Origin of the sequence: Litchfieldella rifensis (assembly GCF_042646605.1) — a bacterium.
GTDB lineage: Bacteria > Pseudomonadota > Gammaproteobacteria > Pseudomonadales > Halomonadaceae > Litchfieldella > Litchfieldella rifensis.
Genome location: NZ_JBHRUG010000017.1, coordinates 227,654 through 425,643, shown reverse-complemented (window position 1 = coordinate 425,643; position 197,990 = coordinate 227,654). Strand labels below are relative to the sequence as shown.

Annotated in this window: 193 protein-coding genes, 1 other RNA gene and 1 pseudogene (1 of these 195 cut by a window edge); 65 read left to right on the top strand and 130 right to left on the bottom strand. The window is 63.1% G+C overall.

Translation table 11 applies throughout. The annotated features are described in order from the left end of the window. Window positions 1-224 precede the first annotated feature (224 nt). Both ACFOEV_RS09085 and ACFOEV_RS09080 read right to left on the bottom strand, forming a co-directional pair. On the bottom strand, window positions 225-698 hold the full coding sequence (locus ACFOEV_RS09085) for an AAC(3)-I family aminoglycoside N-acetyltransferase (RefSeq protein ID WP_386773079.1): 474 nt from the start codon (window positions 696-698) through the stop codon (window positions 225-227). Then, window positions 691-1,347: a TetR/AcrR family transcriptional regulator gene (locus ACFOEV_RS09080; protein WP_386773052.1), complete on the bottom strand. Its 657-nt coding sequence runs from the start codon at window positions 1,345-1,347 to the stop codon at window positions 691-693. Before ACFOEV_RS09080 ends, ACFOEV_RS09085 begins: the two co-directional genes overlap by 8 nt. Before the next feature lie 88 nt (window positions 1,348-1,435). Here ACFOEV_RS09080 and fabF (ACFOEV_RS09075) point away from each other — a divergent pair, with 88 nt between their 5' ends. Continuing rightward, the gene (fabF, locus tag ACFOEV_RS09075; protein WP_386773050.1) at window positions 1,436-2,701 is read left to right on the top strand and encodes a beta-ketoacyl-ACP synthase II; all 1,266 of its coding nucleotides are present in this window, start codon (window positions 1,436-1,438) and stop codon (window positions 2,699-2,701) included. An 18-nt stretch (window positions 2,702-2,719) separates the two neighbouring features. Here fabF (ACFOEV_RS09075) and trxC read toward each other — a convergent pair whose 3' ends face one another. After that, complete coding sequence (trxC, locus tag ACFOEV_RS09070) at window positions 2,720-3,157, bottom strand: thioredoxin TrxC (protein WP_386773048.1); 438 nt, start codon at window positions 3,155-3,157, stop codon at window positions 2,720-2,722. A 565-nt stretch (window positions 3,158-3,722) separates the two neighbouring features. Here trxC and ACFOEV_RS09065 point away from each other — a divergent pair. Further along, entirely contained in the window at window positions 3,723-4,331 is a 609-nt protein-coding gene (locus tag ACFOEV_RS09065) for a hypothetical protein (protein ID WP_386773046.1), read from the top strand. Between the two features lie 164 nt (window positions 4,332-4,495). Further along, window positions 4,496-5,404, top strand: a complete 909-nt coding sequence (locus ACFOEV_RS09060; RefSeq protein ID WP_386773044.1) for a cation diffusion facilitator family transporter — start codon at window positions 4,496-4,498, stop codon at window positions 5,402-5,404. A 112-nt stretch (window positions 5,405-5,516) separates the two neighbouring features. Here ACFOEV_RS09060 and ACFOEV_RS09055 read toward each other — a convergent pair whose 3' ends face one another. The 9 genes from ACFOEV_RS09055 to ACFOEV_RS09015 all read right to left on the bottom strand — a co-directional run bounded on the left by ACFOEV_RS09055 (window position 5,517) and on the right by ACFOEV_RS09015 (window position 12,816). Then, complete coding sequence (locus ACFOEV_RS09055) at window positions 5,517-6,062, bottom strand: DUF4256 domain-containing protein (RefSeq protein ID WP_386773042.1); 546 nt, start codon at window positions 6,060-6,062, stop codon at window positions 5,517-5,519. 221 nt (window positions 6,063-6,283) lie between these two features. Next, window positions 6,284-6,637, bottom strand: a complete 354-nt coding sequence (locus tag ACFOEV_RS09050; protein ID WP_386773040.1) for a DUF1428 domain-containing protein — start codon at window positions 6,635-6,637, stop codon at window positions 6,284-6,286. A 295-nt stretch (window positions 6,638-6,932) separates the two neighbouring features. Further along, window positions 6,933-7,679, bottom strand: a complete 747-nt coding sequence (locus ACFOEV_RS09045; RefSeq protein ID WP_386773038.1) for an SDR family oxidoreductase — start codon at window positions 7,677-7,679, stop codon at window positions 6,933-6,935. A 189-nt stretch (window positions 7,680-7,868) separates the two neighbouring features. Beyond that, complete coding sequence (locus ACFOEV_RS09040) at window positions 7,869-8,342, bottom strand: DUF6795 domain-containing protein (RefSeq protein WP_386773036.1); 474 nt, start codon at window positions 8,340-8,342, stop codon at window positions 7,869-7,871. A 257-nt stretch (window positions 8,343-8,599) separates the two neighbouring features. Then, entirely contained in the window at window positions 8,600-9,205 is a 606-nt protein-coding gene (locus ACFOEV_RS09035; protein ID WP_386773034.1) for a LysE family translocator, read from the bottom strand. A 157-nt stretch (window positions 9,206-9,362) separates the two neighbouring features. Further along, window positions 9,363-9,701, bottom strand: coding sequence for a hypothetical protein (locus ACFOEV_RS09030; RefSeq protein ID WP_386773032.1), 339 nt, complete (start codon window positions 9,699-9,701; stop codon window positions 9,363-9,365). 240 nt (window positions 9,702-9,941) lie between these two features. After that, window positions 9,942-10,547, bottom strand: a complete 606-nt coding sequence (locus ACFOEV_RS09025) for a hypothetical protein (protein WP_386773031.1) — start codon at window positions 10,545-10,547, stop codon at window positions 9,942-9,944. A 373-nt stretch (window positions 10,548-10,920) separates the two neighbouring features. Then, the gene (locus tag ACFOEV_RS09020; protein ID WP_386773029.1) at window positions 10,921-12,471 is read right to left on the bottom strand and encodes an alkaline phosphatase D family protein; all 1,551 of its coding nucleotides are present in this window, start codon (window positions 12,469-12,471) and stop codon (window positions 10,921-10,923) included. 141 nt (window positions 12,472-12,612) lie between these two features. Beyond that, complete coding sequence (locus tag ACFOEV_RS09015; RefSeq protein WP_386773077.1) at window positions 12,613-12,816, bottom strand: homocysteine S-methyltransferase family protein; 204 nt, start codon at window positions 12,814-12,816, stop codon at window positions 12,613-12,615. A gap of 130 nt (window positions 12,817-12,946) precedes the next feature. Here ACFOEV_RS09015 and ACFOEV_RS09010 point away from each other — a divergent pair, with 130 nt between their 5' ends. From ACFOEV_RS09010 to ACFOEV_RS08995, 4 genes are all read left to right on the top strand, one after another. Then, window positions 12,947-13,495 (top strand): thioredoxin family protein, encoded by a 549-nt coding sequence (locus tag ACFOEV_RS09010; protein WP_386773027.1) that lies wholly within the window; start codon window positions 12,947-12,949, stop codon window positions 13,493-13,495. A gap of 182 nt (window positions 13,496-13,677) precedes the next feature. Next, the gene (locus ACFOEV_RS09005) at window positions 13,678-14,814 is read left to right on the top strand and encodes an ABC transporter substrate-binding protein (protein ID WP_386773025.1); all 1,137 of its coding nucleotides are present in this window, start codon (window positions 13,678-13,680) and stop codon (window positions 14,812-14,814) included. Next, entirely contained in the window at window positions 14,807-15,880 is a 1,074-nt protein-coding gene (locus tag ACFOEV_RS09000) for a FecCD family ABC transporter permease (RefSeq protein WP_386773021.1), read from the top strand. The genes ACFOEV_RS09005 and ACFOEV_RS09000 overlap by 8 nt, the downstream gene beginning before the upstream one ends. Next, window positions 15,874-16,692 carry an ABC transporter ATP-binding protein gene (locus ACFOEV_RS08995; RefSeq protein ID WP_386773019.1) on the top strand — a complete coding sequence of 273 codons (819 nt, stop codon included), beginning with the start codon at window positions 15,874-15,876 and terminating at the stop codon, window positions 16,690-16,692. Before ACFOEV_RS09000 ends, ACFOEV_RS08995 begins: the two co-directional genes overlap by 7 nt. A gap of 75 nt (window positions 16,693-16,767) precedes the next feature. On the opposite strand, the gene ACFOEV_RS08990 is transcribed toward ACFOEV_RS08995, so the two are convergent. The 3 genes from ACFOEV_RS08990 to ACFOEV_RS08980 are packed head-to-tail and all read right to left on the bottom strand — an operon-like array spanning window position 16,768 to window position 19,818. Beyond that, on the bottom strand, window positions 16,768-18,282 hold the full coding sequence (locus ACFOEV_RS08990; RefSeq protein ID WP_386773017.1) for a PH domain-containing protein: 1,515 nt from the start codon (window positions 18,280-18,282) through the stop codon (window positions 16,768-16,770). A 7-nt stretch (window positions 18,283-18,289) separates the two neighbouring features. Continuing rightward, the gene (locus ACFOEV_RS08985; RefSeq protein WP_386773015.1) at window positions 18,290-18,844 is read right to left on the bottom strand and encodes a PH domain-containing protein; all 555 of its coding nucleotides are present in this window, start codon (window positions 18,842-18,844) and stop codon (window positions 18,290-18,292) included. Window positions 18,845-18,894: 50 nt separating this feature from the next. Then, window positions 18,895-19,818: a M20/M25/M40 family metallo-hydrolase gene (locus ACFOEV_RS08980; protein ID WP_386773013.1), complete on the bottom strand. Its 924-nt coding sequence runs from the start codon at window positions 19,816-19,818 to the stop codon at window positions 18,895-18,897. 58 nt (window positions 19,819-19,876) lie between these two features. On the opposite strand from ACFOEV_RS08980, the gene ACFOEV_RS08975 reads away from it, so the two are divergent. Then, the gene (locus ACFOEV_RS08975; protein ID WP_386773011.1) at window positions 19,877-20,107 is read left to right on the top strand and encodes an ion channel; all 231 of its coding nucleotides are present in this window, start codon (window positions 19,877-19,879) and stop codon (window positions 20,105-20,107) included. A 54-nt stretch (window positions 20,108-20,161) separates the two neighbouring features. Continuing rightward, on the top strand, window positions 20,162-21,733 hold the full coding sequence (locus ACFOEV_RS08970) for a cation:proton antiporter domain-containing protein (RefSeq protein ID WP_386773009.1): 1,572 nt from the start codon (window positions 20,162-20,164) through the stop codon (window positions 21,731-21,733). 76 nt (window positions 21,734-21,809) lie between these two features. Here the strand turns inward: ACFOEV_RS08970 and ACFOEV_RS08965 are convergent, their stop codons facing one another. Together ACFOEV_RS08965 and ACFOEV_RS08960 are read right to left on the bottom strand one after the other, a co-directional pair. Beyond that, window positions 21,810-22,433, bottom strand: a complete 624-nt coding sequence (locus tag ACFOEV_RS08965; protein WP_386773007.1) for a nucleotidyltransferase family protein — start codon at window positions 22,431-22,433, stop codon at window positions 21,810-21,812. Window positions 22,434-22,568: 135 nt separating this feature from the next. Continuing rightward, the gene (locus tag ACFOEV_RS08960) at window positions 22,569-22,916 is read right to left on the bottom strand and encodes a hypothetical protein (protein WP_386773005.1); all 348 of its coding nucleotides are present in this window, start codon (window positions 22,914-22,916) and stop codon (window positions 22,569-22,571) included. Window positions 22,917-23,213: 297 nt separating this feature from the next. On the opposite strand from ACFOEV_RS08960, the gene ACFOEV_RS08955 reads away from it, so the two are divergent. Both ACFOEV_RS08955 and ACFOEV_RS08950 read left to right on the top strand, forming a co-directional pair. Then, window positions 23,214-23,492: a peptidylprolyl isomerase gene (locus ACFOEV_RS08955; RefSeq protein WP_386773003.1), complete on the top strand. Its 279-nt coding sequence runs from the start codon at window positions 23,214-23,216 to the stop codon at window positions 23,490-23,492. A gap of 314 nt (window positions 23,493-23,806) precedes the next feature. Then, entirely contained in the window at window positions 23,807-24,811 is a 1,005-nt protein-coding gene (locus ACFOEV_RS08950) for a glycosyltransferase family 2 protein (protein WP_386773001.1), read from the top strand. Here ACFOEV_RS08950 and ACFOEV_RS08945 read toward each other — a convergent pair. Next, window positions 24,764-26,689, bottom strand: coding sequence for a beta-N-acetylhexosaminidase (locus tag ACFOEV_RS08945; protein WP_386772999.1), 1,926 nt, complete (start codon window positions 26,687-26,689; stop codon window positions 24,764-24,766). The two genes, ACFOEV_RS08950 and ACFOEV_RS08945, sit on opposite strands and share 48 nt — an antisense overlap. 269 nt (window positions 26,690-26,958) lie before the next feature. Between ACFOEV_RS08945 and ACFOEV_RS08940 the strand changes: the two genes are divergently transcribed. From ACFOEV_RS08940 to ACFOEV_RS08930, 3 genes are all read left to right on the top strand, one after another. Then, window positions 26,959-27,867 carry a BadF/BadG/BcrA/BcrD ATPase family protein gene (locus tag ACFOEV_RS08940; protein WP_386772997.1) on the top strand — a complete coding sequence of 303 codons (909 nt, stop codon included), beginning with the start codon at window positions 26,959-26,961 and terminating at the stop codon, window positions 27,865-27,867. A gap of 98 nt (window positions 27,868-27,965) precedes the next feature. Then, window positions 27,966-29,588, top strand: coding sequence for an amidohydrolase (locus ACFOEV_RS08935; RefSeq protein WP_386772995.1), 1,623 nt, complete (start codon window positions 27,966-27,968; stop codon window positions 29,586-29,588). 4 nt (window positions 29,589-29,592) lie between these two features. Further along, window positions 29,593-30,462, top strand: a complete 870-nt coding sequence (locus tag ACFOEV_RS08930; RefSeq protein ID WP_386772993.1) for a CobW family GTP-binding protein — start codon at window positions 29,593-29,595, stop codon at window positions 30,460-30,462. A gap of 10 nt (window positions 30,463-30,472) precedes the next feature. Here the strand turns inward: ACFOEV_RS08930 and ACFOEV_RS08925 are convergent, their stop codons facing one another. The 4 genes from ACFOEV_RS08925 to ACFOEV_RS08910 form a co-directional block, all read right to left on the bottom strand. Continuing rightward, entirely contained in the window at window positions 30,473-31,936 is a 1,464-nt protein-coding gene (locus tag ACFOEV_RS08925; RefSeq protein WP_386772991.1) for a sodium:solute symporter family protein, read from the bottom strand. Next, entirely contained in the window at window positions 31,933-32,148 is a 216-nt protein-coding gene (locus ACFOEV_RS08920; protein WP_386772989.1) for a hypothetical protein, read from the bottom strand. Before ACFOEV_RS08920 ends, ACFOEV_RS08925 begins: the two co-directional genes overlap by 4 nt. Before the next feature lie 71 nt (window positions 32,149-32,219). Next, window positions 32,220-33,401 carry an amidohydrolase gene (locus tag ACFOEV_RS08915; RefSeq protein WP_386772987.1) on the bottom strand — a complete coding sequence of 394 codons (1,182 nt, stop codon included), beginning with the start codon at window positions 33,399-33,401 and terminating at the stop codon, window positions 32,220-32,222. Between the two features lie 110 nt (window positions 33,402-33,511). Further along, window positions 33,512-34,273 carry a metallophosphoesterase gene (locus ACFOEV_RS08910; RefSeq protein ID WP_386772985.1) on the bottom strand — a complete coding sequence of 254 codons (762 nt, stop codon included), beginning with the start codon at window positions 34,271-34,273 and terminating at the stop codon, window positions 33,512-33,514. A 118-nt stretch (window positions 34,274-34,391) separates the two neighbouring features. Here ACFOEV_RS08910 and ACFOEV_RS08905 point away from each other — a divergent pair, with 118 nt between their 5' ends. From ACFOEV_RS08905 to ACFOEV_RS08850, 12 genes are all read left to right on the top strand, one after another. After that, window positions 34,392-36,155 carry an ABC transporter transmembrane domain-containing protein gene (locus ACFOEV_RS08905; protein WP_386772983.1) on the top strand — a complete coding sequence of 588 codons (1,764 nt, stop codon included), beginning with the start codon at window positions 34,392-34,394 and terminating at the stop codon, window positions 36,153-36,155. Between the two features lie 125 nt (window positions 36,156-36,280). Then, entirely contained in the window at window positions 36,281-37,060 is a 780-nt protein-coding gene (locus tag ACFOEV_RS08900; protein WP_386772981.1) for a GGDEF domain-containing protein, read from the top strand. A 439-nt stretch (window positions 37,061-37,499) separates the two neighbouring features. Then, window positions 37,500-38,867, top strand: coding sequence for an 8-oxoguanine deaminase (locus ACFOEV_RS08895; RefSeq protein WP_386772979.1), 1,368 nt, complete (start codon window positions 37,500-37,502; stop codon window positions 38,865-38,867). Between the two features lie 108 nt (window positions 38,868-38,975). Continuing rightward, the gene (locus ACFOEV_RS08890) at window positions 38,976-40,331 is read left to right on the top strand and encodes a uracil-xanthine permease family protein (protein WP_386772977.1); all 1,356 of its coding nucleotides are present in this window, start codon (window positions 38,976-38,978) and stop codon (window positions 40,329-40,331) included. 222 nt (window positions 40,332-40,553) lie between these two features. Next, window positions 40,554-41,195, top strand: coding sequence for a hypothetical protein (locus ACFOEV_RS08885; protein WP_386772975.1), 642 nt, complete (start codon window positions 40,554-40,556; stop codon window positions 41,193-41,195). After that, window positions 41,192-41,950, top strand: coding sequence for a DUF3307 domain-containing protein (locus tag ACFOEV_RS08880; RefSeq protein WP_386772973.1), 759 nt, complete (start codon window positions 41,192-41,194; stop codon window positions 41,948-41,950). The genes ACFOEV_RS08885 and ACFOEV_RS08880 overlap by 4 nt, the downstream gene beginning before the upstream one ends. 2 nt (window positions 41,951-41,952) lie before the next feature. Beyond that, window positions 41,953-42,912 carry an N-acetylmuramoyl-L-alanine amidase gene (locus ACFOEV_RS08875; RefSeq protein ID WP_386772971.1) on the top strand — a complete coding sequence of 320 codons (960 nt, stop codon included), beginning with the start codon at window positions 41,953-41,955 and terminating at the stop codon, window positions 42,910-42,912. Window positions 42,913-42,949: 37 nt separating this feature from the next. Then, window positions 42,950-43,543 carry a GNAT family N-acetyltransferase gene (locus ACFOEV_RS08870; protein ID WP_386772969.1) on the top strand — a complete coding sequence of 198 codons (594 nt, stop codon included), beginning with the start codon at window positions 42,950-42,952 and terminating at the stop codon, window positions 43,541-43,543. Beyond that, complete coding sequence (locus tag ACFOEV_RS08865; protein ID WP_386772967.1) at window positions 43,543-44,451, top strand: carbon-nitrogen hydrolase family protein; 909 nt, start codon at window positions 43,543-43,545, stop codon at window positions 44,449-44,451. Before ACFOEV_RS08870 ends, ACFOEV_RS08865 begins: the two co-directional genes overlap by 1 nt. A gap of 136 nt (window positions 44,452-44,587) precedes the next feature. Further along, a complete protein-coding gene (locus ACFOEV_RS08860) occupies window positions 44,588-46,309 on the top strand; it encodes a proline--tRNA ligase (protein WP_386772965.1) in 1,722 nt (573 codons plus the stop codon). Between the two features lie 31 nt (window positions 46,310-46,340). Then, window positions 46,341-46,898 carry a lytic transglycosylase domain-containing protein gene (locus ACFOEV_RS08855; RefSeq protein ID WP_386772963.1) on the top strand — a complete coding sequence of 186 codons (558 nt, stop codon included), beginning with the start codon at window positions 46,341-46,343 and terminating at the stop codon, window positions 46,896-46,898. 146 nt (window positions 46,899-47,044) lie between these two features. After that, on the top strand, window positions 47,045-48,703 hold the full coding sequence (locus ACFOEV_RS08850) for a putative bifunctional diguanylate cyclase/phosphodiesterase (RefSeq protein ID WP_386772961.1): 1,659 nt from the start codon (window positions 47,045-47,047) through the stop codon (window positions 48,701-48,703). Window positions 48,704-48,875: 172 nt separating this feature from the next. Here the strand turns inward: ACFOEV_RS08850 and ccoM are convergent, their stop codons facing one another. The 3 genes from ccoM to rfaH form a co-directional block, all read right to left on the bottom strand. After that, on the bottom strand, window positions 48,876-49,001 hold the full coding sequence (gene ccoM, locus ACFOEV_RS08845) for a cytochrome c oxidase subunit CcoM (RefSeq protein ID WP_386772959.1): 126 nt from the start codon (window positions 48,999-49,001) through the stop codon (window positions 48,876-48,878). Window positions 49,002-49,135: 134 nt separating this feature from the next. Continuing rightward, window positions 49,136-49,630 (bottom strand): FKBP-type peptidyl-prolyl cis-trans isomerase, encoded by a 495-nt coding sequence (locus tag ACFOEV_RS08840; protein WP_386772957.1) that lies wholly within the window; start codon window positions 49,628-49,630, stop codon window positions 49,136-49,138. 87 nt (window positions 49,631-49,717) lie between these two features. Beyond that, window positions 49,718-50,251, bottom strand: coding sequence for a transcription/translation regulatory transformer protein RfaH (gene rfaH, locus ACFOEV_RS08835; protein ID WP_386772955.1), 534 nt, complete (start codon window positions 50,249-50,251; stop codon window positions 49,718-49,720). A 221-nt stretch (window positions 50,252-50,472) separates the two neighbouring features. Here rfaH and ACFOEV_RS08830 point away from each other — a divergent pair, with 221 nt between their 5' ends. Next, a complete protein-coding gene (locus tag ACFOEV_RS08830) occupies window positions 50,473-51,834 on the top strand; it encodes an AmpG family muropeptide MFS transporter (RefSeq protein ID WP_386772953.1) in 1,362 nt (453 codons plus the stop codon). A gap of 36 nt (window positions 51,835-51,870) precedes the next feature. On the opposite strand, the gene ACFOEV_RS08825 is transcribed toward ACFOEV_RS08830, so the two are convergent. After that, entirely contained in the window at window positions 51,871-53,697 is a 1,827-nt protein-coding gene (locus tag ACFOEV_RS08825; protein WP_386772951.1) for an SEC-C metal-binding domain-containing protein, read from the bottom strand. A 144-nt stretch (window positions 53,698-53,841) separates the two neighbouring features. Here ACFOEV_RS08825 and ACFOEV_RS08820 point away from each other — a divergent pair, with 144 nt between their 5' ends. Further along, window positions 53,842-55,755: a hypothetical protein gene (locus ACFOEV_RS08820; protein ID WP_386772949.1), complete on the top strand. Its 1,914-nt coding sequence runs from the start codon at window positions 53,842-53,844 to the stop codon at window positions 55,753-55,755. A gap of 4 nt (window positions 55,756-55,759) precedes the next feature. Here ACFOEV_RS08820 and ACFOEV_RS08815 read toward each other — a convergent pair whose 3' ends face one another. Continuing rightward, window positions 55,760-57,007 (bottom strand): ABC1 kinase family protein, encoded by a 1,248-nt coding sequence (locus ACFOEV_RS08815; protein ID WP_386772947.1) that lies wholly within the window; start codon window positions 57,005-57,007, stop codon window positions 55,760-55,762. Window positions 57,008-57,104: 97 nt separating this feature from the next. Between ACFOEV_RS08815 and ACFOEV_RS08810 the strand changes: the two genes are divergently transcribed. Together ACFOEV_RS08810 and ACFOEV_RS08805 are read left to right on the top strand one after the other, a co-directional pair. After that, window positions 57,105-59,042, top strand: a complete 1,938-nt coding sequence (locus ACFOEV_RS08810; protein WP_386772945.1) for a DNA topoisomerase III — start codon at window positions 57,105-57,107, stop codon at window positions 59,040-59,042. Then, a complete protein-coding gene (locus tag ACFOEV_RS08805) occupies window positions 59,039-59,947 on the top strand; it encodes a ketopantoate reductase family protein (RefSeq protein ID WP_386772943.1) in 909 nt (302 codons plus the stop codon). The genes ACFOEV_RS08810 and ACFOEV_RS08805 overlap by 4 nt, the downstream gene beginning before the upstream one ends. On the opposite strand, the gene ACFOEV_RS08800 is transcribed toward ACFOEV_RS08805, so the two are convergent. Next, entirely contained in the window at window positions 59,904-60,794 is an 891-nt protein-coding gene (locus ACFOEV_RS08800; protein ID WP_386772941.1) for a prenyltransferase, read from the bottom strand. The two genes, ACFOEV_RS08805 and ACFOEV_RS08800, sit on opposite strands and share 44 nt — an antisense overlap. 101 nt (window positions 60,795-60,895) lie before the next feature. Between ACFOEV_RS08800 and ACFOEV_RS08795 the strand changes: the two genes are divergently transcribed. The 3 genes from ACFOEV_RS08795 (at window position 60,896) to ACFOEV_RS08785 (ending at window position 63,752) form a co-directional block, all read left to right on the top strand. Then, the gene (locus ACFOEV_RS08795) at window positions 60,896-62,383 is read left to right on the top strand and encodes an ethylbenzene dehydrogenase-related protein (RefSeq protein ID WP_386772939.1); all 1,488 of its coding nucleotides are present in this window, start codon (window positions 60,896-60,898) and stop codon (window positions 62,381-62,383) included. Next, a complete protein-coding gene (locus tag ACFOEV_RS08790; RefSeq protein ID WP_386772937.1) occupies window positions 62,380-62,967 on the top strand; it encodes a DUF2231 domain-containing protein in 588 nt (195 codons plus the stop codon). Before ACFOEV_RS08795 ends, ACFOEV_RS08790 begins: the two co-directional genes overlap by 4 nt. 125 nt (window positions 62,968-63,092) lie before the next feature. Further along, window positions 63,093-63,752: a peroxiredoxin gene (locus ACFOEV_RS08785; protein ID WP_386772935.1), complete on the top strand. Its 660-nt coding sequence runs from the start codon at window positions 63,093-63,095 to the stop codon at window positions 63,750-63,752. Window positions 63,753-63,762: 10 nt separating this feature from the next. Here the strand turns inward: ACFOEV_RS08785 and ACFOEV_RS08780 are convergent, their stop codons facing one another. Both ACFOEV_RS08780 and ACFOEV_RS08775 read right to left on the bottom strand, forming a co-directional pair. Continuing rightward, a complete protein-coding gene (locus tag ACFOEV_RS08780; RefSeq protein WP_386772933.1) occupies window positions 63,763-65,184 on the bottom strand; it encodes an ATP-binding protein in 1,422 nt (473 codons plus the stop codon). Next, window positions 65,181-65,843: a response regulator gene (locus ACFOEV_RS08775; RefSeq protein WP_386772931.1), complete on the bottom strand. Its 663-nt coding sequence runs from the start codon at window positions 65,841-65,843 to the stop codon at window positions 65,181-65,183. Before ACFOEV_RS08775 ends, ACFOEV_RS08780 begins: the two co-directional genes overlap by 4 nt. A 158-nt stretch (window positions 65,844-66,001) precedes the next feature. Here ACFOEV_RS08775 and ACFOEV_RS08770 point away from each other — a divergent pair, with 158 nt between their 5' ends. The 4 genes from ACFOEV_RS08770 (at window position 66,002) to ACFOEV_RS08755 (ending at window position 69,219) form a co-directional block, all read left to right on the top strand. Beyond that, window positions 66,002-66,760 (top strand): glycosyltransferase family 2 protein, encoded by a 759-nt coding sequence (locus ACFOEV_RS08770; protein WP_386772929.1) that lies wholly within the window; start codon window positions 66,002-66,004, stop codon window positions 66,758-66,760. Continuing rightward, window positions 66,757-67,038 (top strand): lipid-A-disaccharide synthase N-terminal domain-containing protein, encoded by a 282-nt coding sequence (locus tag ACFOEV_RS08765; RefSeq protein WP_386772927.1) that lies wholly within the window; start codon window positions 66,757-66,759, stop codon window positions 67,036-67,038. Before ACFOEV_RS08770 ends, ACFOEV_RS08765 begins: the two co-directional genes overlap by 4 nt. Then, window positions 67,035-68,774 carry an ArnT family glycosyltransferase gene (locus ACFOEV_RS08760; protein ID WP_386772925.1) on the top strand — a complete coding sequence of 580 codons (1,740 nt, stop codon included), beginning with the start codon at window positions 67,035-67,037 and terminating at the stop codon, window positions 68,772-68,774. The genes ACFOEV_RS08765 and ACFOEV_RS08760 overlap by 4 nt, the downstream gene beginning before the upstream one ends. 124 nt (window positions 68,775-68,898) lie before the next feature. Further along, the gene (locus ACFOEV_RS08755; protein WP_386772923.1) at window positions 68,899-69,219 is read left to right on the top strand and encodes a hypothetical protein; all 321 of its coding nucleotides are present in this window, start codon (window positions 68,899-68,901) and stop codon (window positions 69,217-69,219) included. A 69-nt stretch (window positions 69,220-69,288) separates the two neighbouring features. Here the strand turns inward: ACFOEV_RS08755 and ppc are convergent, their stop codons facing one another. The 5 genes from ppc to cysM are packed head-to-tail and all read right to left on the bottom strand — an operon-like array spanning window position 69,289 to window position 77,381. Further along, window positions 69,289-71,937 carry a phosphoenolpyruvate carboxylase gene (gene ppc, locus ACFOEV_RS08750; protein WP_386772921.1) on the bottom strand — a complete coding sequence of 883 codons (2,649 nt, stop codon included), beginning with the start codon at window positions 71,935-71,937 and terminating at the stop codon, window positions 69,289-69,291. 43 nt (window positions 71,938-71,980) lie between these two features. Beyond that, complete coding sequence (gene mazG / locus ACFOEV_RS08745; RefSeq protein ID WP_386772919.1) at window positions 71,981-72,808, bottom strand: nucleoside triphosphate pyrophosphohydrolase; 828 nt, start codon at window positions 72,806-72,808, stop codon at window positions 71,981-71,983. Beyond that, window positions 72,805-75,078 carry a GTP diphosphokinase gene (gene relA / locus ACFOEV_RS08740; protein ID WP_386772916.1) on the bottom strand — a complete coding sequence of 758 codons (2,274 nt, stop codon included), beginning with the start codon at window positions 75,076-75,078 and terminating at the stop codon, window positions 72,805-72,807. Before relA ends, mazG begins: the two co-directional genes overlap by 4 nt. Further along, complete coding sequence (gene rlmD, locus ACFOEV_RS08735) at window positions 75,071-76,483, bottom strand: 23S rRNA (uracil(1939)-C(5))-methyltransferase RlmD (RefSeq protein ID WP_386772914.1); 1,413 nt, start codon at window positions 76,481-76,483, stop codon at window positions 75,071-75,073. Before rlmD ends, relA begins: the two co-directional genes overlap by 8 nt. 1 nt (window position 76,484) lies before the next feature. Further along, window positions 76,485-77,381 (bottom strand): cysteine synthase CysM, encoded by an 897-nt coding sequence (gene cysM / locus ACFOEV_RS08730; RefSeq protein WP_386772912.1) that lies wholly within the window; start codon window positions 77,379-77,381, stop codon window positions 76,485-76,487. 118 nt (window positions 77,382-77,499) lie between these two features. Between cysM and ACFOEV_RS08725 the strand changes: the two genes are divergently transcribed. Continuing rightward, on the top strand, window positions 77,500-80,256 hold the full coding sequence (locus ACFOEV_RS08725) for an ATP-binding protein (RefSeq protein WP_386772910.1): 2,757 nt from the start codon (window positions 77,500-77,502) through the stop codon (window positions 80,254-80,256). On the opposite strand, the gene acpS is transcribed toward ACFOEV_RS08725, so the two are convergent. The 12 genes from acpS to rpoE form a co-directional block, all read right to left on the bottom strand. Further along, window positions 80,196-80,573: a holo-ACP synthase gene (gene acpS, locus ACFOEV_RS08720; protein ID WP_386772908.1), complete on the bottom strand. Its 378-nt coding sequence runs from the start codon at window positions 80,571-80,573 to the stop codon at window positions 80,196-80,198. The genes ACFOEV_RS08725 and acpS overlap by 61 nt on opposite strands. Beyond that, complete coding sequence (pdxJ, locus tag ACFOEV_RS08715) at window positions 80,570-81,370, bottom strand: pyridoxine 5'-phosphate synthase (protein ID WP_386772906.1); 801 nt, start codon at window positions 81,368-81,370, stop codon at window positions 80,570-80,572. Before pdxJ ends, acpS begins: the two co-directional genes overlap by 4 nt. 42 nt (window positions 81,371-81,412) lie before the next feature. Continuing rightward, window positions 81,413-82,117, bottom strand: a complete 705-nt coding sequence (gene recO, locus ACFOEV_RS08710) for a DNA repair protein RecO (protein ID WP_386772904.1) — start codon at window positions 82,115-82,117, stop codon at window positions 81,413-81,415. A 77-nt stretch (window positions 82,118-82,194) separates the two neighbouring features. Then, on the bottom strand, window positions 82,195-83,094 hold the full coding sequence (era, locus tag ACFOEV_RS08705; protein ID WP_386772902.1) for a GTPase Era: 900 nt from the start codon (window positions 83,092-83,094) through the stop codon (window positions 82,195-82,197). Beyond that, window positions 83,091-83,780, bottom strand: coding sequence for a ribonuclease III (gene rnc, locus ACFOEV_RS08700; protein ID WP_386772900.1), 690 nt, complete (start codon window positions 83,778-83,780; stop codon window positions 83,091-83,093). Before rnc ends, era begins: the two co-directional genes overlap by 4 nt. Window positions 83,781-83,867: 87 nt before the next feature. Continuing rightward, complete coding sequence (gene lepB, locus ACFOEV_RS08695) at window positions 83,868-84,671, bottom strand: signal peptidase I (protein WP_386772898.1); 804 nt, start codon at window positions 84,669-84,671, stop codon at window positions 83,868-83,870. Window positions 84,672-84,685: 14 nt separating this feature from the next. Next, window positions 84,686-86,503, bottom strand: coding sequence for a translation elongation factor 4 (gene lepA, locus ACFOEV_RS08690; RefSeq protein WP_386772896.1), 1,818 nt, complete (start codon window positions 86,501-86,503; stop codon window positions 84,686-84,688). A 185-nt stretch (window positions 86,504-86,688) separates the two neighbouring features. Next, a complete protein-coding gene (locus ACFOEV_RS08685; RefSeq protein ID WP_386772894.1) occupies window positions 86,689-88,125 on the bottom strand; it encodes a DegQ family serine endoprotease in 1,437 nt (478 codons plus the stop codon). Window positions 88,126-88,149: 24 nt separating this feature from the next. Continuing rightward, entirely contained in the window at window positions 88,150-88,668 is a 519-nt protein-coding gene (locus ACFOEV_RS08680) for a SoxR reducing system RseC family protein (RefSeq protein WP_386772892.1), read from the bottom strand. Next, a complete protein-coding gene (locus ACFOEV_RS08675; RefSeq protein WP_386772890.1) occupies window positions 88,665-89,702 on the bottom strand; it encodes a MucB/RseB C-terminal domain-containing protein in 1,038 nt (345 codons plus the stop codon). The genes ACFOEV_RS08680 and ACFOEV_RS08675 overlap by 4 nt, the downstream gene beginning before the upstream one ends. Then, window positions 89,702-90,406, bottom strand: a complete 705-nt coding sequence (locus ACFOEV_RS08670; RefSeq protein ID WP_386772888.1) for a sigma-E factor negative regulatory protein — start codon at window positions 90,404-90,406, stop codon at window positions 89,702-89,704. The genes ACFOEV_RS08675 and ACFOEV_RS08670 overlap by 1 nt, the downstream gene beginning before the upstream one ends. A 135-nt stretch (window positions 90,407-90,541) precedes the next feature. Then, window positions 90,542-91,147 carry an RNA polymerase sigma factor RpoE gene (gene rpoE, locus ACFOEV_RS08665; RefSeq protein ID WP_386772886.1) on the bottom strand — a complete coding sequence of 202 codons (606 nt, stop codon included), beginning with the start codon at window positions 91,145-91,147 and terminating at the stop codon, window positions 90,542-90,544. A gap of 301 nt (window positions 91,148-91,448) precedes the next feature. Here rpoE and ACFOEV_RS08660 point away from each other — a divergent pair, with 301 nt between their 5' ends. Then, complete coding sequence (locus ACFOEV_RS08660) at window positions 91,449-92,525, top strand: 3-deoxy-7-phosphoheptulonate synthase (protein WP_386772884.1); 1,077 nt, start codon at window positions 91,449-91,451, stop codon at window positions 92,523-92,525. A gap of 115 nt (window positions 92,526-92,640) precedes the next feature. Here ACFOEV_RS08660 and dinG read toward each other — a convergent pair whose 3' ends face one another. Together dinG and rhlB are read right to left on the bottom strand one after the other, a co-directional pair. Then, the gene (gene dinG / locus ACFOEV_RS08655; protein WP_386772882.1) at window positions 92,641-94,794 is read right to left on the bottom strand and encodes an ATP-dependent DNA helicase DinG; all 2,154 of its coding nucleotides are present in this window, start codon (window positions 94,792-94,794) and stop codon (window positions 92,641-92,643) included. A 32-nt stretch (window positions 94,795-94,826) separates the two neighbouring features. Continuing rightward, entirely contained in the window at window positions 94,827-96,101 is a 1,275-nt protein-coding gene (gene rhlB / locus ACFOEV_RS08650; protein WP_386772880.1) for an ATP-dependent RNA helicase RhlB, read from the bottom strand. A 222-nt stretch (window positions 96,102-96,323) separates the two neighbouring features. On the opposite strand from rhlB, the gene ACFOEV_RS08645 reads away from it, so the two are divergent. Then, window positions 96,324-96,569, top strand: a complete 246-nt coding sequence (locus tag ACFOEV_RS08645) for a hypothetical protein (protein WP_386772878.1) — start codon at window positions 96,324-96,326, stop codon at window positions 96,567-96,569. After that, window positions 96,569-97,384, top strand: coding sequence for an exodeoxyribonuclease III (xthA, locus tag ACFOEV_RS08640; protein ID WP_386773075.1), 816 nt, complete (start codon window positions 96,569-96,571; stop codon window positions 97,382-97,384). Before ACFOEV_RS08645 ends, xthA begins: the two co-directional genes overlap by 1 nt. Here the strand turns inward: xthA and ACFOEV_RS08635 are convergent. The 9 genes and pseudogenes from ACFOEV_RS08635 to ACFOEV_RS08600 all read right to left on the bottom strand — a co-directional run bounded on the left by ACFOEV_RS08635 (window position 97,351) and on the right by ACFOEV_RS08600 (window position 104,324). Then, window positions 97,351-98,550, bottom strand: a complete 1,200-nt coding sequence (locus ACFOEV_RS08635) for a tetratricopeptide repeat protein (protein WP_386772876.1) — start codon at window positions 98,548-98,550, stop codon at window positions 97,351-97,353. The genes xthA and ACFOEV_RS08635 overlap by 34 nt on opposite strands. A gap of 3 nt (window positions 98,551-98,553) precedes the next feature. After that, entirely contained in the window at window positions 98,554-99,306 is a 753-nt protein-coding gene (locus tag ACFOEV_RS08630; RefSeq protein WP_386772874.1) for an energy transducer TonB, read from the bottom strand. Then, window positions 99,306-99,713: an ExbD/TolR family protein gene (locus ACFOEV_RS08625; protein WP_386772872.1), complete on the bottom strand. Its 408-nt coding sequence runs from the start codon at window positions 99,711-99,713 to the stop codon at window positions 99,306-99,308. The genes ACFOEV_RS08630 and ACFOEV_RS08625 overlap by 1 nt, the downstream gene beginning before the upstream one ends. Beyond that, window positions 99,706-100,242 carry a MotA/TolQ/ExbB proton channel family protein gene (locus ACFOEV_RS08620; protein WP_386772870.1) on the bottom strand — a complete coding sequence of 179 codons (537 nt, stop codon included), beginning with the start codon at window positions 100,240-100,242 and terminating at the stop codon, window positions 99,706-99,708. The genes ACFOEV_RS08625 and ACFOEV_RS08620 overlap by 8 nt, the downstream gene beginning before the upstream one ends. After that, window positions 100,223-101,602 carry a MotA/TolQ/ExbB proton channel family protein gene (locus tag ACFOEV_RS08615; protein WP_386772867.1) on the bottom strand — a complete coding sequence of 460 codons (1,380 nt, stop codon included), beginning with the start codon at window positions 101,600-101,602 and terminating at the stop codon, window positions 100,223-100,225. Before ACFOEV_RS08615 ends, ACFOEV_RS08620 begins: the two co-directional genes overlap by 20 nt. Then, window positions 101,599-102,426 (bottom strand): DUF3450 domain-containing protein, encoded by an 828-nt coding sequence (locus tag ACFOEV_RS08610; RefSeq protein WP_386772865.1) that lies wholly within the window; start codon window positions 102,424-102,426, stop codon window positions 101,599-101,601. Before ACFOEV_RS08610 ends, ACFOEV_RS08615 begins: the two co-directional genes overlap by 4 nt. A 112-nt stretch (window positions 102,427-102,538) precedes the next feature. Beyond that, a pseudogene (locus ACFOEV_RS22405) lies at window positions 102,539-102,631 on the bottom strand (FAD-binding protein); the annotation flags it as partial. Beyond that, entirely contained in the window at window positions 102,622-103,560 is a 939-nt protein-coding gene (locus tag ACFOEV_RS08605; RefSeq protein WP_386772863.1) for an electron transfer flavoprotein subunit alpha/FixB family protein, read from the bottom strand. The pseudogene ACFOEV_RS22405 and the gene ACFOEV_RS08605, both read right to left, overlap by 10 nt. A 14-nt stretch (window positions 103,561-103,574) precedes the next feature. Continuing rightward, window positions 103,575-104,324, bottom strand: a complete 750-nt coding sequence (locus ACFOEV_RS08600) for an electron transfer flavoprotein subunit beta/FixA family protein (protein WP_386772861.1) — start codon at window positions 104,322-104,324, stop codon at window positions 103,575-103,577. Window positions 104,325-104,757: 433 nt separating this feature from the next. Between ACFOEV_RS08600 and ACFOEV_RS08595 the strand changes: the two genes are divergently transcribed. Continuing rightward, window positions 104,758-106,416, top strand: a complete 1,659-nt coding sequence (locus ACFOEV_RS08595) for an electron transfer flavoprotein-ubiquinone oxidoreductase (protein ID WP_386773073.1) — start codon at window positions 104,758-104,760, stop codon at window positions 106,414-106,416. Between the two features lie 22 nt (window positions 106,417-106,438). On the opposite strand, the gene ACFOEV_RS08590 is transcribed toward ACFOEV_RS08595, so the two are convergent. From ACFOEV_RS08590 to ACFOEV_RS08505, 18 genes are all read right to left on the bottom strand, one after another. Further along, the gene (locus ACFOEV_RS08590) at window positions 106,439-107,530 is read right to left on the bottom strand and encodes a DegT/DnrJ/EryC1/StrS family aminotransferase (protein ID WP_386772859.1); all 1,092 of its coding nucleotides are present in this window, start codon (window positions 107,528-107,530) and stop codon (window positions 106,439-106,441) included. Window positions 107,531-107,558: 28 nt separating this feature from the next. Beyond that, window positions 107,559-108,512, bottom strand: a complete 954-nt coding sequence (locus tag ACFOEV_RS08585; protein WP_386772857.1) for a Gfo/Idh/MocA family protein — start codon at window positions 108,510-108,512, stop codon at window positions 107,559-107,561. 159 nt (window positions 108,513-108,671) lie between these two features. Then, a complete protein-coding gene (locus ACFOEV_RS08580; RefSeq protein ID WP_386772855.1) occupies window positions 108,672-109,496 on the bottom strand; it encodes a sulfurtransferase in 825 nt (274 codons plus the stop codon). Next, complete coding sequence (locus ACFOEV_RS08575) at window positions 109,493-111,703, bottom strand: ATP-dependent helicase (RefSeq protein WP_386772854.1); 2,211 nt, start codon at window positions 111,701-111,703, stop codon at window positions 109,493-109,495. Before ACFOEV_RS08575 ends, ACFOEV_RS08580 begins: the two co-directional genes overlap by 4 nt. Beyond that, window positions 111,700-112,248: a DUF1285 domain-containing protein gene (locus ACFOEV_RS08570; RefSeq protein WP_386772852.1), complete on the bottom strand. Its 549-nt coding sequence runs from the start codon at window positions 112,246-112,248 to the stop codon at window positions 111,700-111,702. The genes ACFOEV_RS08575 and ACFOEV_RS08570 overlap by 4 nt, the downstream gene beginning before the upstream one ends. 37 nt (window positions 112,249-112,285) lie before the next feature. Then, the gene (locus ACFOEV_RS08565) at window positions 112,286-113,119 is read right to left on the bottom strand and encodes a TatD family hydrolase (protein ID WP_386772850.1); all 834 of its coding nucleotides are present in this window, start codon (window positions 113,117-113,119) and stop codon (window positions 112,286-112,288) included. A gap of 44 nt (window positions 113,120-113,163) precedes the next feature. After that, window positions 113,164-113,499 (bottom strand): PilZ domain-containing protein, encoded by a 336-nt coding sequence (locus ACFOEV_RS08560; RefSeq protein WP_386772848.1) that lies wholly within the window; start codon window positions 113,497-113,499, stop codon window positions 113,164-113,166. 28 nt (window positions 113,500-113,527) lie between these two features. After that, the gene (locus ACFOEV_RS08555; RefSeq protein ID WP_386772846.1) at window positions 113,528-114,529 is read right to left on the bottom strand and encodes a DNA polymerase III subunit delta'; all 1,002 of its coding nucleotides are present in this window, start codon (window positions 114,527-114,529) and stop codon (window positions 113,528-113,530) included. After that, the gene (gene tmk, locus ACFOEV_RS08550; protein WP_386772844.1) at window positions 114,520-115,173 is read right to left on the bottom strand and encodes a dTMP kinase; all 654 of its coding nucleotides are present in this window, start codon (window positions 115,171-115,173) and stop codon (window positions 114,520-114,522) included. The genes ACFOEV_RS08555 and tmk overlap by 10 nt, the downstream gene beginning before the upstream one ends. A gap of 39 nt (window positions 115,174-115,212) precedes the next feature. Continuing rightward, window positions 115,213-116,214, bottom strand: coding sequence for an endolytic transglycosylase MltG (mltG, locus tag ACFOEV_RS08545; RefSeq protein WP_386772842.1), 1,002 nt, complete (start codon window positions 116,212-116,214; stop codon window positions 115,213-115,215). 18 nt (window positions 116,215-116,232) lie between these two features. After that, the gene (pabC, locus tag ACFOEV_RS08540; protein WP_386772840.1) at window positions 116,233-117,057 is read right to left on the bottom strand and encodes an aminodeoxychorismate lyase; all 825 of its coding nucleotides are present in this window, start codon (window positions 117,055-117,057) and stop codon (window positions 116,233-116,235) included. Window positions 117,058-117,072: 15 nt separating this feature from the next. After that, on the bottom strand, window positions 117,073-118,311 hold the full coding sequence (fabF, locus tag ACFOEV_RS08535) for a beta-ketoacyl-ACP synthase II (RefSeq protein WP_386772838.1): 1,239 nt from the start codon (window positions 118,309-118,311) through the stop codon (window positions 117,073-117,075). Window positions 118,312-118,556: 245 nt separating this feature from the next. Beyond that, window positions 118,557-118,790 carry an acyl carrier protein gene (acpP, locus tag ACFOEV_RS08530; protein ID WP_016414620.1) on the bottom strand — a complete coding sequence of 78 codons (234 nt, stop codon included), beginning with the start codon at window positions 118,788-118,790 and terminating at the stop codon, window positions 118,557-118,559. Between the two features lie 101 nt (window positions 118,791-118,891). Continuing rightward, window positions 118,892-119,635, bottom strand: coding sequence for a 3-oxoacyl-ACP reductase FabG (fabG, locus tag ACFOEV_RS08525; RefSeq protein ID WP_386772836.1), 744 nt, complete (start codon window positions 119,633-119,635; stop codon window positions 118,892-118,894). Between the two features lie 47 nt (window positions 119,636-119,682). After that, window positions 119,683-120,639 carry an ACP S-malonyltransferase gene (fabD, locus tag ACFOEV_RS08520; protein WP_386772834.1) on the bottom strand — a complete coding sequence of 319 codons (957 nt, stop codon included), beginning with the start codon at window positions 120,637-120,639 and terminating at the stop codon, window positions 119,683-119,685. Window positions 120,640-120,644: 5 nt separating this feature from the next. Then, window positions 120,645-121,739: a phosphate acyltransferase PlsX gene (gene plsX / locus ACFOEV_RS08515; RefSeq protein WP_386772832.1), complete on the bottom strand. Its 1,095-nt coding sequence runs from the start codon at window positions 121,737-121,739 to the stop codon at window positions 120,645-120,647. A gap of 42 nt (window positions 121,740-121,781) precedes the next feature. Continuing rightward, window positions 121,782-121,952: a 50S ribosomal protein L32 gene (rpmF, locus tag ACFOEV_RS08510; RefSeq protein WP_386772830.1), complete on the bottom strand. Its 171-nt coding sequence runs from the start codon at window positions 121,950-121,952 to the stop codon at window positions 121,782-121,784. Between the two features lie 31 nt (window positions 121,953-121,983). After that, complete coding sequence (locus ACFOEV_RS08505) at window positions 121,984-122,511, bottom strand: YceD family protein (RefSeq protein WP_386772828.1); 528 nt, start codon at window positions 122,509-122,511, stop codon at window positions 121,984-121,986. Between the two features lie 135 nt (window positions 122,512-122,646). Here ACFOEV_RS08505 and ACFOEV_RS08500 point away from each other — a divergent pair, with 135 nt between their 5' ends. After that, the gene (locus ACFOEV_RS08500; RefSeq protein WP_386772826.1) at window positions 122,647-123,234 is read left to right on the top strand and encodes a Maf family protein; all 588 of its coding nucleotides are present in this window, start codon (window positions 122,647-122,649) and stop codon (window positions 123,232-123,234) included. Between the two features lie 173 nt (window positions 123,235-123,407). Here the strand turns inward: ACFOEV_RS08500 and sppA are convergent, their stop codons facing one another. From sppA to rluC, 3 genes are read right to left on the bottom strand one after another with little or no spacing between them, the layout of a single operon-like run. Next, window positions 123,408-124,499: a signal peptide peptidase SppA gene (gene sppA / locus ACFOEV_RS08495; RefSeq protein ID WP_386772824.1), complete on the bottom strand. Its 1,092-nt coding sequence runs from the start codon at window positions 124,497-124,499 to the stop codon at window positions 123,408-123,410. Between the two features lie 28 nt (window positions 124,500-124,527). Continuing rightward, on the bottom strand, window positions 124,528-125,178 hold the full coding sequence (locus ACFOEV_RS08490) for an HAD-IA family hydrolase (protein WP_386772822.1): 651 nt from the start codon (window positions 125,176-125,178) through the stop codon (window positions 124,528-124,530). Window positions 125,179-125,192: 14 nt separating this feature from the next. Further along, entirely contained in the window at window positions 125,193-126,140 is a 948-nt protein-coding gene (gene rluC, locus ACFOEV_RS08485; protein ID WP_386772820.1) for a 23S rRNA pseudouridine(955/2504/2580) synthase RluC, read from the bottom strand. Between the two features lie 591 nt (window positions 126,141-126,731). Here rluC and rne point away from each other — a divergent pair. Then, entirely contained in the window at window positions 126,732-129,923 is a 3,192-nt protein-coding gene (rne, locus tag ACFOEV_RS08480) for a ribonuclease E (protein ID WP_386772817.1), read from the top strand. A 95-nt stretch (window positions 129,924-130,018) separates the two neighbouring features. On the opposite strand, the gene murB is transcribed toward rne, so the two are convergent. The 9 genes from murB to ACFOEV_RS08435 are packed head-to-tail and all read right to left on the bottom strand — an operon-like array spanning window position 130,019 to window position 138,736. Beyond that, window positions 130,019-131,047: a UDP-N-acetylmuramate dehydrogenase gene (gene murB, locus ACFOEV_RS08475; RefSeq protein ID WP_386772815.1), complete on the bottom strand. Its 1,029-nt coding sequence runs from the start codon at window positions 131,045-131,047 to the stop codon at window positions 130,019-130,021. Continuing rightward, complete coding sequence (locus tag ACFOEV_RS08470) at window positions 131,044-131,520, bottom strand: low molecular weight protein-tyrosine-phosphatase (RefSeq protein WP_386772813.1); 477 nt, start codon at window positions 131,518-131,520, stop codon at window positions 131,044-131,046. The genes murB and ACFOEV_RS08470 overlap by 4 nt, the downstream gene beginning before the upstream one ends. A 3-nt stretch (window positions 131,521-131,523) precedes the next feature. Next, on the bottom strand, window positions 131,524-132,312 hold the full coding sequence (kdsB, locus tag ACFOEV_RS08465; protein WP_386772811.1) for a 3-deoxy-manno-octulosonate cytidylyltransferase: 789 nt from the start codon (window positions 132,310-132,312) through the stop codon (window positions 131,524-131,526). Then, the gene (locus tag ACFOEV_RS08460) at window positions 132,305-132,514 is read right to left on the bottom strand and encodes a Trm112 family protein (RefSeq protein WP_386772809.1); all 210 of its coding nucleotides are present in this window, start codon (window positions 132,512-132,514) and stop codon (window positions 132,305-132,307) included. The genes kdsB and ACFOEV_RS08460 overlap by 8 nt, the downstream gene beginning before the upstream one ends. A gap of 4 nt (window positions 132,515-132,518) precedes the next feature. Continuing rightward, entirely contained in the window at window positions 132,519-133,556 is a 1,038-nt protein-coding gene (gene lpxK / locus ACFOEV_RS08455; protein ID WP_386772807.1) for a tetraacyldisaccharide 4'-kinase, read from the bottom strand. Next, a complete protein-coding gene (gene msbA, locus ACFOEV_RS08450) occupies window positions 133,553-135,292 on the bottom strand; it encodes a lipid A export permease/ATP-binding protein MsbA (protein ID WP_386772805.1) in 1,740 nt (579 codons plus the stop codon). Before msbA ends, lpxK begins: the two co-directional genes overlap by 4 nt. Further along, window positions 135,289-135,717, bottom strand: a complete 429-nt coding sequence (locus tag ACFOEV_RS08445) for an ExbD/TolR family protein (protein WP_386772803.1) — start codon at window positions 135,715-135,717, stop codon at window positions 135,289-135,291. Before ACFOEV_RS08445 ends, msbA begins: the two co-directional genes overlap by 4 nt. Further along, window positions 135,714-136,400, bottom strand: a complete 687-nt coding sequence (locus ACFOEV_RS08440) for a MotA/TolQ/ExbB proton channel family protein (protein WP_386772801.1) — start codon at window positions 136,398-136,400, stop codon at window positions 135,714-135,716. The genes ACFOEV_RS08445 and ACFOEV_RS08440 overlap by 4 nt, the downstream gene beginning before the upstream one ends. Before the next feature lie 56 nt (window positions 136,401-136,456). Then, a complete protein-coding gene (locus ACFOEV_RS08435) occupies window positions 136,457-138,736 on the bottom strand; it encodes a DNA internalization-related competence protein ComEC/Rec2 (RefSeq protein ID WP_386772798.1) in 2,280 nt (759 codons plus the stop codon). A 144-nt stretch (window positions 138,737-138,880) separates the two neighbouring features. Here ACFOEV_RS08435 and ACFOEV_RS08430 point away from each other — a divergent pair, with 144 nt between their 5' ends. Continuing rightward, on the top strand, window positions 138,881-139,426 hold the full coding sequence (locus ACFOEV_RS08430; RefSeq protein ID WP_386772796.1) for a DUF2062 domain-containing protein: 546 nt from the start codon (window positions 138,881-138,883) through the stop codon (window positions 139,424-139,426). Window positions 139,427-139,449: 23 nt separating this feature from the next. On the opposite strand, the gene ACFOEV_RS08425 is transcribed toward ACFOEV_RS08430, so the two are convergent. Together ACFOEV_RS08425 and ACFOEV_RS08420 are read right to left on the bottom strand one after the other, a co-directional pair. Further along, on the bottom strand, window positions 139,450-140,118 hold the full coding sequence (locus tag ACFOEV_RS08425) for an ABC transporter ATP-binding protein (protein ID WP_386773071.1): 669 nt from the start codon (window positions 140,116-140,118) through the stop codon (window positions 139,450-139,452). A 78-nt stretch (window positions 140,119-140,196) separates the two neighbouring features. Beyond that, a complete protein-coding gene (locus tag ACFOEV_RS08420) occupies window positions 140,197-141,438 on the bottom strand; it encodes a lipoprotein-releasing ABC transporter permease subunit (protein ID WP_386772794.1) in 1,242 nt (413 codons plus the stop codon). A gap of 156 nt (window positions 141,439-141,594) precedes the next feature. On the opposite strand from ACFOEV_RS08420, the gene ACFOEV_RS08415 reads away from it, so the two are divergent. Further along, entirely contained in the window at window positions 141,595-142,644 is a 1,050-nt protein-coding gene (locus ACFOEV_RS08415) for an agmatine deiminase family protein (protein ID WP_386772792.1), read from the top strand. A 4-nt stretch (window positions 142,645-142,648) separates the two neighbouring features. Further along, complete coding sequence (locus ACFOEV_RS08410) at window positions 142,649-143,545, top strand: carbon-nitrogen hydrolase (RefSeq protein WP_386772790.1); 897 nt, start codon at window positions 142,649-142,651, stop codon at window positions 143,543-143,545. A 123-nt stretch (window positions 143,546-143,668) separates the two neighbouring features. Here the strand turns inward: ACFOEV_RS08410 and ACFOEV_RS08405 are convergent, their stop codons facing one another. From ACFOEV_RS08405 to ACFOEV_RS08390, 4 genes are all read right to left on the bottom strand, one after another. Then, entirely contained in the window at window positions 143,669-144,616 is a 948-nt protein-coding gene (locus ACFOEV_RS08405) for a Nudix family hydrolase (RefSeq protein ID WP_386773069.1), read from the bottom strand. 51 nt (window positions 144,617-144,667) lie between these two features. After that, on the bottom strand, window positions 144,668-145,876 hold the full coding sequence (gene argJ, locus ACFOEV_RS08400) for a bifunctional glutamate N-acetyltransferase/amino-acid acetyltransferase ArgJ (protein WP_386772789.1): 1,209 nt from the start codon (window positions 145,874-145,876) through the stop codon (window positions 144,668-144,670). A 12-nt stretch (window positions 145,877-145,888) separates the two neighbouring features. Further along, the gene (gene secA, locus ACFOEV_RS08395) at window positions 145,889-148,639 is read right to left on the bottom strand and encodes a preprotein translocase subunit SecA (protein WP_386772787.1); all 2,751 of its coding nucleotides are present in this window, start codon (window positions 148,637-148,639) and stop codon (window positions 145,889-145,891) included. 89 nt (window positions 148,640-148,728) lie between these two features. Beyond that, window positions 148,729-149,103, bottom strand: a complete 375-nt coding sequence (locus ACFOEV_RS08390) for a hypothetical protein (protein ID WP_386772785.1) — start codon at window positions 149,101-149,103, stop codon at window positions 148,729-148,731. A 110-nt stretch (window positions 149,104-149,213) separates the two neighbouring features. On the opposite strand from ACFOEV_RS08390, the gene ACFOEV_RS08385 reads away from it, so the two are divergent. After that, on the top strand, window positions 149,214-149,693 hold the full coding sequence (locus ACFOEV_RS08385; RefSeq protein ID WP_386772783.1) for a DUF721 domain-containing protein: 480 nt from the start codon (window positions 149,214-149,216) through the stop codon (window positions 149,691-149,693). 78 nt (window positions 149,694-149,771) lie between these two features. Here the strand turns inward: ACFOEV_RS08385 and lpxC are convergent, their stop codons facing one another. From lpxC to rsmI, 17 genes are all read right to left on the bottom strand, one after another. Then, the gene (gene lpxC / locus ACFOEV_RS08380) at window positions 149,772-150,683 is read right to left on the bottom strand and encodes a UDP-3-O-acyl-N-acetylglucosamine deacetylase (protein WP_386772781.1); all 912 of its coding nucleotides are present in this window, start codon (window positions 150,681-150,683) and stop codon (window positions 149,772-149,774) included. A 113-nt stretch (window positions 150,684-150,796) separates the two neighbouring features. Beyond that, window positions 150,797-151,963, bottom strand: coding sequence for a cell division protein FtsZ (gene ftsZ / locus ACFOEV_RS08375; RefSeq protein WP_386772779.1), 1,167 nt, complete (start codon window positions 151,961-151,963; stop codon window positions 150,797-150,799). A gap of 33 nt (window positions 151,964-151,996) precedes the next feature. After that, window positions 151,997-153,271, bottom strand: a complete 1,275-nt coding sequence (ftsA, locus tag ACFOEV_RS08370; protein ID WP_386772777.1) for a cell division protein FtsA — start codon at window positions 153,269-153,271, stop codon at window positions 151,997-151,999. A 196-nt stretch (window positions 153,272-153,467) separates the two neighbouring features. Continuing rightward, window positions 153,468-154,196 (bottom strand): cell division protein FtsQ/DivIB, encoded by a 729-nt coding sequence (locus tag ACFOEV_RS08365; RefSeq protein WP_386772775.1) that lies wholly within the window; start codon window positions 154,194-154,196, stop codon window positions 153,468-153,470. A gap of 6 nt (window positions 154,197-154,202) precedes the next feature. Then, a complete protein-coding gene (locus tag ACFOEV_RS08360) occupies window positions 154,203-155,135 on the bottom strand; it encodes a D-alanine--D-alanine ligase (protein ID WP_386772773.1) in 933 nt (310 codons plus the stop codon). Next, window positions 155,132-156,544, bottom strand: coding sequence for a UDP-N-acetylmuramate--L-alanine ligase (gene murC, locus ACFOEV_RS08355; RefSeq protein ID WP_386772771.1), 1,413 nt, complete (start codon window positions 156,542-156,544; stop codon window positions 155,132-155,134). Before murC ends, ACFOEV_RS08360 begins: the two co-directional genes overlap by 4 nt. Before the next feature lie 58 nt (window positions 156,545-156,602). After that, window positions 156,603-157,661, bottom strand: a complete 1,059-nt coding sequence (gene murG, locus ACFOEV_RS08350) for an undecaprenyldiphospho-muramoylpentapeptide beta-N-acetylglucosaminyltransferase (RefSeq protein ID WP_386773067.1) — start codon at window positions 157,659-157,661, stop codon at window positions 156,603-156,605. A 29-nt stretch (window positions 157,662-157,690) separates the two neighbouring features. Continuing rightward, on the bottom strand, window positions 157,691-158,902 hold the full coding sequence (ftsW, locus tag ACFOEV_RS08345; RefSeq protein WP_386772769.1) for a putative lipid II flippase FtsW: 1,212 nt from the start codon (window positions 158,900-158,902) through the stop codon (window positions 157,691-157,693). After that, a complete protein-coding gene (gene murD, locus ACFOEV_RS08340; protein WP_386772767.1) occupies window positions 158,899-160,287 on the bottom strand; it encodes a UDP-N-acetylmuramoyl-L-alanine--D-glutamate ligase in 1,389 nt (462 codons plus the stop codon). The genes ftsW and murD overlap by 4 nt, the downstream gene beginning before the upstream one ends. Window positions 160,288-160,349: 62 nt before the next feature. Then, entirely contained in the window at window positions 160,350-161,432 is a 1,083-nt protein-coding gene (mraY, locus tag ACFOEV_RS08335) for a phospho-N-acetylmuramoyl-pentapeptide-transferase (RefSeq protein WP_386772765.1), read from the bottom strand. A gap of 9 nt (window positions 161,433-161,441) precedes the next feature. Further along, a complete protein-coding gene (locus tag ACFOEV_RS08330; RefSeq protein ID WP_386772764.1) occupies window positions 161,442-162,812 on the bottom strand; it encodes a UDP-N-acetylmuramoyl-tripeptide--D-alanyl-D-alanine ligase in 1,371 nt (456 codons plus the stop codon). Then, on the bottom strand, window positions 162,809-164,335 hold the full coding sequence (locus ACFOEV_RS08325) for a UDP-N-acetylmuramoyl-L-alanyl-D-glutamate--2,6-diaminopimelate ligase (RefSeq protein ID WP_386772762.1): 1,527 nt from the start codon (window positions 164,333-164,335) through the stop codon (window positions 162,809-162,811). Before ACFOEV_RS08325 ends, ACFOEV_RS08330 begins: the two co-directional genes overlap by 4 nt. A 46-nt stretch (window positions 164,336-164,381) precedes the next feature. Continuing rightward, entirely contained in the window at window positions 164,382-166,109 is a 1,728-nt protein-coding gene (locus ACFOEV_RS08320) for a peptidoglycan D,D-transpeptidase FtsI family protein (protein ID WP_386772760.1), read from the bottom strand. Next, complete coding sequence (gene ftsL, locus ACFOEV_RS08315) at window positions 166,106-166,429, bottom strand: cell division protein FtsL (protein WP_386772758.1); 324 nt, start codon at window positions 166,427-166,429, stop codon at window positions 166,106-166,108. Before ftsL ends, ACFOEV_RS08320 begins: the two co-directional genes overlap by 4 nt. Before the next feature lie 8 nt (window positions 166,430-166,437). Next, window positions 166,438-167,394, bottom strand: coding sequence for a 16S rRNA (cytosine(1402)-N(4))-methyltransferase RsmH (gene rsmH, locus ACFOEV_RS08310; protein WP_386772756.1), 957 nt, complete (start codon window positions 167,392-167,394; stop codon window positions 166,438-166,440). Window positions 167,395-167,461: 67 nt separating this feature from the next. Further along, an RNA gene (gene rnpB / locus ACFOEV_RS08305) (RNase P RNA component class A) lies at window positions 167,462-167,813 on the bottom strand. 34 nt (window positions 167,814-167,847) lie between these two features. Further along, window positions 167,848-168,705: a 16S rRNA (cytidine(1402)-2'-O)-methyltransferase gene (gene rsmI, locus ACFOEV_RS08300; RefSeq protein ID WP_386772754.1), complete on the bottom strand. Its 858-nt coding sequence runs from the start codon at window positions 168,703-168,705 to the stop codon at window positions 167,848-167,850. Between the two features lie 42 nt (window positions 168,706-168,747). Between rsmI and ACFOEV_RS08295 the strand changes: the two genes are divergently transcribed. Genes ACFOEV_RS08295 through ACFOEV_RS08280 form a run of 4 tightly spaced genes read left to right on the top strand, consistent with a single transcriptional unit; the run spans window position 168,748 to window position 172,093 of the window. Then, on the top strand, window positions 168,748-170,553 hold the full coding sequence (locus ACFOEV_RS08295; protein ID WP_386772752.1) for a penicillin-binding protein activator: 1,806 nt from the start codon (window positions 168,748-168,750) through the stop codon (window positions 170,551-170,553). Next, the gene (locus tag ACFOEV_RS08290; protein WP_386772750.1) at window positions 170,537-170,905 is read left to right on the top strand and encodes a YraN family protein; all 369 of its coding nucleotides are present in this window, start codon (window positions 170,537-170,539) and stop codon (window positions 170,903-170,905) included. Before ACFOEV_RS08295 ends, ACFOEV_RS08290 begins: the two co-directional genes overlap by 17 nt. Window positions 170,906-170,927: 22 nt before the next feature. Next, a complete protein-coding gene (locus tag ACFOEV_RS08285; protein WP_386772748.1) occupies window positions 170,928-171,524 on the top strand; it encodes a phosphoheptose isomerase in 597 nt (198 codons plus the stop codon). A 2-nt stretch (window positions 171,525-171,526) separates the two neighbouring features. Continuing rightward, window positions 171,527-172,093 (top strand): BON domain-containing protein, encoded by a 567-nt coding sequence (locus ACFOEV_RS08280; RefSeq protein WP_386772746.1) that lies wholly within the window; start codon window positions 171,527-171,529, stop codon window positions 172,091-172,093. 92 nt (window positions 172,094-172,185) lie between these two features. Here the strand turns inward: ACFOEV_RS08280 and ACFOEV_RS08275 are convergent, their stop codons facing one another. The 8 genes from ACFOEV_RS08275 to zapE all read right to left on the bottom strand — a co-directional run bounded on the left by ACFOEV_RS08275 (window position 172,186) and on the right by zapE (window position 178,632). Beyond that, window positions 172,186-172,659, bottom strand: a complete 474-nt coding sequence (locus ACFOEV_RS08275; protein ID WP_386772744.1) for a ClpXP protease specificity-enhancing factor — start codon at window positions 172,657-172,659, stop codon at window positions 172,186-172,188. A gap of 63 nt (window positions 172,660-172,722) precedes the next feature. Beyond that, window positions 172,723-173,349: a stringent starvation protein SspA gene (gene sspA / locus ACFOEV_RS08270; protein ID WP_386772742.1), complete on the bottom strand. Its 627-nt coding sequence runs from the start codon at window positions 173,347-173,349 to the stop codon at window positions 172,723-172,725. A 144-nt stretch (window positions 173,350-173,493) separates the two neighbouring features. Beyond that, window positions 173,494-174,264, bottom strand: coding sequence for a cytochrome c1 (locus ACFOEV_RS08265; protein ID WP_386772740.1), 771 nt, complete (start codon window positions 174,262-174,264; stop codon window positions 173,494-173,496). Then, window positions 174,264-175,523, bottom strand: coding sequence for a cytochrome b (locus ACFOEV_RS08260; protein ID WP_386772738.1), 1,260 nt, complete (start codon window positions 175,521-175,523; stop codon window positions 174,264-174,266). Before ACFOEV_RS08260 ends, ACFOEV_RS08265 begins: the two co-directional genes overlap by 1 nt. Next, window positions 175,523-176,119: a ubiquinol-cytochrome c reductase iron-sulfur subunit gene (gene petA, locus ACFOEV_RS08255; protein WP_386772736.1), complete on the bottom strand. Its 597-nt coding sequence runs from the start codon at window positions 176,117-176,119 to the stop codon at window positions 175,523-175,525. Before petA ends, ACFOEV_RS08260 begins: the two co-directional genes overlap by 1 nt. A gap of 225 nt (window positions 176,120-176,344) precedes the next feature. Beyond that, window positions 176,345-176,734, bottom strand: coding sequence for a 30S ribosomal protein S9 (gene rpsI, locus ACFOEV_RS08250; RefSeq protein ID WP_386772734.1), 390 nt, complete (start codon window positions 176,732-176,734; stop codon window positions 176,345-176,347). A gap of 13 nt (window positions 176,735-176,747) precedes the next feature. Continuing rightward, window positions 176,748-177,176 carry a 50S ribosomal protein L13 gene (rplM, locus tag ACFOEV_RS08245; protein ID WP_386772732.1) on the bottom strand — a complete coding sequence of 143 codons (429 nt, stop codon included), beginning with the start codon at window positions 177,174-177,176 and terminating at the stop codon, window positions 176,748-176,750. Between the two features lie 271 nt (window positions 177,177-177,447). Beyond that, the gene (gene zapE / locus ACFOEV_RS08240) at window positions 177,448-178,632 is read right to left on the bottom strand and encodes a cell division protein ZapE (protein ID WP_386772730.1); all 1,185 of its coding nucleotides are present in this window, start codon (window positions 178,630-178,632) and stop codon (window positions 177,448-177,450) included. A 209-nt stretch (window positions 178,633-178,841) separates the two neighbouring features. Between zapE and ACFOEV_RS08235 the strand changes: the two genes are divergently transcribed. Next, a complete protein-coding gene (locus ACFOEV_RS08235) occupies window positions 178,842-179,291 on the top strand; it encodes a YhcB family protein (RefSeq protein ID WP_386772728.1) in 450 nt (149 codons plus the stop codon). A gap of 6 nt (window positions 179,292-179,297) precedes the next feature. Here ACFOEV_RS08235 and ACFOEV_RS08230 read toward each other — a convergent pair whose 3' ends face one another. After that, a complete protein-coding gene (locus ACFOEV_RS08230) occupies window positions 179,298-180,056 on the bottom strand; it encodes a Nif3-like dinuclear metal center hexameric protein (RefSeq protein ID WP_386772726.1) in 759 nt (252 codons plus the stop codon). A 100-nt stretch (window positions 180,057-180,156) separates the two neighbouring features. Here ACFOEV_RS08230 and ACFOEV_RS08225 point away from each other — a divergent pair, with 100 nt between their 5' ends. Beyond that, window positions 180,157-181,395 (top strand): Do family serine endopeptidase, encoded by a 1,239-nt coding sequence (locus tag ACFOEV_RS08225; protein WP_386772724.1) that lies wholly within the window; start codon window positions 180,157-180,159, stop codon window positions 181,393-181,395. A gap of 6 nt (window positions 181,396-181,401) precedes the next feature. Here the strand turns inward: ACFOEV_RS08225 and hisD are convergent, their stop codons facing one another. From hisD to ACFOEV_RS08180, 9 genes are all read right to left on the bottom strand, one after another. Continuing rightward, window positions 181,402-182,724 (bottom strand): histidinol dehydrogenase, encoded by a 1,323-nt coding sequence (gene hisD, locus ACFOEV_RS08220; protein WP_386772722.1) that lies wholly within the window; start codon window positions 182,722-182,724, stop codon window positions 181,402-181,404. A 112-nt stretch (window positions 182,725-182,836) separates the two neighbouring features. After that, entirely contained in the window at window positions 182,837-183,496 is a 660-nt protein-coding gene (hisG, locus tag ACFOEV_RS08215) for an ATP phosphoribosyltransferase (RefSeq protein ID WP_386772720.1), read from the bottom strand. A gap of 20 nt (window positions 183,497-183,516) precedes the next feature. Further along, window positions 183,517-184,779: a UDP-N-acetylglucosamine 1-carboxyvinyltransferase gene (murA, locus tag ACFOEV_RS08210; protein ID WP_386772718.1), complete on the bottom strand. Its 1,263-nt coding sequence runs from the start codon at window positions 184,777-184,779 to the stop codon at window positions 183,517-183,519. A 14-nt stretch (window positions 184,780-184,793) separates the two neighbouring features. Beyond that, a complete protein-coding gene (locus ACFOEV_RS08205; RefSeq protein WP_386772716.1) occupies window positions 184,794-185,048 on the bottom strand; it encodes a BolA family protein in 255 nt (84 codons plus the stop codon). Window positions 185,049-185,121: 73 nt separating this feature from the next. Beyond that, entirely contained in the window at window positions 185,122-185,457 is a 336-nt protein-coding gene (locus tag ACFOEV_RS08200; protein WP_386772714.1) for an STAS domain-containing protein, read from the bottom strand. Then, window positions 185,454-186,116, bottom strand: coding sequence for an MlaC/ttg2D family ABC transporter substrate-binding protein (locus tag ACFOEV_RS08195; protein ID WP_386772712.1), 663 nt, complete (start codon window positions 186,114-186,116; stop codon window positions 185,454-185,456). Before ACFOEV_RS08195 ends, ACFOEV_RS08200 begins: the two co-directional genes overlap by 4 nt. 32 nt (window positions 186,117-186,148) lie before the next feature. After that, window positions 186,149-186,619, bottom strand: a complete 471-nt coding sequence (gene mlaD / locus ACFOEV_RS08190) for an outer membrane lipid asymmetry maintenance protein MlaD (protein WP_386772710.1) — start codon at window positions 186,617-186,619, stop codon at window positions 186,149-186,151. Beyond that, a complete protein-coding gene (gene mlaE, locus ACFOEV_RS08185; protein WP_386772708.1) occupies window positions 186,616-187,398 on the bottom strand; it encodes a lipid asymmetry maintenance ABC transporter permease subunit MlaE in 783 nt (260 codons plus the stop codon). The genes mlaD and mlaE overlap by 4 nt, the downstream gene beginning before the upstream one ends. Beyond that, the gene (locus ACFOEV_RS08180; RefSeq protein ID WP_386772706.1) at window positions 187,395-188,207 is read right to left on the bottom strand and encodes an ABC transporter ATP-binding protein; all 813 of its coding nucleotides are present in this window, start codon (window positions 188,205-188,207) and stop codon (window positions 187,395-187,397) included. The genes mlaE and ACFOEV_RS08180 overlap by 4 nt, the downstream gene beginning before the upstream one ends. Window positions 188,208-188,355: 148 nt before the next feature. Between ACFOEV_RS08180 and ACFOEV_RS08175 the strand changes: the two genes are divergently transcribed. The 11 genes from ACFOEV_RS08175 (at window position 188,356) to ACFOEV_RS08125 (ending at window position 196,570) form a co-directional block, all read left to right on the top strand. Continuing rightward, a complete protein-coding gene (locus ACFOEV_RS08175; protein ID WP_386772704.1) occupies window positions 188,356-189,306 on the top strand; it encodes a calcium/sodium antiporter in 951 nt (316 codons plus the stop codon). A gap of 46 nt (window positions 189,307-189,352) precedes the next feature. Beyond that, the gene (locus ACFOEV_RS08170) at window positions 189,353-190,351 is read left to right on the top strand and encodes a KpsF/GutQ family sugar-phosphate isomerase (RefSeq protein WP_386772702.1); all 999 of its coding nucleotides are present in this window, start codon (window positions 189,353-189,355) and stop codon (window positions 190,349-190,351) included. Window positions 190,352-190,360: 9 nt separating this feature from the next. After that, the gene (locus tag ACFOEV_RS08165) at window positions 190,361-190,918 is read left to right on the top strand and encodes a KdsC family phosphatase (protein ID WP_386772700.1); all 558 of its coding nucleotides are present in this window, start codon (window positions 190,361-190,363) and stop codon (window positions 190,916-190,918) included. Window positions 190,919-190,923: 5 nt separating this feature from the next. Continuing rightward, the gene (gene lptC / locus ACFOEV_RS08160) at window positions 190,924-191,514 is read left to right on the top strand and encodes an LPS export ABC transporter periplasmic protein LptC (protein ID WP_386772698.1); all 591 of its coding nucleotides are present in this window, start codon (window positions 190,924-190,926) and stop codon (window positions 191,512-191,514) included. Further along, the gene (lptA, locus tag ACFOEV_RS08155) at window positions 191,511-192,050 is read left to right on the top strand and encodes a lipopolysaccharide transport periplasmic protein LptA (protein WP_386772697.1); all 540 of its coding nucleotides are present in this window, start codon (window positions 191,511-191,513) and stop codon (window positions 192,048-192,050) included. Before lptC ends, lptA begins: the two co-directional genes overlap by 4 nt. A gap of 8 nt (window positions 192,051-192,058) precedes the next feature. Continuing rightward, the gene (gene lptB, locus ACFOEV_RS08150) at window positions 192,059-192,784 is read left to right on the top strand and encodes an LPS export ABC transporter ATP-binding protein (RefSeq protein WP_386772695.1); all 726 of its coding nucleotides are present in this window, start codon (window positions 192,059-192,061) and stop codon (window positions 192,782-192,784) included. Between the two features lie 165 nt (window positions 192,785-192,949). Further along, window positions 192,950-194,359 carry an RNA polymerase factor sigma-54 gene (locus tag ACFOEV_RS08145; protein ID WP_386772693.1) on the top strand — a complete coding sequence of 470 codons (1,410 nt, stop codon included), beginning with the start codon at window positions 192,950-192,952 and terminating at the stop codon, window positions 194,357-194,359. Between the two features lie 114 nt (window positions 194,360-194,473). Next, entirely contained in the window at window positions 194,474-194,782 is a 309-nt protein-coding gene (gene hpf / locus ACFOEV_RS08140; protein ID WP_386772691.1) for a ribosome hibernation-promoting factor, HPF/YfiA family, read from the top strand. A 7-nt stretch (window positions 194,783-194,789) separates the two neighbouring features. Then, a complete protein-coding gene (gene ptsN / locus ACFOEV_RS08135; RefSeq protein ID WP_386772689.1) occupies window positions 194,790-195,278 on the top strand; it encodes a PTS IIA-like nitrogen regulatory protein PtsN in 489 nt (162 codons plus the stop codon). A 107-nt stretch (window positions 195,279-195,385) separates the two neighbouring features. After that, window positions 195,386-196,297, top strand: a complete 912-nt coding sequence (gene rapZ, locus ACFOEV_RS08130; protein WP_386772686.1) for an RNase adapter RapZ — start codon at window positions 195,386-195,388, stop codon at window positions 196,295-196,297. 3 nt (window positions 196,298-196,300) lie between these two features. Continuing rightward, a complete protein-coding gene (locus ACFOEV_RS08125; protein ID WP_386772684.1) occupies window positions 196,301-196,570 on the top strand; it encodes an HPr family phosphocarrier protein in 270 nt (89 codons plus the stop codon). A gap of 100 nt (window positions 196,571-196,670) precedes the next feature. Here the strand turns inward: ACFOEV_RS08125 and pmbA are convergent, their stop codons facing one another. Beyond that, window positions 196,671-197,990, bottom strand: partial view of a metalloprotease PmbA gene (gene pmbA, locus ACFOEV_RS08120; protein ID WP_386772682.1) — the 3' portion only. The gene runs 21 nt beyond the window's last position; the window shows 1,320 of its 1,341 coding nt (coding positions 22-1,341); its start codon lies off the right edge, out of view — the gene reads right to left on this strand; the stop codon is at window positions 196,671-196,673.

Here is a 197,990-nt window from a genome sequence, read left to right as displayed (position 1 = left end):
TCACCGGCCTGTGGGCCTGCATGCAGAGCCAAACCCCATTCGATTCCTCGTTGCTCTTCAGCGATGAGCATATGAACGCTTGAGTCGAAACGGAGTATCTACAATTCCGCTTCTGCCCGAGCTACTGGCCATCTCTGCGACCCTGACTTCCTAGACCAAGCATAAGGAGGCGTAATAGCAAAAAATGTAAGTACGGTTACCATTCTCCGTACGCCTAATAGCGGCTATGGAGCTGGATTGACGGCGATATCGAAATGCAGCACGTCTTCGCGCTTGCCGAGTTTCGAGTAGAGGGCGATGGCGGGGTCGTCGCCATGGTCCGCCTGCACGAAGACGACGTAGGCGCCGCGTGCGGCAGCGATTTCCTTGAGGGCCAGGATCAATGCCGTGGCGACACCTTGACGCCGGCATGCTTCCGCGACAGCGAGGTCGTAGATGTAGATCTCGCTGCGCTCCTGTTCGAACTTGTGCAGCACGTAGGCGGCGAGGCCACCTACTACCTCGTCGCCCTTGAGCGCGGCGAGTGCGATGAAGGTATCGTTGCCGAGTAGTTGCCGAAGGTAGTTCGCGCTGGGCCGGGCGCGGCCATAGGTATCCACCTCGTCGAAGGCCTCGCCGAAAGTGGTCAATAGCGCATCCATCATGACCAGGTCGTCGGCGCTGAGCGTGTGGATGCGAACAGGCCGGCGCTCACCCACCGTTCTGCCCCGCCGCACGCAGCATTCTCTCCTGCTCGCTTTCACCGACTCCGAGCATCTGCAGGATCTGGCGTTGAGCGGCGTCCAGGATATGCTGACGCTCTTTTTCCTCGGGCAGACTCTTGGCGATGGCCACGGCGCCTACCAGCGAGGCGAGAATGGCGCGAGACTTGTCGGCGATGACCTCGCGGTCGGGTTCGAAGGGCAGTTTCTTCAGCCGGCTCAGGGCGATGAGTCGTGTTTCCAGCATCTTCCTCATGCGCAGGTAGGAGGCTTCGAAAAGCGTGCGGATCTCGGCGTTCTCGTTGCCGATCTCGTTGAACAGCACCGTCTCGGGCCCCGGCTTGCGCTTGCGTTCCAGCTCCTGAAGGTTCCAGCAGTTGGCGACCAGCTCCGTCAAGTGCTTCACCGACAGCGGCCCCTTGACCAGCCGGGCCGCACGGCTGGTCTCCAGGGTTTCCCGCACCGAGGCGTGGTAGAGCGCTTCCTTCGAGGAGAAATGCGCGTAGAAGGCGCCGTGGGTCATCTTGGCCAGCTTCATGATCTGGCCGATGGAGACCTTCTCAAAGCCCTTGCGGCTGAACAGCTCGATAGCGGACTTGAGGATACGCTCCCGCGATTTGGCCTTGTGGTTCGTCGAGTAGGGCATGGCGACCTCTCACTCCGCTGAATATTATCTTGATCATATCAAGCTCGGTGTTAGCGTGGCACAACCCCAAGCTGTTCAGGAAACTACCATGCAATCACCGCTCGTCATCACCGGCATGGGCATGATCAGTCCCCTCGGTTGCGGCGTCAAGACAGGCTGGGAACGCCTGCTGGCCGGCCACTCCGGCATTGGCCCGATCACCCGATTCGATACCGGCGACCTGCCGATCAAGGTCGCGGGCTCGGTTCCCGGCATCGCCGACGATCACGAAGCCGGCCTCGACCCGGACCGCGTGGCCGATGCCAAGGAGCGTCGCAAACTGGAACTCTTCAGCCTCTACGCCATGGCAGCAGCCGAAGAGGCGCTGACCCAGGCCGACTGGTTCCCCTCGAGCGACGCGGACCGACAGGCCACCGCCACCATCGTGGGCTCCGGCATCGGCGGCTTCCCCACCATCACCCAGGCGCAGAACACCCTGACAACACGTGGCCACCGCCGTCTCTCTCCCTTCACCGTGCCGGCCTTCCTGGCCAACCTGGCCGCGAGCAACCTTTCGATTCGCTATGGCTTCCGGGGGCCGCTGGGGTGTCCGGTTACCGCCTGCGCGGCAGGCGTCCAGGCCATCGGCGATGGCATGCGCCTGATACGCAGCGGCGAGGCCGATGTGGCCGTGGTGGGCGGCGCCGAAGCCTGTATCGACCCGCTGTCGCTGGCCAGCTTCCACGCCATGAAGGCGCTCTCCACCGAACAGGAAGCCCCCGGCAAGGCTTCGCGACCCTTCGACCGGGCACGCAATGGCTTCGTCATGGGAGAAGGCGCGGGCCTGATGGTGATCGAAAGCTTGGCCCACGCCGAGGCACGCGGGGCAACTCCCCTGGCCATCATCAGTGGCTATGGCACCAGTGCCGACGCCTTCCACATCACCGCCGGCCCGGAAGACGGCGCCGGTGCCGCGGCGGCCATCCGGGCAGCGCTGAAGATGGCGGCGCTGCCTGCCGAAACGATCGACCACATCAATGCCCACGCCACCTCGACGCCGGTCGGTGACCGTGCCGAGATCGCCGCCTTGCGCAGCGTATTCGGCGATGCACTCGCCGGCATTCCGATCTCGGCCACCAAATCGGCCACCGGCCATCTGCTCGGTGCCGCCGGCGGCGTGGAGAGCATTTTCTCCGCCCTGGCAGTGATGCACGACCGGCTACCCCCGACCCTGAACCTGGAAAACGCCGACGACGACATGCAGGACCTGGACTTCGTCCTTGGGGCGGCACGCGAACAGCCCACCCAGCACGTGCTGTGCAATGGTTTCGGCTTCGGCGGGGTGAATGCCGCCCTGATCATCAGCAAGGTGTAGCGGTGGTGGATCGAGGGGTCATGCCAGGTACGGCTTGAGCCACTGGCGCAGTTGCGGGCCTTGCAATAGACCCGGCTGACGGGCCACCTCTTCGCCGCCGCGAAACACGATCAGGGTAGGAATGCTGCGAATGCTGAAACGTCCGGCAAGGGCTGGCTCGGCCTCGGTATCCAGCTTGGCGAAGCGCATCTGCATGGCCAGCTCGCGCGCCGCCTCGGCAAAGACTGGCGCCATCATCTTGCACGGACCACACCAGCTCGCCCAGAAATCCACCACCACCGGAAGCGTGCTGCGGTCTACCAGCGCAGTGAAGTTAGCCGCGGTCAACTCCAGCGGCTCGGCGACCAGTAACGGCTGCTTGCACTTGCCGCACTTGGGGCCATCACCCAGCCGCCCCTGGCTGATCCGATTGATCACCAGGCAGTGGGGGCAACCAAGGGTATAGGTATCGCTCATGCAAAGCTCCGGGCGAGCATCGAGGTGGTACCGCGCCCCTGACGCCGGGCACATGGTAACCTGCAAATTTTGCTAAAGGCTCATGCGAAATATCGTCGTTTGTCGAGTATAAGACGAGTGACATAGATTTGCTTTGCCTAATACAGCCTTCCAAAACATGGCCTTCCAGAGCTGACTCCGGACATGTTGGATATTATGCCCGGGCGGACCCAGGCGGAACTGGGAGATAGCAGCGTGGCCTCCAACAGGCGGAGTGTCGCGAAATGCCGACATTAATATCCCCTTCAATCACGGCACTCGCACTCCTGACGGCACTTGCGCGCCGTTTACCTTTTGTGTCGCTTCGCGGCAACAGATACAGCGGATTGCCATGCAGGACAACTCGAATAGAAAACACCGTTCTTTAATATCTCATTGATTTACAATATTTTCATTTATATGGCACGGTTATTGCTTAGTCATAAACAGGAGCTAGTCTCGCTACGACGAGTGGCTCAAGGAAGAGCCAGAAAAGCCATCCCTGATGGAGATCCGCCCCGGGGAGATTGGGGCACAAGGAGGCGCTATGAAACTCAAGACACTTGCCACCAGCATGGCACTGGTTTTCTCAGGTCTGGGCGCTACGGCTACCCAGGCGGATGACTTGAAGAGCGGCAGCTTTTCTGCCCTGCCCATGATGGAAACGGCCGGTAACTCCCAGCTGTTGTTGGCTCAAGCCGATGCCGATGCGGGGGCTGATGCCGATGCCGATGCGGGGGCTGATGCCGATGCCGATGCGGGGGCTGATGCCGATGCCGATGCTGATACCGAAGCCGATGCGGACACCGAAGCTGGCACCGATACCGAGACCGATACAGACACCGAGGCCGACACGGACACCGAGGCCGACACGGACACCGAGACCGACACGGACACCGAGGCCGACGTCGAAGCCGAAACCGACATGGATGCAGAGACCGAGGAGGATGCTCAGGACACCAAGACGCGCGCCCCGGGCCTGGATCGGGCCATTGAGCACGCGGCCGAGCCTGCCCAGGATCGTCTCGAAGAGAACCGTGATCGCCTGAGAGACGATACCGAGGAGACCGAGGAACAGGTCGAGGAAGAAGAGCTGGTGGAGGAAGGCGAGGTCAGTGCCGAGGGCGAAGGCGACGTATCCGGTGAGGTCCGCTGAAGCGGGTCTCGGATCCAAGCGTGGACCGAAAAGCTGGCGGCACTCGCCAGCTTTTCGGCAAGCCCCACGGCTACTCGTCCACGATGACCCCGAACATCGCGCCCCTCCTCTGAAATGTGGGGTTCGGCTAGACTGGGAGGCTTTGGTAACCAGGGAAGATCGCCATGTCGGCCGCACTCGAGCAGCACACCCTCAAACTCTCCATCGCCACCACCTTGGCGGTTTCGGCCCTTGGGGTGGCCTTCGGGTTGCTGTCAGGTTCCCAGTCGATTCTCTTCGACGGGGTCTTCTCCATCATCGACGCCGCCATGTCGGGCCTTGCGCTGCTGGTGGCGAAACTCGCAGTGCGCGAGGTCAGCCAGCGCTTCCAGCACGGCTATTGGCACCTGGAGCCCATGGTGGCAGCCTTGAACGGCAGCATCCTGATGCTGCTTTGCGTCTATGCCTTTCTCAATGCCGTGCAGGGGCTGATGAAAGGCGGACGCGAGCTCGCCTTCGATCTGGCCATCGTCTACGCACTCTTGGTGGCCGGTGCCTGCTTCGCCATGTACGCCTACGAGAAGCGTATCAACCGTCGCGTCGATTCCGAGCTCTTGCGCATCGATACCCAAGGCTGGCTGATGGCTGGACTGATCACCTCGGCACTGCTCGGTGCCTTCGCCATCGCTCTGGGGCTGGAGCGCACCGCCTATACCCACCTCCTCACCCCCTACGTGGACTCCCTGCTGCTGGCGGTTCTCACGCTCTGTTTCATGCCAGTGCCCATCGGCATCGTGCGCCGCGCCCTGAAGGAAATTTTCCTGATCGCCCCCAGTGCCCTGGATCGCGAGGTGCATGCCGCCATGGTACCGGTGATGGCGCGCAAAGGGTTGCTCGAGTACTACAGCCATGTGGCCAAGAGCGGGCGCGGCCACTTCATCGAGATCCACATCGTCACCACGCCGGAATTTGCCGCGGACCAAGGCATCGTCTTCCTCGACGAGATCCGCAAGCAGATCAGCGAAGGACTTTCCATTCCGCCGGATCGGCGCTGGTTCACTGTGGCCTTCACCGCCGACCCTCGCTGGGTCTAGGGCGTCAAACACCCCAAAGGGGTGGAGACGACGAATCACTCCAAGGTGGGCGCAATCGCCGCGATGTGACAACATGCCAAGAGAAAAGGCCCCGGCGCTGTCTGTGAAAAACCTAGACCCTTAGCGAGCCGCGGAATCCTCTGGAGGAATAGTATGATTGTGCACCGTTATGATATACAAAGACATAACCGTAGCGTCGATCACAAAAGAGGGCTCCGCCGAGTTTTCTAATGTCAGAAGGTGTTTTCACCCAGCTCGACGTCTTCGTATCGAAACTTCCAAGCTTCTGCAATTCTCGATATTGCTCTTCCGTTAAAAGTTCAATGCCCATGGCAGCCGCCATATCAACAGCGTTATTTTCCGGCTTATGTTCTTTCCTTGACTCTAGCCCCTCGCGGTCGTAACAAACACTTCTACGACCTTTAGGACTTTCCGTGGAACAATCATAAAAAATGTATTCGCCCGTCCTTTGATCATGACCAACGACATCCGGTTCACCGCCAGTTCTTTCCATTTCATTGAGTGACCACAGCTTTTCCGTATTAACCTCAAGCTTTGCTTGTACTTCAGCCCATTCAAGACCTTTATGTCGGTCCATGCTTTTCTCAAAACGGGCTTTCAATGTCCTGAGTAGTTCTTCATGCTGTGGTGCTTTCATGTCTTTTGCTCTCGCCTCTCTGCTCTGTTTCATTGGCCGCCCAGCCTTCTTACGGCTTGTGCTTTCGCTTCACGACCGCTGCAAGCATGAACCCATTGCTCACAGACGAGGAGTTCAATTAGCGCCTGCATAAGGCGCGAGCCTCCGATTCGGCAACCGCACGGGGTCTAGGCGTGGGCCGAAAGCGGGCGGTACTCGCCAGCTTTCGGCAAGCCCCAAGGCTACTCGTCCACGATAACCTCGAAGCCACCATAGATCAGCCGCTTACCGTCGAAGGGCATGGGGTTCACGTCGGGCTGCATGCGCGGGTCCTCCATGACCTTGGCCATGCCCCGGTCACGCTCCTCGCGGGATGGCCAGGCGATCCAGCCGAAGACTACGGTCTCATCCGGCTGGCGCTTCACCGCCATGGGAAAGGAGGTGACCTTGCCCTCCGGCACGTCGTCCCCCCAGCACTCCACCACCTTCAGGGCGCCGTGCTCCTTGAACACGACCGCGGCATCGCTAGCGTGCTTGATGTACATCTCTCGGTTGGTGGTGGGTACAGCGGCAACGAATCCATCCACGTAAGTCATGAGGGTGCTCCTATGTTCTCTGGTATAGACCCGCAACGGCCTTCATCGGCGGCGGGTACTACATAGTCGTGCCAGCACCAGGAAAATCGACACTGAAGGGCCGTTCACGGTAACCGAGCCGCATACCGCGAAAGCGCCGGCGGTACTGGCTGGGAGTCACTACCTTACATTGCTGGAGCTTCCCCTTCTTCAAGCTCCGAAGCCAAGCAAGCCTCTATCGACTGTTTCATATGGGTGACGAGCGCCATAAGCTCTGGCTCTCTCCTATAGGAACGCTAAATAAATCGAGTGAGGTCTAGCGACCGCCACAGATATCGATGAAGGCTCCCGTCGAATAGGAGGCTTCATCCGACAACAACCACAGGATGGCGTTGGCGACTTCCTCTGGGCGGCCGCCGCGCTTCATCGGTACTGAATCTTTCAAGCGTTCGACCCGGCCGGGTTCGCCGCCACTGGCGTGGATATCGGTATCGATGATGCCCGGACGCACGGCGTTGACACGAATGCCCTCGTCGGCAACTTCCTTGGCCAGGCCGATCGTGAAGCTATCGATCGCCCCCTTGGCGGCGGCATAGTCGACGTATTCGTTCGGAGCGCCAAGACGTGCCGCCATCGATGACACATTAACGATCGCCCCACCTGCCCCGCCGCGCTTGGTCGACATCCGGCGGACTGCTTCACGCGCGCATAGGAAACTGCCGGTCACATTCACCGCGAATATCCGAGCCAGTCGCTCGGCACCGATCGTCTCGACCCGGCCCTGGCGCTCGAGAATGCCCGCGTTGTTGACCAACGCACCGATGACGCCTAGCTGGCGCTCTGCCGTTTCGAAGAGACGCACGACATCGGCCTCGATGCTGACATCGCCGGCCACGGCGATCGCCTGACAGCCGGAGGCAGTGATCTCATCGACAAGTGCCTCGGCAGCCTGGCTGTTGGAACGGTAATTGATACAGACCGCGTAGCCTCGCGATGCCGCGAGCCTTGCCGTCGCCGCCCCGATGCCACGGCTTCCACCAGTGATGACCACGACCCGGTTCATACTGTGCCTCCGTATCGGCCTGACGTTCCCTATGACTGACACCAATGCTTTATATCGTACCACTCGTTGCTGCATCGACTGCCGTATCTTGCGGTCCCTTTCCTAGAGCCACATAAGGCTGGACGTCTCCGCGTGATCCAAAGGTTACGATGAATATGTTCATAGTTAAGGCTTCGGCATGAAGAAGACTTAACTGACTTCTTCTTTACTCCATGTGCATTTGGTCAGTAAGGGTGGCCCGAAATCTCGATACATCTTCTCTTCATTGCTTAACTCACAATTGAGCACCAGCGGTTTTCCACCAAGCTCTGCATTCTCGCCTGAGGCTCGCTTTGAATATGACCATATTCTTTCTTCCTTGTCGTCTACCAAGACCATTATCTGCTGAGCTGCAACAAACTCAGCGAGAATAAATTGCGTTATCCCTCTCCGCCTAATCTCCGGTAGCTCTACAACACCTTCCTCATTCGTGAAAGCATGATCTTCACCTTGCTTATTCCAGTCCCAGCGACGTATGACTTTGGCACCTTTCAAGGGCTCTTGATTCAGGGTGATCGTGATTCTGGTGGGAGAAAATACGTAAGCTTTCCCTATATCAAAGAAAGTCATGACGATTGCCAAGCCGAAAAGCAAAATGACCAGCATCAATATTAAAGTTTTCATCCTTGAAGTTACCTATCGCGTGATGATTACATCTGAACAAATAGCCAAGTTATAACAAAATCCTGGCAAGGTATCGATTTCTTTCTTGGGCAGCCGCTTATTCTCCTTTGAGCCGCTTTGTCATCAGGCAGCCATCTTCTCCGTAGCATGACTCCATCATTTCAAGGATGCTTTCAACATCCTTTTCCTCTGCTTTTTGGAAACGGCTCATCACCCTTCTAAAAACTCCCTAGATGGCGGATTGGTATTCCAACGGCCTACCGCTCCGCCATGGCCAATTTCGCACCCAGCGCCACAAACACGCCAGAAAAGGTCCGCTGAATCCATTTGATCAAAGCCGGGGAATTCGAAAGATAGGTGCGGACGCCATTAGCAAATACCCCATATACGATGAAGACGGCCAATGTCATGACCATGAACACGCTACTCAGCAGCAGCATGTGGGTGATAGGCGATACGGCATTATGCGGCACGAACTGGGGGAGAAAGGCCAGGAAGAAAATCGACAGTTTCGGATTCAAGATATTGATGAGAAACGCCCTTGTCGCCACTTTCGACAGTTTCTTGTCCGGTGACTCGCCGCGCAAGGCGATCGTGCCGGATTCCTTCCACATCGCCCACGCCAGGTAAGCCAAGTAGGCGACGCCTAGATACTTGATGGTCTGGAACGCGACACTGCTGGCGTGGAGAATGGCGGCCAACCCCAAGACACTGGCCAGCAAGTGAGGAACGATACCGGCGGTACACCCCAGCGCCGCGAAGACACTGGCGCGCTTGCTGCTCATCAGCCCCGTGGATATCGTGAACAGCATACCCGGTCCCGGTAGCAGCACCACGACCAGCGACGTAATCAGGAATTCCATGCCAGGCATTTCAGGGCTCCCTCTTATTCCTTCGATTCGAGACAGGATAGCCTATCCTGGCACGTGGTGGTTTCCCCTCACTGCGCCGTCGGAAGCATTGCGTTTCGTGAACATGCCCACCGGCTTGCCTGCCGGGCCCTTCGCTCGGGGCGTTGACCTATAGGCGCTGTACGTCGATGACATACCCGATGATAGGGTAACCAGCCTTTCTGGCAGCTTTTTCGGCTTCCAACTGCGCTTCAAGCTTGGAGATACTGGACGAGCAGTGCTCGAAGACGGTGTCCAGTTCGAGAGGCTTGGTGCGCACGGCCAGCTTGATGAGGTAGCCGGTCTTGTGGGAAGTGGCCTGCCGGCTGACAGGGTCAGGCTTCGCGGCTCGATTGGCCGCCTTGGTAGGAGCTTTCTTCTCCTTCTCGCCACCCTTCTTCTTGGGTGTTAGAAAGTCATCGATCTCACGCCGCATGTTCTGCTCGAAATCACTCAACTCTGTTCTCATCTCACCTCCATTAACCAGCTCCTGTATTGCCAAGTATACCAAAATTTTCCATCTAATTTCCCATACCGTGTTATCGATTTTTTGATAAAAAATATTACGCTGTGGTACGCCACGACAAGAAACCAATGATTACTTATAAAGTAGTTCGCGATGCTATTGGCATAGTGATACCCGAGTCCGCCGAGTTGCTCGTCGGCCCCAGGATAAGCTATGGATGAACTCTCTATCGAGGGGACATAGCTATAGTTCGCGGCCGAGTATCACGCGACAGATATCGATGAAGTTGCGCGCTTCGGGCGGCTGCTGACCAAGGTCCAGCGACAAGGCACGGCCCACGTCGGAGGCCGAAATCACCCCACGAATGCGTTGCTGTTGGTGCTGGTCGTGGTCAGTCACCAACAAGTGCTGATCGCCAAATGCCTTGAGGGCCTCGACCAGATCACCGACGGTCAGAGAAGACAGGTGCGACAACGACAGCGTGTGCAGGTCTTGGCAGGGAGTCTTTATCATGCCAACGGAGACCTCATGACGAGGAATGTCGAAGCGTTGCATGGCCTGGGTGATGCGACGACCTCCGAAAAGCTCTCGGGCGCTGATGATGCCTGTGCAAAGCCCTGACGTATCGACGACCAGCAACAGCCTCACCCCGAGGCAGTGCATGACTTCCCGTGCTACGGAGGCGAGTGCCTTCTCCGTTACGGTCTGTGCGCGGACCGTCGTGAAATCGGTCAACAGGGTACGAGCGGGGCTGTCGATGCCAAGTGGAGGGACCCCCGTTGGAATGCTGATAGGAAGGCTCTGGTGCTGAGCGTCAAGCAATGGCGTCTTTTGGGCCATGATGGGCATGGTGTACCTCGTAAACCTGAATCCGGTCGGAAGCCTGCCGCCGGAAGAGTGGATGTGTCCCACCTATGCCATGCCTACCTTAAGGGAACCTTAAGGGGCTCATCCGGCCCACGGTCGATGCTGCGACTGTTTGCCCACGAGATCGCAGCCAACAAGAATAAGCCGTCACCGTGTTATCCAAGAGATACGATTGAATCGAGACATGGTTTTCACCATATGCCGTTGCCGAGCCATTGCCGCATGAGCCTTCTTTATTGTTCATCTCTCCTGGTATCCAGCAAAGAGTGAACCGCCCTCTCAATCGGAGTTCATCCACCATCGCTCATCCACATCGGCCGGCCGAACCGATCGATGGTGGACATGGCACAGGGACTCAGGCTTGCTGGGGTGACAATACCTGACGAAACAGGGACTGGCCTTCGCTATCCATCAACGTGACGGTCAACTCCTCGCTTTCGCCGTCCAGGTCCACTTGACCGAAGAACTGATAACCCGCCGACGGCGGTAGGTTCGCCTGCCCTTCCGGCGGCGCTTTCTGATAGGCCACCGCCGGCCCGAAAGTCATATCCAAAGCACCGGGGCCGAAGGTACCGGCATGCAGCGGGCCGCTGACAAACTCCCAGAACGGCTCGAAATCCTGGAAGATAGCGCGCTCCGGCGAGTAATGGTGCGCCGCCGTGTAGTGCACATCCGCCGTGAGCCACACCACGTTGCGAATACCCTCGTCACGCATGGCCTTGAGCAGCCGGGCGATCTGCATCTCGCGTCCAGCGGGCTTGCCATCGTCGGCATTGGCAATCGCTTCGAAGTTTTCCTCGTCACTGACTACCAGTCCGACGGGCATATCGGCGGCAATGATCTTCCATGTCGCCTGAGAGTTGCGCAGGCCGCTCAGCAGCCAGTCGAATTGCTGCTGTCCCAGAAACTCGCTGTCCGGCGATGCCGTGGCCTGACGATTGGCCGTGTTGGGCCCCCGATGACTGCGCATGTCGAGCATGAACACCTCAAGGCCAGGGCCATAGGGGAAGCGGCGATAGATGCGATTCGGGGCCTCGGGACGCTGGCGAATGGGCATATACTCGAGGAAAGCACGCCGGGCTCGCGCCGCCAGCAGCGAAACCTGCGTTTCACTGTAGCGCTCGTCCTCGAGCCGCTTGCCGGGATACCAGTTGTTGGTGGTCTCGTGATCGTCCCACTGTGCCAGCATCGGCACCTCGGCATTGAAGCGCCGCAGGTTGTCATCCAGCAGGTTGTAGGCATACTGGCCGCGGAACTCATCGAGGGTTTCGGCCACCTTGAGTTTGGCGGGAGTCAGCCGGTTGCGCCACACCTCGCCATCGGGCAGCTCCACCGTCTCCTGCAATGGGCCATCGGCATACACGCTGTCACCGGAATGGATAAAGAAATCCGGCCGCTGGCGACGCATGGTGTCGTAGATGTGCATGCCGCCCCGCGACTCATCGATCCCCCAGCCCTGCCCCACCGTATCCCCGGACCAAACGAAGCGGACATCGCGGCGGCTCGCGGACGGCAGGCGCAATCGCCCACTCACCGACTCGCTCTCGGCACGATGATCATCCAGCGTGACGAAGCGCACTCGATAGTGCACCTCGTCCATGTCCCCCAGGCCGGTCAGATCCAGCTTGGCCGTGAAATCCGTTATCGGCAGTGCCTCCGGACCGCGTAACAGGCGCGCGCCACGAAATGCCGGGTTATCGGCAAGTTCGATCAGCATCCGTGCGGGCCGATCGGTGCGGCTCCACAACATGGCCCGATCGCTCAGCGGATCGCCACTCATCACACCGCCCACGACAATCGGCCGACGCGCTTCGGCCAGCACCACTGCCGGCGCCCCTACCAGCATCCCCGCAGCGGCGCCACTTTTGATCCCCAACTCGAGAAAACCACGACGCGTCAGTTTCATGATGCCCCTCCCCCTTTCCATGGATGGATGAGGCGTCATGATGAATGGCACAAGTGACAGAGCCTTGGCAGTCTGGTGACCGACGCAAGACAACGCCTCTTTACTGCTTCCTGAAGTGAGAGGGTCCGCTGCCCCACTTGATCAACCTTGGCAGGCCACGGCGATCTGCGCGATATGGCGGTGGTCCGTTCCACAGCATCCGCCGAGCACGTTGATCCACGGATAGCGCCGCCGCAGTGTCGAATACTGGCCGGCCAACTCCACGGGATCGCCATCATCGAGCTCCTCGGCCTCGTCGAGCTCAGCATGGCTGCAGCGGGAGGCGTTGGCGCGGAGTCCACGCAGTCGGCGAGTCCATTCGGCAGCACGTGGCAGGACATGAGCGAACCGTCGGATACCAGCAGGTCAAAGAGTGTAACTGGCGCTTTTTGCTACCCTGAACCCAATCAACCACAGGAGAAGAGGCCTAATCCCCATGTCACGGACTCCTTCCAACATGATCGAACTGGGCAGCCCCATGCCGGCTTTTCGCCTTCCCGACCCGCTTGGGGCGGAGGTGGACAGCGACCAGTTCCATGACAAGCCTTTGCTGGTGGTCTTCATCTGCAACCACTGCCCCTTCGTGAAGCACATCGCCAATGCCTTCGCCGACTTCGCCCGCGAATACATGGACCGGGGTATGGCGGTGGTCGCTATCAACAGCAACGATTTCCAGGCTCATCCGGACGACCGGCCCGAGCGCATGATCGAAGAGGCCCGTATGCGCGGCTACCCCTTCCCCTATCTGGTGGACGAGACCCAGGAAGTGGCGCGTACCTTCCAGGCGGCCTGCACGCCGGACTTCTTCCTCTATGACCGTGACCACCGATTGGCCTACCGGGGCCAGTTCGACGACAGCCGTCCGAGCAAGGACACACCGGTGACCGGCAGGGATCTGCGTGCCGCGGCTGATGCCGTGCTGGCCGGCGAGGCACCGGATACCAACCAGATGCCGTCCATGGGCTGCAACATCAAATGGAAATAGTGTAACGCGCACTCCAAAGCAGTAGTCGCGCCTCTGTCCCGCAGCGGATGACTTGCCTGTGCCGCCATCATAGGCTCGCTTCTTGGGGCCAGAGATGGGAATCGCGCTAGCAGATACTTCTTGAGAATAGGAGTCATTTCTCATAGAGTTCTGCGCATTCCTTTCTCAACCGCGAGACCGCCATGAATCTCCGGAAGTTTGCAGCGCGTGCTGCCCTCGTCTTTTTCGCCGCCTTGTCCCCGACCCTCCACGCGCAGGCAGAGACCGTCACGGTGACCGATATCGCCGGCCGCCAGGTCGAAGTGAACGTGCCGGTGCAGAGAGTCATTCTCGGCGAAGGACGGCAGATCTATCTCGTCGCCGCGCTCGACACGGACGATCCCTTTAGACGCGTGGTCGGCTGGCGCGAGGATTTCAGTCAGGCCGATCCCGACAACTATGCCATCTATCTCGAGCAGTTTCCGCAGATGGCGGCGATCCCGACATTCGGCGGCTTCAAGGATGGCACCTTCGACGTGGAGCAGGCGGTTGCCCTCGATCCCGACGTGGTGATCATGAACATCGAGTCGAAGCAGGCGACGGAAGACGCCAGGTATATCGAGAAGCTCGCTGCCGCCGGCATCCCCGTGGTCTATGTCGACTTTCGGGAGCATCCCTTCATCAATACCGAGCCAAGCATGCGCCTTTTCGGTCGGCTGTTCGGCGAGGAAGAGCGGGCCGAGGCATTCAGCGCCTGGCGCGCCGCCGAAATCAGGCGTGTCACCGATGTCATCGCAGAGGCAGATCCCGAGCGTCCGGCCGTCTTTATCGATCGCGCCGGCGGCTATTCGGACGATTGCTGCATGAGTTTCGGCGACGGCAATTTCGGCAAGTTCGTCGAAATGGCCGGCGGGCAGAACATTGCCAAGGATATCATTCCCGGCACTTTCGGTACGCTCAACCCCGAACAGATCATCGCCTCCAACCCGGACCATATCATCGTCACCGGCGGCTATTGGGAGGCCTATGTACCTGGCGGCAACTGGGTCGGTGTCGGTCCTGATCGGGACGAGGCGGAAGCGCTGCGCAAGCTCGATGCATTGACCGAACGACCGGCGCTGATCGGCGTGAAGGCCGTCGAGACGGACCAGATGCATGCCATCTGGCACCAGTTCTACAACAGCCCCTATCAGTTCGTCGCCATCCAGCAGATGGCGAAGTGGCTACACCCCGAGCTGTTCGCCGATCTCGATCCCGAGGCGACCTTCCGCGAACTGCACGAAAGGTACCTGCCGGTCACCTACCGGCCTGGCCATTGGGTCTCGCTTTCCGATGAGTGAGCCCACGACTAGCGCCCAACCCACCCCGGACGAGGAACGCGGCCGCTACCGTGCCCTCGTCTGGCGGCGGCAACTGATCCTCATCGGGCTCGGCCTGGCGCTCCTCTTCAGCCTTTGCGTCGATCTCGCACTCGGTCCCGCCCGTTACAGCCTCGGCGAGGTGGTGCAGGCGCTGTTTGCTCCCGGCAGCGTGACACAGCAGGTGCGCGTCGTGGTGTGGGAGATCCGCATGCCGGTGGCGCTGATGGCCGTGGTGGTCGGTGCGGCGCTCAGTGTCGCGGGGGCGCAGATGCAGACCATTCTCAACAACCCGCTGGCAAGCCCCTTCACGCTGGGGATCTCGGCCGCCGCGAGCTTCGGCGCGGCCCTTGCGCTGGCCTTTGGCGTGGTCCTCATCCCTGCGGCCATCGACTATGTGGTGCCGCTCAACGCCTTTGTCATGGCCATGCTGGCGGCCTTCCTGATCCATCTCCTGAGCGTCAAGCGCGGCGTGACGGTCGAGACCATCGTGCTGCTCGGCATCGCACTGGTTTTCACGTTCAACGCGCTGCTGGCGCTCGTCCAGTACCTGTCTTCCGCACAGGCCCTGGCCGCCGTCGTCTTCTGGACCATGGGAAGCCTCACCAAGGCGACCTGGCCGAAGCTCGCCATCACCACGCTCGCTCTCTTCGTCACGCTGCCCGTCTTCGCACGGCGCGCCTGGGCGCTGACGGCGCTCAGGCTGGGTGAGAGCAAGGCGGCGAGCTTCGGCGTCAAGGTCACGCGGCTGCGCCTGGAGACGATGATGATGGTGAGCCTGCTGGCCGCCATCCCGGTGGCCTTCGTGGGCACGATCGGCTTCATCGGGCTGGTGGGGCCCCACATCGCGCGCATGGTGATCGGTGAGGATCAGCGCTTTTTCCTGCCCGCGTCCGCACTGGCCGGGGCGCTCATCCTCTCCGCCAGTTCCGTGGTCAGCAAGTCCCTCGTCTCGGGAACCATCTTTCCGATTGGCGTCGTGACGTCGCTCATCGGCATTCCCTTCTTCGTCTCCCTCATTCTCTCCAATGCGAGGCGCTCATGGTAAGCATCCGGCTCGACGATCTCGGCGCGCGTTATGGCAGAAAGCCCCTGGTCCAGGACGTGACGACACCGGCCTTTGCGGGCGGCGAGGTGGTGGCGGTGATCGGCCCCAACGCGGCCGGCAAGTCGACGCTCTTCAAGCGCATCGCGGGGCTCCTGCGAGGACCAGGGCAGGTGCATGTCGAGGGCGCGAGGCGGGGACGGGACGCCGTCTGCTATATGCCGCAGGACACCTCTGCCAACGCCGTGCTCACCGTCTACGAATCGATCCTGCTCGCCCGCAAGCAGGGGTCGTCCTGGTCCGTCGGCGACGACGATCTGGGGCGCATCGACGAGACCCTGGAGGCGCTCGGCATCGCGGACATCGCCTTCAAGAATATCGGCGAGCTTTCCGGCGGCCAGCGGCAGCTCGCAAGCCTGGCGCAGATGCTCGTGCGGGACCCGGACGTGCTGCTGATGGACGAGCCGACCTCGGCGCTCGACCTCTCGCGGCAGGTGGAAGTGCTCACCTACATGCGGAGTCTCGCCCGCGCGCGCGGCATGGTGGTCCTGATCGCCTTGCATGACCTCAATCACGCGCTACGCTTTTCCGACCACACCATGGTCATTGCGAACGGCGAGCTGATCGCTTGTGGCCCTTCGCACGACGTTATTACCCCCGCCCTCCTGCACGAGGTCTATCACGTCGAGGCGCGCATCGAGCCGTGCTCGCGCGGGATCGGGCAAGTCATCGTCGACGACGTGGCGGCGAAGGGCAAGACGTTCGGCATCGGCTACCGCCCTCCCCAGACGTCGATGAAGGTGCCGGCGGAGTAGGAAGCGTCCTGATTTCATCCTATCCGATAAGCTCCAGCACTCGTCGCTGACGGGCATCCAATCGAGCCGGGCCAGTCACCCCACCTGCGGTGGCGCTTCCACACTGGCCAGTAGCCGGTCGGCCAGCGCCAGGGCCGCCGTTTTCTCGAGAAACGGCAGCGTCAGCTTGCCGTTGGCCAGGAACAGATGCAGGGTCGCCAGGCCTCGCCTGCGCTGCAGCCAGCTCTGCTGGATGCTGACCGAGATGACGTTGTGGAGGGGAAAGATGCTGGTACGCTGCCCCCAAAGTCCCTGTCGAACCCGCATGTGAAAGCCTTCCCTAACCCAGCCCAGCGCCTTCCAGCGCAGGTGAGCCACGGCTCCTGCCATGCCAATCAGGAATAACGCCAGCAGTCCCCAGCCCCAGACCGGCAGGGAAGGTCGAGCCTCGCCGGCCAGCCAGGCCAGTCCCACCAGCCCGGTGATCATGGCCAGCAACAGCCGGAGAAAGAGCACGCGGCGATAGATCACGGTCACCCGTGCCAAGGGGCTGTCCATCGATACTCCTGGCCACAGGAGGCGGGTCAACTCCTGCCCCTGCGCCCCGGTCAAGCCAGGCACCAGGAACCGTCGCCCCTCTTCGGCGCCACTACCCGCTGGCGTGCCGAACTGGTGACACACCAGATAGCCACGTCCGAGGACGCGTCCGAGACCGGTCTGCACCCACTCCACGACCTGCAACCTGCGCAACGACAGCGCCTGCTCCTGACGTTGAAGCAGGCCGCTGACCTGCACCTGGCGTTCCCCGTCATCGCGCAGCACGTAACCATGAAAACGCCACCAGGCCGCAATCACCGCCAGAGCCGCCAGTATCACCACCAGCGTCACCACTCCCAGGCTCAAGACCACGCCTGGAGAATCCAGCAGCCATCGCCAGGCGCCGGCACGCGGCAGGTATTCCTGTACCCAATGCTCCAGCGGCTGCACCAACGGGGAGAGCATTGCCGCGATCAGGTAGATGGACCGACTGGTCAGGCCGTGCAGCGTCAGAGCCCAGGGGGTAATGGCGAAACGAATCCGCTCGTCCCTTTCGGCCTGCTGGAGTCCCCCGGTGGCGCCCGCGACCGGCGGCGTCGAACCGCCCAGTCGTTGGCTGAGCGCATCCGCAAGATCACGCCGAATGCCCGGCAATTCGATCCGTGAGGCCTCACCGGCCAGCGTCTCCACCTGCCATTGCACGACACCGAAGGGGCGCATATAGACCGGCTGATGCACGGCGATATGCTGAACATGATGTGCCGCCACCTTGAATTCACGATGTTCGAACAACCCTTTCTGGATCACCAGCACCTCGTCGTCGAGGCGAAAGCGAAAACGCCGGTAATACAACAGGCTGAGCAGTACCGCGGCCAACAGCAGCAGCGCACCACCCAACAGCACCTCGTAGAACCCGATACGCTCGATGAAGGCCAGACCGGCACCCGCACCGAGCACCACGGGCAAATGCTGTCTGACCTGCGTGATGACGCTCGTGATCAGCAACAGACCGACCGCCCAGGGGGAGAGGCGCTGCCAGTGCTCGAGCGGTGGTGAGGAACGCGGCTGCCTCATGACGAACTCATTCGGGCTCTGATGGCGGCGAAGCCGGCGGCGCAGGGTCGTCGTGATTCCGACCGTCCAGTCGCGACAGCAGGTACCGCTTGACCGCCTCTGCCCGCTGGGCCGACAAGCCCTCAATCAACAGGTCGGCGCCTCGCCCACCGGCGGTGAAACAGGCCAGCCTCACCAACCCGAAGGCGCGTTCGATGGGGGAACTCAAGGTCTCGACATGCTGCAGGCGCACCAGCGGCACTACCTGGGTGCGGTGTATCAGCAGGCCGCGCCGGTAGATGATGTCGTGCTTCCGTACCCCGTAGGCGCGCCGCCTTGCCTCCCGCCAGTCAAGGGCGACCATCGCCACGCCCAGCACACCGACACTGGCGGCAATCGACGGTTGCCACGCCGTGAGCACCGTATTTGTCACCGGCAACCACAGCACCACCGCGGTCATCAGCAGCCAGCGCCACAGTTGCTGCAACGCTGCGCAAGGCGCCAGACGAGACGATACCGGTGTCAGGGGAGCCTGCTCTACGGCAGGCAGCGCATCGGGGTCGATCGGCAGATTCGAGAACATCAACGTCCTCCTCATCCATCGCGGGCATGACCCGCTTTCCTGGCGAGACGTCATTGCCGGGCCATGTCCTCGACGGTCCTTGCCAGCGCCGCGGTCAGCCGTGCCATGGTGTCATAGTCCAGCGTCTCGTAGGTGTCGTGGGGACCATGGTAGTTGGGGTTTCGGAAGTTGGCGGTATCGGTGAGCATCATGGCCGGATATCCCATCCGCCAGAATGCCCAATGGTCCGAGCGCCGGATATCGCCGATCAGTTCCGGCGCGGCCAGCCCTTCCGAGGGAAGGGCGGCATATTCACGAAAGGTTCCGATGGCCTGCCGTACCAGTTGCCGTGACGCCGTATTGCCCACGAAGGCAACGAAGTTCCCCGTATGCGGGTAGAAGTAGCCGAGCAAGGGGGGATGACGCTGACTGTCGGGTGCGTCGGTATAGTAGCCCAGCATCTCCAGGGAGATCATGCCCACGATGTTGTCGCCGTTCGCGCGGGCCTGACGTGCATAGCTCAGGCTGCCCATGGCCTCGCTGCCAAAGAAGGGAGCTTCCTCGTTCGCGAAGGCGACCAGGCGGATGGTCCGGTTGAAGTTCGCCACCCGCAGCAGCCGTGACAGCTCGAGCAAAACGGCCACCCCAGAGGCGTTGTCGTCGGCGCCGGGGGTGCCGCGGATCGTGTCGTAGTGGGCACCGATCACCAGCGATTCGTTGTCCGGGCTAGTTCCCGGCAGCCTTACCTCGATACTCTCGAACACCTCGCTCTGGATCGAAACGGCATGCTTGACTGGTGCGTGACCGGCATTCCGGAATGTCTGCTCGATATAGGTGGCCGCGTCACGCAGGTTCCCGGGTCGCCAGTAGTGGCGCTCGCCGATCCGCTGGGCCAATTCCCGGACGTGTGCCCGAAGGCGGTCGCGCAAAGCCGTTTGTGCGGCGCCCAGGGGCGGCGGCGTTCCGCGGTAGGACTCGCCAGGCATGTGGAACATGATCCGATAGATCCCCCCAAACGCCGCCAGAACGAGAAGCAGGACCAGAGCCAAGACAATGAGGTATCGCCGCATTCCAACTGCCCTCCCCAGCGGCGACCGTTGGCCGATACACGACGGTGGGGTCGCCACGGCCCTAGCCAGCCTCACTTCACCCCAGTGCCAGGTCGATAGCCCACTGATACGGCTGCTGGACTACGTCTTTTCATCTACCGTAACGTACACTACGTTCGGCTACGGCGATATCACCCCCAAGCCATTCGCTTGCACTACGGCAGCGAGGCACTGACAGGGATCGTCTCCAGATAAACTCCCAAACTCAAGCACATCAGGAAAGCTCCCTTTGATCGAAGTTGTTTCGCTCTCGTTCGCCTTCGTTTTCGGTGTGTTGGTTCGCCAGCTCGGGCAGCCTCCCTTGGTCGGCTTCCTGGCGGCGGGATTTGCTCTCAATGCCTTCGGTCCTTCCGTTGGCTTGCCTGAAGAGGCCGGCCCCGTACTGAAGCATGTGGCCCACCTCGGCGTCCTGCTGCTGCTGTTTACCGTCGGGCTGAAGCTCAAACTGCGCAACCTGGTTTCGCCGGTAGTGCTCGGGGGCGCGTTGCTGCATTTCCTGTTCACCGTTGGCGTGTTTTCCCTGGGCCTGTATTTCTTCCTGCAGTTGGATCGCCAAACCGCTATCATGCTTGCCATCGCGCTGGCTTTCTCCAGCACCGTGTTGGCCGCCAAGGTGCTGGAATCGAAGCGTGAACTCCGGGCCTTTCACGGGCGCGTGGCCATCGGCATCCTGATCATCCAGGACTTGGTTGCCTTGGTCGTACTGAGCCTTGCCGGGGGACATACCCCCTCTTACTGGGCATTGCTGGTGCTCGGGCTACCCTTGCTGAAGCCAGCCTTGTACTGGCTGATGGACGTTGCGGGACACGAGGAGTTGCTGGTGCTGATGGGCGTGGTACTGGCCGTCGCCCTGGGCGGTATGGGCTTCGAGATGGTGGGACTCAGCCCTGAGGTCGGTGCGCTGATCATGGGGATTCTCCTGTCCGACCATCACCGGGCGCAGGAGCTATCCAAGTCGCTCTGGGGGCTGAAGGAGATCCTGCTGATCGGCTTCTTTCTGCAGATCGGCATGGCCGGCCTCCCCGATACGGAGGCGTTGATCTTCGCCCTGATAATGGCGGTGGTTCTGCCGCTCAAGGGACTGCTTTTCTTCTTCCTGCTGATCCTCTTCCGCTTACGGGCGCGCAATGCCTTCCTGGGAGCGCTAAGCCTGACCTGCTACAGCGAATTCGGCCTCATCGTGGCTGCCGGCGTACTGGAGGAATGGCTCGTGCCCCTGGCGATTACCGTCGCCGTCTCGTTCGTGGTCGCCGCCCCATTGAACCGTTTCGCCCACCCCTTGTTCGATCGTTTCGAGACCTTTCTTGTCCGGCTCGAGAAACGCAGTGCTCACCCGGACGAACAGCCGGCATCGCTGGATCACGCCGAATTGCTGGTCATGGGCATGGGGCGTACAGGAACGGCCGCGTTCAACTTCCTGGCCGAGCGGCACATCAAGGTGATCGGCCTGGATGCCGACCCCTCCAAGGTGACGAGGCACAAGGCGGCAGGCCGCCATGTGGTGTATGCGGATGGCGAGGATATCGGTTTCTGGCACGGAGTGAACCTATCCCGGATCAAGGCCGTGATCCTCGCCATGCCCGATATCGAAGGGAAGCTGATCGCGGCTCGTCAGCTCAGAAAGGTCGGGTTTACGGGGCCCATCGTCGCCCAGACCATGTTCGACGATGAGTCGGAAAAGCTTCTCGCGGCGGGAGTGGATGAAACCTACCTGACCATGACCGGGGCCGGGATCGGTTTGGCCGAGAAGACCTGGGAAGCCTTTCAGTCCAAAGACAAGCAGAGGAGCGTCAGCCTGTGACAGACATTGGCTCCCTTCCTCGTGTCCATGCCGACATACTTCCTGGAGGGTCGATCTCGGCATTCCCGATATCGGCTTATCCCGGTCGCCCGACCGTACCCTGAGCGGCAAGGAGCACAAGATCCCCAGGGCGATCGATATCGGTGTGAATCCCCGGATCGTCGACTTCGATTTCCCGGCAGCGGGCCGCGTGGTGACGGATCACCGCCCGCCCGCCTTCATCACCGTGCAGTTCTGCCAGTTCTAGCCAGAAGTCGCGACCGAAAAACACCGGGTGGCCGGGCCGACCAGCGTGACAGGGGCGTAGGATCCATGATGCTCCGGCTTTGCGTTGCAAGGTCTGCAGCGTTGCCGTTTGGATAGTCGGCATATCACCGAGCAACACCGCCGCCGCCTCAACGTCGGCCAATCGAGCATCGCGCCCCAGCACGGCGAAAGCGTCCGCGAGGCTTGCCCCCAGCCCCTCGTCGGCGCGCGGGGCGCGAATCACTCGAGTGTCTTCCGACAGCCCTAAATCCTGGGGGGCGTCGTCTTCGCGCACCACCACTCGCGCCTGGGAAAAGACTTCGGCAACGCGCCCCACGGTGGCAGCCAGCAGTGTCCGGCCATCAGGCAGGGTCGCCAGACGCTTGTCGGCACCCCCGAAGCGCCGAGAGCGCCCAGCGGCCATGACCAGGGCGATCACGTGATTAGCGTGCATCGTGCGGCTCGTTGATCGTCAAGGTAGCCATCCCGTTTCTCCTCGTTGTGACTTGTCAGTCCGCGTCACTGCAGCGCGGCTGATCATCGTCAGGAAGCCACCAAGGTAGCAAGTGACATTCAGATGGGGCCCACTTCATTCTTCCGAGAGCAATTCGACGCTTTCGAGCACCAGCTTGCGCCCTTCGCTCGGCGAAAAGCGGAAACGGCCGACCACACGCACGGCGCTACCCAGATAAGGCTCGATCATGTCGTGAGGGAAGATCTCCACGCGGTGCAGATCCTCGTCCTCGATCCAGTAATGCAACGGATCCTCGAAATGGCGCACCACGCCCTGCGTGGCCACCAAATCACCGTCGTAGGCGGCCGGGCTCGCGGCCAGCACCGGCAGGGGCACCTGCGAGACGCTATCGCTGCCGCCGCAGGCCGACAGCACCAGCAGGCAGACGCCGATGGCCAGGCCTCTGGGCCAGGTTGGGAACATGATGTGTCTCCGTTTTCTTGGGCAGGGATTCGGCCTGGGCCTGGCAGCATGACAATGGTTCCGAGCACACGCAACTGAACTCGATACCATTGTCGCACTGGCCTCGGCGATGCTGTTGCATCGGGCGGCCATGGAGACCATTGGCCGTTTCAGGGATCCCGATTGATCGACGTCGACGTTTCCCAATGCCGGTTGCCCTGCCTTCTTGCAGCGGCGCTTCCTACTGGTCAATGGCCAGGCGTGGTAAGCTCAGACGCCCCATCAACAGGCAATCACGCCATTCTTCGGGAGAGCGATATGGCAAGGGCAACCGCACGCCACATTCTGGTGGACAGCGAAGCAAAATGTCAGGAATTGAAAGCCGAGATCGAGGGCGGTCGCGACTTCGCCGAGGTGGCCAAGGAGCATTCCAATTGCCCCTCCGGTCGCCAGGGTGGTGACTTGGGATCTTTCGGTCCAGGGCAAATGGTGCGCGAATTCGACGAGGTGGTGTTCAGTGGTGAGCTGAACAAGGTGCATGGCCCGGTGAAGACCCAGTTCGGCTATCACCTGCTGGAGATCACCAGCCGTAGCTGACGGACAGCACAAGGTGCCGTCATGGAAGGCCGTGAGTGGAAAGCCACCACGGTCTTCGTCATTCTTGCCTTGCCGATCGCGACACCACACTGCAGAGCGAAAAGGCCCTGCGACAAGCGTTATCCACCTCTTGAAACCCTTTGGTTTGTCCCTATTTCAATCTTTGCTGGACAGCAGTCTTCTCGGTTGCACAGCCAGCAACTCCGACTCCATTGCATAAGAGTGGCCGGCGCCTATGCTGCCGGCCCGCTGCCTCGACTTCGTCGAGGGCAGGTGTGGCGTATGCCTGTATGACAAGCTGGAGGAAAAAGAATATGCAAAAGTTACTGGTTTCCATTGTCATCGCAACTTACAACCGTGCTCGCTTGCTGGGACAAGCCATCCAGTCGATCGTCGACCAGACCTATCGCCCCTTGGAGACGGTCGTGGTGGACGACGGCTCCACCGACGAGACACGAAACATGGTATTGGCGTTCGAGCGGTGCTGGAGCCACCGGGACGGGCTATTCTTGCACTACCTGGCGCAGGACAATGGCGGCCCGGCAACGGCTCGTAACCGTGGCATACAAGCCAGCCGAGGTGAATACCTACTGTTCCTGGACGATGACGACCTTATGGCCGGGGATGCCGTGGATCATCTGGTGACCGCTTTACGCGGCCGGAGCGGTGCGGCCATCAGCTATGGTAGCTACGCCAATGCCAGCGAGGAAGGAGTGCCGGACCAAGCGATACAACAGCCCAAACCGATCCGTTCGCAGCAAGAGCTGCTCGACAACATGATTCGCGGCACCTGGTTCGTTCCCATCCATGGCCACCTTTTCACCCGCCAGGCCGTGGAACGCATTGGAGAGTGGAATCCGCTGCTGCCATCTCAGGAAGACGACGAATTCATCCTCCGCGCCATGCTGCAAGATGCCAGCTTCGTCCCCGCCCCGCAGGCACGAGTCTTTTACCGGCAGCATGTCGGCATTCGTCGCAGCCACCCAGGGATAGCGGGCAGTTGGGACGAGCGCGGTCAGACCCAACGCCTGCAGGCCGATCTCGCCATTCGCGAACTGGCCTTCAGGGAGCTGGGACAGCGCGGCCAATTGGCACAGTTCCAGGACGCCTTTGCCGGCTGGTACCGGCGTCTCCTGGCACGCTATCGCCCTCTCCTGGACAAGGTGGACCTATCGGGCAACGACCTGATCCAGTGGGTATGCAAAAGCGCCCATACCGCCACGGACCGTGGCAACGAGCCGGCCCAGTCGGTAAAGCCACATCGCCTCGGATCACTCCTTCCCTGGACGCCCGATGGGCCTGCTCCTACCGGCACCTAGGGTAGCCACCTCCTCCCGGTCCAGGCGCCGGTAGTTGACCCCAAGCCGATCCAGATGGGGCAGGTAGGCGGAGATGCGTTCCAGGTAATCCTCATAAGACGGCTGACCTCCGGCGTGCCAGGCGACTTCGGCAAACGCTGTCAACCGGGGGAATAGCATGTAGTCCATGCGCTCGCGGCTCGACACGAGTTCTGACCACAGCGCCGCCTGCATTCCCAGGAATCGCTCCCTCGTGGACGATCCCGACTCCACTCCCGCCCACGGGTCGTAGCGGTGCACTTGGGCCAAGGAGACCTCGCCTGCCCAATTCAGACCGGGCTCGTGAAAATCGTCACTCTGGGCCAGATCAAAATACATGCACTCCCTGGGCTGCAGCACGAGCGTCACATTGCGGGGTAGCATAGCCGTCACCGCCTGATGGCTGGTCCAGGCGAAGGCTACCAGTTCGGGATCCAGGTCCGGGCCGTGCAGCACCTCCTCCCAACCCATCATGCGCTTGCCATTCGCCTGCAGATAACGCTGGACGTAACGCAGAAAATGCGAGGTCAATTCCTCGACTCGAGTGTAGCCTTCCCGCTGCATCAGTTCCCGGCAACGCGAGCTGCCCCGCCAGACTCCTTCTGGCACTTCATCGCCGCCCACGTGCACCCAGGGGCCGGGGAACAGCTCACACACCTCGTCCATGACCCGATCCACGAAGATATAGGTCCCTTCCAGAGCGGGGGACAGCACGTTGTCGGAATAGCGCTGGTCCGACAGGTAGACGGAACGGTCATCCGGATCCTGCAGCAGTTCCGGCAACGCCAGGATGGCGGCGCGGCTGTGGGCAGGCATGTCGATCTCGGGCACCACCTCGATGCCGAGCCGGGCGGCATGCTCCACCACCCTGCGTACATCGGCCTGGGTGTAGAATCCACCACTGCGTTCGGCTCCAGAGTAGTACTGCGGCTCTAGACGCTCGTCATGGCCACGCCAGGCGCCGATATCGGTAAGCGCAGGGAAGGCCCGGATTTCCAGTCGCCAGCCCTCGTCATCCGTCAGGTGCCAATGGAACACATTGAGCTTGAGACGGGCCATCAGGTCCAGCAGCCGCAATATGCGTGACACCGGATGAAAGTGCCTGGCACAGTCCAGCATCAGCCCTCGGTAGGCAAAGCGCGGGCCATCAGTAATGCGGACACAAGGCAGGCTCCAGGCTGCATCCCGGTCGTTCATCGGCCTGGCCGGCAGCAGTTGCAACAGAGTCGCAGCGGCATGCAGGAAGCCGGCAGCATCGGCGGCCGTCAGGCAAACGCTGTCTGGCTCTACCACCAGTTCGTAACTCGCGGGTTCCAGCCCCGCGGCATGCTGGAAACGGATATGTCCAGGTTCAACAAACGTGACCTCTCCCCGGCACTGGTCGACGATACCGTCACGCAACCACCGCGCGGCATGCGCCGCTTCCTGCGGCCCCGGGCCGATAGCGGTTTCTTCGCCTAGTGAGAAACGCCCAGGCAGCCACTCCACATAGCGGGGCCACGGAATCAACCCGGGCAGGTCCACCGTCTTCGCCTCAGCCCCGGTGTCCCTGGTTTCGGCTCCCGACCAGCATACCGTGACAGGCAGGCTATTCGGATGGTCAGACGCCACCACGTAAGCGGCCAATGGCAGCTTGGTCACGCGAACCACCGGCACTTCCAGCTCCAGCACACACTCCATATGGTCGGCTTCACCCAGGCGTTGGGTCATCGCCAGCAGGCAGTGGCTACCGGTCTGCCGCACCAACCGGGCGTTGCCGCTCACCACTTGGCGAACCCCACGCACCAGATTCAGGTGCAAGTGCCAGTCTCGCAATTCCCCAGCGTGATGATTCTCCAGACGCAGGCGCAACTGCCTCACGGTCGATTCGGGTGTGCAGTGCAATATCAGCATGGCGCTGTTGGAACCTCTGAACGAATCTTCCCCCTTTCCAGGGTTTTCCTCTCCCCGGGACGCAAACTCATAGCGATCGATATCGAAGGAAAGACGGGCGGCTATTCCTCAATGCCGATCATGAGCCACAATCATGCTAATATAATGGTCAATTTCGTGATTATCAGCCCCCACCAATACCGCCACCGTGACCCGCTCCGAGCCACACTCGCCGGCAAGGGGGCGTTGGGTTATCGATGACCGCCCACGACCTATCCGCAACGCCGAATGCCATTGAACCGCTGTATCTGGGAGTGGATGGCGGCGGCACCCACTGCCGTGCTCGCCTCTACGACAGCCTGGATCGCCCCTTGGGTGAAGGACAATCAGGCAGTGCCAGCGTTCGACACGGCATGAAACCCGTCTGGGAGCACATCCTCCAGGCCGCTCAAGAGGCTCTCGGAGCGGCTGGGTTGACTGCGATCGCGCTGTCCCGCATCCATGCCGGGCTGGGGCTGGCCGGTGCGGTGAATGCCGAGGAACGGCGCAAGGTACTGGCATTTCCTCACCCATTCGCTTCGGTGCAGGTGGCCAGCGATGCCCACACCGCCGTCCTCGGTGCCTTCGGCGGCAACGATGGTGGCATCTTGATCATCGGCACCGGCTCCTGCGGCATGGCGCTGGTCCACGGCCGTTTCCGCAGCCTCGGGGGCTGGGGGTTCCCGATTTCCGACCACGCCAGTGGCGCCTGGCTGGGCCTACTCGCCCTGCGCGCGGCGTTGCTGAGTCACGAGAACCTGCGCCCCCCGTCAGTACTGACCAAACGTCTCCTACAAGCCTTCGACAACGACATCATGTCAATGGTGCGGTGGCAATACTCGGCGCAGCCGTGTGATTACGCCAGTTTCGCGCCGGAAGTCTTCACCGCAGCCGAGGAAGGGGATGCCCTGGCAGGAGAGCTACTCGACCAGGCGGTCGACGATGCCACCATGCTGGCCGAGGGGGTACTGAACCTGGGGGTGGAACGCCTGTGTCTGCTGGGCAGCGTCGGCCAGGCGCTGGCCCCCTTGCTGGGGAACGAGATACGGCGACGGCTGGCATCGCCTTGCGGCGATGCGCTGGACGGGGCCCGCCTGCTGGCACGCTCCCCAGATTTCGAACCCTAAAGGCTGCCGCACTCGCGGGCTTCAAGGCATACGCAGAGTCGAAACGATGAAGCGGGTGAACCTAGACTGAAGAAGACGGCTTCAGTCGGAGAGTTCGCATGACGATCATCGCCTATACCGCCAGGACCATTCGCACCATGAACCCCGCGCAGCCCATCGGACAGTGCGTGGCGGTACGCGAGGGCCGCGTGCTGGGCGTGGGACCGTTGGAGGAAATCGAGCGTCACGGCGAGGTGCGCGTCGACGACCGCTATGCCGACAAGGTGCTGGTGCCCGGCTTCGTGGAAGGCCATAGCCATGCGCTGGAAGGCTCGATCTGGGATCACCTCTATCTCGGCTACTTCGACAAGCGGGATCCCGACGGCAAGCCCTGGCAAGGCGTCAGGAGTCCCGAGGCGGTGCAACGTCGACTCGCCGAGCATATTCACGATGGCTCCTCGAACGAGCCGCTGATCGCCTGGGGCTTCGACCCGGTGTACTTCGACGGCGAACGGATCGACAAGCGTCACCTCGATGCGGTCAGCGACCAGCGCCCGATCGTCATCATGCATGCCAGCCTGCATGTCATGACCGTCAATAGCGCGGTCATCCGTCTGGTCGGACTGAACGACATGGATCTCGAAGGCATCATGCGCGGCACGAACGGCCAGCCCAATGGCGAGCTGCAGGAATTGCCCGCCATGCATCTGGTGTTCGATGCACTGGGGTTCGATATCTTCGACGGCGCCTCCAGCACGCGCGCGCTCGTGCGTTACGCCCGAGCCGCCAGGCGCGAAGGCATCACCACCATCACCGACCTGCTCAACCCCATGCACGAGGCCGCCATCGAGGCCATGCACACCGCCACGGCTCAAGCGGATTTTCCGGTGCGCCTGGTGCCCGCACTCAATGCCCTCGCCTGGGAGCCACATACCGGCAGCGAGATCGTGCGCGAGGCCAGGCGGCACAACCACGAGCGCCTGCACTTCGGCCTGGTCAAACTGGTCACCGACGGCGCCATCCAGAATTTCACCGCACGCCTGCAGTGGCCGGGATATCTCACCGGTCCCGTGAACGGTGTCTGGAACGCTCCGCCACAGACCTTCCACGACATGGTTCAGCATTACCATCAGGCCGGGTTGCACCTGCATGTGCACACCAATGGCGACGAGGCCATCGCCGTCATCCTCGATGCCCTCGACGAAGCCCTGGCGATGTGGCCCCGGCCGGATCACCGCCACACCCTGCAACACGTGCAGTTGATCCGTCAGGATCAATTGAAGCGCGTGGCACGACTCGGCGCCTGCCTGAATATCTTCGCCAACCACATCTATTACTGGGGCGACATTCATCTCACCAAGACGCTGGGCTTCGATCGCTGCCAGCGCCTGGAGCCCACGGCCAGCGCCGACCGCCTGGGCATTCCCTTCGGCATCCACTGCGATGCACCGGTCACACCACTGTCGCCGCTGTTCACCGCCTGGTGTGCCACCACGCGGCAAACCGCCGGCGGCAGCGTGCTAGGCGAGACCGAAAAGATCAGCCGAGCTCGGGCACTGGAGGCCATCACCCTGGGCGCGGCTTACACGCTACGACTGGACGATCGTGTCGGCAGCCTGGAACCGGGCAAGTGGGCGGATATCACGGTGCTCGACGAAGATCCGCTGGACAGCGACACGCCGCTCAAGGACATCCGCGTGCACGACACCGTGCTCTCCGGGCGCCCGACCGGCGAGGAATGACGCAATGGCACAGGCGATCCCCACGACCCTGCTTTGCGGGTTTCTCGGCAGCGGCAAGACCACTCGCATCAATTCTCTGATCCGCAGCGGTGCCTTGGAGAATGCCTTGTTCCTGGTCAATGACTTCGGGCGGATCAATATCGACGCCGCCCTGATCGAGTCACGGGAAGACAACATCCTGCGGCTCGACAACGGCTGCGCCTGTTGCGGCATCTCGGGGAATCTCTCCGCCCAGTTGCGTGACATCAAGCGCTGGTCGCGGCGTCCCACCCACCTCGTCTTCGAAGCCAGCGGCATCGCCAGGCCTCGCCCACTGCAACAACTGTTTGCTGCCGCGCAGGGCTACCGGCTCGACGAGAGCGAAACGCTGGTCGATGCCAGCGCCTTCGAACGCCACCACCGCGATGCCGCCATCAGCGACCTCGTCATCGCACAGATCCAGGAGGTTTCCCGCTTGCGCATCAACCGGGTGAACTGGCTCACCGACGAGCAGCGCGAGCATCTCCTGCAGCGCATCGCCGCCATCAATCCCGCAGCAAGCTGGGTGCTCGAGGAAGCCGAAGGGCCACCCCCGACCGAGCCAGCCACGGTCGGGGGCAGCAGCGGTGCGCTGGTCACGGAAAGCCTGCCGCTGCCCCACCCCATCGATGTCGAGGCGCTCAATGCCCTGCTCGCCGCTGCCGCCCCCAGTCTGGTGCGTGCCAAAGGCCTGGTGCGGGCCAACGATCGATCGGGTACGCGCTACGTCGTGCAGTTTGCCGGCGGACGTACGACACGTGTCGCCACCTCCGCCGGCCGGACCCAGGCACTCGTGGTGATCGGTCACCAGAGCCACGAGCTCCGCTCGCTGCTGGCAGCGCTGCGTGAACTTTGAGCCTCCCGGCTCAGGCAGTTCGGTACTCCTCGGCCAGGGCGTGGGGCACAGGGCGCGTCAGCAGACTGACCGCGACGAACACCACGATGTTGCACAGCAAGCCGATGAAGCCGGCATTCATCTCCAGCGGCGTCGTGTCGGCGATGATCTGGTAGTAGTAATTGACGAGGATACCCACCACCAGACCCGCGATGGCGCCGCTCCGGGTCGCGCGGCGCCAGACCAGGGCACCGTACACGGCGGGCACGAACTGGGTGATCGAGCCGTAAGCCCCCACCAGTAGCGCGATGATCCCCGCCGCGCCGAAGATCGATAGCCAATACGCGGCGGCACCGATGACGAGAACCCCGAGACGCATGATCCAGATCTGCGTGCGCTCGGACATATCCGGCTTCAGCGGGAGTATCACGTCACGCCCCAGCGATACCGAGCCCCCGTGGGTGATGGCATCGGAGGACGACATGGCCGCCGCCAGCGACCCGGCCCCGATCAAGCCGTAGAGCCAGCCGCTGGCGCCCAGCTCATAGGTGATCAGGTAAGGGAGGATCTGGTCCTCGCTGTCCAGTTGCTCCATCGACACCACGCCGATGGCGGAAAAGCCGATGAACAGCACCGGTACCATGAAGATTCCGAACAGCGGAAACGCCAGCGTCGTAAGCTTGATGCGCTTTTCCGTGGTGGTATAGGACTTGGTGAAGAGATGCGGCCACATCATGAAACCCAGTGCCGACACCAGGATCACCGTGGAGTACGCCATGGCCGACATCGTCGAGCCTTCCTTGCCGATGGTCAGAAAGCCGGGCTGGGTCTCGTTGATCGACGTGAACATCTCGGTGGGTCCGCCCTGCAGGGTGTAAACGAGGTAGTAGCCCACCGTCCAGGCCACGATCAGCATCAACGCCCCCTGGAAGACATCGCTCCAGGCGGCTCCGCGGACCCCCGAGGTGGCGACATAGGCGATCACGATGCCATAGGCCAGCAGCGCCCCCAGCCAGTAGGGAATGACCCCATCGGTCAGGATATTGAAAACGAACGCCATGCCCTTGATCTGCAGGGTCAGGTACTGGATGAAGGCGAGCACCGAGATCACGCCGACGATCACGGTCAAGGCCCTGGACTGATAGCGGTCGCCGAGGAAATCGCCCATGGTGAAGAAGTTCTTGCGCGCCCCGATGCGCCCCACCTTCGGTCCCAGCAAGTACCAAGGCAGGATGCCCAAGGCGACATAGGCCGGCACGAAGAAGGCCGCCGCGCCCTGGGCGAACGCCATTCCCGGGCCGCCCAGAAAAGAAAAGGCACTGAATATCGTGCCCCCCATCATGAACCAGATCACGATAAGCCCCAGGCCGCGATCGGCCACCGCATATTCCGATACCGACCAGAACGAGCGATTGCGGCTGGCCAGCAGGCCCAGCACGAAGGCCAGCACCAGGTACGCCAGCATCGCGGCCAGGGCGAAGATCCAATTGCTCATGACCGATCCCCCTTGCCGTACTCATAGCGATAGAAGACGCACAGCACGACGAAGGCGATCGCTTCCATGAGCACGATCCAGAACAGACCGAAGGGCAACCCCAGCACGAGCGGAAAGACACGATTGGCGAGGGAGTACACCGGGAAGATCATGCTTAGGAAGAGGATAACGAGAAAGGTGATATAGGCTTTGGTGATCTTGTTCTTGGACATTGTGCTTCTCCCCTCTATTCAGAGGATGAAAACGATCGGCACTTTTACCAATATTTCTTACACGGATGTCTTTATTGCTTGGTATTCTGTTTAGCCAGCGATTCCTGGGCCAGGCGGACGAGTAGTTCCACGCCATAGGGTATGACGCGGTCGTTGAAGTCATACTCGGGATTATGCAGTCCGTGCGGATGGTCATCGTCGCCGGAACCGACGTGGATATAGGCGCCCGGGCACGCGGCCAACATATAGGAAAAATCCTCGCCTCCCATGCTGGGCTTGTAATGCCTTTCCAGTGCGTCCTCACCAAAACACGCCTTGATGACCTTGCTTGCGGATTCGGTTGCCCCCGCCTCGTTGAAGGTGACGCCGAACTTGTCTTCGATAAGCAGCTCGATGGTCGCCCCGTGATAATGCTCAAGGCTCTCGCAGAGTCGTTTCAGTCCCGAGGCAACACGCTGCCGGGTGTCTTCATCCAGCGCGCGAATCGTGCCGCTGAGGCGTGCGGTATGAGGAATGACCGCGAACCCGCTCAAGTCGCCACTCTGCATGGCGCAGATACTCAGCACTGCCGGACTCAGCGGGTCCACTTCTCGCGACACGATGGTATGCGCCTTATGAATAAGTTCCGCGGCGATACGAATCGGATCGATGCAACCGTGCGGGTTCAAGCCGCCATGACCGCCCTTGCCGTGAATCGTGATATCGACCCGGTCCCCGCTGGCCATGATCGGGCCAGCCACCAGCCCAAAGCGACCGACCGGCAGGCTCGGCCAGTTATGCAAGCCGTAGATCTCCTTGATGGAAAACCGCTCGAACAGGCCATCGTCGACCATCGCCTTGCCGCCACCGACACCCTCTTCGGCGGGCTGAAAGACAAAATAGACCGTGCCGGCAAAATCTCGATGGTTTCTGAAGTACTCGACGGCTCCCAGCAGCATGGTGGTATGGCCGTCATGCCCACAGGCATGCATGCAGCCGCTGTGTTGCGAGGCATAACTGACACCGCTCTTTTCTTCGAGAGGCAAGGCATCCATATCGGCACGCAGGCCGACACTCGCCCTCCGCGCCTCTTGTGAGCCGACGATCCAGGCCACGATACCGGTTCTGCCAATACCGAAAACATGTTCGACACCCAAGGCATCCAGATAGTCGCGTACCTTGCGCGACGTCTCATGTTCCTCGAAGCCAAGTTCCGGATGCTGGTGAATATCTCTCCTGAAATTGATCAACTTATCGAGATCTTGTACCGACATGGTCGTACACGGCCCATATAACCGACTTGGCTTATCAAGCTAAGTAAGGGTCATGATACCGTCAAGTGGTATTGGGACTTGCGACACGGTATCTGCCGGCCTCGCGGTGACTACACCTCCACGACGAGATCCGGTACGAACAGCGGCGACTCGAACTCATCGGGATAGCCGGCGGGGTTGGCGATCACGCGCGTGCCCTCGATCCGGAGGTCGACCGGATCGTGGACGTGTCCATGGACCCACAGGTCCATGGGCCCCATCAGGTCGTCCAGTCGTGAAGCGAACGCCGGTGACAACGGATCACCCCGGTAACGCGACGGGATGCATTCACGCAGCGGCGCATGATGGCTGACCACTACCGTGGGGCCGTCGTGCGGCTTGGCCAATTCGTCGTCCAGCCAGGTGCGTGCCTCTCGGTGCAGGGTTTGGCAAGCCACGGGGGTGAAGACTTCCCCTTGCGGGTGTTCGATGAGATGGAAATCCTGCATCAGCCGACGAGCCAACTCGCAGGTGACGAGCGGGTCATGTCCTTCGTCGTCAGCGTAGAGGGCAAAGTCGGTCCATAGCGTGGTGCCGAGAAAACGCACGCCATCGATGATCACGGCATCGTTGTCGAGGAAGTGAATGCCCAGCCGCTCGGCCTCCCCGCGCATCCGCGCTCGCAGCTCCGTCAGGCGGGTGCGGTAGAATTCGTGATTGCCGGCCACCAGGATCACCGGCGTGTCCTGGAAACGCTTGGCGGCCCATGCCAGCCCTTCGGCCTGACGATGAATATCGCCGGCCAGCACCACGACATCGGCCGGCACTTCCGGCAATTCGGGCTCGGCATCGTAGTGTTCCAGATGCAGGTCCGAGAGTATTCGTAATCGCATGCCGCCTCCTCGAATGGGCAACCCCAGGCGACGCTAACACTTATCCAGCCCATGCACATCGGCCGGCGGCCTGGTAATGTCCATGACAACGTTCCCTTTAGCACCGCCCGAGGCTGCGATGAGCGCCCGTCCCGATCCACGCATCCTGTTGCGCCTGCTGAGCCTGCTGCATCCCTACCGCTGGCGCCTCGCGCTGGCCGCCATCGCGCTGCTGACAGCATCCGGCAGCGTGCTGCTGATGGGCCAGGGGCTGCGGCTGGTGATCGACCAGGGCTTCCTGGCCGAAGACGCCACACGCCTGAATCAGGCACTGGCCGCCATGCTCGGCATCGTGGCAGTCCTGGCCTGCGCGTCGGCACTGCGCTACTACCTGGTGACCTGGATCGGCGAACGCCTGGCCGGCGATCTGCGCCGCCAGGTTTTCGATCATTTGTTGACGCTGGAGCCCGACTATTTCGAACGCAATGGCGCCGGTGAGATCCAGTCGCGTTTGACCGCCGACACCAGCGTGCTGCAGACCCTATTCGGCTCATCGCTGTCGGTGGCGCTGCGCAACCTGCTGATGCTGATCGGTGCCATGATCCTGATGGTGATCACCCAACCCTGGTTGTCGGCCATGGTGCTGCTGGGCATTCCCGCCACGGTGCTGCCAATCCTGTGGTACGGGCGCCGGGTCCGCCGATTGTCGCGACACAGCCAGGACCGAATCGCGGAACTTGGGCGCTATGCCGGTGAAGCCCTCGCGGGCATCCGCACCCTGCAGGCCTTCGGTCACGAAGCCCTCGATCGCCGCGACTACGGCCAACGCGTGGAGCAGGCCTTCGACGCCGCCATCCAGCGTACCCGACAGCGCGCCTGGCTGACCGGTATCGCCATGCTGGTGGTCTTCAGCGCCGTAGGACTGATGCTGTGGCAAGGCGGCCATGCGGTACTTGCCGGCGACATGAGTGCCGGCGAGCTGTCGGCTTTTGTCTTCTACGCGGTGCTGGCGGCCGGTGCCGTGGCCTCGCTGGCGGAGGTGGCCGGCGATGTGCAACGCGCCGCCGGCGCCGCCGAACGGTTGCTGGAATTGCTCAATGCCAAAGCGCGCATACAGTCGCCTCCCGATCCTCAGACACTGTCGCAGCCGGTACGCGGCGATATCCGCCTGGAGGACGTGACCTTCGCCTATCCCAGCCGCCCCCGGACACCGGCCCTGATCGATCTGAATCTGCACATTCGCCCGGGCGAACGGGTAGCGCTGGTGGGGCCATCCGGCGCCGGCAAGAGCACCCTGCTCTCGCTACTGCTGCGCTTCCATGACCCGGACGTCGGTCACTTGCGACTCGATGGCCTCGATTTGCGCAAGCTGGACCCGAGCGCCTTGCGTAGCGTCATGGGGCTGGTTTCCCAGGAACCGGTGCTGTTTACCGGATCGGCGGCGGACAACATCCGCTACGGCCATCCCACGGCATCGGACCAGGCCGTACGAACCGCGGCCCAGGACGCCAATGCGCTGGATTTCATCGAGGCCCTGCCCCAAGGCTTCGAGACTCCCCTCGGCCCAGGCGGCGTCCAGCTCTCCGGTGGCCAACGCCAGCGCCTGGCGATTGCCCGGGCGCTGCTGCGTGATCCTCGGGTACTGCTGCTCGACGAGGCCACCAGCGCGCTGGACGCCGAAAGCGAGCGCGTCGTCCAGGAGGCACTGGATCGCCTGATGCGCGGACGCACCAGCCTGGTCATCGCCCACCGCCTGGCCACCGTGGTCGCCGCCGACCGCTTGCTGGTGCTGGACCGAGGCCGCTTGGTGGCATCGGGCAGCCACTCGGAGCTGCTCGAGTCCAGCGCCCTGTATCGGCAGCTCGCCAGCCTGCAATTTGCCCTCGAGGATGATGGCTATTGAGGGCCTCGACACCTCGGCATCGACTCGAAATCTGTAATTGAATGCAACTAAAGTTTGCTCGCCGGCAGCCGATAAGGGACTTGAATCTCCAAATCAACGCGTCCCGACACCAGCGGCGGGCAGGAATGACCGACGAGCCGATGCTAACCCTGTTCCTGATGGCGCTTGTTGCCATGCTTATCTTCATGTCAGCCGTCGCGCTGGTTCATGTTCGTTATCGTCGCCCACTGAAGACGCTCCTCGAGGGCCTCGACGAGTGCGAGCGAGGCTCGGAACCAATGCCGGCGCCTAACCGTGCCGCGCCATTGGTCGCTCGCCTGGCCGATAGGGTGAACCGGCTCAAGACTACCAACCACCTCCTGCATCAGCAGTCGATCAAGGACCCCCTCACCGGGCTTGGCAACCGGCGCTTGCTCGAACAACGCCTCGAGATCGCGCTGCCACTCAGCCGACGCTGGATGAACGCCGTATCGGCACTGATGATCGACGTCGATCATTTCAAGGACTACAACGACCTCTATGGCCACCAGGCCGGTGACGACTGCCTGATCGAGATCGCCAACGTGCTGCGCGATACCTTCCGCCGCGAGACCGATATCGTGGTTCGCCTGGGCGGCGAGGAATTCCTGGTGGTCCTGCTGGATGCCGAAGAGGACGATGCCACCCGCCTCGCCGAAGCCATGCGCGGCATGCTTCAGGCCGTGGGCATTCCCCATCAGGGCTCGCTGGTCACTGACGTGGTGACGGTCAGTATCGGCGTCTCGACCACTGCCTCCGGGTGGCCGGTCAGCCTCGAAGACATGATCGCCACCGCCGATGCCGCCCTCTACGAGTGCAAGGCCAAGGGCCGTAACTGCGTGACCAGCCGTCGGGTCTTTCCCGAACCAGCGGCCGTGAACGGTTGACCGCTGACCTGATCCATCCTCCCCTTGCTCCACGTTCGGCGCATCGCGCCGCCTGGCTACGTCGTCGTGTCGATACGAAGGTATCAACGGGCCGACAACGCGCACTCTTGACATTGGCAACATCACGGTACACATTTTAGCACTCACATTGAGTACAAATTGAATACAAAATCGTCGACACCCATCCTGGGTTCAGATAAGGGAGCGCTGAATAAATCGACGAGCGGCTTCAAGCACCAGGCGCCCGGAGCGCAGCAACCGGAGCATATGGGGTATATGTGAGGCTTCGACCGGGCTGGCGCACCAGCACCGCGTAACGCAGTGATGGAGCTGCGCAGGCATTTATTCAGTGTCTCCATAGGAAGGCACCTGAACCACGCGTGTGCGTGGGTAACCCTTCGCCGCTGGCGATGGGTGCCCCAACGACAGGAGCCTCGAGATGTCACTTGCGTCCCAAGCCAACAATAGCCGCCTGTGGATCCAGCATCCGCTGGCCTGCTCAGACCCCGCTGCCGCCGGCGGCGTCGTGGTACAAGGCACACGCATCGTCGAACGCGTGGCCGCTGGTCATCAGCCCAGCGAACCGGTTGACCAAGCCTTCGATGCCTCGCAGCATGTCCTGCTGCCGGGTCTGGTCAACACCCATCACCACTTCTATCAGACCCTGACTCGCGCCTATACGCCGGCGTTGAACAAGGAACTCTTTCCCTGGCTGACCACGCTCTACGACGTCTGGGCCAACCTCGATGAGGAGCAACTCGCGGTGGCCAGCGAGTTGGCGATGGTCGAGTTGCTACTGTCCGGCTGCACCACCGTGGCCGACCACCATTACGTGTTCTCCAATGCGCTAGAGGGCGCCGTCGACCGGCAAGTGGAAACCGCCCAACGGCTCGGCGTGCGTGCCGCCCTGACGCGCGGTTCGATGAGCGTGGGTCGCGACGATGGCGGTCTGCCGCCGCAGCACGTGGTACAGGAGGAAACCACCATCCTCGATGACAGTCGGCGATTGATCTCCCGCTATCACCAGCGCGGGGAAGGCGCGATGATCACCGTGGCGCTGGCGCCCTGCTCGCCCTTTTCCGTCAGTCGCGAACTGATGAAGGCCACCGCCGAACTCGCCGAGGCCGAAGACGTGCGCTTGCATACCCACCTGGCCGAGACCGAGGACGAAACCCGCTACTGCCAACGCCTGTTCGGCCTGCGCCCGCTCGACTACCTGGCCGAATGCGGCTGGCTCGGCGACCGCACCTGGCTGGCCCACGGCATCCATTTCAGCGATGAGGAGATTCGCCGTCTCGGTGAGGCGGGAACCGGCATCGCCCACTGTCCGTCGTCGAACATGGTGCTGGGCTCGGGACTATGCCGCACGCTGGAGCTCGAGCGTGCCGGCGCCCCGGTGGGGCTGGCCGTGGACGGCTCGGCCTCCAACGATCATTCCAACCTCGCGGAGGAGATGCGCCAGGCGATGCTGCTCGGCCGACTGCGTTACAGCCCCGCCCAGGTCGGTCATACCGATGTGATTCGCTGGGCCACCCAAGGCTCGGCACGCTGCCTCGGCCGCGAGGATATCGGCGGGCTGGCACCCGGCCAGCAGGCCGACCTGGCCTTGTTCAAGCTCGATGAGCCACGCTTTTCCAGCGCACAGAACCCGCTGGCCGCGCTGCTGCTGTGCGGGGCATACCGAGCCGACCGCGTGATGGTCGCCGGCCGCTGGCGGGTCATCGACGCTCAAGTACAGAACCTCGACCTCGAGGCACTGATGGCTCGCCATCGGGCGGCAGCCCAGCGGCTATGGAACGCCGCCTGAATTCAGAACGAGAACTCATCGACAGACACAGGGGGATGCCGGCAAGCCCCAACCCCGGCAGATAACAACGAGAAGCTGCCGACCGCTGTTCCAACACAGGAGACCAAGATGTCCAATAACAAGACCTGGTATCGCCGCTTTGCGGCCAGTGCCGATGTCAATGACATGCCCCCCGTGGCCAAGGCAGTGCCGCTTGGCATACAGCATGTGCTGGCGATGTTCGTGGGTAACGTGACCGTGCCCATCATCATCGCCGGAGCGATGGATCTGCCGGACGATGTGACCATCTTCCTGATCCAGGCGGCCATGTTCGTGGCCGGTGTCGCCACCCTGGTGCAGTCGCTGGGGGTGGGGCCGCTGGGCGCCCGGCTCCCCATCGTCATGGGCACGAGCTTCGGCTTCGTCCCGCTGTTGATTCCCATCGCGGTGAACATGGGCCTGCCGGCGGCACTCGGCGCGACGCTCTGCGCCGGGTTGACCATGGGCCTGGTCGGTCTGTTCCTGCCCTGGGTGCGCTTCCTGTTTCCGCCGGTGGTCACCGGCACCTTCGTGATCATGATCGGCATCCTGCTGCTGCCGGTGGGCTTCGCCTATGCCGGCGGCGGTTTCGGTGTCCCCGATTTCGGCAGCTCCCACCACCTGCTGCTGGCGGCCCTGGTGTTCGTCATTACCGTGGGTTTTCACCAGTACGGACGCGGTTTCTGGTCGGAGGTGGCACCGCTGATGGGGCTGGTCGCCGGCTTCGTCGTGGCGCTGGCCACCGGCATGGTGGATATGTCCAAGGTCGGCGAGGCGAGCTGGGTGACCATGCCGCAACCTTTCGCCATCGGCATCGAATTCCACTGGGCGGCCATCCTGCCGATGGTGCTGCTGGCGCTGGTGACCTGTGCCGAGTCGATCGGCGATATCGTCGGCACCACCGCCGGTGGACTCAATCGCGAACCCACGCCGCGGGAGTTGTCCGGTGGGGTGATGGCCGACGGCGTGGCGAGCATGGTAGCGGCGGTGTTTAACGCCTTTCCGCAGATCAGCTTCAGCCAGAACGTCGGCATGGTAGCGCTTACCGGTGTGGTCAGCCGCTTCGTGGTCGCCATCGGCGGCGCCTTCCTGCTGGTGGCCGGCCTGCTGCCCAAGCTGGGGGCGCTGATTTCGAGCATTCCCAATGCGGTGCTCGGCGGCGCCGTGCTGATCATGTTCGGCATGATCACCAGCGCCGGCATCAAGATGCTGAGCAAGATCCATTTCGACAAGCGCAACATGGTGGTGATCGGGGTCTCGCTCTCGGTGGCCATCGGGCTGCCCGCCCACGAGGAGTTGCTGTCCGGCTTCTCGTCCAACGTGGCGGCGATGTTGGAATCCGGATTGATCCCCGGTGCCCTGTGCGCGATCGTGCTCAACCTTATTCTTCCCGACCCCAGCGCCCGTCAGAAGACCACAGCGGCCAAGGCGGCGCCCACCGAATAGTCTGGCGTCAACGACACCATCCACTTCTCTTCCGGCCTCGCCCGCAAGCTTGCGGGCGAGGCCATTTTCGTCATTGTCGCCACCGCCATGCATGCATTGGCTCACTGACACTTCATAACCCTTATCTGGCATATCTTGAATAAATAACCGAAAAAGGTTATTTCATTGAAATATTCCCAAAAAGGGTTATATTTAAGAATCATTACCTTCAGAGAACGACCGATGTCGCAGAGAATCGCCGTACTGACCGGTGACGTTATCGAATCCCGCCAGGTGGAGGATTCATCGCGTCTGTTCGAGACGCTCGATGCGGCGCTGCAAGCCTTGGCAACTCGTTACCGGGGCCAGGGAGAACGCTACCGCGGCGACGGTTTCCAACTCGCCCTGCCCGACCCCGCCGATGCCATGACCGCCGCCGTGCTACTGCGTGCCGCCCTTATCAGGCATTCCGAGGATCGGCAGCGCTGGGATGCCCGCATCGCCGTGGCGGTAGGACCGGATCACTGGGACCCCGAACAACGAGTGACGCAGGCCAGCGGAGAAACGTTCGTTCGCTCCGGCCAAAACCTGGATGCCATGAGCGACAGCCATGCACATCTGCAGTTGAACATCGCGGATGAAAAGGAGAGCGGCTGTCTCGACCTGTTGACCCACTTCGCCGATGACTTGATCGATGGCTGGTCACGCTACTCCGCAGAAGCCGTCTACCTGAGTCTATGGCACGATGAGTCTCAGCAGGCGCTCGCCGAACGACTAGGCATCAGCCAGCCGGGAGTGCACAAGCGACTACGCGCCGCCCGCTGGCCGCTACTGGCAGACTACCTGGCTTACATCAGCCAACGACTCAAGGACGACACGCGATGAATAGCGAACTTTCGCTGTTGCTGGGACTGGTACTGGTCCATCTGCTGGGCGACTTCGTACTCCAGCCGGGCCGCTGGGTCCAGGCTCGCTATGAACGGAAGGTACGCTCTCCGCAACTTTATCTGCATGCCTTGATCCACGGCCTCATGATCCTGGCGGTGCTGGCGGCGGCGACCCTTTCCCGCTCGTTGACCGGCACGCTGGGCGGTGCTCTCGCCGCAGCGCTGGCAGTCGCCGTCAGCCATGCGCTGATCGACCTGGGCAAGGTCCACCTGCCTCCCAACCGGCTACGCTGGTTCCTGCTGGATCAGGCCTTGCACCTGGTCGTGCTACTGGGCGTATGGCTCGCCTGGCTGGGAAGCTGGCAACCCTTGACCGTGTTCTGGACCTGGCTGGTCACGCCGCAAGTGCTGGGGATTACCGCAGCCTACCTGATCGTGACCCGGCCGCTATCGATCGTCATTGCCCTGGTCATCCAGCGCTGGAGCGACGAGATCGACAACCCCGGTACGCTGATTGCCGCCGGGGCTCGCATTGGCATGGCCGAGCGCGTGCTGGTCCTGTCGCTGGTGCTGCTCGACCAATTGACCGCCATCGGCTTCCTGCTGGCCGCCAAGTCGGTGCTGCGTTTCGGTGAACTGCGCGGCGCCCAGGATCGAAAGCTGACCGAATACGTGCTCATGGGCACCCTGCTCAGCGTGTCGACGGCGGTGGTGCTGGGCTTGTTGATGCGCTTGCTGGTGATGGGAGAGTAATCATGCCAGGCAGGTTTGTGGCCAGCGCCGCGCTGCTGGTAGTGGGATCGCTATTGGCCGCCTGCGCTTCGCCGCTGGAATCGCGGCCCGGCTATCACGTCGATCACCGTTACTCGTCGCCCTCACACGACAGCCGCGTCCGTCACTTGGTCATTCACTATACCGATACTGACGAGGTGGACGCCCTGGCCACCCTGACCGGCCCCCATGTCAGCACCCACTATGTCCTGCCTCCCCACCGGTACCGCAGCCAGCCACGGGTCTACCAGTTGGTCGACGAGTCGCGCCGTGCCTGGCATGCCGGCGCCAGTAGCTGGAAGGATCGTCCCAACATCAACGACACCTCGATCGGCATTGAGATCGTCAACACCGGACCGGACCGCCCCTACAGCGAGGTGGGACGAATACTCGAAGCCGACCCGGAGGCCGCCGTCGAGATCCGGTGGATGCCCTACCCCACAGCACAGATCGACGCGCTGATCGCGCTGGCGCGCGACATCATCGAGCGCCACGACATCCATCCCACCGACGTGGTGGCGCATTCGGACATCGCCCCGACGCGCAAGATCGATCCGGGCCCGGCCTTTCCCTGGAAGCGTCTCCATGAAGCGGGAATCGGCGTCTGGCCGGAGGAAGTGGTGGTGGCACGCTATCGTGCCGACTTCGCTACCTGCCCACCGACTCTCGGCGAGTTGCAGCATGCCCTGGCACGATGGGGCTACCCGCTCGAGGTCACGCAAGAAATGGATGCCCAGACCCACGCCGTGCTGCGGGCCTTTCAGATGCGCTTTCGCCCCAGCGATTATCGAGGCCTGCCGGATGCCGAAAGCGCTGCCATCCTCTGGGCACTGTTGGAGAAATATCGCCCCGATGCGCTGGAAGGGCTTCCGTCAGTGCCGCGAGTCGCCAGCGGGGAGCCCGCAGTCGTTCCCACTATTGGCGAGGCTCGGCGAGCTTGCTAGTGTGCCGCCTAACGACAGGTATTGTGGAGAGACAGTCATGACCGATGTACGCTTGATCACCTGCCAGGGGCAGGCGATTGCCCCCCACCTCGACGACCTGGCACGCCTGCGCATCGACGTCTTCCGCGCGTTCCCTTATCTCTATGACGGGGACTTCGAGTACGAGGCGCAGTACCTCCGGCGCTATGCGCAATGCCCGGACAGCCTATTCGTGCTGGCACTGGATGGCGACCGCGTGGTCGGTGCGGCAACCGGCATGCCGCTCACCGACGACGTCGAGGAGTTTCGCACCCCCTTCGAACAAGCCGGTTACGATATCTCGCGCATCTTCTACTATGGCGAATCGGTATTGCTTCCCGAGTATCGCGGACAGGGTATCGGCAAGGCTTTCATGACCAAGCGCGAAGCCCACGCCGCGAAGGAAGGCTTCGATATCGTGGCGTTCTGTGCCGTGGAGCGTCCCGACGATCATCCGCGGAAGCCAACGAATTACCAGCCACTGCACGGCTTCTGGCGTTCGCGCGGTTACCGCCAGGTGCCTGACTTGCACACCACCTTCCACTGGAAGGATATCGACGAGGATCAGGAAACCGACAAGCCGATGGTGTTCTGGCTCAAGGAGCTGGCCTGATGGACGAGGCCCCTCGCCTGCTCACGGTAGCCGCGGCCCAGTACCCCATCGATACGCTCGCCACGTTCGCCGATTTCCAGGCCAAGGCAGCACGCTGGGTGAACGATGCCGCCAGCCGCGGCGCTGAACTGCTGGTGTTTCCGGAGTATGGTGGCATGGAGCTGGCTTCGTTGCTGCCCGAGCCGGTGCGTGACGACCTGCAGGCGCAACTGCATGAGCTGCAGCCGCTGCGCGACGACGTCGTTGCCACCTGGCGGGCACTGGCCGAAACCCATCGGGTGACCCTGCTAGCGCCTTCCCTGCCCTGGCAGCTCGATGACGGACGCTTCGTCAACCGTGCCTGGCTGTTCAGCCCAAGCGGCCAGGCGGAGTACCAGGACAAGCAGATCATGACCCGCTTCGAGAACGACCAGTGGGGCATCTCGGCGGGAGCGGGATTGAAGGTCTTCGAGACCCCGGTCGGCCGGCTTGGCGTACTGATCTGCTACGACAGCGAATTCCCCGACCTGGCCCGGGCCCTGGTCGAGGCCGGTGCCGAGCTGCTGCTGGTGCCAAGCTGCACCGACACCGCGGCCGGCTACTATCGGGTGCGATTATCGTCCCAGGCCCGGGCCATCGAACAACAGGTGGCGGTCGTGCAGTCGCCCACGGTGGGTGAAGCGCTGTGGTCACCGGCAGTGGACATCAATATCGGGCATGCCGCCATCTATACGCCCTGCGACCATGGCTTTCCCACCGATGGCCTGCTGACCATCAGCAAGGACGCCACGCCGGGATGGCAACTGGCGCGACTCGACCTGGGAGCGATCCACCATTTGCGGTGCCATGGCCAGGTCAACAACCATGGCGATTGGCCCCTCCAAGGTGACCGCCTGGCCACCACCATCGACGTTCTTTCGCTACCCTGAGGAGACTGCCCCGTGGCCCGGCTTTTGCCGCGGCATGGGCTTGGCCGTACAATGCGGAAAACGTCGCCTGTTGTCCCTTGCCGGGTAACCGCTGCGGCTTGGTTTACCACCACGAATCGAAGGAAACGCCGGACCCATGCGCGCCAGCCAACTGTTGATCGCCACCCTGAAGGAAACGCCTGCCGATGCCGAAGTCGTCAGCCATCAGCTGATGTTGCGCGCGGGCATGATTCGCCGCCTGACCTCGGGGCTCTACACCTGGCTGCCATTGGGCCTGCGTACCTTGCGCAAGGTCGAGCGTATCGTGCGCGAGGAAATGGACCGTGCCGGCGCCCAGGAAGTACTGATGCCGGCGGTGCAACCCGCCGAGCTGTGGCAGGAATCCGGCCGCTGGGAGCAGTACGGCCCGGAACTGCTGCGCCTCAAGGACCGCCACGAACGCGACTACTGCGTGGGCCCCACCCACGAGGAAGTGATCACCGACCTGATGCGTCGTGAGTTGGCCAGCTACAAGCAGTTGCCGGCCAACTTCTACCAGATCCAGACCAAGTTCCGCGACGAGATCCGCCCACGCTTCGGGGTGATGCGCGCCCGTGAATTCATCATGAAGGACGCCTACTCCTTCCATATCAGCCAGGCGTCGCTCCAGGAAACCTATCAGGTGATGTATGACGCCTACGTGCGTATCTTCACCCGTCTGGGCCTGGACTTCCGCCCGGTGCTGGCCGACACCGGCGCCATCGGCGGCACCGACTCCCACGAATTCCATGTGCTCGCCGAGTCCGGCGAGGACGATATCGCCTTCTCGACCGAGTCCGATTACGCCGCCAATATCGAAAAGGCCGAAGCGCTGCCGGGTCCCTTGGGCAGCGATCCCCAGCGCCCGGCGCCCAGCGAGGAACTGCGCCTGGTCGACACTCCCCATGCCCGTACCATCGCCACGCTGGTCGAACAGCATGGCCTGCCCATCGAGAAGACCATCAAGACGCTGATGGTGCATGCCGAGGCAGGCGGCCTGATCGCTTTGCTGGTACGCGGCGATCACGAACTCAACGAGATCAAGGCCGAGAATCTGCCGGAAATCGCGACGCCGCTGACCATGGCGACGGAAGACGAGATCCGCGCCGTGGTGGGCGCCGGTCCCGGGTCGTTGGGGCCGGTGGGGCTCGACATGCCGCTCATCATCGATCGCTCGGTCGCCCTGATGAGCGATTTCGGCGCCGGTGCCAATGTCGATGGCAAGCACTACTTCGGCATCAACTGGGAGCGTGACGTGGCACTGCCCAAGGTCGCCGACCTGCGCAATGTGGTGGAGGGCGACCCCTCGCCGGATGGCAAGGGTCTCCTTTCCATCAAGCGCGGCATCGAGGTCGGCCATGTCTTCCAACTCGGCAAGAAATACTCGGAAGCCATGAACGCCACCGTCCTCGATGACAACGGCAAGGCCACGCATCCGTGGATGGGCTGCTATGGCATTGGCGTCACGCGCGTGGTGGCATCGGCCATCGAGCAGAATCACGACGATGCCGGCATCATCTGGCCGACGGCGATCGCCCCCTTCGAAGTGATGCTGGTGCCAATGAATGCGCACAAATCCGAGCGTGTGCGCGAGACTGCCGAGCGCCTGTATGCCGACCTCACCCGTCTCGGCTTCGATGTCTTGCTCGACGATCGCGACATTCGCCCCGGCGTCAAGTTCGCCGACCAGGAACTGATCGGCATTCCCCATCGCCTGGTGATCGGCGACCGCAGCCTCGACAAGGGCGAAATGGAATACAAGGGACGTCGCGACAGTGAAGCCACCATGGTGCCGACCGAGGCCATCGTCGACTTCTTGCGTGAGAAGGTCGCCCGCTAGATGGCTCGCTGCCTGCCTGGCAGCTGCCATCATGTTCCTGCCCTGGGCGTCGCTGGCCGCCGCGCAGGGCAATATCCCTGACCGGGACGCTATCTCATCGGCCCTGCGCGACACTTTGGATAGCGCGCTCGACCGGTCGCTGACGCCCCAGCGAATATGGGCTTCCCGGCAGTGGTTGACCGCCATGGAACCACGCCTGGCCCGCTTTGTGCCTGACGTCTCGAGGCGTCATCGCCTGCTCGAAAGCGTTTATCGGGAGGCCCAATTGGCGGGCCTGGCTCCGGAGATCGTGCTGGCGGTGATCCAGGTGGAAAGCGCCTTCACGGTGGATGCGGTATCCAGCGCCGGCGCCCGGGGGCTGATGCAGATCATGCCGTTCTGGGTTCGCGAACTCGGTCGTCCCGACGACGACCTCTTCGATCCACCACTCAACCTGCGCTATGGCTGCACCATTCTCGCCCACTACCTGGCAATCGAAGGCGGCGACCTGACACGCGCGCTCGCTCGCTACCATGGCAGTCGCGACCAGACCGGGTATCCGGAGCGCGTGATGCGCGCCTGGACCCGGCATTGGTGGATACAGCGTTAAGCCGCCTGGATGACGCGTCCGGTAACTTGTCGGAAGCTCTCACAAGATCGATTGCCGATCGCCTCGGCAGGAAACCGGCAACTTGACAATAATAAGGACAGCCAACGCTTCCGCGATGCGCGCTCATCGGCTCAAGGCACTCCCTCATGCCCCTTCGTACGCGACTGCTTATCGTCATGCTGACCGTGGTCGTACTGACACAGTTGGCCACGGTCGGCATCATCCTGAGTGCCATCGATCACATATCTCGTGACACCCTGTTGGCCGCCTACCGGGAACTGCAATGGCAACTACCGACGATCTTCGTCGTCAACCTGGCCGTAGCCACGCTGGTTGCCGTCCTGAGTATTCGTACCATAAGCCGCTCTCTGGGGATCATGGCCGATACGGTTCGCCGTATCGGTCGTGGCCATCGCTTCTCGCGACTCGAGGTGCCACGGAAGGGCGAACTCGGACTCCTGGCCGATGCCCTGATGACCATGCAGGAAGATATCGCGCGACGAGAAGCCACGCTGTTGCATCAGTCACGCCATGACCTGCTCACCGGGCTTTCCAATCGCACCTTGGCCCAGGCTGACATTGAACGTGATATCGCCACGGGGCGCCCCTTTACCTTATTGCGGCTGGCGATCGACGACTTTCGACGCATCAACGACACCTTCGGCTATGCCCTCGGCGATCGCGTCCTGATCACCCTGGCGGAGCGCCTGGCCAAGCTCCCTTCGCCAGTGGTCGATGCCTATCGCTTGGGAGGTGACGAATTCCTGCTGCGGCTCGATATCCCCGCCTGCCCGGAAGCCTGGCTCAAGGATCTGCATCAACGCCTCTCACAGCCTATCGATACGCATGATTCCCCGATTCGTCCCGCACTCTCGCTCGGCGAGGTCCGCTTTCCCGAACACGGCGACAGCCCTCACCTGCTGTTGCGGCGTGCCGATATCGCCCTCGCCATGGCGCGTCACAGTCACCAGCGCCACCAACTCTATCTCGAGGGTCAGGACGAACGCCATTTGCGTCAGCTTACGCTGATCCGCGATCTGCATGATGCCGTAAGCCAGCAGCAACTGACCGTCGTTTACCAGCCCAAGGTCCGGACCGATAGCGGTGAGGTCGTTCAGTTCGAGGCGCTGATGCGCTGGCAGCATCCCACCCTGGGCTTCATTCCTCCCGATGAATTCATCACGCTGGCTGAGCGTTCGGGCAATATCCACCTGCTGAGTCAGTGGATGATCGACGCGGTAGGCAAGCAGCTGCAGAGTTGGGGACGTCAGGGACACACCCTGCGTGTCGCCGTCAATCTCTCGGCCGCGGACGTCATGGACGAGAGCTTGCCTGACCGCCTGTTGCAGATGCAGGCCGAGTACCGTCTGACGCCCGATCAGTTAGGTCTGGAAGTCACCGAAAGCGCGATCATGAAGGACCCCGCCCTGGCAACCCGTGTGCTGGGTGAACTGCGCCACGCGGGCATGACCGTCGCGGTGGACGACTTCGGCGCCGGCTACTCCTCGCTGGCGCAACTCAAGCGCTTGCCGGTGCAGGAGCTCAAGATCGACAAGTCTTTCATCCTCAGGCTCGAAGACCACAGCGACGATGAAGTCATCGTGCGCTCGACCATCGAACTGGGCCACAACCTGGGGCTCAAGGTCGTGGCCGAGGGCGTGGACACGCCCCAAGGCCGCGAACTGCTGCAGCGCCTGGGTTGCGACTACTTGCAAGGCTACCTGATCTCGCGACCGTTACCCGCCGACCAGGTTCTCGACTGGCTCGACGATTATCGCCGGCGCCACGCCGCTCCCTCTCCGTAAGGACAAGCGGGGATGCTGCGATTCGCCAGCGTTTCCCCACTACATACCGGGATCGTGCCGGTCCCTGACCCTACCGACCCCGGGATGCCGTATCGACATAAAAATGCCGGCCCGAAGGCCGGCTAGCGGGGGGCATGGCCCCCTCCCCTGACGACGCGATATGACGGCTAGGTCAATGCTTGTGCTGCTTGCTCTTGCGCTTGTGGTCACGCACGATGAAAGAGATCCAGCCCCCCATGAAAGCCACCATCAGGCCGACGGTCACCAAGCCGAAGATCACCGCTTCATCCCAGTACATGGCATTGCTCCCGCCGTGATGTGATGGCTTCACTGTAGCCGTCACTGCCCGCGGAAATCGTGACCTGAGTCAAGTTTGCACGGCTTCCCGGCCAGCGGCCTGGCAAGACTTGATATGGATCAGTCTTCTGGACATCAGAGAGGGGGAATAAGCCGGTCGACATCGGCCGTCAACGGATGGCCTTTGGCTAGCTCGGCAGGCGTCGCCTCACGGATGCCCAGCACTTCCAGTCGATAGCTCAGGGTTTCCCCCGCCAACGGGTGATTGGTGTCCACCGTGACCCGGTCGCTGTCGATCTCGAGCACGGTAACGATCTCCGGACCGTCTTCGCCCTGGGTCTGGAAGCGCATGCCCAGGGCCAGATCGTCGATCGGAAAGGCGCTGCGGGGCACCTGCTGTACCCGGGCTTCGTCACGCATACCATAGGCTTCGGCCGGCATCAGGGTCACGCTGAGCGTGGCTCCCACCGGCTGGCCTTCCAGGGCCCGCTCCAGGCCGGCGACGATATTGTGGTGGCCATGCAGATACTCGAGCGGCGTGTCTCGGGATCGAGAGTCGTCGAGCACCGTGCCGCTGGCATCGCGCAGCATATAATGCAGGGTGACGACCTGCTGGGGCGCTATCCGCATGGGGCCCTCCTGTATTGGCTTGGGCGCTGTCTGAAAACTGCCCGCACTCGTCGAGTTTTCAGACAGGGCCTGGGGATCTAGCGGGGCTCAGGTGCGAGGGCGCAGTTGGGCGATCGGGATTTCCAGACGCTGCTGCTTGTGCAACATGTTGAGTAGCACGATGGCCCGCTCCTCGCCCTTCTGCGATGCGAACACCGCCTGCAGGTCGCGGAAGGGACCCTCGGTGATTTCCACCGGTTCACCGGCACGAAAATAGACATTGGACGCCTCGCGCGTCTCACCGGCCGGGTGCTGGCGCAGGGTTTCGACCAGCGCGTCGTCCACGGCCAGCGGCTCGTCGCCGAAGGTGACCAGCTTCAAGACACCACGGGTCGAGCGAATCGGGCGCCAGTTGCTGGCCAGCCGATCCAGGCGAATGAACAGATAATAGGGAAACAACGGTTCGGCCACCCAGACGAGCCGCTGTCGACGCTTGCGTTGGACCTCGAGCACCGGATGCAGGATCTCGTAACCCTGGTTGTCCAAATGCTCGGCGGCACGAAACGATTCTCCCCCCTTGCACTGGATGACGTACCAACGAGGAATGGCATCCTCTTCCTGTCCTTCGATCTGCTCGCTCATGTCACTCCTGAAGTTTCTCACGCTGGCTGCTGGCATCCCGTATGCCGCTCTGCAACAATCAATGCCCTCAGCCGACATGTCACTGCCATCATCAACGAATGTATCGATCTCATGAAACACGTCATGGCCGTTAAGGAAATAGTCTACCAGCCCCTCGTGCCACTTGTCCGGCTATCGGTGGGACGCTATCCCATTGCCATGCCCCCGTCAGGAGCCCTGCAATGACCTCCCCCATCGCGCGTCGCAGTTGGCGCGACGCGGTGGCCGTGTACCTGCGTGCCCCGGTCATCACCATGCTGTTTCTGGGGTTCTCCGCAGGGCTACCGTTTCTGCTGGTGTTCTCGACACTCTCGGCCTGGTTGCGCAGCGATGGCGTGGAGATCGCGGCGATCGGCTTCTTCTCGTGGATCGGCATCCTGTATTCGATCAAGTTCTTCTGGGCACCGGTGGTCGACCGCCTGGCCCTGCCCATTGTGACGCGACTCTTCGGGCAACGACGCGGCTGGATGCTGGTGGCCCAAGGCATGATCGCCACTGGCCTGGTGGTCCTGGCCAGCCTCGACCCCCAACAGAACCTCAGGCTGGTCGCCGTCTTCTCCCTGCTGGTGGCCTTCGGGTCGGCCACCCAGGACATCGCCATCGATGCCTTTCGTATCGAGTCGGCCCCCGACGATGTCCAGGCCGCCATGGCCTCGACCTATATCATCGGCTATCGCGGCGGGTTGCTGGCCGCCGGTGCCGGCGCCCTCTATGTCGCCTCGCTGATATCCTGGGAGGCGGCCTACCTGAGCATGGCGATGCTGGTGGGAGTCGGCGTGATCACCGTACTGTTGCGTCCGGAACCCAAACGCTCGTCGCTGTCCATACAATTGGTTCATGAACCCAAGGTGCGCGCCTTCCTGCGCGCCAGCCGAGGCAAGCCACGTTTTCTGAGACGCCTGGGCGCCTGGACCACCGGCGCGATCATCTGTCCCTTCACCGATTTCTTCACCCGCCACCGGCGCAAGGCCCTGTGGCTGCTGCTGTTCATCGCCGTGTTCCGGATCAGCGACCTGGCCATGGCCGCCATGGCCAACCCGCTGTATATCGATCTGGGCTTTTCACTCGCCACCATCGCCAATGTCACCAATGTCTTCGGCATCGCCATGAGCATCAGCGGCGGAATTCTCGGTGGGCTACTGGTGGCACGCTATGGCATCGGCCCCATCCTGGTGCTCGGCGCCATCATCGTGGCGATCACCAACCTGTTGTTCGCGGCCTTGGCCCTCAATGGCGCCAATCTGCCCATGCTGGTGATGACCATCGTCGGCGACAACCTGGCCAACGGTCTCGCCAGCACGGTATTCATCGCCTTCCTCTCCAGCCTGACCTCACGGGCCTATACCGCCACCCAGTATGCGCTGTTCTCATCCTTGATGACCCTGCCCGGCAAGTTCATCGGCGGCTTTTCCGGGATGGTGGTGGCGGCAGAAGGTTATATGGCCTTCTTCGTGCTGGCCTCGGTACTGGGGGTCCCGGCCATTCTGCTGGCCTGGTGGATCAGTCGCGACCGTGAACTGTTGCCGGCGCCACGCACTACCTGACAACACGCGTCCTGTGCCAGCCCACTGCCCATCCACCTAGCGCTTGAACAGCCGCTCGCGCTGCGCTTCGAGCCAGGCCAGGGCGCCACGGGTCTTGGCCCATTGGTCACGCATCAGCGTACGGTATTGCCAGGCTTCGGCGCGGCTGCCCGTCGCCGGAGCCTCGTCCGACACCGCTGGCGCTGCCCGGGGGTTGTCAGTGCACAGCATGGCGATGGCGTGGGAATTCAGAGCAACCGCCTCGCGCAAGGCATCGAACGCTTCTTCCTGACGTTCGAGGCGATAGAGCGCCAGCGCGCGCCCCATCAACACGCCTAGCAACGGCGCTTCCATCGGCTGCTGACTGACCTCGAGGGCGTGCTGGTTGCGCCCTTCCCGCAGCAACTGGTCGAGGACCAATTCGCGCAGCCCCAGGCTGTCCTGGTCGTCGAGCGAGAGCAAGCGCTCGGCGAGATGGCGCGAGCGCTCGCGAGCGCCTCGTTCCATACCGACGACCAGCGCCAAGCCGGTGCGCAGCAACACGGCATTGTCGGCCGTATCCCACACGAAGGAACCGCTACCCTCGCCTTCCAGTTGCGTCAGCCAGCGTTCCAGGCGCATTGCCAGGGGTTCGAACAGGCTCGGTGCCATCCATGGCAGGCTGCCGAAGCGGCTGGTCAACGCCAGCGTCAGGGCCTGGACGACCTTGGGTGAATCGAGCCATTCGGGATTCGCACAGAGCTTTTCCAGCCACTGACTGGCATGTGGCCAGGGATCGGCCTCGAAACCCAGCGCCGAGTCCTCATCCACCAGCACCTGGAAGTACTCCTGCCAGGCGGCAAACAGCGTGTCCTCGCGAGCCGTGCTGTGGTATTCGAGCTCCCCTGCGGCATTGCGCTCGAAGTGCAGTCGCGGCGCCGTGGGCAAGGCCTCCAGCAGTGCCTGCAAGGCCGCCAGCGGCTCGGCCAGGTCTTCCTCGGAATTGACCATCTGCTCGGCCAGTGTGGCGCCGGGGTTATCGGCCAGCTCGGCCAGGAAGGCCAGTTGGTCGGCATCCAGGTCTCCCTGTCGTGACAGTCGACGAAACCAGAAGCGTGCCCGTTCGCTGGCTTCCTCGGTGTTCCCCTCATGCAGCAGCAGCATGGCTTCGATATAGGCCAGGGTCGGCGAGTCGGGAAGCGCCTGTTGAGCACGCACGAAGGCTTCACGGGCACTGGCCAGATCGTCGCTGTCCAGATACATCAGGCACAGCCGTTCCAGCGCCACACCACGCAGAAACAGCGGCCCCCGCTCCAGCACCTCGTCGAGCAAGGTCGTCCGCTTGCGATGAAAGCCACGCTCCTGATACAGGTCGATCAGCAGCTCGAAGGCCGGTTCGGCCTGTTCGGGCAGCCGTGACCAGTCACCTTGATCGAACAAGGCCTCGAGGATCTGCTGGGCACGCCCGCGCTGGCCACTTTCAGCAGCGATCAGCCCGGCCTCGAGCAGGGCTTGGGCGGGTGCCCGGCCACTGGCGAGGGCCGCCTTGAGGGTGTCACCCTTCCAGTCGCGCAGCGACATCATCCACATCAGATGACTCGGCACCGGGCCCGGCAGACTGACGGCACCACAACAGTGCTTGGTCTTGCGCCCCGAATCGCACCAGCAAGGTTCATTGCGCCCCGGACGCGCCAGTGGCTCACAGGCGAAATCGAGTCGCTCCAGCGGTGTCTGCGACCAGAGTTCCGGTGCCAATGCCTGCGCCATCGCCAGATCGCCACCCAGTGCTGCCTTGCCATGTTCGCGGGTCCAGGCCATGAAGGACGGATAGTGTTCGTCTTCGCGAATCGCCTCCAATGCCTCAGTGGCAAATCCCAGCAGTTGTTCCACCCATGCCGCCAGCATCGCAATCTCCGCCGCTCGAAAATCCGTTCAGTCTAACATGCCACTCATCAGGTGCTCATCCGCGATGGCACGCCCCTATCGCCAATGCTAGGGTGAGCCACGCCACTTGCCCTGCCTCATGCCGATCGCCACAGGATTGCCGCCTTGCGTTTCCCCTTTTTTCGCTCACGTCCCACTAGCCATGAAACGCCCCAGGTACGCCTGGAGCGCGAGGGACGCGACGAGATCAACCGCATAACCCAGGCGGTGGAAAAGGTTCCCTGGTCGATCAATTTGATGCAGATCCTGTGGACTGCCGGTCCTGTCACGCTGCTGGGGGCATGGGGAGGCTACCTGCTGGGTTACGGGCGAGCCCCCTCGGCCGAGAACTACATCTTCTTCATCACCTATACGGTGATCACCGGTGCCGCAGGGATCATCGCCAATCTGGTGCATCAATTCACCAGCACACGCAAGGCCGAGAAGACCACCGCCAAGATCGAGCGGGTAATCAGGGCCCTGCCCGAACTGCTGCTGCTGACCCGCGACCTGATCGTCGAGAGCCTGGAAGGCGATGCCCGTCGACGCGAGGCCGCAGCCATGTTGCTGCGCAAGCAGGATCTGTCGCCGGAGGGAGTGGAACTGGCGGCGCTGGAGTTGCTCGATGATCGCGACAGCGCCCGTATCATCGGCCAGATCGATGTCTATCGTCGCGTGGGTCTGCATGCCCGCATCCGCGACCTGATCGCCCTGTATGGTGACACCCTCGTGCCGCAGTTCACCGAGCTGGCCGAGGCGGCACCTCAGGCCACGGCGCTATTGCGCGAGCGCTTCGAAGGACATGCCCCGGACCTGCGCCACGGGGTACCGCGCGACGACAACTTCATCGAGCGCGTGCTGGCCGCCATCGAGCAGGACAACGACCTGCTGATGACCCTGCAGGATGTGGAGGAGATGCTGATCCTGGCCTTCGAGCTGATCAGCGGCCGCCGGATCCCCATGCTGACCTTCGAATATCGCGGCCGCTGGAAACTGGCCCGCGCCTTCGATGCCCTGGAGCAGGCACGCGCACGGCACCGCATCGCCCAGGCCACCGGGCTCTCACGCCTCAAGGCCCTGACCGCCTATCTCGCCGAACAATCCGGCACCCTGGTCGAGGATGCCGCCTCGGGCCTGCGTGCCGAAACCTTGCTGAGCCGCTCGTTACAGGCCATGGACGCCCTAGCCGAGCAGATCCAGCATCTGGCCCAGGCGGTGGACGAGGGCCAGCGCGAACGACGTAGCCAGTTGCGTCACAAGGCCGGCCTGCTGACCAACGCCATCCGCCTCTACAAGAGTGTCTCGAGTGCCTATGAACAGGTCGGACGGCAACATGCGCAGTTGCTCAAGATGCTAGAACGCTGGGAGAAGGTAAGCGCCGAATTCGCCGACAACGATACCCGCCTGCGCCTGGGCCCCGGCCGCCGCGGGCTGCGCATCCGCGAACGTGTGATTACCCTGGACGATGAGGCCAAGGCACGCGTCTGCAAGCACCTGGCCGACCACCTGGAGCGGGCGGGAATCGAGCAGCGGCGCAACCACCGCCTCCATGACGAGCGCGCCCAGCGCCTGAGTGTCGGTGTCGACAGCGCCAAGCGCCTGGCCATCGAGATCGCCCTGGCCCTGGAGCCGCATATCCAGCTGTCGCGCCCCGAGGTGCAACGCGCCATCAACAGCACCAATGCCGCCGACTTCGGCCAACTCGAGCCCAACCTCTCGGCAGCCGCCAAGGCGGCGCTGGGCGCGGCCATGGTCAAGGAAATCGAGGTGGACCTATCGCGCAATGCCGAACAACTGGCCCTGGCGCTGGTGCGTCACTATCAGGTAGAGCTGGAGCCGGCGGCCATCGACTTTCTCACCCAGCACTACGGGGCGCGTGAGAACACCCTACGTATGCTTTCCCACTATCACGCCACGCATCCCCAAGGCGACCCTCGCAACATCAGCTACCTGAGTCAGCGGCCGCCGGCCGTGGGCCCCCCGCCCCGCAACTGGTATCGGGCACTGGTCCAGGCACGCCGTGCCCTCGACAAGCATTGAGTGGCTAGTCCGAGCGCGCCCATTTCAGTAATGGCCGGCTGCGCTCGTGCATGTCCAGGCGTGCTCCGAGACGTACCAGGTTCCAGTAATGACCGTTCAGGGTTCGTGACAATAGCAGGGTGTCGGCGGGGGGTTGCAGGCGGTCCATGGCCGCCCACACCCGTGGACTGAGTTCACGCAGGCGGCGATGGACGCGCACATCGCTGAAATCCTGGGGACCGGATGCGAACAGCGGGGCGATGGCCTCGGCCGATTCACGATACAGCGCCAATGGCGCCCCCTCCCCCTGGCGACCACCCAGTCGACGCAAGGCCGTATCCATGGCCATCGGATCCTGGTCCAAGGCGGCATCGAGGAGGGCGAGCATGGCTTTCAGGCGCGCCGGGGGCACCGGGATCACCGCCCCCAGGTCATAGACGATCAACCGCCCCTCGGCATCACTGGCGAAGTTGCCGGCGTGCGGGTCGGCGTGCAACTCGCCATGGGTAAAGAGTTCCTCGGTCAGCCAATCGGCCAAGTGCATCGCCAGGCGCTGACGCAGATCGTCCGACGCCACCTCCAACTCGCGCAGTGGCGTACCGGCGACATGGCGCATGGCCAGGACATGCGGACCGCATAACGACTCGAGGGGCTCGGGAATCACCAGCCAGTCGCGATCGGCATAGCGCCGGCGGTAGCGGGCCAACGCCCGCGCCTCGGCATGGTAGTCCAGTTCACCGCGCAGGCTTTGGGCCAGTTCCTCGAACAACGCATCGAGGCGCACCTGCGGCACCTTGAGCCAGCGCCCCAGACGCATCATGTACCGTACCTGGGCCAAGTCGCTTTCCAGCACTTCGGGCAGTCCCGGATATTGCACCTTGAGCACGACGCGCACCCCCTCTCGCGTCGTCGCCCGATGCACCTGCCCCATGGAAGCACTGGCGAAAGGCGCCGTCTCGATATCGGTGAACAGCCTGTCCAGCTCACCATATTGCGCCACCAGCACCTCGCGAATGCGCGGCCAGGGCATCGGTTCCGCCTGGCACTGCAGGCGCGCCAGCTCATCGGCGAGATCAGGCGGCAGCAAATCGTCCCACTGGGCCATGAACTGGGCCAACTTCATGGCCGGCCCCTTGAGCTCGGACAACCCCTCGAACAGGGCTTCGCCCAGGGTTCGCCAGTCCGCCTGGCCGCCCAGACGACTGCGAATCATGGCGCCACCGGTACGTGCCCCTAGCCCCAGCAGACGTCGCCTTCTGCCACGCTCACGCATAATCAATACAATTCCTATACAGGATATAGCTCAGGGTACACCTGGCTGTCGGCCGACGATACTGTAAGAATATCCACTTTTCGATTCGAGAATCGCCATGCGCCTGATCATAGCCGAGAAGCCCAGCCTGGCACGCGCCATCGCCGATGCCTTGCCCGGTGCCGCCAAGCGCGAGGACGGCGCCATCGTCGTGGGCGATACACGCGTCACCTGGTGTCTCGGCCACCTACTCGAACAGGCACCGCCGGATGCGTACGACCCGGCCTTCAAGCAATGGCGCCTCGACCATCTCCCCATCCTGCCCCGGCAATGGCGTCTGACACCCCGTCCCAAGGCCCGGGGGCAGTTGGCGGCGATCCGCCGCCTGCTCAAGCAGGCGACCACGGTGGTGCACGCCGGCGACCCCGATCGTGAAGGCCAGTTGCTGGTCCAGGAAGTGATCCATTACCTGGGGTGGAAAGGCCCCGTATCACGCCTGCTGATCAGCGACCTCAACCGTCCGGCGGTGGTGAAAGCCCTGGCACATCTCGACGACAACGCCCGCTACCAGTCACTGTACCGTGCCGCCGAGACCCGCTCGCGGGCCGACTGGTTGTACGGTATCAATCTGTCGCGCGCCTGGACATTGATCGGCCGTCAGGCAGGCCATGATGGCGTCCTGTCCGTGGGGCGCGTACAGACCCCGGTGCTGGGCCTGGTGGTACGCCGTGACGCCGAGATTGCCGCCTTTCAGCCGCGTCCCTTCCATGTACTGTGGGTGAACCTCGCCGTCGAGCACGGCCAGCTGCGCGCCTGGTGGCACCCGGCCGAACACCACCCACTCGACGATCAGGGCCGACTGCTCGAGCGCCCCCCGGCTGCGGCACTTGCCGCACGCCTGCCGGGTGCCAGCGGGCAACTGGCAAGGCTAGAGTCCCAGCACAAGCGCCAAGCCGCGCCCCTGCCCTACTCGTTGTCAGCGTTGCAGGTCGATGCCTCTCGACGCTACAAGCTCTCGGCCAAGGCGGTACTGGACGCCTGCCAGAGTCTCTACGAACGCCACAAGCTGATCACCTATCCGCGCAGCGATTGCCGTTACCTGCCCGAAGGTCATCTGACACTGGCGCAGAAGGCCCTGCACGGTGCCTGTCGCGGCGACGAGACCCTCGACCGATGGCTGGGCGGCGCTGACTTCTCGCGCCGCTCCAAGGCCTGGAACGACAAGCGGGTCGGCGCTCACCACGCCCTGGCTCCCACCGGCACCCGACCCGACATGAGCCGGCTGTCGAACAGCGAGGCCAATGTCTTCCGACTGATCGTGCGCAATGTCCTGGCACAGTTCTACCCGCCGCTGGAATTCCGTGAAATCAAGGCACGCTTCGAGATACTCGGCGAGGACTTTCGTGCCCAGGGTCGCGAGATCCTCGACCCTGGCTGGAAGCCACTGTTCGCCACCCGCGACGAGGCCCCGCCGCTGCCCTCGCTGCGCGAGGGCGAGTCGGCCAGCGTCATCGACCAGGGCGTGGAAGACCGCGAGACCCGGCCACCGGAGCCGTTCAATGACGCCAGCCTGATCAAGGCAATGATGAATATCGCCCGCTATGTCGAGGACGCCGAGGTCAAGCGCACCCTGCGCGAATCCGACGGGCTGGGCACCGAAGCCACCCGTGCCGGCATCATCGAGACTCTACTCGAACGCGGCTACCTGGTGCGCCAGCAGAGCGCATTGCGCGCCACCCGGACCGGCGCCGCCTTGATCCAGGCCTTGCCGGAAGCGGCCAGCCGTCCCGAACGCACGGCGCTGTGGGAACAGCGCCTGACCGCCATCGCCGAGCAGGATGCCGCTCCATCCCCCTTTCTCGACGGTCTGATCGACGACCTGCGCGGCTTGCTCGACGCCGCCGATACCCAGCGCATGCGCCAGGCTCTCACCACGGCACAGGGCCTCGACGCCCCGGCCCGCAAGGCACGCCCCACCAGCCGCAAACGCAGCAGCGGACCCCGCCAGACGGGAAACGCCAAGCCGAGGACTCGCCGCCGCAAGGTGCCGTCATGAATCGCCAGCGGCAACTGATCGTCGGCCCCGGTGCCCTGGGCAGATTGCTGGCCATGCACTTGGCCGGGCAGGTCCCGGTGACGCTCCTCGGCCGCCGGCCGTTACCGACCGAGCTGACCTTGATCACGCCCCAAGGCGAGCATCGGCCCCGGGTCGTCGCTAGCCTGACGGCGACGGAGCTTGCGCCGACGTCGCCCCTGGTGGTCCATCTGGCCACCAAGGCCTATGCAGCGGAATCGGCCTTTGCCGCTATTGCCGATCGCCTTGACCCCGCAACACCCCTGGTATTGTGGCAGAACGGTTATGGGGTGCAGGAGATGCTCACCCGACGCTGGTCGGGCCCGGTGCTATGTGCCACCACCACCGAGGGCGCCTATACCCAAGGCGATGCCGGCGTGGTGCACGCCGGCCATGGCCAGACGGCACTCGGCCACCTCGAGGGCCGTTATGCCGACCTGGCCGACGGCCTGGCCGCGACCCTGACGGCGGCAGGCCTATCCTGTCACGCCGTGGACGATATCCGCATCCGGCTATGGCACAAACTGGCGGTGAACGCCGCCATCAATCCGCTGGTGGCGCACTGGCGAATCCGCAACGGCCAGTTGCGCGATCGCCCCTTCCGGCCCATGGTCGAGACGATCATCGCCGAAGTGGCCATGATCATGGCCCGAGAAGGCATTCCCGAGCCGCTGGATGGCTGGCACGGCCTGGTGTGGAAGGTCATCGAAGGCACCGCCGATAATCGTGCTTCCATGCTGCAGGACGTCCTGACCGGACGCCCCACCGAGCACGACGCCATCCTCGGGCCGCTACTGGACGCAGCCAGGCGTCATGGGCTGACGGTCCCCTGTCTGACGGCCCTTACCCCCACCCCAGGCCAACCCCCAAGAACCCCAGGGTCGTAAGCAGCGTGGCGACATTGACGCCGAGCACACGGGACAAGCCGCTACGGTCGCCGAGTACTCGCGGCAAGCGCCAGGCGATCCAGAGGGCGATGGGCGACGGCAGAAGCGCTAGTAGACCGCTCGGCGGCAGGAAGCCGGCCACACACCCGGCCACCAACAGCAGATAGGCCCCCAGCAACAACGCGACCACGATCCTGGCTGCCGCCGCCATACCCAGGACGACAGGCACATGCCGACGCCCCACGCGGCGGTCGGCCTCCACATCCGGAAACTGGTTGATCAGTAGCAACTCGCTGACCAGCAGCATCACGACGAGTGCAACCAGTATGGCGCTCATGCCGGGGGAGCCGCCCAACGCCAGCATGGTGCCCAGTACCATGACTGGCCCGAAGCCGAGTCCCGGGGCCAGCAGGCAAGCCCAGGGTGAGCGCGTGATCCAGCGCGTATAGCCAACTACCAGGGCCAATCCGCCGAGACCGACGATCGATATCGGCAGGCCGCGCAGCCACAGGAAATAGCCCCCGACCATGACGACGCCGGCCAGCATGGCAATTGCGGTGGCCAGCACCCGGGGCGCCGCAGTGGGTTCCTCGGGCAAGGCGCCGCTGCCACCCGAGAAGGGCGTACGCCGTGTCATCAGGTCGAGGCCCGAGTGAAAATCCTGGTACTCATTGAGCAGATTGATGGCCGCATGCGCCAACAGGGCTCCCAGCATGACCAGGGCAATATCCAGCCCCTGCACCTCGACGGGCTGTCGCCAGGCCAACGCGATCCCCAACCAGACGCATAGCGGCGCCAGAATCAGAAAGTTGGGCCGGCTCGCCCGCACCACTGCCATGCTCGACATAAGCGTCCCTGGTTGCAATGGGCAAACGGCGCCCTATCCCCGAGGGTCATTATCTCCTTCCCCTTATTCCATCACCCATGATCCAGATCAAGACCGAGTGCATGAGACTCTTCCACACTGACGAAAACACGGCGGCGATGGAGGCACTCGGCATGGGGATAGGCAATCGACGACTTCCGCTAGTCCTCGGTGGCTTGGCAGTCGCCGTGGCACTGGCCTGGGTAACTCAGGGCAAGGGGGTGATCCACAACGATCCCTTGCGCAATATCCATATCCCCGCCGAACTGACCATGCCGCTGCAGGTCAAGGTCGCCTACGACGAGGAACGCATCTTCTTCCGCTATCGCTGGCCAGCCGAGCAGGCGCATGTCTATCACGACATGCTGCGCTATACGGATGGTCAGTGGGTACGTCACGGCGCCTCGAGGGTGGGACCGGACCCGGCTGGGACCTATGAGGATCGGGTGGCCATGCTCGTCGACGACGGCAGTGTCCCCGAGTTTTCCCGTTACGGCGGCTATATCACCGTGGGGGCCAATGCCCGCTTCTTTACCGGTTCGGCCAGCCCCGCCGAGGTGGCCGCTCATCCGCATCTGGGCGAGACACTGGGCCAGACGGAGGTGCAGAAACACCTTCCGGCCACCCGTCACGATGTTGCCGATTGGCGCAGTGTGATCGATGCCGACACCCTTCGTGCTCAGCGCGAAGCGGGCTATTTCCTCGACCTGTGGCACTGGCGCGCGGGCCGCTCCAACCCCGTGGCCATGTCCGACGACCAGTGGGTTGGCGAGCACCGCCACGGCGATGCCGGGCAAGCTCCCTTCACCACCAACTGGGATGACAACACCGGCCAGCCGCAATGGATGTTCGATCCTGGAGCCACCGGCATGTATGCCCTGCGCTGGGAGGACGTGCAGTCCGAGCGCGTCGACTTCGACGGCATCTACTATCTGGCCGAAGACATCGCGGTTCCCTTCGATGCCGATCATGACTGGCAGGAAGGCGATGTGATTCCGCGTCGGCTACTGCGCCAGGGAGCCGGCTCGCGGGGCGACATCCACGTCCCCGGCGGCGCCCGCTGGGAAGACGGCTATTGGGACGTGACCCTGGTCCGCGCCCGGGACACCGGCAATCCTCTCGATGACAAGATGTTCCGTGACCAGGGACGTTACGACCTGGGCTTCGCGGTGCATCGCGATGCCTCCGGCAGCCGTTGGCACTATGTCTCGCATCCCTACAGCCTGGGACTCGGTCGTGCTGCCGATATTCAGGCCGTCGCCTTCTCCGGCAGTGCCCCGGACTGGTCTCAGGACTGGTTCGAAACCACGCTGTTCTATCCCGGGCAGGTCAACTGGCCGTTGCTGATTGGCCAGGCACATGCTGGCGCCTCCGACATTGGTGCCGGCAAGCCGGTTCGCTCACGCCATAGCGAGGAGCAGCTTGCTCACTATGGGGTAGAGATGGAGTTCAACGACGCGATTACTCGGCAGTGGCAACTGACCCTGGCGGCCGGCCTATTGTTAATGATCGGGGTGCTGATCGGCCTATGGCCGAGCTTTTCCCCCACCCGCAAAGGAGACCGCTCATGACCGGCATACATCATATGCTCGTCCATTTTCCGGAGGCATTCTGGGCTCTCGCCACACTGATGATCCTGGTCGGTGCACTGAGCCGCGGGCGACTGGCCGAGATCGCCCAGGCGGCCCTGCTACCCGTGCTGGTCCTGAGCCTGCTCGCGGCACTGGCCGCCATCGTCAGCGGATTCCTGGTATGGCCGATGGAGGCCAACCTGGCCAGCCCGTTGGTCCGCAACCATATCCTGATGGCGCTGTGGTCGCTGGGCCTGTGGACACTGATCACCGCGCTGGCGTGGCAGGCACGAGACGCTGCCTTCATCGATTCCCGGCGTTGGGCCCTGGTATTCCTGGCTCTGCTCGGTGGGGGGCTCTTCGCCATCACCGGCACCTTGGGCGGCCACCTGGCAGGCGCCCCGACCGCTTTTTCCGCACTGGTTGGTGCCCTCGGATGGAATGTCTATACCACCTTCTATGTCCCTTACTGGGTGCTGGCCGTGATGGTGTTGGTCGGTCTTGGCTGCGCCTGGCTGGGCGTGCGTGAGTTTCGGCAGTCTCGATCACCCAAGCGGGTCAAGAGCCGTGTCACGATATCCTGACAAGCTCTTGACCTGACTGCGGACTCAGGGCTTATGCTCTATATTCAATCAGCCGGCAGGGTGATATTCCCGAATGGAACCGTTACCTTGCGGCTTCATCAACCTACTTACAGGGAGTCACACAAATGAGTCTCAGAATCGGTGATACCGCTCCGGATTTCACTGCGCAAACGACAGAGGGCACCCTGAATTTCCACGAATGGATTGGTGATAGCTGGTGCATTCTCTTTTCGCATCCCAAGGACTTCACCCCGGTTTGCACCACCGAGCTGGGCTACATGGCCAAGCTGAAGCCTGAGTTCGACAAGCGCAATACCAAGATCGTCGGCCTGTCGGTGGACCCGGTCGACAACCATACCGCCTGGTCGAAGGATATCGAGGAAACGCAGGGTGCGGCTCCCAACTATCCGATGATCGGCGACGAAAAGCTGGAGGTCGCCAAACTCTACGACATGCTGCCGGCCGAACTCCAAGGAACCGCGGAAGGACGTACCCCGGCGGACAATGCCACCGTGCGGTCGGTGTTCGTCATCGGGCCGGACAAGAAGATCAAGGCGATGCTCGTCTATCCCATGACCACCGGTCGTGACTTCAACGAGGTGCTGCGCCTGCTGGATTCCGTCCAGCTGACCTCCAAGCACACCCTTGCCACACCGGTGAACTGGAAGCCAGGTGAAGACGTCATCATTCCGCCGTCGGTCAGCGACGAGGAAGCCAAGCAGAAGTATCCCGAAGGCTTCACCACGCTGAAGCCTTACCTGCGTACGGTCAAACAGCCGTCCTGATGGTGACCGACTACGCAAGCGGGGCCCTGGCACGGCCAGGGCCCTTTTTTTCCACCCACTCGAGCAGCGCTTCAAGCCCTCCTCCCTGACAGTTGCGCAGGGTAAGCCGTGCCTGCTGACGTTTGGCCAACTCCACGGCAATGGACAGTCCCAGGCCGCTTCCGCTGACCTGTTGATCGGCGACACGTCGAAACCTCTCTGTCACCACGTCGAGCAATTCCTCGGGAATTCCTGTACCACTGTCGCGGATACTCAGCCATGTGTCACTCCCGTCACGGCCAAGTGCCACTTCGACTCGGCCACCATCGGGTGTGTAGCGCAGTGCATTGTCGAGCAGGTTACGGATCAGTATCCCCAGTTCGGTGGCATCGCCCTCTATCCATAACGGTGACGACTCCCTGACTTCCAGCTCCTGGGCATGGGCCTCAGCCAATGGCCATAGCTCCGCGGCCAGTTCCAGCACCAGGGCACGCAAGTCGAGACGTTCGGCCACCGCCTGCTGCTGGGAGTCGAGACGCGCCAGAATCAGCAACTGATCGACGACTCGCTGTAAGCGTTCGATACCGTCATAGGCCTTGCGCAGAGAGGTCTGCTCACCGGCCATGGCATTGTCGAGATGGATCTTCAATGCTGCCAACGGTGTGCGTAACTCATGGGCGGCATCGGCGGTGAAACGGCGCTCACGATCCAGGGCCTCGCCGAGGCGCCCCATGAAATCGTTGAACACATCCCGCAGAGCCACCAGCTCACGAGGAACCTCGAGTTCGATATGGCTAAGGTCGCTGGCGCCTCGCCCTTTCACCTGCTGTGACAGGCGTGCAATAGGACCGAGACCACGGTGGATCAGCATTCCCATCAGCACCAACAACACCGGCAAGGCAATCAGCATGGGCAGGAGGTCGGCCAGAGCCACCTTGCGCGACAGTTCGTCGTGAAAATCTTCGCTCAGGCCGATGCTCAACCAACGCTGCCTCTCGTTAAGCGGCAAACTGAACACTCGCCAGCGCTGGCCGTCGTACTCCTGCCAACGGTAGCCCTCCCTGTCGGGTCCCGGAAAAGGGCCGGCATCATTCCATTCGGCTCCCAGCAGCCAAGGGCTGCCATCGGCGTTCCAGACCCCGACGGACAGCATCCGCTCTTCATGGTGGTATCGCATGCCGAAAGACGAGTTGCCATCGGGCGCTTCATCACCGTACCAACGCGCCGGATGCCCTGGCTGGTCCAGATGACGGGCAATCCTGACATAGGTGTCGCGCGGTGTCTCCGGACCGACCAACGCCGAGACGATGCGCCCTTGCAGGCTCAATTGCGCATCCAGGATCTCTTCCATCTCGTGATGGGTGGTGAAATAGGCGGCGATCAGGCTCAGTGTGGCGGCAGCCACCAGCACCAGCGCCAATGTCGAGGTCAGGTAACGACGGATGGAACTCATGCCACTCGACTATCCAGGCGATAACCAATCCCACGCACGGTAGCGATCAGCTTCTTGTCGAGCTTGCGACGCAGGTGGTGCACATGCACCTCCAAGGCGTTGGATTCCACTTCCTCGCCCCACCCGTAGAGAAGGCTTTCCAGACGTGAGCGTGGCAGCACCTTGTCGGGATAACGCGCCAGTTCCAGCAACAAGGCGAATTCACGCCGTCCCAGGATGATCTCCTGTCCCTGCCAGCTCACCCGATGCTGGGCCTCGTCGATCGCCAGCCCGCCAAGGATCAACGCCTGGGAGGCACGACCTTCGGCACGGCGCGTCACCACCCGCAAGCGGGCCAGCAGTTCCTGGAGGTCGAAGGGCTTGAGGACATAGTCATCGGCACCGGCGTCCAAGCCGCGAATGCGTTCCTCCACGGCATCGCGGGCCGTGAGTATCAACACCGGCAAACGACTATGACGACGAATTTCGGCCAACACCTCCAAACCGTCGATATCGGGCAAGCCCAGATCGAGTATTACCACCGAGAAATCCTCGGTCTTCAAAGCCGCCAGGGCATCGACGCCCCGTGACAACCAGTCCACCGCATAGCCAGCACGTATGAGAGCGGTCTTGACGCCGTCCCCAAGCAGCGGATCGTCTTCCACCAGCAACACTCGCATCGTCGGTCCTCATCCAACTCCTGACCGCCATCATCGACCCCGGGGCCTTAAGGTTTCCTTAATGCCTCGTCGCCATGCCCGACAGCACGTTGCATAAGGATACCTTAAGCTAATCGCGCCAGGCTGAGCGAGTCCAATCGCCACCGAGGTCATTGCGTATGTCTGCCCCTCTGCTCTCCGTTATCGTGCCAGCCCGGGACGAAGCAGATAACCTGACCGCGCTGCTCGATGAGATCGAGCGGGCGCTGGGCACACTCGACCATGAGGTTCTGGTGGTCGACGACGGCTCCCGCGATCGTAGCTGGAACGTGCTGTGCGAACGCGCCGCCGACGATCCGCGGCTGATGGCCTTGCGACATGCCGAGAGTGCCGGTCAGAGCACGTCGATCTGGCATGCGGCCCGCCGCGCTCGCGGCACGTGGCTGGCGACGTTGGATGCCGACGGCCAAAACGACCCGGCCGATATCTCTCGCTTGCTAAGACAGGCACAACACAATGATGTGGCGATAGTCATCGGCCACCGCACCCTGCGGCGGGATAGCTGGCTCAAGCGCATTTCGTCGCGCATCGCCAATGGGGTACGCGCCACGCTACTAGGCGATGCCACACCGGATACCGGCTGTGGCCTCAAGATCATGCGTCGCGACATCTTTCTCACCCTGCCCTATTTCGATCATATGCATCGTTTCCTGCCGGCCCTGGTACGATCCCAAGGCGGACGCTGCCTGTCTCTACCGGTCAATCACCGACCACGACGGACCGGCCGTTCCCACTACGGCCTGCACGATCGCCTGTGGGCGGGGCTGGTCGACCTGTTCGGGGTGATGTGGCTATGCCGCCGTTCGCGGTTGCCGATCATGACGGTCCCCTTGGGAGCCACCCACGATATATTCCGTCATTCACAGGAGGAGGTATGAGCCAGAGCGGGCTGTGGCTGACGATAGGCTTTCTCGGCCAAGCGTTATTCAGTGCACGCTTCCTGGTGCAATGGTTGGCCAGCGAACGTGCGGGGCGCAGCGTGATACCACTGGCCTTCTGGTTCCTGAGCCTCGCTGGGGGAGCGACCCTGCTGGCCTACGCCCTGTATCGCCGCGACCCGGTGTTCGTGCTGGGGCAGGGAGCGGGACTGATCATCTACCTGCGCAACCTGATGCTGATCCGTCGCGAAGCACCCCGGCGGGAGAGCACTGCATGATGGCCACGCTTACCTGCTTGCCGACATTCACGCGTCGTCATGAGCGCTTGGCCACATGGCTGTTGATACTCTTAGCACTGCTTGTGTTGGGACTGGGTATCGGTCTGCGCGATCCCTGGCCCGCGGATGAGCCACGTTTCGCACTCAATGCCCTCGAGATGCCCAAGACCGGCAACTTCTGGCTCCCGCATCGTGGCGGAGAACTCTACCCTGACAAGCCGCCACTGTTCATGTGGGTCACAGCCTTGGGCATTGCCCTTACCGGCTCCGTGCGACTGGGATTTCTGCTGCCGTCGCTGCTCGCCGCGCTGGGCACCCTCACCCTGGTGATGGACCTGCTACGCCGCTTGCATGGGCGCCGAATCGCGTTGCTCGGAGGTATCGCCCTACTGACCACGCTACAGTTCACCCTGCAGGCCAAGACCGCGCAGATCGACATGCTGCTGACCTTCTTCACCACCCTGGGCGCCTATGGTCTGCTGCGCCATGCCTTGCTGGGTCCGGCATGGCGCTGGTGGTGTGCAGGCTGGGCTGCGATGGGATTGGGGATTCTGACCAAGGGAGTCGGTTTCCTGCCGCTGGCCCTGCTACCCGCCTGGTACTGGTTGGGACGCGATGGTCAGATCACTTCTTTGCGCTTTCGCGAGCTGATCGCCGGCATCGGAATACTACTGGCAGTGGTCGCGCTATGGGGACTGCCGATGATCGTCATGACCAGCCTCGGCGATGACCCGTCACTCGCCGCCTATCGTGACAATATCCTGTTCAAGCAGACTGGCGAGCGCTATGCCGATGCCTGGCACCACGTCAAGCCCTGGTACTACTACCTCAGCCAGGTACTGCCCTGGGCATGGATGCCGCTGACACTGGCTTTGCCTTGGGCGATCCCGGCCTGGTGGCGACGTTTCAAACGCCATGACACACGTATCATCCTGCCACTGAGCGCCATGGGATTGATCATCGTCTTCTTCAGCCTGTCACCGGGCAAGCGCGGTGTCTACATGCTGCCCACCATCCCTTTTCTGGTACTGGCCATGGCCCCGCTATTGCCAGGGTTATGGCAACGACGCGGCTTGCAACACCTGGGGGCTGTGACGTTGGTGCTGTTGGGAGGGGTTCTACTTGCCGCCGGCATGCTGGGCAAACTGGGATTGCCGGCCTTGCAGGCGCTGGCCCAACGGCATGACCTATCGCCTTGGGCCTGGTGGATCACCCTGGGCGTGGCCGCCATGGCACTGCTCGGTTGGCTCAAACCACGTCGCGGTCTGCTGGCGTTGACACTATGGTTTGCCGTGTTCTGGGGGCTCTGGTCGACCTGGGGCTATAGCCTAATGAACGAGACCCGATCTCCCAATGCCATGATGCAACGCGTGGCGGCGATCACCGGGCCCGATGCCTGGCTGGCACTCCCGGCTTTCGATGAGGAATTCCTGCTCCAGAGCCGCCAGCCGAGCGTGCATTTCGGGTATCACACCCCTCTCGAGTCACAGCTCGAACGTGCCTACGCGTGGCTGCAGCAAGCACCCGACGTACGCTGGATGCTCATCGACCAGCACCACCGCGACGCCCTGGAATGCGTGGCACTCGACGAAGCCCGGGATCTTGGTTTCCAGAATAGCGAAGAGTGGTGGTTGATTCCCGCCACGGCCGTTGCCGACTGCCGTGGCGACGCAGATGCCGCGCCGCTGTTCGTGGCCCCGACCAGTCTCACGAAAACGGAGGTCGGCACCACCTAGTCCTCCGAGAAGCACTGAAGGCATCGTGGCATGCGCCGAGGGACTCCTTCACCATTTTTACGAGCGTAAGCGTTTCTTAAGAATGCGACCGTAGAGTGGGAATCCAATCCTTCGGGCTTCCGCCATGATCGCTATCATCTCTCCTCTTCGTTCACACCTGACCGGCATACGGCACCCCTCTCCCGGGGTCACTCGGCCATCGCTCGTGGCGATCCTGATCGTGGCGTTCGGCTGGCCGCTGAGCCAATTGGGGGGAAGCTGCACCGGTGCCCTGTTGAGCGTCGCCGCTCTCACCGGCATCAGTGCCGCCTGGCTCGTTACCCATCGCGACAGCCCTTGGGCCTGGCTCGACGCTACGAGCCCCGCCGACGTCCTGGAAGGCGATCTAAGCACTTTTTCCGCCGCGGCCCTGGCCACCTTGGGAATATTGCTGCTCCTCGCCTGAACATAGCCATGTCGGTGCGGCATCACGTCATAGTAATCCTTCAACACGGCACCGGCCCGGCTGGCCTTTCTAGCCGGTGTTGCGCAGCCCCGCGGCTATCCCCGCCATGGTCACCATCAGTGCCCGCGATAGTTCAGGGCTGATGGCACCGTCGGCATCGCGATTACGCTGCAACAGCTCGGCCTGGAGGCCGTGCAGCGGATCGATATAGGGGTTGCGAACCTCGATCGCCTGACGAATCAAGGGCGTTTCTTCCAGCAGCTCCTGCTGATCGAGGATCTCGAGCAACACGCTCTGCAAACGTGTGAAGCGACCGCGCAGGTCCTTGCCCAAGGCCTGTAGACTCGGCTCGTCGACCAGACGATGTTCGTAATAGGCGGTGATATCCACGTCGCCCTTGGCCAGCAGCATCTCCAGCATGTCGAGGTAGGTGCCGAAGAAAGGCCACCTGCCGCGCATTTCGCGCAACCGTTCCAGGCCACCGTCCTCCTCCAGGCGCGTGATGAAGGCATCGCCGCTCCCCAGCCAGGCCGGCAACATCAATCGAGTCTGGGTCCAGGCGAAGATCCAGGGAATGGCGCGCAGCGTCTCCACGCCACCATCCTGACGCCGCTTGGTGGGACGCGACCCCAATGGCAGGCGTCCCAGCGCCCCCTCCGGCGTCACCGCGCGAAAGTAGGGGACGAAATCCGGGTTCTCGCGCACCACACCGACATAGCCACGATGGGCGATCTCGGCCAGGCGGTCCATCTCCTCGCGCCACACCGGCTCGGGAGCCGGCGGCGGCAGCAATGTGGCCTCGAGCACCGCACAGGTATAGATCTCCATGGAGCGCAGGGCAATATCCGGCTGTCCGAACTTGAAACGGATCATCTCGCCCTGCTCGGTGACCCGTAGGCTACCGTCCACCGAGCCCGGGGGTTGCGACAGGATCGCCGCGTGTGCCGGCCCACCACCACGACCGACGGTACCGCCGCGGCCATGGAACAGGGTCAGGTCGACGCCGTGCGACTCACACACCTGCACCAGGGTTTCCTGCGCGCGGTACTGCGCCCAGGCGGCGGCCAGTTGACCGGCATCCTTGGCCGAATCCGAGTAGCCGATCATCACCTCCTGGACGTCGCCGGCCAGGTGCCGATACCCCGGCAGCGCCAGCAGGCGGTCGATGACGTCGCCGGCACGGTTGAGGTCGTCCAGGGTCTCGAACAGTGGTGCGATAGGCAGGCGCACGTCGCCGCCCACCTCCTTCATCAACAACGCCACCGCCAGCACATCGGATGGCTGTGCGGCCATGGAGATGATGTAGGTTCCCAGCGCTTCGCGTTGCTCGCGGGCGATGACCCGGAAGGTATCGATGACCTCCCGGGTCTCGGTGGAACACTCCCAGCGGCGCGGGATCAGCGGCCGTGGCGACTCGAGTTCGGCGAGCAGGAAGTCCTGGCGCTGGGATTCATCCCATTCGCGATAGTGGCCGAGCCCCAGAAAGTCCGTCAGCTCCTCGAAGACCTGGGCATGCCGGCTGGCTTCCTGGCGAATGTCGAGCTTGGTCAGCGTCACGCCGAACACGGCCACCCGACGCAGGGTATCCAGCAGCACACCATTGGCGATGGTGTCGAGACCCACGTCGCACAGTGACCGATAGCAGGCCAGCAGCGGTGCATAGAGCTGATCGCGGTTTTCGATGATCGCCCCTCCCTCGTGAGGACGACCATCGAGACACGCCTTGGCCCAGTCGCGGGTTGCCTCGACGCGTGCCGCCAGGCGCTTGAGCAGCACACGGTAGGGCTCGGCTTCGTCCCCGACCTCGGCCCGCAGCGCGCTGTTGGCCTTCCACATCGACAGCTCGACCTTCAACTGTTCGAGATCGCGCATGTAGAGATCGGCAGCCATCCAGCGTCCCAGCAGCAGCACTTCACGGGTGACCTTGGCGGTGACATTGGGATTACCGTCGCGATCGCCGCCCATCCAGGAGGCGAAACGCAACGGCGCGGCATCCAGCGGCAAGCGTTCGCCAGCGGTTTCCAGTAGCAGGGAGTCGAGATCGCGGTGGAAATCCGGCACTGCCTGCCACAGCGAATTCTCGATCACCGCAAAGCCCCATTTGGCCTCGTCCACCGGTGTCGGGCGCTCGTGACGAATCTCGTCGGTATGCCAGGCCTGGCTGATCAGCTCTTCCAGGCGACCATGGGCGCGACTGGCCTTCTCCGGATAGTCGGAGGACGCTTCGATGGCCGTCAGGCAATCATCGATAGCGTCGTACTTCTGGATCAGGGTACGGCGGATGACTTCGGTAGGATGCGCCGTGAGTACCAGTTCGACACGCATGCCGGCAAGCGTTTCCACCAGTTTGCGCGGGTGGTGTCCCGCTTCCTGCGCCCGTGCCAGCAATTCGTCGAGTGCCGGCTGGGAACCGGGCTTGTAGTCTTCGACGCGCCGAAAACGTGCGCGATAGTGCTGCTCGGCGATATTGGCCAGGTTGAGGAACTGGTTGAAGGCACGGGTCACCGGCAACAGGTCGCGGTCAGGCAGCCGCCGCAGGTACTCGATCAGCTCGCGCCGCGCCTGCTGATCGCCCTGGCGCCCGCGCTTGGCGAAGCTGCGAATGGCCTCGATCTTGTCGACGAAGGCATCACCCTGATCGTCGGCGATGGTTCGCCCGAGGCTGTCGCCCAGCACCCGCACGTTATCGCGCAGGGATTCATGCAAATCATGACTCATGGGGTTCCCCCTTCGGCACCGCGGGCACATCGCCCTGCGGTATTCAGCAATTGGATTCGGTGCCCTTGGCCCGCTGCCAGTGATATTCCATCTCGTCGAGACTGGCCTCACCGAAGGTCCCTTCCTCGATCAGCGAGGTCTCGACGTAGCGGAAGCGCCGTTCGAACTTGGTATTGGTGGCTCGCAAGCGCTGCTCCGGATCGGAGTTCAAGGTCCGCGCCAGGTTGACCACGGCGAACAGCAGGTCACCGACCTCCTCGCCCGCCTGCTCCCGGTCCTCCGCCGCCAAGGCCTGCTCGACCTCGTCGAGCTCCTCGCGGATCTTGGCGATCACGCCGCGCGCGTCTGGCCAGTCGAAGCCGACACGGGCGGCACGCTTGGATAGCTTGGCCGCCCGCGACAGGGCCGGCAGCGTCCGCGGCACGTCGTCGAGCACCGAGGTCGCCGCACGCTCGGCACGCTCCTCAGCCTTGAGGCTTTCCCAGCGGCCGTGCACCTGGGATGTCGCCACCTCGGCGGCCGTCGCATCGGTACGCCGTGTGGCCAGGGTACCATCGGGAAACACATGCGGATGGCGACGCAGCATCTTGGCGGTCAGGATATGCACCACGTCATGGAAGTCGAACCGCTCCTCTTCCGCAGCGAACTGACAGTAGTAGACCACCTGGAACAACAGGTCGCCGAGCTCCCCGGGCAACTCGTCGAAGGCCCGGCGTTCGATGACGTCAGCTACCTCGTAAGCCTCTTCGAGAGTATGCGGCACGATGGAATCCCAATCCTGCTCGAGATCCCAGGGACAGCCGAGCCGCTCATCGCGCAACACCGCCATCAGGGTCAACAGATCATCGAGATCATAGCGATGTTCGCTCATGCCTGGCGCCTCTTGTGCTTCTTGCTACCGGCGCCACTACGCAGGCGCTTGACGTCGGTCACGTTGGGCAATTGCTGGATGCGCGAGAACAGCCGTCCCAAGGTCTCCAGGCCATCGACCTCCACGGTGATCGTCATGCGCGCGATACCATCGTCGGTGTCAGTGCGGGTGTTTACCGAGAGCACATTGACCTTGTCGTGGCTGAGCACATTGGTCACGTCACGCAGCAACCCCGAACGGTCCCAGGCCTCGATCTCGATATCCACCGGGTACTGGGTATGGGCGCGCTCACCCCATTCCACGTCAACGATGCGGTTGGGCTCATCGACGCGCAACTGCAGGATGTTCGGGCAGTCCTGACGGTGGATGGTCACGCCGCGACCCTGCGTAATGAAGCCGACGATCTGATCGCCAGGCACCGGATGACAACAGTTGGCCATGCTGGTCTTGAGGTTACCGACGCCAAGCACGGTAATGCCGTCACTGGGATCCTTGCTCGGCGTTCGCTTGGGCTTGGCAAGCAAGCGATCGAGCTGCTCCTGGTCATCGCTGTCCCCGAACAGCTGCTGGGCCTGGTGAAGGACCTGACCGATACGCAGGTCGCCGGCCCCCAAAGCCGCATACATGTCATCCGGCGTCGCATAGTTGACCGACTTGGCCAGTCGCACGAGATCGATGTCCTCGATATCCAGGCGCTTCATTTCCTTGTCGAACAGCGCCCGGCCTTCCTCGAGATTCTGGTCACGGGCTTGCTGCTTGAACCAGACTTGGATCTTGGAGCGTGCCCGGGAAGTACGCACGAAACCCAGCGACGGATTCAGCCAGTCGCGACTCGGTCCGCCCTTGGTGGCGGTCAGGATCTCTACCTGCTGGCCGGTCCTGAGCTTGTAGGTCAACGGCACGATGCGTCCATTGACCTTGGCGCCCCGGCAGCGATGCCCGATCTCGGTATGTACCCGGTAAGCGAAGTCAATGGGCGTGGCGACCCTGGGCAGGTCGATCACATGGCCATCGGGAGTGAATACATAGATGCGGTCCGGCGCCACGTCGCTGGCGAGCCCCTCGCGCAGGTCGCCCAGGTCGCCGACTTCCTCCTGCCATTCGAGCACCTGGCGCAACCAGGCGATCTTCTCCTCGTAACTGCGACTCTTGGCGCTGGTGTCGTGGCCCTTGTAACGCCAGTGGGCACAGACGCCGAGCTCGGCTTCCTCGTGCATGGCGAAGGTACGAATCTGGATCTCCAGCACCTTGTTCTCGGGGCCCAGTACCGCGGTGTGCAGCGATTGATAGCCGTTCTTCTTGGGGTTGGCGATGTAGTCGTCGAACTCGTTGGGCACATGGTGCCAGCGCGAATGCACAATCCCCAGTGCGGTATAGCAATCGGTGACTTCGGGCACCAGGATACGTACCGCCCGCACGTCATAGACCTGGGAGAAGTCGATGCGCTTGCGCTTCATCTTGCGCCAGATCGAATAGATGTGCTTGGCTCGACCGTCGACGTCGTACCGGGTGATGCCCTGGGCCTCGAGCAATCCCTTGAGCGTCTCCACCACGTCATTGATATAGCGGTCGCGATCGAGACGCTTCTCGGCCAGCAGCTTGGCGATGGTCTTGTAGTCGTCCTCGTGCAGGTAGCGGAAGGACAGGTCCTCCAGTTCCCACTTGAGGTGGCCGATCCCCAGACGGTGGGCCAGGGGGGCGTAGATGTCGAACACCTCGCGGGCTACCCGCAGGCGTTTCTCACGGGTGGCGTCCTTCACCTGGCGCAAGGCGCAGGTGCGCTCGGCGATCTTGATCAACGCCACACGCACATCGTCGATCATGGTCACCAGCATCTTGCGCAGGTTGTCCTGCTGGTTGTGCTGCGACAGCCCCTGGCTCGGCGTCTGATGGCTGATCGCTGCCATCTGCAATACCCCATCGATCAGCCTGGCGACCTCGTCACCGAAACGCTTGGCGATGATCCCGATGTCGATCAGCCCTTCACGCACGGCGCGATACAGCACCGCGGCTTCGAGAGACGCCTGGTCGAGCCTGAGCTCTCCAAGGATATCGGCCATCTCCAGTCCCGTACGAAAGCTCGAGCCATCCCTCAACCAGGCCTTGTGAGGACGGCCCGCCTCCCGCGCCAACTCGTGAGCCAGACGACAGGCCTCACGCATCTCATCGACATCGCGTAGTGTCACGTCTTCTTGTAAGCGCGTCAGCCACTGATCGATATCCACCATGCCGTCATTGGTCAGTGGCTGGTCTTCTCGAACCTTAACCATGTTCCAGCCTCCCTCCTTTGATGTCGCGCGTGGTAGCACGTTCGAAGAGCAGCATCGATTCCAGATGCGCCGTGTGCGGAAACATGTCCGCCACGGCCGAACGTGTGATGCGGTAACCACCCTGCACGAGCTGTGCCGCATCGCGAGCCAGGGTCGCTGGATCGCAGGAGATATAGAGGATCCTGGGCACTGCACTCCCGGCGAGCCAGTGACACACGGCCTCGGCGCCCTCTCGCGGGGGGTCGAGCACCACGAGATCGACGCCATTCGGCGACATTTCTTCCAGCGTCTGCTCCCGACTGAGGTCCGCCTGGCGCGCGCTGACATGCTCCAATTCGTTACGCCGGGCGTTGTCGGCCAGCCGCGCCACCATGACCGGGTTGCCCTCCACGGCGGTCACCTCGGCAGCCTGCACCGCCAACGCCAGGCTGAAGTTGCCGACGCCGGCGAACAGGTCGAGAACCCGCTCACCGTGCGTGGGCATCAGCCAGTCGAGCGCCGTGTCGACCAGGCGCTGATTGATTTCGGCTCCGACCTGCAGGAAATCACCAGGCGCGAAGCCCAGTACCAATTCATGGACCCCACTTACCAAGGTATAGTGCAGATCCGGCATCGCGGTCAGCCAGGAAAGTTGCGGGGTTTCACGACCCACGAGCCAGCCCAGCGCCACCTCGTGATCGGCGGCAAAGGCCCGCCAGCGATCGGCGTCGACGGGGTTGTCGCGAAGTTGGCGCACCACCAGGCAAGGCCCCGTCTCGCTCGCGAGCAATTCGATATGACCGACCTGACGCGGTGCCTCGAGGCCCGCCAACAGGCGGTGCAGTGGCACGAGCAAGCGGGCCAGTTCCGGAACCAGGATGGTGCAGTGGTGGATGTCCACCAGGTGATGGCTATGCCGTGCCCGAAAGCCCAGATGCACCTGCCCCTGCGCATCGACCTTGACCCCCAGTCTGGCTCGACGGCGATAGCCTTCGCCGCTCGCCGCCAGCAATTCCGGAGCGATCCCCGTCTCGATCCCCTGTCTGGCCAGTTGCTCGATCAGCACCGCCCGCTTGTGTTCGCGCTGCCCTTCGAGCGCCAGATGCTGAAGATCGCAACCGCCGCACTGGCCGAAATGCTGGCAGCTCGGTTCGACACGCTGGGGAGAAGGCGCGAGCACATCACGCAGATGCGCCTCGTCGAAACGCTTGCGCGAGCGGTGTACCGCCACCTCGACACGCTCGCCAGGCAGGGCATGATCGACGAACAGCGTCTTGCCGCAGGCCGAACGCGCCACCCCGCGACCATCATGGGCCAGCCGGAGAATCTCGACGCCTGGGCCCGACGATGCCGCGCGGTCGGATGCCTTGACCCGTGGCTTGTCTGGCGCCGACCGCGACGGCCGACGCTTGCCCAACATCGCCATATCAGAGCTCCGGAGCGAAGAGACCGGTGGACAGATAGCGGTCACCCCGATCGCAGACGATGAACACGATCACGGCATTCTCGACTTCCGCGGCGATGCGCAAGGCGCCAGCCAGCGCCCCGCCGGACGACACCCCGGCGAGGATGCCTTCCTCGCGCGCCAGGCGACGCATATGTTCTTCGGCCTCGTGCTGGCCGATGTCCAGCACCCGATCGACCCGCGAGGCATCGAAGATACTGGGCAAATACTCGGCAGGCCAGCGACGAATGCCGGCGATGCTGGCGCCGTCCTCGGGCTGCAGGCCGACGATCTGGATCGCCTCGTTACGCTGCTTGAGGTATTTCGAAACGCCCATGATGGTGCCGGTGGTGCCCATGGAACTGACGAAGTGCGTCACCGCGCCGCCGGTCTGCTCCCAGAGTTCGGGCCCCGTGGTGCGAAAATGTGCCAACGGGTTGTCCGGGTTGGCGAATTGATTGAGCGGTTTGCCTTCACCGCGAGCGATCATGGTTTCGGCCAGATCACGGGCACCTTCCATGCCCTGCTCCTTGGTCACGGAAATCAACGTGGCACCGAAGGCGGCCATGGCCTGCTTGCGCTCGTTGGAAGCGCTCTCCGGCATGATCAACACCATGCGGTAGCCCTTGATCGCCGCCGCCATGGCCAGAGCAATGCCGGTATTGCCCGAGGTCGCCTCGATCAACGTATCCCCGGGACGGATCTCCCCGCGCGCCTCCGCTTCGGCCAGCATCGACAAGGCCGGACGGTCTTTCACCGAACCGGCCGGATTATTACCTTCGAGCTTGGCCAACAACGTATTGTTGCGGCCCGCCGCGATACGCTTCAGGCGCACCAGGGGGGTATTGCCGACCACATCCTCGAGCGTTGGGAAATGCATCTAACCTTCCTTCTGGAAAAGCCTTTCCGCATTATATCCGGGCCGGACGACGGGTGACAGGTATCGAGCGTCAGTGTGGCATACTGTGGGACTTGAATATCGTTACCGGATGCTCGCGATGCCGATGAGAACGCGCCTCTTGCTGCTATTGTTGGGGGTTCCCCTAGGCGTGATGCTGCTGCTCTTCGCTCAGTCGATCAGGCACGACGCCGGGGTCCGCAAGGCAGCACTCGAGGCACGCTTGACCACTGGGGCCGAACTGTTGGCTCCGGCGCTGGGCGATGCGTTGTCCCGGGACCAGCCAGCAGCCCTGCACGAGTTGGCACAGCGGCTGCTGGACATCGACGAGGTCCGCTCGCTACGCATCCATGACAGCCGCGGCCAGACGCTGTTGCATCTCGGCCAGCAACAGGCCGATGTTGCCCCGCCGGGGACTCTCGGCACGCGCCTCGACACCCGAGGCGATCACTGGCACCTTAGCGTGCCGTTGCCACCCTTCCGGCAGGAAAGCGGCACGATACCCCCGACCCGCTGGTTGACCGTCGCCATCGATACCACATCGCTGGCGTTGGGCACCTATCGCCAGTCGGCCCTCGCCGGGCTGACCGGGCTGGTCGCCGGCCTGTTGCTGTTCCTGCTTGCCTACCTCGTCAGTCGCCGCCTGACACGACCGCTCCACGACATCCAGCAAGCCTTGCTTCGCCTCAATGCCGGCAACTATCAACATCGCATGCCCACGCGGGGATCCAAGGAAGCAGAACAGCTCGCTGCCGGCATCAACACCCTGGCCGAGCATCTGGCCCACGCCCGCGACGACATGCAACGGCATGTCGAACAGACGACCCAGGACCTCCAGGAGTCCATGGAAACCATCGAGATCAAGAACATCGAACTCGATATGGCGCACCGCCGAGCGCTGGAGGCCAACCGCATCAAGACCGAATTCCTGGCCAACATGAGCCACGAGATTCGCACCCCCTTGAATGGCATCATCGGTTTCTGCCAGTTACTGGGCCGCTCGCGTCTGAATGCCCGGCAACGCGAATGGCTGGAACACATGCAAAAGGCTTCTGACAGCCTGTTGTCGCTGATCAACGACATTCTCGATTTTTCCAAGATCGAGGCCGGCAAGCTGGAGTTCGAAGCCGTCAATCTCGACATGGTCACCCTGGTGGACGAGGTGCTGGGGTTGCAGGCTCCCCAAGCACACCAGAAACGCCTACACCTATTGGGGTTGGTCTATGATGACGTTCCTGCCCAGTTGCAGGGCGACCCGTTACGCATCAAGCAGGTGTTGACCAACCTGGTCCACAATGCCATCAAGTTTACCGATCGGGGCGAGGTGATCGTGAGGGTCATGGTCGAAGAGACCCAGACCACCCAGGTCACCCTCAAGATCAGCGTCAGCGATACGGGCATCGGCCTCACACCGGAGAGCCAGGAGCGGCTCTTCCAGGCCTTCAGCCAGGCCAGTGTCAGCGATACCCGCCAGTATGGCGGCACCGGCTTGGGGCTAATGATCTGCCGTCAGCTCGTCAGGCAGATGGGAGGCGAGATCGGCGTCGACAGTCAGCCAGACCGAGGCAGCACCTTTGCCTTTACCCTGCCACTGCTGGCAAGAAGCCTCGAGGAGCGCGCCCCCGAACTGGCACTCAATGGTGCCCCGATCGCCCTGTACGAACCCCATCTGCCAACGCGCCATGCCCTACTCCACCTGCTGAAATGCTGGGGAGCCCGCGTGACACTGATCGAGTCCTCTTCTCGCGTCGATGCCGAGCCCCCGGCACTGCTGCTGGCCGGCTTGCAAAACGAAGACCTCGACGGTGCGGCGCTTGCGAGCTGGCAGGCATGCCTCGATGCCATGCCTTGTCCCACCGTCCTGCTGATCAACGCCGATCCCTTCGACACCCCGGAATTGAGACTACGCCATGGTGGCGAGGTCTTGACTCGCCCGCTGTCGCGGCAGGCGCTGGCCGCGACTCTGGAGCACTGGCTCGATGCTCCTCCGACTCAGCCCCAAATGGTCACGCCCGCGTCTCCCCCTGCCTTGGCAAGGATTCTGGTGGTCGATGACACGGCTTCGAATCGCATGCTGATGAAGGAACTGCTCGACGACCTGGGACTGTCGTCGTTATTGGCCACCAGTGGCGAGGAAGCCCTGGCATTGGCCCAGAGCGAGTCGGTCGACCTGGTATTGATGGATATCCGCCTGCCCGGCATGGATGGCGTCGCTACGACTCATGCATTGCGCAAGCTGGGAGGCGTCTGGCGCCATTGTCCCATCATCGCCGTTACCGCCCATGCGCTGGAAGAGGAACGGCAGCGCCTATTGCACCATGGCATGCATGATGTGCTCATCAAGCCTCTCGATAGCCAGCTGCTGACCAACCTGCTCAGTCAGCACCTCAACCTGCCGCTGACGCCATCGACGATATCCTCTGAAACGCCTTCGGCGCTCGAGGCGGCTCCTGGCGACGAGCTGCCGATCGTCGACATGGCGCTCGGCACCACGCTCGCCGGGGGACGAGCAAGACTCGCCGAAGAGACCCTGACACACTTGCTGGACAACCTCGACGACAGCGATACCGCCCTGCGTCAAGCTTGGCAAGACGGCGATGCCGAGGCCTTCCTGGACGCCATCCATGCGCTCAACGGTGCCTGCCGTTACTGCGGAGTACCGCAACTGGCATTAGTGGCAGAAACGCTGGAAACACGGCTCCGCACACGCGGCCTCGACAAGGTGAAACCCTTGCTCGAGGAGCTCTTCGACGCCATGGAACGACTGCGTGCCTGGCAGGCGGAGAACGCCGCGGATCAGCCTTCGAGAACGACGAACGCGCAGGCCAACTCGTCCTCGTCGCTCAACGACAGATGAATGCTGCGAACGCCGGCGGCATCGGCCAACGCCTTGGCCTGACCCGATAGCACCAGAGACGGCCGCCCGAGGGCGTCATTGGTGACCTGGATCTCGTCCCAGCGCATGCCTCTACGCAGGCCAGTACCCAGCGCCTTGACGAACGCCTCCTTGGCGGCAAAGCGTTTGGCAAGATAAGCAGCCGGTAGCGGATGCGCGGCGAGACACTCGCGCTCGATATCCCCCAGCACGCGCAAGGCAAAACGCTCGCCGTGACGCGTCATGGCGGCGGAGAAGCGCTCGACACGCGCCAGGTCGGTACCGATACCGATGATCATGGGCAACAGCCGCCTCCGGCGTCATGTTCGTGATCGTGTTCCTCGAGGGCGGCCAGCAATCCGGCTTCCTGGCCGGCAATGGCCAGGCGCTTCATTTCGGCGACCGCCTCCTTGAGGCCCACGAATAACGCCCGTGCAATGATGGCATGGCCGATGTTGAGCTCGTGAAGACCGGCAATGGCGGCAATGGCTTCGACGTTGTGATAATGCAGACCGTGACCGGCATTGACCGTCAGCCCCAAGTCACCGGCCAGTTCCGCTGCCGCCGCGATCCGCGCATGCTCGATGCGTGCCTCCTCCCCTTGCGCCTCGGCGTAGGCACCGGTATGCAATTCGACGACCGGAGCCCCCACCGCCGCTGCCGTGCGAATCTGCTCGGATTCCGGATCGATGAACAACGACACCTGGCAGCCGACCGCAGCCAGACGCTCGCAGGCCTCGGCGATCGCTTGCCGATTGCCCACCACGTCCAAGCCACCCTCGGTGGTCAGCTCCTCACGTTTCTCGGGCACCAGACACACATGGGCGGGACGGAGCTCCTCGGCGAACGCGAGCATTTCCTCGGTCACGGCCATTTCGAGGTTCATGCGAGTATTGAGCATCTCCTTGAGCAAGCGCACGTCGCGCTCCTGGATATGCCGGCGATCTTCGCGCAGGTGCAGGGTAATGCCATCGGCACCGGCCTCTTCGGCCAGCAACGCCGCTTGCACCGGATCGGGATAACGTGTGCCGCGAGCCTGGCGCAGGGTCGCGATATGGTCGATATTGACGCCGAGCAGGATTCGGGGCGCATGCATAAGAGGGTCTCCGTGGAAAAGCTTGTCCAATCAGGATATCAGTTAACCACGCCGACGCGCGGCGAGCCGCTGCATCAGCTCGCGGGAACGCAAGGGAGCGTTACCCAGCAATGGCCCCAGCGCGGCTCGGGTCACGGACTTGGCAGGACCGGCCAGGCCTGGCGCGCCCCAATCCCCCTGGGCGAGCAGGCGCAGGGTGCGGCCATCGATCCCGCCAGGAGTGGCAGCGTCCAGCGCTGCGAAGCGACGCGCCTCGGCGCGATAGACATAGCGGCGCTGCGGATCGAGCTCAGCATCGTTCAGGTCGCAGAACAGGGGCGTGGCATCCAGCGCCTCGAGCACAGCGACCTCCAGGCGGCGCAGGGCCGGCGCGCGCGCCTCGGGACGCGGCAAGGCGTCGAGCACGGCCGCATAGAAAGCGAACACCTCGCGCACCGGGAGCAGTAACGGCAAGGCGCGGGTCAACAGTTCGTTGGCATAGAACCCGCACAGCAACCCTTCTCCCGCCAACAACGCGGTACCGCCATGGGACTCCATGAGCCGCAACCGCTTGAGATCGCCCTCGCCCACCCAGGTCACGTGAAGCGGCGCGAAGGGCTGCAAACGGGCACGCGACCGGCTGCTCGGTCGCTGCACGCCCTGCGCCACCGCCCGTACCCGGCCATGCTCCAGCGTCAGCAACTCGACCAGGGCGCTGGTCTCACGATAGGGCTGCTTGTGTAGAAGAAAGGCCGGTTCAGGAGTCATGGCACCTTCAGCTCGAAGCTCGAAGCTCGAAGCTCGAAGCTCGAAGCTCGAAGCTCGAAGCTCGAAGCTCGAAGCAATTAGTCTAGATCGTAACCCAGGCTTTTGAGTGCCCGATCATCGTCGGACCAGCCACGCTTGACCTTGACCCACAGATTGAGCATGACCTTGGCTCCCAGCGCTCGCTCCATGTCGAGGCGCGCCTCGCGGCCGATACTCTTGATCCGCTCGCCGTTCTCGCCGATCAGGATCTTCTTCTGCCCCTGGCGCTCGACCAGGATCAACGCGCTGATATGAATGACCCGGCCGGTATCGCGAAACTCCTCGATTTCCACGGTCATCTGGTAGGGCAACTCGTCGCCGAGCTGCCGCATGACCTTCTCGCGCACCAGCTCGGCAGCCAGGAAACGCTGGGTACGGTCGGTGACCTGGTCACCCGGATAGTAATGGATACTCTCGGGGAGATGCTTGGCAACCTCGGCCTCGAGCTCCAGAACATTGGTGCCGTGCTTGGCAGACAGAGGCAGGATGGCCGCGAACTCGCGCTTGCTGCCAAGCTGGTCGAGCCAGGGCAGCAAACTGCTCTTGTCCTCGAGCCAGTCGACCTTATTGATGACCAGAATCACCGGCGCCCGGACGTGGGTCAGTTTGTCGAGCACCGCCTGGTCTTCCGCAGTCCAGCGGGTGCGATCAATGATGAACACAACGCAATCGACATCTCGCAGCGCCTGGCTCGCCGCCTGGTTCATGAAGCGGTTGATGGCCTTGTTGCGATCCTTCGACATGATATGCATGCCGGGAGTATCGACATAGATGAACTGTGCCTCGCCCTCGGTCTTGATGCCCATCACCTGATGCCGCGTGGTCTGCGGACGACGCGAGGTGATGGAAATCTTCTGCCCAAGAATACGGTTCATCAATGTCGATTTGCCGACATTGGGCCGCCCGACGATGGCGACGAATCCACAGGTCTGGCTCATGAACGGCCTCCACGCGGCTCGAGCAGTTCGAGTGCCTTTGCCGCGGCCTGCTGCTCGGCATGGCGGCGACTGGAACCGATACCCAGGGTATGGCGGTTAAGCATTTCGACATGGCATTCGATGGTGAAGGTCTGGGCATGGGCCTCGCCTTCCACCGACAGCACCTCGTAACGTGGCAACGGCGACTGACGCGATTGCAGGAACTCCTGCAGTCGTGTCTTGGGATCCTTCTGAGTATCCTGCACGTCGATGGCCTCGAGACGCTCGGCATACCAGGACAATACTCTGGTCTTGGCCACATCCATGCCGGCATCCAGGTAGATGGCGCCGATCACCGCCTCCACGGCATCGGCCAGGATCGAATCACGGCGGTGACCACCGCTCTTCATCTCGCCGGACCCTAGACGAAGGCACTGGCCAAGCTCGAATTCCCGGGCCAGTTCGGCCAGCGTCTGTCCTTTGACCAGACGCGCCCGCAGCCGCGACAACTGGCCTTCACGTGCTGCAGGAAAACGACGAAACAGGGCCTCGGCAATCACAAAGTTGACGATGGAGTCGCCCAGGAATTCAAGACGCTCGTTATTCTGACCACCGTAGCTGCGATGGGTCATGGCCAATTCCAGCAAACCGATATCGGCGAATTCATGACCGATCCGTCGGCTGAAGGCATTCAAGGGGTTGCTCACGAAACTCCTGCTCTATCTCTTGTCATGTTGCCGGCGAATTCTCGCAGAGGCATGGATCCACCCGTGGCGGAGCGATGAGGGGGAGACTCACTGGATGTGGCGAATTGCCGTGAAACTCGGCAAACCACCATCCCAATGCATCCACACAGCGAAGGCCTTGCCAACGATATTCTCTTCCGGCACGAAACCCCAATAACGGCTGTCGTTGGAGTGGTCACGGTTATCACCCATCATGAAATAGTGCCCTTCCGGCACTTCGAGCTCCCTGACCTGCGGTCCCGGGTCCCGAGGATTATTGTAGATGCGGTGGCTGACCGCGCCTAATCGTTCTTCAAACAACAACTCATTGGGAGCCTCGCGGGGCACTTCTTCCAGCAGCGACTTGGACACCGGCTTACCGTTGACGAAGAGCTGCTTGCCCTCATAACGAATGTGATCACCCGGCAGCCCCACCACGCGCTTGATGAAATTGACGGAGGGCTCCTGAGGGAAACGGAACACCATGACATCACCACGCTCTGGCTCCCCCAGCTCGACGATTTCAGTATTGAGCACTGGCAGGCGCAGGCCGTAGGTGTACTTGTTGACCAGAATGAAGTCACCGATTTCCAGGGTCGGGCGCATCGAACCTGAAGGAATCTGGAAGGGCTCGACCACGAAGCTGCGCAACAGCAGTACCACCAACAACACAGGGAAGAAGGAGCGGGCGTAGTCGACGAGCCAGGGTTCCTTGGCCACGCGCCTGCGCGACGTCTCGTCCAGGCGTTCGCCGGTTTCGGCTTCGGCTGCCGCCACTCGCGCACGGCGTGCATTACCCAACCAGACGGCGTCGAGCAACCAGATCAATCCCGTAACGGCCACGGCCACTACCAGCAAAAGTGAAAAATCCATGCGTTTCCTCGTCCCTAGTCATTCACCTTGAGCACGGCGAGGAAGGCATCCTGAGGAATTTCCACCTTGCCAACCTGCTTCATGCGTTTCTTGCCCGCCTTCTGCTTTTCCAGCAGCTTCTTTTTGCGGGTCACGTCACCGCCGTAGCACTTGGCGGTGACGTTCTTGCGCAGCGCCTTGACGGTGGAGCGCGCCACCACCTGGCCGCCAATGGCTGCTTGAATCGCCACATCGAACATCTGCCGAGGAATCAGTTCCTTCATCTTCTCGACCAGCAGCCGCCCACGACCATGGGCGTGATCGCGGTGGATGATGACGGCCAGTGCGTCGACCTTGTCGCCGTTGATCAGCACATCGAGTCGCACCAGCTTGGCGGCTTCGAAACGTTCGAAATTGTAGTCCAGCGATGCGTAGCCCTTGGAAATCGACTTCAGACGATCGAAGAAATCCATCACCACTTCGCTCATGGGCAGTTCATAGATGAGCTGGATCTGGCTCCCGAGGAACTGCATGTCGCGTTGGGTACCGCGGCGCTGTTCACATTCGGCGATCACATTGCCGACGAACTCCTGTGGCACCAGGATGCTGGCCCGCACGATGGGCTCCCGCATCTCGTCGACGTTGGCCATGTCCGGCAATCTGGATGGATTGGAGACGTAGATCACCTCGCCGTTGTCCATGGCCAGTTCATAGACCACGGTAGGCGCGGTGGTCAGCAGATCGAGGTCGTATTCACGCTCCAGCCGCTCCTGAACGATCTCCATGTGCAGGGTGCCCAGGAAACCCACGCGAAACCCGAAGCCCAGAGCATCGGAGTTCTCCGGCTCATAGTCGAGGGAGGCATCGTTCAGGGCCAACTTCTCGAGGGCGTCACGAAAATCCTCGTAGTCGTCGGCACTGACCGGGAACATGCCGGCGTAGACCTGCGGCTTGACCTTCTGGAAGCCGGGCAGACGCGGAACGTCCGGGGTCTTGGCATGGGTGATGGTATCGCCCACCGGGGCGCCATGGATATCCTTGATCCCGGCAACCACGAACCCCACCTCACCAGCGCGCAGTATGCCGGTCTCGCGACGCAGCGGCGTGAAGATACCCACTTCGCTGGCCAACCAGTCGCGGCCGGTGGACTTCATGCGGATCTTGTCGCCCTTCTTCAGGGTGCCGTCGAAGATCCGTACCAATGACACCACGCCGAGGTAGTTGTCGAACCAGGAATCGACGATCAGCGCCTGTAGCGGCGCTTCGGGATCGCCCTTGGGCGGTGGAATGTCTCGCACCAGGCGCTCCAACAGGGCTTCCATGCCCATGCCGCTCTTGGCCGACACCTGACACGCATCGGTGGCATCGAGACCGATGATCTCCTCGATTTCCTGGGAGACCTTGTCGGGATCGGCCTGGGGAAGGTCCATCTTGTTGAGCACCGGGAGCACTTCCAGCCCTTGCTCAACGGCGGTGTAGCAGTTGGCCACCGACTGGGCCTCGACCCCTTGGGCGGCATCGACCACCAGCAGCGCCCCTTCACAGGCATACAGGGAACGCGATACTTCATAGGAGAAGTCGACGTGCCCGGGGGTATCGATGAAGTTGAGCTGGTAGGTCTTCCCGTCCTCGGCCTGGTAGTCCAGGGTCACGGACTGGGCCTTGATGGTGATGCCACGCTCACGTTCGATATCCATCGAATCGAGCACCTGCTCCTTCAGCTCACGGTCACTTAACCCACCGCAGATCTGGATGATGCGATCCGATAATGTGGACTTGCCGTGGTCGATGTGGGCGATGATCGAAAAATTTCGTATATGGCTGATCTTGCTACGTTTTTCGGTGGCTGTCATTCAATGGAATCCAAAACGTGTACGCGCTCATGTACAAGTTGATCAAGATACCTCTTCGAGCGCGCGAGAACTGATCAGCGCATTGTACCGGGATGCACCAGGCAGGAACAGCGAACCTCGCCGGAAAGGCGGGCACAACGCATGACGGGCCCCTGCGGGGCCCGTCATTCAAGGCAGGATGTCAGTTATTCGCTGTCCAAGCGCAACGCCACGAACAGCGACTGCCCCTCACGGTAAAGGCGTACCGGCACGGCACGATCGGCGTCCAGACCCTCGACCACCTCGACCAGTTGCTGAGGTGAGTCGACGTTCTGGTGATCGACCGCAACGATCACGTCGCCGGGACGAATACCGGCCGCCGCGGCGGCGCCGTCCGGAGCCACCTGGCGTACCAGGATTCCGCTGTCGATGCCCAGTTGCTGGCGTTCGTTGGCATCGAGCTCGCTGACCACAACCCCCAGTCGGGTCTGGCTGTCCGGCTGCGAGGAGGTGGGATCGCTGCTGCCGCCCCCCTCATCCGGCCAGTTGCCGACTTGGACCGTCTCGGTCCGGCGCTCACCGTCACGCATGATCGTCAAATCAACCTCGTTGCCGGGGCTGACGCGGCCGATCAGACGCGGCAGAGTACTGGACCGGTCGACTTCCTCACCGTTCACCTGGAGGATGACATCACCGGCCTGAAGACCATGCTCCGCCGCCGGCCCGTTGGGGGCCACGTCGGCGATGAGCGCACCTTTCGGCCCCTCCAGCCCAAAGGATTCGGCAAGATCGCTGGATACCGGCTGGATCACGACCCCCAGCCACCCGCGGCTGACATGCCCCTTTTCACGCAACTGATCGGCAATGTCCATGGCCACGCTGATGGGAATGGCGAACGACAGCCCCATGAAGCCGCCGCTGCGGGTGAAGATCTGCGAGTTGATACCCACCACCTCGCCATCGAGATTGAACAGCGGCCCCCCGGAATTGCCCGGATTGATGGCCACGTCGGTCTGGATGAAGGGCACATAGGCATCGCTGGGCAGGGTGCGGTTGATGGCACTGACGATCCCGGCGGTAACCGAATGGTCGAAACCGAACGGCGAACCGATGGCCGCGACCCACTCTCCGACCTGCAGGGTATCGGAATTGCCCACCTTCAGGGTCGGCAGATTCGAGGCCTCGACCTTGAGCAGGGCCACATCGGACTTGGTGTCGGAACCTACCAACTCAGCTTCAAGCTCGCGGCGGTCATTGAGGCGCACCAGGATCTCCTCGGCCCCCTCCACCACGTGGGCATTGGTCAAGATATAGCCGTCTTTACTGATGATGAACCCCGAACCCAGCGACTGGCGCTCCTCGCTGCGTCCGCCTCCTCCGCCAGGCGGCATCGGGAACTGGTCACCGAAAAAGCGCCGGAAGATTTCCGGGATCTCCTGGCCACCGGGTCCCTGAAATTGCATGCTGCGCGCCGGCACCTGGCGTGTCGACGAGATGTTGACGACGGCAGGTGCCGCATCTTTGACGAGATCGGTGAAGTTCGGCAATCGCTGTGCCCGGTCTTGAGCCAAAGCGGATTGCCACGCGAAGGCGGTCATCAGTAACAACAGCAACAGAGACAAATGTCGTGTCATGCGTTCCATGTAGAACTCCTACGGACTGCGTCGTTAACGCGAACTCACGTTTACCTCGTCAGGAGCATCCGCGGCGGGACACACCTGCGTTTCCTGAATCAACAAGCGGGGGCGAAAACGTGCGCCATGACGACGTTCATGCCACTGCACTCCCCCCCAACCCGCTGCCAACCCTGACGCGAAGGCCAGCGGAACCACGGCATGGCCGACGTTCAGAATGGCTTCGGCTAGCCCTCCCGCCAGCAATGCCGTCATCAGCGGCACCCCATAAACCACCAGGGCCCCTTGCAAAAACCGTGTGGCGGGCAATGCCACTTGCACTCGCTCGCCTTCCCGTAACGCGCGTTCACTGGCAACAGCAACGCGCTGGGCACGGACCGGACGAAAGCGCGCCAACAGGCCGCCGCCACAACCCTGTCGCGCCGTGCACTGCTGGCAGGACGAACGTTTGACGACCTCCACCCAGGCACCACCGGAAAAGGGCTCGACGACACGGGCCTCTTCGATCAGCAGTTGCGATACATCGGGAAGACGGGGCGACGCGGCATTCATGGTGACGCCTCCGTCGTGGTAGAAGATGCGGTCTGGTCCGGACGCCACTCCACCTGCTCGACGACCCTCAGCAATACCTGCGGAGGAACCTCGCCCATGACCACGACCTGCATCGGTTGCCCGCCGAGCTCCATATGCCGTACCGCGGCAAAGGAAATCCCCAGGCGATGCATGCCTGGCGCCAGCAGCGGATTGTCGCCATCGAGCGGCTCGACAAATAGGCTCAGGCTCGACAGGCCATCGCTGAACAACCGATGCCCGACCTCGGCATCATGCACCGAACTGGAAGTGATAACCGGCTGGGCGACATAGCCGGGCGGCAACCAGCCTGGCTGCCAGGGATCGGTAGGCGGTTCGTGCGGCTCATCGAGCACGACATACCCGTCATAAAGGGTCGGGCGTTCGAGATCGGTCATCTGAAAGGTTTCCAGCACCCGGCCATCGGTGTCGATCAACATTTGCTTGAGCGGCAACGCCGAGTCTCGATCCAGCCACAGGCGGTGGCCATAACGCATGCTGTCCAACGGCTCGACATCCAGGCGAACCGTACTGCGACCGGCAATGCGTTCCTCGCCCCCTAGACTCAAGCGGTAGTGCTCTTCGATGTGGGCCATGATCGCCGTCGGCGAGGCTGGCACGCGCTCCCCTTCCTGCGTCCAGGTGCCCCGACCAATGCGTCCACGACGCTCATGGACCACCGGCGGTCCATCGAGAAAACGCGCGACCTCGCGCTCGACACCCTCCTGAACATCATGGGAAAGCGCCAGCGTTCTCACGCCACTGCTGCTGATGCGTACCGCCCGCGCGCGAAAGACATAACAATGGTTGGCCCACAAGCTACGCTCGAACCAGTCGCTGGCGGACTCGGGAGCCGGACGATCGGCAAGCTCCCGGCAATCGAAACCGCGCTCGCCATCCCCCACCGTGTCCAGGGTCTCTAGCTCATTGGCCAACACGAGGCCCCCCGCCCCGATCCCCACTATCAGTATCGAGAACCGGGTAATCCGCTGCCCAAGGGTCAGCCCGAAGAACATCAGCGCTGCCCCAAGGTCTCGTACCCGGACGCCCTCAACAGTGGCATCCAGGCATCGCCACTACGATAGGAAGCTCCTTCGGCGTGGCGGTCGAGATAGGACTGCAATAGTCGAGCCTGTTCCATGTCATTGCGCTGGGACTGACGAGAGTTCGGCACCATGAACATCGGCGTGTCGACCGAGGAGCCGACGGTCATCGCCCCCTGGTTCGCGGAAGGCGACTGGAACAGCGGCAGATCGACGAGCGATGGACGTTCACCTGCGGAGCCCGAGCCGGCAGCGGCCGTGACCGGCCGGGCCTGGTTGTCATTCGAGAGACCCGTGGTGTTCCCCGCGGCTACCGTGGGATCACGCTGCTGTGTGCCACTGTTGTAGACCTGGACGCCCGTAATCACCATCAACGATACCGCTGCCGCGATAGCGGCACTGCCGGCAAAGGAGAAGGCGCCCTGGCGCTTGATGGACACCTTTTCCATTTCAGGCAAGGGTTCATCCTGCAACCTGGCCATGATCCCGGCCGAGAGATCGGTCCCGACATCGATATCAGGGTCATGTCGCATCAGGCTACGGACCAGATGGTAGCGTCGCCAGGCTTCAGCATTATCGGGAGACTCATCCAGCGCCTTGAGGACACGGCGCAACTCGAGTTCGTCACCTTCGTTGTCCATCAAGGCAGACAGCGATTCCCGTGCATTCTGGTTCATTACTCACACCCTCACACTCGACATGGTGCCATTCGAAAAGACGGCGGCTCATTGATCGGTTGTTGTACAGCCACTCACTCTGACGCTTACACCGCCCAACAGTTCAGCCAAATGTCATAAACACTGCATACTGGGTCATTCAGGAATCATGTCCTGGGTTCGCGACGTGGTGATCAGCGGCTGGATATGCTTATCGACCGCTTCCCGGGCACGAAAGATCCGTGACCTCACCGTCCCTACCGGACACTGCATGATATGAGCGATATCTTCGTAGGAGAGCCCATCCAGTTCTCGCAAGGTGATGGCGGTACGCAAGTCCTCGGGCAGTTTCTCGATCGCCTCGAACACCGCCGCCTCTAGCTGGTCACGGGCGATGGATGCCTCCGGCGACTCGATATCGGACAGACGCCCGCTATGGTCGACAACCTCGGCATCGACGATGTCCAGATCGCTGCCCGGCGGCCGCCGCCCACGTGACACCAGATGATTCTTGGCCGTGTTGATGGCAATGCGATACATCCAGGTATAGAAGGCGCTTTCCGAGCGAAACTTGCCCAACGCCCGGTACGCCTTGAGGAAGGCTTCCTGGGCCACATCGTGAACCTCGGCATGATCATGGACATAACGCCCGATCAGACCAATGATCTTGTGCTGGTATTTCTTGACCAGCAGGTCGAAGGCCCGAGTGTCCCCTTGCTGCGCTCGCTCGACGAGTTGTTGATCGGTTTCCCTGACGCCCATTCAACCCCTCCCTGAACAGGGAGACGACGTCGCCGTCACGGTAAGGCGTGCCGACCGTGCCACATACATGAAGAAAAAGCGGTTCATAACGTCAACCTGGACCCTGGTAGCAGACAATAATGGCTTCCGTCAGTGTTCCTGTTTATTGGCATTCCATCAAGCAGGGTCTGCCGACAACAATGCTGCGCTGAGACTGCGCAAACGAGCGGCAGTTCCCTCCCGACGTTGATTTTTCCTGCCCCGGCAAGCGATAGTAGGCAATCCATTCGTCTCCACGCGTGTATCTCGTACAGGTAGCGGCATGTCACAACAGCAGGTCAACAACCTCAACGTCCTGGCCCAGGACGTCCTGATCACCCCCGAAGCCCTCAAGCAGGAAATTCCTCTGACCGAGGCCGCCGAACGCACGGTCATCGAGGGCCGCGAAACCATTCAGCGGATTCTCGATGGCGACGACCCGCGCCTGCTGGTCGTCGTCGGCCCCTGCTCCATCCATGACGTCGATGCCGCCCTCGACTATGCCCGGCGCCTGCGCCGCCTGGCCGACGAAGTCAAGGACAGCCTGTACATCGTGATGCGGGTCTACTTCGAGAAGCCACGCACCACCGTCGGTTGGAAAGGGCTGATCAACGACCCTCATATCAACGGCTCCTTCGAGATCGAGGAAGGCCTGCACATCGCTCGCCGCCTGCTGGTGGAACTGGCCGAAATGGGCCTGCCTCTGGCCACCGAAGCGCTGGACCCGATCTCCCCCCAGTACCTGCAGGACTGCATCAGCTGGTCGGCCATCGGCGCGCGAACCACCGAGTCACAGACCCACCGTGAGATGGCCTCCGGCCTGTCCTGTCCAGTAGGTTTCAAGAATGGCACCGACGGCAGCCTGGACGTCGCCGTCAACGCCCTGCAGTCCGTGGCTCATCCGCACAATTTCCTCGGGATCGACCAGGCCGGCCAGGTGGCGATCATCCGCACTCGCGGCAACGCCTACGGTCATGTGGTGCTGCGCGGCGGCAACGGCAAGCCCAATTACGACAGCGTCAGTGTCGCCCTGGCCGAACAGGAACTGGCCAAGGCCGGCATCCAGCCCAACATCATGATCGACTGTTCGCATGCCAACTCCAACAAGGACCCTGCCCTGCAGCCGCTGGTAATGGAAAATGTCACCAACCAGATCCTCGAGGGCAATCACTCGATCATCGGCTTGATGGTCGAATCGCATATCGGCTGGGGCAGCCAGAAGATTCCCGAAGACACGAGCCAGCTACAGTATGGCGTCTCGATCACCGATGCCTGCATCGACTGGGATACCACCGTTCAGGCTTTCCACCACATGGCCGAGAAGCTCTCCCCGGTATTGTCCCGGCGAACCCGCGACTGACATCGCCCGCTCCACTGCATCGGGCCTGCCGTGACGTAACGTCCACTGCAGTGGAGCGCCTTCCCCGGCGACCAGACCGCTATCCCCGGCCGTGCGTTTTCCTCATGCCCCGTGGTCACGGCTCAACGCTTACGCCATCGATCTCACGGGTGAAGGGCGGCAGTGAATCCAGCAGGGCCCGACCATAACGCCGCGTCAACACCCGTCGGTCGAGCAAGGTGATGCGCCCGCTGTCTTCTTCCTTGCGGATCAAGCGGCCACAGGCCTGAACCAGCTTGATCGAGGCATCCGGTACCGCGATGCGCATGAAGGGATTGCCACCGCGGCTTTCGATCCATTCCGCCAGGGTGGCGCCCACCGGATCGTCGGGTACGGCGAACGGCAGGCGAGTGATCACCACATGGGTCAGGTAGTCTCCGGGCAGGTCGATGCCTTCGGCGAAGCTCGCCAAGCCAAAGATGATGCTGCCCTCCCCCGCATCGACGCGCGCGCGATGCCGCTCGATCAACTCCCGCTTGGGCAACCGATCCTGAGCCAACACCCGCTCTCGATGGCTCCTGGGCAGCGCCTTTTCCACCGCGCGCAGCTGAGCCCGAGAGGAGAACAGCATCAGCACCGCCTCGCGCTCCCCCAGCGTCTCGATGAAGGCGACGATGGCTCGCTCGTGCGCATCCCGATCCCCCGGGTCGACGGCTTCGCGGGGCACGCTGAGCACCGCCCGGGAGTAGTCGAAAGGACTCGGCAAGCGCTGGTAACGGTAGCGATTGGCCAGGCCGGCACGCTCCTGCAGGCGCTCGAAGCGCCCTAGCGCGGTAAGAGTCGCCGAGGTCACCACTGCCCCATAACAGCCTCCCCACAGGAAGCGCGCCAGGGTTGCCGCCGCCGACACTGGGCTTGCCGAGAAGGTCAGTTCCGGATCGCCAGCGACGCGCTCGAAGGTCAACCAACGTGCTCGAGGCGGCTCCGCCGGGTCGTCCTCCTCGCTCATCGCCGTCCACAGCGCATGCGCCTCCAGCGCACGCCCATGTAGCAGGGCGACCAGCGGCAACCAGGGTTCGGCCTGCTCGCGGGGTAAGCCGGTATGTTTCTCCGGATCGAGGCTCTCGCGCAGGATATCGGCGATGGTTTCCAGGTTGCGCGACAATTCGGCGAAGACAGTCACCAAGGCGCCGGCATGCTCGCGCAAGGCCAGCGGCACCCGTCCCATGTCGAAACGGTGATGCCGACTGTCATCACCGGCCTCGGAGGGCAGACCATTGGGCAGTTCCGCCAGTTGGTGTCCCAACGCGAAGACCTCACCGAGCCGCGGTTCAAGTGCGGCGATAGCCTCGGGAAAACCCGCCAGCAGACGCGCCACAGTCGGCTGTACGGCCAACGCCGCGTTCAGTTCGGTGAGCGATTTCTTCAGGGTGCGCAGCCAGCGCACTGCCCCGTTGACGGCGAAGCGGTGGGTGAAGTGTTCGATGGCCTTGTCGGGAAGATGGTGCCCTTCATCGAACACATAGATGCAATCGGATGGCTTGGGCAGCACCACGCCGCCACCCAGCGACAGATCGGCCAGCACCAGGTCGTGATTGGCGACGATGATATCGGCGCTGTCGAGCCGGCGGCGGGCGCGAAAGAAGGCACAGGCGTTGAAATGGCCGCAGCGGCGGTTGGTGCACTGACGATGGTCGGTGGTCAAGCGACGCCACTGGGGATCGGCAATCGCCACCGGCCAGCTATCGCGGTCCCCTTCCCAGCGGCCGCTACCATAGGCGTCGGCAAGCTCCTTGACCAACCCATGGAAATCATCGCCGTCGCGGGAATCGAGCGCTTGCTCGAACAGCGACAGGGTCGGATTGTCCTCGACGCCATCCAGGACCTGGTCGAGCTTGGCCACGCATAGGTAGCGGCCACGCCCCTTGGCCAGGGCATATTCGAAATCGAGCCCACTGTGCGCAGCGAGGGACGGCAGATCCTGGTGCAGCACCTGTTCCTGCAGTGCCACCGTGGCGGTGGAGACGATCAGGCGCTTGCCGCGGGCCTTGGCCACCGGCAGGGCCGCCAGCAGATAGGCCAGGGTCTTGCCGGTGCCGGTGCCGGCCTCTAGCACGCAGACATGCGCGTCGGAGAGCCGCCGCCCGGCATCGTCAACCTCGATATCCGCCAGGGTCCGAGCGATCTCGGCGATCATCAGTCGCTGGCCATAACGCGGCGTCAGTCCCAGATTTTCCAGCACCCGGCGATACGCGGCCTGGATCTCGCCCTTGAGCGCCTCGTCGAGCATCGGGCTTCCGTCCTCGCGGCCTCGTGCCGCCCTTACAGCATGCCTTCCGGCGGATGTTCGCAGGGCAGCTTGTCGTTGATGTAGCGCTCGATTTCCGGCAGCGAAAAGGCATCCTCCTCGCCGACGAAACTGATCGATACGCCCTTGGCACCGGCACGACCGGTACGGCCAATGCGATGCACGTAGTCTTCCGGATCTTCCGGCAAGGTGTAATTGATCACGTGGCTGACATCGTCAATATGGATGCCACGGCCGGCCACGTCGGTCGCCACCAGCACCTGTACCTCGCCCTCGCGGAAACGTTCCAGGGTCTTGATGCGCTGCGACTGCGGCACGTCACCGGAGAGCATGGCCACGTCGATGTCCGCCTTGCGCAGCAGGTCGTCGAGCTTGCGCACCAGGTCGCGGCGATTGCCGAAAACCATGACCCGGTCGAAGGCTTCCTGCTTGAGCAGGTTGATCAACAGGCGTTGCTTGTCGTCATCGCTGACCATGTAGACGCGCTGATCGATATCGGCGGCGTTGTCTACCGTGACCTCGATTTCGACGTGGGCAGGCTCATGGGTCCACTGGCTGGCCAGGTTGAGAATGTCCTCGGTGAAGGTCGCCGAGAACAGGAAGGTCTGGCGCTCTTCCTTCTTGGGCGTATGCCGGATGATCCGCTTGACGTCGGGGATGAACCCCATCGATAGCATGCGATCTGCCTCATCGAGCACCAGCACTTCGACCTGGGTCAGGTCGACATCGCGCTTCTCATGGAAATCCAGCAACCGCCCGGGCGTCGCTACCAGGATGTCCAGCGGCTTGCCGAGATGGTCGCGCTGCTTCTGGTAATCCATGCCCCCTACCACGCTGGCCACGTTCAGCGAGGTGAAGCGTGCCAGGGCCTTGGCGTCCTTCTCGATCTGCAATGCCAGCTCGCGGGTAGGAGCAATGATCAACGCCCGCGGCGCCCCCGGTTTCTGTCCGTCCGGCGCCTTCTCCTCGAGGAAATAGGCCAGGATCGAGATCAGGAAGGCGGCGGTCTTGCCGGTACCGGTCTGCGCCTTGCCGACTACGTCGCCACCCAGCAGGGTCTTGGCCAGTGCCTCGGCCTGGATCGGGGTGCAGTATTCGAAGCCCAGCGCATGAATGGCGCGCATCAGCGGCAAGGGCAGGTCGAAGTCATGAAAACGCCACTTGCCTGCCACCGGCGGCACCTGGAACTGGCGTAGATCCCAATTGGACTGTGACTTGCGCGGCTTGCGGCGACGGCGCTTGGGCTTGCGGTTCTGGGCCGGTGCTGTGGTCTTTTCCGACTCGCTCATAGGCTGTGCTTCTGTCCCAATATCGGTGGATGTGTTGGTTGACGGCAAACGCCCGGACGTTTTTCAAGCTCGCTATTATACCAGCCATTGGTGAATAGAGCGCGCCCGGCGGTGAATGGACTTCGAAGGGCACCGCCGCCCTGATAGAATGCTTGAAAGTCTGTCGGCTTGACATCGCTCACCTTCGGCAGGCCTAGCAACTATCCCTAGGAGTCTTGCCCCATGACGCGCAAGAAAAAAACCCGCTCGCTGGCCGACAAGGTGACGATTCGCACCGGCAAGCGCAAGGATTTCAAGAAATGGCGCCACGAGAATCCCGACCAGGTCGCTCCGTCACGCCGTTTCACCCAGAAGAAAGTCCAGCAACGCAAGCTGCAGGCTGCCCGCAAACTGGCACGGCAACAGCAGGCCGCTGCTATCGAGGTTCATCCCCAGGGCGATGGCCCGCATGACGACAAGGACGCATGATGCGACTGGTATCTTTCAACATCAATGGCCTGCGTGCACGCGCGCATCAACTCGAGGCCCTGATCGACGCGCACCGGCCGGCGGTGATCGGCCTGCAAGAGACCAAGGTCCAGGATAGCGAATTTCCCGCAGACGCCGTGAAGGCTCTGGGCTATCACGTCTACTATCACGGCCAGAAGGGCCACTATGGCGTTGCGCTGCTGTGTCGCGAGGAGCCCGAGGCGGTGTTCTATGGACTCCCCGAAGACGGCGAGGAAGCCCAGCGACGCATGATTGGCGTACGGCTTGCTCTGGACGGCGGCGAGACGTTGACCGTATGGAACGGCTACTTTCCGCAAGGGGAAAACGTCAATCACCCCACCAAGTTTCCCAACAAGCGGGCCTTCTACGAGCAGTTCACCCACATGCTGGAAACTCAGTACCGTCCCGACGAACGCATCGCCGTCATGGGAGACTTCAATATCTCGCCGGAAGATATCGACATCGGGATCGGCGAGGACAACCGCAAGCGCTGGCTGCGCGAGGGCAAGACCAGTTTTCAGCCGATCGAACGCGAATGGCTATCTCGCCTCAAGGGCTGGGGCCTCCAGGACAGCTATCGGCTTTGCCACCCTGAGGTCAGTGACCGCTTCAGCTGGTTCGATTACCGCTCACGCGGCTTCGAGCGCGACCCCAGGCGCGGGCTGCGCATCGACTACATCCTGGTCACGTCTCCCCTCGCCGAACAGGTGCACGGTGCCGGCATCGATTACGACCTGCGCGGCATGGAGAAACCTTCGGATCACGCCCCGGTATGGGTCGACGTGGCACTCTGACCGCCGTTGCGACGCGATGCCTGGTTTGCCGCACCGGGCGTCGCCGTCTTTTCGTCTCCGGCGGCATCGCTTTGCAGATTGACCAACCAGTGCTGCGCCTCCTCGCTGCCTAGCTCGCGCGCCTGCTTTAGCGCCGACGAGGCAATCGCCGTCTCTCCCCAGCCGTACGCCAGTTGCCCCAGCCGCAGCCAGTCATCGCCCTCGCCGCTGCGCTCGGCCACCGTGCGCCATGCCGCCAGGGCACGCTTCCGATCGCGCGCCGCCGTCCACGCTTGGGCCAGCAGGCGTCGGTGTTCGAGATCATCGGCCAGCTCGCCATCGGCCAATGCCCCTTGCAGGATTTCGGCCGCGCGCGCGGGGGTACCTCCCGCCAAGTGCAGGCGAATCCGCGTCAGCAGGTCGTCGCGTCCCGACAGAGTGCCACGCCGCCAGCCGGCTTCCCACAGGGCCGCAGCACGGCCATGCTCGCCGAGGCGCTGGGCAAGGCCTGCCGCGCGGCGCCACTGTGCGGCATCCTCGGGGGCACGCGCCAGTAAGCCATCGAGGATGCGCAACGCCTGCGCATCATGCCCCAGGCGCTGATAGACCGATGCCGCCAGCGCCAGACGTGTCTCGCTCGGCTCCGGATCTCGCTGCATGGCACGCTCGGCCCATGACATGGCCGCCTCCCATCGCTCACGACTCGCCTGGGCCTGGGCCATCAACCAGCGATCCTCCGCGTCGCCATCATGCTCGGCCAACCAGCGCTCGAGCAGCTCGCCGCCTCGACGCTGTTGGCCGGCACGTAGCCGCAGACGCGCTTCCTGTCGCAGCCAGCGGTCGCGGTGTTCGCGCTCGACGCCGTCGATGCCGCGCGCCTCGCGCAACAGTTCCGCGGCCGGCTGGTAATGACCGTCACGGGCCTCGGCGGTCGCCGCCAGTTGCAGATACAACGCCCGCGCCCAACGATCAGCGGCATTGCCACCCTCGAGACGCTCGGCCTGGGAGCGGGCGGTATCGCGCACGGTCGCCGCTTCGCCGCTGGCGAGACGGTGCTGCAGGGTTTCCAGGTTCCGCACCATGTCGGCGGGTAGTGCCGGCGCCGCCGATGCCAGGGCAGGCCATGCCCAGGCGATCCCTACCGCCATGGCATAGCGCCAGATTGCCGATTGCCGAGTGTCACGCATGGCTCACCTCAACTGAAATTCCAGCCGCTGACTGGCCCGTCTCGGCTGCCCGGCGGGAAACTCCCAGCGGGCGATCGACCGACGTGCCGCTCGATCGAAGACGTTGCGCGGCTGGGCCTCCACGATCTCGATCGAGCCCGGTACCACGCGGCCATCGGCACCGATCGTGAAGTGGACCTCCACGAAGCCCTCCAGCCCGCGCCGCTGAGCTTGTGCGGGATATTCCGGCGGTTCACGGTAAGTCGGACGTGGCGATGACTCGATGCTTTCGGAAGCGGCCGCCGCGCTATTCTCACTGGCCGGTGCCTCAGCCTGAGAGTCCGCTGCCGGTTCGCCGTCTTGCACGGACGGCTCGGCAGGCTGTGGCATCTCGACCGGTTCAGGCTCTGGCCGGGGTTCGGGCTCGGGTGCGGGCTGCTCCTCGGCCAATTCCGGTAATGGCGTATCTACCTCCACCTCGGGGGCTTCCATGGCGGGCATCTCGGGCTCTGGCAGGGCTATGTCACTGTCGAAAGTCGGTGCCGGCATGGGCACCGGGGGCGGCGGCGTCGCTTCCGGCGGCTGTGGAGGTGGTGTCTCGCTGGGCGTCGATGCCGGCTCCTGCCGCGACTGGTCGGACGCTTCCACCAGTGTCATCGGCATCGACATCTCGACCACCTCATGAGGCTCCTCCGGTGGGGCGACCAGCAGCGCCAACAGCAGGAACAGCAGCAAGGCCAGCAACGCACCGCCAACTGCAGCCAGCAGGACACGCATCAGGGGGAACCCCGCCTGGCAGCCACGGCAACGTTGTCAACGCCGGCCTCGCGGATCCGGTCCATGACCTCGATCAACAACCCGGTAGTGGAGGCTCGATCGGCCTGAATGACCACGCCGCCCTCACCGCTGACGAGGTCCGCCACCTCGCCGCCGACCCGGTGGACGTCCACCGGCTGACCGTCGACCCAAACCGCATCCTCGGCGGTGATCGCCACCATCACCTGGGCATCGGGGCGCGGCGACGCCGCCGACGATTGTGGCCGCTCGATCTCCACGCCGCTTTCCTTGATGAAGCTAGTGGTGACGATGAAGAAGATCAACATGATGAAGACCACATCCAGCATCGGTGTCAGGTTGACCTCGTGGGCCTCGCCACTCTCGGCACTCAAGCGACGTCTACGCATGGGCTTCCTCCGCGGCACGAGCCATGCGGTCATGCAACTTCTGGTCCTCGCGCCTGATGAGTTGTTCGAGTCGGGTCGTGAACAGCAGGCCAGCCACCGCCACCGCCATGCCAGCCAACGTCGGCAGAGTGGCACGCGCCACGCCGTCGGCCATGGCCCGGGCCTGATTGATCTCGCTGAGGGCAAGGCTGTCGAAGACACTGATCATGCCGGTGACCGTCCCCAGCAATCCCAGCAGCGGACAGAGCCCCACCAGCAGCTTCAACCACGGCAAGGTACGCCGCAGTCGCGCCATCAGTTCCCGGGTCCAGACCTCGCGCAGGGTCAGCGCACTCCAGCTCGCATGATCGTGACGCGCGCTCCAGCGCCGAATCAGGGCACGCCGAGCACGCCGATGGGTGAAGCGGAAATACCACCAACGCTCGATCGCCATGGCAAACAGCAACGTGGCCACCACGGCGATCGCTACCAGTACCGCCCCACCGGCATCGATCAGGCGGGCCAGCGGTTCAAGCCAGAGCGGGATCATGCGTGCGACGCTCCGGCTTGCGCTGGGCTTCCAGATGTTCCGCCAGCACGGCACTGGCCTGGCCTTCCAGCACCCCTACCAGATGGCGACTGCGGCTGGACAGCGCGGTATGGGCAAACAGCAACGGTACGGCCGTGATCAGGCCCAGTACGGTGGTCACCAGCGCCTGGCTGATTCCTCCGGCCATCAATTGCGGGTCGCCGGTGCCGAACACCGTGATCGACTGGAAGGTCACGATCATTCCGGTCACGGTTCCCAGCAGGCCGAGCAGCGGCGCCACCGCTGCCAGCAACTTGACCAGCGGCTGGCCCCGCTCCAGGCGTGGCTGTTCGGCGAGCAAGGCTTCGTCGAGCCGGGCTTCCAGGGCTTCGGGGGCATGCCCACTGCCCAAGGCCCGAAACCTGGTCAGCACCCGGCCCAGGGGGTTGTCGTCACGCAAGCTGTCGAGATCGCCGAGTTGGCGCTTCAGGGTGATGCTGATCCGCAGCAGGTACGCATACTGGCTCATGGCGACCAGTAGCCCAAGGACACCCAGCGCTACCACCACATAGCCTACGGCCCCCCCCTGATGAAAACGCTCGATCACGCCTGGCTGCTGCGCCAGGGCATCGATCACCTGCCCCTTGGTAGGGTCCAAGGCCACGCGGTCGGCTTCTCCGCGCTGAAAGGCTTCGAGACGCGACGCGACGGGACGCGGTGTGCGTTCGGCCACGGCCAGGCGTTGGCTATCCCCCTCGCCACTGTGCCGCAACAGGTTGCCCTCGCTGAATGCCAGGAAATCTCCCAGGCGTATCACTTCGCGTGGCTCGATCTCTCCCGACGGTCCGGCGACCGGCGCGGTAAAGCGAATGCCGCGACCGCTCTCGACGGTCAACCCCATCAGGCGGTCGGCCAGTGTCTCCAGGTGTCGGCGCTCGAGCACGGCTTGTTCCTCGATGCGCTCGGGCAGGGCCGCACCACCGACGGTCAGCCAACTGTCGGCCAGGGCGTCGCGCAGTTCGCGGCTGTGACGCGACACCACGGACAACACGCTATCGAGATCGCCCCCCTGCTCTCGGCGTTGGTCGGCCAGCGCCTCCAGACGCTCACGCTGGGCTTGCCGACGAGACTCCAGCGCATCGCGCCGCTCACGGGCGGCGTCTCGCTCGGCCTCGGCCGTCTCCAGCGCCGCTTCCAGCGCTTCCCGGTCGTCGACCAATTCGGCCAGCCGCGCTCGGTCCCGGGCCTCGGCAGCCTGCCGTTCGGCGCGCAGGGTTTCCAGGGATTCGTTGGGGGACTGGGCCTGCACGCCGGTAACCGGCCAGTACAGCAGCAACGCCAGCAGGCAGCAGCGGGCCGTGGTCATGGCGGCCATCTTCATGAGCCCCCTCCTTTTGCGCCTTCGCTCGCCGCTACCCGTTGCGAGACCGGCAGCGCCAACAACTCGGGAGCGCGCTGGTCGCGAGCGATCCGCAGCCCCTTGCGCAACTCGCTCAGGGCCTCGTCCTCGAGGGGTTGCCATTCACCGCGGGCCGCCTTCCATACGCCACCCCGGCGACCGTCCGGCGTCAGGTAATAGAGCCCGACCCGGCCGATGCGCAGGTAATCGACTTCCCAGGGGTCATCCGCCTCGAGCAGGCCGCTCCAGGCATCGAGTTCACGACCATAGTCCAGCTCGGTGCGCCAGGTCGCGAGAATCCGGTCGAGCTTGTCGGCCTGGGAGAGTTCGCCATCGGCCAGCATCGACCGCAGGCTCGCGACACGAGCCAGGCGCTCATCGCGTAGAAAGGGCAGGTCAGTGTCGACGAATCGTTCGAGACGGTCGACCAGCTCGCGCATCAGTACCGGTAAGGCATCGCGAGTCTCGGCCAGGGTTTCCAGCGCTCGCTCACGGTTCTCGAGGGTTTCCGCCTGACGCTCGACCATAGGCTCGAGTTCGGCGTTGTAGGCCTCCAGGCGTCGGCGTTCACGCCGCGCTTCCCGTAATGCAGCGAGATGCTCCCGCGTCGCCTCATCGGCGGCCTCGATGCGCGCCTGCAGCTCTGCCTGTGTCTGTTGGGCGTGGCGCGACTCATCCAGCAGCTCGTCCTCCGCTAGCGTCGGCAGGGTCAGGGATGACAGCAGGATCGCCAGGACCCACCGGGGAATGGTCACCTTGTCTTGCACCGCGTTCTCCAGGATCTTGTGGGGCGATAGGAGTTGCACGCTATCTCAAACAATAATAATTATCAATAATGCCCACAGCCCGAATACCAAAAAACCGGCCCTCGTACGAGGGCCGGCGACATGGCGTCATCCCGATCGATAGGGACAGGAATTACAACTTGCTCTCGAGCTCCGGCAGGACCTCGAACCGATCGCCCACCAAGCCGATGACCCTCGAGAGTGCGACCTGGAAGATCAGAGCTTCTGCTCCAGCTCCGGCAGCACCTCGAACAGGTCACCCACGAGGCCATAATCCGCGACCTGGAAGATCGGCGCGTCCTCGTCCTTGTTGATGGCGACGATCACCTTGGAGTCCTTCATCCCCGCCAGGTGCTGGATCGCCCCACTAATGCCCACCGCGATGTACAGCTCCGGGGCGACGATCTTGCCGGTCTGGCCGACCTGCATGTCGTTGGGCACGAAGCCGGCATCGACCGCCGCGCGCGAGGCGCCGATCGCCGCGCCGAGCTTGTCGGCGATGCCCTCGAGCAGCTTGAAGTTGTCGCCGCTGCCCATGCCGCGCCCGCCGGAGATCACCACCTTGGCCGCGCCCAGTTCGGGGCGCTCGCTCTGCGCCAGCTCCTCGCCGACAAACGTCGACAGGGCGTTGTCGACCACGGTGTCGACGGCCTCGATCGCGGCGCTGCCGCTCTCGCTCACCGCATCGAAGGCCGTGGTGCGCACGGTGATCACCTTGAGGGGATCGGCGCTCTGCACGGTGGCGATGGCGTTGCCGGCGTAGATCGGACGCCGGAAGGTATCGGCGCCGACCACGGCGAGGACGTCGGAGAGCTGCGACACGTCCTTGAGCGCGGCGACGCGCGGCAGCACGTTCTTGCCATGGGTCGAGGCACTGGCCAGCACGTGGGTGTAGTCGTCGGCCAATGCGGCGAGCAGGTCGCCCAGCGGCTCGGCGAGTTGGTGGGCGTAGACGGCATGGTCCGCCACACGCACCCGGGCCACGCCGTCGAGCCGGGCGGCCGCCTCGGCGATGGCCGCGACATGCTCGCCCGCTACCAGGACATCGATGGCGCCACCCCCCTCGTTGGCAATCTGCTGGGCGGCGGCCACCACATGGGCGGTGGCGCCGGCGAGCTGGCCGTCGTGATGGTCGGCAAGTACCAGAATGCTCATGCGATCCGCTCCTTTCAAAGCACTTTGGCTTCGTTCTTGAGTTTGTCGACGAGCTCATCGACGGAGCCCACCTTGATCCCGCCCTGGCGCTCGGCCGGCGGCTCGACCTCGAGCAGCGTGACCTTGGACGCGGTCTCGACCCCCAGTTCGGCCGGGGTGGTGACGGCGAGCGGCTTCTTCTTGGCCTTCATGATGTCGGGCAGCTTGGCGTAGCGCGGTTCGTTGAGGCGCAGGTCGGTGGTGACGATGGCCGGCAGCGACAGCGCGACGGTCTGCAGGCCGCCGTCGATCTCACGGGTGACCGTGACCTTGTCCCCCTCGACCTGAACCGCGGAGGCGAAGGTGCCCTGGGCCAGCCCGGTCAGGGCGGCGAGCATCTGGCCGGTCTGGTTGTTGTCGGTGTCGATCGCCTGCTTGCCGAGGATGACCAGCCCCGGCTGCTCGTCCGCGACCACCTTGGCCAGCAGCTTGGCCACGGCCAGCGACTCGACCTTGGCATCGGTCTCGACATGGATGGCGCGGTCGGCGCCCAGCGCCAGCGCGGTACGCAGCTGCTCCTGGGCGGCCTTGGGGCCGACGGTGACCGCCACCACCTCGCTCGCCACGCCCTTCTCTTTCAGGCGCACCGCCTCTTCCACGGCGATCTCGCAGAACGGGTTCATGGCCATCTTGACGTTGGTGAGGTCGACGTCGCTGTGGTCCGCCTTGACGCGGATCTTGACGTTGTAGTCGATGACGCGTTTGACCGCGACCAGTACTTTCATAGTGTCCTCGCTGGTTCAGTATCGGGAACCGTCAGTTAGAACGAGCAGACATGCCCTTATCGTAAAATCATTCAAGCGTTTGATAGATAAAAGAGCTCTGAAACAGGGCGTTAATCTGCCATAGTGCCACCCTCGGCGACAATCCTCCGCGCATGTTTCATTTTTCCGCATCATTCAAACGTTCACCACACCTCCGTGATCGCCCCCTCCTCTTGGTAAGGGTATCCTGTCGTCTTTATTATGCATATCATGGGTGTTAACTAGAAGCAAACGACCGTTTTATAACTTGAACCCACAACGGCAGACCGCTAATCAGGTACCAAGCCCGGGCCGAATAACGCACAATTGACGTCTGACTGGCTAACGGTCCCACGGGCGATGGGTGTCGCAAAGGAGGAGAAAAGACGTGGAACAGCAGGGTGAACGCGAATTCATGGATTTCGACGTGGTCATCGTCGGAGCCGGGCCCGCGGGCCTGGCCGCGGCCTGTCGCCTGATGCAGCAGGCCAACGAGGCCGAGCGGGAACTGACGGTATGCGTGGTCGAGAAAGGCTCCGAGGTCGGCGCCCATATCCTCTCCGGTGCCGTCTTCGAACCACGCGCACTGCAGGAGTTGTTCCCCGACTGGGAGCAACGCGGTGCCCCCCTGACGACCCCGGCGACGCGCGACGAGGTCCATCTGCTCAGCGATGCCGAGAAGTCCTGGAGACTGCCCAACGCCCTGGTGCCCAAGTCGATGCACAATACCGGTAGCCGGCACCCCGGTGGCGATACCCCCTGCTACGTGATCAGCGCCGGTAATTTGTGCCGCTGGCTGGCCGAACAGGCCGAAGACCTCGGCGTGGAGATCTTCCCCGGCTTCGCCGCCCAGGAGGTCCTGCTGGACACCGACGACACGGTGCGAGGCATCGTCATCGGCGACATGGGTATCGGCGCCGACGGCCAGCCCAAGGACAGCCACATGCCGGGCATGGAACTGCGCGCCAAGTACACACTGTTCGCCGAAGGCTCCCGCGGTCATCTGGGCAAGCGTCTGATTGCCACGTTCGACCTGGCCGCCGGAAAGGATCCTCAGCACTATGGCATCGGCCTCAAGGAACTGTGGGACGTGCCGGCCGACCAGCACGAGCCTGGCTTGGTACTGCACGGTTCCGGCTGGCCACTGGACAAGCACACCCATGGCGGCTGGTTCCTCTATCATGCCGAGAATCAGCAAGTGGTGGTAGGCCTGATCATGGATCTGTCCTACCAGAACCCGTGGCTGTCGCCATTCGACGAGTTCCAGCGCATGAAGCACCACCCGCTGCTCAAGCAATATCTGGAGGGCGGCTCGCGGGTGGCCTATGGCGCCCGCTCCATCACCAAGGGCGGGCTCAACTGCCTGCCGAAAATGACCTTCCCCGGTGGGCTGCTGATCGGCTGCGAAGCGGGGACGCTGAACTTCGCCAAGATCAAGGGCCTGCACACGGCAATGAAATCCGGCCTGGTGGCCGCGGAAACGGTCTTCGAGGCCATCGACAGCGGTGACGAGGGCGGGCATGAACTCACTGCCTTCACCACGCGCTGGGAGCAGAGCTGGGCCTACCAGGAACTCGAGGCCTCGCGCAACTTCGGTCCGGCGATCCACAAGTACGGCACAGTGGGTGGAGGCGCCTACAATTTCCTCGATCAACTCGTCGGTGGCAAGCTGCCTACCCTTCACGACACCACCCCGGACCATGCTGCGCTCAAGCCGGCCGCCGAATGCGAGAAGATCGACTATCCCAAGCCGGATGGCAAACTCTCGTTCGACAAACCCTCCTCGGTGTTCCTGTCCAACACCAACCACGAAGAGGACCAGCCCTGTCACCTCAGGCTTACCGATCCGGAACTGCCGATCCGCGACAATCTGCCGACATATGCCGAGCCGGCACAACGCTATTGCCCGGTAGGGGTCTACGAAGTGGTGGAGGATGAGGCGGGACAGCCGAAGTTCCAGATCAATTTCCAGAACTGCATCCACTGCAAGACCTGCGATATCAAGGATCCGGCGCAGAACATTACCTGGGTGGCCCCAGAAGGCGGCGGCGGACCCAACTACCCCAATATGTAAATAAAAAGCACGCCGGCTGGCGCTATCCCTCGATCGCCGTCAGCAAGGCATCGACCACCCGGCGCTGCTGCACTTCCTCGAGATAAGGATGCATGGGCAAGCTGAGGATCTGTTCGCAAACCGCTTCGACCTCCGGCAGGTAGCTGCCGGCATCCATCACGGCAGGTTGCCGGTATAACGGCAGCGGATAATGAACGGCAGTGGGGATTCCGGCCCGCTGCAGAGCGTCCTGCACCCTATCGCGCCCTGACAAGCGAATGCTGTACTGGGCATAAACGCTGGTGTTATGGGCGGCGATATAGGGGGGCGTGGTAATTCCCGCCGCTTGCAGGAGACGATCGTAACTCGCTGCCACCTGCTGGCGCAGCGCGATCTCCTCATCGAAAATGTCCAGCTTGGCTAGCACGATGGCCGCTTGCAGGGTGTCCAGGCGGCTGTTCATTCCCAATCGTGCATGATGATGACGATACGACTCACCATGGCGGGCGATCTGGCGTACGCTTTCCGATAACGCCTCGTCGTCGGTGAAGATCGCCCCACCATCACCATAGGCGCCCAGCGGCTTGCTGGGAAAGAAGCTGGTACAGGCGATACGGCTCAAGCCGCACGAGCGCCGACCACGATAAAGGGCTCCGAAACTCTGTGCGGCATCCTCGATTACCGCAAGCCCGTGTCGGTCGGCAATGCCCCCGATCGCTGCGAAGTCGGCACACTGGCCGAACAACGATACGGCGATGATGGCACGTGTCCGCGACGTGATCGCCGCCTCGAGTTGCCGGGGATCCAGCAGGTAGCTGTCGGGCTCGATATCCACGAAGACCGGCTTGGCGCCAAGCAGCGCCACACTTTCGGCACTGGCGATAAAGCTGAAGCCAGGCACAATGACCTCGTCACCTGGTCCGATATCGAGCGCCATCTGCGCGATCTGCAGGGCATCGGTCCCGCTGGCGCAACTGATGCAGTGTGACACGCCGGTATAGGCCGCCAGGCGGGTTTCCAGTTCTGCCACTTCGGGCCCGAGAATGTAGCGGCCATGAGCCAGCACCTTGCGGATGGCGGCCTCGATGCGTGGCTCGAGACGTGCCTGCTGGGCCGCGAGATCGACGAAATCCATCACGTCCCCCTTCTTTGTTATTACTTGCTCAATCTGCCTTGGTTTCCGGCGCCAAGGGATGCCCTTCATGACCTCGAGGCCGTTCGGGTTTCGCCGTGCGAATGGCATGCACCGTTTCCAGACAATGGCGCACGGCCTCGATGCCGAAACCACGACCGGCCAGGATCTCGCGATAACTGACGGTATGCAGGTCGGTAAAGCCACTGGAAAACTCGAATGACTCGCCGTCGCACTTAATGACGCGATAGGTAGGCTGCTGGCCCTTGACCGCATCCGGTAGGTCATTGGCGTCGATCGACAGGAACCAACGCACCCGGGCCTTCTCGTATTCGAGGAAGCCGGACGCCTTGTAGTCGTCGATATGGTGCAGCACGTTGCGTTCGAGTCGCCCGAAAATCACATGCAGCATATCGAAGAAATGCACCCCGATATCGGCAACCACACCGAACGAACGGCGCGGGTCGCCCTTCCAGCTTGCCATGTACCAGGGACCACGCGAGGTGATATAGGTCAGTTCGACCTCGTACTTCGTGGCGTTCGCTTCGTCGGCGACTCGGTCCCGAAGTTCGTGAATCGCTGGATGATGGCGCAACTGCATGATGCTGAACACCCGCCGGCCGGTCTCCTCCTCCACTCGTGCCAATTCATCCAACTGTGCCGGAGTCGGCACCAATGGCTTCTCGCAAACCACGTCGCAGCCGAGATATAGGCCGGCAACGATATGAGCGCTATGCAAATGATTGGGTGAACACACCGAGATATAATCGAGCGCAGCCCGTGTCTCTCGCCTGAGCCGCCAGGTATGCTCGAGGAAACGTTCGAACTCGGTGAAGAAAGCGCAATCGGTGGAGATCGAATCGATGATCCCCACTGAATCATTGATATCGTAGGCGGCCACCAGGGCATTGCCGGTCTCCTTGATGGCCTGCATATGACGAGGTGCGATATAACCGGCCGCCCCGATCAATGCAAAGTTCTTCATAGAAGATCCCTATCCTCGCCCTGTGCCACCAACTTCAGCAGTGCAGGTGTCCTCATGAGGCCCTCGATACGATGGTGATGCTCGAAAGCGCCATACATCATCAGGGTAGCGCCTGGCGCGGTGGACTGCTCGTACCAACAATCAGAGGGAAGGCGACCTTCAATCTCCCGTAGCGATCGGTCGCGCCGGATCGCGGATCCAGTGACTCCAGGAACCGGCATACAGGCGAGGCAACCTGCGCCCGGCCACGGCATAGGCGAGGATGTTGTGACAGGCCGTTACTCCGGAGCCACAGTAGGAGATCGCCTCGCTGGCCTCGGGTAGTTCGGCGTTCAGCGTCGTCGCCGGCTTGAAACGGCCATTTGACTCCAGGTTGTCGACACTGGGCCGGCACTGGGCACCGGGAATATGCCCCGCCACAGGATCGATCGGTTCGTTTTCGCCGCGGAAGCGTTCCCGGGTACGGGCATCGAGCTTGAGATCGCGCGAGACCAGTACCTCATTGGCATCGATCAAGACACTGTCATCGAAATCCGGCTGCCAGTCGCTAGGGGTGATCTCGTCCCCCGTTTCGGTGCTCAGGGTCCCGTTGTGCGCCTGCCAGGCCGGCAGACCACCATCCAGCACTCGCACCTGCGGGTGCCCAGCCCAGCAATGCAGCATCCACCAGGCCCGGGCGGCAGCCAGTTGCCCTCCTCGATCATCGTAGACCACTACCGGGATTCCGGGATGCACTCCCAGGCGTTGCAGAACGGCGGTGAATGCCGCAGGGTTCGGCAATGGATGTCGGCCACCCTCGCCCGGCCCACTGCTCATGTCACGCTCGAGATCCAGGTGCCGGCTGCCGGGGATATGCCCGTTGCGCCAGAGCGCCGCACCGGCCCCGGGGTCATCCAAGCGTGCCCGGCAATCGAGAAGCGTCACCGGTGTCATATCCGCCAGCCACGCCTGCAGTATGGTGGCATCGATCAAGACCTCGCTCATGCGCGTTCTCCCTCGAGGATTTCCAGTGGTGCCCGCAAGGCGATCAGCCGCCGCTTGCCGGCATGGGCAAAGCGCACCTCGATCACCGGATTCGCCGGGTCGCCTTCGACGACTCGTATCTCTCCCTCACCGAATACCGCATGCCGGACCCGTTGGCCGACGTCGAAGCGCCGCCCACCGATCACATAGGTTTCGGCAGGGCTGGCGACGCCGGCGGCTTGAGACACGGCTCGAACCGGCAGATGCCGCCCCACCGCCTCCAGATAGCGCTCGACCAGTGGCGGCGAGGCGACCTCCAGTGGCGCTTCGGACTCTGCCTGGAGGGCGGCACACACCGCCTGGCAGTCCTGCCATGCCGTTTCGGCGATAAAGCGGCTCGGGCGATGCTCTCCGCCGTCGTGAAGGATCCATAGTCGTTCACGAGCCCGGGTAATGGCCACATAGAACAACCGGCGCTCCTCCTCCAGTCGCTCCGCATTCAGCGGATTATCGCGGCTGTAGTGAGGAAAATCCTCTTCATTGGTAGCCCATAGCGCCACCCATGGCCACTCGAGCCCCTTGGCACCATGCACGGTGGTGATCAGGATACCATCCTGGCGGTTCTCGACCGGATTGGCCAGCAGGTCGATGAATGCCTCGGGATCGTGGGCCAACTCCCCGGCCTGCTCGATCAAGACATCGAGCAGACGCACATCTTCCTCGCCTTTCTCGCGGCGGGCAGCGGCTCGCTTCAGGATCTTCTCCGCTTCCAGCCGCTCCACCACGTGCTCGAGCAGCTTGGCCGGGGGCCAACTGGCCAAGCGCGGCAGCTCGCAAAGCAGCTCCCAGCGACGCTTGAGATTGCGGCGCTGGATCGGCTTGAGTCCGGCCAGCAGTGGGTCATGGCGCTCTGGCCAGCGTTGGCTATCGGCCAGGCGCTGTGCCAGGTGGACGAGCCGTTCGCGGGCCACGAAAGGGGTCGGCTGCGCCAACAGCATCAGCAAATGCGCCGGGTCATGCAGCAGGCCGGCATCGCGTGCCAGCCGGAGATAGCCGGCCAGGGCCTGCACCAGTGGCAGGCGAAACACGAAACGATCTTCCCGTGAAAGACGAAAGGGAATGCCGGCACGCAACAACTGCAACTGCACGGATACCGATAGCGCCCAGCTACGCACCAGGATGCAGGCCTCGTTGAGTGAATGTGCCGAGGAACGCCACTGCTCGAGGGCCTCGACCAACCGTCCTCCTCCCTGCCCCGTTTCGATGCGGGTAGCGGGGTTGCCGGGGGCGGCCAGGCATAACTGATCGGGACGTCGCTGGTTGGCGGCGATCGCATGATTGGCCGCCAGGGCCAAGGCGTGGCCATGACGAAAGGTCATCGATAGCGGATAATCGCGGGCCGCGCCGAAGGTCGCGGTGAAGTCCTCAAGCATGGTATCGGGACGCGCCCCTCGCCATTCGTAAATGCACTGATTGGCGTCACCCACGGCCATCACCGCCGCCTGACGACCCGCCAGCACGGCCAGCAGGCGTTGCTGGGCGAGGTTGATATCCTGGTATTCGTCGATGATCACATGATCGAGAAAACCTTGAACGCGATCGCGCAGGCCAGCATCCCGTTCGAGGGCTCGCAGCGGCCGATAGAGCAGATCGGCATAGGTCATCAGGCCCTGGCCGTCGAGCAAGGCTTCGCACTGCGCGAAAGCTTCGACGAAATGGCCGGTGTCATCGCCGAAATCCAGGCGTTCATAGAGTTCGCCCGGCGCCGCCATCTCGGCCTTGACCAGTTCACAGAAGTGACCCAGCGCCTCGAGCCGCTCGACCTCCAGCGCTGCTTCCAGGGCAGCATCGTCGCCTTGCAGGGTCTGCAGCGTGGCCTGTCGCAACAACCGTTCGCGCTGCCAGTCCAGCGACAGCAATTGGCGTGGCGCCAGCACTCCCCAACGGGTCAGGGTCTGGGTCAGGCGATGGCCGAGGGAATGGAAGGTGCGCACATCGGGCAGTGCCTGTCCAGGCGGGGCCAGCCGCGCCAGCTTGGCGGTGAAATCTTCCCGGGCGGCACGATTGAACATCAGCACCAGGATACGATTCGGTGGCACGCCCTGCGCCAGCAAATGCAGAACCCGCGCCACCATGGTGGTGGTCTTGCCGGCGCCGGCGACCGCCGCGACTCGTGCATGCCCCACGCTGTGGGTCACCACGGCGCGCTGCTGATCGGTCAGCCTCACGATGCGTCGACGTCCATCCGCCCCAAGGGCTGCCAGACCCCGGCACTGGTCAGGCCCAGCTCGACACCGCCGTCCTGCTCACGGGATTCGGCCTGCTCCACCAGACGGTAGTAGACATTGCGGTTGAGGCGCGCCGCCAGACCGAAGCGTACCGCCACCTCGGGTACCGTCTCGCCACTCGACGTCACACTCGGCGTAAGACGGTGCGTCGCATCCAGCATGACCCGGTCGCCGACATTGGTGGTCAGCATCCAGCCGTTCCGCGCCTCTTCGGCGTCGACGATCAGAAACGGGCGATCCTCGACACGGATGCGCCACTTCTCTCCCGGCGTCACCAGATAGTATTCGCCGTCGGCATCGCGCCTGAGCACGGTGGACAACAGGCGTATCAAGCGTGGCCGTGGTATCGGCGTCCCTTCATGGATCCAGCGACCATCCGCAGCGATCACCAGGTCCATCTCGCCACTCAGCGGCGGATCCCAGCGGTCCACCGGTGCGATGGCACCATCGGGATCGATACGGGCCAGCAGAGGGTCCAGGGGCATGGGGCGACCTCCTTCGCGACGCCTGCGTCGATTTAGCTTAGACCAGGCCGGCCAGGCTCAGCGACTCGCGCACGGCGTCGCTCGCCTGAGGCGCAGCGGCACGAAACAGTCGATAGAAATTCGCCGAGGTCTGCATGGCGACTTCATCGACGCTGATACCACGTTCGCGAGCAATGCATTCGGCGACCTCGACCACCCATTGAGGTTCATTGGGCTTGCCGCGGTGGGGCACCGGGGCCAGATAAGGGCTGTCGGTCTCGATCAGCAGGCGATCGAGCGGAATACGACGTGCCAGCTCGCGAATCGAGGCCGCATTGCGGAAAGTGACGATGCCCGATAACGAGATGTAGAAACCGTGGCGTACCGCTTCTCGTGCCATGTCCAGATCTTCGGTGAAGCAGTGCAGCACACCGCCCACGGCCGGGTCGGTATGCTCACGAATCAGCGCCAGGGTATCGTCCCTGGCCTCACGAGTGTGGACGATCACCGGCAGTTCGAGCTCGCTGGCAGCGATCAGGTGACGCTTGAAGCGCTCGTGCTGTCGCTCGCGCGGCACACCGTCCCGGAGATAGTGATAGTCGAGCCCGCTCTCGCCGATGGCCACCGCCTCGTGCGTTTCGGCACATGCCTTGATGGCTTCGACCGAGGGCTCGTCGGCAACATCATGCAGCGGGTGCACGCCGGCGGAAATCACCACATCCTCATGAGAGCGGGATAGCGCAGCCAGCCCCGGCACGTCTTCCAGGGTCACGGCGATGGCCAGGAACTGGCGGACGCCACGGGCGCGCGCCGCGTCGAGCACGCCTCCCAGATCGCCGTCGTGGGCGCTGAGGTCGAGTCGGTCGAGATGGCAATGGGAATCGACAAGCATGCAGAATTCGGCTCAATCAAATGAATTGGGAGGGTTCTTGCTCGTCAGAGCGTATACGTCGGTGTGCCCTTGTCGAGCAAACCGGCCAGATGGGTTTCGATGCGATCGCGCACGGCCTGGTCCTCGGCACGGAAGTGAATGCCGATGCCCGGCACACGCCGCCCCGACACGCCGGGTGGCGACACCCAGACCACTTGCCCGGTCACCGGCAGTCGCTCGCTCTCGCCGGGCAGGGTCAGCAGCAGGAAGACCTCCTGCCCCAGCGGATAGCGCTCCTTGGTGGGCACGAAGATACCGCCGCGCTCGAGCGACGGCATATAGGCCGACAGCAGAGTCGCGACATCGTGGATGGTCAGTGACAACGCTTTCTGTCCCGCCATGCTACACGCTCCTCGGTAAAGAACACGCTCATGAACGCAATAAGGCCGACCAGCGCACCAACCAGGCTTCGAGCACCAACTGTGGATTGGGGTTGCCCCCCACCGCCAGCAGGCGACGTTGCTCGCGGGCATAGTCGAGCAGACGAAACCAGTCGCGCACCCGGGCATTCTTCACTGCCTGGCGGAACAGCGGCAGCAGGTCGGGGTTGCGTACCCCTTGGCTGTCACCCGACAGGCCCAGACGAATCAAATCCTCCAACCAGGCAATACCGTACCACAGGACGCTATCCACTGAATGCCCCGCCAGACGCGAAGCTTCGGCAACCGGCTCGGCACCGCGCACCAGGGCATCGAACAGTTCGTGGAGCTCCTGACGCAAACCACGCGCCTCGGCACCGGCCAGCTCACGGGCCAGCAACGGCAGACCACCAGCCACGTTCAACCAGAATGCGGCATCCTGTCCTTCTCCCAAGACACTAGACAGCCATGGCAGGCAGGCTTCCGGTGCCGGTATCGCCAGGCTCCACTGCTGACAACGCGAGCGGATGGTCGGCAGCATGCGCGAGGGGATATCGGCCAGCAGCACGAACAGGGTGCGACTGCCGGGCTCCTCGAGGCTCTTGAGCAACGCATTGGCGGCGGAGAGGTTCATGGCCTCGGCGGGTTGCAGGACGATGACCCGATAGCCGCCCTGCTGGGCTGTCTGGACGACGAAGGCGTTGACCTCGCGGATGGGGTCGATGCGGATCTGACGGCTCTTGTCCGCCGGACTGATCCTCTGCAGGTCGGGGTGATAACCTGCGGCCAGCATCGCACAGCTATGGCAGCGACCACAGGCGGTCTCGGCGGGTGCCTGGCACAGCGTGCGCGCCACCATGGCCTCGGCCAGCATCTGCTTGCCCAGGCCGTGAGGCCCCGACAGCAACAACGCATGCGGCAGACGACCCTCGTCCTGCAGGGAGATCAGCTGGCGCCATAACGTCTGTTGCCACGGATAGGGCGCTATTGGGCTTGCCTGGTCTACCGCCATTGGGCCACCTGTCGTTCGAGATACTCGCCGAGCTCGGCCTGCACCGCCGTCAGGGGGCGGGAGGCATCGATGACCGCCACGCGCGCCGGCTCGGCCGCCGCACGTGCCAGATAGGCTTCCCGCACCGCCTGGAAGAAGGCGAGGCGCTCACGCTCGAAGCGGTCGCGCTGCCCACCCGCCTGTCCCAGGCGGTGGTCGACGCGCGCCTGGGCAGCGTCCACCGGCATATCCAGCAAGAGTGTCAGGTCTGGGGTCAGGCCGCGCTGGACCAGGGTTTCCAGGGTGGCGATGCGCTGCATGTCGAGCCCGCGACCACCGCCCTGGTAAGCGAAGGTGGCATCGGTGAAGCGATCGCAGATTACCCACGCGCCGCGGGCCAGTGCCGGGCGGATGACCCGGGCCAGATGCTGGGCGCGCGCGGCGAATACCAGCAGCAGCTCGGCATCGTCGTCCAGCGGTTCCTGCGGCGCGGGATCGAGCAGCAGTGCGCGGATGGCCTCGGCACGTGGCGTCCCCCCCGGCTCGCGGGTTCTCACGACCTCGATACCACGCTCGGTCAGCCAATCGCAGACCCAGTCGAGATTGGTGCTCTTGCCGACTCCCTCGCCGCCTTCCAGGGTGATGAAGCGCCCGCGCCTGTTCATGTGGCTCCTGACCGTTGTCTGCCGCCGAGTGCAGCGTGATCAGCGGTTGAGAATATATCGCCTGACCGCTGCATTATGCTCTCGGAGGGTACGTGAGAAATGATGTGTGCCATCGCCACGCGACACGAAATACAGAGTATTGCCCGGTAGCGGCTTTACCGCCGCCTCCAGCGAGGCCCGACCAGGCATGGCGATCGGGGTCGGTGGCATGCCATCGATGACATAGGTGTTGTAGGGGGTTTCCTCGCGCAGGTCGGCGCGGGTGAGGCGGCCGTCGTAACGCTCACCCATGCCGTAGATCACCGTAGGATCGGTCTGTAGCCGCATGCCGTTTTCCATACGACGCTTGAACACCCCGGCGATCTTGCGACGCTCCTCGGGGGCACCGGTCTCGCGCTCGATCAGCGAGGCCATGATCAGCGCCTCATAAGGACTATCGATAGGCAGGTCGTCATCGCGCTCGGCCCACACTTCCTCGAGCTGCGCTTCCATGCGTTGATGGGCCTGGCGCAGGATATCCAGATCGCTCATGCCCTTGTGATAGCGGTAGGTATCGGGAAAGAACCAGCCTTCCGGGTGCTCGCCATCACGCCCCAGTTCGGCCATGAGTTCGTCGTCGCTCATATCCTGCGTGCGTTGTTCGAGCTTGGGGGCACTGGCCAACAGCTCGCGCATCTGGCGAAACGTCCAGCCCTCGGGAAAGGTCAACGGGTAGGAGACGACATTGTCACTGCCCAGCAAGGCGACCAGTTCGCGCCCGTTCATTCCCGGTTCGAGCATGTATTCGCCGGCCCGCAGACGCGGCACTGCCCCCGGCTTGAGACGCGTCAGCAGACGAAATGCCCACGCGTCGTCGATGACACCGCGGGTAGCCAGATCCGCCACCACACGATTGTAACCAGCGCCACGCGGCACCTCATAGAGAGTCGGCTCGTCCACGGCAATGGGCGCCTCCAGGCGGCTTTCCCAGTAGTGGTACATCCCGAAGCTCGCGATACCGGCCAGTAGGGTCAGCACCAGCAGAACTTTTACCACACGCATCTTGTTTCCTCGGTCGACTCAGGATACCCCAGCCGGGGGCAGTACCGGATAGCCCAGCAACTGCTGGGCGCTATTCTGTAGCTCACGATGGCGATCGGTCAGCTTCCATTCGGCGAGACAGCAGCCCTCGGTATCGTCGAGCCGGATCACGGGCCAGATTCCTTGTACCGAGTTGCCCAACCATAATGCATCCACCTCGTTCAGTATCCGAGGGTCGGCATCCACTTCGGAGATCGGCAGTCGCTCGAGCAATGCTTGACGCAGGGTACCGGCGACACCGCAACGCTCGAGGCGCGGCGTTTCCAGGCGCTCGCCTCGGCACCAGAAGACGTTCATGCAGGTCGCCTCGACCAGACGCCCCTCGTGATCGCTCAACAGACCCTCGATCGTCTCGGGATCGGACCATTCGCGACGGGCCAGCACGTTCTCGAGTCGATTGAGATGCTTGAGACCAGCGAGGGCCGGCTGGATCGCGAGGCGTAGGGCGCAATGACGAACGCGTATCCCATCCCGCCAGTGGCGTTCATTGGCAGCGAATGGGGTGCACTGCCAGCGCAGGCGCGGCTCCGCGGTTTGCGGCGGCAGATAGCCTCGCCCCCCACTCCCTCGGGTCAGGACCAGCTTGAGCACCTGGAGACCGGGACCCGCCTGGCGGGGCAAACGATCCAGGGTAGCGCGCGATGGCGCCGGAATGCCCAGCCGCTGGCAACCATCGAGCAACCGCGCCACATGATAATCCCATAAACGGGGCCGGCCATCGTACACCAGCACCGTTTCGAACAGTCCATCGCCATATGCCAGGCCACGATCGTCCAGCGGCAGCGTGGCGTCATCGCTCACCATGCTTCGACCCTGGCGTCACAAACGAGTAAAGACCAGCGAGCCATTGGTGCCACCGAACCCGAACGAATTCGACAAGGCGACATCGATCTTCATTTCCCGCGCGGTGTGCGGCACGTAGTCGAGGTCACAACCCTCCTGGGGATTGTCCAGGTTGATGGTCGGCGGTGCAATCTGGTCGCGAATCGCCAACACGCTGAACACGGCCTCGACCGCGCCGGCGGCTCCCAATAGGTGACCGATCATCGACTTGGTCGAACTCACTGCCACCCGATTCGCCGCCTCGCCCATGACCTTCTTCACCGCTCGCGTCTCGGCCAGGTCGCCGGCCGGCGTGGAGGTGCCATGGGCATTGATGTAATCGATGCGTGCCGGATCGATGCCCGCATCGTGAATGGCATTGCTCATCGACAAGGCCGCTCCACTGCCATCTTCCGGTGGCGCGGTCATATGGTAGGCATCATCGCTCATGCCGAAGCCGGTGAGTTCGGCATAGATGGTCGCCCCCCGCTTCTTGGCGTGTTCATACTCTTCCAGCACCAATACGCCAGCGCCATCGGAAAGCACGAAGCCGTCGCGGTCACGGTCCCAAGGCCGGCTGGCGGCTGCCGGGTCGTCGTTACGCGTCGACAGTGCGCGTGCCGCGGAGAAACCGCCCAGTCCCAACGGGGTGGTGGCCATCTCGGCGCCACCGCACAGCATCACGTCGGCATCGCCGTAGGCGATGGTGCGCGCACTGTAGCCAATATTGTGCGTGCCGGTGGTACAGGCGGTGACGATCGCGATATTGGGTCCCCGGAAACCATGCTGAATCGCCAGGTTGCCAGAAATCATGTTGATGATCGAACCCGGCACGAAGAACGGTGAGATGCGCCGGGCGCCCCCCTTGATCATGGCTTGATGGTTATGCTCGATCATCGGCAGGCCACCGATTCCCGAGCCGATCGCCACCCCGATGCGGTGGGCATTCTCCTCGGTACACTCGATTCCGGCATCCTGGATTGCCTGCGTTCCGGCGGCCACCCCGTACTGGATGAACAGGTCCATCTTGCGGGCATCCTTGGGGTTGAGATACGGACTGATGTCGAACCCCCTGACCGAGCCGCCGAAACGCGTGTTGAGCCCATTGGTATCGAAATGCTCGATAGCGGCGATACCACTCTTGCCGGCCAGGATGTTGTCCCAACTCTCCTTGACGGTATTGCCCACGGGGGTTACCAGACCGAGTCCGGTGACCACGACCCTTTTACGAGGCATCAGCTTTCCTCCAGACTTCTTTGGGTGGCACGTTCCTACCAACGCGAAGATGGGTAGCATGCCATGTTTCGCGCATTATACCTGAACAGCCTGGACGTGTGCCGCCGGCATGCAAATCCGTTAACCTCGCTCCGGCTGCTGCGCTTGCCAAAAAGCGAGAGCCGTTCTGTTTCCAGAACGGCTCTCCATACAGACACTGGTCCCAGCGCTGCGTTCCGCTACGGTCACGAACGTGACGTCACGCCTTACTGGTGCGCGTTGACGTAGTCGATCGCTTCCTGAACGGTAGTGATCTTCTCAGCTTCTTCGTCAGGGATTTCGGTATCGAATTCCTCTTCGAGCGCCATCACCAGCTCGACGGTATCCAGGGAATCCGCGCCGAGGTCCTCGGTGAAGGAAGAAGTGTTCTGGATGTCCTCTTCCTTGACGTTCAGACGTTCGGCCACAACCTTCTTCACGCGCTCTTCGATGGTGCTCATTATGTCGTCACTCCTAGTCGTACGAAATCCGCAAGCCAAAAAGCTGCGGGGTAGTTTATAGACCGCCCCTCGCCGACGCAACACAAGCGTCGACCGAGCTGTCAGCGCATATTCATGCCACCATTGACCTGCAAGGTCTCCCCGGTGATATAACTGGCCGCATCGCTGGTCAAGAAACCCACGGCAGCAGCAATTTCCTCAGGCTGCCCCAGGCGAGCCAGCGGAATCTGTGCCAACAATGCTTCGTGCTGTGCCTCGGGCAATGACTCGGTCATGTCGGTGGCAATGAACCCCGGCGCCACCGTATTGACAGTGATATTGCGCGATGCGACTTCACGTGCCAGCGCACGCGAGAATCCTTCCATGCCAGCCTTGGCGGCAGCATAGTTGCTCTGGCCCAGGTTGCCCATGGTGGCGACAACCGAACTGATACTGACGATGCGACCGAATCGCGCCTTGGTCATGCCACGGACGCAAGCCTTGGACACACGATAGACGGACTTGAGATTGGTATCGAGCACCGTATCCCACTCATCTTCCTTCATCCGCATCAGCAGATTGTCGCGAGTGATCCCGGCATTATTGACGAGAATCGTCGGCGCGCCGAACGTTTCACCGATCTCCTTGATCAGCGCATCGACGCTAGCCTGGTCGGTGACATCAAGTTTTCGACCGGCACCTTCGATCCCCTGCGCCTTGAGCTCGGCATCGATCTTCTCGGCTCCTTGTTCACTGGTGGCCGTTCCGATCACCACACGTCCCTGACGACCCAGTTCGTGAGCGATGGCACGGCCGATACCGCGACTGGCCCCAGTGACCAGAGCAATTCTGCGAACGCTTGTCATAATCCGTCCCGAATGAATCCACGTCGTTGTCGGGCAGCATTGCCCATTTATTGGCTGGCCATGTCCCGGGCCAGCTCCAGTGCTGCAGCCAGGCTATCGGGGTCGTTGACCGCCAGCCCCTTGCTGCCGCGCGCGATGCGCTTGTTGAGTCCCGTCAGTACCTTGCCCGGGCCGCACTCGATAAAGACCTCGGCGCCCTGTGCGACCATCGCCTCGATGCAAGCGGTCCAACGCACCGGCCGATAGAGCTGCTCGACCAAACGAGCGCGCAGTGTTTCGACATCGGCATGCGCCTGGGCATCGACATTCTGTATCACGGTATAACGTGGCGGACGAATATCGATGTCCTGCATGGCGGCCGACAAACGCTCGGCGGCCGGACGCATCAATGCGCAATGCGATGGCACCGACACCGGCAAGGGTAGCGCACGCTTGGCACCGGCTTCCTGACACAGTGCCACAGCACGCTCCACCGCGGCCTTGCTGCCGGCGATAACCACTTGGCCTGGCGCATTATAGTTGACCGCCGACACCACTTCATCCCGCTCGGCAGCCGTTTCGCAGGCCTGCTCCACGGCAGCATCGTCAAGACCCAACACGGCCGCCATGGCACCCTGTCCCACCGGCACCGCTTCCTGCATGGCCTCGCCACGCAGCCGAACCAGCTGCACCCCTTCGGCGAAGGTCAACACGCCGGCGCACACCATGGCGCTATACTCGCCCAGGCTATGCCCCGCCATGACCGACGGACGCGGACCTTCAAGCTCCTGCCACACGCGCCAGATGGCGACACTGGCTGTCAGCAGCGCCGGCTGAGTGCAAGCGGTAGCATTCAGGGCCTCCTCAGGCCCCTCCTGTACCACATTCCAGAGGTCATACCCCAACGCATCCGACGCTTCCTCGAAGGTCGTGCGCACCACGCTGTAGCGTTCGGCCAGCTCCCGCATCATTCCGACATGCTGGGAGCCCTGCCCCGGAAACACGAGGGCCAGGGATTGTGTCATGGCTATCACCTTTCACTATTGTATTCATCGGGTCGGCAAGCTGGGGGCCCACCCGTGCCGAAATCGCGCGGGACCGCGGCGATCGCCGACCGGCGCCTACTGAGTTCGGAGGCAAGATGCGTCGGCAGAGCACGCTCGACTTCCTGCACGGCTCGCGACACGGCATAGGCAAAGCCCGTGGCCTCGGCACCGCCATGGCTCTTGACCACGATCCCTCCCAACCCCAGAAGACTGGCACCATTGTAGCGCACCGGATCGAGCTGGTTTTTCAAACGCCGCAGGGCGGGGCGCGCCAGGGCCCCGATCAGGCGGCTACTCCAATGGGCCTCAAACGTTTGCTGGACCCGACCGATCAACATTCGCGCCAACCCTTCGCTGGCCTTGAGCACGGCGTTGCCGACGAAACCATCGCAGACCACCACGTCGACCTCTCCCGAGAAGATGCCGTCGCCTTCGACGAACCCGCGGTAGTCAAGGTCGCCGGCCTGACGCAGCAAGGCATCGGCCTGGCGCACGCTGGCGGTACCCTTGGTCCCCTCGACACCGACATTCAGCAGTGCGACTCGCGGCGCTTCCAGCCCATCGACCTGACGCGCCATGACGTCGCCCATCCAGGCAAAGTCCACCAACCGCTCGGCGCTGGCTTCGACGTTGGCCCCCAGATCGAGCAAATAGCAGCGCCCCCCGCTACGGGTGGGGATCGCCGTGCTGATCGCCGGACGCGGCACCCCGGCCACCGTTCCCAACGCTCGCCGTGACAAGGCCATCAGGGCACCGGTATTGCCGGCACTGACAGCAGCATCCGCCTCGCCGGTCGCCACACAGTCGAGCATCATCGCCAAGCTCGAGTCACGAGGCGCACGCAGCGCACTCGAAGGCTTCATGGCCTCGGCAATGATCGTCGGCGAGTGTTGCAGGGAAAGACGTGTCAGAACGGTGGACAACGAGTTGGGCAGAGCATCGAGCGTGCGCTCCAGCTCGGCTTGGCGACCGAACAGCTGGACCTCCAGCCGGGGATGCGCCAGCAGCGCCTGAGCCGACCCGAGTACGGTGGCACGGGGACCCAGGTCCCCGCCCATCGCATCGATGGCGAGTCGCACGGTCAGCGTCAGCTATCGAGCGTCGCCAGAGTGGTCATCGACTCAAACGTCGATGACCTTGCGACCACGATAGAAGCCGTCCGGAGAGACGTGGTGGCGCAGGTGAGTGGTACCGGTCTCCTTGTCCTGGGACAGGGTCGGCGCGGACAGCGCATCGTGGCTACGGCGCATGCCGCGCTTGGAACGGGTCTTGCGATTCTTTTGAACTGCCATGGGATATCACTCCAAAGTGCATCGACAATGATCAGGATTTGCCTTTCAAGGTGCGCAACACCTCGAAAGGGTTAGCAGCAGGATTTTCCGAGCCCTCGGAGTCCGCCCCGCTGGTCAGCTGGTCGCGAGAGACGTTGCACTGGGCCTCGTCGTGGTAAATCACCTGAGGCAGGCTGAGGATCAGTTCGTCCTCGAGCACACTCAGGAGATTCAGCTGTTCGTTTTCCACCAACACTGGCTCGTGGGTGCTCGGCAACGCGGCCGCCACAGCATCGTCGGAAACCACCCCCAACAGGAAGTGGCTCTCGACACGCACCGGCATCGCTTCCAGACAGCGACGACAAGGCAGCAGCACCTCGGCCTCGAGCCAGCCTTCGATGACTCGCCGACCCTGCGCATCGATACCGAAATCGAGCCGCGCCTGGCAATCGCCCTGCTGCGCGCCGACGTCAAGCGCCAGGCGCTCGAAGGCCTCGAGTGCCACCAGGCCCTCGAGACGTTCATCCTGGGCGGCGAGCCGATAGGGCTCGACCTGTAATGGGAGTCGTGTGGTCAACATAGGCGCGCAATGATAGGCACTCCCCCCGCCTCTGTCAAAGCACCCGTACCCCTGTACAACCCTGCCCACTGCAAGGCAGACTCAACTGGGCGCGCCGCGACTCCCCCATCCTGGTTCACCACCGAGGAAATGCCCATGACATCTCTGGTACTCGCCTCGGGGTCACGCTGGCGCCGCCAGCTACTCGACCGGCTTGCCCTGCCCTATGCGTGGGCCAGCCCCGATATCGACGAAACCCCGCGCCCCGACGAGTCGCCCGAGGCACTGGTACACCGTTTGGCGCTGAGCAAGGCCAGCCGCCTCGCTGCCGACTATCCCCGGCACTTGATCATCGGCTCCGACCAGATCGCGCTCTTCGACAGCGAAATTCTCGGCAAACCCGGCGACGAGGCCACCGCACGCGCCAACCTGGCACGCTTTTCCGGCCAGCGGGTGCGTTTTTTGACCGGGCTGGCCCTCCTCGACACCCGCCGCGGCCAGCATCGCGTCTGTCATGAGCGCTACGACGTGGTCTTCCGCCGTCTCAGCGAGCGCGAGATCGCCAACTACGTGGCACGCGAGATGCCGTTGGACTGCGCCGGCAGCTTCCGCATGGAGGGGCTCGGCATCGCCCTGTTCGAGAAACTCGAGGGCGACGACCCCAACACCCTGATCGGTCTGCCGCTGATCCGCCTGTGCGAGATGCTACGCGAGGCCGGACTGGACCCGCTCGCCGAACCGTAAGCCGTAAGCCGTAAGCCGTAAGCCGTAAGCCGTAAGCCGTAAGCCGTAAGCCGTAAGCCGTAAGCCGTAAGCCGTAAGCCGTAAGCCGTAAGCCGTAAGCCAGAATATGCGGCCTTGTGCCATACAACTAAGCCTTTGTGGTTTTCTTACAGCTTAAAGCTTACAGCTAATAGCTAGTATACCTGGTAGCGCAGCGGCGACTGGCTGCTGGGGATACCCATCCACTCAGCGGCAACCCGCCCGAAACGTCGCGTCAGGCGTTCAAAGGGATCGAGTGGCGGCGTGTAATCGCGCAGACGCGGCTCTTCCAACCGCTCGCGCGCCACACCGTCCAGGCTGTTGAGGCTGTCCACCAACCCCAGATCGACAGCTTGCTCGCCGGTCCAGATCAACCCGGAGAACAGCCGCTCGTCATTGGCCAGACGCTCGCCACGCCCTGCCTTCACGGCCTCAATGAATTGGCGGTGAGTCGTGTCCAGCACTTCCTGCCAGAATGCCCGCTGCTGAGGTGCGATCTCCGAGAATGGGTCGAGGAATGCCTTGTTGTCACCAGAGGCAAAGACACGACGCTCCACACCCAGGCGATCGATGGCCTCTTCCAGGCCGAAGCCGGCGGAAACCACCCCGATCGACCCCACCAGGCTCGAAGGCGCAGCAACGATCTCATCGGCGGCCGCGGCAATATAGTAGCCCCCACTGGCACCGATATCCTCGATCACCGCGATGATAGGCTTGTCGCCTGTATCGCGCAGCCGCATGATCTCCTGGTAGATGCGCTGCGACTGCACCGGGCTGCCACCGGGGCTGTTGATATGCAGCACCACGGCCTCGGTCGTCTTGCTTTTCCAGGCGCGCTCCAGCCCCTCGATGATCCGCTCGGCATTGGCCGGCGACTCGCTGTCGATGGGCCCCTCGATGCTTACCACCCCCAAGTGCGGCACCGTGGGCACCGACGAGCGGCTCGCTGCAAACAGGCCATAGGCGGCAATCGCCAGCGAAGCCAGGATCAGAGCCGCAAAGAAGAAACGAAAGAACAACTTCCAGCGCCGACTGCGACGTTGCTCGACGAGCACACCATCGATCCAACGCCCCATCATTTCGAGCTGCGCCAGGCGCTGGCGCTCGCGCAGCGTCTCGGCATCCTCGCCCGCCTGAGCCGACGGTCCGGAGCCGCGAGCTTGCGAATCACGTTGGCGCTGCGCCTCTTCGGGGCTCAATTGGGGGCCTTGCGTCCATTTGTCGTCGTGGTGGTTGTCGTCACTCATTGGCATCCCGCTCGGTAGTGAAATCGGGTCAGTGGCATAGCCAGTCAATCAATTCGGGGAAACTATCGACAGTGAAGGTCGGCGTGCTTCGCGCCAGCCGTTCAGCGGCGTGCACCCCATAGGTCACGGCCACCCGGTCCATGCCCAAGGCACGAGCCATATCCAGATCGTATTCGGTATCGCCGACCATCAGGGCATCGCCTACCTCGACGTCAAACTCGGCCAGGAGTTCCTCGAGCATCTGCGGATGCGGCTTCGAGCGGGTCTCGTCGGCCGTCCGGCTGGCATGGAACCAGGCGCCACTGCCGTTGGCTGCAAACACGCGATCGAGGCCACGACGGCTCTTTCCGGTAGCCACGGCCAGCCGCAGCTCAGGGCTCTCACGCAGCCTGGCGAGGCCCGCCTCGACACCGGGAAAGAACGCCTGCGGCGTCTGGTCGGCCAATACGAAGTGATGGGAATAACGTTCACGCAACAGGAGCGCCTGTTGCCCCGAAATCCCTGGACACATCCGTGCTATGGCTTCGGGCAGGCCCAGTCCGATGATATCGCTTACACTTTCGCGACTCAGCTCCCCCCACCCGGCATCTCGGGCCGCTGCCTGCATGCAAGCGACGATCCTTGATTCGGAATCCATCAGGGTGCCATCCCAATCGAAGATCACCAATCGGTAACGCATCTTTTCTCCAGACGTCAGGACTGCTGGCGCGCCCTCGTCAGCGCCTCGTTCAGTTCGTCGCCAAGCGGTGCCTTGATATGCACCGGCCGACCACTGGTGGGCTCGGGAAAGGTCAGCGCGGCCGCATGCAAGAACAGCCGAGACAACCCGAGACGAGCAGCGAGCTGCTGCCCCTCGCGCGAGCCGTACTTGTCGTCGCCCAGTAGGGGGTGGCCGGCATGAGCGGCATGCACGCGGATCTGGTGGGTACGCCCAGTGACCGGCTCGGCCTCCACCAGGGTGGCCTTGGCGAAGGTTTCGCGTACCGCAAAGCGGGTCCGTGAGACTTTGCCTTCGGCATCGACCCGCACCCGTCGTTCGCCATTGCCGGCCTCGAAGCGGTCCAGTCGGGCGCTGACATAGTCGCGCCGCGCCGGCCAGCGCCCGGCCACCAGGGCCAGATATTGCTTGTCCATCTGGCGCTGCATGAGGGCGTTATTGAGCGCGAGCAATGCCGGACGTGTCTTGGCCAGCAACAGGCAACCTGAAGTGTCCCGGTCGAGGCGGTGCACCAGCTCGAGAAAATCAAGGTCTTCGCGCACCTGGCGCAGCGCCTCGATCAGACCGATCTTGACCCCGCTGCCGCCATGCACCGCCAGCCCCGACGGCTTGTTGATCACCAACCACTCAGGCCCCTCCACCAATACGCTGCCGGCCAGCAAGTTACGCAGATTGTCACTGACATCTCGCACCGCCTCTTCGGGCGCCAGACGCAACGGCGGGATACGCACCAGATCGCCGACCACCAGCCGATAGTCGACCTTGACGCGCTTCTTGTTCACGCGCACTTCCCCCTTGCGCACGATCCGGTAGATCAAGGCCTTGGGGGCGCCCTTGAGACGTGTGCGCAGGAAATTGTCGATACGCTGCCCAACCTGTCCCTCGGAAACCTCGACCCACTGTACATTACGCCCTTCGGCCATGCCCTTTCCTCACCGAACCTGCAAAAAGGACATTCTACCGCAGAGCGACAGCGACTGCGTCAATTGCTGCTATCCAGCATTACTGGTATATTTCCAGCTCGCTCAAATGGGCAACAAGCGCCCGGAAAACGCGCCTGCACTGCTGACACGCAGGCCAGAGCGACGAATAAGGCCGCCACGACGAACAAGAGTCGTCACGGCGCCAGTAGCAAATGAAGTGACATAGATAGAACGAGAGAACGCCACGCCCGGACCCCGGACCGTACCCGCGCCACAACGCCGGACGGTTCGCAGGCCACGGGGACTTTCAACACCGTGCCGGAGGCCGGCGTTGGCGAATCGATGAATGCCAGGTGTCTGGCGGTAGACCGCAGGGCCGGATGGGCGTGATCATGCCCACCGAAACATGTCCTGCCGCCGCCGCGTACTCAACATGATCAAGTCATGGCCGTGACGCTATCCGCGTGCGGTCATGTCCGGGCGCTGTACCGCATCCGCGACATGCGCTGAGCACAAGCACGCAGCACCAGAGGTTCGCCTTCGTCGACGCACACTGCCCGCCATCCGGCGCGACTCAGTTAGCGAGACAACATGAAACGGATGCTCATCAATGCGACCCAGCCCGAAGAGCTGCGCGTCGCGCTGGTCGATGGACAACGCCTGTACGACCTGGATATCGAATCCGGTGCCAGGGAACAGAAAAAAGCCAACATCTATCGCGGTAAGATCACCCGCATCGAACCCTCCCTCGAAGCCGCCTTCGTCGACTTTGGTGCCGAGCGTCACGGCTTCCTGCCGTTGAAGGAAATTTCCCGCGAATACTTCTCCAAGGAACCCAGCGGGCGCCCCAACATCAAGGAAGTGCTCAAGGAAGGCCAGGAAGTCATCATCCAGGTCGACAAGGAAGAACGTGGCAACAAGGGTGCCGCCCTGACCACCTTCATCAGCCTGGCCGGTCGCTTCCTGGTACTGATGCCCAACAATCCACGGGCAGGCGGTATTTCGCGGCGTATCGAAGGTGACGAACGCACCCAGCTCAAGGAGGCCATGGGGCAACTGACCCTGCCCGACAAGATGGGGGTGATCGTGCGCACCGCGGGGATTGGTCGCAGTCCCGAAGAGCTGCAGTGGGACCTCGACTACCTGGTCCAGGTGTGGGAATCGATCACCGAGGAAGCCGGCAAGCGCCCTGCGCCTTTCCTGATCTACCGTGAATCCAACGTCATCATCCGCGCCATGCGCGATTACCTGCGCCAGGACATCGGCGAGGTACTGATCGACAACCCCGAGGTACACCAGGAGGCCCTGAGCTTCATTCGCCAGGTCATGCCGTCCTACCAGCAGAAGATCAAGCTCTACGCCGACGAGGTGCCACTGTTCTCGCGCTTCCAGCTCGAATCGCAGATCGAGACGGCCTACCAGCGTGAAGTGAAACTGCCGTCCGGCGGTTCCATCGTCATCGATCACACCGAAGCCCTGGTCTCCATCGATATCAACTCGGCGCGTGCCACGCGCGGCAGCGATATCGAGGAAACCGCGCTGCAGACCAACCTGGAAGCCGCCGACGAGATCGCCCGCCAACTGCGCCTGCGCGATATCGGCGGCCTGGTGGTCATCGATTTCATCGACATGAGTCCGGCACGCAACCAGCGCGATGTCGAGAATCGCATGCGTGATGCGCTCAAGCTCGACCGCGCCCGGGTACAGATCGGTCGCATCTCGCGCTTCGGCTTGATGGAGATGTCTCGACAGCGTCTGCGCCCGTCGCTGGGCGAAACCAGCGGTGTGGTCTGTCCACGCTGCGTTGGCCAGGGCACCATTCGCGATGTGCGTTCGTTGTCGCTGTCGATCATGCGCCTGATCGAAGAAGAGGCCATGAAGGAGCGCAGCGCACAGATTCGCGCCATCCTGCCGGTGCCGGTGGCCACCTATCTGCTCAACGAGAAGCGCAGCGTGCTGGCCGAGATCGAGCGTCGCCAAGGGGTCAAGGTGGTGATGCTACCCAGCCCCGAGATGGATACGCCTCACTACGATGTCCAGCGTCTGCGTGACGATCATATCGACGAGGAAGAGGCCGACAAGTCGAGCTTCGAACTCTCCACCGAGACCGAGATCGGCAAGGAGCCCGATCCGAGCTTCAGCAAGCCGGTACAGCGCGCCGAAGCCGCGGTCAAGAGCGTGGTGCACAATGCGCCGGCGCCCGCCTCCTTGCAGCAGGACGTCCCCGCTGACGAAGCCGAGGTCGCTCCGGCCAGCACTCCGCAGAGTGAAGGAGCCCTGTCGCGCCTGGTCAAGGGACTTGCCAAGCTGCTCGGCGGTGCCGATGAGCGCCATACGGCGCCGACACCCCGTGACCAGCAAGCCCCTTCCCGCCAGCCAGCAGCTCGCAGCCAGGAGAGCGATTCGCGTGGCGAACGCGGTAGCCGAGGCGGGCGCAACGGAGGTGGCCGTCGCGGTCGTGGTGATAGCCGTGACGAGACGCGCCAGGGCCGCGGCCAGCGCCAGGAGGCAGGACGTGGCGACAGCCGCGAGGCCAAGGACAGTCAGGTCAAAGCGGATAGCCGCAGCGATACTACCCGTAAGAGCCCGGCAGAGGGCCATGGTCAGCGCGGGCGCGGGCGCTCGAGCGACGAGGGGCAGCGGCCTCAGGATAGCCGACAGCGGGAAGCGGCACAGGCCGACAAGACTGCCACCACTGGTGATGTCTCCAAGAGCAAGGACAGCGACAAACCCAGCAGTGACGGCAAGCCCAAGCGGACCCGCAACAATCCGCGGCAACGCACCCGCAAGCATGCGCTGAACCCTGAGGCCCAGGCCGAGCAGGAGCGTTTACAGGCGGAGGCCGCCAAGGCAGAGGCGCCAACGCCGGCTGCCGAGCCCAAAGCCGAAGCCCAGCCTACGGCGGAGGCGCCCAAGCAACCGGCAGCCAAGCCGGTTGCCGAGCCCAAGGCTGAGACAGCCCAGCCCGAGACCAAGGGGGAAACCAAGCCGGCTGCCGAGCCCAAGGCCGAGACAGCCCAGCCCGAGACCAAGGGGGAAACCAAGCCGGCTGCCGGGCCCAAGGCCGAGCCCAAGGCCGAGAAAGCCCAGCCCGACGCCAAGGCGGAAACCAAGCCGGCTGCCGAGCCCAAGGCCGAGCCCAAGACCGAGACAGCCCAGCCCGACGCCAAGGCGGAGACCAAGCCGGCTGCCGGGCCCAAGACCGAGACAGCCCAACCCGAGGCCAAGGCGGAGACCAAGCCGGCTGCCGAGCCAAAGGCCGAGCCCAAGACCGAGAAAGCCCAGCCCGAGGCCAAGGCGGAAACCAAGCCGGCTACCGAGCCCAAGGCCGAGCCCAAGACCGAGACAGCCCAGCCCGACGCCAAGGCGGAAACCAAGCCGGCTGCCGGGCCTAAGGCCGAGAAAGCTGAGGCCGAGGCCAAGACGGAAACCAAGCCGACTGCCGGGCCCAAGGCCGAGAAAGCTGAGGCCGAGGCCAAGGCGGAAACCAAGCCGACTGCCGAGCCCAAGGCCGAGAAAGCTGAGGCCGAGGCCAAGGCGGAAACCAAGCCGACTGCCGAGCCCAAGGCCGAGAAAGCTGAGGCCGAGGCCAAGGCGGAAACCAAGCCGACTGCCGAGCCCAAGGCCGAGAAAGCTGAGGCCGAGGCCAAGGCGGAAACCGATGCCGTTGCGCCGGAGGCCGTTACCAAGTCGGCGACTCGTCGTCGGCGCCGGGCACATAACGACCCACGGGAAATCCGCCGCCGCGAGCAGCAGACCACCAAGGCCGAAGACGGCAAGTGAGCCGAATGTCCGGGAAAGCACGAGCTCCCGGATCTCTATCGAAAACGCCCACCGCAAATCGCGGTGGGCGTTTGTGTTTCAGGGACTCGACGCGCTCAAGCTGGCTCGTCGACTCCCACCAGTCGTGGCTCGCGCTCGAGCTTCACACCAAAGCGCCGATACACTCGTGCGGCAATGGTGTGAGCGAAATCCAGCAGTCCACGAGCATTGCCCCCACCATGGTGTACCAACACCAGTGCCTGACGATCATGTACCCCGAAGGCTCCTTCCCGATGCCCCTTGAGCCCACAGCGATCGATCAACCAACCCGCCGCCAGCTTGACCCGGCCATCCCCTTGAGCAAAGTGGGGCAAGTCAGGGTTCTCGCGCAGCAGGGCCCTGGCCTTTTCGGCGCAGACCAGGGGGTTCTTGAAAAAACTGCCGGCATTACCCAGCTGCGAGGGATCGGGCAATTTCTCGCGGCGCACTCGACATACCGCCTCGGCAATCTCGCGTGCCGACGGCGCCAGTCCTAGTCGGCTGGCCAGGTCACCATAATCGAGGCGCGGTCGTGGTCGGCGGGAAAGTCGCAATACCAGCCGAGTGATCGCCACCCGGCCATCCAGTTTCCCCTTGAAGATGCTATCGCGGTAACCGAAAGCGCAGTCGGAGACGCCGAGCACCTCCTCGTGGCCATTATCGAGATGCACCAGATGCACGGCCTCGAGCACCTCGGCCAGCTCAACCCCGTAGGCACCGATATTCTGGATCGGCGCCGCGCCACAATGGCCGGGAATCAGTGCCAGATTTTCGATGCCCCACAGGTCACGCTCGACCAGTGCCATGACCAGCGTGTGCCAGTCCATGCCTGCTTCGACGTGAACCCGCACCGTCTCGGCGCCCCCCTCCTCCAACCACCATTTGGCAAAGACTGGTTGCACTATCAATCCCGCCAGACGCTCGTCAAGAATCAGGTTGCTCCCCCCGCCCAGCAGCGTCAACGGCCACTGGCGCTCTCGGGCCAGGGATATCGCTGCCATCAGCTCGGCATGGCTGGCGGGAGCCACGAAGCGGTCGGCGCGACTGGGCAGGCCTAGCGTATTGGCGCCACGCAGGTCGTGATCGTGGTATATCTCTAGGCTCAAGGCGACGTCTCCAGGCGGCGGCGCAGGGTGGCAATCAGGCCGTCGGCACCAGCCTCGATCAAGTCCAGCACCTCCTCGAAGCCCCGTGCGCCGCCGAAAAAGGGATCGGGCACCGCCTTGTCCTCGTAGCCGGCAAAGTCCAGAAAGAGCCCGATATGCGCCTGGCAATCCGGTGGACGCCGCGCCTCGAGCGCCAACAGATTGTCATGATCCATCGCCAACAGATAGTCGAAGCGTTGGAAGTCGCTATCGTCGAGCTGACGGGCGCGCAGCGCGCTCAAGTCGAACCCGCGCCGTGCCGCCGCGGCCCTGGCACGCCGGTCCGGGGTCTTGCCGAGATGCCAGTGTCCGGTACCACAGGAATCGACCTCGACCCGGTCCGCCAACCCGGCCTGCTCAAGCTTGTGACGCAGGATGCCCTCTGCGGTAGGCGAACGGCAGATATTGCCCAGACACACCAGCAGTACGCGCATCGCTTATCGCTCCCCATCGTCAACGGCTAACAGCGCCCTGACCCGTTCCAGATCCTCGACGGTATCGACCCCGGCCGGATGGCCCTCACAGGCCAAGGCCACCTGAATCCGATGACCGTAGTGCAGGGCCCGCAGTTGTTCGAGCTGCTCGAGCCGTTCCAGAGGCGCGGGCGGCCAGTCGCGATAAGCGGCCAGAAAGCTCGCCCGATAGGCATACAGGCCGATATGGCGCAGCCAGTTCTCATGCTCGAGCCGCTCATGATGCGGGCCACCGATCTCGCGCCCCCAGGCTTCCCTGTTCCATGGGATGGGAGCACGCGAGAAATACAGTGCCCGGCCGGCAAGATCGCGTACCACCTTGACCACACTGGGATTGAACAGCGTCTCGGCGTCGCCGATCGGCTCGGCAAGGGTGGCGATCGATGCCTCGGAATCCTCGGCCAGGCGTACCGCCACCTGATCGATCAACGCCGCCGGCAGCAGCGGTTCATCGCCCTGCACGTTGACCAGGATGGCGTCACCGGTCAGCGCCAGTGACTCGACCACCTCGGCCAGGCGGTCGGTTCCCGTGGGATGGTCGGTGCGGGTCATGACCACTTCGCCGTCGACTGCCTCCACGGCATCGCGGATACGCTCGTCATCGGTCGCGACGATCACCCGCGAGGCCCGACTTTGCAGGGCCTGACGCCAGACGCGCACCACCATCGGCTCACCGCCGAGATCGAGCAGCGGCTTGCCCGGCAGGCGGCTGGAAGCATAGCGTGCCGGAATCACCGCGATGAAATCACTCATTCCTGGTCGCTCCCGGCGACTTGCCAAGCTTCTCATCGACATCCATGACCCGGGCTTCCTCTTCCAGCATCACCGGGATACCATCGCGTATCGGAAACGCCAAGCCATCGAAATGACACTTCAGTTCACCCCGCTCACGGTCATACTTGAGCTTGCCCTGGCACAATGGGCAAACCAGCATGGCCAGCAGTTCCTTGTCCATCGTCTCATCTCCTGGAACGTGATAGGTAATCGTCACTCATCAGGGATCGCAGGCGAACCGCCAGCCAGTCGATGAAGGCGGGCTCCGGTCGAGCCTCCACGTCCAGCGCCCAACAGCGGCCATCGGCGATGTCACGACATTTCACTGCATCCTTGGCGGTCATCACCACGGCGCGCCCATCGCCGAAGGACAGATCCGCCGCGCCGAAATCATGATGATCGGCAAAAGGGTGCGGCTCGACCTCGAGCCCCAGGGCATCCAGAGTGGCAAAGAAGCGCTCGGGATGCCCGATCCCGGCGACGGCATGCACCGGACCATCGAAAGGCGGTGTCTCGACGGGCGTCCGGGTATCGTCGCACACTCGTCGCCAATAGCGTGGCACCAGGCGCATCTCGTGATACGGCTCGGGCATGGTCTGACGCGACCGGCCGTTGACGATCAGGGCATCGCAACTCGCCAGCCGCGCCAAGGGTTCGCGCAACGGACCGGCCGGCAGACAACGGCCGTTACCGAAGCCCCGTTCGCCATCGACCACCACCAGTTCGAGATCACGACCCAGTGCGAGATGCTGCAGCCCGTCATCTGCAATCAGGATATCGCAACCTTCCTGCAGGAGGCGACGCGCTCCCCGCGGGCGCACGGGATCGACCACCACCGGCACTCCGGTCTGCCTCGCCAACATCAGCGGCTCGTCGCCACACTGGCTGGCCGGGGTATCGGCCAGCACTCGCAGCGGGTAAGCGTCACTGCGACCCGCGTAGCCACGCGACAGGATGCCCGGTCGATAGCCCTGTTCGGATAGCCAGCATGCCAGCCAGGCGACCAATGGTGACTTGCCGGTCCCGCCGAGCGTGATGTTACCGACCACGATCACCGGTACCGGCGCCTGCCATACCGGCTTGCGACCCGCGGCATACGCCCGAGCGCGAGCGCGCATCCAGTAACGATATATCCACTCGAGCGGCGCCAGCAGCCTGAGCCAGGCGGCACCTCGATACCACGCCGACAGCAAGTACACACCCAGCACGGCCTTTACCTTCACGCCGGCTCCTGGAACTGCAGGCGATACAGTGCCGCATAGGCCCCATCTCGCGCCAGCAACTCGGCATGGGAGCCACGCTCGACGATTTCGCCCTGCTCCATGACCAGAATGCGATCGGCACGTTCGATGGTCGACAACCGATGAGCGATGACGAAGGTGGTCCGCCCACGACAGACTTCCTCCAGCGCTCGCTGGATATAACGCTCGGACTCGGTGTCCAGTGCTGACGTGGCCTCGTCGAGAATCAGGATCGGCGCATCCTTGAAAATGGCGCGCGCGATGGCCAGGCGTTGACGCTGCCCACCGGACAGCATCACACCATTGTCGCCGACCACGGTGTCATACCCTGCCGGAAGACGCTCGATGAACTCATCTGCATAGGCGGCACGGGCGGCGGCCTCGATGGCATCACGGCTGGCCCCAGGTACCCCATAGGCGATGTTGTCGGCGATACTGGCATTGAACAGCGTGACCTGTTGCGATACCAGGGCGATCTGACGGCGCAGTGGCGACAGGCGGTATTCTTCGATTGGCACTTCGTCGATGAGAATGCGGCCCTTCGTGGGGCGGTAGAAACGCGGCAGCAGACTGACCAGAGTCGATTTGCCGCTGCCCGAACGTCCCACGATGGCGATCATCTCGCCCGCAGCGACGTCGAGATCGATGCCCTTGAGCACCTCCGGCTGGTCCTTACCATAGGCAAAGCGCACACCCTCGTAGCGCACCCGGCCGACGAAACGGGGAGGCACGCGAGTGCCGGTATCGTGCTCGGGCGATTCGGCCAGCAAACCGAACAGTTCGCTCGACGCGGCGATGCCTTTCTGGATCACACTGTTGACCTCGGTGAGCTGGCGCACTGGTTTGGCCATCAGCGAGGCCGCGGTGACGAAGGCGACGAACTCCCCTGCCGTCATGTTATTCATCAGCTCCGGCGCCATCGCCAGCCATACCAGCACCGCCAGCGCCAGCGCCACCAGCAGTTGGATCACCGGTGTGCTGACGGCCTTCGTCAGGGCTTCTTTCATGCTCTGCTGGCGGTTGTACTCGCTGGCCTTGGCGAAGCGGCGCTTCTCGTAGTCCTCGGCCCCGTGGGTGCGTACTACCCGGTACCCGGACAAGGCTTCCGAGGCCACATGGGTGACATCGCCCATGGAATACTGGATACGCTGCGAGATCCGCCGGAAGCGTTTGCTGGCATAGGTGACGACACCACCGATCAGCGGCGTCACGGCCAGGAACAGCAACGTCAGCAGCCAGTTGGTCCACACCAGGTAAGTGATCAAGCCGATCACGAACAACCCTTCGCGCAGCAGAATGGTGATCGCGTTACTCGCCGCTCCGGTGACCTGCTCGACATGGTAGGTCACCCGCGAGATCAGATGGCCACTGGAATGGGAGTCGAAGAAGTGCCCGGGCAGGTGCAACATGTGGTTGAATACGTCGCAGCGCAGTGCGTGCACCACATTGCGCGCCACATCGCTCATGAAATAGGTACCCAGGAAGGTACCCACCCCACGGGTGACGAACATGCCCACCACGAACAGCGGCAGGAACAGACGAAAGGCTGCATCGGGGCTCTGAATGCCATCGATCAGGCGCTTCATCATCTCCGCCAGGGCGGTGCTGGACGCCGCATAGATGGCATACCCCAGCACCGCCAGCAGGAAGGATTTCCAGTATGGCCTGACATAACCCAGCAGGCGCTTGTAGAGGGACCAGCCTGACGTCTGTGTCACGGTGTCTCCGCTTGTATGAATGAATCTTCGCCCTCACGCGTGGCGATGCGCACACGAGTGATACCCAAAGCGGCGGCCTGATCCAGAGCCCTGACGACGACGGCATGTCGTGCGCGGCCATCGGCCTCGACGATCAATCCATGCTCCCGCGCCACCTCGACCCGGGTCGCCAGTGCCGATGCCAATTCCTCGGCCGACACCTGCGTACCGCCCAGCCGATATTCGCCCTCGGCGTCGACCACCAGCGTCACCGGCGACGCTTCCAGAGCCGAGCCCGCGACGCTTTCCGGCAACTCGAGCTGCAGCGCCTGTCGGGTTTCGAAAGTGGTCGACACCATGAAGAAGATCAGCAGCAGAAAAACCACGTCGATCAATGGGGTAAGATTGACCTCCACCGGATCACGACGTCGCCGGGGGAATCTCACGAGCCCTCCACTCGAGTTCCGTGACGCCCCTCGGTATCGTGCCGCTCGCCATCATGCCGTTCGGCCAACGTCAGCTCACCCTGGTGATGCGCCAGAAACTCTACCAATTGCCCGGCCTGCTCCTCCATGCGCACGGTGATGTCCTCCACACGGCGCTGGAAGTAACGATGGAACATCAATGCCGGAATGGCCACCGTGAGGCCGGCAGCGGTGGTCACCAGTGCCTGCGAAATACCGCCGGCAAGATCGGCAGTGCGCTCGACGCCATCGGCAGTGACGATCACGGCAAAGACCTCGATCATGCCCACCACCGTACCCAGCAGACCGATCAGGGGCGTAATGGCGGCGATGGTGCCCAGCGGGCTCAGGAAGCGCTCCATATCGTGGATCACCGCCGTAGCGGCTTCCTGCAGCCGCGCCCGCACCTGTTCATGGCCGAGTCGCGCATTGCGCAGCCCGGCAGCCAGCACGCCTCCCAACGGCGAATGGCTCTCCAGCCAGTAGAGGTTCACCTGGCCTCGGGCAATTAAGGTGCAGACCTCCTGGCTCAGCCCCAATGGGGCGATCCGTCGGGCTCGGAGCGTCCACAACCGCTCGATAACGATCACCGTGGCCACCAACGAACAGCCCAATAGCGGTATCATCAACCAACCGCCGGCCACCAAGGCGTCGAGCACATCCATCCGAAGCTCCCCCTCCAAACCCAAGAGCAGCGGGCGACGAAGCCTCTCGCCCCCGCTCAAGGCTGCGATTCTACCTCATGACAGGGGCCTTCGACACCGCCGCCCGGCAGCGGCCGTGTGCCGGCCACCGGCGCCGCAGCACCATCTCCCAGCCACAGAGTGACGGCACCGTCCAGGGCAGTGTTCCACAGGCAGCTTCGCTGGCGACGAAAACGACGCACCACGTCGTCATGGGGATGCCCGAAGGCATTGTCGCGCCCGGCGCTGAAGATGACGTGCCGTGGCGAGAGTTCGGTGACCCACTGCGGCCCCGAGCTGGTACGGCTGCCATGGTGGCCGGCCACCAGCCCCTGCAACGGCAACGGTACCTGACGCAAAAGGCGTCGCTCGATATCATTGCCGACATCGCCGGTGATCAGCAGGCGTTGCCCGCCGGCCTCGACCAGCAGCACGCAGGAGCGGTCATTGCTCGACCAGCGCGCATTGTCTCCGGATGGCGGCCACAGAAAGCGCAAGTCCACGCCATCCCAGCGCCAGGCCTCTCCAGCACGGCAAGGAGAGAAAGGCACCCCGATGATCTCGCCCGACGGTGCCCGGTAGTCCTGCACGCGATGGTCGGCCAAGGCCGGCACGCCGCCGGCGTGATCGAGATCGTCATGGCTGACGATGACCCTATCGAAGACCTGCCCGGACGGCCATAGCATGGCCAGAGGCATGAAGCCGGAACGGAAGCGCGGTCCGGTATCATACAGCAGGCGATGGGTTGCGGTACGCAACTCGACCACTTGCCCCTGCCCCACATCGTGCACTCGCACGCGAACCTGCCCCTCGCCGATCGCTGGGGGCTCCAGCACTGTTGGCAGTACCCCCAGCAATAGCGTTCCCGTCACGCGCAACCCACGCTCGAGCCCGGGCAATGCCCACAGCATGCTGATCATTCCCAGCGCCGTTGCCACAGGCAGCACCTGCCAAGGTGCCGGCTCCCAGAGTGGCAACCAGGCAACGGCCTGGACGAGCAGTGCCTCGAGGCCACCGGCCAACCAGGCGAATAGCCCCCAGCACCCTTGAGCCAGTGGAGGAATGCCGACCAGCAGCCAGCCCAGCAGCCCCAGTGGCACCATCAGCATACTCACCAAGGGCACCGCCACCAGGTTGACCAGCGGCGCCACGGGCGCCACGCGCGCAAAGGCCAGTATCACCGCCGCCGCCATCAATGGAGCCAACAGCAGTTGCGTGCGTACCAACGCCCAGCACCAGCCATACACCCCTCGCGGCCGTCCGCGTCGCTGCCAGATCAGGATCAACAAGGCCACGGCAACAAACGATAGCCATAACCCCGGACGCCATACCGACAGGGGGTCGCTCGCCACCACCAACGCCAGGGCCAGCCACCACCCCTGCCATGCCCCGGGGGCATGGCGGCCGCTAGTCACCCACAGCCCCATCAGTGTCATGAGCATGGCACGCATCGCGGGAGGTTCGAGCCCCGCCAGCCAGGCATAGCCGACACTCGCCACCCCCGCTGCCCACCATGGCCACACCGCCATTCGCCAGCGCCCCGGGGTGACCAGGCGCGCCCCGCCTCGCGCCAACAGCAGTACAAAAGCCGCCACCAGTCCCACATGCAAACCGGAGATGACCATCAGGTGGGTGGTGCCGCTGGCATTGAGCAACGCCCAGTCGTCTGCGTTCAGGCGTTCCCCCGCGCCCAACGTGAGGGCGGCCAACCAGCGTCGCGCCGAATCGTCCAGCACCTGGTCATCCAGGTGCGCCAATGCCATGCGGCGTAGCGAGGGTCTTGCCGCCTCCAGGCGAACCGCCGCCGGCTCGCGGCGCACATAACCGGTGGCATCGATCCCCTCTCGCCATAGCCAGGCGCCATAATCGAAGGTATGCGGGTTGGCGAACCCCCGGGGCGGACGCAGTCGCACGCTCAAGGCCCAGCGCTCGCCCACCTCCCAGTCATCGGCAACAAAGGCACTCAGGCGTATGCGACGCAGGCGATTGCAGGGCAGTCGGTTCGCCTCGAGCGGCTGGCAGTCCTTCACCTCGAAGTGCAGGCGCGCCCGGTCGCCTTCGCGGGTCAACGAGACGATTCGCCCTTCAACACGAAGGGTCACGCCGGAGAGCCCCTGCGGCAACTGCGCCTGGCGCGCCCACAGCACTTGGCCGGCCGCCAACGCCAGCGTCAGCAGCAACAACACCCAGACACGCTGCCGGGCAACCACCAGTAGTGCCAGTGCTCCTGCCTCGAATAGCCCGGGCGGCGACAGACCACCCAAGGCCGCCCCCGACAACGCGGCAACAGCCAATGGCATCGCCAGTCCCGTTCGCATTCCTTTGCTCCTGCTGCTCATGACTCCCACGCCGCGTCATCGCGCCGATCACCACAGCCGCCTCTCCTGCGGCAGCTTCAAACATGGCGGGGCCTACGGCTTGTATGGATAATAGCTCGGGTCACGAACCGACGGGCCGACTTCATGCCGCGCCGCTTTCTACAGCGCTACCTACCCCATCCCGACACGCTCAGGCGCAGACGCTCTTTGCGCTTCGTCAGCCATTTGATCGGCAATCCCTCGCTGTGGATGTTATCGCGCCGCTCGGTGGCCAACGCCTTCATGGTGGGGTTGTTCAGTGCGCTGTTGCCGATCCCCTTCCAGATGCTGGTGGCGGCTTTCGGGGCCTGGCTGCTGCGCTGCAACCTACCGCTATCGGTAGGGCTGGTGTGGATTACCAACCCCCTGACCATGCCGGTGATCTTCTATGGCAATTATCGGCTCGGGGCATGGCTGCTGAGCACCCCGGCACGTGAGGCACCGGCACGGCTATCGACGCGCTGGATCGCCGACCAGATGCTCGACATCCTGCCGATACTGGCGCTAGGGTCGCTGGTATCGGCGGTCGTGGCGGGGCTGGTTGGCAACCTGGTGATCCGCCTGATCTGGCGCTGGCACGTATCGCGCAGTTGGAAGCGTCGCCGCCTCAAGCGCCGCCACGCCCGACGCTCGGCAGTCGACGATCTCTGACATCCATCCGCCTCACTCGTCCCTCAGGCCGGCGACAACCGCCCCTCATCGAGACGCAGCACACGATCCTGATGAGCGGCCAGCGCCGGGTCATGCGTCACCACGACGAAGGCGCAGGCACTCTGCTGGGCCAGCTCGTCCATCAAGGCCAGGATGCTGGCCGCGGTGCTTTGATCGAGGTTGCCGGTGGGCTCGTCCATCAGCACCAGGCTCGGGTCGGTGATCAGGGCGCGGGCGATCGCGACGCGCTGGCGCTCACCGCCTGACAGCTCGCCAGGCTTGTGATCGCCGCGTGCCGCCATGCCGACCCGGGTCAGGATCTCTTTCGCACGTGCCATGGCCGGCTTGCGCTTGTGGCCGCGCACGATCAACGGCAACGCAGCATTCTCCAGTGCCGTGAACTCGGCCAGCAGATGGTGGAACTGGTAGACGAAACCGATGTGACGATTGCGAAAGCGCCCCATGGCTGCTTCATCGAGTTCCGCCAGACACTGGCCTGCCACGTACACCTCTCCTGCAGTGGGGCGATCCAGGCCACCCAGCAGATTGAGCAGGGTCGTCTTGCCTGAGCCGGAACTGCCGACCACCGCCACACGCTCACCGGCGCGCACCTCGAGGGCCAGCTCATGCAGCACCGTAACGTCCTGAGGACCTTCACGATAGATGCGAGTCAGTCCGCGACAGGTCAGCATGACCGGTGCTGCCGAACGCACGTCGTCGGCGGGCAACTCTACAGATGGCATGTCGGCTCCCTTGTTCATGACAACACCTCACTCATAGCGAAGAACTTCGGCGGGCTGGATACGCGCGGCACGCCAGGCGGGATAGAGGGTCGACAGGAACGTCAAGCCAAGGGCCGCGGCCACGATGTTGCCGACATCGCTCCACTCCAGTCGCGATGGCAGATAGCTGATGAAATACACATTGGCGTCGAGGAACTGGATACCGAACAACGACTCGATACCACGAATCAAGTCGGAAACCGTCAACGCCAGGCCGATGCCCGATGTCACCCCGACCAGGATACCGATGATCCCGATCGCCAGCCCCTGCACGATGAAGATGCCCATGATCGAGCGTGGTGTGGCACCGATGGTTCGCAGGATGGCGATGTCGGCATGCTTGTCGGTCACCACCATCACCAGTGTCGAAACGATATTGAAGGCGGCCACGGCGATGATGACCGTCAGCAGCAGGGCAATCATGCGCTTCTCCATCTGAATCGCCTGAAAGAGGTTGCCATGCGAATAGGTCCAGTCGAGCCCCCGATAACCGCTACCCAATTCGCTGACGATGGCCCGCGTTTCGGCACCCGCAGCGAACAGGTCGTCGAGTTCCAGGCGTAGCCCGCCCACGGCATCGCCCATACGAGCCAGGGTCTGCATGTCCTCGATATTGGCATACGCCAGGTTGGCATCGAGTTCGGCACCGACGCTGAAGATGCCACTGACGGTGAAGCGCTTGAGGCGCGGGAAGACTCCTCCCGGCGTGATCGAGGCCTCCGGCACCAGCAAGGTGACACGGTCCCCCACGCCGACCCCCAGGTTGCGGGCCAGCAGCGAGCCCAGCACCACATTCCATTCGCCGGGAACGAGGGTGTCGAGACTGCCTTGCTGCATATGGCGGCCGATGATCGACACCCGATCCTCGTATTCGGGATCGATGCCATTGACCATGGCGCCCGCGTTGCGTCCCCCTATCGAGAACATGCCATGTTGTTCCACGTAAGGCGCCGCGCCGACCACCCGCTCGCGCTGCATCAGGCGCTCGGCCAGCGATTGCCAGTCGGTCAGCCCCCCACGAGCCTCGATCTTGGCATGCGGCACCATGCCCAGCACCCGGGTACGCAACTCATGGTCGAAACCATTCATTACCGAGAGCACCAGAATCAGCACCGCCACCCCGAGCATCAGGCCCAGCATGGAGGTCAGGGAAATGAAGGAAATGAAGTGGTTACGGCGCTTGGCGCGCACATAACGCAACCCTATCAGGAATGGCAGGCGGTCGAGCATCGCATCGGTTCCTTGTCAGCGGGGGCTCATGGTACGGTTTTTTGCATCGGGCTGCACGGGAAGCCGCATGACATCCCCACTCGATGTTATGCTTGCAACAACGCCACAGCGGTCCTACATTGCGCGGTCTCGTTGCCCACCCGAGAGAAGACTGCGATGGCAAACCGCTTGTTCCCCGAATGGCATCCACAGGATGCTGTCCAACTGACCTGGCCGCGCGCGGATGGCGACTGGTGCGAACTGCTCGAGCGCATCGAAGCGACGCTGGAAACCATGGTCGTGGCCATCGCCCGGTACCAGCGCGTGCTGATCAGCGCTCCCGACACCGCTACCCGCACCCGACTCGCGGCGAGTTTCCATCAAATGGGCGTCCCCATGCAACGCCTGCGACTGATTGTCGCCCCCGCCGACGATACCTGGTGCCGCGACCATGGTCCCATCGCCATCGAGCGCGACGGACGGCCCGTGCTGCTGGATTACACCTTCACCGGCTGGGGCGGCAAGTTCCCCGCCACACGCGACAATGCCTTGACCCGAAACCTGGGGGGCCAGGGCGCCTACCGGGCGCCGGTCGAGCCACGTGAACTGATCCTCGAAGGCGGGGCCATCGACACCGATGGCCAAGGAACCCTGCTGACCACCGAGGCGTGCCTGCTCAACCCCAATCGCAACGCCGGCCTCGAGCGTCAGGCGCTGGAAGCCCGGCTGCGCGAGGACCTGGGGGTCGAGCGAATCCTGTGGCTGCGTCATGGCCACCTCGAAGGTGACGATACCGACAGCCATGTCGATACCTTGGCACGCTTCTGCGACCCGAATACCATTGCCTATGTGAGTTGCGACGACGAGCGGGACCCCCATTATTCGGCACTCAAGGCCATGGAGGCCGAACTCCAGGCGTTCCGGCAGGCCGATGGCACCCCCTATCGCCTGGTGGCGTTGCCTTGGCCACGCCCCTGCTTCGACCCCGAAGACGGCCATCGCCTGCCGGCCACCTATGCCAACTTCCTGATCATCAATGGCGCCGTGCTGGTTCCCGTCTACGGGGACGCCGCCGACGGGCGAGCCCTGGGCATCCTGGCCGACACCTTCCCCGGACGCGATATCGTGCCGATCGATTGTCGCAGCGCGATTCGTCAGCACGGCAGCCTGCACTGCTTGACCATGCAACTGCCCCACGGGAGCCTGAGACCCTTCGCCGAGGAGTAACGAGATGAGCAAGACCCTGAAAGTGGGCCTGGTGCAGCAAGAGGCCTGGCCGGACAAGGCCCGCAGTCTGGCCGAAAGCGAGGCCGGGGTGCGCGAACTCGCCACTCGAGGCGCCGAGTTGGTGATGCTGCAGGAATTGCACGCCACCCATTATTTCTGCCAGTACGAAGACACCGCCCTGTTCGACCTCGCCGAGCCGTTGGACGGCCCCACCGGCCAGCGCCTCGCCGCGCTGGCCGCCGAACTGGACATCGTGCTGGTCGGCTCGCTGTTCGAGCGCCGCGCGCCGGGCCTCTACCACAACACCGCCGTGGTCTACGATCGGGGACGTGGCCAAGTCGGTCACTACCGCAAGATGCACATCCCCGACGATCCGGGCTTCTACGAGAAGTTCTACTTCACCCCCGGCGATGGCGACGCGGGTCGAGGCTTCGAACCCATCGACACCTCGGTGGGCCGCCTGGGGCTGCTGGTGTGCTGGGATCAATGGTACCCGGAAGCGGCGAGACTGATGGCCCTCGCCGGTGCCGAACTGCTGCTCTATCCCACCGCCATCGGCTGGCATCCGCCGGACGACGATGCCGAGAAGGCTCGCCAGAAGGATGCGTGGACCCTGATCCAACGCTCTCACGGCGTAGCCAATGGCTTGCCGGTACTGGTCGCCAATCGGGTTGGCCACGAGCCGGACCTGTCGGAGGTCAGCCCGGGCATCGATTTCTGGGGCGGCAGCTTCGTCTGCGGGCCGCAGGGCGAACTACTGGCCCATGCCGGCGAGGCTCCCGACCGGCTGCTGGTCGAACTCGACATGCGCGGGAGCGAGGACGTCCGGCGCATGTGGCCCTATCTCCGCGACCGGCGCATCGATGCCTATGGCGACCTGACAAGGCGCTATCGGGACTAGGGCTTCGGGCTTCGGGCTTCGGGCTTCGGGCTTCGGGCTTCGGGCTTCGGGAAGCAATCTGCTGTCCCTTCCAGTTGGCTGCCAACTGCCAGTTGCCCGAAGCTCGCGGCTCGACGCTGAGGGTTACTTCCAAAAATCCCGAATCGAGGCAATTCCCTGGGCGCCCACGGCCCGGGCATGGTCGGCGTCGTGGCGGGTCATGCCGCCGAGAGCGAAGACCGGCATCGCGGCGGTTTCCACCAGTTGCTGGAAGTCGTGCCAGCCCAGTGGCTCGACCTCGGGATGGGAGGGAGTGGTACGTAGCGGCGAGAGGGTCACGAAATCGCAGCCGATGCGCGCGGCCTGATCGAGCTGGACCCGATCATGGGTCGAGGCCGATAGCCACTTGCCTTCGGCGACCGGACGACGCTCCAGGCTCATCAATCGCTCGCTGGTCAGGTGCACGCCATCGGCATCGACCGCCTTGAGCAGCTCCGGTTCACCATTGAGCAGCAGACGAGCGCCATGCTCGCGACACAATCCCAGCGTCTTCTCGGCACGCGCCAGATAGGCGTCGCGATCCAGTGTCTTGGCACGCAACTGCACCAGACGGATCCCATCCTCGCGCAGCGCTCGCTCGAGCTTGGTCAGGAAAACCTCGTCGTCGCTCTCTTCGTCGCTGATCAGATATTCGGTGGGCAGCATCACGGCACGCAGAATCGGCAGGTTGGCGGCCGGGAAGGGATAGTTGAACAGCTCGTCCATCGCCACCCAGCGCACCGCCTGGCCCTCACGACCGAAGGGCTCCCCGGCGAAGGTGAGCACCTGCCACACATCCAGCAGGATATGTTTATCGGGGTACTCGTGATGCACGCGGATCAACGGTTGCGCACGCTGGATTTCCACCCCCAGCTCTTCGTGAAGCTCACGCTTCAAGGCTTCGAAGCCGGTCTCGTAAGGGGCCAACTTGCCCCCGGGGAACTCCCATAATCCGCCCTGATCGACGGTGGACGGGCGCCTGGCGATCAGCACCCGTTGACTGTCACGACTGACGATGGCGGCAGCCGCCACGTGTACCCTTCTCTTGACCATGGTGCTCATTGACTCTTCCGGAATGAGTAACGCGTTCCTCGCAAGCTCGGATCAGCTACGATAGTCGGCGTTGATCGATACGTATTCGTGGGATAGATCCGAGGTCCATACCGTGGCGGCCTGCTCGCCCCGCCCCAGACGGATACGGATGACGATTTCCTCGCCAGCCATCACCGCACTGCCGGCCTCCTCGGTATAGCCGGCGGCACGGCCTCCGCTTTCCACCAGGCGCACGTCGCCAAGATCGATGACCACCCGCTCGACATCGAAGTCGGCCACCGGCGCGCGCCCCACGGCTGCCAGGATGCGTCCCCAGTTGGCATCCGAGGCATACAGGGCGGTCTTGACCAGTGGCGAATGGGCCACGGTAAAGGCGACATCCAGGGCTTCCTGACGGGTACGCGCTTCGCCGACCTCCAGGGTGACGAACTTGGTGGCCCCTTCGCCATCGCGAATGATCGCTTGCGCCAGGTCGATCAGCACCCGATCCAGGGCATCGCGGAAGCGGGCAAGATCGGCATCACCGGCCACGCGTGGGCCGCGGCCGGTAGCGATCAGCATGCAGGCATCGTTGGTCGAGGTGTCGCTGTCTACGGTGATGCAGTTGAAGGAGCGCTCCACCCCCTCGCGCAACAACGTTTCGAGCAACGCCTGATCGATGGCGGCGTCGGTGGCCACGAAGCTCAGCATGGTCGCCATGTTGGGCTTGATCATGCCCGAGCCTTTGCTGATGCCATTGATGGTCACCGTCCGCCCGCCGATCTCGACCGTCGCCGTGGCGCCCTTGGGGCGCGTGTCGGTCGTCAGGATACCCTCGGCGGCGGCGTGCCAGCCGCTGTCCGACAGTGCCTCGAGGACTGCCGGCAAAGCACTCAGCAGACGCTCCATGGGCAGTGGTTCACCGATCACGCCGGTGGAGAACGGTAGCACCGACGTGCCTGGCACGCCGGCAAGACGGCCGAGTTCCGCGCAGGTCGCCTTGGCATCGCGCATGCCGATCTCGCCCGTTCCGGCATTGGCATTGCCGGTGTTGATCACCAGATAGCGTGGCGACCCGCTTGTCAGGTGGCGCCTGGCCACGTGCACCGGCGCGGCGCAGAAGGCATTGCGAGTGAAGGTACCGGCAACAGTGGCCCCCTCGGCAACTTCGATCACCACCAGATCGCGCCGTCCTGGCTTCTTGATGCCCGCCTGTGTCGTGCCCAGCCGCACGCCCTCGATCACCGGCATCGCCGGAAACAACGCCTCACCCACCGCCATGGTGATCTCTCCTCAACTAAGTTTTCCGCAACACTGTTTGTACTTCTTGCCCGACCCACAGATGCACGGATCGTTGCGTCCGACTTTAGGTCCTTCGCGACGCACCGGCCGCCCGTCGGTGCCGGGTGGCACCGCGGCCTGAGCGCTGCCGGCGGCACCGGCGGCACCGGCGGCCCGGTGTTCCTCGAGGGCATCGCGACGGCTGGCCGCATTGGCCTTCTCGCGCTCCAGGGCTTCGCGCCGCTTGCGCTCGAGTTCCTCGACCTCCTCCTGACGACGCACCTGCACATGGCTGAGGATCCGCGTCACATCGGCCTTGATGTTGGTCAACAGATTCTGGAACAGCTCGAAGGACTCGCGCTTGTATTCCTGCTTGGGGTTCTTCTGGGCATAGCCGCGCAGGTGGATCCCGCGGCGCAGGTGATCCATGGCCTGCAGATGCTCTTTCCAGCGGGTGTCCAGCACCTGCAGCATTACTTGCTTCTCGAAGCGGCGCATCAGTTCCGCGCCGACCGCCTCGACCTTGGCAGCGTAGGCCTCGCGGTGCTCGGTCTGCAGCCGCTCGCGCAATCGATCTTCGTGGAAGTGCTGGTCTTCCTCGGCCCACTGCAGCAGCGGCGCCTCGAGGTTGAACTCGCTCTTCAAGTGCGCTTCGAGGCCCTCCAGGTCCCATTGCTCGGGCAAGCTCTGGGGCGGCACGAATTCGCTGATCGCTTGATCGAGGACCTCTTCGCGAATGCCCAGCACGTTCTCGGACACGTCTTCGGCGCCGAGAATCTCGTCGCGCTGCTCGTAGATCACCCGGCGTTGGGCATTGGCCACGTCATCGTATTCCAGCAGTTGCTTGCGAATATCGAAGTTGCGACCCTCGACCTTCTTCTGCGCCCGCTCGACGGCATTCGACACCATCTTGTGCTCGATCGCCTCGCCATGCTCGATGCCCAGCGCCTTCATCATCCGCTGGACCCGCTCGGAACCGAACAGGCGCATCAGGTTGTCTTCCAACGACAGGAAGAAACGGGTCGACCCGGGATCGCCCTGGCGACCGGAACGACCCCGCAACTGGTTGTCGATACGCCGCGACTCGTGGCGCTCCGAGCCGACCACGTGCAGACCGCCGGCGGCCAATACCGCGTCGTGGCGCTCCTGCCATGCCGCCTTGATGGCATCGATCTGACTTTGGTCGGCGTTGTCGAGCTTGGCGACCTCCGCCTCCCAGTTACCCCCGAGCACGATGTCGGTACCGCGACCGGCCATGTTGGTGGCGATGGTGATCGCCCCGGGACGCCCGGCCTGCGCAATGATCTCGGCCTCGCTTTGGTGCTGCTTGGCATTGAGCACGTTGAAGGTCATGCCCTCCTGCTTCATCAGCTTGGCCAGATACTCGGAAGTATCGATAGAGGCCGTCCCCACCAGCACCGGACGCCCGGCTTCGGTCTCAGCCTTGACATCCTTGATGATCGCCTCGAACTTCTCCTCGGCGGAGAGGTAGACGAGATCGTTGAGATCTTTCCGAATCAATGGCCGGTTGGTGGGGATCACCATCACGTCCAGGCCGTAGATCTGGCGGAACTCGAAGGCTTCGGTATCGGCGGTACCGGTCATCCCGGCCAGCTTGTCGTAAAGGCGAAAGTAATTCTGGAACGTGGTCGAGGCGAGCGTCTGGCTCTCTTTCTGGATCGCCACGCCCTCCTTGGCCTCCACTGCCTGGTGCAGGCCCTCCGACCAGCGACGGCCTGGCATGCTGCGTCCGGTATGTTCGTCGACGATCACCACCTGACCGTCGTTGACGATGTAATCGACATCGCGATGGTAGAGATGTCGTGCGCGCAGGGCAGAATGCATGTGATGCAACAGATTGAGGTTCTGGGCGGCATACAGCGAGTCGTTCTCACCGAGCAGACCCTCGCTACGCAGCAGTTCCTCGACCTTGTGGTGCCCCTCTTCGGTCAGTTCGACCTGCTTCTGCTTCTCGTCGAGGAAGAAGTCGCCGCTGGCCGGATCCTCCTCATCGGTGCATTTCCCGAGATTCACGGCCAGGCGATCGACCACCTTGTACATGTCGGTGTTCTCGTCCACCGGCCCGGAAATGATCAGCGGCGTACGCGCCTCGTCGATGAGGATCGAGTCGACCTCGTCGACGATGGCGTAATACAGCTCGCGCTGCACCTTGTCCTCCAGCGAGAAGGCCATGTTGTCGCGCAGGTAATCGAAACCGTACTCGTTGTTGGTGCCATAGGTGATGTCACAGGCATAGGCGGCGCGCTTCTGCTCCGAGGTCTGGCCGGCATAGATGGTGCCCACCGACAGTCCCAGAAATTCATAGAGCGGGCGCATCCATTCGGCGTCGCGACGCGCCAGATAGTCGTTGACGGTCACCACGTGCACCCCCCTGCCGGGCAGCGCATTGAGGTAGACAGACAGGGTCGCGACCAGGGTCTTGCCTTCGCCGGTCTTCATCTCGGCGATGCGGCCATGGTGCAGGGCCAAGCCACCGATCATCTGCACATCGAAATGCCGCATGCCCATGACGCGCTTGCTGGCCTCGCGTACGACGGCAAAGGCCTCCGGCAACATCGCGTCGAGGGTTTCGCCAGCGGCCAGGCGCTCACGGAAATCCGTGGTGGAGGCCTGCAGCGCTGCATCATCGAGGGACTCGAAGCGCTCCTCGAGGGCATTGATCTGGGCAACTGTCTTGCCCAGGCGCTTGACTTCGCGGTCGTTCTTGGAACCGACCACCTTGCGTAAAAGAGTATTCAGCATGACATGTCCAGTAGCTTGAGTGCCTGAAACGAAAGCCAGGACGGCACGATGGATGGCGTCCCGGTTGGCGTGTGGCGCTTATCGCAGCATCACGCGGCGATGACGGCTGGACAGGCAGGTGGACCGCGGCGGGTCAACACATCGTGTGCGGCACTGGGCCGGCATGGCGGTACGCCACGGCGCCGCGAGTGCCGGCGCAGGCGAGGCAAGGGAAACTCCCTGCGCGGCTGCCAACGGCGTCGCCAAGCGGCGCGACGGGACTCGGCACGGATGACGTGCGGTGCCAGCAGGCAAATCTGCACCACGCGCTCGGCATGGCGAGCGGCATCGCCGGCGATCAGACCCGCCGGTAGCAGGCAGCCTACCAGTAAACCGGCCAGCCACCAGCGAGAACGCCCTCGACGTCGCGCCACCGGCATGTCGGCTGCGAGCACTGAAGTTGTCGCGTGGTTGGGCTGGCTCATGCTGTTGGCGAGCTCCCGGGCATGCTAGGCTCTGTATTCATCTGCGCTCGTCGTAAATCTCTCGGCCGGCACATGGCCCGTTGTTGATTCGGCACCTCAAGGGCAAGCACATGAGTATAAAGGTTAAGCGTTTCCGCGCCCAGCCCATGTCAGCACTGCTGTCGGGCAGTGGCGAACTGGGAGGCCTGATGCGCATGGCCTCGCTGATCGAGCGTGCCCAGCAGGAGCTTCGTGACCACCTCCCCGAAGAGGTCGGCCCCCATGTTTTCGTCGGCGGATACCGCCAGGGCAGACTCACCCTGATCACCGACCGCGCCGTCTGGCTGACCTGGCTGCGTTACGAACAACCGCGACTGCTGGCCATCCTGCAACGCCGGCCGGAGTTCGAGTCGGTACTCGGTTTCAACCTCAAGGTCCGCCCGATACGCCCTCCCAAGGCCCCTTTGCGACAATCCCGTCAACTTTCGACGACCGCCGCCGACGAAATCTCGTGCTGTGCCCGCGACACCGAAGACCCTCGTCTCAAGCGCGCCCTGGAGCGCCTGGCCTCCCACGCCGAATGTCGACAAGACCCGGACGGAGCCGAATGAGCAACGAAAAACGCCGCCTCCCGACTGAGGGAAGCGGCGCCAAGCCTGGCATATCTGAACCGATCCGACGCGGCGGGACTATGCCATGGCGGGAGCGGCGTAAGAAATCGGCGCTCGCTGGGACTCGTCTTCGAAGGTGACGACCTCCCACGCATCCGGCTGCGCCAGCACGGCCCGGCACAGTTGATTGTTGAGCGCATGCCCCGACTTCACGCCACGGAATTCGCCGATCAGGCTATGCCCCAATTGATAGAGGTCGCCGATGGCGTCGAGCACCTTGTGCTTGACGAATTCATCGTCATAGCGCAAACCACCCTCGTTCACGATGCGGTAGTCGTCGACAACGATGGCGTTATCGAGGCTGCCGCCCAGCGCCAGGTTATGCGAGCGCAGGAACTCGAGATCGCGCATGAAGCCGAAGGTGCGCGCCCGCGAAACCTCCTTGACGAAGGAGGTGGTGGAAAAATCGACCACGGCGCTCTGCTTCTGCAGTTCGAGGACCGGATGATCGAAGTCGATGGCAAAGGACACCTTGAAGCCATTGTGCGGCAGGAAGATTGCTTCCTTGTCATCCTCGCGGACCACGATCTCGCGCTTGATGCGAATGAATTTCTTGGCGGCGCTCTGCTCTTCGATCCCCGCCGACTGGATCAGGAATACGAAGGGCCCGGCGCTACCGTCCATGATCGGCACCTCTGGAGCACTGACATCGACGAAGGCATTGTCGATGCCCAGGCCGGCAAAGGCCGACATCAGGTGCTCGACGGTCGCCACCTTGACACCGTCCTGGGAGAGCGCCGTGCACAGCGTGGTGTCGGTGACATTTTCCGCACGGGCGGCAATGCGCACCTCAGGATCGAGGTCGGTCCGCACGAAAACGATGCCGGTATTCACCGGCGCCGGGCGCAGGGTCAGATAGACCTTCTCACCGGAGTGTAGGCCGACTCCGGTGGCGCGGATGATGTTCTTGAGAGTCCGTTGTCTGATCATGGGATACCGCCAGGTTATGATTTAATTATCAAACACCGTTCACTATAACAGCGAACGAGCGTTTCAACAAAAAAATGATACCCGGCGTTCCCTACTCTCCCCGATAGCAACGATCAATCGGCCTGACGACGCAAGAACGCTGGGATATCGAGGTAATCATCCAGTTCCTGAGACTTGCGCTTGTCGCTGCGCGAAGAGGCGGCCTCCTGCTCGGCCTTGGCGGCCTGCTGACGCATCACCGTCGGCTGTTGCAGCTTGCGATAGTCCGTGGTCTCGGGACGCTTGGCGGCGACTTCCCGCGGCGCAGGTTGTTTCTGTTGGCGACCTTCGAGGCCCGCCGCCACCACCGTCACGCGAAGCTCGTCGGTCATTTCCATATCGATGGAAGTCCCCACCACGATGGTCGCGTCCTGGGACGCGAATTCCTGCACGGTAGCGCCGACATCGTTGAATTCACCGATGGAAAGATCCGGACCGGCCGTGATGTTGACCAGGATGCCGCGAGCGCCATGCAGATCGATGTCTTCCAGTAGCGGGCTGCGAATGGCCTTCTCGGCGGCTTCGCGAGCACGGTTTTCACCGGTAGCCCCGCCGGTGCCCATCATCGCCATGCCCATCTCGGACATCACGGTACGCACGTCGGCGAAGTCGACGTTGATGATACCGGGGCTGGTGATCAGTTCGGCGATCCCCTGCACTGCACCCAACAGCACATCGTTGGCGGCGCTGAACGCCGTCAACAGGCTGGCGTTCTTGCCCAGTACGGCCAACAATTTTTCGTTGGGAATGGTGATCAGGGAGTCGACATGTTCGGAGAGTTCACGCATGCCCTCTTCAGCGGCACGCATGCGCTTGGGCCCCTCGAAGGGGAAGGGACGCGTGACCACGGCCACGGTGAGAATCCCCAGCTCCTTGGCCACCTGGGCGACCACTGGCGCCCCCCCGGTGCCGGTGCCGCCGCCCATGCCGGCAGTGATGAAGACCATGTCGGCGCCGTTGATCAGTTCCGCGATCCGCTCGCGATCCTCCATTGCCGCCTGACGACCCACATCGGGATTGGCTCCGGCTCCCAACCCCTTGGTGATCTCGCTACCAAGCTGGAGAACGGTCTTGGCCGCCACGCGTTTCAACGCCTGGGCATCGGTATTGGCGCAGATGAATTCCACGCCTTCGATGCTACTTTCCACCATGTGATTGACAGCATTACCGCCGCCGCCACCGACACCGATCACCTTGATGACTGCGCTGCTTGAGGGTGCGTTATCTACCAGTTCGAACATAAGCCCCGTCTCCTGGACCATTAATGGCCCCTGTCAGAAATTTCCTTTGAACCAGCCCTTGATCTTGTCCAGCGCCGGAATACCATCCTTGAATCCACGCCGGGAGACGTCCTCCCTTCTCGGCTGAGCCGAGACTACGCGGCCATGCCCGTGCCTGGCGTCACGCATTCCGTAATGTAGCAAACCCACGCCGGTGGAATAAATCGGATTACGCACCACATCGGCCAGGCCTCGCACATTCTGAGGGCAGGCAATACGCACTGGCATATGGAAGATTTCCTCAGCCAGCTCAACCACGCCTTCCATGCGTGAAGTTCCGCCGGTCAACACCACCCCGGCGGCCACCAGGTCTTCATATCCGCTGCGGCGCAGTTCTTCCCGCACCAGAGTGAAGAGTTCCTCATACCGTGGTTCGACGACCTCGGCCAGAGACTGCCGCGAAAGATCCCGAGCCGGTCGATCGCCGACGCTGGGCACCTTGATCATCTCGTCGCTCGAGGCAAGCTGTGTCAACGCACAGGCGTATTTAACCTTGATATCCTCGGCATACTGGGTTGGTGTGCGCAGGGCCATGGCAATATCGTTGGTCACCTGATCGCCGGCAATGGGGATCACTGCAGTATGTCGAATGGCGCCTTCGGTGAACACCGCGATATCGGTGGTCCCGCCACCGATGTCCACCATGCAAACGCCCAGTTCACGCTCGTCTTCGGTGAGCACAGCATGACTCGAGGCGAGCTGCTCGAGAATGATGGCATCGACCTCGAGGCCACAGCGCCGCACACACTTTTCGATATTCTGTACCGCATTGAGTGCGGCGGTAACCAGATGCACACGCGCTTCGAGGCGCACCCCGGACATGCCCAATGGCTCGCGAATACCCTCCTGGGTATCGATGGCAAACTCCTGAGGCAATACATGCAACACTCGCTGCCCTTCGGAAATGGCCCGCGCACGTGCCGAATCGATCACTCTGTCGATATCCGAGGGCGTGACTTCACGATCCTTGATCGCCACCACACCATCGGAATTCATGGAACTGATATGGCTGCCGGCCACGCCGACATATACCGAGTGAATATCACAACCGGCCATCAGCTCGGCTTCTTCCACGGCACGCTGAATCGATTGCACGGTCGACTCGATATTGATGACCACCCCTTTCTTCATGCCTCGGGAGGGGTGTGAGCCGATACCTGCGATTTCAATTCCACCATCGTCGGTAGGTTGTCCCACGATCGCCACGACCTTGGATGTTCCGATATCCAGCCCGACTACCATATTGGAAGCATTGGATTGTCCTGCCATGGGTCGGGGTTACTCCTCGATCTTAATCCGGGTTTAGAATCCATTTAAAGGCACAATAAGACATTGGGCCAATTATAGGAACAACTTGGGTTGTTTCACCAGCCCAGTTGCAAAACATACGTCAGAATACGGGGCTTTTTTCCCGAAAGGAACACCCCGACAGCTTGATTAGCGGGAGTTGGCTCAAGAAAACGGTTCAGGATCCTTCCGACTCGACAGGAACACCGGCATCGGTTTCACCGTGCCAGGCCACGGCTACTCCATTGGGATAACGCAGGTCAATGTAGCGAATTTGCGACGCCTGGCCACCGAGCTGACGCTTCCAGGCAGCCCGCAACCTCGACAAACGTGCCTCGCGATCGCCACGTCCCAGCATCACCCAGACACTATCATCGAGCTGAAAACGCCAGGCCCCTCGGGCTTCAAGACGCAATTGGGTGATTTCCAGGCCCAGCGCAGAAAAGCGCGGCTGGAGATGGTCGTAATAGGCCAGAACCTCGGGGCCGCTGCCCTCGGGTCCGGCCAGATCAGCCAAGCCGTCCGGCGGAGTGACCGGCCCAATAGCGAAGGGTTTGCCTTGAGGATTGAGCAGATAGGTATCATTCCAGCGTGCCACCGGTACTTCTTCGAAGAGTTCGAAGGACAGCGCATCGGGCCATTCGCGTGACACCCGTACTTCGGAAAGCCAATCGATGGCGCGGGCACGGCGACGCAACTCGCCAAGACTCACCGACAGCCAGGTTTCGCCTTGAATCAAGGGCGAGAGTTCCTCGCGTAAATAATCGGCACTGACATGATTCAGGTCGCCACGAATCGAAACGCGTTCGATGGGCCGGTCGAGCCACAGCCACAGCGCGCGTCCACCGGCCACCAGCAATACCAGCAGCAGCAACAGACCCAGCCAGGAGCCACGCTTCGTCGACATGATGGATCAGGCTTCCCACGAGGTATCGAGGATATCCAGCACCAGGGCATCGAAATCCACCCCGGCATGTGCGGCCGACTGCGGTACCAGGCTATGGTCGGTCATTCCGGGCACGGTATTGACTTCCAGTAGCCAGAAACGCCCCTCGGCATCACGCATGACATCCACACGCCCCCAGCCCCGACCACCGATCGCCACGAAAGCCCGGCGGCACAATTCACCCAATTCGGCCTCTTCGGCTGACGAGAGCCCACAAGGCAGATGATAGAGAGTCTCGTTGGACAGGTATTTGGCTTCGTAATCGTAGAAGCCGCTGGGTACTTCGACGCGAATTGCCGGCAACACCCTGTCCCCCAACAGCGACACGGTGTATTCCGCACCTTCGACGAAGCGTTCGGCCATCACCTGGGCATCGAAGCGCGAGGCCTCTTGATAGGCGGCTTCCAACGACTCGCTGCCGTCGACGATACTGATGCCGAGCGTTGAGCCTTCGTGTACCGGCTTGACGATCAATGGCACACCGAGGGCTTCGCAAACGCCGGGCCAATCGGCCCGGGCGTCAAGGATCACGCTCTCTGGTGTCGGCAGGCCCAGTGCTCTCCAGACCTGCTTGGTGCGTTGCTTATCCATGCCCAGTGCCGAGGCCAGCACCCCGCTGCCGGTATAGGGGATCTTCAACAGCTCCAGTGCCCCCTGCAGAGTGCCGTCCTCGCCTCCCCGCCCATGCAGTGCGATAAAGACACGATCCGGCCGCAGGGCCTCCAAAGCATCGAGGCCGCCAACCGCCAGGTCATGACCATGCGCATCGAGGCCGCTGCGCAGGAGCGAGGCCAATACGGCACTGCCGCTGATCAGCGACACCTCGCGTTCGGCGGAATCACCGCCATAAACGACCACCACCCGGCCGTAGTCGGGCCGCCCTGTCACTTGCTGGCTCATAGGGCCACCTCATCGAGCTTCAACTTGGCCTGTGCCAGGCGCAGGGCGATACCCCCCACATCACCGGCACCCTGGGTAATCAGTATATCGTCGGGACGCAGCACCCGGCCCAGCAGGGCCGGCAGCTCGGCCTTGCTTTCGACGAATAGGGGATCGACCTGACCTCGCTGGCGGATCGAGCCCGCCAGGGTACGCCCTTCGGCACCCGGTATCGGCGCCTCACCGGCGCTGTAGACATCCAGCAACAGCAAGGTGTCGACCCCGGAGAGCACCTTGACGAAATCCTCGTAGAGATCGCGCGTCCGGGTGTAGCGATGCGGCTGGTAGACCATCACCAGGCGCCGTTCGGGCCAACCGGCGCGTACCGCCTTGATGACCATCTCCACCTCACGGGGGTGATGACCGTAGTCGTCGACCAGCATCACCTCGCCCTGGCCACTCGGCACGGCAAAGTCGCCATGCACCTGAAAGCGTCGCCCGACCCCGGCGAAGCTGGCCAGACCGCGCAGGATGGCCTCATCGTCGATCCCGGCGTCACTGGCCACGGCGATCGCCGCCAGGGCGTTCAGGGCATTGTGCTCACCGGGCATGGCCAGACGGACCTCCAGTGCTGCCATACCCTCCGGACGCCGGGCGGTAAAGCGCACCTCCCCGGCCTCCTGCACGAAGTCGACGATACGATAGTCGGCGTCTTCGCTGAAGCCGTAGGTGACGAACTGACGATGCACTCGGTCGAGCAGCCCACGCACGTGCTCATCGTCGATACATAGCACCGCCAGCCCGTAGAAGGGCAAGTTGTGCAGGAATTCGAGGAAAGTCCCCTTGAGGCGTTCGAAATCACCGCCATAGGTGGCCATATGATCGGCATCGATATTGGTGACGATGGCAACCATCGGCTGCAGATGCAGAAAGGAAGCATCCGACTCGTCGGCCTCGGCAACCAGGTAATCGCCCTCCCCCAGCCGGGCATTGGTGCCGGCGCTGGTCAGGCGGCCGCCGATCACGAAGGTCGGATCGAGTCCGCCTTCGGCGAGCAGGGTCGCGGTGATGCTGGTGGTGGTGGTCTTGCCGTGGGTACCGGCCACGGCGATGCCGTGCCGGAAGCGCATCAGTTCGGCGAGCATCTCGGCGCGCCGCACGACCGGGACGCGATGCTCATGAGCCCAACGAATTTCCGGATTGTCCTGATCCACCGCCGTCGATACCACGACGACATCGGCCTCCTCGACGTTGCTGGCGGCATGGCCGATGGCGATACGTATGCCACAGCCGCGCAGGTGCTCGACTGCCGGCGACTCCTTCAAGTCACTACCGCTGACATGATAGCCCTGGTTGGCCAGCACTTCGGCGATGCCACACATGCCGACACCACCGATACCAACGAAATGAATGTGTCGAATACGCCGCATGCCCAGACTGCCGGGCGCTTGTCCACGCGGACGCCGAGGTGACGCCGCTGCTTGCCGATTATCGCTCAAAGCCTGTCTCCATACAGCCATCCACCAGGCGCTGTGTCGCATCGAGCCGGGCACTGGCCCGGGCCGCCGCCGCCATGGTGGCAAGAATTCGAGGGTCGAGCATCACTCCCAGCCGCTCGGCCAGGGAAGTCGCCGTCAAGGAGGATTGCGCCACCAGTTCGGCACCACCTGCCTCGACCAGCACTCGGGCATTGACCGTCTGATGATCGTCCACCGCATGGGGAAAAGGAACCAGCAAGGCCGGCTTGGCCGCCGCGGCGAGTTCGGCCACGGTCAGGGCCCCGGCGCGACATACCACCAGATCGGCCCAATCGTACGCTGCCGCCATGTCATCGATAAAGGCCGACACCTGCGCGTCCACGGCATGCTCGGTATAGGCCTGGCGTGTCGCCTCATCCTTGTCGCGGCCGGCCTGGTGACGCACCTCGGGACGCCTGGTCTCAGGCAGCCGAGCCAATGCCACCGGTAGCGTCTCGTTCAATGCCAGGGCGCCCAGCGAGCCACCGACCACCAGCAGTCGCAACCGCCGAACCTGCATCTCCGAAGCGGTACGTGGCGTCTCACCCAAGGCGGCGATATCACCACGCACCGGGTTGCCGATCACCTCGGCCCCGATGCCGGGAAAGGCACCGGGAAAGGCGCAGTAGACACGTCTCGCCAGGCGCGCCAGCACCTTGTTGGTCAACCCGGCCACGGCATTCTGCTCGTGAATCACCAACGGCCGCCGCATCAGCCAGGCCGCCAGCCCGCCGGGTCCACTGGCGAATCCGCCGAGCCCCACCACCAGTTGCGGATCGTAGGCGGCGATGATTCGGCGTGCTTGCCATACCGACCGCACCAGACGCCAGGGAGCCAGTAGCCAACCGACCGCTCCCTTGCCACGCAAGCCCTCCACTGCGACATGATGCAGCCGGATGCCGGCCTTGGGGACCAGTCGGTTCTCGATGCCCTGCGGACTGCCCAGCCACTGGACCTCGAGGCCTTTCTCGATCAGCTCCCTGGCCAGGGACAGGGCCGGAACCACATGGCCCCCGGTTCCACCGGCCATGATCAGGGCCCGGCGCTGTGGGTGCTGCTTCACTTGCGCGCTCCTTGCGAATGACGGTGGGGCACGGAGCCGCCGGCTTTCGGTGCGGTCGGGCTTGCCCGCCTCACCGCTTGCCGCGTCTCGACATCGACCCGCAGCAACAGGCCAACCATGACACAACTGATCAGCAGACTCGATCCGCCATAACTGAGCAATGGCAAGGTCAAGCCCTTGGTCGGCAGCATGCCGGTACTCACGGCGATGTTGATGAAGGCCTGGGAGCCGATGACCAGAGCGATACCGTAGCTGAGGTAGGCGGCGAACGGCAATCGCGCCAACTCGGCGCGCCGCCCCACGGCCAAGGCGCGGTAGATCAGCAGGGCGAACAGCCCCACCACGGCGATGGCCCCGAAAAGTCCCAACTCCTCGGCGATGACGGCAAACACGAAATCGGTATGCGCCTCGGGCAGGTAGAAAAGCTTCTGTACGCTATTGCCCAGCCCCAGCCCCAGCCAATGACCGCGACCGTAAGCGATCAGGGCCTGCGTCAACTGGTAGCCGCTGGCGAACTGGTCCGCCCAGGGATCGGCGAAGCTGGTCAGTCGTGCCAGACGGTAGGGCTCGGCAATGGCGATATAGAACCCCAATGCCACGACACCTGCCATCAACAACACGAAACGCCCGATCGGTGCGCCAGCCATCAACAGCATGCCCATGACACACCCGGTCATGACCACCACGGCGCCGTAATCGGGCTCCAGAATCAGTAACAGCGCGACCACCACCATGACCGCCAAAGGACGCAGGAAGGCCCCCCACTCGCGACGCACCTGGGGAAGAAAGCGCTCCAGATAGCCCGCCATGTAGATGATCAGGCACAACTTGGCCACTTCGGACGCCTGCAGGTTGAAGGGTACCCCGGGGGCCGACAGCCAGCGCTTGCTGCCGTTGATCTCGCGCCCCACCAGCAGAACCAGCCCCAGCAGCGCGATGCCGACCAGCAGCAACAGGGGGCCATTGACCCGCCACCAGGCCAGGGGCACGCGCACCACCAGCAGAGCGGCGCCCAGCGACACCAGCATGAAAATGCCGTGACGAATACTGAAGTAATAGGGATTTCCGGTCAGACCCGATGCCACTTCGGTCGAAGCCGAGGTCACCATCACCCACCCAGTCAGCAACAATGACAGGGCGGCGACCAGCAGCCAGCCATCGAACGGTTGTTGCTGGTAGGACAGTCCTGCTTTGTGCCTTGCCGTCACGCTGGCCTCCTCAGGCATCCGTGCACCCAACGGCGAAATACTTCGCCACGCTCCTGATAGTTGACGAACTGATCGAGACTGGCACAGGCCGGCGATAGCAACACGCAGTCACCCGGCTCGGCGATGGCAGCGGCACGCCGCATGGCCTCGGTCAAATCGGTGACCTGACGGGTCGCCACCCGCCCTTGCAGGACGTGCTGCAAGCGCGGTGCATCGAGTCCGAACAGCACCACCTCGCGCGCATAACGGGCCAGCGGCGCTACCAGCGGCACGAAATCGGCCCCCTTGCCCACGCCGCCGGCCAACAGAATCAGCTTGCCTGACAGCGTCGGTCCCAGGCCGTCGATGGCCGCCAGCGTGGCGCCGACATTGGTACCCTTGGAGTCATTGATCCAGGTGACGCCGTCGACTTCGGCCACCAGCTCACCACGATGAGGCAACCCCGGAAAACGCTCCAGCGCCTCGAGCATCGCCGTCATGGGCAGCCCCAGGCGACTGCCCATCGCCAGGGCCGCCAACGCATTGGCCTGATTGTGCCGTCCCTTGAGGCGCAGCCGGTGACAGGGCAACAGGGCTTCGGCACCGTGCATCAGCCAGTCGGTTTCTCCGCTGCCGTCGTCGTGCTCGGCGACGCCCCACTCATCGGCTTCGGGGGCGCGGGTAGTGAATCGGTCGAGCGCCGGCAAGGCGCTCTCCGGCCAGGTCATGGGATCCTCGGCATTGACCACGCCATGTCGGGCTCCGCGGAAGATGGGAAGCTTGGCGGCGCGATAGCCGGCCAGGTCGCCATGGCGGTCGAGATGGTCGTCGGACAGATTGAGGAAGGCAACGGTTTCGGCACCCAGACAGGGCGTCATCTCCAGCTGGAAGCTGGACAATTCCAGCACATAGAGATCGGCATCGGGCTGTTCGTGGAGCAGATCCAGCGCCGGCGTGCCGAGATTGCCGCCCACCGCCACATTGCGGCCGGCGGTACGTGCCATTTCCCCCAGCAAGGAGGTCACCGTGGACTTGGCGTTCGAGCCGGTGATGGCGGCGATCGGCGCCCGACAGTCGCGCACGAACAAGGCAATCTCGCCCACCAGCAGCGGCTCGCCGGTCGCCTTGTGTACGCGACCGGCCAAGGATTCCAGACCAGGCGTACGCGGATCGACACCGGGGCTCAGGATCACCGCCCCGACGTCGCTCAGATCGAGCGCCGACAGGGGGCCGCAATGAACCTCCACCCCGGGGTGAGCCGCATGGAAATCCTCCACGCCCGGCGGCGCCGCACGCGTGTCGGCGACCATATAGGCGGTACCCTTGCGCGACAGGTGCCGGGCGATGGCACGCCCCGACACGCCGAGCCCCACGACCAGGGCCACTCCAGGTGACACCTTATGCATCCTGCACTCCTCGGACCTTGCCCTGCCGGGCAACCAGATGACATTGCCCCATGAGCTACGCCTCAGCGAATCTTGAGCGTCGCCAATCCCAGCAGCACCAGCACCACGGTGATGATCCAGAACCTGACGATGACCCGTGGTTCCGGCCACCCCTTGAGTTCGAAATGATGGTGCAGCGGGGCCATGCGGAAGATGCGTCGTCCGGTCAACTTGTAGGAACCGACCTGCAGGATCACCGATACGGTTTCCATGACGAAGATGCCCCCCATGACGAACAGCACGATCTCCTGACGCACGATCACCGCCACGACGCCCAGCGCGGCGCCCAGGGCCAACGCCCCGACATCGCCCATGAACACCTGCGCGGGATAGGTATTGAACCACAGGAAACCCAGACCAGCGCCGGCGATGGTGCCACAGAACACAGCCAGTTCACCGGCACCGGCGATCATGGGGATGTGCAGATACTCGGCGAATACCGCATTGCCGGTGGCATAGGCAAACACCGATAACCCCATGGCCACCATCACCGTGGGCATGATGGCCAGGCCATCGAGGCCATCGGTGAGGTTGACCGCATTGGAACTGCCAACGATCACGAGATAGGTCAACACCAGGTAGAACAGCCCCAGCGGTAGCACGATATCCTTGAACATCGGCACGATCAGGCTGGTTTCCACCGGGCTCGCGGCGGTCACATACAGCACCCAGGCCGCTGCCAGGCCAATCACCGACTGCCAGAAGTACTTCCAGCGCGCCGGTAACCCTCGGGGATTCTTCTCCACCACCTTGCGATAGTCATCGACCCAGCCGATGGCGCCGAACCCCAGCGTCACCGCCAGCACCACCCACACATAATGGTTGTCGAGATCGCCCCACAGCAGGGTGCTGACGGCGATCGCCATCAGGATCATCGCCCCCCCCATGGTCGGCGTGCCGGCCTTGGACAGATGCGACTGCGGCCCGTCGTCGCGCACCGCCTGGCCGATCTGTCGTTCGACCAGGCGCCGTATCATCGGCGGCCCCAGCCACAGGCACAGCAGCAATGCCGTGAGCGCCCCCAGGATCATGCGCAGGGTCAGATAGTTGAATACACTGAAGGCGCTCTGGAATTGCGCCAGAAAATTGGCCAGATAAAGCAGCATGTGTCGCGTTCACCTTGATGCATCACGGCGCAGTGCGGTCACCAGTCGTTCCATACCGGCACTGCGTGAGCCCTTGACCAGCACGCTGGCCCCTGGCGGTAGATGGTCCCGGGCATGACGCGCGAGCGCCTCCCAGTCGTCGAAATGGCGCCCGTCTTCCCCGAAGGCCAGGCTTGCCGCTCTGGCCGGCGCGCCCAGGGTGCCGAGGAAATCGATCCCCAGCTCCCGCGCGTACTGGCCGACCTCGGCATGGAGGCGCTCGGCCGCCCCCCCCAGTTCCCCCATGGCACCCAGCAGGCACCAGCGGGGAGCCGGCAGCTCGGCCAGTAGCTCGAGTGCCGCCTTGACCGCGCCGGGATTGGCATTATACGTATCGTCTATCAAGTGTGTCGCCTTGATTCCCGGTACCACCGCCATCCGGCCTGGCAGCGGTTGCAACGAAGCCAGACCGGCGACCAGCTCGGATTCGGGCAGGCCCATGGCCAGTGCCGCGGCGGCGGCCGCCAGGGCATTGACGACGTTATGCCGACCGAGCAGGGCAAGTGATACCCGACCCAATTCCCGACCATCGAACACAAGCGTGAAAGCATAGCGCCCCAGCCCGTCGACGACCAGTTCACGTGCGCTCATCCGCGCCGGCGCCGTCAGCCCGAAATCGATCACCTCGTGCGGAGCGGCCAGGCGCTGCCAGATGGCGAAGAAGGCGTCATCCCGATTGAGAACCGCCACCCCATCGCCAGGCAAGCCGCTCAGGATCTCGGCCTTGGCCTGGGCGATCCGGCCCATGCCACCGAACTCCCCCACGTGGGCGCCGGTGACATTGGTGATGACCGCGACATTCGGCGCCGCCAGGCACGCGGTCCAGGCGATCTCGCCCAGGTGGTTGGCCCCCAGCTCGATGACGGCCTGGCGATGGGAAGCGTCCAACCCCAGCAGGGTCAGCGGGGCGCCGATATCGTTGTTGAGATTGCCGCGGGTTGCCAGGGTATTCCCCTGTCTCGACAGCAAGACGGCGAGGATTTCCTTGACCGTGGTCTTGCCGCTGTTACCGGTTACCGCCACCAGGCGCCCTCCCCATGCCTGACGGCGGGCCTGGGCCAGCAGCCCCAGTGCCAGGCGCGTGTCGGCGACCACCAATTGCGGCAATGGGTCCTCCACGGGGCGTGACACGACCGCCGCGATGGCCCCCGCCTCACGCGCCTGGGCCAGGAAGTCATGCGCATCGAAGCGCTCGCCGACCAAGGCGACGAAGACATCGCCGTGGATCAGGGCACAAGTATCAGTGGCAATGCCGGTGACCGGTTGCGCCGCGGCGGCAGGGCACGCGGTGTCCAGCACACGGGCCAGCTCGCCCAGGGTCTCGAGCCCACGGGTACTCATGGATTGTGCTCCCGCTGTCGGAGAGCCGCCTCGGCCACGGCAAGATCCGAAAAAGCGTGACGTACGTCGGCGATCTCCTGATAGGCCTCGTGCCCCTTGCCGGCGATCAGGATCACATCCTCGGCGCCAGCCTCGGCGATCACCCGCTCGATCGCCGCTGCACGCCCGGCAATATTCCAGGCGGCCGACCTGCCCTCGGCAGACAACCCACCCATCACCTGCTGGCGAATCGAATCGGGTGCCTCTCCGCGCGGGTTGTCATCGGTGATCACCACACACTCGGCCCGAGCCTCGGCGACTTGAGCCATCAGGGGACGTTTGCCGGTGTCGCGCTCACCGCCGCAGCCGAACAGGCACCACAGACGTCCTCGCGCGCGCCCCTCACGCACGTCCAAGTGCGCGCGCAACGCCTGCAAGGCATTGTCCAGCGCATCCGGCGTATGCGCATAATCGACCACCACACTGGGCAAGCCGGGACGCGCAAGCAACTGCATGCGTCCCGGTACCGGTGCCAGTCGTTCGGCGGCGACGCTCAGCGCCTCGAGGCTTTCGCCCAAGCCGTAAAGCACCGCCATCGCCAGCAGCACATTGTCCAGGTTGAAGCGGCCCATCAGGCCAAGCGCCAGGGAGAACTCACCCTCGGGACTGGCGACCAGCGCCCGCTGGCCCGCCTCATGAGGCTCCCAGTCGAGCACTCTCAGCGTGGTGGCTTCATCCTGGCCGGTGGCCAGCACACGTACACGCGGGGCAATGCCGGCCAGCATCAGTCTGGCGAGCGGGTCATCACCGTTGACCACCGCCAGCTCGAGCTCGGCGCGCTTGAAGAGCTGCGCCTTGGCAGCGGCATAGGCGGCCATGCTGGCGTGATAATCGAGATGATCGCGACTCAGATTGGTGAAGACACCGGCGTGCACCCGACACCCCTCCAGACGCTGCTGATCCAGCGCATGGGATGATACTTCCATGGCGACCCGCGAGACCCCATCGGCCGCCATGTCAGCGAGCTGCGCCTGCAGCGCCAATGGGCCGGGAGTCGTCAGGCCGCTGTCGATCAGTTGACCGGGGCGTCCGTGCCCCAGGGTACCCACCAGGCCGCAGGGACGCTCCACGGCCTCGCTCAGGGCGGCAATATAATGGGTCACGGAACTCTTGCCGTTGGTACCGGTGACGCCGATCACCTCGAGGTCGTCGGGCACCCCGAACAGCGTCCGGCCCAGCTCGCCCTGCAGGACCTTGAGGCCCGGCAGGTGTAGTACGCGCGAATCCTCGATGGCAGCGCCGGCGGGATCGTCGTCGTCATGATGGCAAAGCACCAGGGCCGCCCCGTCGGCCAGTGCCTGGGCGATATGGTCACGACCATCGGCACGCACTCCGGGCAGTGCCACGAAGACGTCACCGGGGGCCAGTTCCCGGCTGTCGAGCACCAGGCGCAATGAGCCCTTGGCCGGCGCCGGCCAGCTCGCCGCGACCCCGGGCCACAGGCGCTCGAGGCTCTCGATAAGTTGCTGACACTCGACCTGCATGACAGTGGCTCTCCCTGATTGTGAACGTCGAGGCCGGCACCCCGGCCTATGGCGCGGGCGCTACCGGCTCGCGCTGGTCGGGCGGTACATCCAGCAGGCGCAAGGCACCGCCGGTTACCCTCGAGAACACCGGCGCCGCCACGGCCCCGCCATAATATTCGTCGCCACGCGGATGGTCGATCATCACCACGGTGACGATGCGTGGATCGGAAACCGGGGCAACACCGGCGAAAACGCTGCGATAGGCGTCTTCCTGATAGCCTCCACTCGAGGTCTTGCGGACCGTGCCGGTCTTGCCCGCAACGCGATAGCCAGGCACGCCGGCACGGCGCGCGCCGGTCCCCGGCTGGACGGCCTGCTCCAGCATCCGCAGCAGGTCGTTGGCCACCGCAGGAGCGATGGCGGGGGTGCCCGCGGGCGGTTCGGAGAGCTTCAGCAGCGACGGCGGCAAGCGCCGGCCGTCATTGGCAATGGTGGTATAGGCGCTGGCCAGTTGCAGGGCGGATACCGAGAGGCCATAGCCATAGGCCAGGGTCGCGCGCTGGCTGTCGGACCAATGTGCCGGCGCTGGCAGGCTGCCTGACGCCTCGCCCGGGAAGCCGGTGCCGGGTGCCTGTCCCAGCCCTAGCGCCTGATACTTGTCCACCACTACCGTCTCCTCGAGCTGCAGCGCGATGCGCGTCATGCCGATGTTCGATGACTTCTCGAGAATCCCGGCGAGCGTCAGATCTCCATAGTTGCGGAAATCACGAATGGTGAAGCGATGGTCGAGACGCATCCAGCCTGGAGACGTATCGACCACGGTATCGGGTTCGAACTCGCCGCTTTCCAGGGCCGCCGACATGGACAGCGGCTTCATCACCGAACCGGGCTCGAAGACATCGACGATCGCCTGGTTGCGCAATCCTCGGGGATCCAGGCCAGCTCGGTTGTTGGGGTTGTAGGAAGGCTGATTGGCCATCGCCAGCACTTCGCCGGTGCGGGCATCCATCATTACCAACGTCCCGCCATCGGCATCATGCTCGGCCACCGCCGCCTTGAGTTCGCGATATGCCATGTATTGCAGGCGTTGGTCGATGGCCAGTACCAGGTCGCCACCGGGCTTGGCCTCACGCAGTAGATGCAGGTCGCGCACCAGGCGTCCCTTGCGATCCTTGAGCACTCGGCGCTGACCGGGCGTGCCTGCCAGGTAGGAGTGGTAGGCCAGTTCGAGCCCCTCTTGCCCCTGGTCGTCGACGTTGGTCACGCCCAACAACTGGGCGGTGACTTCACCGGACGGGTAGTAACGCTTGTACTCGTCCTGTGCATAGACGCCGGGCAGCCCCAGGTCGAGCACCTGCTGAGCGGCTCCGGGTGTCATCTGGCGCTGTAGATACATGAATTCGCGCTCGCTGAAGCGCTCGACCCGGGCATTGAAGTCGTCCAGGTCCAGGCCCAGCGCCCGGGTCAGCACCAGACGCTGAATATCGTCGGGCGGCAGCTCCTGGGGGTTGGCCCACAAGCTGACGACCGGGGTGGAAATCGCCAGCGGCTCGCCATGACGATCGGTAATCATGCCGCGGTGGGCACTGATCGGCTCGACGCGCAGGGTACGCGCGTCCCCTTGCCCCTGCAGGAACGTCCGATCGATGACATGCAGGTCGACGACACGCCCCACCAGCAGTCCCAGTGCCAGCACCACCAGTATCAACATGAGCACGTAGCGGCCGCCTCCCAGCGGCTCGGCAGGCGGCCGGCGACGCAGGGTCACCGCCTCACGGGTGTCGGCTTTCATGGCCGAATGACCTCCACTTCACTGACATCCGGCACCCGCATTTCGAGGCGTTCGACGGCCAGCCGCTCGATACGTGCCGGTGACGACCAGGCACTTTCCTCGAGCAACAGTTGCCCCCACTCGGTCTGCAACTGGTTCTGCTCGCGCTCCAGTCGCTGCAAGCGTGCATACTGTTCACGGGTCAGATGACTGCTGGTGATCACGGCAATGGCACTGGCCAGCACGGCCAGCACCAGCACTGCCACCAGCATCAGGCGCCATGCCGATCGCACCGCGGGAAACCAGTCGCTGGTGGGTAGAAAGGATCGTCCCTGACTCATATTCGACCTCAGATGCGCTTGCGCGCGACACGCATCACGGCGCTTCGAGCACGGGGGTTGGCCTCGACCTCCCTGGCCCCGGGACGGCTGGCCTTGCCCACTGGTTCCAGGCGCTTGACAAGTTGATCGTCGCGAATCGGCATGCCACGGGGCAAGTGCATGTCACCTCGCACATGGGTGCGGATGAAGCGCTTGACGCGCCGGTCTTCCAGCGAATGGAAGCTGATCACCACCAGACGCCCTCCGGGCGCCAGCGCCTCCAGCGCGGCATCGAGGGCAGCGTCGAGCTGTTCCAGCTCACCGTTGATATGAATGCGCAACGCCTGAAACGCCCTGGTGGCCGGATGCTTGCCCTTTTCCCAGGCCGGGTGCGCAGCCTTGATGACCTCGGCCAGATCCTGGGTGCGTTCGAAAGCCCGCTCGCGGCGACGCTCGACGATGGCCTGGGCAAGGCGCTTGGCAAAGCGCTCCTCGCCATAGGTCTTGAACACCCAAGCGATGTCTGCGGCACTGGCCCTGGCCAGCCAGGTGGCGACGCTTTCGCCCCGGCTCGGGTCCATGCGCATATCCAATGGACCATCGCGCAGGAAACTGAAGCCACGCTCGGGATCGTCGAGTTGCGGTGACGACACCCCGATGTCCAGCAGGATACCCGCCAACTTGCCATGCAGCCCGTGGTGCTCGGCGTACTCGCCGAGGCGTGCGAACTCGCCCTGCTCGATGGCAAAGCGTGGATCGACAATGGCCCTGGCTTCGATCAGTGCCTGGGGATCGCGATCGATGGCCAGCAGCCTGCCTTCGGGCGAGAGACGCTCGAGGATCGCTCGCGAGTGGCCACCGCGACCGAAGGTGCCATCCAGATAGGCACCCGCCGGATCATGCACCAGCGCCTCCACGGCCCCATCGAGCAACACGCTGGCATGACGATAGGCAGGGGAAAGCGGAACATTATCGGATGGCGGCATGCAGGTCTCGGTAGAAGGCGGCGAAGAAAACGAAATGCTCGTTGCTCCGGAGCGCTGGATGGAATTGGGAGGGAGTCGGCCGATAAGCCGGGTTCTGTCGTGGACAGCCATTCATCTAGGAACCGCGTCACCGCGGCTCTCAAGCGACCTACCCGAACCCAGCGCGGGCCACGCCGATGGGTTCCTATTTGGTCTTGCTCCAGGTGGGGTTTACCGTGCCACGCACTGTTGCCAGGCGCGCGGTGCGCTCTTACCGCACCCTTTCACCCTTGCCGGCAGCCGTAGCTGCTTAGGCGGTCTGCTCTCTGCTGCACTTTCCGTCGGCTCACGCCGCCCAGGCGTTACCTGGCACCCTGCCCTATGGAGCCCGGACTTTCCTCCCCCGATACCAGATCGGCGGCGACTGTCAGGCCAACTCCCAGCAGCGAAGAATAACAGCGCATCGCAAGCCCCTCAAGCGCCGTCCTTGAGCGCCTGCGCCTGGCCATACCAAGTCTTCTTCGTGCCTCCCAGTACACGTGCCGCCACGCTGGCAGTCTGCTTGACTCCCAGACCCTCGGCCAACAACGCCGACAACAGCACCGAAGCATCGATCTCTGAGCGGCTTTCCTCGCTGGCGGCAGGGGCTCCGGCCAGCATCACCACAAACTCGCCACGCGCCTGATCGGGATCACTGTCCATCACCGCCAGCAAGCTCTCGGCATCGCCGTCGAGAAATGTCTCGAAGGCCTTGGTCAATTCACGCCCCAGCACCACACGGCGCGAACCGAATACTGCGGCGATGTCGCTCAGCGTCTCGCGAATGCGGTGCGGTGACTCGTAGAACACCAGGGTCTCGTCACGCTCGACCAGTGCCGTGAGACGCGCCTGTCGTGCAGAACGCTTGGCCGGCAGAAAACCATTGAAGACAAAGCGATCGGTGGGTAGCCCCGCTGCCGACAAGCCAGCCACCAAGGCGCAGGGCCCGGGAATCGGCACGATGCGATGCCCGGCGCGACGTAGTTCACGCACCAGGATGAAACCGGGATCGCTGATCAAGGGCGTACCGGCATCGCTGACCAGTGCGACATCCTGCCCCGCCCGAAGGTGCTCGGCGATCCGGGCGACGCGGTTCGCCTCGTTATGCTCATGCAGCGAGAGCAAGTGGCAGGCAAGTCCCAGGTGGCGCAGCAGCCGAGCGCTATGGCGAGTGTCCTCCGCCGCCACCAGGGACACCTCACCGAGCACTCGTGCCGCACGCGGCGACAGGTCGTCGAGATTCCCAATCGGCGTGGCGACCACGTACAATGCCCCGTAAGCTGAATCTGTCATTGCGATTCCGAAAGCCAGTTATCGAGATTAGGGATGAGATTGATGGACAAATCGCGACGCGGCCTACTGGCCGCCGCCCTGCTGACGCTGCTGGTCGCAGGCTGTGCACCGACGGGACTGATCGAGCGCGTGAGCGAGCCCGAGCCAGCCGAACTATTGCAGCAGGCCCAGGAACAGGCGCCGGAGCAGGCGGCCGGCACGCGCCTGGACGCGGCCGACATTCTAGCACGACGCGGCCAGGCCGAGCAGGCTCTCGAGGTGGCCAGCGAGCTGAACGCCGAGCACCTTTCGCCCGAGGCACGCATCCGCTGGGCGCTGTTACTGTCCGAACTGGGTCTGCAGCAGGACAATGCCTGGAGCACGATTCAGGCCACCCAGATTCTCGATGACGACCTGCCGCTTTCGCCGGACCAGCGCAACGTCCTGCGTTATCGCCAGGGCATCGCGCTGGGCATGGTCGGCGAACCGCGCGCCGCCAGCGAGTCGCTCCTTCAGGTTCAGGCCGATACCGGCAACACCAAGCTCAACGACGCCATATGGAAGCAGCTCTCCCGCCTCGGCCCCCAAGGGCTCGAAATGCTGGGTCGCGATGCCGATGAACTGACCGCAGGCTGGCTGTCGCTGGCCAGACTGCAACGTCGCAACGGCAGCGATATCGAGCGCTTCTTCCGCCAGTTCGAGGATTGGCGCGAGCGCAACAGCGGGCATCCGGCTGCCCGCCGCCCTCCCGCCGACCTGATGGCCCTGCGCGAACTACGCGGACGCGAGGTGCGCCACATGGCCGTCTTCCTGCCGGAGTCCGGCCCACTGGCCAATGTCGCCCAGAAGATCCGCCAGGGGATCCAGGCACGCCACATGCAGGCCGTCAATCAGGGTGAAACCACGCCGCAACTGACTTTTCTCGATGCCAGTCACGGCAACCTGGAAAGCCTCTACGCCGAAGCCACCATGGCCGGCGCCCAGGTGGTGATCGGGCCTCTCGACAAGAATCTGGTCAGCGAGCTGGAGCAGCGTGACAGCGTGCCATTGCCGACCCTGGCCCTGAATTACGGCCAGGGCCAGAGCAATAACGCCCGCAACCTCTACCAGTATGGCCTCTCCGCCGAGGACGAAGCCCGACAGGTCGCACGTCGTGCCTATGCCGATGGCCATCGGCGCAGCGCCGTCCTGATCCCCAACAACGAGTGGGGAGAGCGGGTGGCCGATGCCTTCCGTGAGACATGGCAGGAGCAAGGCGGCGAAATCGGCTCCACCATTCGCTACAACCCGCAAGCGACGGTTGCCAGTGCGGTACGCCCGCTACTCAACGTCAGCGGCGAACGCGCGCATCTCAATGGCATCGACATGCTGTTCCTGCTGGCACTGCCCAGCTATGCCCGCCAGGTACCTCCGACCCTGGACTACTACTACGCGGGTGACCTGCCGATCTATGCAACCTCGCATCTCTATGAGGGGCATCCGCAGCCACGCGACGATCACGACCTCAATGACGTGCTGTTCGTGGACATCCCGTGGATGATCCCCAACGCGGCGGTGGGTGGTGAGGAAGCCCTGCCCTTCTTGGGCAGCTACCGCGAATTGCGCCAGGAAAACGATCCCGCCTTGCTCAAGCTGACCGCCATGGGCGTTGACGCCTACGAGCTGGGACGCCGCCTGCCGCAGATCCAGACCATCCCTGGCAGTGAGATTTTCGGCGCCACCGGCACCCTCCGCGACAACGGCAACGGCCGTATCGAACGCCAATTGCCCTGGGCACGTTTCGTCAGCGGCATCCCCCAGCCGCCACTGCGCGACGGGATTCTCCCCGATGGTCTCGACGCAGGCATCGCGGATGACCAAGGCAACTGACGCACGCGCCCGCGGCGCTGCCGTCGAACGGGCGGCAGCGGCCTGGCTGGCACAACGTGGCCTGGTGCTCGTCGCCCACAATCAATATGCCAAGGGCGGCGAACTGGACCTGGTGATGCGTGATGGCGATACGCTGGTCTTCATCGAGGTCAAGCACCGCGCCGATACCCGTCACGGCCATCCGCTGGAGATGGTCACCGCCAGCAAACAGCGGCGCCTAATCAAGGCCGCGCGTTTTTATCTCCACCGCAACGGGCTATCATGTCCGTGCCGCTTCGATGTCGTTGCCACGACCGGTCATCCTCCCGACCTGGACTTCATGTGGGTCCAGGCGGCCTTCGAAGCGTTCTGACGGCCATAGGACCAGTAACCCAATGGATTTCCAATCGCGCATTCTCGGACACTTCAACGCCAGTATCGACACCAAGACCTATGCCAGCGAGGTCCTGCCCTCCTTCATCGAAGTGGCCAGCCAGATGATGGTGCAGTGCCTGGTCAATGAAGGAAAGATCCTCGCCTGCGGCAATGGCGGCAGTGCCGGTGACAGTCAGCACTTCTCCTCGGAACTGCTCAACCGCTTCGAGCGCGAGCGTCCCAGTCTGCCGGCTCTGGCACTGACCACCGATACCTCGACGCTGACCTCGATCGCCAACGACTACAGCTACAACGAGGTCTTTTCCAAGCAGATCCGGGCGCTCGGCCAGCCTGGCGACATCCTGTTGGCGATTTCCACCAGCGGCAATTCCGCCAATGTGGTACAGGCCATTCAAGCCGCCCACGACCGTGACATGGCCGTTGTCGCCCTGACCGGACGCGATGGCGGCAACATGGCCTCGCTACTCGGCCAGGACGACTGCGAGATCCGTGTTCCCGCAACCTCCACGGCCCGCATTCAGGAAGTTCACCTGCTGGTGATCCACTGCCTATGCGACCTGATCGACGAACAACTCTTCGGTGGTAGCGAGCAATGACCATGAAAACAGGATTTCTCCCTCCCGTTCTGCTCGGCCTGGCCCTGACCGTCAGCGGCTGCGCCTCCATGGGCGTCGGCTATTCCGGCAACGAGAACTACGGCGAGCGCACCTTCGGCATGCAGGTCGAAGACCAGGGTATCGAGTCCAAGATTCGTAACAACCTGGTTAGCCAGGACGCCCGCTTCGGGGATGCCCATGTCAATGTCGACAGCTACAACGGCGTGGTTCTGCTGACGGGCCAGGTGCCCAGCCAGGAGCTCAAGGACAAGGCCATCACCGTTGCCCAGAACGTGCGCAACGTCCGCCAGGTGCACAACGAGCTGGCCGTGGCCGCCAATGCGCCGCTCTCCCAACGCACGACCGACACCTGGCTCACGGCTCGAATACGGACCGCCCTGATCGGCAACGAGCGTATCGACGCCGGCCGGATCCGGGTGATCACCGAGAATGCCAGCGTCTACCTGATGGGCCTGGTCACGCGTGCCGAAGCCGAACGCGTCGTCAATGCGGTTTCCGAGATCGGTGGCGTACAGCGCATCGTCAAGGTTTTCGAATATCTCGACTGAGCTGCCGCGCCCACCCATGTCACAACGCAAGACGGCAGGCCTTGGCCTGCCGTTTTCGTTTATGCTGCAACACCCCAGCGAATGGCGATGTCTTACTTGATGATGCGCAGTGACGGGCGCCGCTTCGGCGGAGCGTCCTCACGCTCGGATGACTCCGGTGCGGATGAAGACTCTTCTTCACTCTCCACGCTGGACAACCCGGGACGCTCTTCCCCGGCCTCGTCCCCCCGGGACGACTCGGCATATTCCGGCATGACCGGCTCGTGGCCGAAGACCATGCCCACCCCATTCTCTCGGGCATAGAGAGCGACCAACGCCTCCAGTGGCACCACCACCTGCATTGGCTGTCCACCGAAGCGCGCACTGAACGTGATCGCGTCATTTTCCATGAACAGATCGCGAACCGCGGTCGGTGCGATATTGAGCACGATCTGACCGTTCTGCACGAACTGCTCCGGTACCACTACACCATCGCGTTCGGCATCGACGACGACATAAGGAGTCTGATCGTTATCCAGCAGCCACTGATACAGAGCCCTGGCGAGATAAGGACGACTCGACAGCATGGACCAGTCCCTCCTCTTTGAGTGAGTTCGGCAGAGAGAGCCCCCAACTGCCGAAACAGGATTTCAGGTACGCATCTCGCGTTCGGTTTCCGACAGCGACGCCTTGAAGGCTTCGCGCATGAAGATCCGCTCCATGTACGCCATCAGTGGCTTGACCTGCTTCTCGGGCAATTCGATCCCCAGCGCAGGCAAACGCCACAGCAGCGGCGCCAGGCAGCAATCCACCAGCGAGAACTCCTCGCTCATGAAGAACGGCATGTCCTCGAAGATCGGGGAAATACCCACCAGGCTCTCGCGCAATTCCTTGCGTGCCTTGTCGGCATCTCTCCTCGCCCCGGCCTGGATCTGCTCGACCAGCGGGCACCACTCGCGCTCGATGCGATGCATCCACAAACGGCTCTGCGCCCGCGCTACCGGATAGACAGGCAACAGCGGTGGATGCGGGAATCGCTCGTCCAGATATTCCATCATCACCTTGGACTCGTAGAGCACCAGGTCACGATCGAGCAACGTCGGCACGCTGTTATAGGGGTTGAGATCCGCGAGTTCCTCGGGATGATTGTCTTCCGTGACATCCAGGATGTCGACGGCAACGCCCTTCTCCGCCAGGACGATACGCACGCGATGACTGAAGTGATCATCGCTGCCGGAGTAAAAGGTCATCGACGACCGCTTGGCCACTACACCCATGAAACAATCCTCGCATCAATTCGAGTCACGATGATAACACGAGACACCCCGGTCGAGGGCTCGCCATGCTCGTTCGGGGGAGATAAACACAGGGCGCATGACCGATCGGCCATACGCCCCAGCATTGCTTGATCGCCTCAGGAATCAGTGTATGTCTCGCCAGTATTCACGCTTGAGCAAGTAGGCGAGGATCCCGAAGATGACGATGAAGATCAGCACTCCTGGACCCAACGCCCGAGCCTGCAGCTTGGACGGCTCGCCGACATAGGCCAGGAAGTTGGTCAGATCGTAGACCGCCGCATCAAACTCGTCGACCTCCATCTTCCCCGGCTCGGTGACCTGCAACACTTCACAGGACTGGTACTTGCCGGTGAGCGGGTCCGGCTCGTGGCCAGGGACGGGCTTGTCGGTTTCGGCACAGACCATTTCCTGCACGCCCTGCAGGGGCTCCAGGACGTTGGGCATACCGACCAGCGGGAACACCGTGTTGTTGACGCCCCACGGGCGCTCCGGATCCTTGTAGAAACCGCGCAAGTAAGTGTAGATCCAGTCCGGGCCTCGCAGACGCGCCTCCAGCGTCAGATCCGGCGGCGCCGCTCCGAACCAGCCTTCGGCATCACCCTCGGCCATGGCATTGCGCATCTGATCATTGAAGGCCAGGTCGCTGGAGAAGATCAGATTCTCCTCGACCAGGTCCTGAGGCATGCCGAGATCCTCGGCGGCCCGTGCGAAGCGCTGGTAGTCGAGCGAGTGACAACCCATGCAGTAGTTGGTGAACAGTTTCATCCCATTCTGCAGCGACGCCTTGTCACTCAGGTCCGGCGTCATCTCGTCGAGGTGTACCGACTCCCCTCCTGCGGCGAACCCGGTCATCGGCACCAGCGTGAACAGCAGTGCGAACAGTTGCTTTCTCATTAGCCAGTCACCCTTTCCGGAACGGGTTTGGTTTTCTCGAGCCGGGTATAGAACGGCATCAGCACGAAGAAGGCGAAATACACCGCCGTGCAGATCTGTGCTACCAGGGTACGCCCCTCGGTGGCGGGCAATACGCCGAGCACGCCCAGGATCACGAAGCTGATCGCGAACAATGCCAGCATGATGCGTGACAACCAGCCCTTGTAACGCATGGAGCGCACCGGGCTGCGATCGAGCCAAGGCAACACGAACAGGATGGCGATGGCCGCCCCCATCAGCACCACGCCCCAAAACTTGGAGCTGAGACCGAACAGCGAAAAGGTCACCGCGCGCAGGATCGCGTAGAAGGGTGTGAAGTACCATACCGGCGCGATATGGTCAGGCGTCTTCAACGGGTCCGAGGGCTCGAAGTTGGGCTTCTCGATGAAGTAACCGCCACCCTCGGGGAAATAGAAGATCACTGCACAGAACACGAACAGGAAGACCGCCACGCCGAACAGATCCTTGACGGTGTAATAGGGATGGAAAGGAATGCCATCCAGCGGCTGGCCAGCCTCGTCCTTCTTGTCCTTGATCTCGATGCCATCGGGGTTGTTGGACCCCACCTCGTGCAGGGCAATCAAATGTAACACGACCAGGCCCAGGATCACGATGGGCAACGCCACCACATGCAAGGCAAAAAAGCGGTTCAGGGTGATACCGGAGATCAGGAAGTCGCCGCGGATCCACTGCGTCAGATCCTCCCCCACCACGGGAATCGCCGAGAACAGCGAGATGATGACCTGAGCGCCCCAGTAGGACATCTGCCCCCATGGCAGCAGATAGCCCATGAAGGCCTCGGCCATCAGCAACAAGTAGATGGTCATGCCGAAGATCCACACCAGCTCGCGCGGCGCCTTGTAGGAACCGTACATCAGGCCGCGGAACATGTGCAGGTAGACCACTACGAAGAAGGCCGATGCCCCGGTGGAGTGCATGTAGCGAATCAGCCAGCCGTACTCGACATCGCGCATGATGTATTCGACGGAGGCGAAAGCACCTTCGGCCGTGGGATTGTAGCTCATGGTGAGCCAGACACCGGTAAGGATCTGGTTGACCAGCATCAGTAGCGCGAGCGAGCCGAAGAAGTACCAGAAATTGAAATTCTTGGGTGCGTAATACTTGGACAGATGATCCTGCCACATCTGAGTGGCGGGGAAGCGGTCATCGACCCAGCGCATGAAGCCGCTCTCTGCCTTGACGCGATTCGGGTTACCCATCAGGCAGTCTCCTCGTCTTCGCCAACCACGACGATACTGTCGCTCTCATAGCGATACGGCGGCACTTCCAGGTTCAAAGGTGCCGGTACGCCGGTGAATACGCGCCCAGCCAGGTCGAAGCGCGAACCGTGGCAAGGGCAGAAGTAGCCGCCCGGCCAATCACCACCGAGGTCAGCGGCACCAGGCTCGGGACGGAACGTGGGCGAACACCCCAGGTGGGTACAGATACCGATCAGCACCAGGTACTCGGGCTTGATCGAGCGCAACACCGGGTCTACATAGGCCGGCTGCTGGGGGCTGGCGGACTCGGGGTCGCGCAGGCGCGAGGGGTCTATCTCCTTGATTCGCTCGACCATGGCGTCGTCGCGGCGCACCAGCCATACCGGCTTGCCGCGCCACTCGACCGTCATCTGCTGCCCGACCTCGAGCTTGGACACATCAGCCTGGACCGGGGCCCCCGCCGCCCTCGCCCTGGCACTAGGCTGCCAGGAAGCCACAAAGGGGACCGCAACCCCGACAGCGCCCACCGCACCCACAACGGTGGTGGCACCCACGAGGAAACGGCGCCGCCCTTTGTTTACGCCGTTGTCTGCCATCTTTAGATTTCTCCCATCGAATGACCCGTTGCTGAGTCGCGAAAAGGTGTGTCCCGCGAGTCACGGATACAAAATGACGGCTATGGTAAAAAAAGGTGAGTACGAACACAAGCGCAAAGGCTTCCGGACCTGAGCGGCCTGCGCACCCCAACCCATTGAATAAAAAATAAAAAAGCGCCCAGACCCATAAGGTCTGGGCGCTTTTGTCGCGCCTCTCCTGCGTACTTAACGCTTGGAGAACTGCGGACGACGACGCGCCTTGCGCAGGCCGACCTTCTTGCGCTCGACCTCACGCGCGTCGCGCGTCACATAGCCGGCGGCACGCAACGGCTTGCGGAAATCTTCATTGTACTCCATCAAGGCACGGGTGATGCCGTGACGAATGGCGCCGGCCTGGGCCGAACCGCCCCCACCCTGGACAGTGACATAGACGTCGAATTGCCCAAGCGTCTCGGTCAGTTCCAGCGGCTGGCGCACGACCATGCGACCGGTAACACGGCCGAAATACTCATTCAGGTCGCGGCTGTTGACGGTGATCTTGCCGGTGCCCGGCTTGAGGAATACGCGAGCGGTGGATGTCTTGCGACGCCCGGTACCGTAATACTGCTGTGTCATGGCGAGATATCCCTTAGATGTTCAGTTCTTGCGGCTGCTGAGCGGCATGCGGATGCTCGGCACCGGCGTAGACCTTGAGCTTGGCATACATGGCACGACCCAACGGCCCTTTCGGCAGCATGCCCTTGACGGCAGACTCGATGATTCGCTCGGGAGCGTGACCAATCATCTTCTCGAAATTCATGGAACGCAGACCACCCGGGTAGCCAGTATGGCGATAATAGGTCTTGGCCTGGGCCTTGTTGCCTGTCACCTTGACCTTCTCGGCATTGACGACAACGATGTAATCGCCGGTATCGACATGCGGAGTGTATTCCGGCTTATGCTTGCCACGCAGGCGGCGAGCGATTTCGGTAGCCAGACGACCGAGCGTCTTGTCCGTGGCGTCGACGACAAACCAGTCGCGCTGGACGGACTGCGGCTTAGCACTGAACGTCTTCATGGATGAATCACCAAATCGATGTATTGGGTCTTGCGCGCCGTGACGTACGCCCCAGGCACGCGACCATCCCTATTTTTCTTGGTTGCACCGCCTCTCGCCTGCGGCGAAAACCGGCCCAACGGTCGAGCGAGCGCGCATTGTACACGACCCCGCACCGACGAGGCAATGCTGCCGCGTAAGCCGTATTGCCATCATCACCCTCTCCAGTGGCAACGGTTTTTGCTTAAAACTTATGGCTTACAGCTTACAGCTTCCGGACGGAGTCCGGGGGTCAGGGTTTATGTGGTAGCGCCAGGTATTCGAGGGACTGCATTTCCTGCAACCGCGACAGCGTCCGCTCGAACTCGAAGGCCAGGCTACCTTCGCGATAGAGCTGCTCGGCCGGCACTTCGGCGGACATCAACAGCTTGACACCCCGATCGTAGAACTCATCGACCATATTGATGAAGCGCCGTGCCTGGTCGTCGGTCCCCCGCCCCATGCGCACGACGTTGGAAACCAGCACCGAGTGGAACTCGCGGGCCAGCTCGATATAGTCGTTCTGACTGCGGGGACCATCGCACAGCTCGCGAAACTCGAACCACACCACGTCGTCATGCACCCGGCGCGCCCTGAGTACTCGACGATTGATTTCAACCGGCGCATTTTCTTCTCCCTCGGCACCGGCGATGCTTCGGAAGCTGCGCGCCAATTCGGCCTCCGCGGCAGCATCCAGTGGGGCGTGAAAAATCGCGGCACGCTCCAGCGCCCGGAGCCGATAGTCGACCCCGGAGTCGACATTGACCACCTCGCAATGGCGCTTGAGAAGAGCGATGGCCGGCAGGAAACGCGCCCGCTGCAGGCCATCCTTGTAAAGGTCGTCGGGGACGATATTCGAGGTCGTGACCAATATTACGCCATGCTCGAACAGGGCCTCCAGCAAGTTGGCCAGGATCATGGCATCGGTGATGTCCTTGACGAAGAACTCATCGAAACAGATGACGCGGGCCTCGGAGGCGAACTTGGCGGCGATCAGCCGGAGCGGATTCCTCTCGCCCTTGTAGTGCTCGAGCTCATTGTGCACCCGTTGCATGAAGCGGTGAAAATGGGTGCGCATCTTGTCCGAAAACGGTAGCGACTCGTAGAAGGTATCCACCAGATAGGTCTTGCCGCGCCCCACCCCGCCCCAGAGGTACAGCCCCATGACGGGAGGGGCAACCTCATGAGGTGACAGCGGTTTCTTGCCGAACAACCCAGCGACGCGAGACTTCAGATCCTTGCCCACGGTGACCGCCTTGGGAGTGGTCCGCGGCATGGCCAACAGCTCGTCATGAAGGCGCTGCAGGTGCTTGACAGCCAGCTCCTGTGCGGCATCGTACTGGAAATCGTCGCGCTCGAGGTCCGCACGGTAGCGCGCCAGTGGCGTGGTTGGCTTGGCGGCATCGCGGGAACTCGGTGATGTCGTTGTCGCGCTCATCAGCGTCTGGCTACCTCGGACTCGGTTCGTCAAAGCTGGCATTATACGCCGCCAGGACGGGTTACGCATGCCCGACCGGGGCAGCCGGTGCCGAGCGGCACATTGACCTGAGTCTCACCCTCCCCCATATAATGGACACGCCACCATGGCTCCCAGGACGCGAAAGCGAGCTGGTCAGTCCCGGGGAAAGAATCTCTAAGGGGAATAACGTGTACGAGAGCAACATCGACTGGATCCTGGCCATCGTCAGCGGCCTTGCAGGCATCGGTATCGGCGCCCTCGGCTACCACCTGCTCAACGCCAACGTGGCGCGCAATCAAAAGGTGCGACAGCGTCTCGCCGAAACCGAGCTGGAACTCAGTCAGGTCAGGGATGCTCTGAACGACCACTTCGCCAGGGCCGCCGACCTGATCGGCAACATCCAGCGGCAAAGCCAGGAGCTCGAGCAGCAGCTCGCCCACGGAGCGGATCGCCTGTGCGATGACCTGCAGATCAAGCGGCGTCTCGGCAGCGCTCCCCAGGACGACAGTGATAGCGCAGCCGAATCTCCCGCCATGCCTCGCGACTATGCCGATGGCGATCGTGGCACCCTGGCGGAAGACTTCGGCCTGCGGCGCCGCGGCGAGGAAGAGCCCGCCACCCAGCCACCGCGCTACTGACGCCGATCAGGCGGGGTTGTCGATATCCACGAACCTGTGTGTCACCCCGAATTCGCTTTCCAGCCATTCGCCGAGGGCCTGCACACCATAGCGCTCGGTGGCATGGTGGCCGGCGGCCAGGTAGCTGATCCCCAACTCCCTGGCCAGATGCGTGGTGCGTTCGGAAATCTCGCCGGAAATGAAAACATCGGCACCCGCTTCGTGGGCCAGCGTGATCATGTCCTGGGCCCCACCGGTGCACCACGCCACCCGCCGGACCGGCCCGCGATGGCCCTCGATCAGCAACGGCTCGCGCATCAGGCGTTTCCCGACATGGGCAGCGAACTCACGATCATCGCCATCGTGCGGCGGCGCACCCAGCCACACCAGCCCCTCCCCCAGTTCGCCATCGGCGCAACCGTCCACCGTCAGCTCCAGGCGCGAGGCCAAGCGCGCGTTGTTGCCTAATTCAGGGTGGGCATCCAGGGGCAGATGATAAGCCAACAGATTGATATCGTGGGCCAGCAATGTCGCCAGGCGCCGGCGCTTCATGCCGGTCACGACCACCGGCTCGTTCTTCCAGAAATAGCCGTGGTGGACCAGCACCAGATCGGCTTCCCAGGCCACAGCCTCGTCGAGCAGCGCCTGACAAGCCGTGACGCCGCTCATCACGCGCGCAATGCGCTCCCGTCCCGACACCTGCAGCCCGTTGACGGTATAGTCCTTGAAGCGATCGGCTTGCAACAGGGTGTCGCAGGCCTTCACCACTGTATCGCGGGATATCATCGGCACCTCCGGGCATGGCAGCAGCAGCAGTGTTACAATGGCGCCATTGTACCGGCTGCGACAGCCACCAGCGACCGCCTCGTCAACAAGGAACCCCCGCATGCGTCGTGTCCTGCTGACTTACTTCTGGCCCGTCATTTCTGGCGTGCTGCTGGCCATCGTGCTGCTCTATGCGTTTCCCGGCCTGATGGGGGAAGATGATTCGGGTCTTGTCGCGCCGCGCCAATCTCCCGTATCGGCCCAGACCACCGACCAGTCGCGAAGCGCTGTGCAGCAAGAGGGCTCGCGCCCTTCTCCCGAAGTGGTCAGCGCTCCTCCCCTGTCCCGCGATGAGGGTCCGGCAAGTTATGCCGATGCCGTGGAGCGCGCTGCACCGGCCGTGGTCAACATCTATTCGTCACGAGTGGTCGAACGTGAACAGCACCCGCTGATGTCCGATCCCTTTTTCCGCCAGTTCTTCGGCGATGACATGCCCCGCCGTCAGCGCATGCTGTCGAGCCTCGGTTCCGGCGTGATCGTCAGCACCGAAGGCTATGTGCTGACCAACCACCATGTCATTCGCGGCGCCGATCAGATCCAGGTCGCCTTGCGTGACGGACGCGAAACCCTCGCCGAAGTGGTCGGCACCGATCCCGAGAGTGATCTGGCAGTGCTGCGCATCGACCTCGACGAATTACCGGTAATCTCCATGTCCAACTCCTCCCAAGCCGCCGTCGGCGATGTCGCCCTGGCCATCGGCAATCCCTTCGGGGTGGGCCAGACCGTGACCATGGGCATCATCAGTGCCACCGGCCGCAGCCATCTGGGGCTCAATGCCTACGAGGACTTCATTCAGACCGATGCCGCCATCAACCCCGGCAACTCGGGGGGGGCCCTGGTCAACCCCGAAGGCGACCTGGTGGGTATCAACACCGCGATCTTCTCACGCTCCGGCGGTTCTCAGGGGATTGGCTTCGCGATTCCCGTCAACCTGGCGCGAACCATTCTCGAGGAGCTGGTCACCCAGGGGCGGGTGATTCGCGGCTGGCTGGGTATCGAGGCCCAGGAGATGACCCAGGAGTTGGCGGCCTCCTTCGGGCTCAACACCATGAGCGGGGTAGTGATCGCCGGCGTAGTACCGAATGGACCGGCGGCCGAGGCCGGCCTGCAGCCGGGCGACGTCCTGCTGGAAGTCGATGGGCGTCCGATCCTCGACCCACGCGCCGTCATGGCCGACATCGCCGCCATCGAGCCCGGCACCGACCTGCCCCTGGAGGTGCTGCGCGGCGGTCAGCGAATCGATGTGACGCTCGAGGTCGGGGAGCGCCCGACCCCGGAAACGGGCCAGCCCGCGGGTTGAGGGCCCTTACTTCTTGATTCGATATTCGGCCGAGCGCGCGTGAGCGGTAAGCGACTCCCCTCGTGCCAGTACCGAGGCCGTCTCGCCGAGCGTGGAGGCACCCTGCGACGAACAATGGATGATAGAGGAGCGCTTCTGGAAGTCATAGACTCCCAGCGGCGAGGAAAAACGCGACGTCCCCGAGGTCGGCAGCACATGATTGGGGCCGGCACAGTAGTCACCCAGCGCCTCCGCGGTATAACGCCCCATGAAGACCGCCCCGGCATGCCTGACGCTCGGCAGCCAGGCGTCGGGGTCGGCGACCGACAGCTCCAGGTGCTCCGGCGCGATACGATTGATCAGGGTCACCGCCTCGTCACGATCTGTGCAGAGGATCACCGCCCCGCGACACCGCAGCGACTCGCGAATGATCGGCTCTCGCTCCATGGTCGGCAACAGTGCGGCCATGGCCGTCTCGACCGCGGCGAGATGCTCGGCATCCCAGCCGACCAGGATGGCCTGGGCGTCCTCGTCATGCTCGGCCTGGGAAAACAGGTCCATGGCCAGCCACTCGGGATCGGTGCCGCCATCGGACACCACCAGGATCTCGGAAGGGCCGGCAATCATGTCGATACCCACCTGGCCGAATACCGCTCGCTTGGCGGTGGCCACGTAGATGTTGCCCGGTCCGACGATCTTGTCGACCCGCGGCACCGTCTCGGTGCCGTATGCCAGGGCCGCCACCGCCTGCGCCCCGCCGATCGTGAACACATGATCGACCCCGGCCAGATGAGCCGCTGCCAACACCAACTCGTTGAGCACGCCATCGGGCATGGGGACCACCATGACGATCTCACGCACGCCGGCGACGTGGGCGGGAATCGCGTTCATCAGTACCGAGGACGGGTAGGCAGCCTTGCCGCCGGGTACATAGATGCCGGCACGATCCAGCGGCGTGACCTGCTGACCGAGCACGCTGCCGTCGGCCTCGGTATAGCGCCAGGACTCGGGCTTTTGATGCTGATGATAGGCACGGATACGCTCGGCAGCGGCGGCCAGGGCCGCACGCTGGGCCTCGGGCAGCCCCTCGAACGCCTGACGCAGGCGAGCCGGGCCCAGCGTCAGCTCGATCATGGAGGTCACGGCGAGGCGGTCGAAGCGATTGGAGTATTCGATCAGGGCAGCGTCACCACGAGCCCTGACCGCGGCGAGAATATCATCGACACGCTGCTGAATGTCGTGCCCCGACACCCCCTCCCAAGCCAACAGCGATTCCAGACGGGTATCGAAATCTGCCTCCCGGGTCGACAAGCGGGTTATCGCAAGTTCGCAAGCGGTGGTATCGGTCATGGCTGTCTCTTGGTCTTGGCTATCGTATTGCAGGAAGCAGGTTCAAACGGCAACTCATCGATGGTCGACTCGCTCGCGGCACCTGCGTGTCGTCCGCCGGACTCGTACCGGCTCAGGCCGATGCGTTACCCGGCGCATGTCGCTTGGCAACCGCCTCGCGCAACCGTCCGATCAGCGGCTTCAGCGTCTCGTGCTTCATGGTCATGGCCGCCTTGTTGACCACCAGCCGCGTGCTGATGTCGGCGATCAGCTCTCTCGGCTCCATGCCATTGGCGCGCAGGGTATTGCCGGTATCGACGATATCGACGATCTCGTCGGCCAGGTTCATCAATGGCGCCAACTCCATGGCGCCATAGAGCTTGATGACTTCGGCCTGGATGCCCTGTTCCGCATAGTAGCGCCGCGCCACGTCGACGAACTTGGTGGCCACACGACGACGCGCATGCGCCGGCTCGGCCCCCTTTACCCCGGCAGTCATCAACCGGCACTTGGCGATCTCCAGATCGAGCGGCTCATAAAGCCCCTCCGCGCCATGCTCGAGCAGCACGTCCTTGCCCGCCACGCCCAGGTCGGCGGCCCCCAACTGCACGTAGGTGGGCACGTCGGTCGCACGGATGATCACCAGCTTGACGTCCGGCAGATTGGTATCGAACAGCAACTTGCGGCTCTTGCCCAGCTCCTCGGCCGGCACGAGTCCGGCGTCCGCCAGTAACGGCAGTGTCTCGTCGAGAATGCGCCCCTTGGACAGGGCCAGTATCAATTGCTTGTTCATAAGCCACTTCAATCGGTGAATTAACCGGGGACGCGTCGGATCTTCGCCCCCAGCAACTGCAACTTCTCCTCGATACATTCGTAGCCGCGATCGATATGGTAAATGCGATCGACCAGGGTTTCGCCCTCGGCGCACATGGCGGCAACCACCAAGGAGGCCGAGGCACGCAGATCCGTGGCCATGACCGGTGCACCGGACAGCCGTTCGACCCCGGTGATCATCGCGGTATTGCCCTCCAGCGCAATCCTGGCCCCCATGCGGTTGAGCTCCTGGACGTGCATGAAGCGATTCTCGAAGATCGTCTCCACCACCCGACCAGTACCCTCGGCCACGGCATTGAGCGCCACGAACTGGGCCTGCATGTCGGTCGGAAAGGCCGGATATGGCGCGGTACGTATGTTGACCGCCCGGGGCCGCCGCCCCTGCATGTCGAGCTCGATCCAGTCGTCGCCACTGGTCAGGAGGGCGCCGGCCTCCTCGAGCTTGGCCAGAACCGCCTCGAGAATATCGGCACGGGTATTGCGCACCCGCACCCGGCCCCCGGTGATCGCCGCCGCCACCAGGAAGGTCCCGGTTTCGATGCGATCGGGCATGACATCATAATAACAGCCATGCAGGCGCTCGACGCCTTCGATGACGATGGTATCGGTGCCGTGCCCCCTGATCCTGGCCCCCATCTTGATCAGACATTCGGCCAGGTCGACCACTTCCGGCTCGCGGGCGGCGTTCTCGAGCACCGTGATACCGTCAGCCAGGGTTGCTGCCATCAACAGGTTCTCGGTACCCGTCACGGTCACGGTATCGAAGAAGATGGTAGCCCCTTTGAGCCGACCGTCGCAGCGGGCACGAATATAGCCCCCCTCGACACGGAGCTCGGCCCCCATGGCCTCGAGACCACGAATATGCAGATCCACCGGCCGCGAGCCGATGGCACAACCGCCAGGCAGGGACACATCGGCGGTGCCGAAGTGTGCCAGCAAGGGACCCAGCACCAGGATCGAAGCGCGCATCTTCTTGACCAGCTCGTAGGGGGCGTGGCAATCACGTACCTGGGAGCCATCGAGCTCGATGGTCATCTTCTCGCCCATCACCGGCTCGACTCCCATCCGCCCGAGCAGCTCCAGGGTGGTGGTGATGTCCTGCAGGTGCGGCAGATTGCCGATGGTCACCGGCCCGTCGGCAAGCAAGGTGGCACATAGGATCGGCAACGCCGAGTTCTTGGCCCCACTGGCCCACACCTCACCATCGAGGGGGCCATTGCCGGTAATGATCAGCTTGTCCATGAATGTCCGTTTCGTCAGGCCCCGGTGTTTTCCGGCGCGGATTGCCATTGTGACGGGGTATAAGTCTTGATGCTGACGGCGTGCAGCGCACCGCTGGCGATTTCCTCCGACAGCGCGCCATAGATCAACTGCTGGCGCTTGACCGCACTGAGCCCTTCGAAGACGTCGCCCACGGCGATCACCTGGAAGTTGCAGCCTTCGCCCTGGATATGAAACTCACAGCCGTCGATGCGGGATTCGAGCAGCGCCTTGACATCACTAGGTTGCATGGAAGGGAAACTCCTTGGCAAAACCCCCATGGTAATGAAAAGCGCCGGTCATGGCGATGGTGACAACGCCGGTTCAGTCGCTTGCTGCTGCCGGCGGCAGCAACGCATCCAGGCCGGCCACGGCCGTCAAGCGAGCCAAGGGTGGCGACAGCTCCACTTCGGACACCTCTAGCCCGGCGGCTCGGGCAACGCGCGTCCATTCCAGCATCACGCTCAGCGCGGCGCTACTGACCCGGTTAACGCCCTGCAAGTCGAAGTGGATATGGGCTCCCACCGGCCGGGAAGACAACCACTCACTCCCACTGGCCGCCAGGGCCGCGGCCACATCGAAATCCACCTCGCCACTCACGGCCAGCCCGCTATCGTCAGCCTCGAGTCGCGCTCCCTGCCGGTCCAGCAACGGGATCATGCCGAGCCACCCTCCTCGAGCTCTTCCACACCAACTTCCGGCGACCAGTTGTCGATCACGGCATCATAGTCACGATCATGCTCGCGCATGGCCTGATCGAACTGGTTGCGGAAGGTCAGCCCCAGGTTGATGCCGTTGACGATGACGTTGACGACCTGCCACTCACCATCGATCAGGCGTAGCGTATAGCTTACCGGGTAAACCTGGCCATCGGTGGCCACTACCTCCATGGCCACGCTGGTCTGATCCTCGTAACGTGCCTCGCGCTGATTGTCCAGCACGCGAAGCTCGCGATAGTCGAATGTCACCAGGCCCTTGGCATAGGTATCGATCAACGTCTGGCGAAAGGTATCGACGAAACGCGTGCGTTGCTCGGGAGTGGCGTTGCCGAAGTAGCGCCCCATCACGCTGGCGCCGATATAACGGAAATTGGCGACATCCTTCAGGCTTGCCTCGACCACCGACTCGAGCTCATCGGTGTGCTCGGCGAAGTACTCCCGGCGCCCTTCGATCTTGCCCATCAATTCATCGACGCTGTCGCGAATCAACTGTTCGGGGCTACGCTCCTCCTGCCCCTGCGCCGCCGATGCGGCCAACATCAGACATAGCGCCAGGCCCGCCAGAAACCACTTGTTCACCACCACCACGAAATGCGTCATACCGCCTCCCACACCATACCGTTGGCTATCGTTCACTCATTGCCCATATTCGACACGAACTGCTGGATCAGCTCTTCGAGCACCAGTGCCGATTGCGTATCGCGGATGGTATCGCCGTCACTGAGTGTTTCCGGGTCGCCTCCCACCGACAACCCAATATACTGTTCGCCGAGCAGTCCCGAGGTGAGGATCGCCGCCGTGGAGTCCCGGGGCAAATGCCCATCGAGCTCAGCGTCCAGTTCCATGGTGACCTGGGCATCGTACCATTCGGTATTCAGCTCGATGGCCACGACCCGCCCCACATTGACACCCGCCATGGTGACACGGGAGCGCGGCTTCAGGCCCCCAACGTTGGCGAAATTGGCCTGTAGCTGGAAGGTATCGCCCGCCCCCGGTCCGGGCAGGTTGAGACCACTGACCCGCAAGCCGAGAAATATCAGTCCCGCGATGCCGGCCAGAATGAACAGGCCGACACCCAACTCCATTACCTTGCTGCGCTTCATCCCAGTTCTCCAAACATCAGCGCGGTCAACACGAAATCGAGCCCCAGTACCGCCAGCGAGGAATACACGACCGTGCGCGTGGTAGCGCGTGAAATCCCTTCCGAGGTGGGGATCAAATCATAACCCTGAAAGACGGCAATCCAGGTCACCACCAGCGCAAATACCACGCTCTTGATCATGCCGTTGCCGATATCGGCGATGAAGTCGACGCTCGACTGCATGTTGCTCCAGTAGGAGCCATTGAACACGCCCAGCCACTCGACGCCGACCAGGTAGCCCCCCCAGATCCCCACCACACTGAATCCTATGGTGAGCAGCGGCAGCGACACGAAGCCGGCCCACAATCGTGGCGCCACCACGCGACGCAACGGATCGACGCCGATCATCTCCATGCTGGTGAGCTGCTCGGTGGCCTTCATCAGCCCGATCTCGGCGGTCAGCGCCGACCCCGCGCGCCCGGCGAACAGCAGTGCCGCCACCACCGGCCCCAGCTCCCGCAGCAGCGATAGCGCGACCATCTGACCGAGCGCCTGCTCGGCGCCGAAATCGACCAGGATCGTATATCCCTGCAAGGCCAGTACCATGCCGATGAACAGCCCCGACACCAACACGATGGCCAACGACAGCACACCGACGAAGTGCATCTGGCGCAACCACAGGTGCCAGCCGTCGCGGGACGGCACTCCCACGGCCGACAGTCCCAGGAAAATCCCGGCACGTCCCAGCGCCTCCAGAAGATCGCAGCCATACCGGCCAAGTTGCTGGATGCGTCCGATCATCGGTTCGCTCCTGCACTCAGGATGTCGGTGAAGAAGTCGACCGCCGGGTAATGGAAAGGGACCGGGCCGTCGGGTTCGCCATGCACGAACTGGCTGACCCGCGCATCCTGCACGATATCCAGGCTTGCGGGTGTGCCATGCGCCATCACCTCACCATCGGCGATCACATAGACATAATCGGCGATCGACATGGTCTCTTTAATGTCGTGCGATACCACCACGGCCGTCAGGCCCAGTGCCTCGTTGATACGCTTGATCAACTGCACCAGCACCCCCATCGAGATCGGATCCTGGCCGACGAATGGCTCGTCATAGAGAATCAGCTCAGGGTCCAGGGCCATGGCCCGCGCTAGCGCTACGCGCCGCGCCATGCCGCCGGACAGTTCGGATGGCATCAGGTGGCGCGCGCCACGCAGCCCCACGGCCTGCAACTTCATCAGGACCACGTCGCGAATCATGGCATTGGGCAGGTCGGTATGCACACGCAAGGGAAAGGCCACGTTCTCGTAGACATCCAGATCCGAGAACAGCGCGCCGCTCTGGAACAGCATGCCCATGCGTCGGCGCAAGCGAAACAGGGCTCGACGCGATAGCCGATGGACATCCTGACCATCGATCAGCACACGCCCGGCGTCGGGAATGAGCTGGCCGCCGATCAACTTCAGCAACGTGGTCTTGCCGGTACCGCTGGGGCCCATGATGGCGGTGATCTTGCCATATGGGATCACCAGATCGACACCGCGGAAGATTTCCGTGTCGCCGCGGGAAAAATGCAACCCTTCCACCACCACGAAGGGAGAGTCGTTCATGAATTCCCCATCTCTGATATAAATTATCGAACATCGTATCCTAACTTGGCGCATCGCTGCCAGCCTGAACGCACCCGCCTTGCATCCTCGCCGCATCACGACGTTTAATTAGCCCCTTCAAATCTCTGCCTGTGGATGTTGTGCCCCCATGTTGCTGCCTACCATCGTCATTCTGATCGGCCTCATCGGTCTGCTATGGAGCGCCGACCGCTTCGTCGGCGCCGCTGCGGCCACAGCCTATCAAGCCGGCATGAGCGCCATGCTGGTCGGCATGACCATTGTCGCGCTGGGCACCTCGGCACCGGAAATCATCGTCTCGATCATGGCCTCGCTCGATGGCACGCCCAACCTGGCCACCGGTAATGCCTTGGGCTCGAACATCGCCAATATCGGCTTGGTCCTGGGCATCACTGCCCTGGTGATGCCGATCCCGGTACGCTTCTCCATTGTACGTCGTGAGCTGCCGCTGCTGCTTGGAGCCACCGGATTGGCCGGTTATACCCTGGCCAACGGGATTCTGGGACGCTTCGATGCGCTCTTTCTGCTGATACTGCTTGCCTTCAGCCTGTGGTGGCTATTCCGTGCCGACTCCCCGGACGACGAGAGCCTTGCCGATAACGTACCCGCCATGGCCCTGCCCAAGGCGCTGGTCTGGTTGACGCTGACGCTGGCGCTGCTGGTCGTGAGCTCACGGCTGCTGGTATGGGGTGCCACCCGACTGGCACTCGAACTGGGGGTCAGCGAACTGGTGATCGGCCTGACCATCGTCGCCATCGGCACCAGCCTTCCCGAAGTCGCCGCCTGCGTCGCCAGCGCCCTCAAGCGCCACCATGACATCGCCATCGGCAATGTGATCGGCTCCAATCTGTTCAACATGCTAGCCGTTCTGCCCATTCCCGGGCTGCTGGCTCCCGGCTCCATCGATCCGGCGGCCGGTGGACGCGACTTCCCCATCATGCTGATTCTCACCCTGGCCCTCGGCGCTGTGCTTCTATGGCAACGTCGCGGGGTCGTAGGGCGCGTACCCGGCACGCTGCTACTGCTCGCTTATGCCGGTTACCTGGGGCTGCTGATGGTCAACGGCATGACATTTGCCTGAGCGACAGAGCTTGAGTGAAACCTCGCGACAGGCAACAATCTCACCCATGACCAATGACGCCTCCATGACCCACGATCAGGATTCCCCCTTTCGCGCCAGTGCGCGTCGCACCCTGCACCTGGAACAGCAGGCCATCGTCGCCTTGGCCGCCAAGTTGTGCACGGACTTCGACCGCGCCTGCGAACTGATGCTTGCCTGCCAGGGGCGCATCGTCGTCACAGGCATGGGCAAGTCCGGCCATATCGCCGGCAAGATCGCCGCCACGCTGGCCAGTACCGGCACGCCGGCCTTCTTCGTCCATCCCGGCGAAGCCAGCCACGGCGACCTGGGCATGATCACGCCCGGTGACGTGGTACTTGCGCTATCGAACTCCGGAGAAACCAGCGAGGTCACCGCGCTGCTGCCGCTGCTCAAACGCATGGGAACGCCACTGATCAGCATGACGGGCCGCCCGGGCTCCACATTGGCAATGCACGCCGACGTTCATCTGGACGCCGGCGTCGAACGCGAAGCCTGTCCCTTGGATCTGGCCCCCACCTCCTCGACCACCGCCGCCCTGGCGCTAGGCGATGCACTGGCGGTGGCACTGCTGGAGGCCCGCGGCTTCACTGCCGAGGACTTCGCCCTGTCACATCCCGGGGGCAGCCTGGGCCGCCGCCTGCTGCTCAAGGTCAGCGACCTGATGCACCGGGACGATCGCCTACCCAGCGTGCCGCTGGGCAGCTCCTTGCGCGATGCCCTGCTCGAGATCACGCGTCAGGGCTTGGGCTTTACCTGCGTGGTCGACGCCGATGGCCTGCTCGCCGGGGTCTATACCGACGGCGACCTGCGGCGTACCCTCGACCAGCATGGCGACCTGCGCGCCCTCAAGGTCGACGACGTGATGACTCGCCCCGGCAAGCGTATCGGCCCGGACGTGTTGGCTGCCGAGGCAGTACGCGTCATGGAAGACAACCGCATCACCGCGCTGGCCGTGGTCGATGGCGAGGGCAGACCGATCGGCGCCCTGCATATGCACGACCTATTGACCAGCGGCGTCATTTAAGGAGCCCCCATGACCCTGGATTCCCCCCTCATCGACCCACGTCTGGTCGATCGCGCTCGCCAGATCCGCCTGCTGGCCCTGGACGTCGACGGAGTGCTCAGCGACGGACGTCTCTACTTCCAGGCCGATGGCGTGGAAATCAAGGCCTTTCATACTCAGGACGGTCATGGCCTCAAGTTGCTGCGCCAGGCGGGCCTCGAGGTGGCATTGATCACTGGACGCGACTCACCGATGGTCAGCCGACGTGCCGCAGACCTTGGCATCAACCATGTCCATCAAGGCAGCGACGACAAGCTCGATGTCCTGCGCCAACTGTGCGCCCGCCTGGATCTGCAGTTCGAACAAGTCGCCTACTGTGGTGACGACCTGCCGGATCTGGCCGCCATCAAACGCGCCGGGCTAGGCATCAGCGTTCCCAACGCACCGGCCTATATCCGTGCTCATGCCGACTGGACGACCGAGCGCCAGGGCGGCCATGGCGCCGTGCGCGAGATCTGCGATGCCTTGCTCGAAGCCCAGGGATACTGGGGCGCCGTTGTCGACACTTACTTGCACGGCAAGCGCTGAGCCTCATGGCATTACGACTTCCACGCCCCTCCCCCAAGCTCTGGCTGTTGCTGATTCTACTGCTCGTAGGCGGGATACTGGCGATGTTCGAGGCCCGTGAACCTCGCCCCCCCGGGCCGGTCCCGCGTGACGAGGCCGGCGAGCCGGATTATTATCTTGAAGACGCGCGCCTGACCCGCTTCGATGACAGCGGCAAGGCCTACCAGCGCCTCGACACTCCTCGTCTGGTTCACACTCCCCAGGATGACGTGACCCGCAGCCAGACACCCACGGCCCGCTTCTTCGATAACGACGGTCGCACCTGGTTCGGTCACGGCGATGTCGGGATCCTGAGCTCCGGCGGCAACCTCTTGACCCTGGAGGGCGACGCACGGCTCAATGCGCCGAATGAAGGCTGGCAGCTCGACACCGAAGTCCTCCATGTCAACACCGATTCCGGTCACGCCTGGAGTGAAACCCCGTCGTTGCTGCAACAGCCGCCCCAATGGGTTCGCGGCAATCGCTTCGACGCCTGGATCGAGGAAGATCGCATGCAACTGACCGACAATGTGCGCGGCTTCCATCCGCCCGCCAGCGATGAGGAACAAGCACCATGACGCATCTCTCCCGCCCGCTTCCCAGGTTCGGTTTGCGGCCTGGCTGGCTGACGGCCGGCATCCTGGCGGCCCTCGTCACCCTGCCAGCCCAGGCACTGGAGGGCGACGCCAGTGCCCCTATCGAAGTCGTGGCCGATCGCCTTGAACTGGATGACCGTGCCGGTACCGCCATCTATACCGGCGACGTGGACATCCAGCAGGGCAGCATGCAGCTGACTGGCGAGCGCGTCGAGATTCAACGCAACGATGCCGGCGAGGTCTCTCGAGCCACCGCCACCGGCGATCGCGCCTACATCGAACAGAAGCCGGCCCCCGACGAGCCGGTCGTGCGCGGCTGGGGTCGCACGATCATCTATCATGCCGCCGAGCGTCGCGTGGAACTGATCGACCAGGCCGAGCTGCATCAGGGCCACGACACTTTCGATGGTGGCTACGTGGAATACTATCTCGACCGCCGCACGGTCCAGGCCCGCGCCGAGGTCGAAGGCAGCGAACGCCAACGTGTGCGAATGACCCTGAACCCCGAGCAACAATAAGGGCCCCCATGAAGACCTTGAGCGCCCGACATCTGGCCAAGAGCTACAAGCGCCGCCGCGTGGTACAGGACATCAGCCTGACCATCGATCAGAGCCATATCGTCGGTCTGCTGGGCCCCAACGGGGCCGGCAAGACCACCTCCTTCTACATGATCGTCGGGCTGGTCCGCGCCGACGCCGGCAAGGTCTTCATCGACGACCGCGATCTTTCCGGCGCCGCCATGCATGAGCGTGCCCGAGCGGGGATCGGGTACCTGCCCCAGGAGGCCTCGATCTTTCGCAAGCTATCGGTAGCCGACAACGTCATGGCGATCCTCGAAACCCGCCGCGACCTCGACCTCGCCGGACGCCAAGCACGTCTCGAAGAACTGCTCGAAGAGTTCCATGTCACCCATATTCGCGACAACTTGGGGATGAGCCTGTCCGGGGGCGAACGACGCCGCGTGGAAATTGCCAGGGCGCTGGCAACGGAACCGGATTTCATCCTGCTCGATGAGCCCTTCGCCGGCGTCGACCCCATTTCGGTGGGCGATATCAAGGGCATCATCCGCCAGTTGAAGAGCCGCGGTATCGGCGTGCTGATCACCGACCACAATGTGCGCGACACGCTGGACATCTGTGACCGCGCCTATATCGTCGGCGACGGCCAGATCATCGCCGAAGGCGACGCCACGGCCATTCTGGCGAACCAGCAAGTTCGTGACATCTATCTGGGCGAGGACTTTCGCCTTTGAACCGTCCAGGCCCTTCATTCACAACCAAGCTGCTGATATTCTTCTTATCAAGCCGCTATGGCATGCGGATTGCGGGTGGCACGTTTATTGCTTATATTAGCGCTTGCAAGGTTTCTCGCAGCGGGCTAACGTGTCGATTCATTTGTCACTGATGCAAATTTTGCCATGGCCATGAAACCCTCGTTGCAGCTTCGCATCGGCACCCAGCTGACCATGACGCCGCAGCTTCAGCAGGCCATTGCTCTGCTGCAGCTTTCCACGCTGGACCTGCGCCAGGAAATCCAGCAGGCGCTGGAATCCAACCCCATGCTGGAACTCGACGACGGCTATGGCGAACAGGACACCATCGACACGCCCGAGGACGACTGGGCCAGTGAGATCCCCAGTGAACTGGCGGTGGACAGCGACTGGTCCGATACCTACCAGGACATGGCACCTGCCTCCGGTGGCGACGCCCCGGACTTCGATCGCAATGCCAGCGGTGAGAGCCTGCATGATCACCTGCTCTGGCAATTGGCGATGACCGACCTGGGCAGCCGCGAACGCCTGATCGCTGAAAGCCTGATCGACGCCGTGGATCACAACGGCTATCTCGACAGCGACCTTGACGACCTCTGCGAAGGCTTGCGCCACCAGGGACTGCCGAGCCTCAAGAGTGCCGACGTCGAACAGGTGCTGCTGCATCTTCAGCAATTCGAACCCACCGGCGTCTGCGCCCGTGAACTGCGCGAATGCCTGCTGTTACAGCTGGGCGCACTGCCCGACGACATCCCGCTGCTGCCTCAGGCCAAGCGATTGGTGCGCCAGTTCCTCGATGCCCTGGCCGCCGATGATCGCAAGCTGCTCAAACGCCGCTTGCGCCTGGAGGACGATCAGCTCGATGCGGTGATCGCCTTGGTGCGCTCGCTGGACCCGCGGCCCGGACTGGCCTTCGATGACAGTGGCAGCGATTACGTGATCCCCGACCTGATCGCGCGCCATACCCCCGAGGGGTGGCGTATCGAGCTCAATGCCGATGCTCTGCCCCGCATGCGAATCCAGCCCGACTATGCGGCACTGATCAGGCGCGCCGACAAGAGCGACGACAATACCTTCATGAAGCAGCATCTGCAGGAGGCCCGCTGGCTGTTGAAGAGTCTTTCGAGCCGCAACGATACCCTGTTGCGGGTAGGGCGCGAGATCATGTCACGTCAACTCGACTTCCTCGAGCAGGGTGAAGTCGCCATGAAACCGCTGGTGCTGGCCGATATTGCCCAGGCAGTGGACATGCACGAGTCGACCATCTCTCGTGTCACGACCCAGAAGTTCATCCACACCCCCCGCGGTGTCTTCGAACTCAAGTTCTTCTTTTCGAGTCACGTCGGCGGCGAGGAAGGCGACGCCCACTCCAGCACCGCCATCCGTGCCCGCCTGAAAAAGCTGATCGGCGAGGAGCCGTCGCGCAAACCGCTATCCGACAGCAAATTGGTCGAGGCACTCGCCGCCAGCGGCATCAAGGTCGCCAGGCGTACAGTGGCCAAGTACCGTGAAGCCATGGGCATCCCTCCGTCGAGCGAGCGTAAACGCCTGTCTTGACAGGGCAATGACGAGCCGGATCCGAACGATGGAAATCCCCCTGCGCCAGGGGGTTTGCAGGGCGCCAAAAAGGGTTACAATCGAATCGACATCCGCAAGGAACAGGAGCGTGCCATGCAAGTCAATATCACCGGCCATCACGTCGAACTGACCGACGCACTGCGTGACTACGTCAATGAAAAGCTCACACGTCTAGAGCGACACTACGACAACATCACAACAGTCCAGGTTACCCTCTCGATCGAAAAGGAGCGCCAACAAGCCGCTTGCACATTGCACGCTGCCGGTGCTGATTTGCACGCCGATGCCAAAGACGGTGACATGTACGCTGCTATTGATGCCCTGGCCGACAAGCTCGATCGGCAACTGGTCAAACACAAGGAAAAGGCACAGGCCCGCGCCCAGGGTGCCGGTGTCCGCTGACCTGCCCATGAATCTGCAAGCCATTCTGCCCCCGGAGCGCACCCTGTTCGATGTGCCCGGGGGAAGCAAGAAGCGGGTGCTGGAATTCTTCAGCACCTTCATCGCCCAGAATACGCCCAGCCTCGACAGCCAGGAGGTATTCAGCCGCCTGATCGGACGAGAGCGCCTCGGCAGCACGGGGATCGGCAACGGCGTTGCCATTCCCCATGCCCGCGATCCCCACTGCAAGGCACCACTGGCCGGCTTTCTCAAACTCGCCGAGCCGATAGACTTCGATGCCGTGGATGGTGAGCCCGTGGACCTGGTGTTCGTGCTGCTGGTCCCCGAAGAGGCCGATGACACACACCTGGCATTGCTTGGGCAAGTCGCCGCCGTGATGAACGACGCCGATACTCGGCAGCGACTGCGCAAGAGCGATAGCCAGCGACAGCTCTACGACATTCTGCTCGACGCCATTCGTCGCCAGGACAATGACCCGGCAGCCGGTATGGCCTGACTCCGGCACGGTCTGAACGTAGCGCAGTCCAAGCATTCGGATGGGCAGCCGGTGCGCTGCCTACCACCATGACGCTCACCCTTTCACCCCGCTCACAGGAGACGACCATGCAGCTCGTGATCATCAGCGGCCGCTCCGGTTCGGGGAAGTCCATTGCCTTGCAGGCGCTCGAGGATCTCGGCTTCTACGCCATCGACAATCTACCTGCCATGCTGCTGGGGTCGCTGCTGAACGAGCTTCAAGACGGCGAAACGCAGCGCTCATCGGTTGCTGTCAGCATCGATGCGCGCAATCTGCCCGGTGCCTTGCGTCGCTTCCCCACACTACTGGAGGCCGTGGACCGCAAAGGGGTCGACTGCCAGGTCGTGTACCTGACCACCGAAGCCAAGATTCTGCTCGAACGTTACTCGGCGACACGGCGACGTCATCCGCTAACCCGGGACAGCGACATGACCCTAGCCGAAGCCATCGATTCCGAAGAACAGGCCCTGGCCGAGATTCGCGATCTGGCGGACCTGGTCATCGATACCTCACGCCTGTCGGTCCATGAGCTGCGCGGGCGTATCGCCGAGCAGGTCGCCCAACACACCGACCGGCAACTGACCCTGACCTTCGAATCCTTCGGCTTCAAACGCGGCGTCCCTCTAGACGCCGACACCGTCTTCGATGCTCGCTGCCTGCCCAACCCCTACTGGGATCCGCGACTGCGTCAGTTCAACGGACGCGATACCGAAATCGTCGAGTTTCTCGAACGCTATCCCGATGTCGTTGACATGGCTCACGACATCAGCGCCTGGCTCGAACGCTGGTTGCCCGCCTATCAGGCCTGCCATCGCAGCTATGTCACCGTGGCCATCGGCTGCACCGGCGGCCAGCACCGTTCGGTCTATCTCGCCGAGCGACTGGCTCGCCATTTTGCCACCGACTACCCGGGTGTCAGGCTACGTCATCGTGAATTGGGCATTCATACCGCCATTGCACCTTCGCCCTCCGAGCCCCAGCACGACGAGGCCCCCTGACGCATGCTGAGTCGTGAGCTGACCCTGATCAACAAGCGCGGACTTCATGCCAGAGCGGCCACACGACTCGTCCAGTGCTGCCAGCAGCATCGGGCCAGTGTCACCGTCTCTCACCAGGGACGCGACGCCGATGCCACCAATATCATGTCCCTGCTGATGCTAGCCGCACCCTGCGGCAGCGTGCTGACCGTCACCGCCGAAGGCGAGGATGCCGAAGCGGTCCTCAACGCCCTGGAGTCGCTCGTCGAGGCCCGCTTCGATGAAGAGGTTTGACGGCGAGCCGTAAGCCGTAAGCTAAAATGCCTCAACAATACCCTGATAAGACAAGGCGTTTGCTTCTTACAGCTTAAAGCTTATAGCTCTCCGTAGGGGATCATGAGCCCGCCACGGTCATTTCGTCGACCAGCCAGCTCCCCGAATGTACGCTGCCACGGGTATCGATATCGTCGCCAACCCCGATGAGACCCGCGAACATCGCCTGGAGGCTACCGGCAATGGTGAACTCCTCCACCGGGTACTGGACCTGGCCACCCTCGACCCAGAAACCCGCCGCACCGCGAGAATAGTCGCCAGTCACGCTGTTGACGCCCTGCCCCATCAACTCGGTGACCAGCACACCACGCCCCATCTTCGCCAGCAGGTCCTGGCGCGAGGACAGTGGCGCCTGGAGGCGCACATTGCGCGCCCCACCGGCATTGCCGGTGGTTTCCAGACCCAGGCGCCGTGCGCTGTAGGCCGAGAGCATATAGCTGGCCAGCCGCCCCCGGTCGATGAACACATTGTCACGGGTATAGACGCCCTCATTGTCGAAGGCTGCGCTGGCCATGGCTCCCGGCTCGAGGGGCTTCTCGCCTAGCGAGAACCAGTCGGGAAACAGCGGCTCGCCAAGACGATCGCACAAGAATGATGCCTGACGATACAAGGCACCACCGGCGATGGCGCTCAGCAAATGGCCAATCAGACCACTGGCCAGAGCGGGATCGAACAGCACCGGCATCCGCCCTGTCACCGGACGCCTGGCCCCGAGTCGGCGCAGGGTACGCTCGGCCGCCGACGCGCCGATGTCCTCGGCTCGCGCGAGACGCTTGGGGTCGCGCTCACTGGTATAGTCGTAATCGCGCTGCATGCCCGAGGCATCTTCGGCGATCAGCATGCACGACAGCGAATGGCGACTCCCGCACTGGCTACCGAGGAAGCCGTGGCTATTGGCGTATACCCTCACCCCCTCGCCACTGGACAGACTCGCGCCCTCGGAATTGCTGATGCCCGCTACCCGGCGGCCGGCATCCTCGCAGGTCAGCGCCAGCTCGATGGCCTCGTCGGTGGACAGGGCCCAGGGATGATGGACATCGAGATCGGGGATCTTGCGTGCCATCATTTCGGCCGGTGCCAGACCCGAAGCCGGATCCTCGCCGGTATGTCGGGCGATCGCCATGGCCTGCTCCACCGCCGCCCGAACCGATGCCTCGCTGGCATCGGTGGACGACGCCGAGCCTTTACGCTTGCCGATGTAGACAGTCACCGCGATGCCCTGATCACGGGACAGTTCGACGCTTTCCACCTCACCAAGGCGCACGCTGACCCCGATGCCCTGATCGACGCTGGCCCCGATCTCGCAGGCATCGGCTCCCAGCCGACGGGCCTCTTCCAAAGCAGCCTGCGCGCGGGTCTCCAGCAGCGACTGCTGGCTTGC

Excerpts from the sequence above, each read along its gene's own strand:
- ACFOEV_RS09080 (WP_386773052.1), bottom strand. The coding sequence starts at position 1,347 with ATGCCCTACTCGACGAACCACAAGGCCAAATCGCGGGAGCGTATCCTC.
- fabF (WP_386773050.1), top strand. The coding sequence starts at position 1,436 with ATGCAATCACCGCTCGTCATCACCGGCATGGGCATGATCAGTCCCCTC.
- trxC (WP_386773048.1), bottom strand. The coding sequence starts at position 3,157 with ATGAGCGATACCTATACCCTTGGTTGCCCCCACTGCCTGGTGATCAAT.
- ACFOEV_RS09065 (WP_386773046.1), top strand. The coding sequence starts at position 3,723 with ATGAAACTCAAGACACTTGCCACCAGCATGGCACTGGTTTTCTCAGGT.
- ACFOEV_RS09060 (WP_386773044.1), top strand. The coding sequence starts at position 4,496 with ATGTCGGCCGCACTCGAGCAGCACACCCTCAAACTCTCCATCGCCACC.
- ACFOEV_RS09055 (WP_386773042.1), bottom strand. The coding sequence starts at position 6,062 with ATGAAAGCACCACAGCATGAAGAACTACTCAGGACATTGAAAGCCCGT.
- ACFOEV_RS09050 (WP_386773040.1), bottom strand. The coding sequence starts at position 6,637 with ATGACTTACGTGGATGGATTCGTTGCCGCTGTACCCACCACCAACCGA.
- ACFOEV_RS09045 (WP_386773038.1), bottom strand. The coding sequence starts at position 7,679 with ATGAACCGGGTCGTGGTCATCACTGGTGGAAGCCGTGGCATCGGGGCG.
- ACFOEV_RS09040 (WP_386773036.1), bottom strand. The coding sequence starts at position 8,342 with ATGAAAACTTTAATATTGATGCTGGTCATTTTGCTTTTCGGCTTGGCA.
- ACFOEV_RS09035 (WP_386773034.1), bottom strand. The coding sequence starts at position 9,205 with ATGGAATTCCTGATTACGTCGCTGGTCGTGGTGCTGCTACCGGGACCG.
- ACFOEV_RS09030 (WP_386773032.1), bottom strand. The coding sequence starts at position 9,701 with ATGAGAACAGAGTTGAGTGATTTCGAGCAGAACATGCGGCGTGAGATC.
- ACFOEV_RS09025 (WP_386773031.1), bottom strand. The coding sequence starts at position 10,547 with ATGCCCATCATGGCCCAAAAGACGCCATTGCTTGACGCTCAGCACCAG.
- ACFOEV_RS09020 (WP_386773029.1), bottom strand. The coding sequence starts at position 12,471 with ATGAAACTGACGCGTCGTGGTTTTCTCGAGTTGGGGATCAAAAGTGGC.
- ACFOEV_RS09010 (WP_386773027.1), top strand. The coding sequence starts at position 12,947 with ATGTCACGGACTCCTTCCAACATGATCGAACTGGGCAGCCCCATGCCG.
- ACFOEV_RS09005 (WP_386773025.1), top strand. The coding sequence starts at position 13,678 with ATGAATCTCCGGAAGTTTGCAGCGCGTGCTGCCCTCGTCTTTTTCGCC.
- ACFOEV_RS09000 (WP_386773021.1), top strand. The coding sequence starts at position 14,807 with ATGAGTGAGCCCACGACTAGCGCCCAACCCACCCCGGACGAGGAACGC.
- ACFOEV_RS08995 (WP_386773019.1), top strand. The coding sequence starts at position 15,874 with ATGGTAAGCATCCGGCTCGACGATCTCGGCGCGCGTTATGGCAGAAAG.
- ACFOEV_RS08990 (WP_386773017.1), bottom strand. The coding sequence starts at position 18,282 with ATGAGGCAGCCGCGTTCCTCACCACCGCTCGAGCACTGGCAGCGCCTC.
- ACFOEV_RS08985 (WP_386773015.1), bottom strand. The coding sequence starts at position 18,844 with ATGTTCTCGAATCTGCCGATCGACCCCGATGCGCTGCCTGCCGTAGAG.
- ACFOEV_RS08980 (WP_386773013.1), bottom strand. The coding sequence starts at position 19,818 with ATGTTCCACATGCCTGGCGAGTCCTACCGCGGAACGCCGCCGCCCCTG.
- ACFOEV_RS08975 (WP_386773011.1), top strand. The coding sequence starts at position 19,877 with ATGAGGTATCGCCGCATTCCAACTGCCCTCCCCAGCGGCGACCGTTGG.
- ACFOEV_RS08965 (WP_386773007.1), bottom strand. The coding sequence starts at position 22,433 with ATGCACGCTAATCACGTGATCGCCCTGGTCATGGCCGCTGGGCGCTCT.
- ACFOEV_RS08960 (WP_386773005.1), bottom strand. The coding sequence starts at position 22,916 with ATGTTCCCAACCTGGCCCAGAGGCCTGGCCATCGGCGTCTGCCTGCTG.
- ACFOEV_RS08955 (WP_386773003.1), top strand. The coding sequence starts at position 23,214 with ATGGCAAGGGCAACCGCACGCCACATTCTGGTGGACAGCGAAGCAAAA.
- ACFOEV_RS08950 (WP_386773001.1), top strand. The coding sequence starts at position 23,807 with ATGCAAAAGTTACTGGTTTCCATTGTCATCGCAACTTACAACCGTGCT.
- ACFOEV_RS08940 (WP_386772997.1), top strand. The coding sequence starts at position 26,959 with ATGACCGCCCACGACCTATCCGCAACGCCGAATGCCATTGAACCGCTG.
- ACFOEV_RS08935 (WP_386772995.1), top strand. The coding sequence starts at position 27,966 with ATGACGATCATCGCCTATACCGCCAGGACCATTCGCACCATGAACCCC.
- ACFOEV_RS08930 (WP_386772993.1), top strand. The coding sequence starts at position 29,593 with ATGGCACAGGCGATCCCCACGACCCTGCTTTGCGGGTTTCTCGGCAGC.
- ACFOEV_RS08925 (WP_386772991.1), bottom strand. The coding sequence starts at position 31,936 with ATGAGCAATTGGATCTTCGCCCTGGCCGCGATGCTGGCGTACCTGGTG.
- ACFOEV_RS08920 (WP_386772989.1), bottom strand. The coding sequence starts at position 32,148 with ATGTCCAAGAACAAGATCACCAAAGCCTATATCACCTTTCTCGTTATC.
- ACFOEV_RS08915 (WP_386772987.1), bottom strand. The coding sequence starts at position 33,401 with ATGTCGGTACAAGATCTCGATAAGTTGATCAATTTCAGGAGAGATATT.
- ACFOEV_RS08910 (WP_386772985.1), bottom strand. The coding sequence starts at position 34,273 with ATGCGATTACGAATACTCTCGGACCTGCATCTGGAACACTACGATGCC.
- ACFOEV_RS08905 (WP_386772983.1), top strand. The coding sequence starts at position 34,392 with ATGAGCGCCCGTCCCGATCCACGCATCCTGTTGCGCCTGCTGAGCCTG.
- ACFOEV_RS08900 (WP_386772981.1), top strand. The coding sequence starts at position 36,281 with ATGACCGACGAGCCGATGCTAACCCTGTTCCTGATGGCGCTTGTTGCC.
- ACFOEV_RS08895 (WP_386772979.1), top strand. The coding sequence starts at position 37,500 with ATGTCACTTGCGTCCCAAGCCAACAATAGCCGCCTGTGGATCCAGCAT.
- ACFOEV_RS08890 (WP_386772977.1), top strand. The coding sequence starts at position 38,976 with ATGTCCAATAACAAGACCTGGTATCGCCGCTTTGCGGCCAGTGCCGAT.
- ACFOEV_RS08885 (WP_386772975.1), top strand. The coding sequence starts at position 40,554 with ATGTCGCAGAGAATCGCCGTACTGACCGGTGACGTTATCGAATCCCGC.
- ACFOEV_RS08880 (WP_386772973.1), top strand. The coding sequence starts at position 41,192 with ATGAATAGCGAACTTTCGCTGTTGCTGGGACTGGTACTGGTCCATCTG.
- ACFOEV_RS08875 (WP_386772971.1), top strand. The coding sequence starts at position 41,953 with ATGCCAGGCAGGTTTGTGGCCAGCGCCGCGCTGCTGGTAGTGGGATCG.
- ACFOEV_RS08870 (WP_386772969.1), top strand. The coding sequence starts at position 42,950 with ATGACCGATGTACGCTTGATCACCTGCCAGGGGCAGGCGATTGCCCCC.
- ACFOEV_RS08865 (WP_386772967.1), top strand. The coding sequence starts at position 43,543 with ATGGACGAGGCCCCTCGCCTGCTCACGGTAGCCGCGGCCCAGTACCCC.
- ACFOEV_RS08860 (WP_386772965.1), top strand. The coding sequence starts at position 44,588 with ATGCGCGCCAGCCAACTGTTGATCGCCACCCTGAAGGAAACGCCTGCC.
- ACFOEV_RS08855 (WP_386772963.1), top strand. The coding sequence starts at position 46,341 with ATGTTCCTGCCCTGGGCGTCGCTGGCCGCCGCGCAGGGCAATATCCCT.
- ACFOEV_RS08850 (WP_386772961.1), top strand. The coding sequence starts at position 47,045 with ATGCCCCTTCGTACGCGACTGCTTATCGTCATGCTGACCGTGGTCGTA.
- ccoM (WP_386772959.1), bottom strand. The coding sequence starts at position 49,001 with ATGTACTGGGATGAAGCGGTGATCTTCGGCTTGGTGACCGTCGGCCTG.
- ACFOEV_RS08840 (WP_386772957.1), bottom strand. The coding sequence starts at position 49,630 with ATGCGGATAGCGCCCCAGCAGGTCGTCACCCTGCATTATATGCTGCGC.
- rfaH (WP_386772955.1), bottom strand. The coding sequence starts at position 50,251 with ATGAGCGAGCAGATCGAAGGACAGGAAGAGGATGCCATTCCTCGTTGG.
- ACFOEV_RS08830 (WP_386772953.1), top strand. The coding sequence starts at position 50,473 with ATGACCTCCCCCATCGCGCGTCGCAGTTGGCGCGACGCGGTGGCCGTG.
- ACFOEV_RS08825 (WP_386772951.1), bottom strand. The coding sequence starts at position 53,697 with ATGCTGGCGGCATGGGTGGAACAACTGCTGGGATTTGCCACTGAGGCA.
- ACFOEV_RS08815 (WP_386772947.1), bottom strand. The coding sequence starts at position 57,007 with ATGCGTGAGCGTGGCAGAAGGCGACGTCTGCTGGGGCTAGGGGCACGT.
- ACFOEV_RS08810 (WP_386772945.1), top strand. The coding sequence starts at position 57,105 with ATGCGCCTGATCATAGCCGAGAAGCCCAGCCTGGCACGCGCCATCGCC.
- ACFOEV_RS08805 (WP_386772943.1), top strand. The coding sequence starts at position 59,039 with ATGAATCGCCAGCGGCAACTGATCGTCGGCCCCGGTGCCCTGGGCAGA.
- ACFOEV_RS08800 (WP_386772941.1), bottom strand. The coding sequence starts at position 60,794 with ATGTCGAGCATGGCAGTGGTGCGGGCGAGCCGGCCCAACTTTCTGATT.
- ACFOEV_RS08795 (WP_386772939.1), top strand. The coding sequence starts at position 60,896 with ATGAGACTCTTCCACACTGACGAAAACACGGCGGCGATGGAGGCACTC.
- ACFOEV_RS08790 (WP_386772937.1), top strand. The coding sequence starts at position 62,380 with ATGACCGGCATACATCATATGCTCGTCCATTTTCCGGAGGCATTCTGG.
- ACFOEV_RS08785 (WP_386772935.1), top strand. The coding sequence starts at position 63,093 with ATGAGTCTCAGAATCGGTGATACCGCTCCGGATTTCACTGCGCAAACG.
- ACFOEV_RS08780 (WP_386772933.1), bottom strand. The coding sequence starts at position 65,184 with ATGAGTTCCATCCGTCGTTACCTGACCTCGACATTGGCGCTGGTGCTG.
- ACFOEV_RS08775 (WP_386772931.1), bottom strand. The coding sequence starts at position 65,843 with ATGCGAGTGTTGCTGGTGGAAGACGATCCGCTGCTTGGGGACGGCGTC.
- ACFOEV_RS08770 (WP_386772929.1), top strand. The coding sequence starts at position 66,002 with ATGTCTGCCCCTCTGCTCTCCGTTATCGTGCCAGCCCGGGACGAAGCA.
- ACFOEV_RS08765 (WP_386772927.1), top strand. The coding sequence starts at position 66,757 with ATGAGCCAGAGCGGGCTGTGGCTGACGATAGGCTTTCTCGGCCAAGCG.
- ACFOEV_RS08760 (WP_386772925.1), top strand. The coding sequence starts at position 67,035 with ATGATGGCCACGCTTACCTGCTTGCCGACATTCACGCGTCGTCATGAG.
- ACFOEV_RS08755 (WP_386772923.1), top strand. The coding sequence starts at position 68,899 with ATGATCGCTATCATCTCTCCTCTTCGTTCACACCTGACCGGCATACGG.
- ppc (WP_386772921.1), bottom strand. The coding sequence starts at position 71,937 with ATGAGTCATGATTTGCATGAATCCCTGCGCGATAACGTGCGGGTGCTG.
- mazG (WP_386772919.1), bottom strand. The coding sequence starts at position 72,808 with ATGAGCGAACATCGCTATGATCTCGATGATCTGTTGACCCTGATGGCG.
- relA (WP_386772916.1), bottom strand. The coding sequence starts at position 75,078 with ATGGTTAAGGTTCGAGAAGACCAGCCACTGACCAATGACGGCATGGTG.
- rlmD (WP_386772914.1), bottom strand. The coding sequence starts at position 76,483 with ATGGCGATGTTGGGCAAGCGTCGGCCGTCGCGGTCGGCGCCAGACAAG.
- cysM (WP_386772912.1), bottom strand. The coding sequence starts at position 77,381 with ATGCATTTCCCAACGCTCGAGGATGTGGTCGGCAATACCCCCCTGGTG.
- ACFOEV_RS08725 (WP_386772910.1), top strand. The coding sequence starts at position 77,500 with ATGCCGATGAGAACGCGCCTCTTGCTGCTATTGTTGGGGGTTCCCCTA.
- acpS (WP_386772908.1), bottom strand. The coding sequence starts at position 80,573 with ATGATCATCGGTATCGGTACCGACCTGGCGCGTGTCGAGCGCTTCTCC.
- pdxJ (WP_386772906.1), bottom strand. The coding sequence starts at position 81,370 with ATGCATGCGCCCCGAATCCTGCTCGGCGTCAATATCGACCATATCGCG.
- recO (WP_386772904.1), bottom strand. The coding sequence starts at position 82,117 with ATGACTCCTGAACCGGCCTTTCTTCTACACAAGCAGCCCTATCGTGAG.
- era (WP_386772902.1), bottom strand. The coding sequence starts at position 83,094 with ATGAGCCAGACCTGTGGATTCGTCGCCATCGTCGGGCGGCCCAATGTC.
- lepB (WP_386772898.1), bottom strand. The coding sequence starts at position 84,671 with ATGGATTTTTCACTTTTGCTGGTAGTGGCCGTGGCCGTTACGGGATTG.
- lepA (WP_386772896.1), bottom strand. The coding sequence starts at position 86,503 with ATGACAGCCACCGAAAAACGTAGCAAGATCAGCCATATACGAAATTTT.
- ACFOEV_RS08685 (WP_386772894.1), bottom strand. The coding sequence starts at position 88,125 with ATGGAACGCATGACACGACATTTGTCTCTGTTGCTGTTGTTACTGATG.
- ACFOEV_RS08680 (WP_386772892.1), bottom strand. The coding sequence starts at position 88,668 with ATGAATGCCGCGTCGCCCCGTCTTCCCGATGTATCGCAACTGCTGATC.
- ACFOEV_RS08675 (WP_386772890.1), bottom strand. The coding sequence starts at position 89,702 with ATGTTCTTCGGGCTGACCCTTGGGCAGCGGATTACCCGGTTCTCGATA.
- ACFOEV_RS08670 (WP_386772888.1), bottom strand. The coding sequence starts at position 90,406 with ATGAACCAGAATGCACGGGAATCGCTGTCTGCCTTGATGGACAACGAA.
- rpoE (WP_386772886.1), bottom strand. The coding sequence starts at position 91,147 with ATGGGCGTCAGGGAAACCGATCAACAACTCGTCGAGCGAGCGCAGCAA.
- ACFOEV_RS08660 (WP_386772884.1), top strand. The coding sequence starts at position 91,449 with ATGTCACAACAGCAGGTCAACAACCTCAACGTCCTGGCCCAGGACGTC.
- dinG (WP_386772882.1), bottom strand. The coding sequence starts at position 94,794 with ATGCTCGACGAGGCGCTCAAGGGCGAGATCCAGGCCGCGTATCGCCGG.
- rhlB (WP_386772880.1), bottom strand. The coding sequence starts at position 96,101 with ATGAGCGAGTCGGAAAAGACCACAGCACCGGCCCAGAACCGCAAGCCC.
- ACFOEV_RS08645 (WP_386772878.1), top strand. The coding sequence starts at position 96,324 with ATGACGCGCAAGAAAAAAACCCGCTCGCTGGCCGACAAGGTGACGATT.
- xthA (WP_386773075.1), top strand. The coding sequence starts at position 96,569 with ATGCGACTGGTATCTTTCAACATCAATGGCCTGCGTGCACGCGCGCAT.
- ACFOEV_RS08635 (WP_386772876.1), bottom strand. The coding sequence starts at position 98,550 with ATGCGTGACACTCGGCAATCGGCAATCTGGCGCTATGCCATGGCGGTA.
- ACFOEV_RS08630 (WP_386772874.1), bottom strand. The coding sequence starts at position 99,306 with ATGCGTGTCCTGCTGGCTGCAGTTGGCGGTGCGTTGCTGGCCTTGCTG.
- ACFOEV_RS08625 (WP_386772872.1), bottom strand. The coding sequence starts at position 99,713 with ATGCGTAGACGTCGCTTGAGTGCCGAGAGTGGCGAGGCCCACGAGGTC.
- ACFOEV_RS08620 (WP_386772870.1), bottom strand. The coding sequence starts at position 100,242 with ATGATCCCGCTCTGGCTTGAACCGCTGGCCCGCCTGATCGATGCCGGT.
- ACFOEV_RS08615 (WP_386772867.1), bottom strand. The coding sequence starts at position 101,602 with ATGAAGATGGCCGCCATGACCACGGCCCGCTGCTGCCTGCTGGCGTTG.
- ACFOEV_RS08605 (WP_386772863.1), bottom strand. The coding sequence starts at position 103,560 with ATGAGCATTCTGGTACTTGCCGACCATCACGACGGCCAGCTCGCCGGC.
- ACFOEV_RS08600 (WP_386772861.1), bottom strand. The coding sequence starts at position 104,324 with ATGAAAGTACTGGTCGCGGTCAAACGCGTCATCGACTACAACGTCAAG.
- ACFOEV_RS08595 (WP_386773073.1), top strand. The coding sequence starts at position 104,758 with ATGGATTTCGACGTGGTCATCGTCGGAGCCGGGCCCGCGGGCCTGGCC.
- ACFOEV_RS08590 (WP_386772859.1), bottom strand. The coding sequence starts at position 107,530 with ATGGATTTCGTCGATCTCGCGGCCCAGCAGGCACGTCTCGAGCCACGC.
- ACFOEV_RS08585 (WP_386772857.1), bottom strand. The coding sequence starts at position 108,512 with ATGAAGAACTTTGCATTGATCGGGGCGGCCGGTTATATCGCACCTCGT.
- ACFOEV_RS08580 (WP_386772855.1), bottom strand. The coding sequence starts at position 109,496 with ATGAGCGAGGTCTTGATCGATGCCACCATACTGCAGGCGTGGCTGGCG.
- ACFOEV_RS08570 (WP_386772852.1), bottom strand. The coding sequence starts at position 112,248 with ATGCCCCTGGACCCTCTGCTGGCCCGTATCGATCCCGATGGTGCCATC.
- ACFOEV_RS08565 (WP_386772850.1), bottom strand. The coding sequence starts at position 113,119 with ATGCTTGTCGATTCCCATTGCCATCTCGACCGACTCGACCTCAGCGCC.
- ACFOEV_RS08560 (WP_386772848.1), bottom strand. The coding sequence starts at position 113,499 with ATGGCGGGACAGAAAGCGTTGTCACTGACCATCCACGATGTCGCGACT.
- ACFOEV_RS08555 (WP_386772846.1), bottom strand. The coding sequence starts at position 114,529 with ATGGCGGTAGACCAGGCAAGCCCAATAGCGCCCTATCCGTGGCAACAG.
- tmk (WP_386772844.1), bottom strand. The coding sequence starts at position 115,173 with ATGAACAGGCGCGGGCGCTTCATCACCCTGGAAGGCGGCGAGGGAGTC.
- mltG (WP_386772842.1), bottom strand. The coding sequence starts at position 116,214 with ATGCGTGTGGTAAAAGTTCTGCTGGTGCTGACCCTACTGGCCGGTATC.
- pabC (WP_386772840.1), bottom strand. The coding sequence starts at position 117,057 with ATGGTGAGCGATGACGCCACGCTGCCGCTGGACGATCGTGGCCTGGCA.
- fabF (WP_386772838.1), bottom strand. The coding sequence starts at position 118,311 with ATGCCTCGTAAAAGGGTCGTGGTCACCGGACTCGGTCTGGTAACCCCC.
- acpP (WP_016414620.1), bottom strand. The coding sequence starts at position 118,790 with ATGAGCACCATCGAAGAGCGCGTGAAGAAGGTTGTGGCCGAACGTCTG.
- fabG (WP_386772836.1), bottom strand. The coding sequence starts at position 119,635 with ATGACAAGCGTTCGCAGAATTGCTCTGGTCACTGGGGCCAGTCGCGGT.
- fabD (WP_386772834.1), bottom strand. The coding sequence starts at position 120,639 with ATGACACAATCCCTGGCCCTCGTGTTTCCGGGGCAGGGCTCCCAGCAT.
- rpmF (WP_386772830.1), bottom strand. The coding sequence starts at position 121,952 with ATGGCAGTTCAAAAGAATCGCAAGACCCGTTCCAAGCGCGGCATGCGC.
- ACFOEV_RS08505 (WP_386772828.1), bottom strand. The coding sequence starts at position 122,511 with ATGTTGACCACACGACTCCCATTACAGGTCGAGCCCTATCGGCTCGCC.
- ACFOEV_RS08500 (WP_386772826.1), top strand. The coding sequence starts at position 122,647 with ATGACATCTCTGGTACTCGCCTCGGGGTCACGCTGGCGCCGCCAGCTA.
- sppA (WP_386772824.1), bottom strand. The coding sequence starts at position 124,499 with ATGAGTGACGACAACCACCACGACGACAAATGGACGCAAGGCCCCCAA.
- ACFOEV_RS08490 (WP_386772822.1), bottom strand. The coding sequence starts at position 125,178 with ATGCGTTACCGATTGGTGATCTTCGATTGGGATGGCACCCTGATGGAT.
- rluC (WP_386772820.1), bottom strand. The coding sequence starts at position 126,140 with ATGGCCGAAGGGCGTAATGTACAGTGGGTCGAGGTTTCCGAGGGACAG.
- rne (WP_386772817.1), top strand. The coding sequence starts at position 126,732 with ATGAAACGGATGCTCATCAATGCGACCCAGCCCGAAGAGCTGCGCGTC.
- ACFOEV_RS08470 (WP_386772813.1), bottom strand. The coding sequence starts at position 131,520 with ATGCGCGTACTGCTGGTGTGTCTGGGCAATATCTGCCGTTCGCCTACC.
- kdsB (WP_386772811.1), bottom strand. The coding sequence starts at position 132,312 with ATGAGTGATTTCATCGCGGTGATTCCGGCACGCTATGCTTCCAGCCGC.
- ACFOEV_RS08460 (WP_386772809.1), bottom strand. The coding sequence starts at position 132,514 with ATGGACAAGGAACTGCTGGCCATGCTGGTTTGCCCATTGTGCCAGGGC.
- ACFOEV_RS08440 (WP_386772801.1), bottom strand. The coding sequence starts at position 136,400 with ATGGATGTGCTCGACGCCTTGGTGGCCGGCGGTTGGTTGATGATACCG.
- ACFOEV_RS08435 (WP_386772798.1), bottom strand. The coding sequence starts at position 138,736 with ATGCGAACGGGACTGGCGATGCCATTGGCTGTTGCCGCGTTGTCGGGG.
- ACFOEV_RS08430 (WP_386772796.1), top strand. The coding sequence starts at position 138,881 with ATGCCGCGCCGCTTTCTACAGCGCTACCTACCCCATCCCGACACGCTC.
- ACFOEV_RS08425 (WP_386773071.1), bottom strand. The coding sequence starts at position 140,118 with ATGCTGACCTGTCGCGGACTGACTCGCATCTATCGTGAAGGTCCTCAG.
- ACFOEV_RS08420 (WP_386772794.1), bottom strand. The coding sequence starts at position 141,438 with ATGCTCGACCGCCTGCCATTCCTGATAGGGTTGCGTTATGTGCGCGCC.
- ACFOEV_RS08415 (WP_386772792.1), top strand. The coding sequence starts at position 141,595 with ATGGCAAACCGCTTGTTCCCCGAATGGCATCCACAGGATGCTGTCCAA.
- ACFOEV_RS08410 (WP_386772790.1), top strand. The coding sequence starts at position 142,649 with ATGAGCAAGACCCTGAAAGTGGGCCTGGTGCAGCAAGAGGCCTGGCCG.
- ACFOEV_RS08405 (WP_386773069.1), bottom strand. The coding sequence starts at position 144,616 with ATGGTCAAGAGAAGGGTACACGTGGCGGCTGCCGCCATCGTCAGTCGT.
- argJ (WP_386772789.1), bottom strand. The coding sequence starts at position 145,876 with ATGGCGGTGGGTGAGGCGTTGTTTCCGGCGATGCCGGTGATCGAGGGC.
- secA (WP_386772787.1), bottom strand. The coding sequence starts at position 148,639 with ATGCTGAATACTCTTTTACGCAAGGTGGTCGGTTCCAAGAACGACCGC.
- ACFOEV_RS08390 (WP_386772785.1), bottom strand. The coding sequence starts at position 149,103 with ATGAGCCAGCCCAACCACGCGACAACTTCAGTGCTCGCAGCCGACATG.
- ACFOEV_RS08385 (WP_386772783.1), top strand. The coding sequence starts at position 149,214 with ATGAGTATAAAGGTTAAGCGTTTCCGCGCCCAGCCCATGTCAGCACTG.
- lpxC (WP_386772781.1), bottom strand. The coding sequence starts at position 150,683 with ATGATCAGACAACGGACTCTCAAGAACATCATCCGCGCCACCGGAGTC.
- ftsZ (WP_386772779.1), bottom strand. The coding sequence starts at position 151,963 with ATGTTCGAACTGGTAGATAACGCACCCTCAAGCAGCGCAGTCATCAAG.
- ftsA (WP_386772777.1), bottom strand. The coding sequence starts at position 153,271 with ATGGCAGGACAATCCAATGCTTCCAATATGGTAGTCGGGCTGGATATC.
- ACFOEV_RS08365 (WP_386772775.1), bottom strand. The coding sequence starts at position 154,196 with ATGTCGACGAAGCGTGGCTCCTGGCTGGGTCTGTTGCTGCTGCTGGTA.
- ACFOEV_RS08360 (WP_386772773.1), bottom strand. The coding sequence starts at position 155,135 with ATGAGCCAGCAAGTGACAGGGCGGCCCGACTACGGCCGGGTGGTGGTC.
- murC (WP_386772771.1), bottom strand. The coding sequence starts at position 156,544 with ATGCGGCGTATTCGACACATTCATTTCGTTGGTATCGGTGGTGTCGGC.
- murG (WP_386773067.1), bottom strand. The coding sequence starts at position 157,661 with ATGGCCGGTGGAACCGGGGGCCATGTGGTTCCGGCCCTGTCCCTGGCC.
- murD (WP_386772767.1), bottom strand. The coding sequence starts at position 160,287 with ATGCATAAGGTGTCACCTGGAGTGGCCCTGGTCGTGGGGCTCGGCGTG.
- mraY (WP_386772765.1), bottom strand. The coding sequence starts at position 161,432 with ATGCTGCTTTATCTGGCCAATTTTCTGGCGCAATTCCAGAGCGCCTTC.
- ACFOEV_RS08330 (WP_386772764.1), bottom strand. The coding sequence starts at position 162,812 with ATGAGTACCCGTGGGCTCGAGACCCTGGGCGAGCTGGCCCGTGTGCTG.
- ACFOEV_RS08325 (WP_386772762.1), bottom strand. The coding sequence starts at position 164,335 with ATGCAGGTCGAGTGTCAGCAACTTATCGAGAGCCTCGAGCGCCTGTGG.
- ACFOEV_RS08320 (WP_386772760.1), bottom strand. The coding sequence starts at position 166,109 with ATGAAAGCCGACACCCGTGAGGCGGTGACCCTGCGTCGCCGGCCGCCT.
- ftsL (WP_386772758.1), bottom strand. The coding sequence starts at position 166,429 with ATGAGTCAGGGACGATCCTTTCTACCCACCAGCGACTGGTTTCCCGCG.
- rsmH (WP_386772756.1), bottom strand. The coding sequence starts at position 167,394 with ATGCCGCCATCCGATAATGTTCCGCTTTCCCCTGCCTATCGTCATGCC.
- rsmI (WP_386772754.1), bottom strand. The coding sequence starts at position 168,705 with ATGACAGATTCAGCTTACGGGGCATTGTACGTGGTCGCCACGCCGATT.
- ACFOEV_RS08295 (WP_386772752.1), top strand. The coding sequence starts at position 168,748 with ATGGACAAATCGCGACGCGGCCTACTGGCCGCCGCCCTGCTGACGCTG.
- ACFOEV_RS08290 (WP_386772750.1), top strand. The coding sequence starts at position 170,537 with ATGACCAAGGCAACTGACGCACGCGCCCGCGGCGCTGCCGTCGAACGG.
- ACFOEV_RS08285 (WP_386772748.1), top strand. The coding sequence starts at position 170,928 with ATGGATTTCCAATCGCGCATTCTCGGACACTTCAACGCCAGTATCGAC.
- ACFOEV_RS08280 (WP_386772746.1), top strand. The coding sequence starts at position 171,527 with ATGAAAACAGGATTTCTCCCTCCCGTTCTGCTCGGCCTGGCCCTGACC.
- ACFOEV_RS08275 (WP_386772744.1), bottom strand. The coding sequence starts at position 172,659 with ATGCTGTCGAGTCGTCCTTATCTCGCCAGGGCTCTGTATCAGTGGCTG.
- sspA (WP_386772742.1), bottom strand. The coding sequence starts at position 173,349 with ATGGGTGTAGTGGCCAAGCGGTCGTCGATGACCTTTTACTCCGGCAGC.
- ACFOEV_RS08265 (WP_386772740.1), bottom strand. The coding sequence starts at position 174,264 with ATGAGAAAGCAACTGTTCGCACTGCTGTTCACGCTGGTGCCGATGACC.
- ACFOEV_RS08260 (WP_386772738.1), bottom strand. The coding sequence starts at position 175,523 with ATGGGTAACCCGAATCGCGTCAAGGCAGAGAGCGGCTTCATGCGCTGG.
- petA (WP_386772736.1), bottom strand. The coding sequence starts at position 176,119 with ATGGCAGACAACGGCGTAAACAAAGGGCGGCGCCGTTTCCTCGTGGGT.
- rpsI (WP_386772734.1), bottom strand. The coding sequence starts at position 176,734 with ATGACACAGCAGTATTACGGTACCGGGCGTCGCAAGACATCCACCGCT.
- rplM (WP_386772732.1), bottom strand. The coding sequence starts at position 177,176 with ATGAAGACGTTCAGTGCTAAGCCGCAGTCCGTCCAGCGCGACTGGTTT.
- zapE (WP_386772730.1), bottom strand. The coding sequence starts at position 178,632 with ATGAGCGCGACAACGACATCACCGAGTTCCCGCGATGCCGCCAAGCCA.
- ACFOEV_RS08230 (WP_386772726.1), bottom strand. The coding sequence starts at position 180,056 with ATGATATCCCGCGATACAGTGGTGAAGGCCTGCGACACCCTGTTGCAA.
- ACFOEV_RS08225 (WP_386772724.1), top strand. The coding sequence starts at position 180,157 with ATGCGTCGTGTCCTGCTGACTTACTTCTGGCCCGTCATTTCTGGCGTG.
- hisD (WP_386772722.1), bottom strand. The coding sequence starts at position 182,724 with ATGACCGATACCACCGCTTGCGAACTTGCGATAACCCGCTTGTCGACC.
- hisG (WP_386772720.1), bottom strand. The coding sequence starts at position 183,496 with ATGAACAAGCAATTGATACTGGCCCTGTCCAAGGGGCGCATTCTCGAC.
- murA (WP_386772718.1), bottom strand. The coding sequence starts at position 184,779 with ATGGACAAGCTGATCATTACCGGCAATGGCCCCCTCGATGGTGAGGTG.
- ACFOEV_RS08205 (WP_386772716.1), bottom strand. The coding sequence starts at position 185,048 with ATGCAACCTAGTGATGTCAAGGCGCTGCTCGAATCCCGCATCGACGGC.
- ACFOEV_RS08200 (WP_386772714.1), bottom strand. The coding sequence starts at position 185,457 with ATGATCCCGTTGCTGGACCGGCAGGGAGCGCGACTCGAGGCTGACGAT.
- ACFOEV_RS08195 (WP_386772712.1), bottom strand. The coding sequence starts at position 186,116 with ATGACGCATTTCGTGGTGGTGGTGAACAAGTGGTTTCTGGCGGGCCTG.
- mlaD (WP_386772710.1), bottom strand. The coding sequence starts at position 186,619 with ATGAAGCGCAGCAAGGTAATGGAGTTGGGTGTCGGCCTGTTCATTCTG.
- mlaE (WP_386772708.1), bottom strand. The coding sequence starts at position 187,398 with ATGATCGGACGCATCCAGCAACTTGGCCGGTATGGCTGCGATCTTCTG.
- ACFOEV_RS08180 (WP_386772706.1), bottom strand. The coding sequence starts at position 188,207 with ATGAACGACTCTCCCTTCGTGGTGGTGGAAGGGTTGCATTTTTCCCGC.
- ACFOEV_RS08175 (WP_386772704.1), top strand. The coding sequence starts at position 188,356 with ATGTTGCTGCCTACCATCGTCATTCTGATCGGCCTCATCGGTCTGCTA.
- ACFOEV_RS08170 (WP_386772702.1), top strand. The coding sequence starts at position 189,353 with ATGACCAATGACGCCTCCATGACCCACGATCAGGATTCCCCCTTTCGC.
- ACFOEV_RS08165 (WP_386772700.1), top strand. The coding sequence starts at position 190,361 with ATGACCCTGGATTCCCCCCTCATCGACCCACGTCTGGTCGATCGCGCT.
- lptC (WP_386772698.1), top strand. The coding sequence starts at position 190,924 with ATGGCATTACGACTTCCACGCCCCTCCCCCAAGCTCTGGCTGTTGCTG.
- lptA (WP_386772697.1), top strand. The coding sequence starts at position 191,511 with ATGACGCATCTCTCCCGCCCGCTTCCCAGGTTCGGTTTGCGGCCTGGC.
- lptB (WP_386772695.1), top strand. The coding sequence starts at position 192,059 with ATGAAGACCTTGAGCGCCCGACATCTGGCCAAGAGCTACAAGCGCCGC.
- ACFOEV_RS08145 (WP_386772693.1), top strand. The coding sequence starts at position 192,950 with ATGGCCATGAAACCCTCGTTGCAGCTTCGCATCGGCACCCAGCTGACC.
- hpf (WP_386772691.1), top strand. The coding sequence starts at position 194,474 with ATGCAAGTCAATATCACCGGCCATCACGTCGAACTGACCGACGCACTG.
- ptsN (WP_386772689.1), top strand. The coding sequence starts at position 194,790 with ATGAATCTGCAAGCCATTCTGCCCCCGGAGCGCACCCTGTTCGATGTG.
- rapZ (WP_386772686.1), top strand. The coding sequence starts at position 195,386 with ATGCAGCTCGTGATCATCAGCGGCCGCTCCGGTTCGGGGAAGTCCATT.
- ACFOEV_RS08125 (WP_386772684.1), top strand. The coding sequence starts at position 196,301 with ATGCTGAGTCGTGAGCTGACCCTGATCAACAAGCGCGGACTTCATGCC.